The 184,538-nt window shown below is 41.4% G+C and carries 159 protein-coding genes; 76 read left to right on the top strand and 83 right to left on the bottom strand.

The annotated features are described in order from the left end of the window. Nucleotides 1–149 precede the first annotated feature (149 nt). Nucleotides 150–377 (top strand): DUF3732 domain-containing protein, encoded by a 228-nt coding sequence (locus VK664_RS03500; protein WP_461397220.1) that lies wholly within the window; start codon nucleotides 150–152, stop codon nucleotides 375–377. Between the two features lie 498 nt (nucleotides 378–875). Here the strand turns inward: VK664_RS03500 and VK664_RS03495 are convergent, their stop codons facing one another. Continuing rightward, a complete protein-coding gene (locus VK664_RS03495; RefSeq protein ID WP_461397219.1) occupies nucleotides 876–1,913 on the bottom strand; it encodes a hypothetical protein in 1,038 nt (345 codons plus the stop codon). 1,215 nt (nucleotides 1,914–3,128) lie between these two features. On the opposite strand from VK664_RS03495, the gene VK664_RS03490 reads away from it, so the two are divergent. After that, complete coding sequence (locus VK664_RS03490) at nucleotides 3,129–3,707, top strand: RNA polymerase sigma factor (protein ID WP_461397218.1); 579 nt, start codon at nucleotides 3,129–3,131, stop codon at nucleotides 3,705–3,707. A 5-nt stretch (nucleotides 3,708–3,712) separates the two neighbouring features. Further along, nucleotides 3,713–4,381, top strand: a complete 669-nt coding sequence (locus tag VK664_RS03485; protein WP_461397217.1) for a hypothetical protein — start codon at nucleotides 3,713–3,715, stop codon at nucleotides 4,379–4,381. 81 nt (nucleotides 4,382–4,462) lie between these two features. Here the strand turns inward: VK664_RS03485 and VK664_RS03480 are convergent, their stop codons facing one another. Together VK664_RS03480 and VK664_RS03475 are read right to left on the bottom strand one after the other, a co-directional pair. After that, nucleotides 4,463–7,777, bottom strand: a complete 3,315-nt coding sequence (locus VK664_RS03480) for an IPT/TIG domain-containing protein (RefSeq protein ID WP_461397216.1) — start codon at nucleotides 7,775–7,777, stop codon at nucleotides 4,463–4,465. Between the two features lie 65 nt (nucleotides 7,778–7,842). Then, nucleotides 7,843–8,952, bottom strand: a complete 1,110-nt coding sequence (locus VK664_RS03475; RefSeq protein ID WP_461397215.1) for an ABC transporter permease — start codon at nucleotides 8,950–8,952, stop codon at nucleotides 7,843–7,845. A gap of 160 nt (nucleotides 8,953–9,112) precedes the next feature. Between VK664_RS03475 and VK664_RS03470 the strand changes: the two genes are divergently transcribed. Together VK664_RS03470 and VK664_RS03465 are read left to right on the top strand one after the other, a co-directional pair. After that, nucleotides 9,113–11,830, top strand: a complete 2,718-nt coding sequence (locus VK664_RS03470) for a GH116 family glycosyl hydrolase (protein ID WP_461397214.1) — start codon at nucleotides 9,113–9,115, stop codon at nucleotides 11,828–11,830. An 83-nt stretch (nucleotides 11,831–11,913) separates the two neighbouring features. Then, on the top strand, nucleotides 11,914–13,260 hold the full coding sequence (locus VK664_RS03465; protein ID WP_461397213.1) for an erythromycin esterase family protein: 1,347 nt from the start codon (nucleotides 11,914–11,916) through the stop codon (nucleotides 13,258–13,260). Between the two features lie 32 nt (nucleotides 13,261–13,292). Here VK664_RS03465 and VK664_RS03460 read toward each other — a convergent pair whose 3' ends face one another. From VK664_RS03460 to VK664_RS03450, 3 genes are all read right to left on the bottom strand, one after another. Next, nucleotides 13,293–13,943, bottom strand: coding sequence for an HD domain-containing protein (locus VK664_RS03460; RefSeq protein WP_461397212.1), 651 nt, complete (start codon nucleotides 13,941–13,943; stop codon nucleotides 13,293–13,295). 10 nt (nucleotides 13,944–13,953) lie between these two features. Next, on the bottom strand, nucleotides 13,954–14,403 hold the full coding sequence (locus VK664_RS03455) for a carboxymuconolactone decarboxylase family protein (protein ID WP_461397211.1): 450 nt from the start codon (nucleotides 14,401–14,403) through the stop codon (nucleotides 13,954–13,956). A 64-nt stretch (nucleotides 14,404–14,467) separates the two neighbouring features. Further along, nucleotides 14,468–14,977 carry a Crp/Fnr family transcriptional regulator gene (locus VK664_RS03450; protein ID WP_461397210.1) on the bottom strand — a complete coding sequence of 170 codons (510 nt, stop codon included), beginning with the start codon at nucleotides 14,975–14,977 and terminating at the stop codon, nucleotides 14,468–14,470. Between the two features lie 291 nt (nucleotides 14,978–15,268). Here VK664_RS03450 and VK664_RS03445 point away from each other — a divergent pair, with 291 nt between their 5' ends. Together VK664_RS03445 and VK664_RS03440 are read left to right on the top strand one after the other, a co-directional pair. Continuing rightward, the gene (locus VK664_RS03445; protein ID WP_461397209.1) at nucleotides 15,269–15,766 is read left to right on the top strand and encodes a hypothetical protein; all 498 of its coding nucleotides are present in this window, start codon (nucleotides 15,269–15,271) and stop codon (nucleotides 15,764–15,766) included. Nucleotides 15,767–15,841: 75 nt separating this feature from the next. Continuing rightward, nucleotides 15,842–18,250, top strand: coding sequence for an ABC transporter permease (locus VK664_RS03440; RefSeq protein WP_461397208.1), 2,409 nt, complete (start codon nucleotides 15,842–15,844; stop codon nucleotides 18,248–18,250). 46 nt (nucleotides 18,251–18,296) lie between these two features. Here the strand turns inward: VK664_RS03440 and VK664_RS03435 are convergent, their stop codons facing one another. Beyond that, a complete protein-coding gene (locus VK664_RS03435) occupies nucleotides 18,297–20,684 on the bottom strand; it encodes an ABC transporter permease (RefSeq protein ID WP_461397207.1) in 2,388 nt (795 codons plus the stop codon). 225 nt (nucleotides 20,685–20,909) lie between these two features. Between VK664_RS03435 and VK664_RS03430 the strand changes: the two genes are divergently transcribed. The 4 genes from VK664_RS03430 to VK664_RS03415 all read left to right on the top strand — a co-directional run bounded on the left by VK664_RS03430 (nucleotide 20,910) and on the right by VK664_RS03415 (nucleotide 23,862). After that, the gene (locus VK664_RS03430; protein ID WP_461397206.1) at nucleotides 20,910–21,974 is read left to right on the top strand and encodes a DUF2652 domain-containing protein; all 1,065 of its coding nucleotides are present in this window, start codon (nucleotides 20,910–20,912) and stop codon (nucleotides 21,972–21,974) included. A gap of 19 nt (nucleotides 21,975–21,993) precedes the next feature. Continuing rightward, a complete protein-coding gene (locus VK664_RS03425) occupies nucleotides 21,994–22,521 on the top strand; it encodes a GNAT family N-acetyltransferase (RefSeq protein WP_461397205.1) in 528 nt (175 codons plus the stop codon). Nucleotides 22,522–22,876: 355 nt separating this feature from the next. After that, nucleotides 22,877–23,056 (top strand): hypothetical protein, encoded by a 180-nt coding sequence (locus VK664_RS03420; protein WP_461397204.1) that lies wholly within the window; start codon nucleotides 22,877–22,879, stop codon nucleotides 23,054–23,056. After that, nucleotides 23,053–23,862 (top strand): hypothetical protein, encoded by an 810-nt coding sequence (locus VK664_RS03415; protein ID WP_461397203.1) that lies wholly within the window; start codon nucleotides 23,053–23,055, stop codon nucleotides 23,860–23,862. The genes VK664_RS03420 and VK664_RS03415 overlap by 4 nt, the downstream gene beginning before the upstream one ends. Nucleotides 23,863–23,956: 94 nt before the next feature. On the opposite strand, the gene VK664_RS03410 is transcribed toward VK664_RS03415, so the two are convergent. Then, a complete protein-coding gene (locus tag VK664_RS03410) occupies nucleotides 23,957–25,237 on the bottom strand; it encodes a sulfatase-like hydrolase/transferase (protein ID WP_461397202.1) in 1,281 nt (426 codons plus the stop codon). 162 nt (nucleotides 25,238–25,399) lie between these two features. Between VK664_RS03410 and VK664_RS03405 the strand changes: the two genes are divergently transcribed. Then, a complete protein-coding gene (locus VK664_RS03405) occupies nucleotides 25,400–25,852 on the top strand; it encodes a nuclear transport factor 2 family protein (RefSeq protein ID WP_461397201.1) in 453 nt (150 codons plus the stop codon). A gap of 57 nt (nucleotides 25,853–25,909) precedes the next feature. Here VK664_RS03405 and VK664_RS03400 read toward each other — a convergent pair whose 3' ends face one another. The 3 genes from VK664_RS03400 to VK664_RS03390 all read right to left on the bottom strand — a co-directional run bounded on the left by VK664_RS03400 (nucleotide 25,910) and on the right by VK664_RS03390 (nucleotide 29,396). Next, entirely contained in the window at nucleotides 25,910–26,224 is a 315-nt protein-coding gene (locus VK664_RS03400; protein ID WP_461397200.1) for a ribosomal RNA processing 1 family protein, read from the bottom strand. Between the two features lie 13 nt (nucleotides 26,225–26,237). Then, nucleotides 26,238–27,146 (bottom strand): NIPSNAP family protein, encoded by a 909-nt coding sequence (locus VK664_RS03395; RefSeq protein WP_461397199.1) that lies wholly within the window; start codon nucleotides 27,144–27,146, stop codon nucleotides 26,238–26,240. Between the two features lie 96 nt (nucleotides 27,147–27,242). Continuing rightward, nucleotides 27,243–29,396: a S9 family peptidase gene (locus VK664_RS03390; RefSeq protein ID WP_461397198.1), complete on the bottom strand. Its 2,154-nt coding sequence runs from the start codon at nucleotides 29,394–29,396 to the stop codon at nucleotides 27,243–27,245. A 178-nt stretch (nucleotides 29,397–29,574) separates the two neighbouring features. Between VK664_RS03390 and VK664_RS03385 the strand changes: the two genes are divergently transcribed. From VK664_RS03385 to VK664_RS03340, 10 genes are all read left to right on the top strand, one after another. Then, a complete protein-coding gene (locus VK664_RS03385) occupies nucleotides 29,575–30,999 on the top strand; it encodes an aminopeptidase P family protein (RefSeq protein WP_461397197.1) in 1,425 nt (474 codons plus the stop codon). A 454-nt stretch (nucleotides 31,000–31,453) separates the two neighbouring features. Then, nucleotides 31,454–31,675, top strand: coding sequence for a hypothetical protein (locus VK664_RS03380; RefSeq protein ID WP_461397196.1), 222 nt, complete (start codon nucleotides 31,454–31,456; stop codon nucleotides 31,673–31,675). A gap of 246 nt (nucleotides 31,676–31,921) precedes the next feature. Then, entirely contained in the window at nucleotides 31,922–32,512 is a 591-nt protein-coding gene (locus VK664_RS03375) for a DUF6134 family protein (RefSeq protein WP_461397195.1), read from the top strand. Between the two features lie 24 nt (nucleotides 32,513–32,536). Then, entirely contained in the window at nucleotides 32,537–33,514 is a 978-nt protein-coding gene (locus VK664_RS03370; RefSeq protein WP_461397194.1) for an NAD-dependent epimerase/dehydratase family protein, read from the top strand. Continuing rightward, a complete protein-coding gene (locus VK664_RS03365) occupies nucleotides 33,511–34,377 on the top strand; it encodes an SDR family NAD(P)-dependent oxidoreductase (RefSeq protein WP_461397193.1) in 867 nt (288 codons plus the stop codon). Before VK664_RS03370 ends, VK664_RS03365 begins: the two co-directional genes overlap by 4 nt. A gap of 248 nt (nucleotides 34,378–34,625) precedes the next feature. After that, on the top strand, nucleotides 34,626–35,594 hold the full coding sequence (locus VK664_RS03360) for a c-type cytochrome (RefSeq protein WP_461397192.1): 969 nt from the start codon (nucleotides 34,626–34,628) through the stop codon (nucleotides 35,592–35,594). A gap of 113 nt (nucleotides 35,595–35,707) precedes the next feature. Further along, nucleotides 35,708–36,508, top strand: a complete 801-nt coding sequence (locus tag VK664_RS03355) for a hypothetical protein (protein ID WP_461397191.1) — start codon at nucleotides 35,708–35,710, stop codon at nucleotides 36,506–36,508. Nucleotides 36,509–36,672: 164 nt separating this feature from the next. Continuing rightward, nucleotides 36,673–37,428, top strand: coding sequence for a hypothetical protein (locus tag VK664_RS03350; protein WP_461397190.1), 756 nt, complete (start codon nucleotides 36,673–36,675; stop codon nucleotides 37,426–37,428). Nucleotides 37,429–37,483: 55 nt separating this feature from the next. Next, nucleotides 37,484–40,585 carry a ligand-binding sensor domain-containing protein gene (locus VK664_RS03345; protein ID WP_461397189.1) on the top strand — a complete coding sequence of 1,034 codons (3,102 nt, stop codon included), beginning with the start codon at nucleotides 37,484–37,486 and terminating at the stop codon, nucleotides 40,583–40,585. A gap of 52 nt (nucleotides 40,586–40,637) precedes the next feature. Next, complete coding sequence (locus VK664_RS03340; protein ID WP_461397188.1) at nucleotides 40,638–41,285, top strand: response regulator transcription factor; 648 nt, start codon at nucleotides 40,638–40,640, stop codon at nucleotides 41,283–41,285. Nucleotides 41,286–41,380: 95 nt separating this feature from the next. On the opposite strand, the gene VK664_RS03335 is transcribed toward VK664_RS03340, so the two are convergent. From VK664_RS03335 to VK664_RS03325, 3 genes are all read right to left on the bottom strand, one after another. Further along, nucleotides 41,381–42,346, bottom strand: a complete 966-nt coding sequence (locus VK664_RS03335) for a c-type cytochrome (RefSeq protein ID WP_461397187.1) — start codon at nucleotides 42,344–42,346, stop codon at nucleotides 41,381–41,383. Nucleotides 42,347–42,411: 65 nt separating this feature from the next. Beyond that, nucleotides 42,412–42,987, bottom strand: a complete 576-nt coding sequence (locus VK664_RS03330) for a cupin domain-containing protein (protein ID WP_461397186.1) — start codon at nucleotides 42,985–42,987, stop codon at nucleotides 42,412–42,414. Nucleotides 42,988–43,118: 131 nt separating this feature from the next. Then, nucleotides 43,119–43,829, bottom strand: a complete 711-nt coding sequence (locus tag VK664_RS03325) for a DUF92 domain-containing protein (RefSeq protein WP_461397185.1) — start codon at nucleotides 43,827–43,829, stop codon at nucleotides 43,119–43,121. Between the two features lie 268 nt (nucleotides 43,830–44,097). On the opposite strand from VK664_RS03325, the gene VK664_RS03320 reads away from it, so the two are divergent. The 4 genes from VK664_RS03320 to VK664_RS03305 all read left to right on the top strand — a co-directional run bounded on the left by VK664_RS03320 (nucleotide 44,098) and on the right by VK664_RS03305 (nucleotide 45,957). Further along, on the top strand, nucleotides 44,098–44,334 hold the full coding sequence (locus tag VK664_RS03320) for a hypothetical protein (RefSeq protein ID WP_461397184.1): 237 nt from the start codon (nucleotides 44,098–44,100) through the stop codon (nucleotides 44,332–44,334). A 74-nt stretch (nucleotides 44,335–44,408) separates the two neighbouring features. Beyond that, entirely contained in the window at nucleotides 44,409–45,206 is a 798-nt protein-coding gene (locus tag VK664_RS03315) for a HipA family kinase (protein ID WP_461397183.1), read from the top strand. Beyond that, nucleotides 45,184–45,567 (top strand): DUF3037 domain-containing protein, encoded by a 384-nt coding sequence (locus tag VK664_RS03310; protein WP_461397182.1) that lies wholly within the window; start codon nucleotides 45,184–45,186, stop codon nucleotides 45,565–45,567. Before VK664_RS03315 ends, VK664_RS03310 begins: the two co-directional genes overlap by 23 nt. A 117-nt stretch (nucleotides 45,568–45,684) precedes the next feature. Next, entirely contained in the window at nucleotides 45,685–45,957 is a 273-nt protein-coding gene (locus VK664_RS03305) for a hypothetical protein (protein ID WP_461397181.1), read from the top strand. A 121-nt stretch (nucleotides 45,958–46,078) separates the two neighbouring features. Here the strand turns inward: VK664_RS03305 and VK664_RS03300 are convergent, their stop codons facing one another. From VK664_RS03300 to VK664_RS03290, 3 genes are read right to left on the bottom strand one after another with little or no spacing between them, the layout of a single operon-like run. Beyond that, on the bottom strand, nucleotides 46,079–47,275 hold the full coding sequence (locus VK664_RS03300; RefSeq protein ID WP_461397180.1) for an acetate/propionate family kinase: 1,197 nt from the start codon (nucleotides 47,273–47,275) through the stop codon (nucleotides 46,079–46,081). Nucleotides 47,276–47,282: 7 nt separating this feature from the next. Continuing rightward, the gene (gene pta / locus VK664_RS03295; RefSeq protein WP_461397179.1) at nucleotides 47,283–48,665 is read right to left on the bottom strand and encodes a phosphate acetyltransferase; all 1,383 of its coding nucleotides are present in this window, start codon (nucleotides 48,663–48,665) and stop codon (nucleotides 47,283–47,285) included. Next, complete coding sequence (locus tag VK664_RS03290) at nucleotides 48,619–49,380, bottom strand: AAA family ATPase (protein ID WP_461397178.1); 762 nt, start codon at nucleotides 49,378–49,380, stop codon at nucleotides 48,619–48,621. Before VK664_RS03290 ends, pta begins: the two co-directional genes overlap by 47 nt. A gap of 260 nt (nucleotides 49,381–49,640) precedes the next feature. On the opposite strand from VK664_RS03290, the gene VK664_RS03285 reads away from it, so the two are divergent. Together VK664_RS03285 and VK664_RS03280 are read left to right on the top strand one after the other, a co-directional pair. Continuing rightward, entirely contained in the window at nucleotides 49,641–49,892 is a 252-nt protein-coding gene (locus VK664_RS03285) for a YgaP family membrane protein (RefSeq protein WP_461397177.1), read from the top strand. A gap of 155 nt (nucleotides 49,893–50,047) precedes the next feature. Beyond that, entirely contained in the window at nucleotides 50,048–50,527 is a 480-nt protein-coding gene (locus VK664_RS03280; RefSeq protein WP_461397176.1) for a response regulator, read from the top strand. 18 nt (nucleotides 50,528–50,545) lie between these two features. On the opposite strand, the gene VK664_RS03275 is transcribed toward VK664_RS03280, so the two are convergent. After that, nucleotides 50,546–51,514, bottom strand: coding sequence for a family 43 glycosylhydrolase (locus tag VK664_RS03275; protein ID WP_461397175.1), 969 nt, complete (start codon nucleotides 51,512–51,514; stop codon nucleotides 50,546–50,548). A gap of 265 nt (nucleotides 51,515–51,779) precedes the next feature. Between VK664_RS03275 and VK664_RS03270 the strand changes: the two genes are divergently transcribed. Further along, on the top strand, nucleotides 51,780–52,748 hold the full coding sequence (locus tag VK664_RS03270) for an SMP-30/gluconolactonase/LRE family protein (RefSeq protein WP_461397174.1): 969 nt from the start codon (nucleotides 51,780–51,782) through the stop codon (nucleotides 52,746–52,748). Nucleotides 52,749–52,765: 17 nt separating this feature from the next. On the opposite strand, the gene VK664_RS03265 is transcribed toward VK664_RS03270, so the two are convergent. Both VK664_RS03265 and VK664_RS03260 read right to left on the bottom strand, forming a co-directional pair. Beyond that, on the bottom strand, nucleotides 52,766–54,130 hold the full coding sequence (locus tag VK664_RS03265; protein ID WP_461397173.1) for a Gfo/Idh/MocA family protein: 1,365 nt from the start codon (nucleotides 54,128–54,130) through the stop codon (nucleotides 52,766–52,768). Between the two features lie 174 nt (nucleotides 54,131–54,304). Next, a complete protein-coding gene (locus VK664_RS03260; RefSeq protein WP_461397172.1) occupies nucleotides 54,305–57,964 on the bottom strand; it encodes a sensor histidine kinase in 3,660 nt (1,219 codons plus the stop codon). A 213-nt stretch (nucleotides 57,965–58,177) separates the two neighbouring features. On the opposite strand from VK664_RS03260, the gene VK664_RS03255 reads away from it, so the two are divergent. After that, nucleotides 58,178–59,350, top strand: coding sequence for a Gfo/Idh/MocA family protein (locus VK664_RS03255; RefSeq protein WP_461397171.1), 1,173 nt, complete (start codon nucleotides 58,178–58,180; stop codon nucleotides 59,348–59,350). Nucleotides 59,351–59,517: 167 nt separating this feature from the next. On the opposite strand, the gene VK664_RS03250 is transcribed toward VK664_RS03255, so the two are convergent. Beyond that, nucleotides 59,518–59,802 (bottom strand): GNAT family N-acetyltransferase, encoded by a 285-nt coding sequence (locus tag VK664_RS03250; RefSeq protein ID WP_461397170.1) that lies wholly within the window; start codon nucleotides 59,800–59,802, stop codon nucleotides 59,518–59,520. A gap of 371 nt (nucleotides 59,803–60,173) precedes the next feature. After that, nucleotides 60,174–60,413: a hypothetical protein gene (locus VK664_RS03245; protein WP_461397169.1), complete on the bottom strand. Its 240-nt coding sequence runs from the start codon at nucleotides 60,411–60,413 to the stop codon at nucleotides 60,174–60,176. Here VK664_RS03245 and VK664_RS03240 point away from each other — a divergent pair. The 4 genes from VK664_RS03240 to VK664_RS03225 all read left to right on the top strand — a co-directional run bounded on the left by VK664_RS03240 (nucleotide 60,400) and on the right by VK664_RS03225 (nucleotide 69,720). Continuing rightward, entirely contained in the window at nucleotides 60,400–63,330 is a 2,931-nt protein-coding gene (locus VK664_RS03240; RefSeq protein ID WP_461397168.1) for a SusC/RagA family TonB-linked outer membrane protein, read from the top strand. The genes VK664_RS03245 and VK664_RS03240 overlap by 14 nt on opposite strands. Before the next feature lie 17 nt (nucleotides 63,331–63,347). Next, nucleotides 63,348–65,066 carry a RagB/SusD family nutrient uptake outer membrane protein gene (locus VK664_RS03235; protein ID WP_461397167.1) on the top strand — a complete coding sequence of 573 codons (1,719 nt, stop codon included), beginning with the start codon at nucleotides 63,348–63,350 and terminating at the stop codon, nucleotides 65,064–65,066. Between the two features lie 272 nt (nucleotides 65,067–65,338). Further along, a complete protein-coding gene (locus tag VK664_RS03230; protein ID WP_461397166.1) occupies nucleotides 65,339–69,340 on the top strand; it encodes a chemotaxis protein CheB in 4,002 nt (1,333 codons plus the stop codon). A 29-nt stretch (nucleotides 69,341–69,369) separates the two neighbouring features. Beyond that, nucleotides 69,370–69,720, top strand: coding sequence for a response regulator (locus VK664_RS03225; RefSeq protein ID WP_461397165.1), 351 nt, complete (start codon nucleotides 69,370–69,372; stop codon nucleotides 69,718–69,720). A gap of 78 nt (nucleotides 69,721–69,798) precedes the next feature. Here the strand turns inward: VK664_RS03225 and VK664_RS03220 are convergent, their stop codons facing one another. Beyond that, complete coding sequence (locus VK664_RS03220) at nucleotides 69,799–70,803, bottom strand: chemotaxis protein CheB (RefSeq protein ID WP_461397164.1); 1,005 nt, start codon at nucleotides 70,801–70,803, stop codon at nucleotides 69,799–69,801. Nucleotides 70,804–70,908: 105 nt separating this feature from the next. On the opposite strand from VK664_RS03220, the gene VK664_RS03215 reads away from it, so the two are divergent. Next, entirely contained in the window at nucleotides 70,909–72,069 is a 1,161-nt protein-coding gene (locus VK664_RS03215; RefSeq protein WP_461397163.1) for a sensor histidine kinase, read from the top strand. 113 nt (nucleotides 72,070–72,182) lie between these two features. Here the strand turns inward: VK664_RS03215 and VK664_RS03210 are convergent, their stop codons facing one another. Beyond that, nucleotides 72,183–72,611, bottom strand: a complete 429-nt coding sequence (locus VK664_RS03210; protein WP_461397162.1) for a response regulator — start codon at nucleotides 72,609–72,611, stop codon at nucleotides 72,183–72,185. A 388-nt stretch (nucleotides 72,612–72,999) separates the two neighbouring features. Between VK664_RS03210 and VK664_RS03205 the strand changes: the two genes are divergently transcribed. Continuing rightward, nucleotides 73,000–73,317 carry a hypothetical protein gene (locus VK664_RS03205; RefSeq protein WP_461397161.1) on the top strand — a complete coding sequence of 106 codons (318 nt, stop codon included), beginning with the start codon at nucleotides 73,000–73,002 and terminating at the stop codon, nucleotides 73,315–73,317. Nucleotides 73,318–73,483: 166 nt separating this feature from the next. Here the strand turns inward: VK664_RS03205 and VK664_RS03200 are convergent, their stop codons facing one another. Together VK664_RS03200 and VK664_RS03195 are read right to left on the bottom strand one after the other, a co-directional pair. Beyond that, complete coding sequence (locus VK664_RS03200) at nucleotides 73,484–74,353, bottom strand: SDR family oxidoreductase (RefSeq protein ID WP_461397160.1); 870 nt, start codon at nucleotides 74,351–74,353, stop codon at nucleotides 73,484–73,486. Between the two features lie 194 nt (nucleotides 74,354–74,547). Continuing rightward, nucleotides 74,548–75,291: a DUF72 domain-containing protein gene (locus VK664_RS03195; protein ID WP_461397159.1), complete on the bottom strand. Its 744-nt coding sequence runs from the start codon at nucleotides 75,289–75,291 to the stop codon at nucleotides 74,548–74,550. 65 nt (nucleotides 75,292–75,356) lie between these two features. On the opposite strand from VK664_RS03195, the gene VK664_RS03190 reads away from it, so the two are divergent. Beyond that, complete coding sequence (locus tag VK664_RS03190; RefSeq protein WP_461397158.1) at nucleotides 75,357–76,925, top strand: FAD-dependent oxidoreductase; 1,569 nt, start codon at nucleotides 75,357–75,359, stop codon at nucleotides 76,923–76,925. A gap of 2 nt (nucleotides 76,926–76,927) precedes the next feature. On the opposite strand, the gene VK664_RS03185 is transcribed toward VK664_RS03190, so the two are convergent. Beyond that, nucleotides 76,928–77,875 (bottom strand): TIGR03885 family FMN-dependent LLM class oxidoreductase, encoded by a 948-nt coding sequence (locus VK664_RS03185; protein ID WP_461397157.1) that lies wholly within the window; start codon nucleotides 77,873–77,875, stop codon nucleotides 76,928–76,930. A 132-nt stretch (nucleotides 77,876–78,007) separates the two neighbouring features. Between VK664_RS03185 and VK664_RS03180 the strand changes: the two genes are divergently transcribed. The 7 genes from VK664_RS03180 (at nucleotide 78,008) to VK664_RS03150 (ending at nucleotide 82,847) form a co-directional block, all read left to right on the top strand. Continuing rightward, nucleotides 78,008–78,418, top strand: a complete 411-nt coding sequence (locus tag VK664_RS03180) for a hypothetical protein (RefSeq protein WP_461397156.1) — start codon at nucleotides 78,008–78,010, stop codon at nucleotides 78,416–78,418. A gap of 79 nt (nucleotides 78,419–78,497) precedes the next feature. Next, nucleotides 78,498–79,172 (top strand): DUF6766 family protein, encoded by a 675-nt coding sequence (locus VK664_RS03175; RefSeq protein ID WP_461397155.1) that lies wholly within the window; start codon nucleotides 78,498–78,500, stop codon nucleotides 79,170–79,172. Nucleotides 79,173–79,192: 20 nt separating this feature from the next. After that, nucleotides 79,193–80,155, top strand: a complete 963-nt coding sequence (locus VK664_RS03170) for an MBL fold metallo-hydrolase (RefSeq protein ID WP_461397154.1) — start codon at nucleotides 79,193–79,195, stop codon at nucleotides 80,153–80,155. A gap of 91 nt (nucleotides 80,156–80,246) precedes the next feature. Next, complete coding sequence (locus VK664_RS03165) at nucleotides 80,247–80,768, top strand: (2Fe-2S)-binding protein (RefSeq protein ID WP_461397153.1); 522 nt, start codon at nucleotides 80,247–80,249, stop codon at nucleotides 80,766–80,768. Further along, nucleotides 80,761–81,561, top strand: coding sequence for an FAD binding domain-containing protein (locus tag VK664_RS03160; protein ID WP_461397152.1), 801 nt, complete (start codon nucleotides 80,761–80,763; stop codon nucleotides 81,559–81,561). The genes VK664_RS03165 and VK664_RS03160 overlap by 8 nt, the downstream gene beginning before the upstream one ends. Further along, entirely contained in the window at nucleotides 81,524–81,757 is a 234-nt protein-coding gene (locus VK664_RS03155) for a hypothetical protein (RefSeq protein ID WP_461397151.1), read from the top strand. The genes VK664_RS03160 and VK664_RS03155 overlap by 38 nt, the downstream gene beginning before the upstream one ends. Continuing rightward, nucleotides 81,750–82,847 (top strand): xanthine dehydrogenase family protein molybdopterin-binding subunit, encoded by a 1,098-nt coding sequence (locus VK664_RS03150; RefSeq protein WP_461397150.1) that lies wholly within the window; start codon nucleotides 81,750–81,752, stop codon nucleotides 82,845–82,847. Before VK664_RS03155 ends, VK664_RS03150 begins: the two co-directional genes overlap by 8 nt. Here the strand turns inward: VK664_RS03150 and ligD are convergent. Further along, a complete protein-coding gene (gene ligD, locus VK664_RS03145; RefSeq protein WP_461397149.1) occupies nucleotides 82,844–84,508 on the bottom strand; it encodes a non-homologous end-joining DNA ligase in 1,665 nt (554 codons plus the stop codon). The genes VK664_RS03150 and ligD overlap by 4 nt on opposite strands. Next, on the bottom strand, nucleotides 84,420–85,259 hold the full coding sequence (gene ypfJ, locus VK664_RS03140; RefSeq protein ID WP_461397148.1) for a KPN_02809 family neutral zinc metallopeptidase: 840 nt from the start codon (nucleotides 85,257–85,259) through the stop codon (nucleotides 84,420–84,422). Before ypfJ ends, ligD begins: the two co-directional genes overlap by 89 nt. A gap of 190 nt (nucleotides 85,260–85,449) precedes the next feature. Between ypfJ and VK664_RS03135 the strand changes: the two genes are divergently transcribed. Beyond that, nucleotides 85,450–87,405: a glycoside hydrolase family 127 protein gene (locus tag VK664_RS03135; protein WP_461397147.1), complete on the top strand. Its 1,956-nt coding sequence runs from the start codon at nucleotides 85,450–85,452 to the stop codon at nucleotides 87,403–87,405. An 8-nt stretch (nucleotides 87,406–87,413) separates the two neighbouring features. On the opposite strand, the gene VK664_RS03130 is transcribed toward VK664_RS03135, so the two are convergent. From VK664_RS03130 to fabF, 7 genes are all read right to left on the bottom strand, one after another. Beyond that, nucleotides 87,414–88,061, bottom strand: coding sequence for an MCP four helix bundle domain-containing protein (locus VK664_RS03130; protein WP_461397146.1), 648 nt, complete (start codon nucleotides 88,059–88,061; stop codon nucleotides 87,414–87,416). A gap of 150 nt (nucleotides 88,062–88,211) precedes the next feature. Then, entirely contained in the window at nucleotides 88,212–89,756 is a 1,545-nt protein-coding gene (locus tag VK664_RS03125; RefSeq protein WP_461397145.1) for a DUF5060 domain-containing protein, read from the bottom strand. Nucleotides 89,757–89,835: 79 nt separating this feature from the next. After that, the gene (locus VK664_RS03120; RefSeq protein ID WP_461397144.1) at nucleotides 89,836–91,284 is read right to left on the bottom strand and encodes an outer membrane beta-barrel family protein; all 1,449 of its coding nucleotides are present in this window, start codon (nucleotides 91,282–91,284) and stop codon (nucleotides 89,836–89,838) included. 79 nt (nucleotides 91,285–91,363) lie between these two features. Then, nucleotides 91,364–92,239 carry a carboxypeptidase-like regulatory domain-containing protein gene (locus VK664_RS03115; RefSeq protein ID WP_461397143.1) on the bottom strand — a complete coding sequence of 292 codons (876 nt, stop codon included), beginning with the start codon at nucleotides 92,237–92,239 and terminating at the stop codon, nucleotides 91,364–91,366. A 794-nt stretch (nucleotides 92,240–93,033) separates the two neighbouring features. Next, nucleotides 93,034–93,237, bottom strand: a complete 204-nt coding sequence (locus VK664_RS03110) for a hypothetical protein (RefSeq protein WP_461397142.1) — start codon at nucleotides 93,235–93,237, stop codon at nucleotides 93,034–93,036. 101 nt (nucleotides 93,238–93,338) lie between these two features. Further along, nucleotides 93,339–93,800 (bottom strand): hypothetical protein, encoded by a 462-nt coding sequence (locus tag VK664_RS03105; RefSeq protein WP_461397141.1) that lies wholly within the window; start codon nucleotides 93,798–93,800, stop codon nucleotides 93,339–93,341. A 154-nt stretch (nucleotides 93,801–93,954) separates the two neighbouring features. After that, complete coding sequence (fabF, locus tag VK664_RS03100; protein WP_461397140.1) at nucleotides 93,955–95,205, bottom strand: beta-ketoacyl-ACP synthase II; 1,251 nt, start codon at nucleotides 95,203–95,205, stop codon at nucleotides 93,955–93,957. A 262-nt stretch (nucleotides 95,206–95,467) separates the two neighbouring features. On the opposite strand from fabF, the gene VK664_RS03095 reads away from it, so the two are divergent. Next, entirely contained in the window at nucleotides 95,468–95,704 is a 237-nt protein-coding gene (locus tag VK664_RS03095; RefSeq protein WP_461397139.1) for a hypothetical protein, read from the top strand. A 206-nt stretch (nucleotides 95,705–95,910) separates the two neighbouring features. Here VK664_RS03095 and VK664_RS03090 read toward each other — a convergent pair whose 3' ends face one another. After that, nucleotides 95,911–98,025, bottom strand: a complete 2,115-nt coding sequence (locus VK664_RS03090; RefSeq protein WP_461397138.1) for a tetratricopeptide repeat-containing sensor histidine kinase — start codon at nucleotides 98,023–98,025, stop codon at nucleotides 95,911–95,913. 480 nt (nucleotides 98,026–98,505) lie between these two features. Here VK664_RS03090 and VK664_RS03085 point away from each other — a divergent pair, with 480 nt between their 5' ends. Continuing rightward, nucleotides 98,506–98,940, top strand: coding sequence for a response regulator (locus VK664_RS03085; protein WP_461397137.1), 435 nt, complete (start codon nucleotides 98,506–98,508; stop codon nucleotides 98,938–98,940). Between the two features lie 34 nt (nucleotides 98,941–98,974). On the opposite strand, the gene VK664_RS03080 is transcribed toward VK664_RS03085, so the two are convergent. From VK664_RS03080 to VK664_RS03055, 6 genes are all read right to left on the bottom strand, one after another. Further along, nucleotides 98,975–99,376, bottom strand: a complete 402-nt coding sequence (locus VK664_RS03080) for a response regulator (RefSeq protein ID WP_461397136.1) — start codon at nucleotides 99,374–99,376, stop codon at nucleotides 98,975–98,977. Between the two features lie 61 nt (nucleotides 99,377–99,437). Beyond that, nucleotides 99,438–100,928 carry an alpha-amylase gene (locus tag VK664_RS03075; protein WP_461397135.1) on the bottom strand — a complete coding sequence of 497 codons (1,491 nt, stop codon included), beginning with the start codon at nucleotides 100,926–100,928 and terminating at the stop codon, nucleotides 99,438–99,440. Between the two features lie 86 nt (nucleotides 100,929–101,014). Further along, entirely contained in the window at nucleotides 101,015–103,120 is a 2,106-nt protein-coding gene (locus VK664_RS03070; protein ID WP_461397134.1) for a CehA/McbA family metallohydrolase domain-containing protein, read from the bottom strand. A gap of 17 nt (nucleotides 103,121–103,137) precedes the next feature. Next, on the bottom strand, nucleotides 103,138–104,325 hold the full coding sequence (locus tag VK664_RS03065) for an aldose epimerase family protein (protein ID WP_461397133.1): 1,188 nt from the start codon (nucleotides 104,323–104,325) through the stop codon (nucleotides 103,138–103,140). An 89-nt stretch (nucleotides 104,326–104,414) separates the two neighbouring features. Beyond that, complete coding sequence (locus tag VK664_RS03060; protein WP_461397132.1) at nucleotides 104,415–106,265, bottom strand: glycoside hydrolase family 2 protein; 1,851 nt, start codon at nucleotides 106,263–106,265, stop codon at nucleotides 104,415–104,417. A gap of 35 nt (nucleotides 106,266–106,300) precedes the next feature. After that, entirely contained in the window at nucleotides 106,301–107,425 is a 1,125-nt protein-coding gene (locus tag VK664_RS03055; RefSeq protein ID WP_461397131.1) for a Gfo/Idh/MocA family protein, read from the bottom strand. Between the two features lie 83 nt (nucleotides 107,426–107,508). Here VK664_RS03055 and VK664_RS03050 point away from each other — a divergent pair, with 83 nt between their 5' ends. Beyond that, nucleotides 107,509–108,186 carry a YdcF family protein gene (locus tag VK664_RS03050; protein ID WP_461397130.1) on the top strand — a complete coding sequence of 226 codons (678 nt, stop codon included), beginning with the start codon at nucleotides 107,509–107,511 and terminating at the stop codon, nucleotides 108,184–108,186. 126 nt (nucleotides 108,187–108,312) lie between these two features. Here the strand turns inward: VK664_RS03050 and VK664_RS03045 are convergent, their stop codons facing one another. Then, a complete protein-coding gene (locus VK664_RS03045) occupies nucleotides 108,313–108,513 on the bottom strand; it encodes a hypothetical protein (protein WP_461397129.1) in 201 nt (66 codons plus the stop codon). 247 nt (nucleotides 108,514–108,760) lie between these two features. Between VK664_RS03045 and VK664_RS03040 the strand changes: the two genes are divergently transcribed. Both VK664_RS03040 and VK664_RS03035 read left to right on the top strand, forming a co-directional pair. Continuing rightward, entirely contained in the window at nucleotides 108,761–109,324 is a 564-nt protein-coding gene (locus VK664_RS03040; RefSeq protein WP_461397128.1) for an RNA polymerase sigma factor, read from the top strand. 28 nt (nucleotides 109,325–109,352) lie between these two features. Further along, nucleotides 109,353–110,462, top strand: a complete 1,110-nt coding sequence (locus VK664_RS03035; RefSeq protein WP_461397127.1) for a S1C family serine protease — start codon at nucleotides 109,353–109,355, stop codon at nucleotides 110,460–110,462. On the opposite strand, the gene VK664_RS03030 is transcribed toward VK664_RS03035, so the two are convergent. After that, nucleotides 110,456–111,364 carry a sugar phosphate nucleotidyltransferase gene (locus VK664_RS03030; protein ID WP_461397126.1) on the bottom strand — a complete coding sequence of 303 codons (909 nt, stop codon included), beginning with the start codon at nucleotides 111,362–111,364 and terminating at the stop codon, nucleotides 110,456–110,458. The genes VK664_RS03035 and VK664_RS03030 overlap by 7 nt on opposite strands. A 54-nt stretch (nucleotides 111,365–111,418) precedes the next feature. On the opposite strand from VK664_RS03030, the gene VK664_RS03025 reads away from it, so the two are divergent. Both VK664_RS03025 and VK664_RS03020 read left to right on the top strand, forming a co-directional pair. Further along, nucleotides 111,419–112,333 (top strand): 1-aminocyclopropane-1-carboxylate deaminase/D-cysteine desulfhydrase, encoded by a 915-nt coding sequence (locus VK664_RS03025; protein ID WP_461397125.1) that lies wholly within the window; start codon nucleotides 111,419–111,421, stop codon nucleotides 112,331–112,333. Between the two features lie 137 nt (nucleotides 112,334–112,470). Then, entirely contained in the window at nucleotides 112,471–113,358 is an 888-nt protein-coding gene (locus VK664_RS03020) for a hypothetical protein (protein ID WP_461397124.1), read from the top strand. A 126-nt stretch (nucleotides 113,359–113,484) separates the two neighbouring features. Here VK664_RS03020 and lipB read toward each other — a convergent pair whose 3' ends face one another. Both lipB and VK664_RS03010 read right to left on the bottom strand, forming a co-directional pair. Then, nucleotides 113,485–114,192: a lipoyl(octanoyl) transferase LipB gene (gene lipB / locus VK664_RS03015; RefSeq protein WP_461397123.1), complete on the bottom strand. Its 708-nt coding sequence runs from the start codon at nucleotides 114,190–114,192 to the stop codon at nucleotides 113,485–113,487. Nucleotides 114,193–114,380: 188 nt separating this feature from the next. Continuing rightward, a complete protein-coding gene (locus VK664_RS03010; protein WP_461397122.1) occupies nucleotides 114,381–114,884 on the bottom strand; it encodes a YkgJ family cysteine cluster protein in 504 nt (167 codons plus the stop codon). Nucleotides 114,885–114,986: 102 nt separating this feature from the next. On the opposite strand from VK664_RS03010, the gene xerD reads away from it, so the two are divergent. Continuing rightward, complete coding sequence (xerD, locus tag VK664_RS03005; protein WP_461397121.1) at nucleotides 114,987–115,892, top strand: site-specific tyrosine recombinase XerD; 906 nt, start codon at nucleotides 114,987–114,989, stop codon at nucleotides 115,890–115,892. A 104-nt stretch (nucleotides 115,893–115,996) separates the two neighbouring features. Here the strand turns inward: xerD and VK664_RS03000 are convergent, their stop codons facing one another. Then, nucleotides 115,997–118,018, bottom strand: coding sequence for a vWA domain-containing protein (locus VK664_RS03000; RefSeq protein WP_461397120.1), 2,022 nt, complete (start codon nucleotides 118,016–118,018; stop codon nucleotides 115,997–115,999). Between the two features lie 99 nt (nucleotides 118,019–118,117). Here VK664_RS03000 and VK664_RS02995 point away from each other — a divergent pair, with 99 nt between their 5' ends. The 3 genes from VK664_RS02995 to VK664_RS02985 are packed head-to-tail and all read left to right on the top strand — an operon-like array spanning nucleotide 118,118 to nucleotide 121,187. Continuing rightward, nucleotides 118,118–118,723 carry an RNA polymerase sigma factor gene (locus tag VK664_RS02995; RefSeq protein WP_461397119.1) on the top strand — a complete coding sequence of 202 codons (606 nt, stop codon included), beginning with the start codon at nucleotides 118,118–118,120 and terminating at the stop codon, nucleotides 118,721–118,723. Beyond that, entirely contained in the window at nucleotides 118,720–120,306 is a 1,587-nt protein-coding gene (locus tag VK664_RS02990; RefSeq protein ID WP_461397118.1) for a carboxypeptidase-like regulatory domain-containing protein, read from the top strand. Before VK664_RS02995 ends, VK664_RS02990 begins: the two co-directional genes overlap by 4 nt. 44 nt (nucleotides 120,307–120,350) lie before the next feature. Further along, the gene (locus VK664_RS02985) at nucleotides 120,351–121,187 is read left to right on the top strand and encodes a DUF2911 domain-containing protein (protein WP_461397117.1); all 837 of its coding nucleotides are present in this window, start codon (nucleotides 120,351–120,353) and stop codon (nucleotides 121,185–121,187) included. A gap of 121 nt (nucleotides 121,188–121,308) precedes the next feature. Here VK664_RS02985 and VK664_RS02980 read toward each other — a convergent pair whose 3' ends face one another. The 4 genes from VK664_RS02980 to VK664_RS02965 all read right to left on the bottom strand — a co-directional run bounded on the left by VK664_RS02980 (nucleotide 121,309) and on the right by VK664_RS02965 (nucleotide 128,614). Next, nucleotides 121,309–123,135 (bottom strand): sodium:solute symporter family protein, encoded by a 1,827-nt coding sequence (locus VK664_RS02980; RefSeq protein WP_461397116.1) that lies wholly within the window; start codon nucleotides 123,133–123,135, stop codon nucleotides 121,309–121,311. Nucleotides 123,136–123,254: 119 nt separating this feature from the next. After that, entirely contained in the window at nucleotides 123,255–123,416 is a 162-nt protein-coding gene (locus VK664_RS02975) for a hypothetical protein (protein WP_461397115.1), read from the bottom strand. Beyond that, nucleotides 123,416–125,914, bottom strand: a complete 2,499-nt coding sequence (locus tag VK664_RS02970) for a PIG-L family deacetylase (protein ID WP_461397114.1) — start codon at nucleotides 125,912–125,914, stop codon at nucleotides 123,416–123,418. The genes VK664_RS02975 and VK664_RS02970 overlap by 1 nt, the downstream gene beginning before the upstream one ends. Before the next feature lie 168 nt (nucleotides 125,915–126,082). Next, on the bottom strand, nucleotides 126,083–128,614 hold the full coding sequence (locus VK664_RS02965) for a M14 family metallopeptidase (protein WP_461397113.1): 2,532 nt from the start codon (nucleotides 128,612–128,614) through the stop codon (nucleotides 126,083–126,085). A 125-nt stretch (nucleotides 128,615–128,739) separates the two neighbouring features. Between VK664_RS02965 and ggt the strand changes: the two genes are divergently transcribed. Both ggt and VK664_RS02955 read left to right on the top strand, forming a co-directional pair. After that, the gene (gene ggt, locus VK664_RS02960; RefSeq protein WP_461397112.1) at nucleotides 128,740–130,464 is read left to right on the top strand and encodes a gamma-glutamyltransferase; all 1,725 of its coding nucleotides are present in this window, start codon (nucleotides 128,740–128,742) and stop codon (nucleotides 130,462–130,464) included. A 71-nt stretch (nucleotides 130,465–130,535) separates the two neighbouring features. After that, nucleotides 130,536–131,594, top strand: coding sequence for an RluA family pseudouridine synthase (locus VK664_RS02955; RefSeq protein WP_461397111.1), 1,059 nt, complete (start codon nucleotides 130,536–130,538; stop codon nucleotides 131,592–131,594). A 98-nt stretch (nucleotides 131,595–131,692) separates the two neighbouring features. On the opposite strand, the gene VK664_RS02950 is transcribed toward VK664_RS02955, so the two are convergent. Further along, the gene (locus VK664_RS02950) at nucleotides 131,693–132,892 is read right to left on the bottom strand and encodes a hypothetical protein (RefSeq protein WP_461397110.1); all 1,200 of its coding nucleotides are present in this window, start codon (nucleotides 132,890–132,892) and stop codon (nucleotides 131,693–131,695) included. A gap of 5 nt (nucleotides 132,893–132,897) precedes the next feature. Next, a complete protein-coding gene (gene def / locus VK664_RS02945; RefSeq protein ID WP_461397109.1) occupies nucleotides 132,898–133,476 on the bottom strand; it encodes a peptide deformylase in 579 nt (192 codons plus the stop codon). Nucleotides 133,477–133,715: 239 nt separating this feature from the next. On the opposite strand from def, the gene VK664_RS02940 reads away from it, so the two are divergent. Together VK664_RS02940 and VK664_RS02935 are read left to right on the top strand one after the other, a co-directional pair. Further along, entirely contained in the window at nucleotides 133,716–133,955 is a 240-nt protein-coding gene (locus tag VK664_RS02940; protein ID WP_461397108.1) for a DUF4160 domain-containing protein, read from the top strand. Further along, the gene (locus tag VK664_RS02935; RefSeq protein WP_461397107.1) at nucleotides 133,952–134,479 is read left to right on the top strand and encodes a helix-turn-helix domain-containing protein; all 528 of its coding nucleotides are present in this window, start codon (nucleotides 133,952–133,954) and stop codon (nucleotides 134,477–134,479) included. The genes VK664_RS02940 and VK664_RS02935 overlap by 4 nt, the downstream gene beginning before the upstream one ends. Before the next feature lie 63 nt (nucleotides 134,480–134,542). Here VK664_RS02935 and VK664_RS02930 read toward each other — a convergent pair whose 3' ends face one another. The 4 genes from VK664_RS02930 to VK664_RS02915 form a co-directional block, all read right to left on the bottom strand. Then, a complete protein-coding gene (locus VK664_RS02930; RefSeq protein ID WP_461397106.1) occupies nucleotides 134,543–134,665 on the bottom strand; it encodes a hypothetical protein in 123 nt (40 codons plus the stop codon). A gap of 1,430 nt (nucleotides 134,666–136,095) precedes the next feature. Beyond that, nucleotides 136,096–136,512 (bottom strand): Holliday junction resolvase RuvX, encoded by a 417-nt coding sequence (gene ruvX, locus VK664_RS02925; RefSeq protein WP_461397105.1) that lies wholly within the window; start codon nucleotides 136,510–136,512, stop codon nucleotides 136,096–136,098. A 16-nt stretch (nucleotides 136,513–136,528) separates the two neighbouring features. After that, the gene (locus VK664_RS02920) at nucleotides 136,529–137,464 is read right to left on the bottom strand and encodes a UbiA-like polyprenyltransferase (RefSeq protein WP_461397104.1); all 936 of its coding nucleotides are present in this window, start codon (nucleotides 137,462–137,464) and stop codon (nucleotides 136,529–136,531) included. 29 nt (nucleotides 137,465–137,493) lie between these two features. Further along, nucleotides 137,494–138,045 (bottom strand): RNA methyltransferase, encoded by a 552-nt coding sequence (locus VK664_RS02915; protein WP_461397103.1) that lies wholly within the window; start codon nucleotides 138,043–138,045, stop codon nucleotides 137,494–137,496. Between the two features lie 461 nt (nucleotides 138,046–138,506). Between VK664_RS02915 and mutS the strand changes: the two genes are divergently transcribed. Continuing rightward, on the top strand, nucleotides 138,507–141,119 hold the full coding sequence (gene mutS, locus VK664_RS02910; protein WP_461397102.1) for a DNA mismatch repair protein MutS: 2,613 nt from the start codon (nucleotides 138,507–138,509) through the stop codon (nucleotides 141,117–141,119). 357 nt (nucleotides 141,120–141,476) lie between these two features. On the opposite strand, the gene VK664_RS02905 is transcribed toward mutS, so the two are convergent. Further along, the gene (locus tag VK664_RS02905) at nucleotides 141,477–142,562 is read right to left on the bottom strand and encodes a redoxin domain-containing protein (RefSeq protein WP_461397101.1); all 1,086 of its coding nucleotides are present in this window, start codon (nucleotides 142,560–142,562) and stop codon (nucleotides 141,477–141,479) included. A 179-nt stretch (nucleotides 142,563–142,741) separates the two neighbouring features. On the opposite strand from VK664_RS02905, the gene VK664_RS02900 reads away from it, so the two are divergent. Together VK664_RS02900 and VK664_RS02895 are read left to right on the top strand one after the other, a co-directional pair. Beyond that, nucleotides 142,742–143,794, top strand: a complete 1,053-nt coding sequence (locus VK664_RS02900) for a sensor histidine kinase (protein ID WP_461397100.1) — start codon at nucleotides 142,742–142,744, stop codon at nucleotides 143,792–143,794. Then, nucleotides 143,791–144,474: a LytR/AlgR family response regulator transcription factor gene (locus VK664_RS02895; RefSeq protein WP_461397099.1), complete on the top strand. Its 684-nt coding sequence runs from the start codon at nucleotides 143,791–143,793 to the stop codon at nucleotides 144,472–144,474. The genes VK664_RS02900 and VK664_RS02895 overlap by 4 nt, the downstream gene beginning before the upstream one ends. 309 nt (nucleotides 144,475–144,783) lie before the next feature. Here the strand turns inward: VK664_RS02895 and VK664_RS02890 are convergent, their stop codons facing one another. The 3 genes from VK664_RS02890 to glmM form a co-directional block, all read right to left on the bottom strand. Next, nucleotides 144,784–146,325 carry a gluconokinase gene (locus tag VK664_RS02890; RefSeq protein ID WP_461397098.1) on the bottom strand — a complete coding sequence of 514 codons (1,542 nt, stop codon included), beginning with the start codon at nucleotides 146,323–146,325 and terminating at the stop codon, nucleotides 144,784–144,786. Between the two features lie 184 nt (nucleotides 146,326–146,509). Continuing rightward, complete coding sequence (locus tag VK664_RS02885) at nucleotides 146,510–147,637, bottom strand: cysteine desulfurase family protein (RefSeq protein ID WP_461397097.1); 1,128 nt, start codon at nucleotides 147,635–147,637, stop codon at nucleotides 146,510–146,512. Between the two features lie 261 nt (nucleotides 147,638–147,898). Then, nucleotides 147,899–149,281 (bottom strand): phosphoglucosamine mutase, encoded by a 1,383-nt coding sequence (gene glmM, locus VK664_RS02880; RefSeq protein ID WP_461397096.1) that lies wholly within the window; start codon nucleotides 149,279–149,281, stop codon nucleotides 147,899–147,901. Between the two features lie 160 nt (nucleotides 149,282–149,441). Here glmM and VK664_RS02875 point away from each other — a divergent pair, with 160 nt between their 5' ends. Both VK664_RS02875 and VK664_RS02870 read left to right on the top strand, forming a co-directional pair. Then, nucleotides 149,442–150,188, top strand: a complete 747-nt coding sequence (locus VK664_RS02875; protein ID WP_461397095.1) for a class I SAM-dependent methyltransferase — start codon at nucleotides 149,442–149,444, stop codon at nucleotides 150,186–150,188. 211 nt (nucleotides 150,189–150,399) lie between these two features. Next, nucleotides 150,400–150,657, top strand: a complete 258-nt coding sequence (locus VK664_RS02870; protein ID WP_461397094.1) for a hypothetical protein — start codon at nucleotides 150,400–150,402, stop codon at nucleotides 150,655–150,657. 481 nt (nucleotides 150,658–151,138) lie between these two features. Here VK664_RS02870 and VK664_RS02865 read toward each other — a convergent pair whose 3' ends face one another. Further along, nucleotides 151,139–153,136 (bottom strand): LTA synthase family protein, encoded by a 1,998-nt coding sequence (locus tag VK664_RS02865; protein WP_461397093.1) that lies wholly within the window; start codon nucleotides 153,134–153,136, stop codon nucleotides 151,139–151,141. A 17-nt stretch (nucleotides 153,137–153,153) separates the two neighbouring features. Here VK664_RS02865 and VK664_RS02860 point away from each other — a divergent pair, with 17 nt between their 5' ends. Together VK664_RS02860 and VK664_RS02855 are read left to right on the top strand one after the other, a co-directional pair. Then, nucleotides 153,154–153,804: a phosphatase PAP2 family protein gene (locus tag VK664_RS02860; protein ID WP_461397092.1), complete on the top strand. Its 651-nt coding sequence runs from the start codon at nucleotides 153,154–153,156 to the stop codon at nucleotides 153,802–153,804. 13 nt (nucleotides 153,805–153,817) lie between these two features. Beyond that, nucleotides 153,818–155,110: a hemolysin family protein gene (locus tag VK664_RS02855; RefSeq protein WP_461397091.1), complete on the top strand. Its 1,293-nt coding sequence runs from the start codon at nucleotides 153,818–153,820 to the stop codon at nucleotides 155,108–155,110. A 99-nt stretch (nucleotides 155,111–155,209) separates the two neighbouring features. Here VK664_RS02855 and VK664_RS02850 read toward each other — a convergent pair whose 3' ends face one another. Further along, complete coding sequence (locus VK664_RS02850; RefSeq protein ID WP_461397090.1) at nucleotides 155,210–155,413, bottom strand: hypothetical protein; 204 nt, start codon at nucleotides 155,411–155,413, stop codon at nucleotides 155,210–155,212. Between the two features lie 862 nt (nucleotides 155,414–156,275). Then, the gene (locus tag VK664_RS02845) at nucleotides 156,276–156,833 is read right to left on the bottom strand and encodes a DUF6702 family protein (protein ID WP_461397089.1); all 558 of its coding nucleotides are present in this window, start codon (nucleotides 156,831–156,833) and stop codon (nucleotides 156,276–156,278) included. A gap of 49 nt (nucleotides 156,834–156,882) precedes the next feature. Between VK664_RS02845 and VK664_RS02840 the strand changes: the two genes are divergently transcribed. From VK664_RS02840 to VK664_RS02830, 3 genes are all read left to right on the top strand, one after another. After that, complete coding sequence (locus VK664_RS02840; RefSeq protein WP_461397088.1) at nucleotides 156,883–157,464, top strand: HupE/UreJ family protein; 582 nt, start codon at nucleotides 156,883–156,885, stop codon at nucleotides 157,462–157,464. A gap of 13 nt (nucleotides 157,465–157,477) precedes the next feature. Beyond that, a complete protein-coding gene (locus tag VK664_RS02835; protein ID WP_461397087.1) occupies nucleotides 157,478–159,865 on the top strand; it encodes a M1 family metallopeptidase in 2,388 nt (795 codons plus the stop codon). A 450-nt stretch (nucleotides 159,866–160,315) separates the two neighbouring features. After that, a complete protein-coding gene (locus VK664_RS02830) occupies nucleotides 160,316–161,470 on the top strand; it encodes a thioredoxin-like domain-containing protein (RefSeq protein ID WP_461397086.1) in 1,155 nt (384 codons plus the stop codon). A gap of 155 nt (nucleotides 161,471–161,625) precedes the next feature. Here the strand turns inward: VK664_RS02830 and VK664_RS02825 are convergent, their stop codons facing one another. Together VK664_RS02825 and VK664_RS02820 are read right to left on the bottom strand one after the other, a co-directional pair. Next, nucleotides 161,626–161,835: a type II toxin-antitoxin system antitoxin gene (locus VK664_RS02825; protein WP_461397085.1), complete on the bottom strand. Its 210-nt coding sequence runs from the start codon at nucleotides 161,833–161,835 to the stop codon at nucleotides 161,626–161,628. A gap of 26 nt (nucleotides 161,836–161,861) precedes the next feature. After that, on the bottom strand, nucleotides 161,862–162,731 hold the full coding sequence (locus VK664_RS02820) for an SPFH domain-containing protein (RefSeq protein ID WP_461397084.1): 870 nt from the start codon (nucleotides 162,729–162,731) through the stop codon (nucleotides 161,862–161,864). 112 nt (nucleotides 162,732–162,843) lie between these two features. Between VK664_RS02820 and VK664_RS02815 the strand changes: the two genes are divergently transcribed. Next, a complete protein-coding gene (locus tag VK664_RS02815) occupies nucleotides 162,844–163,659 on the top strand; it encodes an alpha/beta hydrolase (RefSeq protein WP_461397083.1) in 816 nt (271 codons plus the stop codon). An 8-nt stretch (nucleotides 163,660–163,667) separates the two neighbouring features. On the opposite strand, the gene VK664_RS02810 is transcribed toward VK664_RS02815, so the two are convergent. Continuing rightward, entirely contained in the window at nucleotides 163,668–164,327 is a 660-nt protein-coding gene (locus VK664_RS02810; protein WP_461397082.1) for a toxin-antitoxin system YwqK family antitoxin, read from the bottom strand. A gap of 178 nt (nucleotides 164,328–164,505) precedes the next feature. Here VK664_RS02810 and VK664_RS02805 point away from each other — a divergent pair, with 178 nt between their 5' ends. From VK664_RS02805 to VK664_RS02795, 3 genes are all read left to right on the top strand, one after another. Then, complete coding sequence (locus VK664_RS02805) at nucleotides 164,506–165,141, top strand: peptidylprolyl isomerase (protein WP_461397081.1); 636 nt, start codon at nucleotides 164,506–164,508, stop codon at nucleotides 165,139–165,141. A gap of 468 nt (nucleotides 165,142–165,609) precedes the next feature. Next, on the top strand, nucleotides 165,610–166,230 hold the full coding sequence (locus VK664_RS02800; protein ID WP_461397080.1) for a c-type cytochrome: 621 nt from the start codon (nucleotides 165,610–165,612) through the stop codon (nucleotides 166,228–166,230). 167 nt (nucleotides 166,231–166,397) lie between these two features. Beyond that, on the top strand, nucleotides 166,398–169,484 hold the full coding sequence (locus VK664_RS02795) for a glycosyltransferase family 117 protein (RefSeq protein ID WP_461397079.1): 3,087 nt from the start codon (nucleotides 166,398–166,400) through the stop codon (nucleotides 169,482–169,484). Nucleotides 169,485–169,583: 99 nt separating this feature from the next. Here VK664_RS02795 and aroQ read toward each other — a convergent pair whose 3' ends face one another. Continuing rightward, a complete protein-coding gene (aroQ, locus tag VK664_RS02790) occupies nucleotides 169,584–170,000 on the bottom strand; it encodes a type II 3-dehydroquinate dehydratase (RefSeq protein WP_461397078.1) in 417 nt (138 codons plus the stop codon). 99 nt (nucleotides 170,001–170,099) lie between these two features. Then, nucleotides 170,100–171,206: a glutamine-hydrolyzing carbamoyl-phosphate synthase small subunit gene (gene carA, locus VK664_RS02785; protein WP_461397077.1), complete on the bottom strand. Its 1,107-nt coding sequence runs from the start codon at nucleotides 171,204–171,206 to the stop codon at nucleotides 170,100–170,102. A gap of 254 nt (nucleotides 171,207–171,460) precedes the next feature. Here carA and VK664_RS02780 point away from each other — a divergent pair, with 254 nt between their 5' ends. Continuing rightward, entirely contained in the window at nucleotides 171,461–172,453 is a 993-nt protein-coding gene (locus VK664_RS02780; protein WP_461397076.1) for a hypothetical protein, read from the top strand. Between the two features lie 176 nt (nucleotides 172,454–172,629). Here VK664_RS02780 and VK664_RS02775 read toward each other — a convergent pair whose 3' ends face one another. From VK664_RS02775 to VK664_RS02715, 13 genes are all read right to left on the bottom strand, one after another. Continuing rightward, nucleotides 172,630–172,986, bottom strand: a complete 357-nt coding sequence (locus VK664_RS02775; protein ID WP_461397075.1) for a hypothetical protein — start codon at nucleotides 172,984–172,986, stop codon at nucleotides 172,630–172,632. A gap of 344 nt (nucleotides 172,987–173,330) precedes the next feature. Further along, nucleotides 173,331–173,846: a 50S ribosomal protein L17 gene (gene rplQ / locus VK664_RS02770; RefSeq protein ID WP_461397074.1), complete on the bottom strand. Its 516-nt coding sequence runs from the start codon at nucleotides 173,844–173,846 to the stop codon at nucleotides 173,331–173,333. A gap of 127 nt (nucleotides 173,847–173,973) precedes the next feature. Continuing rightward, nucleotides 173,974–174,975, bottom strand: coding sequence for a DNA-directed RNA polymerase subunit alpha (locus VK664_RS02765; RefSeq protein ID WP_458923112.1), 1,002 nt, complete (start codon nucleotides 174,973–174,975; stop codon nucleotides 173,974–173,976). 87 nt (nucleotides 174,976–175,062) lie between these two features. Further along, nucleotides 175,063–175,668, bottom strand: coding sequence for a 30S ribosomal protein S4 (rpsD, locus tag VK664_RS02760; RefSeq protein WP_461397073.1), 606 nt, complete (start codon nucleotides 175,666–175,668; stop codon nucleotides 175,063–175,065). Between the two features lie 134 nt (nucleotides 175,669–175,802). Next, nucleotides 175,803–176,204, bottom strand: coding sequence for a 30S ribosomal protein S11 (gene rpsK / locus VK664_RS02755; RefSeq protein WP_461397072.1), 402 nt, complete (start codon nucleotides 176,202–176,204; stop codon nucleotides 175,803–175,805). Between the two features lie 158 nt (nucleotides 176,205–176,362). After that, nucleotides 176,363–176,743, bottom strand: a complete 381-nt coding sequence (gene rpsM, locus VK664_RS02750; protein ID WP_461397071.1) for a 30S ribosomal protein S13 — start codon at nucleotides 176,741–176,743, stop codon at nucleotides 176,363–176,365. 93 nt (nucleotides 176,744–176,836) lie between these two features. Then, nucleotides 176,837–176,953, bottom strand: a complete 117-nt coding sequence (gene ykgO, locus VK664_RS02745; protein WP_461397070.1) for a type B 50S ribosomal protein L36 — start codon at nucleotides 176,951–176,953, stop codon at nucleotides 176,837–176,839. Nucleotides 176,954–176,971: 18 nt separating this feature from the next. Next, a complete protein-coding gene (gene infA, locus VK664_RS02740; protein WP_458925028.1) occupies nucleotides 176,972–177,190 on the bottom strand; it encodes a translation initiation factor IF-1 in 219 nt (72 codons plus the stop codon). A 121-nt stretch (nucleotides 177,191–177,311) separates the two neighbouring features. Beyond that, nucleotides 177,312–177,710, bottom strand: a complete 399-nt coding sequence (locus VK664_RS02735; RefSeq protein ID WP_461397069.1) for a hypothetical protein — start codon at nucleotides 177,708–177,710, stop codon at nucleotides 177,312–177,314. Nucleotides 177,711–177,973: 263 nt separating this feature from the next. Then, nucleotides 177,974–178,843, bottom strand: coding sequence for a carbon-nitrogen hydrolase (locus VK664_RS02730; protein ID WP_461397068.1), 870 nt, complete (start codon nucleotides 178,841–178,843; stop codon nucleotides 177,974–177,976). 222 nt (nucleotides 178,844–179,065) lie between these two features. Then, on the bottom strand, nucleotides 179,066–180,133 hold the full coding sequence (locus tag VK664_RS02725) for a fatty acid desaturase family protein (protein WP_461397067.1): 1,068 nt from the start codon (nucleotides 180,131–180,133) through the stop codon (nucleotides 179,066–179,068). Nucleotides 180,134–180,394: 261 nt separating this feature from the next. Further along, nucleotides 180,395–181,132, bottom strand: a complete 738-nt coding sequence (gene bshB1 / locus VK664_RS02720; RefSeq protein WP_461397066.1) for a bacillithiol biosynthesis deacetylase BshB1 — start codon at nucleotides 181,130–181,132, stop codon at nucleotides 180,395–180,397. Nucleotides 181,133–181,263: 131 nt separating this feature from the next. After that, a complete protein-coding gene (locus VK664_RS02715; RefSeq protein ID WP_461397065.1) occupies nucleotides 181,264–182,412 on the bottom strand; it encodes a serine hydrolase domain-containing protein in 1,149 nt (382 codons plus the stop codon). A 208-nt stretch (nucleotides 182,413–182,620) separates the two neighbouring features. Here VK664_RS02715 and lpdA point away from each other — a divergent pair, with 208 nt between their 5' ends. Next, nucleotides 182,621–184,024: a dihydrolipoyl dehydrogenase gene (gene lpdA, locus VK664_RS02710; protein WP_461397064.1), complete on the top strand. Its 1,404-nt coding sequence runs from the start codon at nucleotides 182,621–182,623 to the stop codon at nucleotides 184,022–184,024. Nucleotides 184,025–184,538: the final 514 nt, after the last annotated feature.

Here is a 184,538-nt window from a genome sequence, read left to right as displayed (position 1 = left end):
TACATGTGCCTGAATGATTGGTGATCCCGTAAAGGTCAAACTTTTGTTACAAAACCATCAGCCGCAATATCCACAAAAGCCCCCCATCGGCATACAAAATCTTTTTCAAATAACAATCGTGGTTCTGGTTAGAGGCTTACTATTATAAAATGATACTAAAAGTAGAAGATGCAGATAACCCAACCGAAATTGATGAAAAGCAACTGACACTAAAAATTATTTCTTCTCAGAACAGAGTGGATTATTTATGGGAGATTGGTGGTGGGAGCAACTGGATGGGCTATCCTATCTCGGCACTGTTAGCATTGCAAGTAGTAAGATTTAGATATACATTCCTATCACCCTTGATGAGTGATCAAAACGTCAGCGGATCTTGAAGATGAGGATGGGAATATATTAGTCGAATTCACTAAGCAAATTGATGCCAAACTCGAGGAATGCTATCCCGAAGTCAAGCGATTGCTTACTCAGAATAAACTTGCTTAGTCAAAATAATTTTGATGCTTTACATGGCTTTTCAATCTAAGCCTCCGGGAGTTTTACCACGCACAAAAAGCTTCCTAAAATTTTGCGATTCGGAAAAAAGAAAGTATTTCGATTTTCAAGACCCTTATACGAAAATCTACCGCAAAACTCAAAGATTCCTTTTTAGTCTCAAAAGGTGGTAATCGAGGCTAAACTAAAAATGAAAGCCACCCTAAAGTAATTAACCGGGATGGCTTGACAAGCATAAAACTTTATACTTGTATAATGGAGCATGAATAATTCACTTAAGAATTTAACTTCCTGTCCCTTTACTTCCTGTTCCTTTCATAATAAGTGTTTTATCTTTAGCAAAGTTACAATAATATCATACAAAGACAACAAAAACTCAATTATTTTAACGTAATCTCGTACATAATCGACTGCCCTTTTAATGCTAGAGGGATTTGTTTATAAACCCTTGTATCTAAGCCACTTAATTGGTAATCTAACTTAGCATTCTCCAAAAAAGGAACAGTTATTTCAAAATCAAAATCTTCCATTGGACTTAAAAATTGAACTCGTATAGTAATATTGAGGGAATGCTCTGTAGGAAAATGAAAATCGACAATTTTCTTACCTTCATACGCATTCTTAACGACTTTTTCAATTAGAAGCTCTCCCTTAGCTTTTATTTTGAACAATTTGTTGTATTCCTGCCCGTTGCGATCTGGCTTTTGTAACTCTTGAAGTGCTGCCAAATCCAGCAATTCTAGAACTTGATCACCCATCACCATAATCTTAGCAATTTTCGGATCGCCTTCATTAGTCTTGAAAGTTTCTAGCGTGACCTGATGTTCAATTTCTTCGTTTTTAAGATTTTGTAGGGTGTAAGAAATTTCTTCAATCAGTTCAATTTTGCCTTCAGCATTCTTTTTTATTTTATAGGTCCAAGTAGTGCTGGTGCGTAGAACGTCGAAATTAAAAAAAGCATCATCTGTTAACTTTTTTGTAAAATTTTCTGGATAAAATTTATTTAAAAAACTTTCAAACGCTTGATCTTTAATAGCGGACAAAGTCGCTTTAGAAGCAACTTCAACTTCCTTTGAGAAATTATCAATTGTGCTTTTTGCTTCTTTTGAAAAGTCGTTTAACACATTTTTGGCATTGTCAACATGTTGTTCAGATAATTGGGATTCCACTGTAAGCTGTAAAAAAAGAAATACGAATGTAGCTTCACCCAAAGAAATAAATAATCGACTGACGACCTTGATAACGGTATTATAACTACTATGTTTACTAAAAGAGTAATCTACAAAAGAATGATCTACCCATATGCCCACGCTTATAAGTACAATTGCAATGAGTATAGATAACAGAAGATTCTCCGTCATCAAATTACTCAACGAATTAATCCATTTGGATTTCGCTTTTACTTCAAGCTTTGACATGGTATCGGGTAATTTGGGTTAGCTAATATAAGGAAACATGGCGGCAAGTAAAGATTCAAAAAAAAAAATTAGTTGATCCTATTATGAGACAATGATATGTTTTATCCCCTTAAAGATTAACAGTAATTAATTCAGTAACAATAAATTTGAAGGCGTATGACAAAAAAGCCGGTAATCACCTATCCAAAGAATTGGAATGATCTATATTGATAATGGGCGCAATTAAGAGAGCTGCAATAGCATATACAAAATTGTTGATGCATCGTGACACATAAAAAAGTAGATGTAAATCTCACGGACCAAATCTAATCGTGGCTTCCACTGCAGTGTCACATAATGCGCCGAACAATTGCAACTTTGACCTAATTATATCGGCGATCTGGTAAAAGAGAAACGGGTCAAACTTCCCTGGATTACATGCAGTCGAGGTTGATCAATGAGGCTAAGGAAAAAATGTTTGGCAATTATGTTTCCATTATTGATATAGCCTTTCAACCACGATACTGATAATTACTTATTTGATTGGCAAGCATTCAGTAATGTCGTTGTTTAAATAACACTGGAAATCATGTTCATTATATAATTTGTCGAATACGCTCCAGAAGAACATTTTTCGCCACCCCTCGCCCAAAGGGTTACTAAAACTTTCTACCGCGAACAATGGCGAGAAAACGGAAGAATTACGTTGCTGTTAGACGCGGAATCTCTTGTGGGTACACCCCCATGAATACTTGGCAACTATAATAAGCGTTAGTGTGCTAAAGCAAGCCGGAAACCGACACGAGCACTTCTACCATTTTTGCATAACCCATACTTCCACTGGTGTGGTATCAGTGTGATTAAGCATCGGCAGTATCACCGAGCAGGTTTAAATCCTGACGCGGTCACACTTTAAAAGTCTCATTATTCTTAATATGCTCCCAGGTGCCACACACAGCCCGAGTGGGGCAATATTGTCGCAACTCAGTAAAGCGAGCAAACAGACCTTCAGCGTTAACTGTTTAAATTTAATTTGTATCTCCATTTTGATTACCTCCTATTCCTGTTCCTTTTTTGGTTATGGGCAAAAGAAAGCATGAAAGCTGCAAATCATTCCACTTGAAGCATTAGTTTTTCATTTTCTCTTTGCAAATAGATAATAGGAACTTGGGCACCAGGCAAAATTGTGGAGCTGGATCAGCTTTCGAAACCAGAAAACAAAAAACGGATTTTTTTGTGATATTTTACTCGCGCCTGCGTATAATAGATAAACTATCCGCCAATGCAAACCTTAATGAACCGATAATGCCGTCAACCGATAAGACCGATGTTTTTTTACAGGTGATAGAAGCGCATAAAAACATGATTTATAAAATTGCCAATACCTACTGCAAGGATCCCGAAGACAGGATGGACCTGGTACAGGAAATTATCCTGAAACTGTGGCAATCATTTGATAGCTACAACTCAGCATTTAAATATTCAACCTGGATTTACCGGGTTGCATTGAATACAACCATCTCGCACTACAGGAAAAACAAAACGCGAAACAGGAAGACCGCGTATTTCCCGGAAAGTATTATAAGTATGGCTGGTCCTGCTGACAATACGCAGATGGACCAAAACACGGTTCAATTAAACCGGTTTATCGATGAATTGAAACCGCTGGACAAAGCCCTGGTATTACTGTACCTGGAAGAAAAAACGCAGAAAGAGATAGCCGACATAATGGGTATCACTGAGACAAATGTGTCCACCAAAATAGCACGTATAAAAAACATTCTAAAACAAAAATTCTCACAAATCAAACATTAAAGGATATGGAAGAAGTTAATTTTGTGCTTTTATGGAAAGAACAGTACGAAAAAATCGATCAGTCTTTACAAATCAACCGGCGTCTGCTGAAAGACAGCCTCCACCAAAAAGCGGAGACAGCATTACAATCAGTAGTGCGAACAAAACAAATTGGTATTGCCATTGCTATAATTTATTTAATCCTTCTCGGCCTGGTATTGTCCTACGCTATTGTCCATTATAGTTCTGCCGCCAATTATTTTATTGTTTCCATGGGCGCTATATTTATAATCAATATAAATGCACTCTATGATTATATCCGTCACCTGGTATGGGCCGGTGCTATTGATTACAGTGGTAGCATCACAGTTATACAGCAACAGCTGAACCGCCTGCAACTGTCCATAGCCCGGCATATCCGCGTTACTTTTTTACAACTGCCGTTCTGGAGTACTTTTTATTTGAGTGACAGGTGGTTCCCTTCGGAAATGGGATGGGGCTATATAGTGTTCCAGTGTTTGCTCACCTTGTCGTTTGTAACTATCGCGTTGTACCTGTATAAAAAACTGCGCTTGGAAAACCTGGACCGGCAATGGGTAAGATCTGTACTTTCAGGAGCCGGCGGAAAAAAAGTAAGGAATGCCATTGAATTTTATACCGAAATTGAAAATTTCAAAAACGAAAATAAATGTTGAAGGCCATTCAACTAAAACTGGTCATGAAACAACAAGGCCGCCTCAAATTAAAGAGGCGGCCGATGTATAATAACTATTTACTTATTTAATAAGCACTGTTTTACTGAACGCACTGGCACCATCACCCCACCAGATTATGTAGATACCCGGCGCTACTCCCGTGAGATCCAGTTTTGTTTGGGAATTGCCTTGAATAACTTTTACATTCTGCACTATATTTCCCATTGAGTTTGTGAGTTTGATCACCGCATTCTTACTACTAACAGGATGAGCTATAAGTATAGAACCTATAGCAGGATTAGGAGCAGCCAGGATTTTTGCAGATGTATAAGTAAACATGCCCAGCGTATCAGACCCGTTGCTGGTAGTAACTTTCACAACTCCCGTTCCGCCGAAACCTATTTCAGCTGTAATGATTGAATCGCTTACCGTAAATGAAATGGCTGCTGTACTACCAAAACTAACGGCTGTTACATTGCCGAAATTGGAACCTTTAATGGTCACCAAAGTACCGCTGCCGCCACTCATGGGCGTAAAAGAACTGATTTGCGGTTTCAGATCGGGAATAACATAAGTAAATCCATTGAGCGAAGCAGTTCCACCACCAGTGATAACGCCTACCGCACCGGAATTGGCCCCTGCTGCTATCACTGCATGCATGATTGAATCGGAAAGAACTGTAAACGATGATGTCGCTACTCCGCCAATAGTTACGGCCGAGGCACCAGTGAAATAATTTCCTTTGATGGTAACAACAGTTCCTGTGGTTCCGTTAACGGGCGTAAACGAAGTAATATTTGGTACCGCTGCTGCCACTACATATGTAAAGGTTCCCAAATATCCCCATCCATCACTATTATCAACACGCACCTGCCCTGTCGAACCTGATCCAACCACTGCCCGTAATATTGTATCACTTACAAGTGTATAGGAAGCCGCTGCAGTTCCACCGAAACTTACCGCACTGGTACCGGTAAAATTAAATCCTTTGATGGTTACCTCTGTACCAGCAGCACCACTGGTAGGTGTAAACGAATCTATGTGCGCTATATGCTTTACAGATATTATCAACGAACCTGTTGCGGATGATCCCGCAGGGGTTATAATTTTTATAAAGCCCGACTGGGTGCCTCTGGCTATAACAGCCTGGATCTGGTTATCAGAGACAACCGTGAAGGAAGCAGCTGGAGTATCGCCATTGCCGCCTATTGAAACAGAAGTAGCACCGGTAAAAAAGTTACCATTAATCGTAACAGTACCTCCCGCAACAGTGTACAATATTCCCGTTGTAGTGACTTCAGGAGGTGCCGGAATATAAGTAAAATAATTCAGTGAATCTGCTCCCCCGAGAGTGATTACTTTCACCCAACCCGTTGAACCGGAAAATACTAAAGCTGTTATCGTCGAATCCGACACCACAGAAAATGAACTGGCCGGTGTGCCGCCAAAACTTACCTGCGTGGCACCGGTAAAGTTGTATCCTTTGATAGTGACTGTTATTCGCGGTGATGCGCTACCAGGTGTAAAAGAACTGATATGAGGTTTCAGGTCAGGAGCAACATATGTAAATCCACTAGCAGAATGAGTTCCGCCTGGCGTTGTTACGGCTACAGCACCGGAACCGGCACCTGTTGCTACCACTGCATTAATAATTGAATCGTAAAGAACTGTAAACGATGATGCCGCTACTCCGCCAATAGTTACCGCCGTAGCACCAGTGAAATAAAAACCTTTTATAGTGATGGTTGTACCTGTGGTGCCACTGGTGGGTGTAAACGATGTAATATTAGGCACCGGTTTTGACGCTGTGTATGTAAAGGTTCCCAAATATCCCCAGCCATCGCTGTTATCAATACGCACCTGCCCTGTCGAACCTGATCCAACTACTGCACGTAATATTGTATCGCTTACAAATGTGTAGGAAGCCGCTGCAGTTCCACCAAAACTCACCGCACTGGTACCCGTAAAATTAAATCCTTTGATGGTTACCTCTGTACCAGCAGCGCCACTGGTTGGTGTAAACGACTCTATACGCGCTATAAGCTTTATGGATATTATCAATGAACCTGTCGCAGATGATCCCGAAGGGGTTATTATTTTAATAAAACCCGACTGGGTGCCCCTGGCTATAACAACTCTTATTTGATTATCGGAGACAACTGTGAAAGAAGCAGCTGGTGTGTCACCATTGCCGCCGATTAAAACAGATGTAGCACCGGTAAAAAAGTTGCCATTAACAGTAATGGTATCGCCTACTACCGTGTACAATATTCCCGTTGTCGTGACCTCAGGTGCTGCCGGAATATAGGTAAAGCCACCAAGCGAATCGGCTCCCCCCGGAGTGGTTATTTTCACCCAACCCGTTGAACCGGAAAATACCAATGCTGTTATCGTCGAATCCGAAACTACAGAAAATGAACTTGCCGGTGTGCCGCCAAAACTTACCTGCGTGGCACCGGTAAAGTTGTATCCTTTGATAGTAATTGTTGTTCGTGGTGATGCGCTACCAGGTGTAAAAGAACTGATATGCGGCTTCAGGTCGGGAGTAACATATGTAAACCCATTAGTAGAATAAGTTCCGCCAGGCGTTGTTACGGCCACCGCACCTGAACCGGCTCCTGCTGCTACCACTGCATTAATGGTTGAATCGGTAAGAACTGTAAACGACGATGCGTCAACTCCGCCAATTGCTACCGCCGAAGCACCAGAGAGATAATTTCCTTTGATGCTGATCATAGATCCCGTGGTGCCATTAGCAGGTGTAAACGAAGTAATATTAGGCACCGGGGTTGCCGGTGCATAAGTAAAGGTTCCAAAAAATCCCGTGCCATCACTGTTTACAACCCGCACCTGCCCGGTTGAACCTGATCCAACTACTGCCCGTATTACTGAATCATTTATAAGAGTATAGGATGCAGCCGCAGTTCCACCAAAACTCACAGCCGTTGTACCAGTAAAATTAAATCCTTTGATGGTTACCTCTGTACCGGCAGCACCACTGGTTGGTGTAAACGACTCTATACGCGCTATAAGCTTTATGGATATTATCAATGAACCTGTCGCAGATGATCCCGAAGTAGTTATAATTTTTACAAAGCCCGACCGGGTACCCCTGGCTATAACTGCCTGTATCTGGTTGTCCGAGACAACTGTAAAAGAAGCAGCTGGTGTGTCCCCGTTCCCGCCTATTAAAACTGAAGTGGCTCCGGTAAAAAAGTTACCATTTATTGTAACGGTACCTCCCTCAACAGTGTACATCAATCCAGTACTGGTGACCTGAGGCGCAGGTGCAAATTCAGCAAACGTTTGATTGGAAAATAAAATCGAAATAAAGACCAACAAGCATCCTGACAACAAATTTCGTAAGGGTTTTACCCAGGGGTCGGGTTGGGGCATTTTCTAATGGATTTGGATTCCGTCAAAAATAACTAATCAAAACCAGCTTTGCAACAAGTCGCACCCTATAGTTTTAGCGTGTTATTGCAGTTTAGAGGTGACCAGCCCAGATTAGATGAATGCCCCTGTAGACCAGACATTATTCGGTTTTCAGGCTTTTTGCCGGATTTTACTACAATAGTGCAGATAATAAGAATGATGGCGAATGTAAACTGCAACACGACAAGTATTTTTCTTGGCGTCACCAACGCATTGGCTTTTTTATAAGTCCCCTTTAAAACCTTAACAGGTTGGAAAGATGAAAGAAAGAATGCAGGATAGCTCCCGGCTAACAAGCCAGTGAAAAGTATGAACCCAACAAATACGATCCAGGTATAGATATTCTCAAAGTTGATGAATAAGTTTTTACCTGTAAGTTGATTGTAGGAAGGCAGACTTACCTGAACAATAAGGATGGCGATAATAGCTGCCATAAAAGCAATCATTATTGATTCTCCGAAAAACTGGCTGATAAGAGAAATTTTCTGAGCACCCACCACTTTTCTTATCCCTACTTCTTTCGCCCTTTTTTCACTCCTTGCGGTACTCAGGTTCATGAAATTAATACATGCAATCAAAACTATAAACCCGGCGATGATGCCAAATAGTTTTACAAATGTGCTTCGCCCTCCGTTGTCTTCCACTCCATTGGTAAAGCTTGAATACAAACGCCATTGTTTAAGCGGGTAAAGAAATAGTTCCCATTTCATCGTTTTTGCCTCAGTACTGTATTTTTGCTTTAACCCTTTTATCTTAGGGGCAACAGATGCATGGCTTGCATTTTGCTTCAGCATCACATAGGTAGAAGTGCTGTTGTCGTTCCATCCAAAATCTTCTCCTTCCCTGTATTTTATATATGACCATGGCAATAAGCATTCAAATTGAAATCTTGTATTATTAGGTAGATCTTTTAGAATACCGGTAACCACAAAGTTGTCTGCATTTTCAATTTTAATGATTTTTCCCATTGCATCATCATTGCCAAATAAACTTTTGGCAGCGCTTTCCGTCAATACTACCGAATGTCTATCATTCAGTGCCGTCGAAGGATTGCCTCTCAGCATCGGGAAGCTAAAAATTTCGAGAAAACCAGTGTCAACAATATTTCCCCATTTCATTATTTTTTTGTCGCCCACTGAAAAAAGAAAATTATTATCAGGCTTTACAGAATTTGCATTTCTCTGGCGAATTGCAATTACATCACAACTCCGGAAATCAAATCAAATCGTATCTTGAAATGTTTTCTATATTTGGGTCGTTTCGAAGCCAACAAAGTTAAACAGAACAGATCTCATAATGAAACGAAGAAGCGTCCATCGTCGTGGTTTTATAAAACAGGGAAGTTTGACTACCGCTGCATTTCTTTCACTACAAATTCCTTCCTGGGCAAAGAATTTCTCAGACAATCCGGATGCTTCAGACTTTCCCCTACATAACATTCCGGCAATTAAAAATATAGATCCGCATTGGGTTAAATCTTTATATAAAAAAGGAACTCCAACAACATACTTAAAAAGCAGAAACGAACTAAAGTATATAGGAATGCCTGTAGGCGGGTTACATTGCGGAACACTTTACCTTGGCGGTGATGGACGACTATGGCTATGGGGTATCTATAATGATGAACGGGAAGGCGTTGATCCAAAAACTGTCTTGTGGAACGACGGAAATACTGAAAGGAAAATAAAATCGCGCGACGGCGCAAATTATATAGAGCCAACAATTGCAGGGAATAAAAGAGTGCTGGAGCAAGGGTTTGCCTTGAAGTTAGAGTTTAACGACAAAACCATAATAAAAGAACTTAAAGAAGAAGATTGGGATGAAATAAGTTTTACAGCAACCTATCCCGTTGCAACAGTTACCTATACAAGCAAAGACTTACCGGTTACAATAGTTTTAAAGGCCGGTGCATTTTTTATTCCCCTGAATGCTGAAGACTCGGCTTTACCAGCTAGTTTTTTTAATATTACTATACACAACACTTCATCACAAAATATCAAAGCTTCATTGATAGGATGGCAGGAAAACGGAGCAAAGAAAATAACCGGCAAAACCGGGGAAGGATTAAGACAAAACACTGTGATTCATGGTGGTGGTTATAATGGTGTGTTTTGTAAATATAAAACGAGTATTGAGCCAGCGCCCAACGATCCTGATTCGGGAACCATGTGCCTTGGATTGATGAATCAAGCCTGCACGATAAATACCTCAGTTAATCCCTTTCCTCTTAACAAAGAAACCTTTGAAGACATCAATGAACAACTGGCTGAAAAATCTCCTTCCGATAAATTGGTTGCTGGCATTACAAGTCATAGCATTATAAAACCTTCCCGTTCTTTTACCACAGACTATGTGTTGACCTGGCATTTTACTACAGCCAGTAATAAAATGAAAACATTGGTAGCTGATGCAAAGACCGGCTATTATTATGGAAAAAAGTTTAAAGATGCTTCAGAAGTCATGGGCTACATAGCTGGCAGGTTCCTGGTATTACAAGCCAATACATTCTTATGGCAACAAACCTGGTATAACTCAACATTACCAAATTGGTTTCTCGAACGCACTTTTGTAAATATCGGAACGGTTGCCACCGCAAACACTTACCGCTTTGAAACGGGACGATTTTGGGGATGGGAAGGAGTTGGAGCATGCGAAGGAACCTGTACCCATGTCTGGCAATATGCACAGGCGCTGGGAAGAATATTTCCATCACTGGAACGCGATACACGTGAGCGGGTGGATGCAGGCATAGCTATGCAACAAAACGGCGGCATCCTTTTCAGAGGCGAGAATGAAAAAAAACCGGCAATCGACGGCCAGGCAGGAACTATACTCAGATTTTATCGTGAACACCAGATGAGCACGGACAATACATTTTTACAAGACAACTGGGCATCAATAAAAAACGCGGTATTGTTTATGCTTGCCCAGGATAAGAATGGAGACGGTATGACTGATACACCCATGGAGAACACGCTGGATGCAGTTTGGGAAGGAGAAATATCGTGGATTGTAGGTCTTTGTATTGCTGCTGCAAAAGCCGCACAAAGGATGGCCGATGACATGCGCGATGAAGCATTTGCAGAAACATGCAAAGCTTATGTCACGAAAGGTTGTAAAAACATGGCCGACCATTTATTTAATGGTGAATACTTTATACACCGACCGGATACACAGCAAGGAAGGAAAAAACTGGGCTCTTATAATACCTGTCACATAGACCAGGTATATGGACAAAGCTGGGCTTTCCAGGTGGGCCTGGGTAGGCTGTGGGATAAGGATAAAACACGTTCTGCCTTAAGCTCTTTATGGAAATATAATTTTGCAACGGATGTGGGCCCTTATATAAAAACGCACGTGGGTGGGCGGCCCTATGCCGTGGAGGGTGAATCAGGCATGATTATGAACACTAACCCTCATAATGAACCCAAACCTTATGGCGAGGCTGTAACCTGGCAGTTGGGTTATTTTCATGAGTGCATGACTGGCTTTGAACACCAGGTAGCCGCGCATATGATGGCTGAAGGGATGACGGATGAAGCCCTGATATTAACAAGAGCAATTCATGACCGTTATCATGCTGCAAAACGCAACCCGTACAACGAGATAGAGTGCAGTGACCACTATGCCCGGGCTATGGCAAGTTATGGTACGTTTATCTCCGCCTGTGGTTTTGAATATCATGGACCGAAAGGTTTTATACGTTTCAATCCCGCCGTTTCGCCAGATGATTTCACAGCACCTTTTACAACGGCTGAAGGCTGGGGAACTTACAAACAGAAACAGACGCCGACATCGTTTTCTGTGACTTTTGACATAAAGTATGGAAACCTCAATATAAATGAGATTAGTTTTGTTATAAGCAATAACCGGAAAATATCAAAAGCGGAAGCCAGGTTAAACGGAACAATTGTAGCTTGTAAAATGGATCAAAGTGGCGAAGACATTTGTGTCATATTCAATAACACTGCAACTATTGCAGCCAATCAACTTTTATCTGTTATAGTCAAATAAAATTTTCCGTTTAGTTATTATTGTTTTGTTCATCTGAATGTAACTTCTCATGTCTTTCCGACGTTTCAATGCAAACCTGTCGTATGAATAAATCGCTCAGAAATCCGGGAGTGTTGACAACTTTCTTTATTTGCGCAATTAATCTTGCTTTTTCACAATCCACCCAGATGGATTTTCCTGGCAATGATAAATTGTACCCCATATCTGTAGCTGATTTTTCCGAAGCTCAACAATTCCAGCAACTTGAGCCATTTTTCGTAAACAAGCTTGTAGTCGCAGCAGGTGAAGCTACACATGGAACACATGAGTTTTTTGTATTGCGATCAGTTTTGTTTTCATACCTGGTTAAGAACCATGCTTTCAAAATGATCGCCGTTGAAGCAGACTTCGCTGATTGCCAATTAATAAACGATTATATCCGAACCGGCTTTGGCTGTGTCGATTCATCACTCAAATCTATCAAAGGTTCTTTCCTTCACAATTCAGAGTTCCGGAATTTAATTGAGTGGATGAGGCACTATAATGCATCTCTAAAAGATTCTGACAAGATTTCCTTACATGGAGTTGACATGCAGTATATAGGATCCCCGGTTGAAAGACTAAAGCTGTGCATTCAACAAAATGCGCAGGCATTATTGGAAACTTTGAATGCCAATATCGGGAAACGGGATCTTTCATCCCGTCGGTTGTTTTTCGCTCCCTTTTCGCCTGCCAGGGACTCAGTTATCAGAAGTCTTTTGCAGATGAATAGTGATTTACAAAAATGGTTTAAGGATAAGAAGGTTTTATTAATGACTACATTGGCGGCCGAAAATTATTTGGAGGTTGAAATTTGCTTAACCAACATAAATCAATCCATAAAATATTATACAGAATCAAGGACACTGCCTGACCAATATCGCGACAGCTGTATGGCAGAAAACGTCAAAAAACTTTCAGAAAATGGCAGGAACAAGATTTTCGTTTGGGCTCACAATGGTCATGTTGAAAAGAGTGCAAACGGTACCGGCCGGCACCTGAGATTAGGTGGCTATTTAGCCGGATATTATCGGGAGGAGTTTTATAACATAGGTTTTGTGTTTAACCAGGGAAGCTTCATAGCACGTAAAGGAGCAAACTCAACTGCTCATCTTATGGTAAGGCGCATGTTCAAAAAGTACAGTAGGTATCCGACCAGACAATTTTCATTACCACCTCTTGGCAAACGTTCTTTTCCCGGAATTATGGCAGCCGCCAAAATTCCAACCTTTTTCGTAGATCTAAAGACCTCAACATCACCGGTATTTTCAAAAGCGCTTCCCGCCTATCAACTGGGGGCAGTTTATATGAATAAGAATCAATCAGTTTTCCCCTTTCAGGCCAGGGAGAACTTCAACGCGATAATATTTGTTAACAAGACGACTGGGACCAATCCGCTGGAACAGTTATAGAGATCATAAAAAGTTGAGATTTAAACCCTGCATTACTCGCTCCAGGGGGAATGCAGAATAGCGTCGGGAAAATTTTTCCTTTGAAAATCTGGTATCATATAGGCACAAATATCAGCATTGATAGAGCCATAGGTTGTATCCGTTTTATGTTTATAACCTTCAAAAAAAGTAGGTATAATCTCTTTCTTGAAATCAGTGCGGGGAAACTGTTTTATAATTTCTTCACGGTGCTCTTTAGATAAATCCTGGTAACCTTTGCCTACTACATCGAGTGCCACCCCATAATTCAATAGCGCCACTTCAGCTTCTTTATGCGGTGCAATTGCGGGCATTGTATGCAGGGCGATTGTGTCCCAAACCAACTGAAGTACAGGTTGTGTTAATCCATGGCTCCTGAGGAAATCACGTGCGGCATTGGCGCCGTCCACTTCAAATGCTTTATCCGGACTGCTGTAATGCGGACAAAGTCCCAGGTCATGAAAAACTGAACTAACATATAGCAACTCAGGATCGTAAGGGATTTTTTCCTGCGTTCCATTCAACGAAGCGAAACAAAACGATCTTAATGAATGATTATAAAGAAATACTGAACCATGTTCGAGCAATAATTCCGTAGCCTGTCGGGCTATCGTACTGTCGGGTATTTTAATACCCGCAACAACTTTGGGTTTATTTATTTTCATAATACTCATTTTAAAGTGAAACCGTTTTTGTGGAGATGCCTACCCTGTTGAGAAAATTAATATGGCATATACAGACAACAATATCGGCTATCTCCAGGTTACTAAAATTAGCTTTGAGCTTCTCATAGGTTTCATCGGCGACGCCCTGAAGGGAAATATGTGTTATTTCCTCTGCTATCTGAAGGACGCTTTTTTCGATGTCGGTAAACAAAGGACTTTCGTGCCAGGCAGTCAGCGCAAATATTCTTCGCGGCGATTCTCCCTGCTGCAGAGCTTCCTGGGTATGATAGTCAATACAATAAACACATTTATTGATCTGTGAAACCCGGATTTTAATGATCTCCATCAGGGCCCTGGGTACGGAGGAAGCACCCAGGCGTTTGTCTATCCCTACAATATGATTCCAGTACAGTGGTTCTTCCTGCCAGATGTCTAAGCGATGTCTGATAACCTTAAGCATATTTTACATTTTTGATTTGAAGAACAAAGTTCCCGGACAAAAATGCCTTTCTTCTTAAACTGGTTTAAGAAAGATGTTTTTTTCGAATTTCGCTTAGATATTCAGGGGTAAAACCCAGGAAAGAAGCCAGGAGATATTGAGGAACACGTTGTATAAAGTCTGAAAAATCCTGGCTAAACTGACGATATAACTCTTCTTTGGAATGCTCATATAACATCCTCAACCTCATCTGCGAGGCGGCATAAGCTCTTTGAAAAACAAAATGGAAATATTCGTTCAATTCAGGGACTTTGTCGAGCAGTTCCTGCTGGTGGCTTTTAGTAATGCAAAGCACTGCCGTTGTTTCAATAGCACGAATAGAAAACTGCGCATCCGAGCGTTGTTGGAAAGCCATAAAATCTGATGCCCACCAATTTTCTATCGCAAAGTCAATCACTTGTTCCGTTCCATTTTGCCGCAAGTAATAAATGTATACACACCCTTTGACGATGAAGAATTTTTCATTACACCGGTCACCCTCTTTTAACAACATTTGCTTTTTTTGATATGTCCTGTACTCAAAAAAAGGCTCCATTAAACTTAATTTATCCTGCTCTATAGGGCAGAATTTTCTGATATGCGTTATAAGTTCTTGTATTACCAGCTTAAAGTTATTTTACCTGCAAAGTTAAGTCATAAGAATAATTATATTCCGATAGATATTAGCGGGAATAAAAGAAAATAATATCGGAATCAGGCTGATTTCTATGAATGGATCTTCAGTAATGACTCAAATTGCCTCAAAGAGCGGGAAGGTATCAGCTTTCGAATGCGGTAAAAAATTCTTTATATTCGATATAAACCTGTTCCCATAAAACTTTACGTTATGCAAAAGATTCTTGTTTACACAATAATTGTTCTTGTGTCATTGTTCACTGGTTGCGCCGGCACCACCGACCAGCCATTGTCCTCTCCACAAGACGCACAGGTGCTACTCGATGCCTTACCTGACGATGCGGCAATTGATTCCACCGCAGTTTTAACCTCCCTTGGAAAGAAGAACTTACTTCGAATAAAAAGCAATCTGAAGACACTGGCAGCCACAACTTCAAAACAAAACAAGGATTCCAAATCCGGACTGACTTTATCGAAAGTTCAAAAGGAGGTGATCGTATTCGCGCGTGATAGACACAAAGATGAATGGGATCAGGACATAGTTGTCGGTGGTAATGAGTCTTGTTCCCGCAGTTGTCTTTCCAGCTATAATAACGGGTTAAATGAATGTAACCGACTTAGTGGATTATCAGGAGCCACCTGCTCAGCAAACAATCTCACAATCTATCTTCTTTGCTTACGTAATTGTTCAGGTACTTTACCGCAGTAAAATGCTGAGATGAATCGATGCAAACAACGAATGATCCCGGTTTTCTAATCATGAATTAACTAAACCTGACCTCCTGTGATCAAAAATTATTTCCGGCTCGGATGGCGTGCGCTATTTAAAAGCAAACTTATCAGTGCCATCAATATATTTGGCTTAGCTACTGGCCTTACTTCTGCAATCCTGATGATTATCTGGGTTGAGAACGAACTCAGTTTTGATACCCACTACAAAGATTATGAAAGGACCTACATGCTGATGGCTATCAAGTCGCCAATTGATGGTGAAACTATTACTTCTAACCGCCAACCATATATTCTTGGAAAGATTGCCGCAGATGAAACACCTGGAATTAAGTCTCTCACAAGGTTGTACGCAGTTAATTCAAACAAAGTTATGAAGGTGGGCAATCATTCGTTCTATGAAGAAAAGGCCGCTTATATTGACGAACAGTGGTTTAATATTTTTGACCAGGAGATTTCATCGGGTGATTTAAAAAGTTTTTTTAGTAATCCTTTCAGTGTTGTTCTTACAAAGAACCGTGCAAAAGATTTGTTTGGAAACACTGACCCGGTGGGAAAAATCATTTCAATTGATTCAAATCAATACATGGTGCGAGCGGTTGTTGAAAATAACAAATCGAATGCTACTTTCCAATATGATATGTTCCTTCCAGTACAGGCAGCATTAACCGATCCTGTAATCAAAAAAGCAAGTGTCAGTTGGAATAGTTCTTCATATTTCACCTTTGTTAAATTGGATCAGGAGGCTGATACCTCAAAGGTTGCTTCTGCAATATATACAATCTGTAAACGTCATTGGGATAACAAGAATTTCGAAGCTGACCGCATATCATTATTGCCAATTAATGAACTGCATTTTACTGAAGCAGGGGGAGCAAGAGATTTACCTCACGGAAATAAACAAATTGTACTCATATTTGGAATCCTTGCGGCTATGATTTTGTTTTCTGCCTGTATCAATTATGTGAATCTTACCACCGCGCGAGCGGCACAAAGGTCAAAGGAAGTAGGTATCCGCAAACTGATCGGCGCAAGGAAGCACCAGATTTTTGTCCAGTTTCTTATTGAATCAATCCTGACAACAGTTATCGCGATAGCTATTGCTTTGCTTGTTGTTCAACTTGTTCTTCCTGTCTTTAATAACCTCACCGAAAAACAGTTTTCACTTCCACTCTTGCAGGGAAAGTTCTGGTTCATTATCAGTATCACGGCAATGCTGGTTGTGCTACTGAATGGAATATATCCTGCCTTGTTGTTGTCTTCTTTTAAACCTGTAAATGTTTTAAAAGGAACAGCTTTATTCAGGATTAAAGATGGTTTTCTCCGAGAAGGGTTGGTGGTTGTTCAGTTCAGCTTTTCAATTGCATTGGTTGCCGGCATTATAATACTTTCAAAGCAATTAGAGTTTATCAATGAACGCGATGGTGGATTTAACAGGTCGCTTGTGTTTCAAATGCCAATGCCAATTGCGGCATTTGAAAATATGGACTTGACGAAACAGGAATCAACAATGAACCAGATGCGTGAATCCATTGCGGAAGACGCAGCTGTAACAGCAGCTTCAGTTGCGACTCCCGGCATAGGCAACACGGAAGTGTTTTTTACAGGTGCCGTGAATTGGCCGGGAAAGTTGGAATCACTGGACCCGCTTGTTTCTCCGTTTTGGGCCGACGATAATTTTTTCCGGCTTTTTGATCTGAGACTGGCAGAAGGGAGATGGTTAAAAAACGACCAGGGTGATGCAAAAAATGTGGTGATTAACGAATCAGCAGTAAAAGAATTTGGATTTAAAAAACCAGTAGCTGGACAACAGTTTGTATATCTGGGCGATACGGGTGTTATCGTCGGGGTAGTTAAGGATGTTCAATATAAAAGCATGCATGAAAAAATTGGAGCACAGGTTTTTAAACAAAATAACAACGCCGGGACGTTCAACCTCTATGTAAAACCAGGTCTGGGTCAAACAACACGTGCGCTTGCTGCGGCAAAAAGAATCTGGAATCAGAATCTGCCGTCTTATCCATTCATTTACAGTTTTGTAGAGGATGATTATGCGGCTATGTATGCTGCTGAAACAAAATCCGCAAAACTGGTCACTATATTTGGTTTACTGGCTGTATCCATTTCGTGTCTTGGTCTTTTGGGACTTGTTACTTTTTCTACCGGGGCACGTTCAAAGGAAATCAGCATCCGAAAAATGCTGGGTGCAAACGCCTTGAATATCCTGAATCTGCTGTCAAAAGATTTCATGAAACTCGTAGTGATTGCCGCGCTAATTGCAATACCTGTTGCGTATTATTTCGGCAGCAAATGGCTGGAAAACTTTGCTTACAAAATTGATCTTAGCTGGGGAATCTTCGGACTTGCCGGGCTTGCCGCTTTATTTATTGCTTTTGCTACGATTAGCGTACATGTCATTAAGGCGGCTGTTGCAAATCCGGTGAAAACTATGAGGAATGAGTAGAATGGCAGTTGGTTAGCCTTGCCTTAAATTCAACACTGCTTTTAAATTATTCATTTCGCAAAGATTTAACCGGGTTGGATAATGCAGCTTTTAAAGATTGAACACTGATCGTTGCCAGGCTTATCACAAGAATTCCAGCAATCGTAACTACAAAAACAACAGGCGATATCGGTGACCTGTAAGCGAAGTTGTTAAGCCAGGCACTCATGCTTAAATAAACAAGTGGCAATGCAATAATAGCAGCAATAACGATCAACAGTAAAAATCCCTTTGAAAGCAGGAAAACTATGCCACTCACGGAGGCCCCCACCACCTTGCGGATACCAATTTCTTTTTGCCTTTTCTGGGCAGTAAAAGCAGACAGCCCAAACAAACCAAGGCAGGAAATTAGAACCGCCAGACAGGTAAAGTATTTCGCCAGTATGGCCACCTTGCTCTCCTGCCTGTACATTGCCTGGTATTCATCATCCAGGAAACTATAATCGAAAGGCAGGCCCTTGCTGAACTTTTCGAATTTAACACGGATCTCGTGCAGGGTCCTGGCTTCTGTTCCTGGCTGTATTTTGGCAATCACATTTGGCATCACAGGATATACCTGGAAGAAACTTGGTTTTACTTTTTGGTATAGAGATTCGAAATGAAAGTCTTCGGCAATACCAACTATAGTTCGCTCCTGGTCCCAGAACCTGACCACCTTCCCTATCGGATCCTTGAGACCCATGGCGCGGATAGCAGACTCATTAAAGACGATTTCTTTTGAAGGTGACATAAACCCCGTTTTACTCGCAATCATATGCCTTCCCTCTTTTAGCCGGATGCCAACCGTTTGGGGGAAGTTTTCGCCGACTTCAAGGTTTATAAAGTCAATATTTGTCCCAGGCTCTTTCCCGGGCCAGTTGAAATCGCCAATCGTGCCGTGTCCGCCTGTAAGGTTATGATAATAACTGGAGACATTCAAAACTCCGGGGATGGATTTTAATTCATTGATAAATGCAGCTGCTGACCCCAATTCTGCTGAATCCATACCCATCGGGATCTCAAACCTCAGAATATTTTTTCTGTCATAGCCAATATTTTTGTTCTGAATATATTGCACCTGGCGATAGATGATCAACACGGAAGCAATCGCAAATATCGATAGGCTGAATTGGAAAATAACAAGACCCTTACGCGTCCAAAGTTCGGCAACAGAACTTCTTATAGGTCCTTTGAGGATAGTCACAGGCTTAAAACCTGAAATATAAAAAGCGGGATAACTACCAGAAAACACACCGGTAAACAAGGTGATAGCCGATGCTGCCAACACCAGTTCATAAGTGAATTGTATTGACAATAATTTGCCGGTGATACTGTTGAACGCTGGCAGGATCAACGCAGCAAGCCCGAGGGCAATAAGCATCGCAATAATGCTCATGATGCAGGACTCTGTAAGCATCTGAACTACCAGGCGGGAGCGGGAAGCACCCATTGTTTTTTGAATGCCAACTTCCTTGATACGACGAGCCGCCCGTGCAGTTGACAGGTTCATAAAATTAATACAGGCAATCAATAATATAAAAATGCCAATGCCAGTAAATAATCTCACATAATTAATTCTTCCTCCCAATAATTTACCATCCACATACTGGTCATACAAATATTGTTCGGAGAATTTCCGGATAAACAACTCATTTTTTGAATTTTTATCTTTGGTGTTCAGAAATTTTTTAAGTCCCGCATCCAGTCGGGCCTTATTGGCATCATCCTTTAGCAACACATAAGTATGCGGGTCACTGTTTCCCCAGGCAAGCATGGCCGGGCGTTTTGCTACAAAAAGATCAAAATTCAGCAGCAAATCATATTGTTCGGTCGCATTAGCCGGTAAACTTTTAAATACAGCAACCACTTCATAAGTGCCTTCGAATTCATTATGAACCCAACTGATCGTTTGGCCAACCGGGCTCTGCCTGTTGAATAATTTAGATGCAAGTTTATCTGAGATGGCAATTTTCATTTCACCCTCGAAAAGCCTGAGCGCATCACCTTTAATCACAGGGCAGGTGAACACATTGAAAAACTCCCGGCTCACAAACTGTGGCTTTGCTTTGAACCTCGATATAGCATTAGTGATAATTCCTTCTGACCCAAACCAGGAAGAGGGCACTACCGATACCGCATCAGTAACATCCGGCATCTCTTTCACCATGGCTGCGGCCAGCAGTCCTGGTGTATATTCAATCGTTTCAATACCATTGCTGCTTTGCATATTCTGCATCACCTGGTACAGGTGTTTGTCCTTCTCGTTGTATTTATTCATTCGCAGTTCGTCCTGGATCCAGAGCCAGATGAGCAGCGCAGATGAAATTCCGATAGCCAGTCCTAACAGGTTGATTATGGCAAATTGCCGGTCTCTCAAAAAATTTCGCCAGGCAATCTTCCAATAATTTAAAAGCATACCAATAAATTGAGTGATACGTCTGACGACCAATTGAAGTGCCAATGATTTAAACTCCTGATCCCGTTGGGCTTGAATAAATTTATCGGATTCAGGATTGTCCGTTTCCGAACAGGCAGTGTTCCATAACGATCAAATATTGTTCTTCTTTTGGAACCCGATTGAGGCCCGAATTGGAGGCCGAAATAAAGATACCTGATACAAATAACTTATAACTTTACCTACATGGATACCAAAGGTCTTCTATTTATACCTGACATCAGTGGCTTCACCCGATTTGTCACAGAATCAGAAATCAATCACAGCCGCCTGATCATCCAGGAGTTGCTGGAATTGCTGATTAATGCAAATCAAATAGGACTTGAAGTTTCCGAAATAGAAGGCGATGCGATCCTATTTTATAAGTTTGGGGAAGTTCCGAAACTCGAAGCAATATATCAGCAGGTAAAAGAGATGTTTTGTGAATTTCATAAAAACCTGATAGCCTATGACCAAAGAAAATATTGCCAATGCAAAGCGTGCAGCTCCGCCGCAGATCTTTCCTTAAAAGTAATTACCCATTACGGAGAATTTACGGAATACAATGTCAGGAATTTCAGCAAGTTGATTGGCAAAGATGTAATAGTTGCCCACCAGTTATTGAAGAATGACATTGAGCAGCACGAATACTGGTTGGTTACCAAGGATCTTTTGCATGATCAGTCACCTAAAGATTTTACAACGTGGATGATATGGGATGACAGTGTAAAAAAAACTGAAACTGGTGAAATACACTTTCATTACACACAACTTAGCCAATTAAAAAAAGGAATAGCAGATGCGCCTTTACCGCGTATAAACCTTTCGGGGAAAAAGAAAATATACTCGGCCTCCAGGGAATACGAAACGGATATCATTACACTATTTCATGCTACCGGTTCTTTTGAGTGTCGCCATCGTTGGTGGGAGGGTGTAAAGAAAGTAGAAGTGTTGAATCATTTTTTACCACGCATAGGCATGCGGAGCCGGTGGACTTTGGAAAACGGGGAAACCGCTTTCTATTCAAGTAGCTATTCCTATACCGACACAAAGATTGAGTTTAGCGAGACCGATGAAAAAAGCAACCAAATAACTTACTATACCCTCATTTATAAAGAACCTAATAAAACTGAACTTACCATTGATATTTACCAAACAGGGAATTGGATAACAAAATTACTGAATGATTTTTCCGGTCGTCAAAAAATGGGTTCAAGACTTCAAAAGTCATTAGAAAATCTCGTTCCGCTGTTACAGGAAATGGATATTTAATCAGGATGAATAATCATTTATGGCCACCTACCTATACCAGGACAATTTAGAATCAAAAAGATTAAAAACCAGGTTCCTGACTACGGAGGATATCATAACCTGGGCCGACTTTTTTAACGATAAAGAAGCAGTCGAATACATGTCAACGTTTCTCCTGAGTTCAAACGAAGAGACTGCCAAACACTGGATCGGGAAACAGATGACACGATATAAAGAAAATCGTTTTGGACTTCAGGCCCTGATAGATAAAAGGACTAATGAATTTGTGGGACAATGCGGACTTTTAAAACAAGAAGTTGACGGGCAAAATGAAACTGAAGTGGGATATCACATGTTCAAAAAATACTGGGGACAGGGCTTTGCGCCAGAAGCAGCAAAACTATTTATTGAATACGCCTTTGCAAACGACCTGGCTGATTCAGTTATTTCAATAATAGACATCCGAAATATCAGGTCGCAGATTGTTGCAGACAAGAATGGACTTCAAAGAGAAAAACAAACCAGGTGGTCGGACATGGATGTATATATCTACAGAATAAGAAAGTGAATTTGACCAAGGATTAATTATACCGTTCAAATTGATGGTAAGATTCCAATAAACACTATGCATAGCCGTTAGTCCATGAATTGTTCCCCCACCCCATTTGCGCCAGCCAGCGGCGAAAAAACTATTCTCAACAATGCATTGATCAAACAAATTTGACTGACTAAAATGTATGTGATGATCGCTTCCACCCCCGCTGGTCTTTTCATACCTGCCCATCAATTCCTGTCCAATCAAACACAAAAGCTTTATTACAGCAAAGCTGACATTTCCCTGCTCTTTCCCGGCGCCCCCTAATACCGCCAAATTTTGATTATTGCCAAAATTTTGATTAATTTTGTTGTATAACTAAGTGTGTATGAAGGCATCAATGGGTTCCCGGGTTAGAGAAGCGTTGTCAACCACAAAAACCGCAAAGGTTTTGACAGCCGCTATTATTGCCAATAACCGTTACAATAACGATGTTATAAGGGTAAACGGCGCCCTCCCAAATGGAGAAATGCTGGTCCTTAAGCGCATAAGTCTCAAAGATAGATGAGTCTTGCTGTTGGCTTTCTTATAATTTTTCTCCTCGCCGTTCCAGGTATCGTTTTTCGCGTTACTTATCTTTCAAGCCCTTATTCCAAAAGGAATATCAATACCACTACTTTAGAAGAGATTTACAGTTCGCTGATCCCGGCTTTCATATTTCATTCTGTGTCCGTACTGCTGCTCGCCGGTTTAGGTTATAAAATCGATTTCCAGTTCATTTTCAACCTCCTTATAGCAAACAACTCGGCCAAAGATATCAACAAGCTGAACGATTATCTTTTTTCATTCCTGGTGTACATGTTCATCAACACAGTAATAAACTTCCTCGCTGCATTACTGTTGCGAAAGCTGGTGCTGCGCTATAATCTTTACAAAAAATATCCCGTCCTAGCCATTTATAATAAATGGTATGATATACTAAAGCCAAAAAGTAAAGTGGCTGAACCCATTTCTGTATGGCTGGATGTATTGTTAGAAACCAGGAATGACACTTTGATATATAGAGGTTTTCTTACGGATTTCTGGCTGGATAAAGATGGAGGTATTAAAGAACTTCATATGGAAGATGTGAGACGAAGAGTTTTATCAAGGGATGAGAAGGCGGAAGGAGCGGATTTTTATCAGACACCAACTACGGCGGCGGTCAATCCACCTGGTGATACAACGCAACCGCCAGCTTCTGAAACAATGGTTTTTGAGTCTGGGATAACGGAAGAAATCGATGAACGTTATTATCACATCCCCGGAGAAATATTTATCATCAAATACGCCGATGTAAAAAACATGAACATCACTTACTACTCAGAAGTATAGACTTACTATTCAGAAATATAGACTTCCATTCAGAAATATAGACTTCCAATCAAAACTATAAATTTCTATTCAGAATTATAATATCAGAAAGACATCATAACGAAATAGGCTGAAGCATCGTTTTTTCCCAATCACTGTATTTTTTTCTGAGCTCCCGGTACTTAGCGGGCTCTTTGGTTTTCAGGTCATTTTTTTCACCCGGATCGCTGCTCAGGTCAAACAAATATTCAGTATCCCCGTCCATTATATATTTCCATTTGCTGTCAAGCACCGCATGTTGTTTTACTCGCTGTGTTAATCTCCAGTAAAATGTGCGGGGAAGGTTCTTCTTGTTATTCAACAGGAAAGGCACCAGGTTAATGCCATCCAGTGGAAAAGCCAAATCAGTTTTTGCACCCGTTATCGCAAGGATCGTTGCAGACCAGTCCATGGTAATTACAGGCTGTACTGACACAACATTTGGTTTCACTTTCCCGGGCCAGGTCACAAATGCCGGCACCCTGACTCCCCCTTCCCAAACATTCATTTTGCTCCTGGCAAAAGGACCCATGTCTGAAAATTTTTCCCCGCCATTATCACTGGTAAATATCACGACGGTGTTTTTATCAAGACCTTTTTGTTTTAATAATTGAATGATCATACCTACCTGGTCATCAAGACTTTTCACCATAGCTGCATAAACGGACGGGGATCCGTTCGAAGCAAGCCCCCTTGCGGACCTGAACAATGAATCAGGTAATTCTTTATCCCCCGGGGCCTGCCAGGGCCAATGCGGTGCTGTAAACTGCAGACTAAGAAAAAAAGGTTTTGAGTGATTGCGGCTAAGAAATTCAATAGCCTTTTTACCAATGAGTTCAGTGAGATAACCGTTGGTAATTATAGACGTTTCATTTTCATATAGATCCGGCATACCACCGTCGCCTTTGTGGGAAACGTAATCTGCCGCACCTGATTTGATGCCATAAAAATAGTTGAAACCATGTTTTCGGGGAGCGAAGCCAGTATCCGTTCCCAGATGCCATTTCCCGATCAGGGCGGTTTCATACCCGGCATTTTTTACCGCTCTCGCTACCGAAAATATAGTTGGAGACAGACCGATACGGAAGTCACGGTTTGAGCTGGTCCAGGGTTCCAGCAGTCCAATATCAATCCGAGCGGGATAACGGCCTGTCATAAACGCGGCCCTTGTAGGGGTACACACAGGTGCAGCAGCATAAGCATTCATAAACTTCATACCTCCCGCAGCAAGTTTATCAAGGTTTGGTGTCTCGTAATCCTTGCGGCCATAACTACTTAGGTCAGCATATCCCATATCATCAACCATCAGGTAGATCACGTTTACCTTTTGAGCTGATATAATGAATGATCCTGTCAAAAGCACTATTAACAATCCAATTTTGCGCAGCGACAATAATAGATCAGTATTTTGATAACGCATTTTGTATTGACTGGCAGCTTTAAATTACTGTCCTCTAAGTTATTTGGTTTACCTTTTTGAAGCGCAATTATTTTAAACCTTCTTATAAATAACACTCCAATGAATTATCGGATTCTATTCATCGCTTCGATGTTAACTTGTAACCTTTCCTATTCCCAGGACAACACCAACCTCGAAAAAACCATAAGAATGCTTGAACAAAAAGTTATCCAGGGAATACTGGATAATGATACGCTCGAATTGAAAAAACTGTGGGCGCCGGAGTTTATGGTGAACACACCCAGGAATAACGTTGCTCCCAACCGTGATTCCGTATTTAAGATCCAGCTGGCAGGTATGATCGATTATAAATCATTCGAAAGAAAAATCGAGCAAATCCAATTCCAGGATAACATAGTTATAACTATGGGGTCTGAAGTATATGTTCCTAAAAACGATCTGTCCGGAGCAAAGGCCGGCCAGACCGTTAATAGAAGGTTCACTAACATTTGGAAGAATAATAATGGCAACTGGCAACAGATTGCCAGGCATGCGTCTGTAATTTGTAAATAATGGCTGGCCTTTAGAATACATGCTTTAGGCGAACCTGATAGTCTGGACGAATTTTACTTAAACGGCCTTGTAAAAATCCATCACGGATTGCATGTTGTCTTTCAGCAAGCCCGAAGCTTCATCAAAAAAATTATCTTTTATCTTTTTTGAAGCCTTATTGTCAGATGATTTTTTGATCAGCCCACGGATTGGTTCCAGGCCATCAAAGAATGGTGCAACTTTTTTTTCAAGTACTGGTGATTCTGCTTCTATTGTTTGGAGAAGGGTTTCATATTCATCTAAAATACTGTAAATCTCTTTTACATTGTCCGGACTATGCCTTCTGGGTACACGGTCAAACAATTCATTAAGTGCGGTAATTGTTGTGTTCATACTTTTTTTCCAATTAAACCTGTGAAAAATCTGCCGGGGCAACAAAAGTCCTTGTTATCGTAGAAACCGTATCCTTATACTCGGGCAGATCTTTCAATTTGACCCATTGCGGATCACTGGAAAACGCCTTCCAGTTTTTATCATGCTCAGGCATATCGTCGAAGGCAATCATATAGGTAAGATTCGGAATCTTCTCCCCGATAATTGTTTCGCCGAAAAACACGGGATCGAGTCCTACCCTTTTAAAAATTTCTATTTCCCCACCTTCATTAAACATATGAATCTTTTTGATCCCAGCCAGTTCACTATGGCTTTCGTAGCGACGTAACTCAAGCAAACGTGGTTTCTTTTCCGGCACCATTAACTGCGGCATATTTGTGAATGACTTAAGCAATGAACTCTGGATACGTGAATAGGCCGGGGTTTTAACTTCTGCATTCAGATAAGCCGCAGCCGCGGCCTGGTAAGCTTTGTCTTTTACCAATGCATCGCGCATGCCGGTAAATGCATCAAAGGAACTAAATGGGATTAGCACAAAAAGCCTGGCTTGTCCCTTGGCTTCCAGCTCCCTGAATACTCCAACATTTTTTGATCCCAACCTGTTCAAAGCCGGGATGGCAGCCTTTTCATAATAATCTTCTACCAGTTTCTGTTGAGCATCACTTGCAAATGTGTACTCTCTCAATTCATAAAACTCCTGTTTTTTTCTTTTTTGTTTTTCACTGTCATCAGAGGCCAGAGCAAAGCCTGGTGTAAGACCGGCCACTGTGGCGGTTAACATAGAAGATCTTAAAAAATTTCGTCTTTGCATATTCTTTTTTGTATTGCGTAAGATAACAAATTCTATTTCGTTGATACCTGATCCGATTATAATACTCCAGGTTTTAGTTTTTTCATCAACCTTTCTTTGCACCGCTACCATCTATCATCAGGTTTTCCGTCCCTGCATGTGGCTATCCATCTCTGCATCAATATTTCCAACCACTCACTCATCACTCATAACTCATAACTCATAACTCTATTGAATCCATCGTTCAAAAAATTCAAATGTTCTCAACATCTGATCGATTCTTTGCCTGTTGTCTCCGCTTCTTGTAAGCTCATGCGTGCCATTAGGATGCCGGACATATTCCACCGGACGGCCCAGTACTTTCAGGCTTCTGTATAACATTTCACTCTGTACAAAACCGGTACGACGGTCATTGTCACCATGAAAAATCAGATAAGGAGTCGTGATAGCTGCAACATAGCTGATGGGAGATTCTCTTTGAAGCAATTTCTGAACTTCCGGCTGCCAGGGATATCCACCAAAATAATTTGGCACCAGGCGCCATGCATTTCCTTCACCAAAGAATGTCGCAAGATCGTACACACCGCGTTGCGAGCATGCGGCTTTAAAACGTTTATCGTGTGAGATGATCCAGGCGACCAGGTAACCGGCATAAGAACCACCACTGACTACCATCTTTGAAGTATCAATCCAGTTTTCTGAAACTGCCTTGTCTAATGAAGTGAGCACATCGCTGGTTGGTCCAGCGCCCCAGTCGCTCACATTTGCACGAAGAAAATCCAGGCCATAGCCACCGGAACCACGTGGATTACAATAAACAACGCCATAACCCTGGCTGCAAAAATACTGGAACTCATGCCACATACTGGCCTCGCCGGGCCCCCACATTGCAGATGGCCCGCCATGAATGTTTAAAAGAACCGGGAATTTCTTTCCGGCTTCATAACCGGCAGGTTTCATAGTCCAGTATTCAATAGTCAGGCCCTTTTCATTTGTAAAGGTTTTCTTTTCAGGAACAGAAAGTTTTTTTGTCTTCACCCAGCTGTTGAAACTACTTAATGGCTTAACAACCTTCATTTCTATATCAGTCAGGTAAACCTCACCTGGATTTGCAACTTCTGTTTTTGCAAAAACTATTTTATCTCCGGAAATATCATAGCTGGAAATGCCTGCATTATAATCACCGAATTGCTGAACTTTTTTGGTCTTGACATCTACCCTGTATATTGGGGCACCACCATTTGACTGCGCACTGAAATACAGGAATTTTTCATCCTGGCTCCAGTTGAAATTGCTCTTATTACGATCGAAAGGAATTGTTATGATATCTTTCGCAGATCCATCGACAGGCATAATAGCCAGCGATGGTACCGATACAAATGATGTATTACCATATTGAAAGGCCAACCATTTGCCGGAAGGAGAGATACGTGGACTATTGAATGATTTACCTTCTTCACCTAAAATTTTTCGAAGGTTGTTTCCATCCACATCAGAGATAAAAATTTCGCTTTCGAGGGAACGGTCTGGGTGTTGAAGAGAATCAAGATCTCCTGAAAAAATAATATGCCGGCCATCCGGTGTAAAGTCTGCATTTGTAAATCTTGCAAAGCCTTTAGTTATAGGCCGCGGAACGGCTGCGGTGTCCGCATTCACTATAAAGATATGGGCGAAGTTCAGATCGGGTGAAACATTGGTTTCGCTTTGAAAGTTCAGTTTATTGATCACAACAGCTTTACGGTCTTTTTCATTATCGGCCAGCCAGGCCCTCACCTGGTCGAGGTTCCCGTCAGGATCCGCTTTAATGCGTGCATCTGTAAGTCCCGTGTTTTTGCTGAAGCCCGGCCTTTCAAGTGACCAGGCGGGCAAACCGTCTTTTACATTCAACACCGAATCCTTCAACATATCCCTGTATGATATGGAACCTGAAAACAGGATTTTTTTACCATCTGGCGACCATACAGGATTTGATGCGCCATAAGCATGTTTTGTGAGCTGGCGGGGCTCCCCACCTTCCATAGATAAAAGGAATAGTTGTGACTTTCCATCAACCGGCCGGGCAAATACCAGCTGTTTTCCATCTGGACTCCAGGCTGGTTGCGAAGCACCTTCGCTGGCCGTAGTCAGCTGGCGCGGAACTGAATTTCCATCTGTGGCGACAATATAAATCTGGGTGATATACTTATAATCAGCTTTGCTGGTAGGATCTGGTATGATTGAGTTCAATGTAAATGCAGCCTTGCTACCATCTTTTGACAATGCTATATTATCAGGTCTTTTGATTTTAAGCATATCAGTAACGCGCATCGGTTCAGTTCCGTTTTGTGCCTGCACAAATTGTAAAATGATCGTAAATAAAAACAAAGAACATATTTTTCTCATGCGATAGTTTTTGGAATTTCAATGTACTGAATTAATTGAATCGCAGAGTTCCCGACCGAAAATCACCGGTAAGATTTATTCTCAAACAAAAAACAGCTATAAATACTTATCTTAAATTAGATACAGGTAATCCTGATAAACATATTTTATACAGCTATATCCACTAAAAAGAAATAAAATGTTCGATAAGGAAACTTATATCAACAGGAGAAAACAACTTCAGCAAAAAGTAAACAAAGGTATTGTGCTGCTCTTAGGCAATCAGCAAAGCAGCATGAGTTATAAAGACAACTGGTATCCTTTTCGCCAGGATAGTTCCTTCCTGTATTTCTGCGGTATTGACCTGGCTGATCTTATATTGGTGATTGATATTGACAATGACAGGGAAATACTTTTTGGTAATGATGCTACGATCGATGATGTGGTTTGGCAGGGACCCCTCCCGGCTCTCTTCGAGCTTGCTGAGCAGTCAGGTATAGCACAAAGTGAAAAACTTTCCCGGCTGAAATCATATCTGCAATCAGCCAGGCCTTCAACGGTACATTACCTGCCACCCTACCGGCCTGAACATTATGACATCATAGGCGATTTGCTCGAGATACCTCACCTGCAAGTTGAATCAAAAAAATCCGTCGCGCTGATCAAAGCAATTGTATCATTGAGATCGATAAAATCCGAAGCTGAAATTGCTGAAATCGAAGCCGCTGTAAACATTACGAATCAAATGCAGCTGGCGGCGTTAAGTTCGGCAAAAGCCGGTGATACAGAAGCCCATATTGCCGGTCAGCTACAATCCATTGCTATAGCAGGCGGTGGTAATTTATCATTTCCAACTATATTGACCACAAGAGGTGAAACACTGCATATTCATTATACCAACAACCCGATAGTTCCGGGCAAAATGCTACTCTGCGATTGCGGAGCCGAAACGGAAAGGCATTATGCAGGTGATCTGACCAGGACTTTCCCGGTTGACCAGGCATTCACACAGGTTCAGAAAGAGGTTTATGAAATAGTGCTGAATGCTCAACAGGCTGCAGCAGCAGCGCTTAAACCAGGCGAACTTTATCGCAATGTTCATCTGCTGGCCTGCGAAAAACTGGTGGATGGTTTAAAACAGATTGGCCTGATGAAAGGCGATAGTCATGAAGCTGTTTTGAACAATGCACACACTTTATTTTTCCAATGTGGCCTTGGCCATATGTTAGGGCTCGATATCCATGACATGGAAAATCTCGGCGAGCAATATGTAGGTTATGATGAGACCATTACAAAAAGTAAGGAATTTGGGCTTAAGTCTTTAAGGCTGGCAAAGGCTCTTGAGCCAGGTTTTGTATTGACCGTTGAGCCAGGTCTCTATTTTATTCCGGCACTTATAGACATCTGGAAAGCTGAAAATAAACACATTTCGTTTATAAACTATGATAAGCTGGATCAATTCCGCTCATTTGGCGGGATACGTATCGAAGAAGATTTTGTTATCACTGAGACCGGGGCCAGGGTCCTGGGTGAAACGCTGCCCAAAGGTGTTTCCGAAATAGAAAGTTTCAGGAAAGACATCCTTCAGACTACACCTCTTATTGTGCCTGCATCAAGGATATAATAAGTTTGCAGTTCTGCTATTCTTCGTAGTGTAAATTAATTGTGCTACCTTAAATGTCAATGCATTTTAATATGCCTGGTTATTTTCTTCAACCCAGGTTTCATTTTAAGTATAGAAAGTCTTTTTCTACTAGCCAGGCTATTTTTTAATGAAAAATTGTATGCTCAAAAGCATATGATGAGGCACTAAAAATAAATTATAGCAGTGGAATAGTAATGTCGCTAAATAACAGCACTCATATTGCCGGACCGGCACCCCATGATTATGCTTTGCAGGTAAAAATCAGTTTTCAAACCTTACAGACTTACAAAAAGTATAAACAATGAGATGATATTGACAGACACTTATTTAAATCTGTCAAATATCTAAAATTGATTTTCACTGATCGTTTGCCAATCCGATCGCTAGCCATATTCACATTTACTCCTGATTATTCACTAAAAAATAAATAAATATGAAATGTCTACACTCCCGTTGCGTAAAGATGATTACAGCTTTCGCCTTATTTGTTTTGATATTTAGTAGTTGTGAGAAAGATAATATTCCTGATCAAAATTTTAATCTCGATGTGATTTTACGTGGAGGAAAAAGTGTGGGCTACCTTAAATTCAGGCAGAATCCTGATCCTGCAAAAGTGATTGATCTTGAGATTCCATCACATAAAAGTGTGATTTGATTAAACGGTAAGAAAAAAATCGTTTGCCAGGGTTATCTTGATTGGGCAAAAATCATTATAACAAATGTCCTATTGTTAAAAAGGGTTAAATAAAAATTGCAGATAGGGGTTATCGTCATTTCCCTTGTCATCTAATAAATTAACCTCAAATGATTGCAGCATTAATCTTTTGGTTCTTTAAAAAAGGGCTACCGATGTTAAAAGCAAGAAAGAGAAAAATCAACTTTCAATCAAACACCTCTTTACATGCGGGCTAATATTCTTTCGCTGATTTTAATTTTCTGTGCGCTGCAACTGCCCGCCCAGCAAAATATAAGTACTTATGTCGTACGCTATAAAGGTGAAGATATTGGTACGTTAAAGTTGCAGCAGACTGTAAGGGGCGATACCATTCATTACAGAATGACATCTGACATTAAAACAAGATTCATATTCAACATTCATGTGAAGTCTGTTGAAGAATCAGTATTTCAAAACGGCCGGCTGTTATATTCTGCGGTAAACCGCACCGTTAATGGTGATGAAAAGGTGAAGAAACAAACAAAGGCCGGAAACAAAATTTATACATTGTCGGATGAAGGAAAATCTGTTGTGCTCTATCAAGAAAGCATCGGGTATAACCTGATGAGAATGTATTGCCTGGAGCCCGTCAATATTTCAAAAGTATATTCTGATAATTATCAGAAATTTCTTCCGATAACAAAAATTAAGGCACACACTTACAAGGTGGTACTTCCGGATGGCAATTACAATTACTATTCCTACACGAATGGAATTTGCAGCAAAGTCGAAGTCTTTAATCCCCTGTATAATATGGAGATGAATCTGAGGAATTAATTCCCATCATTAAACCCACCACCAATGAAAATTTTTATCACGGGCGCCAGTGGATTCATTGGCGACCATCTTTCAAAAAAACTTGCAGATACCGGCCACGAGGTGCATGCACTCGTCCGCCATGAACTGCCTGTCCGCCAACGACACAAGGATATTTTATATTTTAAGGGAGATATAACCCAACCTGCAACTATTCAAAAAGCGATCGCAGGTTGTGAACAGGTTTATCATGTTGCAGGGTATGCCAAGCTTTGGGCCGCCCGAAGAAAAACATTTTACGATATCAATGTAACCGGTACCGAAAATGTTTTTGAAGCTGCTCTTGAAAACGGGGCTAAAAAAGTGGTGTTCACTTCAAGCTGTGCCGTATTTGGTCCTTCACTGAAGACGGCTCTAACCGAAACCGACCCACGAATAACGGCTTTTAATAATGATTATGACCTTTCAAAGTTTATTGCTGAAAATAGTGTTCGTGAGTATTGCAAAAAAGGTATAGAGGCAGTGATTGTAAATCCATCGAGGGTATATGGGCCTGGAATAAGCACTCATTCAAATATGATTACAAAAATGCTCTCGCGGTGCCTCCGGGGAAGATGGGTTTTTATGCCAGGCATCAAAAACGTAGTTGGCAACTATGCTTATATAGATGATGTTGTTCAAGGCCATATTAACGCTATGGCTATGGGGAAATGTGGTGAAAGATATATTGTAGGAGGTGAAAACTTAAGTTATGAACAGGTAATTGGCATAATAAGGCAGGAGATTAAAAGCGCCAGGCTGATTCCCCTTCCGGCAGGAGCAGTAAAGGCCTGGGGCTATATTGAACTGCTTAAATACCGGCTTACCGGCGCTGATCCAAAATTCACACCTGCCGCAGCTACGAGATACCTCCAGAATGCTGCATTTGACTGTTCAAAGGCTGTTAATGAAATCGACTATACAATCACTGGTTTCCGGGATGGAATCATCAATACCATCAACCAGATAAAAAAAACAATTTGACAAACTCATATTATACATTGATCACAGGGGCAAGTGAAGGACTTGGAAAATCTTTTGCCCTTGAATGTGCAGCCAGGAATCACAAACTTGTACTGGTTGCATTGCCAGGCCGGGAACTTCATCATCTTTCCGAATACCTCCATAAGAATTTCAACACAGAGGTAGTAGTGATAGAACAGGATCTTTCACTAGACAATAGTGCCGTGATCATTTTCAACAAGATCCGGAGCCTGGGAATTGAAATAAACATGTTAATCAACAATGCCGGTATTGGCAATACCAAATTTTTTGAAGATGAGAGCACCCAATTTTTTGAAAAACAAATCAGGATCAATGTCCTCGCTACAACAACACTGACACATCTGTTCGTTCCAATGCTAAAAAATAACAGCCCCGCTCATATCTTAAACGTAGGTAGTCTTGCCTGTTTTTTTACCATTCCTAAAAAACAGGTTTATGGTGGAACAAAATCTTTCATTTACTTCTTTTCAAAAAGTCTGCGCGAAGAATTGGCAGCACACAATGTAAACGTAACGGTTCTTTGTCCCGGTGGCATAAACACAAACGCTGCGCAGACAATGTTAAACAAATCAGGAAGCTGGATAAGTACAAGATCACTTATGAATCCGGAAGAAGTAGCACCACTTGCGCTGGATGGCTTATTCCGGAAAAAAGAAGTCATCATTCCCGGAAGATTAAACAAGCTATTTGTGTTTATGGATCGGATTATTCCGGTGATCCTGAAAAGATCTATTATCAAAGCACAAATCGGCAGGCTCAATGCTTATAAACCACCGGCAATGGTTAAACGAATTCCAGTTAGTATAGTTAATCCCGGCCGACCACAAGTTGGGCCCGTATAATCAATATAAGTATCTCACAAGGTGGGTCCGTATAGTCGATACAGGTAACTCAAAAGCTGGGTCAGCCTGGTCTGCACCACAACAATTGATACAGGTTTTTTCGCATTTCATACAAGATTGCGTATTTACACTTACTTATGTTAAAAAAAAATCCGTTTATTTAGCGGGTTATTTTCACCAGTTTACAACCATGCATTACCGTTACTATCGCATGGACACTGGCAACCCAATCAAATAAACCGTAGAAAATGAAAGTTCTCAAATTTACCGGAATCATCATCCTAATTCTTGTTGTGTTGGCATTCTCGGCTGGCCTTTATGTTAAAACTGCCTTGCCAAATACAGGCGAACCAAAAGATCTGAAAATTGAAAAAACAGAATCGAGGATCTTAAGAGGAAAATACCTGGCAAACAATGTTGCCGTTTGTATGGATTGTCACAGCAGCCGCGACTGGCAGATATATTCGGGTCCGCTTAAATCGGGCAATTTCGGTGGTGGCGGCGAACCCTTCAATTCAGATATGGGTTTTCCCGGTAACTTCTATGCACCAAATATTACTCCTGCTGCCCTTGGCCAATGGACCGATGGAGAAATTTTTCGTGCAGTCACTACCGGTGTGAGCAAAGACGGTCATGCATTATTTCCGATTATGGGTTATAAACGTTTTGGCAAGATGGATGAAGAAGACGTGCTTAGTATTATAGCTTATATAAGAACACTGGCCCCGGTTGAAAATAAAGTTGCCGCCTCCAAAGCAGACTTTCCTGTCAACTTCCTTATCAATACCATGCCGGAAAAAGCCGCATTCCAACCCAAACCTGCCAAAAGCGATAATGTTGCTTATGGTAAATATCTTGTAAATGTTGCCGGCTGTGTAGACTGCCATAGCAAAACGGACAAGGGTCAGATTATTGAAGGAACTGAATTCGGCGGAGGTATGGAATTCAAACAACCTGCTGGTATTTTACGTTCGGCAAATATTACATTCGATAATACAGGTATAGCATCGTGGACAAAAGAAGCTTTTGTAAAACGGTTTAAGACCTATACAGATAGTGCATATGTACCTGTTGTAGTAAAACCTGGCGAACTAAATACCCCAATGCCCTGGTCAATGTATGCCGGTATGGAACCTTCTGACCTTGAAGCTATTTATGATTTCCTCAAAACCAACAAACCCATCGTTCATAAAGTAGAGAAGGCAACAACGAACTGACCTCCCCTATTGTAGTGATTAGATTCAACAGTATAGGCTATTCGCGAACGCCGCCGCGGAAAGCATCTTTGCATAAGCAAACAACATCGAACTAATCACTACAATTTTAAAAAATGAAAAAGCTCTCCTTATTCCCGATCCTTCTCGTTGGCGTATTTATTACAAGTTGTAACAAAGATGATGATTACGACTATGAGAAGCCAGGCGGAGGTCATAACAATGTAACTGAATTAAAGGCAGCTGGCGACAGTTCAGCTATTATCGGAACAATTAACCAGTTTCGAAAGATCCTTGGTGATTCACTCAATGTTACACCGGGAAAAACTTCCGGCCGCCGCGAAGTAAACTGGGATGGTGTTCCGGCAAACCTTACAAATAATAATAATTTCCCGCTTGATTTCTTTAACCTGACAGATCCCGCTGGTGCAAACGCCAGGAAGCGTGGTTTAGCATACCTGGCAACAGGCTCACCATTAAGGCTTGACAGTAGTTCGTTCAAAGAAATCGATGCGAGCTATGCCACACAATTCATCCCATTCAGTCAGAAAAAAGCGATCATCTCTGCTAATTCAACAGTTTCTGAAATTGTATTTAAAGTAGCCGGTACTAATACTGATGCATCTGTACAGGGATTCGGAATCATTTTTTCTGATGTTGATGAAGCAAACTCAACAACACTCCAGTTTTTTAATGGCAATAAAGACCTCGGAACATATAAAGCACAGGCTAAACACGGTTCAGCCAATTTCTCTTTTCTGGGGATACATTTTCCAAATGATAAGGTAACAAGGATAAAAATTACGGCAGGCAATGGTGTTCTTGCGGCAGGCACAAAAGACGTTAGCAATGGCGGTAGTAAGGATCTCGTCGTTTATGATGATTTCTTTTACGACGAACCCAAACCACTTCAATAAAATTATTGTTGTGGTTTGTTTGGTAAAAATCTTCCTTCGGGAAGATTTTTTTGTTCTTTCTCCAACAACATGTGCAGCTTGTCTCCACAACAGTTGTGAATCCCCGTTTTTGGTGACAAGAAAGATGCGCCTGATTGTGAATCTTTGATATTCAAACCTCCATCATGAAAAAAACGTTCTTAGCACTTTTAACCCTTTCAGTGCTCTTTAATTCCTGTAAAAAAGATATGGTAGACGAGAACCCGGTGGTCATACAGGGCAATGGGTCCATCGAGGATGAGATAGATGCCTTTCGCCAATTACTCGGACCATTAAACAGCGGTTCTGCTACTACCAGCGGTCGCCGGGAAGTCAATTGGGATGCAGTTCCCGATAATCAACTTGGAAAGCCACTTCCAAATGATTTTTTTAACCCCACAGGACCTGGTGCACTCGCTGCAAGACAACGCGGGTTAGTTTATACCTCCGTGGCGGGTTCGTTCGTGGTAAGTAAATCAAATTTTGAAGACATCAACGTCCTGGCTGCCGGGAGTTTCAAACCATTCAGCGGTACCAACACTTTTGCCAACACATCAAGCTCGTTATGGGAAGTTGGTTTCCAGGTTCCAGGGCAGGCAACATCGGCCTCAGTCCGCGGTTTCGGTGCAGTATTCTCAGATGTCGATGTTCCCAACGAAAGTTATCTTGAATTTTTCAATGATGATAAAAGCCTCGGAAAGTTTTTTATTCCTGTTCATGATGCAAACTCCTCATTTTCATTCCTTGGTGTTCAGTTCAGGGCAAATCAGAAAGTAACCAGGGTTGTAGTTAGTCATCCCGGGATTCTCAGTGCCGGCCAGGCTGACATTTCAAACGGGGGACCCAAAGACCTGATTGTTCTCGATGATTTTTTATACAGCGAACCAACAATTCAACCCTAAAAAACCCCAAAAAAGATATTCGGGTAACAAATAGCCGGATGTTTAGGTAATTTTAATGAACAACCTATCCATGATGCGGCTGACCAGCATGTTATTTATAACTCTTTTGGTCTGCAATTTTGCGGGCGCGCAGCCGCCTTCGCTTTACTTTGAAAACATTACCACTCAAAATGGTTTGTCACATAATAAAGTGAACTGCATTATCCAGGACAAAAGAGGTTTTGTTTGGCTGGGTACAAACGATGGCCTCAACCGATATGATGGAACTCGTTTTACAGTTTTCAAAAATACACCGGGTACCACCACTACTATCTCCGGTAATATCATCACTGATTTGTTTGAGGATGATCAACAGATTTTATGGATAGCTACTGCAGATGGAGGACTAACCAAATATGACTACAGGCTTGAACCCGCAAAGCAATTCAGGCAGTTCAAAAATCTTCCCGGGGACTCCGTTTCAATTCCCGTTAATATTATCAACAAGATAGTCCAGGACACCGCAGGTTATCTTTGGCTTGCAACCAGCGGGTATTATGTACTGCGTTTCGACAAAAAAAAAGAGCGGTTCCTTAGCCCAATCAACAGTGGTACAAAAACTGTTCTGGCACTTACTTTAAGAGAACCAAATACATTATGGGCGGGAAGACAGGGAGGAGGTTTGTTATATATCAATACTGACAGGCTCACTTACTCAATGGATCCGCGATATAATGATCTTTATACAAAAACATTACCGCATGTAACAGTCTTATCGTTATTTACTGATAGCAAAAAGAATACCTGGTTCGGTTCCTGGGACAAGGTGTTATACAAGTATGATCAGGCATCGCGTTCTGAGATCTGCTATCAAAAAGATAACAGCGAATTTTCTTTTCAGAATGACGAGATACTCAGTTTTGCAGAGAGTAAGTCGGGCCTGGTATGGATGGGTGGCCGCACAAAAGGTTTGCATATTTATGATCCTGCAACAAATGAGTTTCGTAATTACGAGCATGACCCTTCAAAAGGCGGTAGCATCGCCGATAACCAGGTGAACTGCGTGTTTATCGATAAAACCGGACTAATATGGCTGGGAACAAACCTGGGCGTAAGTATCAGCAATCCATTACAACAACAATTCCGGCAACATTTTATCAGCAAAGCCCAAAATGACAATATCACCTTATACGACTTTTTCGAAACAGACTCGAATGATTTCTGGATAGGCACCAGCAAAGGAATCTATATCCGGAAAATCGGAGAGATGAACTTTGTTCTTAAACCGCTTATTTACAAGGGCAAAGAACTCGAAGTATCAAAGTTCTATAAGTCAAAGGCAGGTGATCTTTTTGTTGGCACAAACTACTCACTGTTTGTCATGGATCCGCACAAATTCACCCTTGGCTTATTAAAGAATACCGACAAAGACAGTGTCATAAACCAGATAATAAAATCACATATAGTATCTGTGGCCGAAGACAGCTACAATAATGAGCCTGTATTGATCGCCTCTCCATATGGTCATTTCCTCGCCTATTATTTTTGGTCGCGCAACAAGTGGGTCACCCGTCTTGATACCTCAATGAACATCCTGGCAAACTTCAATATCCGCGATAACCTTGTAAAAAAAATTTATAAAAGTCCAACCAGTGGAAGACTATACCTGGCCACAGCGAAAAATGGCATCGGCATCTGGGGGAAAAACGGCGAGCAGCAATTTACATTTTACAAAAACAACCCTTTAAGAAAAGATGGTTTGAGTAACAATGATGTCACCGATATGATAGAAGATAAAAATCAGCATCTCTGGGTTACAACTTATGGTGGAGGACTTCATTATTATGATACAAAAGCTGATACTGCGCACCATATACCTGAAAGCAACAACCTGCTGGAAGGGATACAACTTGATAAAAATGGAAAGGTGTGGATGATCAGCAATGGAAATCTTGATAAATACGATCCACAATCAAAGATCTATACAAGTTACCAGTTGCCCGACATTGAAAAGTCTGCCGGGGTACATGGAAAAATATTCCAGGATAAAGCCGGGAAATTTTATGTTGCCGGAAAAAATTATTTTATCGAATTCGACCCGTTGAAAGTCAACGAAAATCAGCCCCAGCTACCGGTTTATATTACTGATTTCAGGATATTCAACCAATCAAGCAATCATTTGCTGAATCATGAAAAAATAGGATTGGCATATAACCAGAATTATATCACTATTGAATTTTCTGCTCCAAGTTTTTCAAATAAAACACCTGTAGAGTTCCAGTACCAGCTTGCCGGATTTAATAATACCTGGGTTGACCTGGGAACAGAAAACAAAGTCAGCTTCTCAAATTTAGCCGGTGGCGACTATGTATTCAGGGTGCGGGCAACCAACCGGCCTGGCGTTTGGTATGAATACAAAAACCAGATAATGATCAGCGTTATCCCGCCATTTTATAAAACCTGGTGGTTTTACGCTTTCTGCACAGCTATATTTGCTGCCATCATATATGGCATCTATCGTTACCGGGTAAACGAAATTTTAAACCGACAGGCAATCAGGAATAAAATAGCTCAGGATCTGCATGACAACGTCGGTTCCACGCTTAGCAGCATTGGTGTTTACAGCCAGGTGGCTAAAATTTATAATGAGCAGAATAAAAATGATAAGCTTAAGGATGCGCTGGAAAAGATTAGCGAAACATCCGGCAACATGATCAGTGAAATGAGTGATATCGTCTGGACAATAAATCCCCGCAATGATAGTATGCCGGTGATGTTGCAGCGTATGGAATCTTTTGCCAAACCACTGCTGGCGGTAAAAGATATACAATTGCATTTCAAATATGATCCCGGTATCGAAAATCTTAACCTTGAGATGACCCAACGAAAAAATTTCTACCTCATATTTAAAGAAGCAGTTAACAACGCTGTAAAGTATTCATCCTGCAAGAACCTATATGTTGCGATACAGGTGCGGAATTTCAGGCTCGAGATGATCATCCGTGATGATGGGACCGGTTTTGAAATGAAGGAGATCAAAGAAACAAACCGGCACTCCTTATCCGGGAATGGACTTAAGAATATGTCAATGCGGGCAAAGGAACTGAAAGGCAGTTGTGAATTGTATTCGTCCAACGGAAATGGTTTAACTGTCAAACTGCAGTTCCCAATCACCTGATTAGGGGATATGTGTAACAGTTTATTAACAATACCTTCAATAAAATAAAGTTATGAGCCTACGTATTGCGATTTTTGACGACAACAAAAACATCCGTGAGAGTATCGGCATGTTACTGGCGACTGATCCTGAATTTGAAGTAGTGGGTTCTTTCAGCCATGTCCTGGATTGCCTTGATGACATACGGGAATGTAAACCCGATATTGTCCTTATGGACATAGAAATGCCTGCCATGACAGGGATAGAGGCAGTACGGGCTATTAAAAAAGAATATCCCAATATCCAGATCCTGATGCAGACTGTTTTTGAAGATGATGACAGGGTTTTCGATTCAATTTGCGCTGGTGCTTCCGGTTATCTGCTCAAAAATTTTCTTAACACCAGGTTGGTGGATGCCATCAAGGAGTTGCAATACGGTGGTTCGCCAATGAGCCCATCGATAGCAAGGAAGATGTTTAACAAGATGCAGGAAATGTCCAAACATGTTATACCTGAAGCCGTGCCTGATTATAATCTCACACCAAGAGAAAAGGAAGTGCTCGCATGTATAGTTGAAGGTCTTGCTTACAAGATGATTACAGATAAACTACATATCAGTTATGAAACAGTTCGCAGTCATGTGAAAAAGATATATGAAAAACTGCATGTGGCGTCACTCACCGAAGTAGTTTCGAAAGCAATGAAAGAACGAATCGTTTAAGAGAATTATGAATTATGAGTTATGAGTTATGAAAGGAGTTAAGAAATCATACCTCATCACTCACTCATAACTCATCACTCATAACTCATAACTCCTTAAGTTCCTTTTTTCGCTGATACGCCAGGTGCGACATAATTATCTATCGGCTGAAGGGTCTGAAGATATTTGTAAATCGCTTTCAGATCATCTTCTTTCATTTTACTAAAGGGCTCCCAGGGCATATGTGATTCCTTAATAACTCTACCCTTCCGGAACCGGGCTATAAACTGACCCTGTGACCAGCCGGTTATCCTTCCCGACTTATGGGGAGTAAGATTTGGCGATGTGATAAAAAATGAACCAGAGTCTGTTTTCGATTCCATGGTAAATCCACCTGCATAACGCTGACCAATAAACGCACCGGTCATAAGGTCTCGGTTTGTATGGCATCCCTGGCAGTTTGCAATATTGTTTGCTATATACCTGCCATAATTTGCTGTTGTATCCCGGCTAACAGCCATCGGCACTTTTTCATTGGGGCCTGCAGGCTCAAGGACCAGTGCTTTTACCGCTTTGCCAAGGAGATTCATATTGTTTTCCGGCACTTCATTTACAACGGGTGGCTGTGAACGCAGATATGAAATGATTGCTCTTAGGTCTTCATCACTTGTGTGATGAAAGGGCATAAAGTCGAACAATGCCCGGCTATCGGTACCTACTCCATATCGTAAAGCCCTGGCAATTGCCTGATCTGTTTTATAAAGTATGCCCGTTTTATCGGGAGTAAGATTTGGTGCAAATATATCGCCAAGAGGGATTTCGAATTTAAGACCGCCCGATAATGGAATTAGCTGGTTTTCGCTGGCCGATGGCGATTTCTGTTCCGGGGCATGGCAGTTTGCACAATGAGCCGCACCAAATACCAGTTCACGACCCCTTGAAATTACACTGGTGTCAGTACTTGCGAGGATAGAAGGAAAGGGAGCGTCAAATTTCCTGTTATGTCTTAACTGGATAAAAATAAAAAGACAGCAGATTATGCCAACAATGATGATTCCCGTAACACGGAGTATTTTTTTCACAGTGTTTAAGCGATTTGATTTATGATTGTATTTGAAAGAATTGCAACTTCAGCGTTGGAAGGAGATCAGTTCCGGTCTGATTTCAGGTAGTAATATTTTTCCAGCAACATCTGCTGGGTACCATCCTTCCTGGCTTTTGCAGCCAGCCATTTAAATATTGGAAAAATATATTTCAACATCCCACTGGGTTGGGTATCAGTGAGCACCATAAGCAAAGCGAGATGAGTTAAGCTTTTGGGTATGCCTTTTTTTGTTGTTTTACCTTCAGTTGCAAGACCATATCCGATGGCAAGACCTTTAACAAAATCCCCGTGTCCCGGGACAAACCTTACCTGGCAAACTATTGTTTCTCCGGATTTATTTATAAAGTGATGTGTAGTATTTCTTGGAACCGTAATGGATTCCCCCGGTCTCAGGTTGTATAGCTTTCCACTTAACATAACACCAAGCTCACCTCTTACTGCCGTAAAAGTTTCTTCGAATGCACTATGAACATGCATACTGTCGCCACCTCCCGGAGAAATCTCCAGTTCACCCAGGGAATAAAGCCCACCTGTTTCCGAAGCCGATTTTAAAACTGTAACCTTGTCGCGGTAAATGGGGTTATAAAATACTTTGCGTGGAACTAATTTTTTTTCCATCCTTGCAACATTTGATTTTATTTGATCTATCTGCTCCTATCCTGATTGCAGGTTCAAAAATCTGGAATTAGGATATAGGAAATGATACCCAAATAATGGATGTTCTATAACCGGAATTGGTGATTTGAGAATTAAAGCAATAATGATATCAGGGCAAAGATTGAAGCGGAAAAAGTGTTAAGAAAATTTACCCCGTTATTTTTGATTTTGCCATTTCTTTCCAGTGTGGCTCCGAGGACAGAATCCACGAGGTTGCCAACTGTGCCTGCAATAACTATTATTAAAATAGTGCTCCAACTGAATTCTTCTGTTAACCCGTAAGCAAGAGCAATCAAACTGCTGCCAAGGATACCAAATGCAAAACCCTCCAGGCTGACAACTCCGTTCTCGCCCCGCTTGTCGGGCCTGAACGTCATGATGTTCAAAAATTTTTTGCCATACAATGAACCAAGTTCTGAAGATATAGTATCGGCTGTAGCAGCAGACAGGCTGCACGCAATCATTATAGTCAATACATGCCGGTATTCTGAAAAAGTAATCGCAGCAAGGCCAAGTAATCCCGCAATGCCCCCATTAGCGAGCACCTGGAAACTATCCCGGCGACCATGATTTTTTTCTGATAAACCAAGTTGCACTTTAAAATCAAATTGCCATGAGGTAGCAAAGGTTGCCGCTATGAAAAAAGTAGCGAGAAGGATAATTCCAGGGAAACCGGTTCCGGCAAAAATAGCAATAGCTACAAGAGCACCGGTAATGGCACCAACTACGGTGAGTTTATGTTTATAGATAGTCAGCCCAACCATCACCGTAAGTAATAAAATAAAGACTAAGTTACCTGTCATTGATAAATGTAAAAGGGTCCCGTTAAAAGCGGCCCAAAAGTTTCCAAAAAGCGGTCCAATTAAAAGTTCGGCAAATGAGTTCACCATCTGTATTCATAAAGTAACAATATTATTGTCAGTACAGATTCCTGTCATTCTACAATTAAATACAAATTGCATTTTATTTGTAGCTTGATGAATATCAATAAATCTGTTTTTAAGACTTAACTTCTCCATATTTAAGGGCCTGAGTACAGATTTTGATTGCTGAAGAGTACAAAGAACAGATATGACTAAAACTTTGTTGGCACGCCAATCGTGGAAAATTAAAGAAACAGAAATTAATTATCTTGTTTATGCTATAAGCGATAATCAGCTTGAGTATTACGAGGTTGAAATCTTACACGAAACTTTCAGGCTTAAAAAAGATGCTCATGGAACCTGGACAGGTCTTGATGGCGAGGTATCTGACGATATACGTAAATGGGGCGAAGTTGTGGATATGATATTGAAGGATAAAAAATAACGTGAATCTTGTATTGACCAATAAGCTAATTTCGCTCATACATTGGCGATACCCGGTTAATTGCAAGATTGAGTATGAAGAAAGATTCAACTAATTTAAGGACCGTTCAGGTAACCCGTTATATAACTCCGTTAAGGGAAGGCGGTTCACTGCCAGCAATTGCAGAAGCAGATGATGACTTCATGTATGTGTTAAAGTTTCGCGGTGCGGGCCAGGGTGTAAAGGCACTTATTGCTGATTTGATAGGCGGTGAAATCGCCAGGGCTGCCGGCTTAAAGGTGCCGGAGATTGTTTTTGCAAAGCTTGACAGCGCATTTGGCAGAACGGAGCCCGACGAAGAAATACAGGATTTGCTCAAAGCAAGCGTAGGTTTAAATCTTGGCCTGCATTTTCTTTCCGGGGCAATGTCTTTTGATCCGGTTATTAACAAAACAGAACTTTTACTTGCCTCCAAAATTGTGTGGCTGGATTGCCTGCTGACGAATGTAGACCGCACAGCCCGTAATACCAATATGCTCATCTGGAACAAAGAATTGTGGCTGATAGATCATGGCGCCGCTTTGTATTTTCATCATTCCTGGTCGAATTGGGAAGAACATGCCCTGAGACCATTCATGTTGGTTAAAGACCATGTTATGTTACCTTTTGCCTCCGAACTTGATTCAGCTGATATAGAACTGAAAAAAATCATTACCCCTGAAATTATAAATGACATTGTAGATTTGATACCCGACGAATGGCTGAATCCGGAATCCGATACGGAAACACCGGATTCAATGCGACAGGTTTATGCCAGTTTTCTTAAACTGCGGATGGATAACTCACACATTTTCTTAAAAGAAGCACAGCATGCAAGAACAGCACTTATTTGAGTATGCAGTGATCAGGATAGTTCCCCGGGTTGAAAGGGAAGAATTTCTGAATGTAGGAGTGATACTTTTCTGCAAAAGGCCCGTTTATCTCGGTGTCAGGTATAATCTCGATGAAAAAAAAATAAAACACCTGTTTGGGGAAACCGATATCGATTGTCTAAGGGCCTCCCTCAATTCACTGCAAAAAATTGCTGCAGGCGATCAGGATGGCGGACCAATTGCGCGTTTGGATGCCGCCGGGCGATTCCGGTGGCTTACTGCGACCCGGAGCACGATGCTGCAGACTTCAAAAGTGCACCCCGGCCTCTGCACTGATCCCACTAAAATGCTCGACAATCTATTCGGGAAGCTTGTACTTTGAACCAGTGCTGGTACGAAATTATCATAAGTTCCATGTCTGACTTGTAATTAGCTGCTATCCGGGTGGCACAATTTTTACACTTAATCAGGTATATATTGCTTACCTAAATTTTTTATTATGGCACAAATGAAAGATACAATCCGGAAAAATGATACCAAAACCGTTGAATTAGTGGTAGATAAGGTTCCGTACCAGGTTAAAATAACACCCGAAAAATTCAATGATGATCCAAGGTTTTATATTGAAGTAAATGGTGATGGCGGACACATGTATGCCTGGTATTCTGATTTATTAAAGCTCCACGCACTGGACGATGAAGCTTCTACCTTGCCTGACGGTCTTGAACAGGCAATAAGTAACATGATAGTGAAAACCATCTATATAAAATAAGACAATTTTTCTGCAATAGACGTTAGTTTGCAATAGACGTTAGTTTGCAATAGACGTTAGTTTTTGATATGCGACTGATTTTAGTTTTTGATAAAGTCGCAACCTAATCTACTTTGTCACCTTAATCATCTTCGAGATCGTAACATTGCAAAGCTATTTCCAGTTCTTCATTGGTGGGTACTACTATTATTTTTACTTTCGAATGCGGCTGTTGAATGGTTCTGATCTCAGAACTGACTGCCGCATTTGATTTTTCATCGAGCCTGACACCCAGAAACTCCATGTCTTCACAAATCAACCTCCGTATTTCAATATCATTCTCTCCTACCCCCGCGGTAAATAATATTGCATCAACACCATTCATTGCTGCTGCATATGCACCCATATATTTTTTTACGCGGTATACATACATCATCACTACAAGAGCAGCTTTCTTATCACCTGCATTTATTTTTTCACGGATGATACGCATATCATTTGAACCGGCAAGGCCAAGCAGCCCCGCATTTTTGTTTAGCAGATCCCTGATTTCATCAATATTCATTCCTGATTTATCGGCCAGGTGGAAGATCACCGATGGGTCAATATCTCCCGAGCGTGTTCCCATAACAAGGCCGGCCAGTGGACCAAACCCCATACTTGTATCAACCGAACGGCCATCCCTCACCGCGGTTATGCTACATCCATTACCGAGGTGAATGGAAATTAATTTTTGCGGTAATTCACCAAGAAATTCTGCTGCTTTTTTACAAATGTATTTATGACTTGTGCCGTGAAACCCATAAACCCTGATATGTTCTTCCCGGTAAAAATCTTCAGGTATGGCATACCGGTAGGCCTTCTCAGGCATGGTCTGATGGAATGCAGTATCGAATATCGCAACATGTTTTGCCTTATCAAAAAACTGTTCAGCTATTTCAAGACAGGTATAATTTACCGGGTTATGCAAAGGCGCAAGTGAAAACAATGATCTGATTTTTGCTTTGGCAGCTTCATTTATTACTGTCGCATCCAAAAATTCCTCTCCGCCATGTACTATACGATGACCAACTATTTCGATATCTGCAGACGATTCAATCACCCCACTTTTATCATCAGTCAACAAAGCAAGGATTTGTTCCATCGCTTCCCTGTGGTCAGATATATTGCATGATCTGTTAATCCTTACTGCTGGTGAACCCTTAACTGTATACCTGATTTCCGCTTTACCGCCAATCTTTTCCACCTGGCCAATACAAACCGGATCCGGATCAGGCATGTTGAACAATTGATATTTTATCGAACTGCTCCCTGCATTTATAACAAAGATTTTTTTCATTTTTGTCTTAAAAATTGTCTTGTCCCTGGATGGCAGTTATTACTACGGTGTTGAAAATATCATCTACTGTACAACCCCGGCTGAGATCATTGATAGGCTTATTTAGACCCTGCAACATCGGTCCGATCGCCAATGCGCCTGTTTCACGTTGAACAGCTTTATAAGTATTGTTGCCGGTATTAAGATCAGGAAAAATTAAAACAGATGCCTTGCCGGCAACCGGAGAGCCAGGTAATTTCTGGTTTCCGACTATCGGATCAACTGCAGCATCATATTGAATTGGCCCTTCAACTTTTAGATCAGGTCTCTTTTCTTTTACCAACCGGGTAGCGATCCTGACTTTTTCAACATCTTCACCTTCACCCGAGGTACCGCTACTATAAGAAAGCATAGCAATTCTAGGTTCAATTCCAAATTTAGCACTGCTGTCTGCAGATGAAATCGCAATTTCTGCAAGCTCCGGTGCCGTTGGATTTGGATTAACAGCACAGTCGCCAAAAATGGCAACCCTTTCAGGAAGGCACATAAAAAATATTGAGGACACGATAGAAATCCCTGGTTTTGTTTTAATGAACTGAAGCGCGGGTCTGATGGTATGTTGAGTAGTATGAACTGCTCCCGAAACCATACCGTCAGCATGCCCTTTATGAACCATCATAGTGCCGAAATAGGATACATCTGTCATCATATCGCGAGCCATCTCGAGGTTAACATTTTTGTTTTTACGCAGTTCATATAAAGACTCATAGTACTCAGTATAGTTCTCCGAATTAATAGGATTAATTATCTGGATTGAAGAAAGATCAAGTGTCAGCCCAAGTTTTTTGATTGTGGTTGCGATTTCCGCGGGATCGCCTAGTAAGGTAAGATTCACAATATCCTGTGCAATTAATCTTGCGGACGCTTTCAATATCCTTTCTTCATTTCCTTCAGGTAAGACAATATGTTTTTTCTGTCTTTTCGCCCATTTCACCAATTGATACTGGAACATATGAGGAGTAATTCCTTCTTGCCTGAATGTGATAATTTTGTTTTCCAGCGCCTGCATATCAATATACTTTTCGAAAGTATCAACTGCAAGCTCAATCTTTTGTTTATTATCTGCACTTATCCTTGAATGTATAGAACCAATAGCCCTGGTGGTTTCAAATGTTCCTTTTTTGACAGCTATAATTGGAATAACCGTTTGAAGGCCTTCTATAAGCTTTATTACCGAATCTTCCGGTTCCATGGCAGCTGTTAAAACAATTCCCGCAACTTTCGGATAATTGGTTGAAAGATTTGCCTGTAATGCACCTAAGATAATATCGCCGCGGTCACCGGGTGTTACAATCAGGCAGTTCTCACTTATATGATTTAAAAAGGCGGGTAACATCATCGCTCCTGTCACAAAATGATCCACCTGGTTTGTAAGCAGGTTGCCCCCAAAAAATCACTTTTGCATTAAGTGTATTGCAAATCTCCTGCATGATGGGGCTCTGAAGCCGTTGATCCCAGGGTATTACAGCAATCAATAATTCTTTGGACAATTGCAGTTTCAGTATTTCTTCCACATCATCTCTCTGCTCAGCGTTTACCCTGTTGGCTATGATGCCAATCACCTGCACATCCCTTGACTCAAAATTATGCAGCGCATTCATGGCTGAACTTATGATCTGGCTGGTCGATTTATTTTCACCCGTAATAACAAGCAATACCGGAGCTCCCAGGTTTTTTGCAACTGCAATATTTGATTCAAATTCAAAAGCTATCCCTTCACCAAGAAAGTCACTTCCTTCTATGACAGTGAAGTCATAATTATCTTCAAGCTTTTTATATTTATCGATGATGGTACTAATAAGATCGCGACGACTGTCCGCTTCGATCTGTTCCAGCATTTGCCGACGGCTGAAAGCAAAAGTGTCTTCATAAGCGATGGGCAAAGAGAAATGATTAAGTATCGTATCGATATGTAGTTCTCTTTTATGGGTATCATCCTCAACTATGATAGGTTTGAAATAACCAACCTTTTTCGTTTTTCCGAGAATCATATTAATCAAACCTAAAGCGATAACTGATTTTCCGGTAAAGGGTTCTACTGATGATATAAAAATGTTTTTGGTCATACTCTCTTGTTTGATCCGGATACCTTAACGAAGATAACTGTCCGGGAGCCAGGAAATTGCAGAAATCGGCCAGCAAATCAAATATTGTGCCCTCCCAAAGGCCACCAATCCCTGCTATGAAAATTCCACAATATCAAGCTGATATTCCTCATTACAATATTAAATCCGGCAAATAGAGGGAATTAAGAAATTAAAATAAACTGCACAAATATTGTATTAAACGTTAGTGAAACATTATTGGAAAATTTTAAATAAAACATATGAGCGTAATTAAAGATTTGCTGAACTCACCGAAAGATCTGCTTAACTCAGCGGATACGAATAACATAAGTGATACCGGAAGAATTGTATCTGCCCTGAGTGGAATAGTGATAATAGGGATGGCAATGATGGAAAAAAAGGGTTCATCATTAAGTAAATGGATAAAAATCGGTAGCGGTGCCGTGTTGATTTTGAAAGCAGTATCAGGATTGCGCCCTTTAAACAAAGCCCTGGGAATTAGTCATAATTAATTTGGCTACAGGTTGACAAATAATTCAGACGCCCGCTAAAAAGCATTGCGACTATGCAATGCAGTTCGGTGGGCTTTTTTATTATGATGAGATCACTATAACAAGAGTTTACGAAATATGTCGTAATTTATGTCAGCAACAAAATGGCCGGCCAGATGTTTCCGGATACAAACCGGCCATTCAACAATTATACTTTTCTTAAAAGTCAACAGATGAGTTTTAATGGGCCTATTGTGATCATCGAAGATGATGAAGATGATCAGGAATTTTATACAAATACCCTCAGCGGTCTTGCCATTGAAAATGAAGTGATATATTTTGATGCAGCTGAAGCCGCTTACAAATTCCTGGAAGAAACTAAAAAAAAACCTTTCCTCATCATCTGCGATATTAACCTGCCTGGGATCAGTGGAATAGAATTCAAAAGGAAGATCCATGAAAATCCTCTGCTGAAGAAGAAAAGCATTCCATTTATTTTCCTGACGACCAGCAGTGACAAAAACACTGTTGTTGCTGCATATGAGATGATGGTACAGGGCTATTTTGTTAAACCAAACAGTGTAACCGAGTTGTCTACACTACTTGATCAGATTATTTCTTATTGGAAAGTCTGCAAGCATCCCAACTCAATATAACATAAACCTGGCAGAATGTTATTTAAGGATCGATCCTTTAATCTTTACTGCTTTTACTTTTTCAAAAACATTTACTGGCAGTATCTTCCCTTCTGCATTGAAACGCATCGGCGAGATACATGTTTCGCGGTTGAAACCATTTCCACCAGGGATCTTGAAGCGATGATAAACGATATACCATTCATCCTTTCCAGGTATCTGCAGAACTGAATGATGACCTGCAGCTTTAACAACCCCTTTCGCCTTGAGTATTGGTCCACCTTCGGCTTTTGTAAAAGGACCAAGCGGTGAATCAGCTGTTGCATAAGACACGCAATATCTTGGATCACGGGTATCATTTTCTGACCACATCAGGTAATATTTTCCATTCCTTTTTAACATAAATGGAGCCTCATTGTATGCGATAGGTTTGAATGATTTTACCCCGGCCGGATCAAAGGAAATCATGTCTTCATTTAATTTGACCACATAGCAATTTCCTTGTCCAAATAAAAGATACGAGGCCCCATCATCATCTGTAAAAACCATAGGATCTATCATCTGGCCAGGAAATGAGCCCTTAGCAACCAGTGGCTTTCCAACAGCATCCTTAAACGGTCCCCTGGGCTGATCACCGACCGCAACCCCGATATTTCCATCTGCCGAAAAGTAAAAATAGTATTTGCCATTTTTGAAAGCGATTGCCGGAGCCCAGGCTTTCGTATTTGCCCAGCTTAAATCGCGGGCAACATTAAACACCTCCCCTTCGTTTGTCCAATATTGTAAATCACTGGACGACCAGACAGAAAACGATATCGAATTCCATCCATTACTACCATCTGTAGTCGGATAGATATAATACTTTTTTCCAAACACAGCAATGTGCGGATCCGCGAACACACCGGTAAGTACCGACATCGGTGCATTTGTGGTATCATTACTTGCCTGGGCGCTGGCCCCGATCGCAAAATGCGCTATCATGAAAGTACACAGAAACAGTTTTTTCACTTGGTTTATTGATTGGTGCAAAAATTTTATGCGGCTTCAAAATACAGGATTTTAGGTCATCCCGCTGAGATACTTATCCAAAATAATGGTTTTTAACTTTTTTGAAATTCCGTGAGGCTATTCTGAAATCATGTCTACTTATTTAATATGTTCTTTTTATTTATTCAATTTGTTCTTTTTAAGTTTTCGACCGGCCTGAAATTCGAAAGCCTGAATTTGAATTCAAGGCATTATCTTAGTTTACCTTAATTGATAATTTCACTACATGACTAGTAACCTGATAATACCATCGATCCTGATTTTCACTGCTGTGTTTGCAACACCCAGACTTAATGACATTTCCAGACCTGGTAAATATGAAAGTCACCCGCAGCGCCATTCCAAATCGCTGGGAAAGCAAATCCAGGATACCAGCCCGGTAGTTGCCCCTGGTGCTGAACTTCAAAAAATAAGTGACCAGTTCAAATTTACAGAAGGACCGGCAGCCGATAAAAATGGCAACGTCTATTTTACAGATCAGCCCAACAATAATATCTGGAAATACGATACAAAGGGTAATCTTACCCTGTTTTTCGCAGGCGCAGGAAGATCAAACGGATTGTACATAGACCGAAAAGGTAATATCATCTCCTGTGCTGATGAAAACAATGAGCTATGGCAGATTTCCACAACAAAAAAGACTAAAGTCCTGGTAAAAGATTTCAACGGTAAACGTCTGAATGGGCCTAATGACCTATGGATACATCCCAAAGGCGACATCTATTTCACCGATCCGTTTTATAAAAGAGACTATTGGAAACATACCCTGCAGGAACAACCGGGACAATACTTGTTCTATTATAACAAGAAAAGCGGGAAAATCGAGCCGGTAGACACCACATTTCAAAGACCCAATGGTATCGTGGGTACAGGAGACGGGAAATATCTGTTCGTTGCCGACATCGGTGCCGGCAAAACTTACCGTTACGGGATACAGGCAGATGGCAAACTTTCAGACAAAAAATTATTTGCTCCACAGGGATCAGATGGAATGACAATAGACCGTAACGGCAATCTTTATCTTTCAGGAAAGGGAGTGACTGTGTACAATCCTGCCGGTACAAAAATCGCGCAGATTCCTGTACCGGCAAACTGGACAGCAAATCTTTGTTTTTCAGGGAAAGACAAGGATGTGCTTTTTATAACTGCATCTGAATCCGTATTTACGCTAAAAATGAAAGTCAAAGGTTATTAAGCCTTAACAAAATGACTCTATGCCCCTTCGGAAGGATGTTTCCACGGAGCACGGTATTTTCGTTTGAGCATAGCCGTTGCCTTTTCGTCGCCCTTTATTGTTTTTGTTGCCGGGTCGTAAACCAGCGGACGGCCAAGTTCCATTGACAGATTTGCGAGTATGCAACTGGCGGTACTTATGTGACCTTCCTGGATATCTGCAACGGGCCTGGTATTTTTTTCAATGGCGTTTAGAAAATCCAACATATGCAAACGGGTCGCAGGCGCAGCATTTAATTCGATCTGCGGTTCAGTCAGATCCTCAGGATATTTTTCTTTTTCAAATACGACATCCTCATGGATTTTCTCACCCTTCCCTTCCGGTACAAAATCGTATTGCATGGTACTGGCTGATAAAGTTCCTTTATCTCCATAGATTTTAAAAGACCATGGATATGCGGGGTCAGCCGGTGTTCCCCAGGTACGATGTTGCCAGATACAATTGAGATCATCATATTCAAATAACGCAGACTGTGTATCTGAAATATTCGACTTCCCTTCTTTTTGCACATAGATGCCACCGGTTGAACTGATCCTTTTTGGCCAGCCGAGTTTTAACATCCATCTAACGGTATCGAACATATGCACACACATGTCGCCTGTTATTCCATTACCGTATTCTTTAAAAGTTCTCCACCATCTGACATGGGGTAAACCATCAAAGGGCCTTAGTGGTGCCGGACCAGTCCACATTTCGTAATCAAAAAATTCAGGCACAGGCTGCATAGCCGGGTTGCCATTATTGCGCATATGAAAATAACAACACATCTCCACATGTGAAATCTTTCCAAGTAATCCTGCATCTACAATTCGTTTCTTTGCATTAATCAGGTGTGGTGTGCTCTTACGCTGCGTACCTACCTGCACCACTTTGTTGTACTTGCGGGCGGCAGCAACCATAGCTTCACCTTCAAGTACATCAACGCTGATGGGTTTTTGAACATATACATGTGCGCCTGATTTCAAAGCTTCAATTGCCTGCATTGCGTGCCAGTGATCGGGTGAACCTATTAAAACGATATCGAGTTTATTTTCAGCAAGCATTTTTCTATAATCCCCATAAAGCTTCGGTACCTGCTTTGATTTCTGACGCTGACTAACCATTTTGCCGGCTTCAGCCAACAGGTTTTTATCGGCATCACAAAGCGCAACAACATTCACCGGCGAAACCTGGATCAGGCGGAATAAATCACTTTTACCATACCAGCCGGTACCAATCAATCCAACATTGTATTGTTTATCGGCATTGAACACATTCATGCCGCTCGCATTCAGGCTCGCGAGGGCAAGTGAAGCAGTTGCTCCTTTAATAAAGCGTCGTCTGTTGAGATCAAATGTTTGCATGCAGCTCATTATTAAATTTTACAAAAATGGAGTGCCGGTCAAAGCCGGCTATTGGACCAAGTTAAGTAATTTAAGAAACATACAATACCAAAAGGGAACATACAATACCAAAAGGGATTCTGTATCCGGATATTTGACAATACCTGCAAGGATAAACTGAGAGGTTTACCGTTTTTACATAACAGGTATTTTGATAATAACTTTTGTTCCCGCAGCCTGTCCGTCAGGAAGGGTCATATCAAGGATGTCTACACTCGCACTCATGGTCATATGCCTGTTAACAAGTGAAATGCGATCTTCAGTCAGTTTTATGCCCAGTGATTTCCGGGTTGTGGCAGACTTACTTTTTAACTCACGGGCGTGTGCCCTGCCAATGCCATTATCCTCGATAACACACTGCAGCATCGTTTCGCTACTCATGCTAACTTCAATACTTAAGCGCCCGGCCCTGTCCTTGTGCAACAGACCGTGCCAGATGGCATTTTCTACATAAGGTTGTATGATAAGTGGTGGCACTTCAATGCTGTCGGCATTTACTTCAGGGGATATATTAATGAGATAATCAAATTTCTTATCAAAGCGCAGGGCCTCCATTTCGATATAGAGTTTTAATGCCTCGAGCTCATTTGATAAAATCACGTTTTTACTGTTGGAATTGTCAAGAATCAACCTTATCAACTTGGCAAAACGCGTGAGATAAAGCGAAGCAGTTGCCTGGTCGCTTTTGACAATATACCGGTTGATAGAATTCAGACAATTGAAAATAAAATGCGGATTCATCTGCGCGCGTAAAGCCTGCATTTCAGCATCGGCCATACGTTGCTGCGTGGTAAGCAACATTTCCCTGGTCTGCTCCTTCTCTTCCTGTGCCTTAGCCCGTACAATCTTGTTGGCACATAAGGATGCGATGGTGGTAAGAATCGACAAATGTTTTTCGGTGAAAAATTGCTTCACAGAATGTTCGCAATCGATAATGCCAAGCACCTTTCCGTCGGAAATCATGGGAACCGTTATTTCAGAAAAACGTTGTTTTTCTCCTATAATATAACGTGGGTCAAGAGATGTGTCAGCAATCAACTCACCCTGCCCACTCCGGGCAACACTACCCACAATTCCTTTACCAATTGGAATAGCCGGCGCATTTTCCAATGTATATTGGTTTGGGTTGTTATAACCATAAACCGCTTTGGGAACAAGCATATTTTGCTGCTCATCCAGCAGGTAAATAACACAATGCTCAAAATGTAATCGGGATATACAGTTCTTCGCAACATCTTTCAAAATCGTATCAACTGTTTGTTGTTCATAGATACTTGAAGCAAAATAATTGATGGCAGTCTGGATTTCAACTTCGGATCTTTCTTCCCTGATTTTCCTGTTCCGGCTGCGTATAAAAAGAAAAAGAGCCACTCCAAACAAAAGAATTGTCGACGAGATGAACCACCAGGTTTTGTAAACCGGTTGATTGATCCGCACGGGAATAACTGTTACTTTACCCCATTTGCCTGCACCGATACTGGCGCGAACCTTAAAATAATATTGTCCCCCCGAAAGGTTCGTATAACTTGCGTATCGCCTTGTTCCGGAATAGATCCAGTCCTTATCGAAACCTTCCAGCATATAAGCATAAAGCTGCCGTTCGGGCCTGTTAAAATCAATAGCTACAAATTCAAAAGAAAAAAAGTTTTCATTAGACTTTAGCCTTATCTCGTTCTCATCAACAAGCTCCTTTTGAAAATTTCTTTCTTTATCGAAAATCTTGAAGGAATTTATATAAACATCAGGTTGACTCCCTGAATGCCTTGTAATGGCCGGATCAAAAATATAATAACCACCGACAGAGGCCATATACATTTTATTGCCCGGTGCCTGCATAAGCCTTCCACCAATTTCTTCTTTGATCAGACCATCCTGTGCATTAAAGCTGGTAACGGTACGATTCAGCGGGTTTATCATCGAAAGACAAACTGGTGTGATCGCCCAGATATTATCAGACTGATCAAGCTGTAAAGCAGTTGCCACATCAGCTTGTAACCCATCCGCAGCTGTATAAAGTTTTACTATTGAAGGTTTTTTATTCCTGCAATCGAACTGGTAAAGACCCACATCCGTTGCTACCCACATATTGCCACGTTTGTCAGCCTTTAATGACCAAACCCTGTTACTGGCCAGCAAATTGTGCCGCGTATAGTCCGGAAAAAGATTTTCAAAACTGCGGCTGTTCGTATCAAATATCGAAAGGCATCCACGGATACCACCAAACCAGATCTTTCCATTCGCATCTTCAGCAACAGTACGCACAACGTCGGAGCCAATAGACGCGTTATTCCCTGCTTCGTGAGCATAATGCTCAACTTTCCGTGAATCGGGGTTAAATTCATAAACACCATTAACTAAAGAAGTAATCCATATACGCCCACGCGAATCTTCCATCAAACGGCCGAGGTTATCTGATCGTTCTTTGTTATCATTTACAACAAGCGAAACTGGCATCAACCTCTTTTTTTCCCTGTTGAGCTGATAAAAATAATCCCGCGTCAACACCCAAACCCTGCCTGCCTTATCCTGCAAAATGTCACTGACAACTAACAACTGCTCCTCACCTTTCCTGACAGCAAATGAGAGCCGGGTTGTGTCGTGTTTTTCACCATCAACAATATAAAGACCGTCTGCGTTTGCTGTACCTATATATGTTGTGTTGCTATCGCGGTCATGAAGAACAGTTTTCACGTCATAATACTCACCGTTGTCTGAATGCTTTACAGGTAATTTTCTGAAGGGGAACAACCTTCTGCGCTGCTCGATTTTTGTAAGTCCTCCTATATGAGAGATCCAGATATTTTTTTCCCGGTCTTCAAGCACTCCATAACATTGTTTTGAAGGAATGTTCGCATGAAAGCTATCATGGTCGCCAAAAAACAGGAAGCTGTTAATCGAAACCGTAAAGATGCCGAATCCTTTATCCAGGCTGGTTACCCAAAGATCGCCTCTCGCATTCCGGGTTAAATCACTTACGATATTTACTGTTGCCTTTTTACTGTTTGCAGTATCATATTTATATGTTTTCCATAATTTATTACGCCTGTCAAAATGAGATATCCCCCCTGCCCAGCTACCGAGCCAGAAACCCGTACTGTCTGTTACAATCGAATTAAAAAGATCATTCCTGAGCATACCAACCTTTAGCGGTCCCATGCGCAGGGCAGTGAAGACTTTGTTTTTTTTGTCAAAATTGTACAAACCATCGTGGGTGGCAAGCCAAAATAAACCAGTCTCATCCTGTAGTATAGCGTAAACTGTATTATATATTTTTTTTAGTTGTGGTGTATAAAACGGATCATCAAATTTGCTGATCGAGTATTGGGAAAAGGTAGATGTCTTCTGGTCAAGATGGTATAATCCACGCTGGGTAACACCAACCCAGATTTCATTGTCCCGATCTGCATAGATCATAGAAATTTCGCCGGCAGGCAGGGAACCTTCCAGGTTATTTGGAGGATAATTTTTAAACATTCCTGTCTTCGCTTCATAGCAACTGATGCCCCCCGTTAAAAATGCGATCCAGATATTGTGATTTTTATCCTCAGCCAGGCATGAAATATAATTTCCGCCAATCGAAGTACTATCGTCCGGAATCTTGCGGAAAGTCTTAAAAGAATAGCCATCAAAACGGTTCAGGCCGTCAGGCGTACCGATCCAGAGATAGCCCTTATTATCTTCAAGTAGCTGGGTGATCTTCCTGTTTGAGAGTCCTTTGCTTTCATCATAATTCGTAACGCGCCACTCAACAGGCATCTGCTGAGCCAGCAACACGCGGCCCGGATCCATTATCATGGATAAAATTAAAAAAAACGTGGTTCGTAGCAGTCTTAAAAAAATAAAATCCACGGATGAAATTAAGGTTTTGGAAAGTGCTTATGCTAATTCTTGAGTAACCTGCAGAGCCGGTTCTGCAAATGGACGATTTTAAAGTGTAGATGACGACAAGGGCCAAAGAAAATTAGCTGGATCGAATTCCCTAAATTACAAATGAAAACAAGCTCACATATGAAAAAAACACAAAGTAACAGGAGAAAATTTTTGCTTGATGCTGCAGCTTCCGCAGCTGGTCTCACTATTTTCTCTTCTATTCCAAAAACACTGTTGGCCGGAGAAACTGTTCTAACATCGGAAAATGATGTCCCATACATTTCAACAAAAAAGAATTTCCAGGACAAAATAAATTTTGCTGTTATTGGTATCAATCATGGCCATATCTATTCACAGGTTGAAGCTGTAACCCGGGGTGGTGGTAAACTTGTTTCATTTTTTGCAAAAGAAAAAGATCTTGCAGACGGATTTCAAAAACGATATCCATCTGCAAAACTTGCTAAAGACGAAAAGGAGATACTGGATGATAAATCTGTTCACCTGGTATTAAGTGCTGCGATACCCGACGAGAGAGGGCCCCTTGGCATCAGGGTAATGAAAAGCGGAAAGGATTATATGTCTGATAAACCTGGTATTACTTCTCTTGATCAACTAACAGAAATTCGAAAGGTCCAGAAACAAACAGGTCGTATTTATTCGATCATGTATAGCGAAAGATTTGAGAACCGTGCAACAGTCAAAGCCGGCCAGATTGTAAAATCAGGTGCCATTGGTAAAGTAATTCAGACTATCGGCCTCGGCCCTCACCGGATGACGCCAAAATCAAGGCCATCATGGTTTTTTGATAAGAAATATTTCGGGGGAATAATTACAGACATTGCCTCACATCAGTTTGATCAATATCTCTATTTCACAGGTTCGACCCAGGCCGAAATTGTAAGTTCGCAGGTAGGAAATGTAAACAATAAACAATATCCTCTTTTTGAAGATTTCGGTGATGTAATGATAAGAGGTAATGGTGGTATGGGTTATATAAGAGTCGACTGGTTTACTCCGGATGGCCTGAAAACCTGGGGCGACGGGAGGTTAACAATTCTTGGAACAGAAGGATATATCGAGATAAGAAAAAACATAGATATCGCCGGCCGTGCGGGTGGCAATCACCTGTTCGTGGTCAATCAAAAAGATACCGAGTATATTGATAGCAGCAAAGAACCTCTTACTTATGGGGTAGATTTGGTGAACGATGTACTCAACAGAACCGAAACCGCAATGACCCAGGCCCATTGTTTCCTGGCAACCGAGCTGGCGTTGAAAGCGCAAAAACAAGCGAAGCCCTTTAAGTGGTGAGTGGTAAGTGGTGAGTGGTAAGTGTTGAGTGGTGAGTTTAGTGATGAGTTATGAGTTATGAGTGAGTGATGAGTTATGAGTGAGTGATGAATTAGTTATGAATTCCTAACTCGTCACTCATCACTTTTTCATAACTCATAATTCATAATTCATAATTCATAATTCTCTTAAAGTACATCCTGCCATTCTTTCATTTTTTGGAAAGTGGCTTGCGCGAACGTACATCGCGGAATTACCTTAATCTTTTTTTCACGAACATATTCAACCAACGCTTCCAGTAAACTTTTACCTATACCATGCCCCTCCATTTTTTCGTCGACTTCGGTATGGTCTATAATCATTTTATCCTGACCAGACATTCGGTAATGCATCTCTCCCACTCGATTACCCTCGTATGTGTAGTAAAATACTCCTCCTGAACCGAATTGTTCGTGTTGAATATTGTTATCCATAATATACATATTTAAATATATCTATTGACTATTTCTATTGACTATATCTATTGACTTATAATTGCAATAACAAAACCAGCGAAATAAATAACCAAACATGCTGTTGATACAAACATACTTGTTTGTATTGGGCTATGATTTACAAAGAATGTTTGACATCTCCTACAAGTTAAGAAGATTTTAATCTCTCTAATCTGCATATTCTACTACATTACAGCGCCGAATTTTTTTCTATAGAATTTTGAATCGTCGACATGTAATTGAAAAGTCGGTGCGTTTTCAACTATCGCAAACCGAAAAGCTAAATGATAAGCTAACTTGTATGAGAATTTATACATACTCCCGCACATATATAAGATGTCTCACAATTCTTAGATATTCAGCTCCCAAATGACCTCATCAGTCCATGCAGCTTCAGTCCATGCAGCTCCATTCCATGCAGTTTCAGTCCATGCAGCTCCAATAAAAGCATCCAACTTACCCAAGTCACCATTTAAATCAACCATAATGACTGTATCAAGACAATTGGCAAGATTTCTCCGGAGATCGTCAGGCTGCTGTAGTGCCAGGCAGCGATTAATTATCTTCTTCTCCTGCATGTTATTCAGCACAGCAGTTATTTGCCAGGAAAGACAAAAGATTTCGGGTACGGTAATTTCAAAGGATAACAGCCCTGTTGCTGGTGCAAGCATAAAGCTGAAAGGGACAACAGAAGGAACCTCAACCGATGCGGCGGGCAAATTTTCAATCTCTGCAAAAAGTGGTGATGTGCTCGTTATTACCTCGGTAGGCTTTGAATCTACTGATATTTCAGTAGGCACAGCTGCCAGTTACGACATCAAACTAAGAAGCAGCGCTTCAACACTGGAAGATGTTACGGTTGTTGCGATCGGCTACGGCACATTGGATAAAAAAGAAGTATCCAGTGCTGTTACTCACCTGTCATCAAAAGACCTCTTATCAGTTGGCGGCAATGGTGCGTTGATGTCGATGCAAGGCAAAGTAGCAGGCTTATCAGTAGTCAACACTGCGGCAGCAGATCCAAATTCATCGCCCAACATACAGCTTCGCGGAGCATCATCCAGAAGTGCCGGCCTTGGTCCTTTATATGTTATCAATGGTATCCCGGGCGGTAACATAGACAACCTTAACCAGAATGATATAGAATCTATCGATGTACTAAAAGGTGGTGCTGCTTCCGCGATTTATGGCACACGTGGAAGTAACGGGGTCATACTTATTACTACAAAAAAAGGCTCTGAAAAGCCACGTGCATTTTATGATGGATACATAAGCTTCGATGCGCCAACAAACAGGCTCAAAGTGCTGAACCGCGATCAATTCCTGGAGCAAAAAAGAGGTGTTGATTTTGGCGGAAACACAGACTGGTTTGAAGCCGTTAGCCGTGAGCAGGCGGTTTCGCATAAACATACCCTGCAATTCTCCGGCGGTAGTTCCCGCACCAACTACCTGGTCTCAATGGATTATAGGGATGCGCAAGGACTGGAACTCCGTTCTTCCAAAGAAGAATATGGAGCAAGATTAAATCTTAATCATGCTTCAGCAAATAATCTCTATTCTGTAGCAATAACCATTGCACCCAGGTATTTCAAATCAAACAATGCAGATTATGGTGCATTCAGCCAAAGTATTACACTGAGCCCTACCATACCGGTTATGGACACCCTAAATCCAAACAAATACTTCAATATCCGTACGGGTTTTAGTGGTGCAGCTAACCCTGTAGATCAGTTAAACACTGTTTTAAGCGGCTCAGAAGGAAAATATCTTGACTGGAGCGGTTCATTTAAACTTAATATCCTCAAAAATCTATTCACACAAGTGACACTTGGTCAGCAAACCCAGGACTTTTTCAGATTTGGGTTTACTCCTTCCTATAATACAAGCCTCATCAACTCAAACGGCGGCCGCAATACCGGAAGCCGCGAATATGTAAAAAACGATCAGCGCAGTTTTGAATGGATAGGGAACTATAGCCTTAAATTGAAAGAACATTCGATTAAACTGTTAGGCGGTTACTCATATTATTATTTCAACAGCTCCGGCCTTAATGGGTCAAACCAGGGATTCCCATCAGATGTACTGACCTACAATAACCTTGGCACAGGATCCTGGAACCTGCTTGCCGGAAATAATAATGTTGGTTCATATAAAAATGATTCAAAACTCATTGGCTTTTTTGGAAGACTGAACTATGACTATGGTAACCGATATTATTTGTCGGGAAGTCTTCGTCGTGAAGGTTCTTCAAAATTCGGCTTTGAAAATAAATGGGGTTATTTTCCCGCTGCTTCAGCAGGCTGGAGGATATCCAACGAAAAATTCTTTGGCAATATTCCATTCATCGATGAGTTAAAGCTGCGGGCTGACTATGGGGAAACAGGTAACCAGGACTTCGGAAATTACCTTTCTCTTGATACCTATTCCGGCTTCGGATATTTCCTGTATAATGGAACCTCCTACCAGGTCTGGGGACCAAGTCAAAACACCAACTATGATCTACGATGGGAAAAGGCAATCAATTTTAATGTGGGTCTTGATTTCCAGTTATTCAAAAACAGGATTGCAGGTAGTATAAACTACTATATCCGCCGGAATGAGGATTTGCTTGGCGATTACGCAGTTCCTATCCCGCCAAACGTAAGGGGAACCACATTTGCGAATGTTGGTACCATGGAGAACTCAGGGTTCGAAATCCAATTGAATGCAGATGTTGTGAGAGATAAGGCCGTGAATTATTCAGTTGCCTTTGCTGCAGCCACGAATGACAATAAGTTCGTTTCATTTTCAAATGATACCTACCAGGGGCAAAAATTTGTTGATATGGTTAGTATGCCTTCACCCGGAACCCCAGGTACGGCACAAAGATTGGAAGAGGGCCGTCGCATTGGTAGTTTCTATATGCTGAGATCAGCAGGAGTTGATTCAATTGGCCGGCTGCTTGTTTACGACAAAACCGGCAAACCAATTCCAGGCAACACTGCCAAGATTGATGACAAACAGTATGTGGGTAACGGCTTGCCAAAATTCACAGCCAGCCTGGGTCAAACCGTCACCTATAAAGATTTTGATCTGAATATATTTCTCCGTGGCGCTTTTGGATACCAGCTCTTCAACTCCATTGCCTTCTATGCCGGCACACCGGTAACCCAATCAGGTGCAAATGTGCTGACTTCTGCATATGATGGTAGTAAGTATTCTAAACTTACAAATGCTGCAACCTATTCAAGTTTGTCTGATTACTTTCTTGAATCCGGAAGTTTTGTAAAGATTGACAATGTAACCCTGGGTTATACCTATAAATCAAGTTCAAAATACCTGCAGTCAGCCCGCATATACCTTACCGGTAGAAACCTGTACACTTTTACGAATTGGACCGGTGGTGACCCGGAGTCTGTGCAGGTAAATGGATTAACACCAGGCATAGCGACATCCAACGGAGGGGGAACAAGGGACTATTATCCTTCATCACTCCAGGTACTGGCAGGACTGCAATTTAATTTCTAACCTTTTTATTAATTATTATGAAAATATTAAACAGATACAGGAAGCTGATACCCCTTAGTTTTGTCCTTGTATTATTCAATGCAGGCTGTACAAAACTCGATGAAACGTTATATGATCGCATCACTTCAGAAAACTTTCTTCAGACAAAAGATGATCTTATCCGTGATTTTCTCAGACCTTTTGAACATGCCTACTGGTCGATCCAGGGTGATGGCTTGTTTCATGCCCAGGAACTGCCAACGGATGAGCTGATGACACCAAACCGTGAAGGAGACTGGTTCGATGGTGGTCTTTATCAACGCGCTCACTATCATACATGGACCATCCAGGATAATTATACCAGTACCATGTTTAACGCTTTGTTTACTGGCATAAACCTGACCACAAACTCGCTGGAAGACATCCAGGGGATTGATCCTGTTAAATTCAATATTACCGAAGCCGAAAAAAATGGTTTCATTGCTGAGTTAAGAACACTAAGAGCCTGGTTTAATCTCCGGGCATTTGATATGTATCGTAACATTCCAATTGTTGTAAAAGTGAAAGGCGAAAAATTATCGCCGCCACAGTCAACGCCTGATGAGGTGTTTGCCTTCATTGAAAAAGAATTACTGGAAGCGATTCCCGGACTACCTACACGCCAGCAACTTGGTGTGAATTCAGTTGGAAGATGGACAAAAGGCGGTGCGGCAGCACTACTTATGCGTCTTTATCTCAATGCAAAAATTTATATCAATAAAGATAAGTTTGCTGAATGCGCTACGATCGCACAGGATCTGATTGATGGGAAATATGGAACCTATGGTCTTGAAAGCCGCTGGGATGCTCCATTTGATTATACCAATAGCACTTCGCCTGAGACTATTTACGGATTCCCGGGTAGTTTCGGACTTACTCATTGGCAGTATGATGGTGGGATGTATTTTTGGATGGCACCATATAACACAGGAGATTATTTTGGGTTCAAGGATTTTGGAAGAATGAATACACGTTATGCCATGCAGCCTGGAAGAAATGTCGATAGTGTCGAATATCCATTTGCGTTAGGAAAACCATTTATTAAGTTCCAAAAATATCCTGATGACCTGCGATTGAAAAAATATAAAAATCTTGGTGGCAGCAAAAGGGAAGGAATGTTTCTGTTTGGTTACCTGACCTATCCGAAAACCGGGGGAGGAACTGATACAGTTAAGAGCACACGCGGATATACCGTGTTTGCCAGGGATGCAGTCGGTCATTTTTTATATACCCCTCCCGGTACAGCACCGGCCGATAAGGAGTCAAATATGAACCATGCTGATCAGAACTCAGGTCTCTGGCCGGTTAAGTATCCTTATTATCCTTCAGATGATCCCAATAAAATTACATCGGCTTATGCAGAAATAAGATTTGCGGAAGTTTATTATTCACTCGCAGAATGTAAATACCGTGCGGGTGATAAGGCAGCCGCTGCAGTATTGTTAAACGCCGTGAGAAAAAGAAATTATCCAGCCGGTTCTGCAAGCCTGTATAATGTAACAGGTAGCCAGTTGACTGATGTTGAAATGTTGGATGAATGGGGAAGAGAATTCCTGGTTGAAGGACGCAGGCGCACAGATATGATCCGCTGGGGTGTATTCAATACCGGAACCTGGTGGGACAAACAGCCCGATGCCGATGATCATACAAAGATCTTTCCGATCGGACAGGCTGTACTTAATATTAATCCTCATTACAAACAAAATCCAGGTTATTAGACAGCTCTTATAATTTGCATATCTAATACCGTGCATTGGTTTAAACGAAAAAAGAATGGAAAATCCATTCTTTTTTCGTTTAATAAAGGTGCGATCTTTGTCTACACCCTGGGCAGAGGCAATGGAAAACTCCCTTTTCATAGTTGTTTTTATCTTTGCTCATAAGTTTGTGTTTTATTAATGTAAGAGGATTTCTGCAGATGCGATTATTATCCTACCTTATTAATTCCGCCCTGCTTAAACCACTCAACAGCGAACACAAATAAAGAAGTTTGAAAACGAAAAAATCGATAAAAAAAGATACAAATACTGACAAATTACCTGGACAATCAAAGTCGCAGCCTCCGCATGCACCTTTTCCGGTAGTCGGTATAGGTGCATCAGCCGGGGGCATAGAGGCAATTATGAATTTGCTTTCGAATCTTTCGCCTGATCTTGGTATGGCATATGTGATTGTTCAGCATCTGTCTCCGGAACACAAAAGTATCCTGCCTGAACTCCTGGAGAAAAAAACGGCCATGAAGGTTCACCAGGTGACGGATGGCATCAAAATCGAGGCGAATAATGTTTATGTAATTCCCCAGGCTACTTACATGATCATCGTTGATGGGCATCTTTCTTTATCCGGTCGCTCAAGAGCTGATAAAAGGATTCCGGTGATCGACCACTTTTTGGAAACACTGGCAAACGTTTATCAAAACACGGCAATTGCGGTTATACTCTCCGGTATCGGTTCAGATGGCACTGCTGGCGTGCAGGCCATCAAGGCAAATGGTGGTATCACTTTCGCGCAGGATGACACGGCACTTTTCCAGGGCATGACGAGGAACGCTTATGAATCCGGTTATGTTGATTTTGTGATGTCACCTGCCGCAATAGCCAAGGAACTTGCCTCTTTCGCAAGCCACGATTACACGAAGTTTGGATCACTTGACAAGCTCGAAACCAATAAAAGAGAACTGAAAAAGATTCAGTCCTTATTATATAATACTTCAGGAGTTGATTTTTCTCAATATAAGCAGACAACGATAGATAGAAGGATAATGCGTCGCATGGCCCTGAACAGGCAGAAATCATTGGAAGATTACAACCGCTACTTAAGGGCAAATCCTGCCGAAGCGGACCTGCTGTATCGTGATCTGCTTATTAACGTAACTTGTTTTTTTCGTGAGCCTGCCGTGCTTAATGTTTTGAAGAAAAGGATATTCCCCCAATTGTTCAAAAACCGCAAGCCTTCGGACACTATAAGGATCTGGATCCCTGCATGTGCAAGTGGGGAAGAAGTAGGATCTATGGCTATCGCATTATTTGCATACCTCGGCGAAAAAGCCCTGGGCACTTCAATACAGATATTTGGTACCGACCTTAGTGAGACTGCAATAGATAAAGCACGTGCCGGTATCTATCCTATAACAGCTCTTCAAAATCTACCTGCAGCGCTCATCAAACAATATTTTTTAAAAATTGACGGACGTTACCAGATCATCAAACCTCTGCGCGATATCTGCATATTCGCAACGCATAATCTTTTGAAAGATCCTCCATTTTCAAAAATCGATTTAATCAGCTGCCAGAATGTGATGATTTATCTTGGGGCAACGGCACAGAAAAAAATACTACAGGCATTTCATTATGCCCTGAAACCTTCATCCTATCTTATTTTAGGGAAATCTGAAAGTGTAGGATCTGAAACGGAAATGTTTGAAACCGTTGACAAGGAGCATAAAATCTACACAAACCGGGCAGTGAATACACACCTGCCTTTTGATTTTTTTTCAAGACCGCAAAAGCTGTCATCTAACGAAACGGTTAATCAAAACGAAAAGATTCCGGTCAGCAGGCCTGACCTCGATATTGAAAAAGAAACCGACAAGATTTTATTGAGCAAATATGTGCCGGCATCCATATTGGTAAACAAAGATCTCCAGATAGTGAGGTTTAATGGCCCTGTAAACACCTATCTCCAGCCGGCAGCGGGGAAAGCAAGCCTGCATCTTTTAAAGATGGTCAAGGATGAATTGATCTTTGAATTAAGAGGATTGATTCAGCGCGCTAAAACCGAAGGCATCGCAGCAAAAAAAGAAGGCTTGAATTTGAATCAGGATGGTCAAAATGAAACAATTATTGAAGTAACACCGATTAAGTTCAGTGCAGAAGCGTTGTATTTCCTGATAGTGTTTTGCGAAACTAATCCCGGGTTAGCCGGACCGGATAAGTCAGAATCAGTTTCAGCCACTACCACCTTTGATCAGAAACAAAAACGTATCAACCTGCTTGAGAATGAACTGAAAGAAGCCAGGGCTCACATGAAGTCCATGAATGAAGAGTTTGAAGCAACCAGAGAAGAATTGCAATCCGCAAACGAAGAGATTTTATCAACCAATGAAGAGTTGCAAAGTATTAATGAAGAACTTGAAACGTCTAAGGAAGAATTACAGAGTACCAATGAAGAACTGATAACCATCAATGAAGAGTTGCAGTTAAGAAACCACGACCTCAAGGAATCTGTAGACTATACCCAGGGTATTGTTGAAACAATACGTGAACCTTTAATTGTATTGACAAGAGATCTTCGCATAAAAACTGCGAATAAGGCATTCTACGCCACTTTCAGGATGTTGAAAGATGATGTTGAGGGTTATAATCTGAAAGACATCGGTAACAGGATGTTTCATTCACAGGAGTTGAAAAAACAATTGAAACTCATTATCGAAAAAGGTATCGCATTTCAGAATTTTGAAGTAAGGAGCAGGTTTTCTTTTTTAGGTGACCGCGTATTGCTTTTTAATGCCATGCGGATGAGTGGCGACAATGACAGCCAAATGCGGATTTTATTAGCCATTGAAGATATCACTGAAACAAAAGTAAATGAACAGGATAAAGCAAATCTCATCGATCGGTTAGCTGGTGAACAGGAAAGGCTGAATGTTATATTAAACAATATGCCTGCGGGTATAATTATTGTTGACGATAAGGAGCAGGTGGTTTTTTCTAACTCGGCCGCCCGCCATATCCTGGGCGACCAGGAATTCATCAATCTGTTTGGAATCAATGAAACCCTGAAGGGAGTGAGGGTACAGGATAAGGAGGTGATTATTATGGTAGATAACCAGACCAGGTATCTTTCATTAAATACTGTGCGTATAGTTGATACGGAGACCGAGACAAAGCTGGCAGTAGTTAACTTCATTGATATAAGTCGTCGAAAGAAAGAAGAGGAGCAATTGAAATCAGCACAGGAAAATCTGAATGTAGCACTTGAGGCTGCACAGATGGGCGTTTGGGATTTGAATATTGAAACAGGCCGTTTTCGTCGCAGCCATCGATATGATCAATTGATGGGCTTCGACTCCCTGGCTGCCGAAGCAAAACTAAATGATAGTTTCAAAAATCTTGTTGATGAAGACAAAGATCTTTTGGCAAATGCATTTAGCGAACTTGCGCAATCAGGCAAAATGAATATCGAATTCAGGGTTTGTCATAAAAATTCAATCAGGTGGATAAGTGTGTTTGGAAGAGCTTTTTACAATTCAACGGGAGACCCGGTCCAGGCGGCGGGAGTAAGTTTTGATGTTACTGACCGAAAATTATCAGATAATCATAAGGACGAATTTATAGCCATAGCAAGTCATGAACTAAAAACGCCGATTACCAGTATTAGTTCTTATACAGAACTTCTCAAAGACATGGTCGAGGAGGAAAATATTGGATCAGCTAAAGAAATATTACCAAGGTTAGGCGCACAGGTAGAAAGGTTAACCGGGTTGGTTACGGACCTGCTTGATGTAACTAAGATCAATGAAGGGCAGATGAAGCTTCATCGTGAAAAAATTGACATCAATGAGTTAATAAAAAAATCTGTTGGAGAGATACAGCGAACACTTAAAAAACACCAGCTGCAACTTAATCTGCAGCCATGTCCACAGGTACTTGCCGATGTGAACCGGATAGAACAGGTGGTGCTTAACCTGATTTCAAATGCAGTGAAGTATTCACCCGAAGCAGCAAAGATTGACATCAGTACCAGGAAATCTGAAGACAAGGTTGTTGTGAGTATCCAGGATTTTGGAATTGGAATGCCGGAAGTGACAAGGAAAAAAGTTTTCGAACGCTTCTTCAGGGATAATGATAATACAATTCCTACTTCACCAGGTATGGGCCTCGGCCTTTTTATTGCAGCTGACATTATTAAGAGACATGGAGGCGAAATTTGGGTAGAAAGTGAACAGGGCAAAGGTTCGATATTTTATTTCAGTTTACCAGTACCATTATAATCTACCAAACGAAAACTAGTATCAGCAAGATGAAAACAGTATTAATTACCGAAGACGATCCTGCCATTATGGATGCGCTCGAAATAGTATTCACACGCAGTGGTTATAGGGTACTCACCTATCCTAATGGTTCGGCATTACTTGTGAACGAATTTGACAAACCGGATATTTTTCTCATAGACAGGCAGCTATCAGGCATTGATGGATTAGATATCTGCAGACATCTTAAAACAAATCCGGAGACAAGTAAAATTCCCGTAATAATTTTTTCCGCTTCCCCTCATGTATATAACCATGCCATTGCGGCCGGCGCTGATGACTTCATCGAAAAGCCTTTTTCAAACAAAGCCGTTCTTGAATTGGTCGCCAGGTATATCTGATACCCAAAACAAGGCAATATATTTCATAATTGTACCCGAAAAAGTTCGAATAGTTTTCTATAAATGATCAGGGAATTTTTAGGAAGGAGAAAGACTATCATGCAGGAAGAATAACAGGCTTTTCATTGTTTTGATATGTTCTTCAAATTCACGGGCCCGCTCCATGTAGTCTGCTGAAAGTTTGGTAAATCCCTTTGTACGATCCTGGTCACGCAGCTTTAATAACAGGTTCCTTTTTTCTTCCATCATTCTTACTGAGATCCATAAGGCTGTCTCTAGTTTTTGGTTTTGTTGGCGGTAAAGCTCCGGCTCTGTATACTTGTGCCCGATATAGCACCGGTAAGTTAGAAGTTCATTTTCCTTTCTTTCCCAAAGACCACCCCCGCAGCCGGGACAGCTGTAAACGGTGTGTTTTCCAAGCTGCATGGTGTCAGTTATGCCAGATGCAGTGCGTTCTGCAATCTCCGCCTCCATCCTCAGATCATATGGCACGGAAGCTTTTTTGAGGACTTTTGTTTTAATCACATTTTTAATGAGTCGTCCCATGCCTTCAAGCTTCGAAACATGACTAACGTCTATGGCCTGGAGAACAGAAAGTGGCATATCAGGAAACTGAGCCTCTTCGGGGTCCTGTACGATCGTTGTACCTCCACACTTACTGATAGCAACCATTCCCGAGGTGCCATCGTCGAGCAGACCGGTAAGAATAATTCCGATCACTTTTTCGGTGTGAGTTACAGCGGCAGACCGCAGGAGGATGTCAATGGAAGGTCGCCAGCGGCTCTCCGGAGGGCCAGATTTTATTAACATTGTTGTTTCCTTAACAATAAGATGATAATCCGGGGGCGCGATATAGACGTGCCCCTTCTGAATGGGAACAGCATTTGCAGCTATAGTACAAGGCAATGAGGAAACGCTCTGAATTTTGTCTTTAAGTAAGGTGCCAATACCGGTGTTAGAAAGATGGAGAACAATGAAGATTGCAGCGTTAATATCGGGTTCAAGCTGGGACATTAACTCTGATAACGGAGCTATACCACCGGCTGAAGCTCCAATAACAATAATAAATGGATGTTCGGGCATAACAATAGCCTAATTGTGTTATTATTACAATGGCGATAAAAATCATACCGCGGTCAAAATTGACACATTGCGGAGGAGCCGAAAGAAATTGCATCATGGGGAACTATGCAAAGTAGTGTAAACAATAAAGTGGTGCTTGCGGAAATGTTGAACGACTGTAGTATCGACCGGGTGATGGCTATAGATCTTAACTGGAATATTATAGCCTGGAACCAGGCCTCTGAGATTGCTTCGGGATTGTCAAGGGACGACGTAATAGGTAAAAATCTGCTCGAGATTTTTGCATCACTCCAATCAGACAAGGAAATCATGCATGCTATTCATAGCGCTTTCCTGGGAAATAAAACCTTCGTGCTTTCTGACAAGGCAAAACTTCACAGATATTACTACGAAAATCATTTCATCCCACTCAAAGAAAATGGCAGAAAAGTGATTGGCGTCATGAATATAATGCACGACGTGGCGCATCGCATAAAAGCCGAAAACCAATTACGTGAATTGAATTTCGCGTTGGCAGAAAAATACCGTCAGCTTGAAAAATTATCTGAGGAGCTCACGAGTTTTACTTCCATAACCACTCATAATATCAAGGAACCTCTGCAGTTTATCTACACATCGTTGGAACTCCTGATGAAAGCAGAAGGACGTGTTCTTGCCGATAGTAGCAAAGCAAATCTACGCCGGATGCAGGTTTCATTGAACCGGATAAACAGGTTGATTGATGACATAGTTGAGCTGTTCAAAATAAATGCTGCAACACAACCAAGTATTCCGGTTGACCTCAACACCATTGTAAATAGGGTACGGCAAAATTTTCAGCGTAAAATCTCTGAAAGAAACGTTACGATAATTACAGAGTCGTTACCTGTGGTAACAGGTATACCTGATATGATTCAACTGTTGTTTCAAAACATTATTGATAACAGTATCAAATTTCAGCAGGAAGGGAAATCGCCGGTCATAACAATCGCTGGCCAGGAATTGCGTTTAAACCCTTCAACCCATGAACCTGATTCAAAAGGCGATTTATATAATTGCATAACATTTGCAGATAACGGCATAGGCATTCCACGCGAGGATCAAAACAAAATATTCGGCATGTTTGTGCAGCTTCACGAGAAAAAGAAATTCCCCGGCTCTGGTCTTGGATTAACTTTCAGCCAAAAAATTATGGATTCCCATAAGGGTTTCATCAGGGTTGAAAGTGAAGAGAATGCCGGATCCGTGTTTTCATGCTACTTTCCAAATGATCTCAATAGTAATTGAACATCCAATCTCTGGTAATTGAACATCCAGGTCGCTGATAAAAGTTTCGGGTAAATAAATTCACGAAAAAACTTTACTGCGTTGAACAGGATCGTATTAAGTAGCAAACGAAATTAGCTGGTTGAACGTTGATTTAAACTCGGAACATGCACATTTGATTCAAGTACATGATGCATGGCTGCCACCAGGTCGGCGATACTGTTTGTTTTCTTTATACAAGACGTGGCACCCCAGCGATGAGCCTCTTCTAAGTTGATGTCGTTGAGTCCATTGGAATACATCACAATATGGGTTTTTGCGTGCCCGTCTTTTGCGCGGATCTTTTTCACGCACTCTAAGCCATTAATCCTTGGCATGTTTATGTCTACAAAAACAACATCCGGCTTTAGATAATTTAGAATTTCAAGCGCCTGTTCAGCACTCTGCGCATAGGTACACTTACACGGCACCTGTAACTTCGAAAGTGCTTCCATAAAGATCTCGAGTTCGTCTTCATCATCATCGATAAGAAAAAAGTGTTTACACATAATAAAGTGTTTCATTGAACAAAGGTTTCATTGAACAAAAATTTCATTGAACAAATTATCTCATTGAACAATGTGTCTCATTTGAATTGGTTGGAATTAACTTCCATAACACCGATATAGCTATGCGAAAAAGCCGGGACAATCAAAAACCGGGAACATGAGAAAAGTGAAACTTATGATATGTATGGACAAACGGGAGAAGAATGTGTTTGTGTATCAAAATTACTGTAATAAAATTCAATTTACCCATTAAAATTTCCTGAATTGAGATCTTAGTTCGTAAATTTACAACACAGGCGCAATCACTTCTCCCTGTCCTTACATATACCTGATATTTTCATTTTTTCTCGGATTCAATCTTTATCACAGATCGTCATTGTAAGTACAAAAAAATACCAAGATCATGCAGCGTTGTTTTAATGTCCCGTTTGATTTCAAAGGAAAAGAATATTATGCTATCGTTCGTCAACAAACAATTAACAACAAAAAAAATTACAAGATTCGCGTTATGAATCACCGCTTGGATGCACTCCTGCATAAAAGTAATCTCACCATCATAGAAGAATGCGATGGTAATGTATCGTTACCACCTGGGAGTAATTTGACGGAAGAAGGTGAACTTCACCTGTCAATTGCAAGAGCACTGTCAATTCAACTTTCTCATCATTGCAACGCTGACTTTGATTTCATCCCGGGCTTCAAATTGCTCACACCATTATGAATTAATAATGACCGTAGACTGTAGACCTTTTATTCCTTTTAGACACAAAAAAGCGAAGTTCTCTTCGCTTTTTTGCTAAATATTAATCAACAAGCCAGGATATATCTGCTGAACTTATTAAACCGGAACTTAAACCCGATGCCAGGGTGTGCAGTTAAGATAAATGTTAAGTATTTACAATTGATCCCCCATTTGGGTGTAGTGTCTGACCAGTGATGAATGCACTTTCATCAGTAGCGAGGAAAACATAAGATCCTGCAATTTCAAACGGCTGTGCAGGTCGTCCCATAGCAACGTCTTCACCAAATTTATCCACTTTTTCTGCATCAAATGACGCGGGTATTAATGGTGTCCAAACCGGTCCCGGTGCCACCGCGTTTACACGAATCCCCTTGCCAACAATTGATTGAGACAAACTACGGGTAAAGGCAACAATAGCACCTTTGGTAGATGAATAATCCATCAATGTTTCATTACCTTTAAATGCTGTGACTGATGCGGTATTAATTATAATGCCGCCTTTATTCAGATGGGGCGTAACAAACTTAGCCATATAGAAATAGGCAAAAATATTTGTACTAAAAGTTTTCTGAAGTTGTTCTGCACTGATATCTTCTATTCGTTTTTGTACAAATTGAATGGCTGCGTTGTTTACCAGTATATCAATCTTGCTAAATTTTTTCAGCGTTTTGTCTACAATCATTTTGCAATTGTCTTCAACAGATACATCAGTTGCGATAAGCAGCGCCTCCTTACCATAATTGCGAATATCGGAAGCTGTTTGTTCAGCATCGCCGTGTTCATCAAGATAAGCTATTACTACATCGGCTCCTTCTTTAGCGTAGCTGATCGCAACAGCCCGGCCAATGCCACTGTCTCCCCCGGTGATGATTGCTACTTTGCCTGCTAATCTTCCCAGCCCGGGCTTTCCATTGTCATAAACCGGTAGTGGATCCATTTCGCTTTCGATTCCCGGCTGTTTATTTTGCTTTTGAGGTGGAATGTCCTTCGGTATTTTCTTTTCTGATGTTTGCATTTTGATAAGTTTATTTGGTTATAAATTAATTAACGCCATCCCTGTAAACATCCGGCATAAAATTCTCCGCCGATTCCTGAATATTATATTATCAAGGGTATATTCTACCCTGTTTTTTCTTTTTCAACGGATGAGTCTTTCATAACCTGTCTCCAGGATCCACACAATTCATGTGCCCCGGAAACGGGTATAATTCAAAACTTTTTTTTGTTGTAGACAATTTCCTGCAGGGTTTTCGCATTTATTGCAGCATACCCCTCCTGGTCATTGTCAAAATAAAAAAAGACGTCCTTGCCTTTGCGGGTCCAGCTCCGGATTTTTTTTGCCCATTTGTTCAGTACATCTTTGGCATATGAACCCTGGTATTTCGCACCAGGTCCATGTAAACGCGCATAAACAAAGCCTGCTGTAGTAATAACCGGCGAAATATGACCGTCCAGTTCATAGATGCAAAAGGCTACATTGTACTTTTCAAGTATCGTATATACCTCTTCTGTATACCATGTAGTGTTGCGAAATTCGATCGTATAAATATGGCCTGCAGGTAGGTTTTTCAAAAATTGTTCTAGTCTGCCCATATTTATTTTCCAGTTTGGCGGCAGTTGGAACAAGATTGGCCCCAGCTTTTCTTTTAGACAAGCGACATTATCAAAAAAGTTACTTATGCTATCCGGATCGACATTGAGCTTCTTCATGTGAGTAATGAATCGCGAAGCCTTGACGGCGTAGGTAAAACCTTTAGGAGCGGCCTTTCGCCAGCCTGTAAAAACATTTTTGTTGGGGAGCCGGTAAAACGAATTATTTATCTCTACCGTCTGAAACATTGTCGTATAATATTCAAACCTGTCTACAGCCCTCACTGTTTCAGGATAAAAAGTTCCATTCCAATGTTTATAATGCCAGCCAGAAGTTCCTATATGCACACTGCCTTTGCTCATGCATCATATACAATATAATTATCGTTCCATCGGTATGGGCTGGCACAAGCTTTGAAATCAGCTGAGTGAAGATCATCACATTTAAAGCACAGCAAATGATTGCAAGAGATACCCTGAATAAAAGCCTTTGGCAGGAATCAGTGAATCCGTATGAAAGCCTTAAAACAGCTTCTGTTGAAGAGGTATATGACGTAATTATCGTCGGTGGAGGGATTACCGGCATCACCACGGGCCTGCTGTTACAGGAGGCCGGGAAGAAATGTCTTCTCATTGAAGCAGAAAATCTAGGTTATGGCACAACGGGAGGTACCACCGCTCATTTGAATACGCTACTGGATACACCATATACGACTATTTCAAAAAACTTTAGTAAAGACGCGGCCAAACAGGTTGCTCAGGTGACAGCAGATGCAATCGATCTTGTCAAAAACAATATTATCAAATATGGTATCAGTTGCGAATTTGAAGATGCAGCTGCCTATTTATACGCCGAAAATGAACAACAGGATAAAGAACTTAAAGGCATTTTAGACGCGGCAGTTGAGGCCGGACTGGATGCAAAAACAGCAGATTCAATTCCAATCCCCGCTCAATTTACCACTGCGATACGGGTAGAGGGCCAGGCTAAATTTCATCCGCTTAAATATGTACTTGCATTGGCGGCAGCCTTTGAAGATGCAGGTGGATGTATTGTTCAGCATTGCAGGGTTCTGGGTGTGAATGAAAATGGTCATTTAGAGGTTGAAACTACAATAGTTACATTCCAGGCAAGTCAGTTGATATATGCAACACATATTCCAACGGGTATAAACTTGTTACATCTTCGATGTGCACCATACCGCAGTTATGTAATGGCAGTTAAACTCCCGGAACAAGATTACCCGGAGGACCTCGTCTATGACATGTACGACCCATATTTTTATTATCGCACCCAGGTTATTAACGATAAGAAATTCCTGATAGTAGGTGGAAAGGATCATAAAACCGGGCATGAAGAAAATACTTCTCGTAATTATCTTCAGCTGGAAGCAAAAATAAAATCATTGTTTCCTGGCTGTGAGATTACGCATCGGTGGTCCTCACAATATTTCGAGCCGGCTGATGGTTTACCATATATCGGTCACCTGCCACAACATAGCAACAACATATTTGTTGCAACCGGCTTTGGAGGAAATGGTATGGTTTATAGTCATGTATCTGCAAGAATACTTACCGATATGCTCACGGGTAAAGAAACGAGCTATGATGATTTATTTGATCCGAATCGCCTGAAACCTATAGCAGGTTTCGCAAATTTTATAAGACATAATGCAGATGTTACAAAAGAGTTTTTAGGCAAGTTGTTTTCCGCCGAAAAGCTGGAGGAACTAAGTGATCTTGCTCATGGCGAAGGCAAACTTGTTTCGTTCGAAGGTAAAAAGCTGGGAATTTATAAATCAGAAACCGGAAAACTCTTTGCCGTCAACCCGATATGCACACATATGAAATGTGATGTAAAATGGAATACAGCAGAAAAATCCTGGGACTGTCCCTGCCATGGCGGAAGATTCGATTGTAAAGGCAAAGTGTTGACAGGCCCGCCTTCTGAAGATCTTGAAACAGTAAGTCTCGAAAAAATCATCGAAAAAGAATAAGATCAAATCTTTTTATAAACTTTGCCGAAATCTTCCACAAATTGTTCCTGATTCTTGTTCACATTATGTAGCGTAACCATTTGAAACCCATTGTTGAGGTACTTTTGTACATGATCTATAACAGCCTCTATATTTGTATAGATCGGAACCTTCTCGCTAATTTCTTCTCTCGTTATTTTTTCCGCTACAATATCAAACTGCTGAGGTGTTGACAAATCATCTAACTTATCAGTGCCGATAATATTTGTTCTCCATTGATCATAAGCGCCATCAATGGCCGCTTCCCTGTCATGATCATAAGAGAATGAAAATTGCAGACGAACCGGCTTGCCTTTCCCGCCACCCATTTCAAACTGCTCTCTTTTCTTTATAACTTCCTGCAAGTCACCCGCCGTAGTTAACAAACCATCTGCCCATTCCCCCGCCCAGGCTGCTGTCTGTTCAGAAATCGCTGCGCAGAATAATGGCGGCCTTGTTGCCGGCAATGTATAAAGCTTTGCATTCTTAACATTGATATGACCATGAAAAGTTACCTGCTGGCCGTTCAACAATTTCCGGATAACATCGGCTGACTCCTTTAAACGCTCATTTCTTATTTGCTTTGATGGCCATGCGGTACCTGTAATCATTTCGTTTAATGCTTCCCCACTTCCCAGTTCTACAGAATACCTGCCGGGATACATTTCAGCAAGCGTTGCTATTGCCTGTGCAACAATTGCGGTATGATAACGCTGTCCGGGTGCGCAAACCATACTAACAGGCAATTTGGTCGCCTGTAATACAGAAGCAACCCAGCTAAATGCAAAGCCACTCTCCCCTTGCCTGACGCTCCAGGGATGAAAATGATCAGAAGAATGTATAGCATCGAAGCCCGCAAGCTCTGCTGCCTCGGCCAATCTTAATAGACGGGAAGGAGCAAATTGCTCATGGGACGCGTGATAGGCTACCATGCATTTTCAGTTACAATTTTTATTCCTTCCTCTGTGCTGTTGGCATAAAACTGGTATTTGGTGATCAACGTTAACTCTTAGAACGAATGGATCATGTAACAAATCATCCATTAACAATTTCACAAAAATTTTATGAACAAAAATTCGAAGATTTTCATCTCTGGCTTTTTACTGGCATCAACGCTTTTGTATTGCAACAAAGATGAAGATTTATGGGATTCAATGATACCTGAAACGGATGAACAGCCCACCGCTTCCCAGGTAAGTGGCTTTGTTTTCAGACCAGCACTGGTGCCAGCCACTGACGCTAATATCGCTCAGTTGAAGGTACCTGCAGGCTTTGCTGTGAAAAAATTTGCTGACAACCTTGGTAAACCAAGAATCATTGCAGCAAATACTAACGGTGATGTATACGCGAGTGATCGGGAAGCAGGTATTGTTGTATTGTTACAGGATACAAACAATAACGGGGTCGCAGAAACCAAAAAGACAGTAGCAACAATCAAACAGGCACACGGACTTGCGATCATACCAATGGCATAATTTACCGAATATCAAAAATGTAATGAACTCAAATCAAAAATAACGAACGCAGAAATTAACCCTTTACTAAAAATTTAAAATGGCAACTGAATCCGGCATTCTTGAATCATTCTGGAAAAAGAATAGTCTGAGTATTGTCGTACTCTCATTAATGATCATTTTCCTTTTTGCCCAGGCATTTACCGGGTGGAAAGAATACAACAATGAAAGAAAGGAACATGGAAACAGTGAAATAGCATTTATGAAATACTTAAGTACCGGACACTTTGTGCAGGCAACCTTCGAAAACTGGGAAAGTGAGTTTTTGCAGATGGCACTATATGTTTTGTTTACTGTTTCATTAAGGCAGAAAGGATCATCTGAATCGAAGAAGCTTGATGAAAAGGAAGAAGTGGATCGGGAACCTATAACTCACGAGGATGCACCCTGGCCCGTGAAAAAAGGCGGGGCCTGGTTAAAGCTTTATCAAAATTCGCTCAGTCTTGCTTTTGTGTTGCTTTTTATTATATCATTTTGCCTGCATTTCTATGGGAGTCTTACAGATTATAATGAACAACAAGTTCAAAAAAAATTACCACAGGAAAACTGGACTGAGTTTTTAACCAATTCAAAATTCTGGTTTGAATCTTTTCAAAACTGGCAAAGTGAATTTCTGGCAGTGGCTTCAATTGTGTTATTATCAATCTGGCTGAGGCAAAAAGGCTCACCGGAATCTAAACCAGTTGATGCTCCTTATTCGGAGACTGGCAAATAAACTTCAAAAAACAAACAGATATGATTAAAACTGAAAAAAACGAATCTACACAACATCATAATTATTTCGAAGTAGCTCCCGGAGTCTGGGGCATGAAAGACATTTTTGTCAATTTCTATATGATCCGGGACAAATCATCCGGAGACTGGGTACTGATAGATGCCGGGTTGAAAACCTCGAAGTCGAAGATACTAAAAATGGCAGCAGAGTTGTTCGGTGAACTCAACCCAAAGGCTATTATACTAACTCATGGTCACTTTGACCATACCGGATCTGTAGAAAGCCTTGCCCATGAATGGAAAACACCCGTTTACGCACATTATCTCGAGTTCCCATATCTTTCAGGGATCAGTGCTTACCCCCCACCGGATCCCAGTGTTGGTGGCGGATTGATGTCTGTTATGTCAAAATTCTATCGGAATGAACCCATTGACATAAGTTCGTTTCTTTCTGCTTTAGCTGAAAATGATGAGGTTCCTTTCCTCACTGAATGGAAATACATACATACACCCGGCCATTCGCCTGGTCATATAAGCTTGTTCAGAGAAGAAGACCGGGTGTTAATTGCCGGTGATGCATTTGTGACTACAAAACCTGAATCGCTGATCTCAACAATTACGCAAAAAGTAAAAGTATCGGGTCCACCTATGTATTTTACCTGCGACTGGGAATCAGCAAAGCGGTCAGTAAGAACATTGGTGGAATTAACTCCGACGGTGGCAGCAACGGGACATGGCAAACCTTTCAGTGGCAAGGAAATGATAGAACAATTGCAAAAGCTGGCTGATAATTTCGGTACGGAAGCTCTTCCCGAAAAAGGCAGATATGTATATGAACCTGCTATTGCAGATGCCTCAGGTGTTTTATACATTCCACCCATATCACCTGTCTCTTATAATAAATGGATGATGGCGGCGGGGATTATCCTGACTGGCTTGCTGATAATGGGTATTGTAAGATATGCGAGAAGTGATGACAGATAAAAATGGTGATGAATAAAATCTTTGTTTGGAGGATGATTTTTCTTAGTATAGGTTATAAGTACAACAAGGTTAGTAAAACAAAATATTCCTTATGGACATTATGGACCATGTAAAAGAAACTCCGACACGAACTCTGGCTGAGCCGATGCCTATTTCATTCACCATTAACAGGAAACTTTACCAGCTCAGGTTAATGCCCTGGGTTACATTACTGGATGCACTACGCGAATATTTACATTTAACCGGCACCAAAAAAGGTTGCGACCTTGGTCAGTGCGGAGCCTGTACAGTGATCGTTAACAACAAAAGAATAAAATCCTGTCTCACCTTAGCCGTCATGAGGAACGGTGCTGAAATCACAACGATTGAAGGTGTGGCAGAAGTCAGTGATCTACATCCTTTGCAACAGGCATTTATAGATCATGACGCCTTCCAATGTGGTTATTGTACTCCTGGCCAGATTTGTTCAGCGATCGGTTTGCTAAATGAAGCTAAAGCGAATACAAGGGAGGACGTAAAAGAACTGATGAGTGGCAATCTTTGCCGTTGCGGCGCAAATACCAACATTGTCGATGCAATCATGTCAGTTAAAGATGGAGGAGATCATGAATAATTTTACTTACCGACAGGTAACAATGGTAGAAGAAGCCATTGATGAAAAAACAGGCAATACCGCTTTTGTTGCAGGGGGTACTAACCTTCTTGACCTGATGAAGGAAAATATCGCAAAACCGGATAGGCTGATTGACATAAACCATATTCATCAGCTTGCCGGAATAGTTGAGCTAGAAGAGGGTTCTATCCGGTTAGGCGCCACCGTTACCAATGCTGATACGGCCTGGCACCCGGTTATCGAATCCAGGCTGCCACTAGTCTCAAAGGCAATACTTTCCGGCGCATCTCCACAGCTCCGGAACATGGCGACGAACGGTGGAAACCTGATGCAAAGAACCCGCTGTTATAATTTTTATGACAAGGCCACCCCGTGCAACAAAAGAGAACCAGGTTCGGGATGTTCCGCCCTTTATGGTTATAGTCGGATACATGCCATACTCGGAGCGAGTGAACATTGTATTGCCACTCATCCAAGTGACTTTTGTGTTGCCCTTGCAGCGCTTGATGCGGTTGTAGAGGTAAAAGGCAGCTATGGTGAAAGAGAAATTCCTTTCGAAGATTTTCATCGCTTACCGGAAGATAAACCTGAAATTGACAATACTTTAAGACCTGGTGAAATTATTACCGGAATTAGAGTGCCGCCAAATTCCTTCTGTAAACACTGTTCTTATCTTAAAATCCGTGACCGGACTTCATTCGCCTTTGCCCTCGTGTCGGTTGCAACAGCTTTTGAAATGGATGGTGAAACCATTAGTGAAAGCAAGGATGGCATTGGGAGGCGTTGCACATAAGCCATGGCGGAATAAAAATGCCGAGGCTTTTCTTGAAGGGAAAACAGCAACTACAGAAAACTTTGCAATAGCTGCTGAAATGATATTAGATGGTGCAAAGGGTACAAAATTTAATGCTTTTAAAATACTGCTTGCTGAAAGGGCTATCATCAGGAATGCATTCCAGGCAATACAAATGATTACTGTTCATGAATAACAATAAACCATATTTCGGACAATCCGTAAGTCGTGTAGATGGTATTGCTAAAGTTACAGGGGAAGCTAAGTATACTGCTGAATACCATGTAGAGGGCCTTCTTCATAGTTACATCATTAACAGCACGATTACCAAAGGTTCAATAAAGAATATCGATGCATCAGCGGCGCTTGCGGTGCCTGGAATAATAGCTTTTTTCTCGCATAAAAACCGTCCGTCGCTCACCTGGTTTGATTTTCAGTATAAAGATATGGATGCGCCACAAGGCACTCCCTTCCGGCCACTTAAAGATGAAAAAATTATCTTTAACGGGCAACCAATCGGTCTTGTTGTTGCAGAAACTTTTGAGCTTGCACGGTATGGATCTACACTTATCACAGTCACCTATGAAGAGGAGGAAAATTTTCAAACTGATATTGTAGAACATCTTGAGAAATCAAGAAAGCCAATTTCAGGCATAATGATGGCACTAAAACCACCTCCACCAAAACCTAAGGGAGATTTTGATTCAGTTTATGCAACTTCTAAATTCAAGGTGGAACAACAAATCCTTCATGGGCAAGAGCATCATAACCCTATTGAGATGTTTGCTTCTACAGCCATCTATAAAGGTAAGGGTAAACTTACCATTTACGATAAAACGCAGGGGGCGATAAACAGCCAGTTATATGTTGCAAATATATTTGGACTGCATTTCAAAAATGTGAGAATCATTTCTCCATTTGTAGGGGGTGCATTCGGTGCCGGACTTAGACCACAGTATCAATTGTTTCTTGCAGCTATGGCCGCTCTCGAGTTGAAACAACCGGTCAGGGTGACGATGGATAGGCACCAGATGTTTACATTCGGTCACCGGCCGTCCACTGTTCAGCATATTATGTATTGCGCAGATGCGGATGGAAAACTTACAGGTATTAATCATAAAGCCTGGGCCGAAACTTCCAGGTTTGAAGATTATACAGAAACGGTTGTTAACTGGACAAATCAACTCTATCCTTGTCCCAACGTAAAACTGGGATATGAGCTTGTACCATTGGATTTTTTTACGTCAAAAGGAATTAAGATTCACCATATGTGCTGGAAATTCTAAGATAATTTTTCCAGGTTGTCCAATACCTTTTCAAGTACAATACCCTTACCTAAGACCGGTTTAAAAATATCGCCTTTGTCGTTTATCCGCTCAAGCGCATTATCAATGTTGAAGTCTGTAATAGACAACCCGGGTTTTATTTCATCCCAGCTTACAGGCATAGACACTGTGGCGCCAGGTTTAGGTCTTATCGAATACGGAGCAGCAAGGGTTTGAATCGACCGGTTCTGAAGGAAGTCAAGATATATTTTTCCTTTTCTTTTTGAAGGGCTTCTTTCAAGGCTTGTAAAATCAGGGATTTCGCGGTGTACCAGCGTTACAACCAATTCAGCGAGCATCTTTGACTGTTCATATTCATATTTCGCCCCCAAAGGTATAAATATGTGAATGCCGGTAGACCCTGAGGTTTTTGGATAAGATGGAACCTTTATGCTGTCAAGCACCTGCTTTACCATTTGCGCAGCCTCAATCACCTGTTCAAAACTGTTATTGTCAGGATCAAGATCGATGATACAAAAATCCGGGTTGTCAGGGCTATCCACCCGGCTATGCCAGGGATTGATTTCGATGCAACCCAGGTTAGCGAGATATAGTAAGCTGGCTTCATCGGTACAAACAAAAAATTTCTTTTCTCCTTCTTTCGTAGTGTTCTTATAATCGTGTGTTTTAATCCAGGACGGAAACTTGCCGGCTATATTTTTCTGGTAAAAACTTTTACCCTGTATACCATTTGGATGGCGGTTAAGTGATTGGGGCCTGTCCTTTAGGTAAGGCATAATATAAGAAGCAACAGATTCGTAATAATTAATTACTTCTAGTTTGGTAATTTTTTCTTTGGGCCAGTAAATCTTGTCGAGGTTTGTAAATTTTAATTCCTTTCCGTTGATTGTCTTTACAACATTCTTTACACCTGCTTCAATAAAACGCTTTGTTGATGTTCGTTTTTTCCCTTTTGTTTTACTCCCATAAACTTTATCAGGATCTTTTTCCATCGCAGCAATGGTTTTGCCCGAAATCACCGATTTGTCTTTTTTCAGTATATCCGTTGCTTTAGCATACTTATCCTGCACCTTCATCAATAGCCAACTATTTTCTCCCTGGTAAGAAGATTTTACCAAAGCAAAGTCGCCTTTAAGCTTTTCTCCTTTCAGTGTAATTACAATTTTACCTTTATGTAATTGCGAAAGAAGATTTTTATCCCTTTCCTTTTTTGTTTTGAATTCGCCTTCAGCTGGAAGATAAGTCCCTTGATCCCAAATGATAACCGTTCCGCCTCCATACTGACCTTTGGGAATGATGCCCTCAAAGTTTCTATAATCAAAGGGATGATCTTCCACCATCATTGCCAACCTTTTGATTGATGGGTCGTTTGAAGGCCCCTTAGGCACAGCCCAGCTTTTCAACACGCCCTTCATTTCCAGGCGAAAGTCGTAATGAAGATGGGAAGCATCATGTTTTTGAACCACAAAGATCAACTGTTCGTGGGTTGATTTTCCACCTGTTGGTTCCGGCGTTTTATTAAAGCTTCTTTTCTTGCGATAGCCTGTTAATCCCATGGCAGGATTTTTAAAATTAATTTCCCAGGGAAATTCTACCCTGGGAAAGATCGCCACTGGTATATCCTTTCTTAAACCATTCCATTCTTTGCTCAGCAGTACCATGTGTAAATAAATCAGGACGTACCGACCCCTGTGTTTGTTCCTGTATCCTGTCGTCACCCACAGCCGCGGCAGCACTTAATGCTTCTTCAATATCGCCGGGTTCGAGTACCTGCTTCATCTTGTCATTGTAGTGCGTCCAGATGCCTGCATAGAAATCTGCCTGCAGTTCTACCTGCACACTAACTTTGTTATATGCTGTCTGGCTGAGTTGCTGCCTTAAACGTCCTGACTGCTCAGTTACCCCAAGTAAATGCTGTACATGGTGCCCTACCTCGTGGGCAAGTACATAGGCAATGGGAAAATCGCCCTGTTTTGCCCCGAACCTTGATTGTAACTCCTGGACAAAAGACAAATCGATATAAATTTTACTATCAGCCGGACAGTAAAAAGGACCCATGCCGGCATCGGCAGGACCGCAGCCAGACTGATCCCGGCCCGAAAACAGCACAAGACCCGGCTGTATGTACCTTTTACCATTTGCGGTAAACAAAGAATCCCAAACATCTTCAGTATCCGCGAGCACTACTGCAAGGTATTTTGCCAGCTGGCTGTCCTCTCCTGCCTGGGCCGGAGATTGCTCCTGTGGCGCAGAACTTTCAGGCGGGAGCACCTGGCTGGGATCACCGCCAAGAAAATAAACTATGGCCGCAAGCACCAGGGCACCGATGCCGCCACCAGCAGCAATCCGTCCGCCTCCGCCACCCCGCCTGTCTTCAACATTACCGCTTTCGCGTCTGCCTATCCATTTCATAATTGAAAGATTAATTTTTCAAATGTTGGTTTATAAAAGCCGGGGTTATACAACCCTGGTTAAAGATAAAAGTTGCTCCAGGAAATATATGGCAAATATTATGCGAGCTAATTTCGCCCCCAATTTTCAGCTTCTCACCAGTATCTTTGATATTCATCTTAAAGTAAAACGATTACCAAACATTCATTGCATGAAACTAACAGCTACCCTGGCTATTCCTTTATTTTTTCCATTCTTGGCCGCTGCACAATCTTCACTGCAGAAAATGTATCCTGTGGATTTTTCGAAAGTCACTATCACTGATCCATTTTGGAAGGCCAAACAGGATGTGGTTGCCACCACAACATTAAACACTTGTATTCTTTATACAGAAAACAAAACCGGCCGTATCAGGAATTTTGAAAATGCAATAAACAAACAAGGGAAACATGAGGGCGTTTATTATGATGATTCCGATGTTTATAAAGCAATAGAAGCGATCGCATATTCACTAAAAAACAGGCCCGATAAACTGCTTGAAGCCAAGGCTGATGAATGGATTAATAAAATCGCGGGGGCACAGCTTCCTGACGGATACCTTAATACCTACTATACACTAACAGGGCTGGATAAGCGCTGGACAGATATGGAACGTCATGAAGACTACTGCGCAGGGCACCTGATCGAAGCTGGTATCGCATACAATGAAACTACAGGGAAACGCCAGCTGCTCGATGTTGCGATCCGCTTTGCAAATCATATTGACAGCAACTTTCGTTTAAGCAATCGCAACTGGGTGAGCGGCCACCAGGAAATAGAACTGGCCCTGATGAAATTATACCATCATACCCGGGAGAAAAAGTATATGGACCTCGCAATCTGGTTTCTGGACCAGCGTGGAAAAGGATATGGCAAAGGAAAGATCTGGGACGAATGGAAAGATCCCGACTATTGCCAGGACGGACTGCCGGTAAAACAACAAACACAGATTACCGGCCATGCCGTTCGGGCCATGTATATGTATACGGGGGCGGCCGATGTGGCGGCGGTCAATAACGATTCGGGATATATGAAAGCGATGAACTCAATCTGGGATGATGTGGTTTTCAGGAACATGTATATAACCGGTGGAATCGGCGCGCAGGGAACCAATGAAGGCTTTGGGGTGGACTATGATTTACCAAACGCAACGGCTTATTGTGAAACCTGTGCTTCTGTAGGAATGGTTTTCTGGAACCAGCGAATGAATATGCTTACCGGGAACGCTAAATTTATCGATGTGCTTGAAAGAAGTCTTTATAACGCAGCCCTCGACGGATTGTCGGAATCGGGAGACCTCTTCTTTTATGGCAACCCCCTTGCTTCTGACAGAAATCATAAAAGAAGCGAATGGTTCGGAACCGCATGTTGTCCTTCCAACATTGCAAGGCTGGTTGCATCACTGGGAAACTATGTTTATAGCTATAAGGAAAATACAATCTGGGTTAACCTGTTTATAGGTAGCGAAGTAAATATCCCGATCAATAAAGGCAACATGCAACTATCGATGGAGACTGGCTTTCCATGGAAAGGGAACAACCAGATCACCATAAAGCAGGCTGTCAAAAAAAATGTGCTCTTAAAAATACGTATACCCGGATGGCTCGAAACTCCAGTGCCCGGCAATCTGTATTCGTTTAGTGATAAGGCCAGTCTGCAACCGGTTATTACGGTAAATGGTAAACCACAATCTTATAAAAATGACCAGGGTTACGCGGTAATCGACAGGGCCTGGAAAGCAGGAGATGTAATTGGTTATAATCTTCCGATGGAAGTCAGAAAGATAAAAAGCAATCCTTCTCTTACTCAAAACAGCGACCGTGTAGCTATACAATATGGCCCACTTGTTTACTGTGTTGAAGGAAGAGATAATCTGGATAAAGCTTATAATTTCATCGTACCTGAATCCACAACATTTAAGGTTGAATATTATCCTCAAACGCTGGGTGGTATAAACCAGATTCATTTCGAAGCCGATGTTATGCAGCCTTCACCTGATGGAAAATCAATTGTAATGGTCAAAAAAACCATTAATGCGATTCCCTATTTTAGCTGGAATAACCGCGGACCGGATGAAATGCAGGTTTGGCTTCCCACGGCGGTAAAGTCAGTGAAAATAGCGCCCTAGTTAAATAATCAGTTAGCAGAGTGACCCGTTGTTCCAACTGTAAGTACAGGTCTTTCAGTTCTGAGCCAGTGAATGGCAAGAATTCCAATCAGGAAAAGTAGAGACAGTTCCAGCATATGCTGCAAAAAGTTACCATTAAGTATGCTTTTAGACTGGCTTTGCAGCTTATACCCTTCCTGGGCCTGCAATTCCGAAAGACTGGATAATGTTGAAATGGCCTCATCAAACGAGGTATTCATCTTTTTTTGAAGTAATACCGGGGCAGGAGCAGAAACCAAGCTGGCTTCAGCCTCATTATAGATCTGCAGGTCTTTTTTAAAAGCAGACCAAAGTTTCTTTTCAGGCTGTGTCAGATAGGTTTGCTGATAAAGTGTGATGAGCGTAGAAACCGAATCGTTACATTGTTTAAGTTCCTGTTCTGGCCTTCTTCCCCCGGCATTCTCCATTTGCCAGCGTTGTTTTTTATGAAGCTGGTCATTCAACCGCATTATATAATTGGCAGGCATAAGCCGGTCCCTATACAATGAACTCATTTGCTGATCCAGGTCGTCGTAGTGACTTTGGGTCGAATATTCCAGCAGGATCACTGAACACAATAATGCAAAGAAAAAAAACACCGGTTTCCTGCGGTCCCCTTTACTATTTCGATTAAACATATAGCAGGTTTATTAGCTCTATTAATTTAATCAATATTAGTTATATGCAAAGTTAAATTGATGAAATACAAGGCTAAAGGCTTTCAGGGATTCTACAACTCTGACTGTATACATACAACCTGACTGTATTCAATTAATCAATTCCGAAATTTATGGAATCTGAACAATTCTTAATAAAATGCCCGGCTTCTGAGGCAATTCAATAAGACAGGTTCCGGTAAATCTGCCTTCCATACGTTTCACAGTCATGTTCCAGGTATCTACCAGGTCTATACTATAGTTGTGATCCGGCAATGATAATTCTGCACTTCTGGGTTGATCAAGATTGAAATAAAGCAAAAAGAACTGGTCCTTGTAGCCCACGGCACCATAAGGCATTTCTTTTGGTTTTATAATTTCTGCCGGCTCCAGCGTTCCGGGAGCAGCTTCAAAAATACCGCGCATAAATTTTATCCGTGTATGGCTTTTGCCTCTAAGAATACCGCCTTTGGACCACCATAAAACGTCATTTGATTCAGAAGATGTTCTGAGTGGTTTTTCGGTAGTATAAGTTTCTCCATGACCTACGTATGCACCGCGGGTAAATCCACGCCAGAATTTATTCAGCATTTCTTCACCGGTAATATTACCCCAGGGAATCCTGATATTACCCTCATACCGGCATTCATCATAAATCACTGGTTTATTGTACCTGCCCCGGAGTTCCCCGGCACGATGTGTGTCTTCATTCTGAATACTTACATGAGTGATGGAAGATCTTGAGTGATCATATAACCTCAATGCCTGGTGAATGCTGAGCATATGCCTGTATGGATCATTTGCTGCCACGCCTGAAACAATTCTATCCCAGTCCGCTGCCGACTTTCCCTCCATCAGGTCATATTCATTTGCTATGCTCCACCATACATTTTTATAGGCCGATAATCTTGCGATTATATATCGCAGATACCGGTCATCATTCTCAGATCCCATCTTTTGAAAACCCCATTTATCATAAGGGTGAAAAAGTATCAGGTCAGCCTGTATACCAAGGCTGTCAAGTTCAGCCACTCTTTTTTCAATGTTCTTAAAAAAAGCAGGGTTGAATTTTGAGTAATCCCAGGAATTTTCCGGTTTCCCTTCAAATGGATATAAAACAGGCTCAGTGCGATTGTATTCGTACCATTTTGGAAAAATACACATACGCATTTTATTGAAAAAGCCACCTGAAAGGGTTTTTATTGTCAAACGTGCAAGACTATCTCCCTGGTGCAGCCATGCATAACAAGTGGTTCCGAAAGGTAGATACCTGGTTTGGTCTGCATAGGCAAAATGATAAGTATCATTTACTTTCACAGGGCCATGATTGTCTTTCCCGGCCCTGGTACAAATAAAATTCCCTTCTTTCCCATTCAAAACTGCAGTCCCACTAAAAGTTGTGTATTTCCATTCTCCTTCTTCAGTTGGCATAAAGCGGATGATGTAATTGCCATCACCATCATAAAAGCCATCGGCCGATATTTTTTTTTCGCCATGAGTAAATGCTGCATAAAATCTGACATCTGCAAAAGGATTCCCCTCCGTCGGCCCTTTTAACTTTAATTCAAAGATCCGCCATCTTTCAATTTTGGCATTCTGTTGCGCATATATGTCTACGGGAGATATAAATACCAGGCACAAAATAAAAACAGGCCTGAGATAAATCAGCATTGCCATATTTGCTAATAGTTAGAAGGCCAAGTTAACCTGATCTGATGGTTATTCCAATATGAGACATCTAAGCACCATTCAGGACTTATTGCCCGGCACGGCTTTGTTCGTCCTGTGCACCACTTGTACGCCGGCTTTGTTGAACCGCCTGACCCTTATTAAACCGATAAGTAAATGTCAACCCCACCCTCCGGTTATCCCAGCGGTTTGTGACAATCATATTGATGTTTGAATGATTTATTGATACATCTGATTTTTGCAAACGAAACGGATCCACAACGCTTAGTTTTATCATGCCTTTGGTTTTGAGTACCTGTTTACTGAAACCAAATGAGATTACATACATTGGGTCAATTACAAACATACTGGTTGCAAGTGTTTTGCTTTGATAGAAACCACTCACCTCAGCTCCCCAGGTTTTAGCAAACTTAAATTGCTGGTTAAAATTCAACATAAAGTTAGTTATGTCTGTACTTAAGGGTGCACTATTAACGATGCCCTTATAATAAGTATTTGAGACATTTCCATATAAACTGGTCGTCCACCAGCTTGTAAGTTGTGCATTATAACTTACTGCAAATCCAACATTACGTCTGGTAGCAATATTTTGTTTGGTTTGATAAGTCACCTTTGTTTCGTCATTCTGCACGAGTATATCATTTATAATATCAGTAGTGTAAGAATAATTTGCAGTAGTACTTAGTTTACTTTTGAAGATATGACTGAGTTCAATATTATTCGTAAACTGGGGTGTGAGATAAGGATTCCCCTGGTTGAAAGTATAAAGATCGAGGAACTGCTGGAATGGGTTTAGATCCTGGTAGTTTGGTCTCTCAACACGCCTGCCATAGTTTAATCCGAATTGATTTTTATCGTTCATTGCGTAGCTGACATAGGCTGTGGGAAAAACCTGGAAATAATCCCTTGCTATACTTTTTCCAATTAGAACCTGAGTGCCTTCCGAATGAGTATGTTCACCCCGCAAACCAGCCTGGAATCCCCATTTTTTTACCTGTTTGCTGAAGTTTATATATCCTGCTGTAATCTGCTCATCATATTGAAAATGATCTTTCCTTACATCATCAACCCATTTTCCTGAATTCTTATCAAAGGTTTCATAAGGTGCATTATTATCAGTGCTTACATAACTCATCTTTGCACCCGCTTCTATTTTGGTCTCTTTATTAAGCGGATGAACATAGTCGACCTTACCACTATAAATGTTGATATCAGAAGGTAAGACCGCCCTGAGTAAATATGGATTGCCGGGATTGTTAGGATAAAGCACCTCATTGTTGGTTGACTGTTCCAAAGCTGAACTGTATTTTATAAAATCAAGATCAGCTGTTATTTCACGCCCATTATTGTTCAGGCTCCTTTTAAAATTCGCATTTGCAGTAAGATTTTTCCATGGGTTTCTTGTTTCATTTACAGCACGAATACTTGAATCAACAATGTTTGAATTTTCCAGGAAGAAATCACCCGTACTGATGTTTGAATATTTCCTCAGGCTATAGCTTCCCCCGACCAGCACACCAACGGTCGTTTTTGCATCAACGTATAGTCGAGGCCAACTCTTCCATTGAAACTGCTGCTTTTGTTTTTTGAATTTCCTACCTGGTCAAAAACATAATTGTTTGAGCCTTGTTGAAACTTTCGCGTAAGCGTCTGCTCCTGGTTACCTTCCCAGTATGATAACCCCCGCTGGTAAACAGGTTGATCTTTCCCTCACGATAATTAAAATTGAAGCTGTTTGGAGACTTTGGATAATTACCCTGTACATAACCAACATTCACGCTACCATTAAAGCCCATGGTTTTTGCTTTTTTGGTTTTAAGGTTAAGTATGCCTGCATTACCGGCAGCATCGTACTTTGCTGAAGGTTGGGTAATAATCTCGAGTTGGTCCAGCTGGCTTGCAGGCATGCTTCTAAGCATGTTGGCAAGATCCTGACCACTCAGGTAAGTCTGTTTTCCATCCATCAATACAATTACCCCCTGTTTACCTTTAAGACTGATATTACCGTCTTTATCGACCGAAATACCCGGCGACTTTTCAAGAAGCTCCAGGGCAGTAGCACCGGCATTGGAAGGTGAAGCATCTACATTAACGATCATTTTGTCGAGCCTTGCCTCAACGAGTGGACGTTTTGCAAGGATTGTCACAGATCCAAGGGCCTGCGCTTTGGCCTTAAGCTGTATCTGAATATTTACATTCTCCGAAGCAATTGTATAAAGCGAATCAAAACCAACTGAAGTAATCAAAAGCAGGTAGTTGCTTTTAATAATATCCGGAAATTCAAAAACTCCTTCATTATTACTCACTGATAATTTTACAAGTGCTGAATCGGCCTGCTTTAATAAAGCCACTGTAGCTCCGGGAACCGGAACATTATTAGAAGTGATTTGTCCTTTATAAATACCCCGATCCTGGGAAAATGCAAATAAGTGAAAACAAATAATCAAAATTAAAACAGCAGCTCTTTTCATAACCGCAAATATTTAATTTCACTGCGAACATGCAAGAGCGAAAGTGATGAACTGTTGTTTATCCGGGTGGAATGGCACGATTAATTTTATAAGAAGCAGATCAAACTGTTACGGGTTATTACCAAAAAAGGGAAGCCATCCCGCACGAGCGGGATGGCCCGGTGTTTTTCACAGGAAATTTCTTTAACCAGCATTAATTACGCACGGCTGACGGTTTAAAATATGAAGGGAGTTGTGAAAGTTTAAGAGGGACGGAAGAACGAATGAGAAATGCTAACTAACGCTGATGGTTAGCAGCTGTTGATACTATAAGTTAGTGAATAAAAGTAAAACAAACAAAATCAAATAATTACGATCAATTACTTCGTATTAATACGAATATTTGCGCACGTACAACCACGTGTCATAAGTAATTATGTTTATGCTTTGAAATGTTAGCATTGATATCGGCAATATAAGTGGCTGATTATAGCATGCCGTTAGAATTATTGCGGACCTTTGATTTATCAATAATCCATATCCCCCAGCCCGTTTTTAGTATCCAAGTTAATCCTATCCAATATCCTGTATAAGGCCTAATCGTCCCGGGAAACCGCCAATCTTAATCCTGGCCCTGGCAAATCAAAACCGTATCTTAAGTAAATCAATATCGTCGTCAAAGTTATTCACTATCCCACGAAAGACAATTAACCGACCCTGCAGCTAAAATGGACCCTCTTCCGGAAAAAGAAAGCCGTCCAAACACATTATTTACCTGGAATAAGATCTTTCCCTGCTAAAAGCGGGGATTTTTTTTAGCGACGTTTTTGAGACCGGAGGCTTCTTCGCAGCTGTAAGATGGAAGTAATAACGACGAATATCATGAGAGGAGCAGTTCCCCAAACCAGGACTGAGCTCAACCCTTCCCTGCGATTGTAATCATAAAAGAAATAACAGGTAACAAGCGTAGCTATAAGTCCTGCCACCGCGAGTACATTAAAGAGGAATCTTGTATTCATAATCCAGGGCTTTAGTTGCTTAAAGTACAATATTTAGCTAAGCTATCAAACCCGAAACCGTTTAGTTAGATTACGAGGCTCATTCGAAAAATACTGCAGACTCAGAGAACAGTGTAAATTGTGAGTACGAAAAATCCTGCCAGGATAAAATTACCGCGAATATCGATCCAGCGGATCCAGTCATGCTGCAGCCGGGCAGCTATCATGTCCGATGGGTTAACCAGGTTACGAATCTCAGCATTAATCGGAATATTATATTTTTTGGCGAGCATTACATCTGCCAGCAGGAAAATAAAAGCCAAAGCTGCGAAAATTATTGTAATTGCAGAGCCCTGGTAAACAGCAAGAATAATAAATGTGATTCCAAAGGCCAGGCTGCTATAGTAAATAACGGGTAACCTGGTTTCAAGTATTGGATCGGCGAGTTTACGGATGTTGATAAACTGTTGTGCCGGGATCTTTTTAAATACGTGCGTAAAGCATAATTTATAAAACACTGCCTGGCCCGCAAGCACAAAGTATAACAGAACATACAGAAACAGAACTAGAGTGATAACCGGCATCTTCTGCAATTTTGATGTAAGGGAGCACAAAATTATAAAGCCCTGGCAAGTATCAGCTACCACTCATAACAATCGCATGATCTTATTACTCCAACAGATAAAACGATTAATAATTAACCCGGGAAAATAAAAAATACTGGAAATAACACTTGTTTTAACCATTGTATTTTCTGAAGATCGCGGTTGCTGTATGTCCGCCGAAACCAAAAGTATTGTTTAGTGCATAATCCACTTTTTTGTTGATGGATTTACCAATTAATATGTTAAGTCCTTCAGGAATTTCAGGATCCAGCGTGGTAGTATTTATGGTGGCAGGGACCTTATCATGTATAACTGAGCAGATACTGATGATGCTTTCAATTGCACCTGCGCCCCCCAGCAAATGACCTGTCATTGATTTTGTAGAACTGATAACAACGGGCAAACTGCCAAATATATGATGTATCCCCCTGAGCTCACTAATGTCACCGAGAGGTGTTGATGTAGCATGCGCATTTATATAATCAATCTTTTCAGCTCCGATTCCTGCTTCAGCCAGGGCCTTTTTAATACCCAGGGATGCACCCAGGCCATCCGGAGGTGTACCGGTCAGATGATAAGCATCGGCAGCCATACCCCCGCCAACCATTTCAGCGTGGATTTTTGCGCCCCGCGCAATCGCATGATCGTAGTCTTCCAGGACCAGTGCACCGGCGCCTTCCCCGATCACAAATCCATCACGGTTTGTATCAAAAGGACGAGAGGCATGCAATAGATCTTCATTATTTTTTGACAATGCCTGCGCGGCATTAAAACCACCAACAGAGGCAGGTGTTATAGCGGCTTCAGACCCCCCGGCGATCATAATGTTCGCTTTACCTAGCCTGATAGTATCAAAAGCAGCAATAATAGCGGTATTTGAAGAAGCACAAGCTGAAACTGTACAATAATTCGGGCCATGAAGCTTATGCCTTATAGAAATAACACCGGCTGCAATATCGACGATCATTTTTGGAATGAAATAAGGATTGAATCGCGGGGTACCATCGCCGAGGTAATAATCCTTTAACTGTTGTTCGAAGGTTCCTATGCCCCCATTGCCCGAAGCCCAGATTACTCCCACCTCTGCCCTTTCCATCGTATCCATGGCTGCGAAATCAAGACCCGAATCTTTAATAGCCTGATCGCTGGCACCTACCGCGTATTGAGTAAACAGATCATATTTCTTCAGTTCCTTTTTATCAATATATTCTTCGGCATTGAAATTTTTTACTTCACATCCAAATCTTGTTTTGAACTTAGAGGCATCAAATTTTGTAATTAAACCCGCACCACTTTCACCAGCCAGAATTCTTTGCCAAAACTCATTTACTGTATTGCCCAGTGGCGTAATACATCCCAGCCCAGTGATAACAACTCTTTTCATGATTCTAATTCATATTATATTGGTGATGCAGATGCGATCAAACTTTTTCAGGCGCAAAGTTAAGGCAATCCAATGCCAAAACCATCATAGTAATTTACCGGGAAACCCTTAATCAACAGCCATCAGAAAACAGCGGAAGCTTGTGCAGGCCTGAATTTTGATTGATGACGAAAACGACACACTATATTAGTGCAAAATGATAAAATTAATATAACACGAAAAGAAGCTGAAATCCTGATAATAACCTATTAAATATTTCTCAATGGAAGACAACATTTTTGACATCCGTTTCGACTACAATGGTTTACACTACCAGGGTTGGGCAAACCCATCACCAAAAAAAAACGGTGACGGAAGTCCCGCATCCTACCACGTGGTTTTAAATGATATCTCATTCGGCAATGTTTCTTTTAACCAGGGAAAATGGATTAATAGTGAAGACCGGCCTGATGAATTAATAGCCCTGGTTGGCAAACACATTGAAAAAAATCAAAAGTAGATTAAACCCTGGTATTAATTACACTGGCCGAGTGCGTAGTAAATGATGATAAAAACTACCACGGTTCCAAGACAACCGCCACCAAGTTTTTTTGCACCATAGCCTGCAATCAGGGCTCTGAATAATTTGTTCATGTAGATTATTTATCATCGTAAGATACCATAATCATACCATTACGGACTCAACTTTTAGCGGCTGCATAAACGCTAAGTAATCGGAAAGGAAACAAAGAAAGAAGCACCTTTTGTTTTATTGTTCTCAAACCAGATCCGGCCATTGCTTGACTCAACTATCTGTTTTGAGATGCCAAGGCCAAGTCCGAATGAAGGTTCACCAGCGGTTCCCCGACGTTTAGCCTCACCCGATATATCAAAGAGTTTGTTACTCAGGCTTTCAGGTATTCCAATACCCTGGTCTTTCACAGAAACCAGCACCTGGTTATCTTTGACGGAGAGTGCAACCCTGATTTCCGTGTTCTCCGGACTGAATTTTATAGCATTGCTGATAAGATTATTAAATACACGCCATAATTTATCCCGGTCACACTTTACCATTGCCGGACTACCTGTCAGGGATATGCGCTGATTTTTTTCTTCAGATTTCAAATGAAGCATCTCGATACAATAACAAAGAAGTTCCCGGAGTTCCATCGATTCACCATACCGGTCCAGGGCAGAAGTATTAATGTGAACAAGGTCCTGGATCAGCTCAATAGAATGATTGCTTGATTTATGTATCATTTCCAGCATTCCCCGCTGCGATTCCGGGAAAGAATCTGTTTTGAGCATAATAGCGCTCAGACCCGCGATACCACCAATGGGGTTCCGGAGATCATGGGCCACAATTTTCATCATGCGGCTATTTTCTTCATGACTTTTCTCCAGTGAACTGAGAGTATTCTGCAGATGTACATTTTTGCGTTCCACCTCACGGTTAAGTTTTTCAAGTGCGGTTATATGTTTTCCCGACAAACGGTAATTTCGCCAGATAAGGAACCCAATAATCATTGAGAAGCCACCCACCGCCAATGCAACCAATAAATACTTGTTTTTCAACGCATCTTCTTTCTGAAGATTATAAAGCTGGTGCTGCGTTTTTATATGAGCAAATTCTTTCCTGATATCTGAAGAAGTAAGACCTTCCGCTTTTGCATCCATGGAATCCTTCATTACTACATAACGTGTCAGGTGCAGATTCGCAAGGCCGGCATTAGCTTCCTGCTGATGGTAGTCAGCCTGGAGATGATGCCAGCGTTTTAATAATTCTGTGTTGGGAAAACTATCAAGTCCGGCTTTCAGCGCCTTCAGTACAACAGCTGCTTCGTTGATCCTTTTTTGTTTAAGATGCAGTCCTGCCAGTTTCGCCTGGGAATATGGTACGTCTTCCAGCGCATGAGCCGGCATGCTGTTTAAACGTATACTTTCTTTCAACAGGAATTCAGCATCGGCATATTGGCCATTTTTAATAAGGTCCACCGCCTTGTTGCCGAAAATTACTCCCCTCGCCTTTTCGATATAGACAGTGTCGATTATCCGGTTGTAGTCCTTATCGTAGGTAAAGGCATGCTGTGCGTTTTGACTGACATAATTCAGTGCACTGTCAAAATAAAACAGGGCACTGTCGCTCTGGTTAATCTTGGAGTAGCACAAACCAATATTGTTGAGATATGATTGCTGGGTAGCAAATTGCATATGGGCAGTATTGCTGTTCCCCTTATCATCGCAATAAGCCGGATAAAAAAAAGCCTGTTTAAAATATTCAGCAGCATCAACATAGTTCAATTGCTGGTAGGCAACCATGCCCAGGGTTGCACTATAATTTCTGTACAAACAGCTATCGCCGGTTTGCTGAATTGCTTCCCTTGCCAGGAAATAAAAGCCAAATGCCTCGCCAAATCTCCCAAGAGCACGGAGATCATCTCCCTTATAAGCCAAAGCCGTTGAGTACCAGAACTGGTAGCCAGGATCATCTTTGAGATCATTAAGTACAACCAGCATACTATCGGTATAAAGGAGGGTTTTGGCTGCATCGCGTTTGACAAACTTATAATACCCTCTTTTACACGCATAGTTTTCATATGAACCCTGGGCTTTATTGGGTAATAAGGCATAGATCGAATCGATCGCTTTGAAATATGTCAGGCTGTCGTCAATATAAGCGTCGATTTTCCTGAAGTCGAAGTTGATAAAAGAAGAGGTGCGGGTAACCCCTTTAGTTCTGTTTGAAAAAGAATAGAAAAAACAGCCGGCGGCAACCGTGGCCAATATAACAATCAGCAACAGACGTTTTGTTCTAAGCGGTGTAGTTTGGAGAGAAGTCATTGGGTACCACGGAATTTGGATGTAACTCGTCTGTAAACGAAGGTTTCCATTAAATATTTTAGTAGAAAACGATTAGAAATCAGATTTAATTCCTGGCAGAATCGCATTAAAATAATACTAAATGTGGGGAATAACTACTACAGATTGAGCTAAATTTATTGCCTGGGTTTCAGATTTTAATCTGGCGGATTCATCTGGCATATTCACACAACCTATTAATTTAATTGTGATGCCTGTTAAGCTTAGAGTGATGCCTGAATTGCCCGGACTTTCTCCTGGATCACCGCCCATCCTAAATTTCGCTGACATTTCAGTGCGCAAGGGTCGCCGGGGCATCCAGGTATGATAGATTTTGTTTAATTCGAAAAGACCTTTTACTTTTGATCTACTGCTGGAAAATCTCCAACCCGCAGGTCAATACATTCGGGCTCAATACATCTACTTAAATTCTCATGTTTCTGGTTAAGGAAATTATCTATTGTGCCTGCATGTGCAGGAGAGACTGTACGCACAATGCATAAAAATTTCTTTCTTATAGATGACGACCCTGATGAACTGGATATTTTTTCAGAGGCATTAAGCGAAGTCAGTACTGCTTGTACCTGTGTTTGGGCTGATAGTCCGTTTAACGCATTAGAAATGCTCAAAACGCAGGTTCCTGATATCATATTCCTGGACATCAACATGCCCAGGATGGACGGCTTTGAATGTCTCAGGGAAATCAGGAAAATGGAAAGTTTATCGTCCGTTCCGGTAATCTTGTATTCAAACGGGATAAATGACGAAGCGTGTAAGAAGGCAATACGGCTGGGGGCCTCGGGCTGTGTTCGGAAAGCTGCTGATATACCTAAGCTTAGTTCAATAATCCGCCGTGTTATGAAAAAACAGGATAACCACGTTTTCCTGGAAATCTGAATCACCAGGAAAGATGGTCTGCATTATCAAATCCCTAGTCTTCCTTTCGCAATAATTCATAGAGCTGGGCAGGAAACCTTTGATACCCATCCAGGCTGGAAGGTTTCATAACAACCTGCCTCGCTCCAAGTTCCAGGCATTTAGTAACAATACTATCCAGCAGTGAACCAGAATAAACGATGACCGGGATCCTGGAAAACAGGGGATGCGAATTCATAAATCGGAGCACATCATACCCATTCTGACCCTCCATGTTGAGATCGGTAAGAATAAGATCCGGTAATCCGGATTTGTTTTCTTCCAAAATCCGGAACAATCCATTGGCATTTACTGCCATAGCAATCACTTCAAAATAATCAGAGCTATCAAAGCCTTCTTTTAAAAAATCCTGTTCATCCTCATCATTTTCAGCTATTAGAATTTTAAACTTATTCATGTTGCTTCCATTTGCGGATCCAGCCATAAACATCAATTCCTATACCTCTGAACTTATCGGATTAAATTGAATCCTTTGGTACCCAAACTGCTATAGTACCTGCGGGAACTTTGAATTCTGCCCAGCCATTTTGGTCTATCACGCTCTCTTCGCTGTCTTCATTAAGCAGGTCGATAAAAACCTTCCCTGCGAAGTGCTGACCAACTTCCATGGTTTTAAAACCGGCCTCACTGTTACTTAATAAAACTGCACAACCAGAACCGGGTTGATCATCAGAGCCCTCCCTCGTCCAGCCTATACAATTCGGATGGTCAAAATAATCCCGTTGCTGACCGTAAGCAAACCTTTTTCTTGCAGCAAGCAAACCTTCAATATGCGGCGATTTTTCAAGGAAAATTTCATGATCATTTCCGTCATTTCCTTTGTCATTATAGTGAGCACCGTACAGATCAGGAAAAAACACACAAGGATAACCTCCTTCACGAAGAAGGATCAGTGCGTAAGCAAGCGGTTTAAACCAGGTTTCTATAGGCGCTTCGAGTGACTGTAAAGGCTGGGTATCATGATTATCGATTACAGTAACTGCCAGCTGCGGTCTTTCTTTAACCAGGCTGTTGTTAAGGATAGTAGTGAGATCATAAGAACTTCCGCTATTTGATGCCGCAAAAAAATTATGATGCAGGGAAGCATCAAACAGGCTCATTCTATCATTTGTGGCATTAAGATAAGAGAGCATCAGCGGAAGTTCCCCGGGAGCCCAGTACTCTCCCACCGCAAAAAGATCAGGCTTTACAGATCTCATATAATCCAGCCATTCATTAAAAAACTGTGGTGTAATATGTTTAACCGCATCGATGCGTACTCCATCAAATGGAATTTGTTCAAGGTACCATTTGCCCCATCGTTTAAGTTCTTCTCTTACCGCCTGGTTCCTGAATTCGATGTCGCTGAACATAAGGTAATCATAATTACCTTTTTCAGTATCAATCACTTCTTCCCAGCCTTCGCCGTATTCATTCAGGATACTGAAGATCGCTATTTCACCAAGATCGTGCGCATAGTCTACTCCGGTGAAACAGGTATGGTCCCAGACAAAGTTTGAGTATTTGCCATTCCTACCTGGAAAGGTGAACCTGGTATAAGCATCAATTTCAAACGGCTCACTGATAAACTCATTCCTGTTTTCAGGATCAACTCTTCTTACCCAAACCCGTTCAATTTCATCGCCCCCACCCATATGATTTAATACAATGTCAACATAAACCTGCAGACCTTTGCTTTGAAGTGTTTCAACAGCTTCGCGGTATTGCTCTTTTGTTCCAAATTTTGTGCGGACTGACCCTTTCTGATCAAACTCGCCCAGGTCATATATGTCATAAACATTATAGCCGGAAGAAGAAGCACCTTGTTCACCTTTATAAGCAGGAGGCAGCCAAACGGAATTAAATCCAAGATCAGCCAGGTTCTGCGCATTGTCTTTTACATGATTCCATAGACTTCCATCATCCGGAAAATACCAGTGGAAATACTGGATCATTGTGCCATTAGTCATAGTGGGGAAATGTTGAATATTTCAAATGATATACAAACCCAATACCATAGCTCCGGATATTTCGGTTACACATGTACGTAAAATATTTACTGCAGCCATATTGTCTGGGTAAATGCACCGTTAACCGCAGCATCCCATGCCTCGAGCCTCACCCATTTACGACCTTGAAGATTCATTGTATGGTTGAAAACTTTATCTCCGAAAGCTTCTGTACTGTTCAGGCTTATTTTTTCTTTATAGATGTTTTCGCCGTCACCAGATACGATCATGGCAAACTCCAGGGGAAATGTCCACTTTAATCTGAACGAAATTTTTTCACTGCGACCTTCCCTTAAACGCAAAGTATCTCCTGAAAAAGCTTTGCCTATTGAAAACGAGGGTATAAGCACCTCACCGGTTGTAGAAAAAAACCGCCCGTGATTAAGCACGTCAATCACCGGGCTCCACCCCTTTGAATATGCGGGAAGCTCATTCAATTGCAGGTAATTCACGTTCATATGGGCATACATTTCATTTGCAGGTTCGATGCTAAAAATATCGGCTTCTGCAATTATCTTTTTTTGCAGACCCCAGTTGTTCATGTCATCTATCAGGTCAAGTACCCGGACACCGAGCCGGTCTAACGAAAGATCTGCTGGTATAGGTTTCCAGGCCGCGCCCATGAAATTCGGCGAATTAAAAAAAGGCTCTGAGCGGTATTTGTCGGGATAGCCGGTTGAACCTTTGGTCCGGGGATGTGCGGTCCAGGCGAGACCATTTTCAAGCTCCAGCAATTTCAGCATCTCTTCTTTATCGCTTACCCGGTACACCTTACCGTAATCGGGATGTTTCGATATAAAAGGAACATCCTTTGCACGGGACATTATCCAATACACTGGTTTTGGAAAAAACTGGAGCCAGTGCCCGCCAAAAAATTCGTTTGGTTCCTCCCCGGGAAGTAGCAAAAACCGATCATCAGAATAACGGGCGCACATGTTAAATAACTCATTCAGCTCTTTTAATCTTTGTTCGTCCGGCCCTTTCGGATGCGCGGTATAGTGAAATTCTCCCAGGTGAACAATGTCCACACCCATAGCTTTGAACACCTTTACAAAAGATGGTGTGTCAGGCACTTTTTTACCTGCCAGGATTACACTCATCACGAACTCGTTATGAAAATGACTGCTGAATTTTTTGAAATTATCCAGTTTCGGATATACATCACCGTTAGTAAACTTTTTTACTTCGCCAAACACTGCATCGCCCTGTTCTGAAGAGAGTAAACAAAAAAAGTTGAGTCGCTGCTTTGTGCCGGGCGGTGCATTGAACCAGGGAACAAATCTTTTATCGCCATAAAGATCCTGCCTTATGCCAATACCATAATTACTTAAAACATTGCGATAATTTTTTCCTGACCAGGTAAAATTGAGATTGAAAGCTTCATCAAGCGGATAAAAATACTGGTGTGGCGCAGGAAAAATAGCCAGGCTGCCCGATTTTGTTTCCCCGATAATGGTGCGGTACTTTACCCGGTGCGTCATTGCGGAGTCGCTGTCACCCACTTGTTTGCGTTCGGGCCGATCGTTTACATTCATCCAGGCGAGGCTATCCCAGGGATTCACAGCAGCAGTCAACCCCGCATCATATACGATAGCAGTGGAATCAATACCCGTCGACAAAACGGCAGCGATATTCAATAAGGCAGATCCATTGTATAGCGTAATCTCCAGGTCTCCGGAAAAATGAGCGGCTGACAGACTTCCAATCTTTATGATTGTCCTTGATCCGGCTGACCTTACGGCAATTGATCCTTTCTTAATTAAGACAGGATGAACTGTAAATGGCTTTAGTGGCACTTTGTCAAAAAAAATGTTCCAGCCATTCTGGGAAACCAGGTCCCGTTTTCCTATTGTTAATATAAATGATGGATCTACCTGTTGCGTGATGTTGATGATTTTTTTCCCACGAATAAGTTGAAGTGCATCAATCAGAGGAAATCCCTCGCGCTGATCAATTACAATTCTTGCCTGTTCCGTTTCTGATGCGGGCCAGCTCACACTAACCAGGTTTCCCTGGTTAACTACCCTGGCTTTTCCTTTCTTATTAAATCCCGAAAGATCAATGCCGGTTTGGGCGTTTGCATCAGGCCAACCACAAAAAATTAAAATAGCCGGTAACCATTTGGTTAGCCGGCTGAATAGTTGAAGGCACATATGATGATTTTATTTTTTTATTTTACAGAGAACCGGTAAACAGAATTAGTTTTATAAGTCTGACCGGGATTCAATTCAGTAGAAGGAAACGAGGGTTGATTTGGAGAGTCAGGAAAATGCTGGGTTTCAAGACAAAAAGCAGTCCTGAATTTGTCTTTTGCACCACTCTTGAATGTATTTTTTCCTGCCATAAAATTGCCGCTGTAAAACTGCAGACCTGGTTCAACAGTAAATACGTCCATTACTATGCCTGATTTTTCACCTGTGATTGTTGCTGCATGTTTCAGACCCGAGCCATGAAGCACATAGTTGTGGTCATAGCCTTTTCCGTATTTTAATTGATCATTATTTACATCGATCCTTAATCCAATGGTCGTGGGTTTGATAAAATCAAATGGAGTTCCTGCAACAGGTGCTAACTTCCCCGTTGGTATCAGTGTTGAATCTACTGGTGTATATCTGTCGGCATGTATCTGCAATACATGATTGATTATCGTTCCGCTACCCTCACCGTTTAAGTTGAAGAAAGCATGATTTGTTAAATTCACTACAGTCTTTTTATCAGTCTCCGCTTCATAATTAATGGCGAGCGCATTGTCTGATGTAATGGTATAGATGACTTTTACATTGAGGTTTCCAGGAAAACCTTCTTCACCATCTTTTGACATATACCTGAGTTCAAGCGTACTATCATTTTCCTGTTGTGCATTCCATACAACAGCCTGGAATCCTTTTTTACCACCATGAAGTGTATTAGGTGGATTGTTGACAAACATCGTGTAAGATTTGCCATCAAGGGAAAATTTTCCCTTTGCGATCCGGTTGCCATATCTGCCTATTGTCGCTCCAAAATAAGGTTCTGTTGAATTAATAAAATCATCTACGCTTCCAAACCCTGTCACTACATCAACTGTGCTGTCATTACGGCCGGGTACACGGAGGCCAACTATACGGCCGCCGTAATTAGTAATCGCCGCAGACATTCCCTTGTTATTTTTTAAAATATACAAACCTGTTTGCTGGCCATCTATTACTTTATTAAAAGCTGCTGCACCAGGAAAACCCGGAACCGCAACAGTATCCGGCTTGGATTGTGCATTAGCTGTTGTTGAGTCAGAAGAACCCACTGCCTTATCCTCCGGAGATTCGCCACAGGAAGTAACAAAAGCAGCAGCTACAAAGATCGATACGGCTAAATTTTTCATCGTTGAATTTTATTATCTGTTGAAATTATTTTTTGAATATTTATTATTCAATTTTTTTGTTCAATTTTTTTGTTCAATAAATTCAATGGCTATTTTGCCGGCATTTTTACCAGGGTCGCGTTGTAGAATTTATCATGCAAAGCTTTCAGATCAGCCGCAGGAATTTTTATCTCTTTGCGATCATAGGTCATCAATCCGTTTGTCTCTATTTCCACATCGGTAGTCTGCGTATAAACCGCAGCAGACAATCCTTTCTGAATTAATGAAGGGATAGTATTCATAAACTCACTGTATCGTTTCAGGAGTTCCTGTTTATTTTTAAAAGACTGGTATCCCCAGTTGTTTTTCTCCTGCCAGGTATGTGACTCAACAGGCAAACCCAGGCCACCAAACTCACCAAGTACAATCACTTGTTTTGCTCCATAGATAGAAGGATCAGGCATTACCGGGTCAGGATAGTTATGAAGATCCATGATATCACCAACCGGTTCAAAGTTTCCCCCACTGGCACTGTTTACGAGGCGGGATGGATCTTTTTTCTTTGTCCATTCCGTAATATCAGCTGTTTTAAACTGGCCCCAGGCCTCATTGAATGGCACCCATACAACTATGCTTGGGAAATTATGAAGATCCTGCATGATTTCTGTCCATTCGTTGCGATAGATCATCTCGGATTCTGCCGTGCGGGCTTTGTCCGTGGCCCTTCCATAGATCCCGGGACGCGACTCCCACCGGTTTCCCATATCACCGCTTGGCATATCCTGCCATACGAGCAAACCAATAGAATCGCAATAACGGTACCAGCGGGCGGGCTCAACTTTCACGTGTTTACGTATCATGTTGAAGCCCATCTCCTTTGTTTTTACAATATCAAATTTTAAAGCTTCATCAGTTGGCGCTGTATACAAACCATCGGGCCACCATCCCTGGTCAAGCGGTCCATAGTGAAACACGAACTGATCATTCAGCAACATCCGTTGAATGCCGGATGCATCAGGAGACATGCTTATCTTTCTCATCGCGAAATAACTCCCGACTTCATCTACCTTTTTTCCTTTGCGCATCACCGCAATTTTTAAATCATATAAGTTTGGTTTATCAGGTGACCACAAAGCTGCATTTGTTAAAGCAAGATCAACATCATTATCAAAAGCTACCGACTGTTCGGCTAATTTTTCAGTTCCCTTCCAGGCAGATATCAACAACAGATCTCCCGGTTGTGCACCTTCTACTTTTGCTGATACTTTCAGCGATTTTTTGTCAACATCAGGAGTCTGGATGGTGTTAACTATATAAGTTTTGGGAACCGATTCCAGCCATACTGTTTGCCAGATGCCGGTTACAGGTGTATACCAGATACTATGAGGACGATTGACTTGTTTACCCCTGGGCTGCGGACCGTTGTCAGAAGGATCCCAAACACGTACAGCTATTTTCTGGAGGCCACTTTTTGTAACTGCAGATGTTATATCAAAAGAGAAAGGATCATATCCACCCTGGTGACTACCTACTTTCCGGCCATTTACATATACATCGCATAACCAGTCAACCGCACCAAAATGAATTAATATGTTTGACTTACGATAAGCTGCAGGAACATTCACAGATCTTTCATACCAGAGCACACTATCCTGACCAACGGTTTTTCCAACACCGGAAAGTGCAGACTCAACCGCAAATGGTACAAGAATGTTTCCGCTAAAACTTGCCGGTATTGAGTCCTGCGATTTTGGAAGAATGGAATATTGCCAGCTGCCATTAAGATTTATCCAGGTGTTTCTCACCATCTGTGGCCTCGGATATTCAGGTAATGGCCTGGCAGGATCTACTTTTTCAGCCCATGGAGTGGAGATCTTATTACCGGCCATTTTCCAGTTTGTCTGTGCAGTTAATGCTGATCCGGTAAAGAGCAAAAATGCATATGCAATCGTTTTTTTCATCCGGTTTTTTTGTAATAATAAAATAAACAAATTAATTATTTTTTAAAGAAAACGGTTTTGTGTGTTTTCGCGGATTCACGGGCAGCCTCAAGGATTCTGACTACCATAATGTTATTATCAAGAGAATAAAGTGAGTAAGACGGCACTTTTATTTTACCATTCATAACATCTGCGAGGTAGCTAAAGGGATCAACATATACACCAACTTCTGAAGCTGCTATGTTAGCCAATTCTTCCCCTTTACTTTGTTTGTTTCTTTTTCTCATCATGGTATTGTTAGCAGAAATCACATAACCAGTTTGTCCATACACCTCCATATCCTTACGGCCGAATGGCCAGTTCCATGAAGCCTGGATAATACATTGGGCTTTGGGATACTGTACGATAATGGTTGTTTCGTCATCCACCTTCGGGTATATGTCTGGTTTGTATTGGGCAGTCACTGCTGTTACTGAAATTGGTTCTGCCCCCTTCATGAGGTAAGTCATGAGATTTGCTCCATAACAACCAAAATCTATCAGTGCGCCGCCGCCGTTCTGGATGGGATCGGTGAGCCACTGGAAAAACTCCTTGTTCACGCCAATCTCTTTTGGCCCCTCATGTCCATCATGAATTACCACTTTCCGGATGTCACCAACATAACTGCTGTCGTGAACAAGCTGGTAAGTTTTTTCGGTTGTCGGGTACCAGGATGTTTCATAATTAGTAAGTATCTGCACCTTGTATTTGTCGGCGAGCGCTTTCATCTGCATCGCGTGTTTCACATTGGTAGCAAGCGGTTTTTCAACCATAATATGAATACCCCTGGGAGCCGCAGCTTCCACTACTTTCATATGGTCATAAATTGATCCGAAAGCAACAACTACATCAGGCTTTACTTTGTCAAGCATCGCATTCAGATCGTTGTATACCAGGCTGCCATCAAGTTTATATCTTGTAATTTGCCGGTCGATCAGTTGTTTGTCGGGTTCGTATATCCCTACAATAACAATATCTGACTTGTCCTTACGACTAAGTATCCAGTTCACATGTGAGTGCGAGGTACCCGCTACCGCTATACGAACAGGTTTACCTGCTCCCTGCTGGCTGAAAACCGGGCCACAAAAAACGGCAGAAAAAAGAAATATGGATGTCAAACATTGTTTAAAGAGGAAAGTCATAATTTGGAATTTAAGATCAATTTGAAATACGGAATTTTGATTCAGGATCGAATGTAGGTTTTTGAATGATAAAACAAGTAAACTTGAAAACAAAAAACACTATCCGCTTAATAGAGTATGTAGTTGGATTTTCCGTTTTAGCTATCTTATTCCCTTCCTGCCAGTTTTCTCAAAAAGCTTCCCACAAAATGTTCCGGGAAGCCAGCAAGCAACAATTCGATATGATTGTAGTACCCGGGATCCAATTTGAAAATGAAAACTGGGGACGCGTCATGAAAGGAAGAATCTATTGGGCAAAATATCTATATGACAAGGGGATTGCTCTTAATATCATGTTTTCAGGTTCAGCTGTGTATTCACCTTATTACGAAGCCGAAATCATGGCGTTATATGCTGAAGCGATTGGCATTCCAAAAGAAAATATTTTTACGGAGATAAAAGCCGAACACAGCACGGAAAATATTTATTATTCCTACCGCAAGTCTTTGAAACTGGGGTTTAAGACAATAGCACTTGCCTCCGATCCTTTTCAAACAAAAATGTTGAAAAGTTTTATCCGGCGCAGGGTTGATAAGGAAGTAAAGGTTATACCTTTTGTTATTGACACCATGAAAGTTATTGAGACAACTATGACGGATCCAAAGATTGCTTTTGAGAAAGCTTTTGTTCCCGATTTCAAACCACTAAAGAAAAGAGAAAACTTCTGGCAGCGATTAAGGGGCACTATGGGTAAAAGGCTCGACAAAAATGCTTATAACTGAATTCACCTTCACCATTAACTATTCAACTCATTCATAACTCACTCATAACTCATAACTCATAACTAATCGAAAAAGCCCTCCTGGAATCAGGAAGGCCTCTAACGATTGCTTGCCATATGAAAAAACTTATTTCTTCAAAGTGTCAGCAGCTTTGCTAACAGAATCCTGTTTTGCGCCAGCAGTGCTATCAACCTTGTTGATTGTTGAATCTGCAGTGTTTTCGATAGCGGCGTTTGTAGAATCTTTTGCTTCTTCTACTGCTTTGTCAGCTGAGTCATTACATGCTGCAAATGCACCGATAGCGAGGATAAATAACAATTTTTTCATTGTACCTTGTTTAGTTTATTTAATGAATGATTTGTTATTAATACCTGTAACCGGGAAAGGTAACCCGGTCGTCAAAAAAAAATCCGGATTTTTTTTATCACAATTCCCGACTACGCCAAAGGCTTCGTCGGACGCGGCCCGACTACGCTAAGCTTTGATGGGCCCAATAAAACTGTTAAAAAAAGGCAGATTTGCCCCTTCGATGGGTTACTTCTGCCTAATTTGAGTATTAAATAAAGGTTAACGAGTGAAATTAGCACTGAACGAGAAAGCTCAGCTGGAAGGTCTTGCCAAAAATGATAAGGAAATTATTGAGTCGATTTACGCTTCCCATTACAATATGGTGCAGTCTCTGGTAGTCAATAATAGTGGCAGTTACGATGATGCAAGGGATATTTTTCAGGAAACGATGATCGTATTGTACGAAAAGGCGAGGTCGGGGAGTTTTGAACTTAATTGCCAGTTGAAAACTTATATCTATTCGGTTTCCCGGCGGCTTTGGCTAAAAAAGTTGAACCAGTCGCAAAGATATGTTTCAGATATAGGAAATATTTTTGATACAGTACCGGTTGATGAACAACTAGAGCAACATGACCAGCAGAATAACGACTTTAGTATGATGGAAAAAGCAATGTCCGGTCTTGGTGAACCATGTAAAACGCTGTTGGAGGCATTTTATATTCAGAAAAGATCGATGACGGACATAGCCGGGCAATTTGGTTATACAAATGCTGACAATGCGAAAAATCAGAAATACAAGTGCCTTGCCCGTTTGAGAAAATTATTTTTTGCGCAGTACAAGAACAAATAATCGCAATACAAAAACAAACAATACCGTGATGCAAGATCTTCAGTTACTCGAAAATGTTGAACGTTATCTCCGCAAAGAAATGACCAGCGACGAGGCGTTAGCATTTGAACAGTTGCGGAAGGATGATCCGGAAGTGGATCAGATGGTAGTGGAACATACCCTTTTCCTTGAGCAACTAAGCGTTTATGGCGAACGAAAACTCTTTAAATCAGAGTTAAATGAAATCCATAACAGGCTTTCCGGGCAGGGATTGGTACATAAAACGCCGGCACCCGGAAAAGTAGTCAGCATTTTCAAAAGATACAAACGGGTGACCGCAGTCGCCGCTTCTATAGCAGGTATCACTACCCTCCTTATAGCCGGTATGACAATGTATTATTCACGTAAGGTGAATACTGCAGAAATCGAACAGTTGAGAAGAGAATTCAAGCAGGAAGTTGCAAAACGTACCAACGAAGTATATAATAAGGTAAAAGACAGGTTTCCTACAAAAGCACCTGAAAATGCCTTACCGATATCCGGCGGTACCGGTTTCCTGATTGATGGCAAGGGTTATCTCGTAACCAATGCACACGTTGTGAAAGGTTCAAAATCTGTGATTATTCAGAACAATAAGGGTCAGCAATTCCGGGCAAGCATCGTGTATGAAAATGAATTGACAGACATCGCAATCCTTAAGGTAGAAGATAATGACTTTAAGAATAATCCCGTTGTACCATATAATATCCGTAAATCCGGTCCTGAATTAGGTGAATCCCTGTTTACACTAGGATTTCCGCGCGAAGAGATTGTATATAATGAAGGTTATATGAGCGCAAAAACCGGTTTTAACGGGGATACGCTCAGCTGCCAGATTGGGGTGGCTGCAAACCCGGGAAATTCCGGCGGTCCGGTTTTCAACAAAAATGGAGAGGTTATCGGCATTATCAACACCCGCCAGGTTCAGGCACAGGGAGTTGTCTTTGCCATCAACTCAAAAAATATTTACGCTGCCTTGCAGGAAATCCGCAAAGACAAATCCAACGACACCTCTATCCAGTCAATGAAGTTACCAACGGCTTCAGTACTTAAAGGCCTGGACAGGGTGCAGCAGATACGCAGGATCGAAGATTGCGTATTTATGGTTAAGAGTTATTGATTGTTCCAGATACTTTGCGGATATTCCCCGCTTTCTACCAATTTATTTAAACTTTCTGTTACGGCAGGAGCATCTTCCTTGTAAGTAACACCGAACCACTGGGAAGATGTTGGAATCACCCTGATTTTGCCAACACCATCATTGATAAACTTGTCTGCAACGATAGGAATAAAAAATTCTGATTTTGGTTGATTACCGCTTTCCGCGAGGAACCCGCTAAATAGTTTTTGAGAGTAGTCAAAAATGGAAGTATCAAAACACCAGAAATTCATAGAAACCTTTGAATCAACAGGTAGTTCCTTAGGCTCCTGGCCATCATCACAGGTTATCCTGCCATCCGGCTGCCTGGAAATATTTAAGCGCTCGGCTATACCTGTTAGATTTCCCTCATTATCAACCTGGCAAACGCCGCGATTAACTGTTCCGTGATCGGACAAAGTTTTTAAGAGCTCATATCCAATGATTGAATAAGTAGTAGCATTTACGTCCCCGGTAAGAAATTGATAAGCTTTTTCAAAGGCATCTCTGCCATAAAAATCATCTGCATTGATAACGGCAAATGGTTCCTTCACCTGGTCTTTTGCACAAAGTACAGCATGTGCGGTACCCCATGGTTTTGAGCGATCTGCAGGTACTTCAAAACCATCCACAAAATCACTGAGTTCCTGGTACACATAATCAATCTCAACCTTACCTTCCAGTTTTTTTTCGAAGATACCCTGGAAGTCCTGTGCAAATTCCTTTCTGATTATAAACACTACCTTCTTAAATCCTGCCCTTATTGCGTCATAAATTGAATAATCCATTATAGTTTCACCGCCCGGGCCAAACGACTGAATCTGTTTCATACTGCCATATCTCGAAGCCATACCTGCAGCAAGTATCAAAAGGGTTGGTTGCATTATTGTAATTTTAATTTTGAGGAACGAAAATATAAAAATAACTGGTCGAAAACTATGCCTGCCATATCTAATCTCACAAAATTAATCAATCGTGAAGCTATCATTAAGCAACCATTGCTGTTGTCGGTCTGCGAATCAGCCGATGTTTCAGTGGATGTATTGAGGCTTGATCTCGTTCACCCGGTAATTTCAGGCAACAAATATTTTAAATTGAAAGTTGCGATAGAAAATGCCTTAGCAACGAATATGAGCGGTATTATCAGTTTTGGTGGTGCATATTCCAACCACCTTGTTGCTCTTGCTTATTTATGTAATGCTGTGGGCCTGCGAAGCATCGGCGTTATCCGTGGGGAACAACCTGCCATGTTTTCCCCAACTTTAAATGATGCGATAGGATATGGAATGAAACCCATATTTGTCAGCCGTGAATTATATGCGGATAAGAAACAATTAAATATCCTTTTAAATCAGGAATATCCGGGTTTTAAATTAATCCCTGAAGGAGGACAATCTGATGAAGGTGTAGAAGGTGCAACCGAAATTCTTCAAGTACGCGATTCATCAGCTTATGATATAATTGCATGTGCTGTGGGTACCGGCACTATGATGGCCGGGCTGATAAAGGGAGCATCCGAAAAACAGGAACTACTTGGAATCTCAAGTTTAAAAATCGGTCCGGGGAATGATATCGAAAATTTTATCCGCTTGCATTCCGACAGACCATTCACTATTTTTTATAATTATCATTTCGGCGGATATGCGAAAAAATCATTTGAACTGATCGATTTCATGAATCAGTTATGGCAGGATCACCAGCTTCCAACTGATTTTGTATATACGGCGAAACTGATGTTTGGCATCCATGACCTGATTGAAAAAAAACATTTTAGCCCCGGAACCCGGATTCTTGCCATTCACAGCGGGGGGCTACAGGGCAACCGGTCTAAAGCTGATAAGCTGATTTTTTGACAGCCGGCTAAATCTCCGTTTTCATTTTTTATCCCCTTATGTGCATTTTTATTAGGTTTCCTGCAACAGGGGGCTTGAATCAAGTTCCTTATCTTCGCCCGGCAAAATACATCCATAATAAATTCGTTATTCGTTTCATGAACAGGTTTTGGGTCTCTGTTTTATTGTTTTTTTTACCAGCCGGGCTGATTGCCCAGGATACACTACCAAAATTTTCGGCTTCTTCCCGTGGAAATAGCCGTAACCTGATCAGCTGGATAAATGCTTACCCTGTTGTAACCCAGTTGAATATTCAACGTTCTACTGACAGCGCCAGGAATTTTAAGACGATTCTTACAGTACCTGATCCCAAGCTGCCACAAAATGGGTTTGTTGATACCAAAGCTCCTATTGGTAATGTATTTTACAGGTTGTTCATAGTCCTGGATAGTGGCAAATACGTTTTTTCCCGTTCGCAACGTGCGTATTTGGATACAAGTGCTGAGTTTGGTAACGAAAGTAAAAATAGTGCTGCTGACCGGAGAGTGATTGTTTCGGCAAACCTTAACGAAAATGAGACAGAAAAAATCAAAGAAAAACTAGAGGATAACAGGAAGGCAGAGCCGGAGAAATTTTTTGTTTTGAAGAGAAGGGATAGTGTTATTGCGGAGTATTCTCAAAAATATCTCAGGCGGTTCCGCGATTCAGTCATCTCGAGGACAAAGGATACTTTGGTATTAAACAGCATCGACACAGTAGTTATCAAGCCATTCATCCCGATACCGGTTTATAAACCATCTCAGTATGTCTTTACAGAAAAAGAGGGCAATGTAACCATCGCATTACCACAAGCACTGCAAAAGAAATATTCCATCCGGTTTTTTGAAGACGACAATTCTGCTTTATTTGAAATCAAACATGTTAAGCAGGTTTTTCTCACTCTTGATAAATCAAATTTCCATCACGCAGGATGGTTTAAGTTTGAGCTGTACGAAGACGAAAACTTGAAAGAAAAACATAGGTTCTTTATCTCTAAAGACTTTTGAAGAGAATTATGAATTATGAGTTATGAGTTATGAAAGCAAATGCATCACTTTTCACTCAAAACTCACTCATAACTCACAACTCACTCATCACTCATAACTCATAACTCAAAACTCAAAACTCAAAACTCATAACTCATGACCGTGCTTTGCTGAGGTCAATTTAGAGTGAAACACTTTTTCGAAGCTTTTTTTAAGGGTAGATTTTACTTCATTGAATGGTAACTCGTGGCCGAGTTCATTGGCAAGGGAAGTAACTTTTTTATTTTTGATACCGCAGGGAATTATATAATCAAAATACGAGAGATCGGTATTGATGTTAAAAGCAAACCCATGCATGGTTATCCATCGGCTGCATCTTACTCCCATTGCACAGATTTTGCGTTCCATGCCTGGAATACCTGGATCGAGCCAAACTCCCGTTTCCCCTTTGGACCGTTCACCGCTGAGGCCATAAACAGCCATGGTGTCGATTACAACCTCTTCCAGGTTACGCAGGTACCTGCCGATATCAGTATAGAATTTTTCGAGATCCAGGATAGGATAAACCACTAACTGGCCGGGTCCGTGAAAAGTGATGTCTCCCCCACGGTTTGCCTTATAATATTCAATGTCTTTTGCAATGCGGTCAGCTTCACTGATGAGAATATTTTCCTCGTGACCACTCTTGCCTAATGTATATACCAGGGGATGTTCAAGAAATAAAAGGTGATTTGTTGTCGCAGCTCCATCCTTTTTCGCCAGGACGTTATGGGCAAGCAGTTCTTCCTGGTAATCCCAGGCTGACTTATAACTTATCTCTCCCAGATCCTCGAAAAAAACCTGCTGTCCGCTCAAACGTCTTATTTAGACTGCAAAGTTAAGAAATTTACCGTGATGGTTAAGTGGGGCAGCTTTATCAAAGTGATACCTCAGAACGGTTATGGAACTGTGCGAATCTGGCAGTTATGCGGATGATTCTTCCCTGTAGTTAAATACCAGTGGTTCTTGCCAGCGGCAATATGCAAGTAATCCTTCCCCTTCAGTTATAATCCTGTTATCCTGGCTTTCATCTTTTCTACCAGCCGGTAGGTTGCGGGACAATATTCGATATTCTGTTTGAACACATGCATGTAGTCGACCATGCGCCTTTTTGTATGATGTGGAAATCCGGCACAATCTTTTGGACGAACTTCATATATACTGCATTTATTGTCTTCCAGGTTAAGAAACTGGCATGGCTGGATCTTATTTATCCAGTCTTTGTTCCTGTCACGATAAAGCCATTTTTTCCGGAACGCTTCTTCTGACATGGCCAGGTGAGCAGCAATCCGTTTTACATCTGAATTCGTGAAAGTCGGTGACATGGTCTTGCAACAATTTGCACAGGACAAACAATCTATTTCCTGCCATACTTCCTTATCGGCAACTATGGCCATAGAATCAAGGCCTCTTGGCGGATTTTTGTCGATCTTCGACAGGAACCGTTTCATGACGGATTTATTCTTACGCACTTTTAGCCGGAACGACCTTAGGTTGGTGGGAAGCATGAATGAAAATTGAAATTTATTTTGTTATCATGAACGGAACGAATATACATCATCAAACATAAATTTGCCCCTTGGGCATCAACAATAGTTACCCCCGTCAATATGTGGGAATCTTATAAAAAAGGCTTTAAGTTTTATCTTCAACTTGAAAAATCGCTTGCAGATCATTCTGTGGAGGCTTATCTGCGCGACCTTGATAAACTGCTTTCTTACCTGGAAACTACGGGTATGGACAAAAGCCCGTCGGATCTCGAATTTAAAGATCTGCAGGGATTCGTAAAATGGATTGCAGAACTTGGAATGACTGCCACTTCACAATCAAGGATCATTTCAGGTATCCGGTCATTTTTCAAATATTGCCTGACGGAGCAGATCATCACAAAAGATCCTTCGGTGTTGCTTGAAACACCAAAACTTAAAAGGGCATTGCCCGATGTGCTGGGTTTTGAAGAGATAGAATCGATTATTAACGCGATCGATCTGAGCAAACCAGAAGGTGGAAGAAACAAAGCTATTCTCGAAACTATGTATAGCTCCGGGCTAAGGGTTTCAGAATTGGTTAACCTGAAAATTTCCTGTCTTTACCTTGATGTGGGGTTTATCAGGGTAATTGGCAAAGGTGATAAAGAACGTCTTGTGCCGATTGGTGAATCGGCTATAAAATACATCAATATATACCGGAAAGATATTCGGGTACACATGCCTGTTAAACCCGGGCATGAAGACATATTATTCATTAACCGGCGTGGGGCTAAATTAACGAGGGTGATGATTTTCCTGATGCTAAAAGATCTTGTAAAAAAAGCCGGCATCACCAAGAACATTTCACCGCATACTTTCCGGCATTCTTTTGCAACACATCTTGTGGAAGGGGGTGCTGATCTTAGAGCCGTCCAGGAAATGCTGGGTCATGAAAGCATAACCACGACTGAAATCTATACACACCTGAACAGGGACTTCCTTAGGGACACGCTACAACGTTTTCATCCGGCCTTCGTCAAGAAGTGATGAGTGATGAGTGATGAGTGAGTGCATGAGTGATTGAGTTGTCACTCATACACTTTTAACTCCTACACTCACTCATCACTCATCACTCATAACTCATAACTATATTAACGTTTACTAACATCGTCCTGTTGCTGAAGCGTCTGCGCATTCCTGATCATCTTCAGGAATTCACTACGGTATCCTTCTTCGTCTTTACCCAGCGCATCTTTAGCTAAGGTCCAGGTATTCTGATATGAGGACTGCTGTTTGTATTCGGATTTACGAAGCAACATTCCGAATTGGGCTACCGCAGCAGCAAATCTGAAGTTTTCAGATGTTTTACTGATTGAAGAGGAGGTAAACATAACCGGGTGAGAAATTAAACTACTGACATCGCTATCAGGTTTTTTATACCGGAATTTGATGGTCATCATTTCGCCGGAATTGGTGGTGCTGCCTGTATTTTCTTTCTGGTATTTTAATTCATCAACAGATTTGATAAATGAAGATTTTACACCAACCGGTATTATCTCGTACAAAGCAGTGACAGTATGACCGCTTCCAAGTTCACCCGCATCTTTCAGATCATCATTAAAATCTTCTTTGTTTAGCATACGGTTCTCATATCCTACCAACCGGTAAGCCTGCACTTTAGCGGGATTAAATTCTATCTGTAACTTCACATCCTTAGCTATCGCAAATAAGGTGCCGCCAAATTCTTTTACCAGTACCTTTCTTGCTTCGCTCAGGTTATCAATATAAGCATGATTGCCGTTTCCTTTTCCGGCCAGCTTTTGCATTTTTGCATCCTGGTAATTTCCCATACCATAACCGAGGATCGTCAGAAACACGCCTGATTTTCTTTCTGTTTCTATCATTTCTTCGAGTGCTGCATCACTACTTGCACCAACATTAAAGTCACCATCAGAACAAAGTATAATGCGGTTATTCCCTGGTTTGATAAAATTTTCACGGGCTGTTTTGTAAGCAAGTTTTATTCCTTCACCACCAGCTGTTGATCCACCTGCACTCAGCCGGTCAATAGCATCCTTGATTTTTATTTTTTCATCTCCGGAAGTGGATGGAAGTACCAACCCGGCATTGCCGGCATAAACAACCAGTGCTACCCTATCCTTTTCCCGTAGTTGATCAACCAATAATTTTAAGGATTGCTGCACCAGCGGTAACTTATTCTGATTTTCCATTGATCCGCTAACATCAATCAGGAAAACCAGGTTGCTGGCAGGAAGGTTATCAGTGGGAATCAATTTACCCTGTAAACCAATGGAGACCAGTTGATGCTCATTATTCCAGGGACAAGCTGCTATTTCAGTATTGATTGAAAATGGATCATCCTTCACAGGTGCCTTATAGTCATACTTAAAATAATTGATCATCTCTTCAATACGCACTGCGCCGGCCGGCGGAAGTTGTCCCATATTCAGCATTCGCCGAACATTGCTGTAAGAAGCGGCGTCTACATCAATCGAAAATGTTGAAAGAGGATCCTGGCCAACTGTTTTAAAACCATTTTCTGTTATTGCATCATAACCTTCACGATCCATTGGTAGTGGAGCTTCGTGTTCGCGCTTATAATATTGATTTGACATTACCTTTTGATCAAGCTGCACACTGCGGGTCATTGACGGCGATACTTGCACACCAGCGACACTACCTAACAGATCGGTTTTTTTTACAGTGCCATAACCAGTCACAACAACTTCTTCCAGTTTGGAAGGGTCGGAAGTTAATTTGATGATTAGATTTTTATCACCGTCTTTAACCTTCTTTGTCAGGGTAATATAACCGACATAAGAAAATTCAAGCGTCTGCGACCTGCCTTCAATTGTTAAATTGAAAGCTCCATGAGCATCTGTGAGCACCTTTGTGCCTGAGCCTTTTACTGATACTGTAACACCCTTTATAGCCACACCTGTTGAAGCGTCCACGACTGTTCCGTTAAGTACAAATGTTACCGGCATTGTAAATGACATAACAATCAATATCATCATCAGGGCGCTGGCAAGAACATATTTCTTACCCGCATTTTTATTTCCCGTTAACTTCCCATCGTACAATTTTGTCTTGGGGTTCGGATAGCCTGCACTTTGCGCAGGTGTTTCAAAAAGCTTTACATGAGGTTTCATATATGTTTATTTTGAATCAGGATGCGCCTGTCTGATTTATTACATAAAAGCCAAAACAATTTTTTCCATGGTTGTTTTTGCTATTTTTATTCCTGATTGATGTTTATTAAAGACATAAATGACCCTGGGGTTGCGGATATTGATCTGGTTACCCGCTACAAAAAGGATCGCGATATTAATATCGTTGCCCTGTTATTTCAACGTTATATGGACCTGCTTTTCGGGGTTTGTCTAAAATATTTTAAAGAACCTGAGCGGGCCAAAGATGCCGTTATGCAGATCTTTGAAGAATTAGTGATCAAACTCGATAAACACGAGATAGACAACTTTAAAGGATGGCTATATACACTCGCTAAAAACCACTGCCTGATGCAGTTAAGGTCCCCGAAGACAATAAAAACCTCGGAATTTCATGCAGAAACTATGCAATCTGGCGAAGATTCGCATCTGACTGCTGTGATGGAGAAAGAAGCTGAATTTGGCAGAATGGAAAAATGCCTGGAAACACTATCAGATGAACAGCAAAAGACGGTACGGTTGTTTTACCTTGAAAACAAAAGCTACAAGGAAATCGCGGAAATAACCGGCATAGACTGGAATAAAGTCAGAAGTTTTATCCAGAACGGCAGGCGGAATCTGAAGATCTGTATGGAAAAGGCAATAATTATTGAAGATAAAAGCATCTCAAAATTTCCCGGTCAATGAAGGACAATAGCGGAAATATAAAAAAGTATAGTGCAGAGGACATCCGGCGTTATGTACAGGATGAGATGTCCCCCATGGAGATGCATGCCATTGAAAAAGCGGCGCTGGAGGATCCGTTTCTTTCCGATGCGATAGAAGGTTTTTCATCGGGGATCTCAGAACATGGCCTGGCTTCAGTGGAAAATTCAGCTATTAATCTGCAGACAGAATTTTCTGAAAGGATTAAAGGCAAAAATAAACGTAATCTCGTTCCTGTTGTTAATATGAAATGGTGGCAGGCGGCTGTGGCTGCTTCAATAATTATAACCGCAGGAGTGCTGGGATACCGTTCATACACTGATCGTGCGGAGGAATTGTTGTTGTCGGTAAACGACAAGAATAACAAAACCGAAGTTGAAGGAATTACGGTCGATTCTGTCCTACCCCAGACTTCAACCATGGAGTCAAAGAACTTGAGTTCAAAAAATTCGGACACATCCCTGGATATTGCAAAAACGGATGAAACGGATGATAACAAACCCGCAGCTAAATCCATCTTAAATAAAAGCAGCGAAAAACCCAGGGATGAAAAAGAGGAGTATCCAGCTCCTTCAAGAGAAGACAGAGCTTTAGCAGCAAACGAAAGGACTGTGAGTATAAAACAAAAAGCTAATTCAACAAATCAGAATACTGCTGCAGCACAAAAGGATGCTGAAGAACAAAAAGATGCTGCAAAACAAAAAGCTGTTGTAACGCAAAAGGCTGTTCCATCAAATGATAAAACTATTGCAATAAATGAAAAAGCCAATGCGATAGAAGACAGGGAACTTGCTCCCGCAAAACGAGAAGCAGCAATGCCATTAAAGAAAGCAGAAGAGTCAGAAGTCAAAAAAGATGTTGCAGCAAACTTACAGTCAGACACAACGAGATCTCAAACAGCTGCCCCGCTTGAGACAAAGCTTTCAGGTAAGGTGGCCGGTGTTGATTTTGATTCCCGCAAAGCCACAAACAACAACCAGTCAGCTCTAAATTATTTCAATGGGCAAATCTTTACATCAGATAACAAACCATTATCAAACGCTGTATTGAAGTTGAATAACAACGCCACCACCTATACTACAGATAATAATGGCAAATTCAGAATTGCTTCTCCCGATTCAGTAATAGAAGTAGAAGCTTCAATGGTTGGCCGCGAAACCACGCGCTTCAGGCTTCAGAAGGATGATATAGCCAATAACCTGCTCCTGCCCGATGTAGACAATACGCTTAATGAAGTGGTTGTAATCGGGTATGGCACCCAGCGAAAAAAAGATATTACCGGTTCCGTAACGGTATCCCGCCGCGAGGCAGAACCCGAAGGAGGCTGGCTTGTATGGGATAAATATCTGCAGACAAATAAAGATTCAAGCCTTGTCCTGAATGGTTCCGCGGAAACAGAGCTAAGCTTCCAGGTTACAGCTAAAAACAAGTTAACCCAGTTTCGGGTGATAAGATCGATTTCGGCTAAGCATGACCAGGAGGTTATCCGGCTTGTAAAAGAGGGCCCGAAATGGAAGCTGCGCAAAGGCAAAAAAGCGGCTGTTACAATCACTATGAGATTCTAAATTTTAGATTATCCAATCTGTTACCTTTGCAAAAAAAAGGTATTATGAAGAAAACACTAATGACTGCCGCCCTGGCTGCCATGCTGCCATTTGCTATGCTCGCGCAGGGATTGAAAACACCCGCCCCCTCACCACTCCAGACTATCAAACAGGAAGTTGGTGTTGGAACAATCGAGTTATCATATTCACGGCCCAGTGTTAAAGGCCGGAAAATATTCGGTGATCTTGAAAAATATGGTATGGTTTGGCGCACAGGTGCAAACAACGCAACCATCCTGACTTTATCTGAAGAAGTTACCATTGGTGGAACAAAACTTCCTGCCGGAAAATATGGTTTGTTGTCTATCCCCGATCCAAAAGAATGGACTTTTATCATTACGAAACAAACTGATGTTACCGGTGCTGCCGCCTATAAGCAGGACCAGGACCTGGTTCGCGTAAAAGTGAAGACAGAAAAAGCTCCGGTGAAAGTGGAAACACTTACAATGCAATTCGGCAATCTCAAAAATAACGGATGCGATCTGATGCTTATGTGGGAAGATGTTGCTTTGAAACTGCCAATTACAACTGATGTTGATGGCCGGGTTATGAGCCAGATTCAAGAAAACATGAAGACTGCTAAACCTGCTTATTTCCAGGCTGCTTTGTATTATTCAGAAAACAATAAAGACATAAACAAAGCAGTCGAGTGGATCAACAAAGCCGCGCAGGAACAACCGGAAGCTTACTGGGTTATCTATCAGCAGGCAAACATTCTTGCAAAAGCAAATAAGAAAACAGAAGCTATTGCAGCAGCAAATAAATCACTTACGCTGGCTAAGGCTGAGAAAAATGATAACTATGTTGTAATGAACGAGAAATTACTTGCGAAGTTGAAGTAATCTAAAAAAAAACACCGGGTAATTCATCCGGTGTTTTTTTTAATTTTCCATTTATGGGTGTTTTCATAACATTCAGACGATAGATCACTCATAACTCAACTCACCACTCACAACTCACAACTTATTGGGCCGTGTTCTCATCCGGAAGCAAATCAAACCTACCAGCTTTATCGTTTCCTACAACCAGGTGAATTAGATAAGAAAGGATGAATACCCCTGCTGCGCCTATCAGGTTAAGCCATAAAAAACCGATTGTACTGGCTGAATTCATAAAATTATTAATAACGTCGGGCACTATATTTCCTAACACAGGAAGTTTTGACAACAACCAGGGCCAAATCACAGACAGGATGATATACAATTCAACAACAACTGCACTTAGAAATACTGCTTTGGAACCAACTTTTTTCAGATAAAATGCTACCAGGAATATACCTAGTATAACACCATAAAAAAGTGACCCCAGCACATTTACTGCCTCAATCAGGCTGTTCCCGATGTTGTACGCAAACTGCGCAATAAAAACACAAAACACTCCCCAGAATAAGGTATATAATTTCGAGAGCCGGTACTCACGGGCAGGCGTAAGCTCAGTTTTTGAAAAACGTTTGTGAAAATCAATGATAGTACAGGAAGCCAGCGCATTTAATGCGGCAGCTATAGAACCCCAGGCGGCCAGTATAATAATCGCGATAAGTAGTCCAACCAGCCCGGCCGGAAGATAATCGACCACAAACCTCAGGAATATATAATTCGCATCATTACCATCACCTTTAATCTCATCACTGGCTATTATTTTTTTTACCTGGCTCCTGATCTGATCTGATTTTTTATTAATAGCTATCAGGTTATCGCTTGCTTTTTGTTCTTCGGGACTATTTTCCGGTAAGTCAGCAAATGTTTTAACTGCCGCCTGTTTTTGCAGCGACACAAGCTCAAACTCTTTTTTCAGAACAGTGAGAGAATCTTTATAGCTGCTTTTTTCCACCTTTGCAAGTTCCACATCATTGAAAAAAACCGGCGCACTGTTAAACTGGTAAAAAGCAAAAACCATGGTGCCCAAAATCAAGATGAGAAATTGCATGGGTACTTTTACAAGTCCGTTCATCAGCAAACCTACCCTGCTCTCTGAAACATTTTTAGCAGCGAGGTAACGACCCACCTGCGACTGATCTGTTCCAAAATAGGAGAGCGACAAAAAGAATCCTCCAATAATACCGCTGAAGATATTATAACGGTCTTTCCAGTCAAATCCATTTTCACTAACACCTGTAGTGATCACATTTAGTTTTCCCAGTCTTCCGCTAACATGAAGCGCATCCACAAATCCAACCGACTCAGGAAGCAACTTTACTACCAGCCAACCGGCAACGAACATACCCAGTATGATAATGATCATCTGGGCTTTCTGTGTATATGCCACTGCTTTTGCTCCCCCGGTAACGGTGTAGATAATTACCAGTCCCCCCATAACCATATTGGTCCAGAGAATGTCCCATCCTAATAAAGATGATAAGATGATGGAAGGTGCGGCTATACTGATACCTGTTGACAGGCTTCGTGATAACTGGAAGAGGAATGAAGTAAGCGTGCGGGTTTTCAGATCAAAACGCTGTTCCAGGAATTCGTAGGCAGTGATGATTTTCAAACGATGAAATACCGGAACGAAAGTGATACAAACCACAACCATCACCAGGGGAAGCCCAAAATAATATTGCACGAATCGCATTCCGTCAGTATAGGCCTGGCCAGGGCCGGATAAGAATGTGACTGCACTTGCCTGTGTACCCATGATACTCAGCAATACTACATACCACGGCATTGTGCGGTCACCCTGGAAATAACCTTTCAGATTTTTTTCAGTGGTACTTTTATATACCCCATAAGAGATGATCAATAGTAAGGTTAGTACCAATACTATCCAGTCTATAGTACCAAACCTGCTCATCGAAAATATTTAGTAAAAAAATAAAACAAAATAATAAGTAATACCAGCACAAGAATAACCAGCAGGTACCACTGATACCACTTTTTAAACACCGGAACTTTATCTTGCTGATCTTCCATTTACTTGTTTCTTCGCCTGAGCATCCACATGATGAATAAGCCAATCAATAAACCCAGGATGAGGCCTATCGATGCTTTTTTTATAAATTTTCCAATTATCAATCCCAGCACTATGGCCAGGAATAATGCCAGTTGACCCCTGCCCCTCGATATCTGACTCATTAAAAATCGCGCTTTTGTGATAATGCAATGATGTTGGCTAATAAACGGTATGCACCCGGAACTCCTGCCGGGAGTTCCCTGAAAAATACAAGACCGGTGTAAACAAATTTGCCTTTCCCATAATCAGTGATGATCAGGCTACCAGGGTTTTCCGCTTCACCGGGATCGGCCATTTTAAGTGGCATCTGGTAATGCGGATCGACCTGGTCGGCAAAATAGATTCCGCGTTCCTGTATCCATCCTTCAAAATCCTTATCGGTGATCTTGTTTGGATAATTCAGTACAGCATGATCAGACATCGCAAATTTTACTTTTGCTGTCTGATCGGTAACCCGGTTCCTTGAAATATTAAAAGGATAAGGACCAATCTTTGCAGCGATCGGCCCGGCAAAACTATTGGTATTATATTGAACAATGAGGTTGCCGCCCTGTTTTACATATTCCATCAGTTCATAGTTACGGTCCGACAGGTATCCATGCACGTTATAAGCTCTAACCCCGGTAATAACTGCATCAAACTGTTTTAACACCGCGATACTGATATCTCTTTCTTTAAGGGTTACAACATCATATCCCATTTGCGTGAGTGCAATTGGAACCTTATCACCTGCACCTTCGATATATCCGATTCGTTTACCTACCGTTTTCAGGTCTATGTTTAATGCCTTTGCATTATCCTGGTAATAATAATAAATGTCCGGAATATGATCATAGTGAATCCCTGTAAGGCTCAGATAAGGAGAAAAAACTTCTTTACCTTTCTTAAGTTCTGTGAAAACCTGTGCATGATCCTGTTCCAGTTCACCCATCATTGAATTGTCAACTTTAAAGCTATATTCTTTCCAAAGACCTTTGGATAAATTGAAGGCAGAATCTTTCTGAACAGTATTGCTCAGTTTCATCCGGTTTGAAACAGAAGCCTGGTAATTATCAAACCTGCGGTTTGCATTTATACGGACCTCGAGATCAGCAGCTTCTTTTTTATCTTTTCTGAAAACCAGTACACTTGGTTCAGTTGACAAGGTTGCCGCTGGTACAATATTTACCGGCTGATAAATTTCACCTTTTACCGGGTCTGTATAACGATACCTTACAGGTTTGTTGAATGCGAAGACCGTGCCTTCGATCAGCATGTTAAACTTAACCTGCATGGAAGGCGGATTCTCCGGAACACCTATTTTTAATTGATCGTTCACCGTAAATGCTCCTTCACTCATCTTCTGTTCGAGCCAGTATGGTTGCGAAAGTGTCCTCGTGGTTGAAACAGGTACCGTAGTGGCAATTGAAACGTTTGCGTTTTTATCCAGCGGCTTATTAAGGACTGAATTTGTACTGTCTACCAATACGGAAACAACAGTTGCTTTTGCCCCTGTCCTGTTATTGATAGAAACCTGGATGCGAATGCTGTCACCCTGTACCGCAAAAGGGGTAGTCGTTGAGGCTTCCAGCCAAATGCCGCTACAGGCTTCAATCAAGGTCTTAACCTCCGACAACTTTTGCGCTTTCCAATATGGATCCGAAAGTGCATCAAGCATTTTATACAAAGACACCAGGCCCGGTACCGATAGTGAAGGATCAGATAAAGAAAATTGCTGTATAAGCCCATCTATAAAAGCACTGATATCTTCACTGCCACTCACTCTCTTCCAGCTTACATCAACACCATCAAAAAGATCTGTTTTCGCCGGGTCTCCTGCGGTATGCGTGAAATTTTCCAACTGAACGCCACGTGATCCTGCAACCCCAAAGCCCTGGCTTTTGTGCTGGCTCCTGCTGATAGCAGCTATCTCACCATAACTTTTTCCAAGCAAAGCATTATATGCTCCTACATCAAGGCTCACCGTTTTACCACTACTATCTCTTCCCATGAATGAATTCCAGAGAATCCGTTTTACCTTCCAGGGCTTAACGCCATATTTAAATTGTTCAGGGAAACGATTTGGATCGGCTGCAGCCTTGAAGGCTTCTTCGGCGATGACAGCAGAGCCGGAATGATGACCATGACCTGCACGGCTGTCGGGTGGAAAACGGGTAACCATCACATCGGGTTGAAACCTTCTTATTACCCAGACTGCATCACTTAAAATCTTTTCTTTATCCCAGATCCTCAAGGCTTCTTCGGTTGTTTTACTAAATCCAAAATCATAGGCCCTGGAGAAAAACTGCTCGGCGCCATCAATCCGCCTGGCGGCCAGCAATTCCTGTGTACGTATCAAACCAAGATCAATGCCCTGTTCATCTCCAATCAGGTTCTGTCCACCGTCTCCCCTTGTTAAAGAAAGATATCCTGTTCTGTATAATCTTTCTTTTGACATATAAGCCAGCAAACGGGTATTCTCATCATCAGGATGGGCGGCCACATACAAAATGGAACCGAGCACCTTTAATTTTTTCAGTTGCAGATATATATCGGCTGAAGTGTAAACAGGCGGAGCTTGTGAAAAAAGTATAATGTGAAATGAAAAGGTTAAAAGAATGAGTGTACACTTTTTTATCATATCGCGGTTTTGATTTTGCGCTCCGTTCGGATCCTGCTTAAAGGCAAGAGCATCGAACGAAGATATAAGTGTGAAATATAAACAATAGTTAAATAATGACCTACACCAGTAAAATTAATATGACAGGCACAGGGCCTGTCATAGTTTATTGACTTTATTAAGATGGTATCACTGACCCACCATAAATACTGCATTACAAAATAACAACTTACCATTTTCCCAGAAACTTCTGAACAATGGATTATCAGACAGGAATACAACCGTTCCCCTGCCCATTTCCTGAACACCCAGCAGCGTTCCGTCTTTGAGTTTGTCTTTGAGTTTTGTACCTACAAACCCGGCCACCTGGCCGTCTTTCTTCAATATGCCCACGTTCCACCCACCTTCCTTCAGGAATTCATAGATATTATTATCCTGTTTCAACGTATAATAATAATCAGGATACCCAAATGCAAGGGGATGAGAATTATCAAGTTCAAGTTTGTAAATAGATCCGGGGGTATAATTCAACATTTCTTCTCGTTCGCGGTTCTCATACCTGCGAATTGTTGCATAATCTTCTTTTTTATCTTCTTTCTTGTCTGCCTTTTTTTCTTCGTCTGATTCCTTTAGTTTGAAACCCCAATCTGCTTTTGCCATTTGGGCAACGGCATTTTCAATCGCTACAATTCTTCCCCCTCCGATTACCCACTGTTTCAATTGTTCATTTTGAACCTTGTCTGACAACAAACGGTAATTACCATCAGGCATAATCAATACTTCATATTCCTTCAGATTAGTACGTGGCAGATCGTTTGCATTGATGAGGTCAACAGGATAGTCGAGTTGTTGTTCAAAAAAATGCCAGATTTCGCCGGCGCCAAGCGATGAAATTCCTTCACCGGTAACCAATGCAACTCTTGGTGCTTTGATATAATGTACGCGGCCTGAACCAAAATCAAATCCTTTTTCAACAAAGGTTGAACTTACCCCGACCACATCCACTCCGGTTGTGCGTGCAGCTTCATCAACAATCGATCTGAGGTTGGCCCCGATCGATTGATTGCTTGTTTTTGTTATGATCAGTGTGCCCTTTAAATAATCGCTGCCCATAGTAGTAAAATCCTGTTCAGCATATCTTACTTTCACTTTTTTATTGAGCAGGGCAGCCAGGAATTTTGCACTGCTGAGCCCGTTCCATTTTGCAACATAACCCGCTTCACCTGCACCGGTCACACCACCGGACTTTGTTTTCTCGTTTTTATTTACCGCTGTAACATAATTGGAAAGCCCATATGCCTTCAGTCCATACACATAAGGTATTGACCAGGCAGTGATATCATAGGTTATGGAATCAGAAAGTTTTGAACTTCGCTCAAACAATACTTTAACAAGGTTGCCATTTGGCTGATTGGAATTGATCACAATATCATTTGCCTCAGCTTTAACCGTTTCAGATTTGCCGGAAAAATAATTTACACCGGTAATGTTGCCTGCGTTTGAATAGTTCCAATCTATTTTATTTTTATCGAGCAGCGTTTGCAGCCTGGTGATCTTATCACCCGGTTCGGATTTTATCAGGTAAGCTTTGAATTCAGAACTGTTGCCCGATTTTGCCTTGTCATAATATTTTTTGAACTCCTGTACCAGCTTACCGGCATTTTGTGAACTGACTTCAATGGTTGAAATACCGGTTGTATAATGATGGTATAAGCGATCATAAAGAGTAAGTGTATCATCAGAGTCGGTAAGTACAGAGGCGCCTCCTCTTGGCCCACCACCCTGTTCGAAAGTCATACCTATTGCGCCTTTGTAAATAGGATAAGTATCGCCATAACTTGGATAGAAAAGATCAAATCTTTCCTTGGTGAAAAATAACCAACCGTTCTGGTCAAAATATTTTGCATTGTTTTTCCCGATGATAGTCTGGAACTCGCGTTGCCAGTTTGTTATCACCTCATGATAAGGCTCCGCACCAGGTGCAAAATAATATGGCGAATTCACGCTTTGCTCATGATAGTCAACATGGATCTGGGGTAACCATTGGTTGTACTTTGCCAGGCGCTGCTGGCTCTCAATCTGCACCTGCCAGGCCCAGTCGCGGTTAAGATCAAAATTGTAATGATTTGATCTGCCTCCCGGCCATGGTTCTATATGCTCACGGGACTGAGTTCTTGGATTTGGGTTTTTGCCTACCACAGAATTGAACCAGTTCACATAACGATCCCGTCCATCAGGATTGATACATGGGTCAATAATGATGACTACATTTTTTAGCCATTCCTTTGTTTTTGTGTTAGCCGGATTGGCAAGTTCATAAATCATCATCATCGCTGATTCGGAAGAAGATGTTTCATTTCCATGTACATTATAACTGAGCCAGACAATTGCAGGCGCATTTTCGTCACCGGCCTGTTTATCTTCTGCCTGTCCGGCAAGCCGGAGATTATTGACACGAATACTTTCAAGTTTGGCAAAGTTTTCAGGCGATGCTACATAAGCCAATAATAATGGTCTTCTTTCATTGGTTTGACCATATTGCTCCAGTTTCATCTGGGAAGGCGTATTCGCCACCACGTGTTTGAAATAATTGACAACATTAAAGTGAGGAGTGTATCTGGAGCCGAGCTTATAGCCGAGGAACTGTTCCGGCGATTGAAGCTGGCCAAAAGAATTGGCCCCTGTCAGCACGATCAGGCAAGCCAATAAGATATTTCTCATAATGCAGTTTGATATTTAATTGTAGATGTGCAAATGTGCGAATGTATGACCAGACTAACAAATAACGAATCGTTCAGGTATCACCGGTTTAAAATTTCATAATTTGCAGCCTGATAATAATATAGATGCAAAATAAATATATCTCCGCCCTGGTTTTGGCTTCTCTGGTATTTGCCTGCAAAAGCCCAAAACCAGCGGTATCCATTCCACCCTTAATACCCGTCAACGCCTTCAAATACGATATTCAGAAGAAACAGGTGGTTGACAGTGGTGCGGTGGTTTCCGCGCATCCGTTGGCAAGCCAGGTAGGGATCAATATCCTGAAGCAGGGAGGAAATGCAGTAGACGCTGCCATTGCCACCCAGCTTGCTTTAGCCGTGGTTTATCCGGGAGCCGGAAATATAGGCGGAGGGGGATTCCTGCTTGCCCATCTTAAGGGCGGAAAAACGCTCGCCATTGATTTCAGGGAAAAGGCGCCCGGTGCGGCATCCAAAGACATGTATCTTGATAAAGATGGAAATGCTGATGTCAGCAAAAGCCAGAATGGTCATCTTGCATCAGGAGTTCCGGGTTCAGTTGCAGGGGCATTTAAGGCGCATAAATATGCAAAACTTCCTTTCAAGGTTTTGATTCAACCGGCTATTGAGCTGGCAGAAAAGGGATTTGTTATTACAGCTGCCGAGGCCAGGGGACTGAACGCTTCCCAGGATGAATTTAATAAATACAATACGGTGATCCCGGTTTTTGTAAACGCGATGAAATGGAAAGCCGGCGATACACTAATCCAGAAAGATCTCGCAAAAACATTGACCCGCATTCGTGACAAAGGCAAAAAAGGCTTCTATGAGGGCGAAACCGCAAAACTGATAGTGGAAGAAATGTCCAGGTCGAACGGGATCATCTCTTATGGGGATCTAAAAAATTATGAAGCAAAGGAAAGAGAAGCAGTTTCGTTTGATTATAAAGGTTATGAAATCATCACTATGCCTTTGCCCAGCAGTGGTGGCGTATTGCTTCCCCAGATGATGAAAATGATAGCTGATCAGCCTATAGCGAAATATGGATTTCTCAGCTGGCAGGCAATCCAGCTTATGACTGAAGTGGAAAGACGAGCATATGCAGACAGGGCACAATTTCTTGGTGATGTTGATTATTTTAAAGTACCGGTTAAGACATTGATAAGTGATGGATATGCCAAAGCCAGGATGAAGGATTATGAACCTGGCAAAGCAGGCACCAGCAGGAATATCGGACCTGGCACCATTCCCGAAAGCGAAGAAACTACGCATTTTTCGGTTTACGATCGTGAAGGAAACGCGGTTTCAGTGACTACCACGCTTAATGGCGGTTATGGAAGTCATACAGTTGTAGGTGGTGCCGGTTTTCTTTTAAATAACGAGATGGATGATTTTAGTGTTAAACCCGGCGTGGCCAATATGTATGGTGCTTTGGGCACTGCTGCAAACGCCATTGCACCCGGTAAAAGAATGTTGAGTTCGATGACGCCAACCATTGTGCTAAAAAACAAGAAGCCTTATATAGTGGTAGGAACTCCGGGCGGAACAACGATAACCACTTCAGTATTTCAATCGCTGGTGAATATCCTTGAATTTAAAATGAGTGCCGAAGATGCGGTAAACAAACCCAAATTTCACCACCAATGGATGCCCGATGAGATATATGTTGAATCAAACATTTCTAAAGAAACCCTGGACAAGTTAACTGCCATGGGATACAAGATCACCCAACGTGGTGCCATCGGGAGAACTGAGTTGATTTTGATTTCGGACAATGGAAAGATCGAAGCAATTGCCGACAGAAGAGGCGATGATGATGCAGCGGGATATTAACCCGGTTGATTCACTTATCTTTACAGGTTCCGACCCGCAATGGGACTAAATAACAACATTAAATTTGAGGAATGAATACAGAGATTGAGCATGACGATGCCGTGGACGACAGCCCGGAGGAATTATTATATGAAAGAATGAACCTGATCGTAGACCGGGGGCAGGAACCTATGCGCATTGATAAATTTCTTGTTGCAAGGATCGAAGGGGCTACCCGGAACAAAGTGCAGCAGTCGATTGAGAACGGGATGGTGTTGATTGATGGCAAACCTATTTCACCAAATTATAAAATCAAGCCGGGACAGGAAATCATAGTTTATTCCAATAAAGAGGTCAGGGGTGAAGAAATTATTCCTGAAAAAATGCCTTTGAATATCGTCTTCGAAGATGCAGATATTTTAATAATCAATAAGCCGGTGGGCCTCGTGGTTCATCCGGCCAGTGGTAATCCCAGTGGAACACTGATCAATGGTATCGCATATTATCTGCTTCAACAGAACAGTGCACTCAGTGAAGAGAATTTGCCCAGGTTTGGTATGGTTCACCGGATTGACAAAAATACAAGTGGATTGATGGTCCTTGGAAAAACGGAAAAGGCGGTCGCTAGTCTTTCGAAACAATTTTTTGATCACACCGTACATCGCCAATACCGGGCATTGGTCTGGGGTGATGTGGAACAGGACAGCGGCACTGTAGTAGCGCATATCGGCAGGCACAAAAGGTTCAGAAAAATCTTTGACGCATATCCCGATGGCGAAGTCGGAAAAGATGCGACTACTCATTACAAGGTATTGGAGCGATTTGGTTATGTGACACTGATCCAATGCGAACTGGAGACCGGTCGTACCCACCAGATCAGGGTGCATATGCAACATATCAGACATCCACTTTTTAACGATGAATTATATGGTGGAGACCGGATTGTAAAAGGAACTGTCTTTAATAAATATAAGCAGTTTGTAGATAACTGTTTTGCGATATGTCCGCGTCATGCACTGCATGCAAAAACATTGGGTTTTATTCATCCAACTACCAGGGAGAACGTTGTTTTCAATAGCGAATTACCGGAAGACATGACGAAGCTGATTGAGAAGTGGAGAGGTTATACGAAAGCCAAGGACCTGGTTTGAGAGAGTTATGAATTATGAGTTATGAGTTATGAGTGGAGTGATGAGTGATCTTATTTCAAAGATTTCCTTCGAAATCAGCTTGTAAAATCAAATGTAAATCATCTTGTAAAATCAAAGAGCGTGGCCGTAAAAAAGCAGCGCTCTCTTTTTTTCAGGACTACGTTCCAGTTACCGCGATAATGTAAAACTTTTGGTACCAGTAAGTCACCAAATTGACCGAGTTCTACCTGCAGGTCTACATCGAAATCATAAACACCTGCGCGGTAACTGAGGTTATAATTCCGGGCGACTATCTCCCATGATGAGATGCGGAACCAGGTGGTCATCTCATTGATAACAATCTGATCTTTTTCATTTGCTTTAAGGTCTTTCCTGGGAATAACGGTGAACACATAACACATCTCATTATTCCTGGGTTGCATGTCTATGATAAAATCATAACGGTTAGCTGCATCTCCTTCAAAGATGGCAATCTTATCGCCGATAAAAGGTATGCCTGGTATTTTTTTACCGGGATTGAAGAAAAGCATTTTAAGCTGCTCCTTGTGTTTTTGAATACCTGATTTGCCTTTTTTTGATATCGTGGCGTTGCCGACAATATTGTTTTCACCGCAGATTGTATCGCTGGTAAAAAACAAACCCGCATACATTTCAGCGGTATAATAATTCCATTCTTTTTTCTTCGTGTATATGTCTCCGGTAGTTGATTCTTCCAGGGTTTCCATCCATCGGCACCCTTCTTTAACCTGTTGCCGGGTGCGACTGTTGACGGTGGCAATTGTTTTGGAATTTTTGCCCATCATCCGGATATCATTTAAAGCCGTATACCCAAGAATATGGAGGTTTTTGAAGGCCTTGTAAAAACTGCTGTCTTCCTGTACACGTTCAATAAACTTTGCAACATTAAGATTGCTGCGGACTATAACTTCTTTAAGGGTAACGGCTTTATCGTCGAACACCACAGAGGAGTCCTGTCCATTTGCAGAAATACAAAAAAGTTGAAGAACCAATAAGGTACCTGATAATCCAAATGACATACGTAATAATCCAAAAGTTATGCGGAGGATTGAAAGAATTTGTTGTTTACAACCTATGAGATAAGCATCAGCGAAAAAAACAATTATGCGCGAAAAGGTATCAGCTGCTGCATCAGTAAAAAAACCAGTGATGCCTGAAAATATGTTACCTGTTGCCTCAGAATAGATAACTGTGATACGTGAGATTGCGTCATCTGCGCCATCAATATTTTGAAATATAGCTTGTAGTTCTGAAACTTTTGCACCCATTGTGAAGGGCATAAACGCTAAGGTTTATAGACCATACGGTAATCCACTTTCACTTTACCTTTTGTTATGTCGTCCAGTTTACCCTTCAGCAATTTGCGTTTAAGAGGCTTCAGGTAATCAATGAAGAGTTTACCTTCAGTATGATCATATTCGTGCTGGATAATCCGGCCGGTGATGCCATCAAAGGTTTTTGTTTGCGGCTCGAAATTTTCATCGAGGTATTCGAGTGTTACGGTTTTGCTGCGGAAAACATCTTCACGAATCTTTGGAATGCTGAGACAACCTTCATTGTAGGCCCAGTCATCACCACCGAATTCAACGATATGGGCATTGATAAAAACCTGTTTTGTTCCGGGTTCGTCCGGGTACCGGCCCTTGTCTTCATCGTCCTGGTTTTCGAAGATCTGGGCACTGTCAATCACAAATAACCGTATATCCTTGTTTATCTGCGGGGCAGCCAGCCCTACCCCATTGCTGGCATACATGGTTTCCCACATGTCTTCCAGGAGCTTAGCCAGGCCGGGATAGTCAGGATTGATATCTTTTGCCACTGTCCTGAGAATGGGCGATCCATACGCTACTATAGGTAAAATCATATGCGGAATTCCGGTTTAAGAACCGCAAAAATACTGCATCGCAAGGAGAATTCAGCGTTGGTTACCTGCATTCTTCTGACGGACTTTTGCCCATGAATTTTTACGTTTTATGTTTCGTTTTCGGCCAATTTGGACGGCAATGATACACATGCATATCCGCATCCTGAAAAAATACAAAAGAGATGTAAAAATAATTTTCAAACTCGTACCTAATTAGGTACATTTGTAATCTGGAACGAATGCCAACAATTGATTTTTTTGAAGGCATTAAGATAAATATCTATAGTATCGATCATGTTCCCCCACATATACACGCGGTGTATAGTGAATTTGAAGCCTTACTGGTAATAAAGACAAGAGAAATCTATGCAGGTAGTTTGCCGGTAAAACAACTAAGGAAAGCTATTGAATGGCTGAAAGAAAATGAAGATGCAGCCCTATATACATTTTACGCTTTGAACCCAGGTTTGAAAAAATGAGAAAGATTGCCAAAATACCACGGATATTACAAATCAATTCAATTGAGGGATTGACAATTTCTGTTGTGTTTAACAATGGCGAATCAAGGTTAATTGATTTTAGAAAGAGTTTTGCGGCTATGTTGCAGGATAAATCATCCCCTGTATCTAAATTGCTGAAATCTTCCGTTTTCAATAAAGTGAAACTGAACAACCATACGCTTTCGTGGGATAATATTGAGCAGGGCATTCAGTTTAAGGATAAGCAAATAAAAGTGCCCTTTGAAATCGGTGCGGATACCTTGTATAAAGCCAGTATTCCTGTCGAACAAATAAAGCTGTCCCCTGATACGCTCGGCGCTAAAATAAAAGCAGCCAGGGAAAAAGAAGGTATGACTCAATTGGAATTAGCGACCCGCAGCGGAACATCCCGCAGCTATATTTCCCGTATTGAAAACGATGAAGCCGGTATTGAATTACACACGCTGGAAAAAATTGTTGCGTATGGTCTGCGCAAGAAACTGGAGATAAAAATAAAATCTTAACCCATCGGATCTGATAACCTTTTTTCTGCAAATATTCCTGCAGCACTATCGATAGCTGCAATTTCATCGACCAGCGCTTTGTTCCGGCGCTGCATTTTTCATTCCCATATCTATCATTGCCTGGGAAGCCATTTTGGATGTGTAACGTTCATCAACGGTTTCTACGGGGATGGTTGGAAATTTCATTTTCAATCTAACAATCACTTCTCTCACTAGAGACCTTCAATATACAAAAGTCTTATCGTCCCACAAGGGACAGTTTGTTGGCAAGCCCTGTTGATATTTAATTCGTAACATAGACAGGCCTGGAAATGGCAGGGTAATAGCGTTATATAAAAGGGGTGACCACACACAGTAAGTTAAAAATCGAAGGTCAAGCATATGACGATTTTAAACTTATAATACTTTTAGATCAAGACGCAACTCGCCGGGAACTTTTAAAATACCCCGTAACACATAATATTCGCCGGGAAGAAGAGGCCCATAAATCGAATCGGGATGGTGTGATATTATCCAGTAATAAATGTCATTTTTACCCTGTTTATAATATATCGTATCTTTTTCGTTGAAACATTCTTTCGTTGGCCGCTGAGCAGCCACTATGAAGTCTCGATTATAATCGAAAGCTAGGATCTTACATGGGACACTTCTATCATCGATACCTCGATACAGGATCTTTCCGTCTGCACTCTCTCGAATAAACTCCCATCCTCCGCTCAGGCCTTCTGAATAGTCACTGCTAGCACCACAGGAGCACAATATCCATAATAGGAAGTGCAATTTTTTAAAATTTGTCATTTTCATTTTTGGGGAAAAATTCTTCTATTTATTTCACCTTGCCCATAAAAAAAGATTCTGTAAGAGGCGCCACGCCCTGCAACTTCACCTCCAACAAATTGTATTAAAGTTTCGAAAGATTTTTTCAACAGAGTTCCATCTATCCATGGTGTAGTCATACTGATCGCTGTAGCCTATAGGCGAAACTACCGTGTTGTTGTCCACACACCAGGTGTTTCTGAGTATGAGATAAACCCATATAGGGGTTGGATCAGAAATCAACGATATATATTTTCTCGTAGTCAAGATTTCATTTTGACACTTTTTCGGCGCAATGTTACGGCTAATCCCGTCAGTAGCACTGCACTTACTCCAAAATACCAGTTTGTTTTAGACGGGATTTTATGCCCGCTTGCATGAGCCGCCAACCAAAAAAATAAACTCAAGCATAACAAAAGAATTACCAGGATCTTTGCCACTCTAACTATGATGTATAACATAAGATTAATCAGTTTTAACTTTACCTTTAAAACCCTGTCTTATTAAACCAGTCAAAAAGTGATTTAGTTGACTGCTTGACATACCGGCAACATTAAGATGCTCACCCGAACGCAAATTAGTTTTCTTTCCTTTCAACACATCTATGACAATCATTGCAGAGCGGGTCAGACTAGCTGCAATAGTGGTTGAACCATATAGATCGTTGGTAAACTTTTTGGCCTTCCTCTGCTTCCCCTTTAAACTGCAATAAGAATTTACACCTGGTTGCTAAGACTTAATATTGATCTGTTAGACTTATGTACAACGATTTTGTCTTCAACAAACGAAACTAAAATTCTTTAGCCTCCTTTTTTCTGAAGATATTCCTGGAGCATAATCGTGGCAGCAATTTCATCCACCAGCGCTTTGTTCCTGCGCTGCATTTTTTTCATGCCCATATCTATCATGGCCTGGGAAGCCATTTTGGATGTGTAACGTTCATCAACAGTTTCTACGGGGATAGTTGGAAATTTCTTTTTCAATCTAACAATCACTTCTCTCACCAAAGGAGTTGCATGGGTATCCGAATCATCCCAGTTCCTGGGATCACCGATAATGATAAGTTCAACCGGTTCTTTTGAAAAATAGTCTTTGAGAAAATTAATGATTCTCGGTGATTCGATCGTAGTGAGTCCTGTGGCAATGATCTGGAAAGGATCAGTGACAGCAAGGCCGGTTCGTTTTAGTCCATAATCAATCGCAATAATTCTTGCCATGCCGTGAAGATAAAGGCTAAGCCTGATTCAATACAAGATCAAGGATAACAAATACGGCAAATACCACGCTGGCTATTCCATTGGCAGTCATAAATGCGAGGTTTACTTTGCGGAGATCTTCCGGCTTAACAATAGAGTGTTGGTAAACGAGCATAGATATAAAAACTGCTACCCCAAGCCAGTACCAGGTACCGAAGCCTGCATAAATCCCTGCGAAAACAACTGTTATGATACTCAGCAAATGAAGCAATTCAGAAATCCGCAGCCCTCGTTTTTTTCCAAAATAGGCGGGAATAGAATAGAGTTGTTGTGACCGGTCAAAATCCACATCCTGCAATGCGTAGATGATATCAAATCCACTGACCCAGAAAAGCACTGTTAATGAAAAAAGTACTGGTAATAGGCTGAATTCGCCCGTTACCGCGAGATAAGCACCAATCGGCGCAAGCGAAAGGCCAAGTCCAAGTACGAGGTGACAAAGCGGTGTGAACCTTTTTGTATAACTATAAAAAAGGATTACAAATAATGCTATGGGCGATAAGAAAAAACAGATTTTATTAATAAACCAGGTGCAGATCACGAAAGCAATACAATTAAAAATCACAAACCGGAGGGCTGAACTATGTGAAATGATACCGGCAGGGATTTCCCTGATAGCGGTACGTGGATTAAGTGCATCAAAATGTGCATCGAGATATCGGTTAAAAGCCATAGCTGCAGAACGGGCGAAAACCATACAGGCAATTACCAATACCAGTTTGACAATTATATAGCTGGCAGACAGGCTATCTGATCCGGATACCAACCCCGGGAAACCGGTGACCGGATCGGCTGTTCCAGAATGAAAAGGATAATAACGTAAAGCAAGTACAAACCCGATCATTGCAAATGGCATTGCAAAAATGGTATGTGAGAATTTTACGAGACTCAGATAATTTTTTACTGTTTGCATAATATTGTTTGCATAATCTTATGTTCTTACTACCCTTCCGAAACCAATGGTATACTTAACCGGCTCCTCACCAACTCCCACAAAACAATCCCTGCGGCAACCGAGATATTTAATGAATGTTTCATTCCAAGCTGTGGAATCTCCAGGCAACCATGGCAGAGTACCAGTACCTCATCAGCCACCCCGGTTACCTCGTTACCGAATACAACAGCCAGTTTCTGATCACCGCCGGGACTGAACGAATGAAGCGGCACACTCTGATGCGCCTGCTCTATCGCATATACAAGATAACCAAGCGATTTCAGCTGCGTTACTGCCTCAACGGTTTCTGCAAAATAATCCCATTTTACCGTTTCGGTGGCCCCCAAAGCTGTTTTCTGGATATCCCGGTGAGGCGGTTGAGGTGTGTATCCGCACAAATACATGCGTTCGATCAGGAATGCATCTGCTGTTCTGAACACACTGCCCACATTGTGCATGCTGCGGATATTATCCATTACAACTACGATTGGAATTTTATCTGAATCCTTAAACTGGCTCACCGATTTGCGGTTCAGCTCGTCCATAGTCAGTTTACGCATCGCGCAAAGGTAAACCCTAAAAAACCTTTCAGGAAACCAATATTTTTATACCGTTTTTCAGACGTTTAAACCTTGCTTCCATCAAGGCTCTGGCAGATAAATTGTCCGGCAAAAGGTTTATATTTGGTTATGGAAAAGACATCAAATGACCATTTGTGTAAAAAACCCAATAGGCGGATGCGCAGGGGCTGGGCGCTGTACTTTGCTTTTGAGTTGTTAACTATGCTTGTGTTCGCTATAATAGGGGTTATCAGAAGTTTTATATAAAAGGCTATTTTTTACGCCGCCAACCAATACTGCTTCCAAATACCTATTGATTATCTCCTGGTTTAACCGGTGATTATCTCTTGGTTTAACCCGTTTTTTATACTCCATTTCACCGATTTTTCCTCCACTAACATACTATGCACATCCCTTAGATTTAGGCTTTCCGGACCTGATTTCATTTTATATTTGCCCCTATGGCTAAGACGAGTGCAGACACCCCCCTTATGCAGCAGCACCGGGCAATTAAGCAGAAATACCCGGATGCAATCCTGTTGTTCAGGGTAGGTGATTTTTACGAAACATTTGGTGAGGATGCCATCCTTGCTTCCCAGATCCTTGGAATCACTTTGACTAAAAGGAACAATGGTTCGCCTTCATCCAGTGAATTGGCGGGATTTCCGCATCATGCCCTTGACACCTACCTGCATAAACTGGTAAAAGCCGGTTACCGGGTCGCCATTTGTGACCAGCTGGAAGATCCAAAACTGGCAAAAGGGATAGTAAAAAGAGGGGTTACCGAATTAGTGACTCCGGGCGTTGCCACCAATGATAAACTGCTTGACCATACCAGCAATAACTTCCTGGCCAGTATTCATTTTGAAGATGACCATCTCGGCATCGCTTTCCTTGATATCTCAACGGGAGAATTTTTTGTTGCCGAAGGAAACCAGGAATATGCGGACAAACTGCTCCAGACCCTGAAACCTGCTGAAGTCATTTTTCAACGCAGCTACCAGAAACATTTCAAAGAAACTTTCGGAACCCGTTTTTATACCTATACGCTGGAAAGCTGGATTTTCGACCGTGGTTATGCCACGGAAAGCCTGTTAAAACATTTCCAGACCCATTCCCTTAAGGGCTTCGGCATCGAAGAAATGGGAGATGCAATTACTGCCGCCGGTGCGATTCTGCATTATCTGAAAGATACCGAACACCCAAACCTGCAGCATATAACGGCCATCCAGCGGCTGGACCAGGAAGATTATCTCTGGATGGACAAGTTTACGATCCGTAATCTTGAACTTCTTGGAACCGGTAGCGAGAACGGGCAGACACTGCTTAAAACTCTCGACAATACAGTTTCCCCGATGGGTGCACGATTGCTGAAACGCTGGATCGTTCTGCCATTAAAAGACAGCCGCAAAATCAATGAGAGGCTGGAACTTGTTGAATATTTTATCAAGGACCCTACCCTTCGCAATGGGATGACCCAGCATATCAGGCAGACCGGGGACGTAGAACGATTGGTGAGCAAGATCCCGATGAAAAAGATCAACCCCCGCGAAGTAATGCAGATTGCACGCGGACTCACGCATATCGCCGAAATCAAAAAGGCCTGTGCCGGCGCTTCGAGTGAGTACCTGAAAAGAATGGGCGATGCATTAAATCCTTGTGTTTATATACTTGAAAAAATTACCCGGGAAATCGCTGAAAATCCACCGATCACGGCGGCCCGGGGAGCGGTAATAAGATCCGGGATTAACGAAGATCTTGACCACCTGAGAAAAATTGCAACAGGTGGCAAAGAATACCTGGTGGCACTTCAGCAAAAGGAAGCGGAACTAACGGGGATCACTACCCTAAAAATAGGTTTCAATAATGTGTTTGGTTATTTCCTGGAGGTGACCAATTCTCATAAATCGAAAGTGCCGGATGCCTGGACAAGAAAGCAGACCCTCACAAACGCCGAAAGGTATATTACCCCGGAATTAAAAGAATACGAAGAACAGATTACCGGTGCAGAAGACAAAATCCAGGCAATAGAGATCGACCTGTATGAAAAACTATTGCTCGAACTGCAGGACTATATCTCACCCATGCAGGTGAATGGTAATATTCTCGGGATCATAGATTGTATCTCTTGTTTTGCAAATAATGCCTTACAGTTTCAATATAAGAGACCAGTGTTGCATGAAGGCCAGGAGCTTGAACTGATTGAAAGCCGGCACCCGGTGATCGAAAGAAACCTGCCTGTAGGAGAATCGTATATCCCGAACGACATAATGCTGGATTCAAACGCCCAACAGATCATAATACTTACGGGACCGAACATGAGTGGTAAAAGCGCCATACTGAGGCAAACTGCACTACTCACCCTGATGACCCATATGGGAAGTTTTATACCGGTCTCATCTGCAAGAATTCCACTGACTGACAAAATTTTCACAAGGGTTGGTGCGAATGATAACCTGAGTGGTGGTGAATCAACTTTTATGGTGGAGATGAATGAAACCGCCAGCATCATCAACAATATTACATCGTCCAGTCTTGTGCTGCTTGATGAAATCGGCCGGGGTACCAGTACCTACGATGGTATTTCGATTGCCTGGAGCATAGCCGAATATCTTCATAACAGCCAGCATAAACCGAAAACACTTTTTGCCACCCACTACCATGAGCTGAATGAACTGGAAAACAAACTTCCAAGAGTCAGGAACTATCATGTAACAAATAAGGAAGTCGGAAACAAGATTATCTTTTTGCGAAAGCTTGCACCGGGTGGAAGCATACACAGCTTTGGTATACATGTGGCGAAAATGGCGGGTATGCCCCCGGCTTTGATTAGCCGCGCAAATGAAATTCTTTCCCAGCTCGAAGAAAAAAATGTTGACCCGGGTGGGGCAAAGTCTTCAATAGGTGAACAGGTGAAAAAACTATCGACTCCAAAGATCCAGCTTTCCATCTTTGATGCCCATAGTGAAACATTTGACCAGATCAGGAAGTTGCTTGAAGACACTGATATCAATAGGTTGACACCGGTGGAAGCTTTGTTGAAACTGCAGGATATAAAAGGTATGATTAAATAGAGATCTTGAGCGTGGTATCAGCACAATTTTGCAGAGTTCTTTTGCATTCCTTCGCTCCGTGTGAGCGGGATGGTGCCTTTGTTTGGCTGTGTCCCGTGGTTAACACCTTTGCTGATGCCGGGAGCTGTTCTTGTCTCCGATCCGCTTTTATTGCCCTGATCGGCTTTGTTGGGGATCTTAGAGTATTCAAAGAATCTGGAAATTTACCTGATTCTCAATAAACAATTAAAATTAGCAATATCTTGAAGTTTATGAAATATCCGGAACTGTTCGCGTTAACCCAAAAGAATTTAACTGATAGGGTACTCCACGGGTTACATTTGCTTCGAACATGTAATACTCAGCGTGATTACTAAATCACGGCAATAACTCTTCTAATTTCTTCTTCAATTTATCGCCTCTTAAATCTTTTGCGATTATTACCCCGTCTTCGTCAATCAAATAATTAGACGGATAAGCAGTGATTCCATATATAACGGCTGCTTCATTTTTATCCCCCCTTAGGTCGCTCACATTTTCCCAAGGCAACTTATCCTCCTTAATTGCCTCCAACCAGAAAGCTTTATTTTCATCAGCAGAAACACCAAAAATCACAAAACCTTTATCTTTAAAGATGTTATATGTCGCCACGAGTGAAGGATTCTCTTTTCTGCAAGGTCCGCACCATGAAGCCCAAAACTCCAATAAAGTATACTTTCCTTTAACAGATGACAGCTTAACCTTATTCCCATTGGAATTCACTTGTTCAAAATCAGAGAATTTATTGCCGACTTGAATATCTTTATTAAGTTCAATAAAATTACTGATATGCTTTGCAAATGAAGTTTGCTTTATTTCCGGACTTAAATTTTGATATAACGCAACCGTCTTTTCTTTACCCAATATTGGGGCATAGATATCTAATAAATAGGCGCTGACTAAAGACTTTGAATTGCTTTTGATGTATTCTATATCAAAATTCTGGTTTTCAGTCCTCGCAATTCTGATTTTATCCTGCAATATTTTCTTTCGTACCGAATCTTTTTCAGTCTGATATAGCCTGGAAAGGCTATCCTCTTTTTTATCTAGCGGTACTTTCAGTATTAAAAGCCTTTCGTTTTCAGACTGAGTTTTAGATCCTATAATTACAGCTTTTTTGAACTCGCCTTCGTTAAGATGTATGCGGACGTTTTCTTCAGCCCAGAATCTTACATAATTACTATATCTGGAGGTGAAAATAATGACCATTTGAGCCTTTTCATCCCGTTTACCACTTAAACGAAATTTTCCATTTTGCACTTTTGCGGAGTCCAGCATTTTTTCCGGTGAGGCGGTTCTTAAATACAACCAGGTTCCATCCACAATTCCGCTGGTTGTCCCGCTTATTCTAAAAGTTTGAGTTATTGCTGAAGTAGCTGAAACTAAAAGGATACACAAGAAGCATGTCTTTTTCAGAGCGTTCATAGATTTAATATTTATATTCAAATGTATCTAGAACCAGCGGGTGTAAAATTTTAATTAGACTACTCGTATCATAAATTCGACAGATTGTAAAATTTTAAGAATAGTCGAAAAAAATAGGTTTTCTGTCGAAAATATGATGACAAAATATTTGATAGGATTAGATAAATTTACATTTACACATGTCTATAAAGTATTCAAAGTATTTCAAAATAGAAGCGATTTTTTTCACCACTTACTTTTATGTATTTAGAATACTTACCGATCTTGAATATAATTTCTGGGAAAGAAAAATCTCTGGCATTTCTTTTTCCGAGTTGGAGCATAGCTTAGCTTATGGCACTTCCAGCTTGGCTGCATTTTATATTTTTTATCGGATAGTCCGGAATTATTTATCTAATAGAAAATTGTTAAGATCTATAGGGTTTGTCTTACTATTTTTAGTATGCTTTTCCACCTATCAAAAAGGAATTAACTATTTTTATGCGCATCTTGACTTTTTATCGGCTGAAGTAAGATCACTCGCCACACAAGCTTATAAGGTTAATTCTATTGGTTATAGTTTGGCTTATATGTTTAAGGAATTTTTGGCCATCAGTTGTCTTGCTTATTTTATCCATGCTGATAAACAAAAGGAGCAGATGAAGGCATTAAAAGAAGAGCAACTTATTTCTGAACTTACCTACCTGAAGTCACAACTCCAACCTCATTTTTTCTTTAACACGATGAACAACATTTATGGTTTGGCATTGCAAAGGGCAGAGGAAACTGCACCCTTGGTTGCAAAACTAGCAGAAATGATGCGGTACATCCTTTACCGGACAGATGAGAAATTTGTTTCTTTAAACGAAGAAATTGAATTTATTCGTAATTATGTAGAGGTAGAAAATATTCGGTATCGCTCAATGATAACCATTAGTTTTGAGGTGCAGGGGATTGACGAGGACAGCAAGATAAGTCCGTTGCTTTTACTGCCGTTTATTGAAAATGCTTTTAAACATGGCATTCAGGAAGAACAAAAGGAAGGTTTTGTTGATGTTGTGATTTGCAAAACAGAAGCAGAATTGATCATGGAAGTAAGTAACAGTATTGCAGGCTCCAAAAAAAATACCTGCGGAATCGGTTTAGTGAACCTCAAGAAAAGACTGGAGATTTTGTACCCCAAAAAGTACAAGCTGCAAATACAGAACGATGAGAAAGTCTATCACGTAAGTTTGACCTTAGCATTAATATGATTAATTGCCTGATTGTTGACGACGAACCGATTGCGCAGAACATTTTAGAAAGCTATGTGAATAGTATTACTCAATTATGTCTGATCAAAAAATGCAGCACAGCTTTTGAAGCCTTTGAAGTTTTACTCGAACAAAAAATTGACTTAATGTTTCTGGACATCAAAATGCCGGCTTTAAATGGCATAGAATTTTTGAAATCGCTTAAAAACCCTCCGGCAGTTATTTTTACAACTGCCTATTCTGAATATGCTGTAGCAAGTTATGAACTGGAAGCCGTTGATTATCTGTTAAAACCAATAACAATCGAGCGTTTTAAGAAGAGTTTAGATAAAATTTTTAAACATCATACAATTACGATTAATAAAGAGAAAGATTATACTTACTTTAAAATATCCGGGAAGCTCTTAAAAGTTAATCATAATGATATAGTTTATGCCCAATCTATTAAAGACTATATCATTTTACACACCTCAAACGGAAATTTAATAATTCACATGACGATGAAATATTTGAGCGAATTATTACCGATCAGTACATTTTGCAGGGTTCATCGTTCTTATTTAATTAACTGTTCTTATATTTCTGAGATTGAAAGGAATCAAATTAAGATCAACGAATTTGAAATTCCTATTAGCGAAAGCTATAAGGATATCATTTACCGGCTAAAAGAAAAATTGTAAATACATCGAACGGTTCAGTGCTCCGAATCGAAAAGGAACAAATGAAATTTTTTGTGAGAATGAACTCCCTTATTGTGTATGCCTTACAGAAATAATAATGTAAATCATTTATTCATTGCTGCAGCCATCATTTTCCCTTTCACGCGATCAACCCATCCACGGTAGGCTCTCTTGTGCCAGTAACGACTTTGACAGGCTGAATCATAATAACCTGAAGTAGCAGAATATTTCAAGCAGCATCAATTGTAGTCTGGACAACAACTCATGGGTATTAATTTAAAAAAACATGATGCTAAAACAGTGCTAAATCTACATACGGAATTCCTCTTTCAATTTAATGTAGAGATTTTGGTAGATCCCGAAGTTCCGGTCGTAAGCTGCGGAGGAGTTTGTTGCAGGTGAATATGTTTTTTGAATCGTCAGAAACCGGGATGCATCCTCAACCTTTTGAATAACATTTGTTGCATATAAACCCAGCATTGCAGCACCAATTGATGATGCATCAGCAGTATCGGTTATATGAACCTTTTTGCCAAGTATGTCGCACAGTATCTGCACCCATGCCGGCGACTTTACAAATCCACCACTTGCATAAATATTGTTGATGGTTCCAATTGTTTCTTCAATGGACAGGCTCACATCTCTCAGTGAAAAGCAGATTCCTTCAATGATAGCACGTATGAAATGCGCCTGGGTATGAACAGATTTGATCCCAAAAAACACCCCCTTGGCTTCTGCGTCCCATACAGGAGCACGCTCACCCTGAATATAAGGAAGGAATACTAATCCCTCGCAACCCGGAGCCACAGTAGAAGCAGTTTCTATGAACGCTTCGAAACCGCCGGAAGCATCACCTTTATTTTGAAAAGACTGAACCTTAGCTTCCGAAACACCTGCTTCGTTTTGAGAAATATCCAAATTATATTGCAGGAAGTTTTCGGTATACCATTTCAATAAAACGCCACCGTTATTAATCGGTCCTCCTGAAACGAAAAGTTCAGGGGTCAGAATGTAATTGAAGATTCTCCCCTTCGCATCATATTTTGGAGCAGCGTTCACCATTCTCACAGCACCACTTGTACCTATGGTTACTGCAACATCGCCGTGCTTCACGGCATTAGATCCAAGATTTGCAAGACAGCCATCGGTGGCCCCCAAAACAAGTTGAGTTTGAAGCAAAAGATCTTTGTTAAGACGATAATCAACCTGTTCTATATGAGTCGTTGTAACGGGTGGGCTTAGTTGATCAATTGTTATACCTGCAAGTGACAATGCAACCGGATTCCACCTCAAATGGTAGATGTCAAATAACCCGGTGCCTGAAGCTATTGAATAATCTACCAGGTATTTCCCGGTGAGCCGATGCACTATGTACTCTTTGATAGATATAAAACGTGTTGCTTTTTTGAAAAGCGCAGGTTCAGTTTCCCTGAACCACATGATTTTACAAAGCGGTGTCATCGGATGAATCGGGGTACCCGAAAGCCTGTAAATATCTGCACCTTCCGGTGAGGCTCTTAATCTTGCTGCCTGGTTACGGCTGCGTAGATCGGCCCAGGTGACCAGGTTTGTTATGGGTTGATTTTCTTTATCCACCAACAGCAAACTATGCATAGCTGAGCTGAAACAAATCGCAGTGAGAGCAGCTTTGCCTTCTAAGGAAATAAGTATTTCGGAAACTGTTTGGATGAACGCTTCAAATAAAAAAACCGGATCCAGTTCATGATGGCCAGGGACGGTCTCAAGTGGCTCGTAAGACCTGTACGCGTTACCAAGTATCTCACCATCATGGCTAAACGCAACGGCTTTGGTGCCCGAAGTACCGATATCAATTCCAAGGATATAATTCATCCGTGCTAAACTATATTAAATTGTCGAACCTGCCCACAGAGACCTTTGGCAGACAGGGTGGAACTTAATGATTAAATCATGGATAGCTAAAGTCCGGATAAAAATTGAATCGATGTAGTCAAAACATTGAAAAAGTGATCACCGCTATCTAAGCGACTTCGTCGAGAATATTTATCACCGTTATCTAAGCGATTTCGTTGAGGATATTTATAACGGTGTCAACCTGTTCCCTGGTATTATGTTTTGAAAAGGAAAATCTTACCGTCACCTGGTTAGGATTGTTGTTGATAGCCCGAATAACATGAGAACCCTGGTCGGCCCCGCTTGTACATGCGCTACCACCGCTCGCGCAGATATGATGAATATCCAGATTAAAAAGCATCATCTCCGATTTTTCAGTTTTCGGGAAAGAAACGCTCAGCACTGTATACAGGCTCCTGCCCTCCGGATCTCCGTTAAATTCGATCCCTGGTACCTTTTCGCTTAACTGCCCCATCATGTATTGCTTCAAACCGGAAATATATACACGGTCTTTTTCATAGTTCGCAGTTGCCAGTTCCAATGCTTTTGCGAAGCCAACGATACCATAAAGGTTTTCTGTACCCGCGCGCATGTTTCTTTCCTGGCCACCGCCATGAATAAAAGGCGAAATCTTTACATTCTCATTGATGTATAAAATACCGACACCTTTGGGGCCATGAAATTTGTGACCTGCACCGGTGATAAAATGTACAGGTGTATTTCTAAGATCAAACGGAAAATGACCTACTGTCTGAACCGTATCGGAATGGAATATCGCTCCGAATTCTTTACAAATATTACCGGCTGCATTTATATCGAGGATGTTACCGATCTCATTGTTTGCATGCATCAAAGTCACCAGTGCCTTTTCGGGAGAAGATGAAAGTAATAGCCGGAGATCATCCAGATCCACATGACCATCCGGCAATAATTTCATATAACTTAATTTAATCTTGTTCCGGCTGGCCAGGTATTCCACAGTATGCAGCGTAGCATGATGTTCAATTGAAGAAGTAATAATATGACCACAGCCGAGATCATTCACCGCCGAATTGATGGCTGTATTTGAGCTTTCGGTTCCACCCGATGTGAAAAATATTTCTGCTGGGTGAGCATTCAGAATTTTAGCAACAGACTTCCGGGCGGTCTCGATAGCTAATCTTCCTTCGCGGCCATATGAATAGATGGAGGATGGATTACCGAACTTTTCGGTCAGATAAGGCATCATAGCTTCGAGCACCAGCGGGTCGAGCGAAGTGGTCGCAGCATTATCAAAATATATTCGATCCATTTGTTCAACTTTTAGGTACCATGGCAATCAACTCTACTTAGTCTCAAACTCCAGCTTTGGTATTCTACTCTTCTTTCTGTTATTCATGCACCTGCTTTGGCACTATGTCCCAACTCTATAATTGCTTCCACCTGATTTAGCAACTTTACTTAATTCTATTGCATCATGCACAGTTTTGGCACCTTAACTTAATTCTTTAATGTCATGCACAGTTTTGGCAGCTTAACTTAACTCCTTATTATCATGCATCAGCTTTGGCACTTAACTCAACTCTTTTATATCGTGCATCAGCCTTAATGCCATATTATTTGCTGTGCTTTCAAAACTGGATTCGGCGTAAATACGAATAATGGGTTCAGTATTAGATGTGCGGAGATGTACCCAATCGGCATCAAATTCAATCTTGAGACCATCTTCGGTATTCACGGGCTGATTTTTATATTTCTTGCGGATCTTCTCAAACAAGGTAGGTATATCAGTTTCTTTCTCGAGCTGGATCTTGTTTTTCGAAATAAAATAATCGGGATATTTTGCCCTGAATGATTTGATTCCATTCCTGTGAGATGCAAGCGCAGATAAGAATAATCCAATACCGATCAAGGCATCGCGTCCATAATGGAGATCCGGGACAATGATACCACCGTTACCTTCTCCGCCGATTACTGCGTTATTTTGCTTCATCTTCGCAACCACATTTACTTCTCCAACCGAAGAAGGGAAATACTCGCCGCCATTTTTTATGGTTATTTCCTTCAGCGCTTTCGTGCTGCTCATATTACTAACCGTATTTCCCGGTCTTTTGCTGAGCACATAATCGGCAACGGCGACCAGGGTGTATTCTTCACCGAACATGCTGCCATCTTCATTCACAAAACACAAACGATCCACATCGGGATCCACGGCGATCCCCAGATCTGCCCTATGGGTTCTGACCGCAGCACTTAATTCGGTAAGATTTTCCGGCAGAGGCTCGGGGTTATGCGCAAATTTGCCATTGATTTCACCATTAATAACGATCACTTCCGATACACCGAGCGCCTTTAACAACGGGGGTATAAATAAAGCACCGGTACTGTTCACAACATCGACAACTATCTTATAGTTTTTGTCACGAATAGCTTCCAGGTTTACCAGCGGGTAATTAACCACTGCATCAATATGATTCTGCAGGAAGTTTTCCCCGGCAGTTATTGTTCCAAGTTTGTCAACCGATACAAAATCAAAATTCTCCTGTCTTGCTTTTTCCAGAATGACGGCGCCGGCTTCAGCATCCAGGAACTCACCTTCATGGTTTAGCAATTTTAGTGCGTTCCATTCTTTTGGATTGTGGCTGGCAGTTATGATAATACCACCCCCTGCATTCTCCCATTTAACCACCAGTTCTACGGTTGGTGTGGTTGATAAACCAATGTCCACCACATCTATTCCAAGCGAAATCAAAGTGTTTACCACCAATGACTGAACCATAGATCCACTGATCCTTCCATCACGACCTACAATAACCTTCTTATTTGAAGCTTTGTTCTCGAGCAACCAGCTTCCATAAGCTGCGCTGAATTTAACAACATCAAGAGGGGTTAAATTATCACCGGTCTGTCCGCCAATTGTTCCCCGGATTCCCGAGATACTTTTTATCAATGCCACTGAGGTATAAATTTATGGGTGCAAAAATAAGGATTGCAGGTGGGAAAAGAAATATAGAATATTCATAATTAATACTATTACGCTGGCAAAACTTTGTGTATAAAGCAATTCATGGAATTTCATTTTTGATTTCCCCTACATTTGTCAAAATATCCGGAACATGTCCGTTTCAGCAAATTGGTTTCAGGTTTGGTTCAATTCTCCATATTATCACAAGTTGTATTTTCAGCGGGACGAGAACCGGACGGATTTGTTCATCAAGAAGCTGATAGATCGTTTAACACCTCCGGCTGATTCTTTGCTAGTAGATCTCGCCTGTGCACGGGGCACCCACGCCAAAATGATGGCAGATATGGGTTATGATGTTACCGGGATCGACCTTGCCCCCGAAAGCATTGACCTGGCCAAAGAAATGGAAAACGATAAACTCCATTTTTATCAACACGATTTAAGACTTCCTTTCTGGATCAACTATTTCAATTACGCCTTTAGTTTGTTTTCCACTTTTGGATATTTCCGGACCGAACACGAACATTATAATGCGATCAGGACCATCTCGCAATCATTAAAAGCGGGTGGTGTATTTGTACTTGACTACCTGAATGTTCATTATGCCGAAAACAACCTTGTACATAAACAGGAATTAGAGATAGCTGGCGTAAACTACTTTATTACCAAATGGTTTGATGAAACTCATTTTTATAAAAAGATCATCATCGAAGACGAAAATTTAAAGGAACCACTCGAATATATTGAAAAGGTTTCCAAGTTTAGCCTTGGCGATTTTACAGATATGCTGGCATTTCATCATCTCCAGATCCAGGAAGTATTTGGATCTCACGATTTTGCGCCTTACGATGTAAATAAGTCACCGCGACTTTTAATGATAGCGAAAAAGATTGTTTGATTCAAAGATAGAAGCCAGCTCCCTTCAGTAAGCCTGCTTCGCCGGATGAGCCTGGGGTTGGGTTGATTTGCCACTGTGATTCCTGCCTTTTAAAATGTGATTTATTGATTTTCGATGTTCATGGCGTTCACTCGGTTCTAAACTTCGCAGGATGGGCCTGGGGGTTGGGTTGATTTTGCCACGGTGATTCCTGCTTAAGGTGTGCTGCATTATGTTTGTAGGGGTTGTAACCCTGATCATCTTTTTGTTCCATGATCGGCTTTTGTATTTTTTATTAGGTGGTGATCACTTATGCGCCCTGATCGGCTGCAGTAACACTGAGCAGGAATCAAAGGCGGCAAATCAACCCAACCCCCAGGCCCATCCTGCACGCCTCAACCTCGCTCTCTTAATTGGATATGCGATCATCACAACAAAATTCAACATTAACTTATTAGAGTTTTTAGAATTGCAGTATCGCATTCCATAAAGCCCCAATCTAACCCCCTTTATAAACTCACGTCAAAATGATTGGGCTATTGAAGATGCTTTGATGATACCGACAATGCATTCGACTATGAAACCATCAATAAAGGACAGGTAAGACTTGTTATGACTAGTCGCATATCCCCCAAATGGATGAACGGGTTGAGAGCGGGATGGTGCCTTTGAGCGGCCTTCGTACCGTGGTTAGAGTTACTGCAGCCGATCAGGGCCCAATACCAGCTATCCCCTTGATGAATTCCTAAAAAGCCGATCAAGGCACAAAAAGATGACCGGAGACAACAGCAGCCTCAGAAATCAGGAAAAATGCTAACCACGGGACACAGACGCGAAAAGGCACTTATCACGCTCACAACGGAGCGAAGGAATGAAACAGAGCTGTTGCTTAATTGTGCTGTTCAATCCGAAACTATTTCACCATAATGCTGCTCAAATCCGGGACTATCTCCACAAGCGTAAATCCGGTATCACTTCTTCTTATTGTTCAAAATAAGATATTTCGAAGCCTCATAAATTGCATCCGAAAGCAGTTTCATTTCTTTTTCAATCTTTTCATTTTCAGCAGTTTTAGCCGGTTTATCATTATTTCTGATTGAAACAAACTCCAACTGCCCGGTTTTTAATTGAGTTCTGAGAAAATGTTCACCTGCAATAACCCCTGTCTGCGCATAATCCGGGTCGAAAATAAAAGCTGCACCTCTGTCTCTGGTCGCAGAATCCAGCAGATCGCGACCCAGAGCAGAGTTTACATAAGGGGCATCCATCATCCCGGCAATTGTGGGTAGAATATCAATTTGTGAGCAAATCGTATTGATCCGCCTTGCCGGTAAAAGACCTGAACCATAAAATAGCAGTGGCACATGCTCAGCAGCGAGCCTTTGTTCTGTCCAGGCATTTGGAAGAATTGCCGAAGCGCTGCCCGGAATGCCATGATCTCCTATAAAAGCAAACACCGTATTCTCGAAGTATTTTTCTTTTGAAGCCGCCTTAAAAAACTGTTCAAAACAGAAATCCGTGTACCGGAAAGCATTTAACTCGGCGAGCGTTTCAAATCCATATTTTTTTAAAGTATCAAGCGGCACATCAACTTTCTTAAAAGCTGCCTGGTCCTCTTCAGGAATCGTGTAAGGCCGGTGATTGTCTGAAGTCTGAATAATCGCAAAAAATGGGCTGTCCTGTTTCGCCAGTACTTCATTTGCTTCGAGGAAAAGGTTTTTGTCACTTATACCCCAGACATCGATCCTGGGCGACCGGTAACTGTTTTCCTCATACATATTCAATCCTTCAATATTATTGGTCAGCACCCCCCGGATATTTGCCCAGCTTGAACTTCCTCCCAGGAAATAGAACTTAGAGTAGTTTTTAAATTCATTGATGATTGTCCGCTGGTTTACAGCCAGTGGATTTCGACTGGCCGTTGTTGGCATTTCAACATCAGGAATACCCGTGACGGTTGCCCAGACCCCTCTTGCTGTGCCATAAGTCGGAGTAAAACAGTGGTCGAAGAATAAGCCCTGTTTGCTCAGGCTGTCGAAAAACGGCGTGGTGTTCAATGGATTTCCCCACATAGAACTTTTATAACCACTGAATGATTCGCAGATTACAAGTATAATATTTGGTCTTGTTTTGATAGCGCCTGGTCTCGGCTGAATTGTCCGGCTGAAGTCCAGGTCATGGCTTCCGGATTCATTCAAACCAAGAAAACCCTTTAGCACAGGATTTAACTCACGCAACTTCACAAGATCATAAGTGCTCTTACGAAACTTCAAAGAATTCAAAAATGATTCAAAAGGATTCAAAGCAAGATTGGCTTTGTAGTCGCTTCCCAACGCAAATGCATCACTCCATCTCAGGGGATATTGATTGAATCTTCCAAAAATACAGATACCGCAAACCAGGAAAACGGCGATGAATGAAATTATCCGGGTCCGCTTTGAAGGCCGGCTTTCTGCCCTTGCAACTCTACGAAAAGAGAACCGTAGAATCAGGACAAAGCCGAATGTTACCAGTAGTATTACGAGGATCAGCCGGATCACAGGATATGATTCCCAAACCATTCCGAGAGAAATACTGGTGTCTTCCAGGTAATTTAATACACTGGCATTAAGCCGCTGGTTGAGATAACTAAAATGAGCAAAATCGATCGCATAAAAAAACAGGATCAGAAAGGCCAGCAAACCGAGCAGGTTCAACCAAACCTTCCGATGAAGTTTGGACCTGAAAGGATTAAGGACGGGTATACTCCCGAAAATCAGGATGGTAACGAGAATGATTGAAATTGTACGAAGATCATAACGCAAACCCAACACCATTGCCTTCATTACTTCTCCGAATGAATTGCCCTGGTTCGGAAAAAATAAATACAGCGCCAAACGCATCAACGTCATCAGCAACAAAAGTATCAGGCCGAGATTCAGGATCCAACGAATAAGCCTGGGCAAGGTGGACATATAGGATTTTATCATATCAGGGCCGTAAAATTATGTTTTCTTATTTACTGATGGAACGCAAAAATTATCACCCTATTTTTGCGCCTATGTTTCTACTAACGGGCTCAATCTGGAAATACATTGATCCGGTTGATCGGTGGCTGATAAAACACATAAACCAGGATTGGGGCAATCCCGTTTTTGATTATATACTGCCCTTTGTAAGGGAAACCGGGTTCTGGTTGCCCTTGTATTTTTTCCTATGCATTTTTGTGGTTATTAACTTCGGTAACAGGGGATTATGGTGGATACTCGGCTTTCTACTTACGGCAGCAGCCGCGGATATCATCAGCAGTCATTTAATTAAGGAGTTTGTGATGCGTACCCGCCCCTGCCAGGACCCGATAGTTGGACCTCAGCTACGTTTTTTTATAAATTATTGTCCGGGTAGCTCAAGTTTCACTTCTTCACATGCTACCAGTCATTTTGCACAGGGCATGTTTTTTTATATGACTTTGAGATCAGTATTTAAATGGGCATGGGTATTCCTGGTTTGGGCCTTCGTGATTTGCTATACCCAGGTTTATGTTGGGGTACACTATCCTTTTGACGTTCTTTGTGGTGGAATAGTAGGCTGTGGCATTGGTTTTATCATTAGTAAATTACATCTAAAACAAGCAGGATTGCTTAGTTTAGATAAATAATTAGCAGCTTACAATGGTTGAGATATTTATTATCCTCGGTCTTATTTTATTGAATGGAGTTTTTTCGATGGCTGAGATCGCCCTTGTTTCTGCAAGAAAAGCAAGATTGGAAGCGCAGGCCCACCGCGGCGACAGCAGGGCAAAAGAAGCCCTGAAGCTTTCAAATCACCCCGATACATTTCTATCTACTGTTCAGATCGGGATTACCCTGATCGGGATTCTCTTAGGTATCTATTCAGGCGAAAAGCTAAAAAGTGATCTTGTCGGTTTTTTAAACGGATTTGAAACGATAAGACCATATAGTGATGCCGCAGCAACTGCAATTATTGTTGTTATCATCACCTATTTCTCCCTTGTTTTCGGCGAACTGGTACCGAAAAGACTGGGCCTTTCCCGACCCGAAACAATCGCGAAGCTGTTGGCAGGGCCGATGCGTTTTGTGAGCCTGATAACTCATCCTTTTATCTGGCTGCTCACAAAATCCACCAATATCATTGTCAAACTCTTCAACATCCAGGCTAAAGACACCCAGGTAACAGAAGAAGAAATCAAAGCTATTATCAGTGAAGGCACAGAACAGGGCACCATCGAGGAAGCCGAACAGGAGATTATCGAAAGGGTTTTTCACCTCGGCGATCGCAACATCACCTCCCTGATGACCCATCGCAGCGATATCCACTGGTTCGATATAAACGACAATGAGATTTCCATCAAGGAAAAGATCGTAAGGGAACCTCACTCTATCTATCCTGTTTGCGAGGGTGATATTGATAATATAAAAGGTATCATTTCCCTGAAAGATCTTTATGTCACAAATGATCTTACCTTATTTAAGCAAATCATGAAGCCGGCTCTTTTTGTCCCGGAAAATGTCACTGCCTACAAGGTGATGGAAAAGTTCAAGGAGAAAAGGGTCCATGCCAGCTTCATCGTTGATGAATATGGATCAATCCTGGGAATGATCACCCTTAATGATATTCTTGAAGCCATCGTTGGTGATCTTCCCGAACCAGATATGGAAGACTATGAGATTACCGAAAGAGAAGATGGCACTTTTCTCGTAGATGCACAGATTCCGTTTTATGACTTTCTCCGCAGTTTTGAAAAAACGGAATGGATGAATGAAGGCGAACAGGTCTTCGATACACTTGCCGGGTTTATTCTTCACAAATTAGAGCGGATTCCCCAGACCGGTGATAAAATGGATTGGCAGGGTTTTACTTTTGAGATTGTTGATATGGATGCGCAGCGGATTGATAAGGTGCTGGTGATTATTAGTGAGAAGTTACGGGGTGAGATGGAATAGGTTGCTTCTTTTCTTATATCTTAATTATGCAACAGTTTTTGGTCGCTTCTTCGCTCCGTTGGGAGCGGGATTGTGCCTTTTTGCGGCTGTGTCCCGTGGTTAATACCTTTCGTTATGCCGTTCTTTGCTGTTGTCTCCGATCGGCTTTTTGCCCTGATCAGCTTTTTTAGGAATGCTTCCAGCGCTGGTTTCTGTTGGGCTCTGATCGGCTTCAGTAACTTCGACCACGGTACGAAGGCCGCGCAAAGGCACAATCCCGCTCCCAACTCTCTCATCCACTTTGGGGGATATGAAACCAGTCATAACAAAACTTATTAAATCACTATTGCTGATTTCATTGCCCTTATCATCAAATCATTCGAAGACGCCAATCACTTTTCATTATTTTATAAAAGATAGATGATCACCTATCGAATGTTCAGGTTTTGCTTCTGCCACTGCTAATCTGAAATATAAGCGATGCAACATCCATTGGGACAAATAAAAACTGTAAGCTGCAAATAGTACAAATAGTGCAAACGCTGCAAACAGTACATATGCTGCAAACAGTGTGACGTAGTAACATTGTAAACTTACAATTGAAGGAATACCCACTATTTAGCCACTAATATTTTGAATGAATGATGCAAGTATTGCTACGGGGCAGTTATCAGGTTCCCTGCGAATTGCTTTCGGTGAGATTCAAACACAGAGATAGACAAGAGTACAAGGGGAAGGTAAACAACAGGTTTAGGATAGCCGAATTTGGACACCCGCATTTGGGAAAAATGTCATTACAATCAGTGCAATGCTGACAACTCTAATGCCGGTTGTTGCAATAAGAGAATGGTGAATTTTATTGAACTAATCGCATATCCTCCCAAGTGATCGAGGTTAGAACGTGCAGGATGGGCCCGAGGTTGGTTTGATTTGCCACATTCGATTCCTGTTCGGAGTTACCGAAGCCGATCAGAGCCCAACAGAAACCAGCGCTGGAAGCATTCCTAAAAAAGCCGATCAGGGCAAAAAAAGCCGACCGGAGACAAAAGCAGAAAGCGGCATGAACAAACGTATTAACCAGGAATCACAGTGGCAAATCAAACCAACCTCAGGCCCATCCGGCGGAGTGAAGAACCGAGTGAACGCCATGAACATGCAAAATCAGCAATTCACATCAGAAAAAAGATCAAAACGAGAAAGCAGCATTCGAATCAGGATTATCTAGCTTCGTGCTCTTGCGCTTGCCTCCAACAGTCACATGCATAAGATTAATCTGCTCCTTGAAATTATCATATAACAAATCATTCATAACTGAAATATTCCTCGGAGTCGAAACCACCTGCGAAACCTCGAAATAACTCCAGACCGCATCAAGCTCCCTTTCGAAACCAATTAAATTCAATTTTACCGGCTTACCATCAATCGTTATTACCAGGTGTTTTCCTATATAATTGCTGATTTGTTTACCTGTTAAGGCAGTATCTTTTGGACTAAACAGGTCGATCTTTGAACCTGTAGCTTTCGCAAGTACCGTTTCAAAATCATCTGTAAAGATCTTGCAGGAAATTTCGAGGGTTTTGTCTTTGGGATTATGATTCATTTCGGTGACACTCACGAAGATGGGATGAAGGGGGGAAAATACCGGAGATAACACGGGGGATGATAAAGTTGTAAAGCCCGTAACCACTAAAACACTGAAAATCAAGAAAAGAATACTGAATCTTTTATATAAATTGCTTACCATTTAACATTAATATTTTTCCGATACAAATCTCTTATTTATTTTAGAAACCATGCAGGATTTCTGGTTATTCTTCCAACTGGGCTTTGAACATATTGCGGATCTTGCTGGATATGATCATATTATTTTTGTACTGGCACTTTGTCTCCGTTATACATTCGACGACTGGAAACGAATCGTAGTACTGATCACAGCTTTCACTGTTGGTCATTCGGTCACCCTCGCATTAAGTACCCTGAACTATATTAATGTTCCTGCTGACTGGATCGAGTTTCTGATTCCTGTTACCATAGTTATTACTGCCCTGAGTAATATTCGTCAGAAAGAGTTCAGGTTCAGAACCCGGTTTCCACCGATCTATTTCCTTGCTTTGTTTTTTGGACTGATACATGGATTAGGCTTTTCAAATTATCTCAAAAGTCTGCTGGGAAAAGATACAAACATCATCCCCCAATTACTGGCATTTAATCTTGGATTAGAGGTAGGACAGCTACTAATAGTTGCACTGGTATTGATAGTTTCCTTAATTTGCATACGTTTCCTTAACTTCCAACGACGCGAATATTTGCTATATGGCTCAGGTGCCGTATTCGGCATCGCATTGATAATGGCTCTTGAACGATTTCCAAAATAAAAAACAGGTGTACATGAAAAAAAGTGTTTTTGCATTTTTTGCTCTGACGATTTCTGCATTGGTCTCAAATGCGCAGAATATTCAGAACAATCCTAATTCTAACCATGGGAACAAATTTGAACAGCTGGGAACTATGCTTCCTACTCCTAATGAGTACCGATCGGCAAGTGGTGCCCCCGGCCCAAGGTACTGGCAACAAAAAGCAGATTATGATATCAAGTGCGAACTTGATGAAGCAAATCTCAAGCTGATCGGTTCAGAAACTGTTACTTACTTCAACAACTCACCGAACACGCTGAATTATATCTGGCTGCAGCTGGATGAAAATGAACACAGTGCAAAGAACAATGCAAATTATCAGAATAGCAGCGTGATGCCAAGAATGCTCAGCGAGCAGATGGCGAACAGCCTGGAAAATAGCAAAGAAGACAACGGGTTCGGATTTAATATCCGTAAGCTGGTTGATGGTCTTGGAAAGAAACTGGAATACACTGTTAATAAAACGATGATGCGCGTTGAGATGCCTGTTCCTTTAAAACCGGGTCAGAAATTTGTTTTCAAGCTTGACTGGGATTATAAGATTTCTGATCGTATGGCCCAGGGCGGACGTGGCGGTTATGAAATGTTCCCGGACGGAAATGCGTTGTTCACGATGTCACAATGGTATCCCCGCCTTTGCGTATACAGTGATGTGGTTGGCTGGCAGAATCATCAGTTCACCGGTCGCGGCGAATTCGCACTCACCTTTGGAAACTTCAAAGTACAAATGACGGTTCCCGCTGATCATGTAATTGGATCAACCGGTGAATGTCAGAATTATGCCCAGGTGCTTTCACCTGCCCGACTGGCTCGCTGGACAAAAGCCCAGACCTCGAAAGACGTTGTTGAGATTGCAACCCTCGATGAAGCAAAAAAAGCAGAAGGAACAAAAAGCAAGGAAAAGAAAACCTGGATTTATAAAGCAGACAATGTGCGCGACTTTGCATGGACAGCCTCCCGCAAGTTTGTATGGGATGCAATGCCAATCACCGTTGAAGGAAAAAAGATTATGTGCATGAGCTTTTACGGAAAGGAAGCCTACGGTTTATATCGTCCCTTCTCGACTAAAGCAGTTGCCCATACCATCAAATCATATTCAAAGTTTACCATCCCCTACCCTTACCCTGTAGCTCAGAGTGTTGAGGCTGCTAACGGTATGGAATACCCGATGATTTGTTTCAACTATGGCCGCACTGAAAAAGATGGCACTTATAGTGAAGCGACAAAATATGGTATGCTGGGAGTTATCATTCACGAGGTGGGTCATAACTTCTTCCCTATGATCATAAACAGCGATGAGCGCCAATGGAGCTGGATGGATGAAGGATTAAACTCTTTTGTTGAATACCTTACTGAAGAACTCTGGGATAATAAATTTCCCGTACGAGGTAAAGGACCTGCTTTTGCAATAGTTGATTATATGAAATTGCCAAAAGATCAGCTCGAGCCGATCATGTCAAATTCTGAAAACATTGTTCGTTTCGGACCAAATGCATATACCAAACCGGCAACAGGTTTCAATATGCTGCGCGAGACTATCATGGGTCGCGAGTTGTTTGACTATGCATTTAAAGAATATGCCAGGAGATGGGCCTTCAAACATCCGGAGCCTGCGGATCTGTTCAGAACAATGGAAGATGCTTCCGGCGAAGATCTTGACTGGTTCTGGAGAGGATGGTTTTTTGGTACTGAACCAAGTGACCAGTCCCTGGATTCTGTAAAATATTACAGACCCGACCTGGCAGCAACACCACCAGCACGTACCCAGGGTGGAGCTGCAACACGTTCATTGGAAAAGCCAATGGGAAATGATTTTGATGATGTTTCAAAAATCAGGAACCGGGAAGAAGGCATCAAGTTCGCCACTGATGCCGATACCAGTCTCCGTGATTTTTACTGGAGATATGCCAGGGGTATTGAAAAATATGATAGCACAAAATATCCATATGAACCCCAGGGTAGTGCATTTGAAGCAGCTGACGAAGCAACAAAAACTAAACTTGCCAACAAACATTTCTATGAAATTGCCGTAAGCAATAGAGGAGGATTGGTAATGCCTGTTATCGTTGAATGGACTTTCAAGGACGGAACAAAAGAAATTGACCGTATCCCTGCTCAGATCTGGCGTCTCAATGAACAAAAGATCTCCAAGCTGTTTATGAAAGATAAGGAAGTAGCATCTGTGAAACTGGATCCAATGCGTGAAACAGCAGACATTGATGAAAGTAATAATATCAAAGGTGATATAACCGCTGTTTCAAAATTCACTTTATTCAAACAAAGACAACAAGCCCGTGGCCAGTCATCAGGCATCAACCCAATGCAGAAGGCTCAGGAAAAGGAAGGCAAAAAATCGTTCTAATCTCCAGCATTAGATACGGTCCAATTTACAGGCAATGGCTTCAAACACCATCGTTAAATAGATGATCGTTAAATAGATGATCGATAAATAGACGATCGATAAAACGATCGATAAAAAGATGGTCGATAAAAAGATGATCGTTAATAAGATGCACGTTACTAAGATGATCGTTACTAATAACAATAATCAAATCGTTTTGTCAAAACAAAAAGTCCGGAAATTAATCCGGACTTTTTGCACCTATATCGCTCCGATGGGAAACCAGTCAACACATTAACCCAACACTCAGGGATTACAAGTATGATTGCAGGAAAGCAATTGCTAAATTGGTGATTGCATTCCATACAGTATCTCCGTCAAGACATATCAAAAGTTTAATAGAACACAATATTTTTGGATTTGTCTTATGGAAAATTAATCTTCAGGCATCATAATCTAAACCTAACTTTTATGCGGGCATTGCCACAACTATTGATACAGACCATGTTGATGGCATTTGTGGTCCATGTTGTGGCCCAGGTCCCTCCAACATTTGTTATTAAAGGCCATCTTCAAAACCTGAAACCTGGCGTTGTCATTTACTTACAATATAGAGATAGAGTTCGAGATATAGATAGTCTAAGAACTGATTCGGTACTAACGAAAAAGGGTGGGTTCCTAATAAAAGGCACTATCCGGCAACCGGTAAAAGCAACGATTTGGATGAGTCACCCTGATGCTTTAAGCGACAACAACGGAAACAGGGATGAACTTTCGTTTTACCTCGAGCCTGGACATTTTAGCATAACCGGTGATCGGAAATTAAACGCCACCATCATAACAGGAATGCGTGAGCAACAAGCCTACAATGCCCTGAACAAGGCTTTAATACCATACGATGCTGATTTGAAACTCTTACAGGATGAGCGGGTAAGGGCGGAAGAGGCAATACCCCGGGATGAAAAAAAGCTAGAGGCAATACGCACACGGTCTCCTGTACTATATCTGAACCGGCATAGGGCCACGAACGTCTTTATAAAAAGCCACCCTGATGCCCTGGTATCGCTGGACTTACTAGATGATAGAAGCTATCTGATTGAAGATCTGTCCGAATTTGACAGCTGTTTCCAGGTGCTTAATGATCGCCTGAGAAATTCGAATGTGGGAAAATCTTTGGCTGCTAAAATCAACACTGAGAAAAAAACCAGTCCGGGCAAAAAAGCAATCACCATTGCGCAAAAAAATCCATCCGATAGCCTGGTCTCACTTACTTCTCTAAAAGGAAAATATGTTCTAATAGATTTTTGGGCAAGCTGGTGTGGTCCCTGTCGCGAAGACAATCCGCAGTTGCTCACGAATTATTACAAATACCATGGCAAAAATTTTGAAATATATGCGGTATCGCTGGATACTAAAAAAGCACCGTGGATACAAGCCATCGCTGAAGATAAATTACCCTGGATCCATGTCAGCGAGTTAATAGGATGGAAGAATACCGCTGCCACTGATTATGGTATCCGTGCAGTTCCACAGAATGTCCTGATAGATCCATCGGGGATGATCATAGCCAAAAATCTGGATGGTGAAGCACTAGACAAAAAATTATCTTCGCTGTTGAATCCATAACAAATACCTAAATGGAATTTTTCATATCGGAATTTTTCATATCATGTATCATGTTACAAGTGGTTGATCATCCACCCTGTTTTTATTAAGCTTCATCACCTACACAACTCACCACTCACTCATCACTCATAACTCATAACTCATAACTCTGTTACTTAGCTTTTCTTCTGTTTATCAACAGACTTCTTCCTTCCCGATTCTTTCAGTGCTTTATCAATGATATATTCAAGCTGCCCGTTTACACTACGGAATTCATCGGCCGCCCATTTCTCGAGCGCTTTATACACTTCATCATCCATTCTCAAAACAAAGCTTTTTTTATCGCTCACAATATTTTTGCTTTTTTTGTTATGATACTCCGTCACATTGTAACAATTAAGCCTTTATATTATTATTGATACAAAGTGCCAGTATTAAGTATAGGCTGCGCACCCCTTTCACCGCAAAGAACTACCATCAGGTTACTGACCATTGCGGCTTTCTTTTCTTCATCCAGCGTTACAATCCCTTTCCTGGACAACATCTCAAGTGCCATTTCTACCATTCCTACCGCGCCTTCAACAATCTTAGACCTTGCTGCAACTATTGCTGTTGCCTGCTGACGCTGCAGCATTGCACCGGCAATTTCCTGGGCATAAGCCAGGTGACTAATCCTGGCCTCTTTTACGAGGATACCTGCGGCCGCCAGCCTTTCATTTAATTCCAACTCAAGCAAATCATTCACCTGTTCGCCTCCATCCCTGAGCGTGATGCTCGCATTCTCATCTTCCATATGATCATAGGGGCAGCTGTTCGCAAGGTGCCTCACAGCAGCTTCACTTTGAATTTTTACATAATGCTCATAATCTTCCACTTCAAAAGCTGCCTTATAAGTGTCGTTGACTTTCCAAACTATTACCGCCCCGATCTCTATGGGATTACCCAATTTATCATTCACCTTAAGCTTCGAGCTCTCCAGGTTTTCTGATCTTAATGAAATCTGTTGTTTTTTAAACAACGGGTTTACAAAAAGCAGCCCATTCTCTTTCACAGAGCCAACGTATTTTCCAAAAAAAGTAAGCACTTTGGAATGATTTGGACTGACAATGATAATTCCGGCCGCTATATACAATCCGGCTATCAGGCTGATAGCTCCGTACCAGACAAAGCTTGTGTCGCCTTCATTAGCTGTCCTTACAAAAAAGTAAACTGCCAGAATAACCAGCAAGAAAGAAATCAATAAGGCGATAAAGCCTGAAACGGGTTTAATAATCTTTTCCATTTATCGGGGGTTTTTGGTTTATTGATCAGGAAAATCTGTTCGATATCATTATGATATCAAATATATATCATCTCTTTTAATTTTCAAAACGATATTTTTGTAAAAAAAGTCCATGAAATATTGCCTTTTTGTTCTTGCAATGGTTGCTTTTATATCTGTTGAAGCTGGTACGGCAGACAGTATTTCCGTTTTCAGCAAAACCATGAAAAAAAATGTACCCTGCATGGTCGTCAAACCAAAAAACTATAAAAACAACAATGAACGCCTGGGTGTAGTATATCTTTTACATGGCTACAGCGGTAACCACCGGCAATGGTTAAATGATGCTCCGCAGTTGCTGGCGCTCGCAGACTCCTATAATATGTTAATCGTTTGTCCCGACGGTGGCTTTAGCAGCTGGTACTTTGACAGTCCTGTTGATTCTTCTTTCCGTTATGAAACTTTTATCAGTGCCGAACTTGTCAATTATATAGATCAGAATTATCGTACAATAGCAAATAGAAACGGACGTGCAATTTCAGGACTAAGCATGGGTGGTCATGGAGGGCTGTTTTTAGCAAGCCGTCATAGCAATGTATTTGGTGCCGCTGGTAGCATGGCGGGAGGCGTGAACCTTCGGCCTTTTCCTAAAAACTGGGATATCAGCAAAAGAATCGGCGATACTGCATGTTGTGAAGAGAACTGGAGAAATTATAGTGTAATAAATAATGTAGACGGACTTAAAAACAATGAACTTAAGCTTATCATTGATTGTGGTTATTCAGATTTTTTTCTTGGAGTGAATCGTGAGTTACACCAGAAATTGCTCAACTTAAAAATCGATCATGATTATATTGAAAGGCCGGGTGGTCATAATAAAGAATACTGGGGAAGCAGCGTAAATTACCAGCTGTTGTTTTTCCGGAAGTTTTTTGACAGCGGGAAGTAATGAACTAGTCAGAAGCCACCGGTACTGCCATCTCTGACCTTGATCTTCTTTTTGCCGGCGTTTTTCTTTTCGAAATCCAGCACCTCTTTAGGTTTTGCTATCGTCTTTTTATCAGTAGGTTTTGCCGTAACAGCGCCTGCATTTGCATCTGCTTTACCAAGGGTGAAGTTTTCAGTACGTACAAGTGTGCCGGTTTCTGAATCATAATATTTCCAGGTCCCGTGCTTAAGAGATGCACCTTCATTTTTTACAACCACTTTGCTGTAAGTATCAAGTTTATCGACGTCTTCGACAAGGATAGTATCATAGACTTTGTCAGGATTCAGCGCTTTCCATCCCTGTTCAAGTACCAGGTCGCCATGTTTTGAAAAATACTGGCAGATCCCATCTTTATAACCCCAACGATAATTTTCTTTACCCACCATATCTCCCATCAGGTTAAATAATCTCCATGCACCTTCCTTACGGTCGTCGACATAATAACCTTCCTCTTCATACCCGGGTTCGCCGCGGAGAGATTCAATCTTAACAACCCAGATCCCTTGCTTCTTGCCTTGCATATCAACCCGGTTAAGGGTGTCGCCCTTAGAGTTAATCTGAAAGTCCTTCCACTGGGCAGAAGCACTGACTGAGATAAACAGCGTCAGGATAAAAATTATTCGGGTCATGTATAAGTCGTTTACTTTAAAGAATCACCATAAGCCTGCACAATTATAACGCCAAACAGGCAGGCCGATTGCGATCAACAATGTAAATTAACACTTAAATCGCGATCCGGTAGTTCCACCCCCGGCTTATACTGTCAAATTCGACCCGACTGTTCGACTTAACTAATTAATTTGCAGTATGAAAATGAGAATCTTTCTGATAGGCTTCCTGTTAATGTTTACCGGCTTTGCTTTTGCCCAGAAAAAGACAATAGCGCAGCTAAAATCTGAGCTCGAAAAATCGACTAATCCGCCTTTGTATGTCAAAGATGTGTTAAAAAAGAAGTTCATCCTGGACACGGTACTTATTTTCAGCACTACCCAGTTTGGAGGAGTAAGAGACAGTATTGCTTACCGTGGTAAAGTGGGGAAAGTTTATGGCCCTTATGACAAGGGAAGGGTGCTGGTGCAGGTGCTTGCTAAGTCGATGGGTAGCTTCAACCGCGTGAGCCAGATCTTTCTCGATACTTCCATTTATACAAAACGTTTTGCTGATTCCCTGGCAGGATCCATCATGAAGCGGGTAAGTACGGGAACGGCCACCTTTGAAGATATGGTGATGACTTACAGCACCGGCCCTGAACTAGCCAAAAGAGGTGACCTTGGCTGGCTTGCTGCCGGCTCAATGCTCCCTGCCATCGAAAAGGAGATGGCTAAGCGAAAAAAAGGGGAAATCTTTAAAGTCTGGACAGCCAGTGGTGTCCATATTTTGCAAAAAACACAAAATCCAAAACAGGATATTGCTGCGGCACTAATTATGAGAATTTTATTATAATAAGATAATTACAAGGAGGTGTTGTCCCATTTAAGGAAGGTTGTCAGATATAAGACATCGTTGCCACGTTCAGCGCTTAGCATTAAAATAAAAAAAGATACGTTTTTACCAAATTATAATATCTTTCCAAACACTTAGAAAAACCTCCCCTTTTAGGGCTACGATATATGAGTCGCCCCTATTGCGATGAAAAAGTTGACTGATTCTACCAATAAATACTGATGAAACACAATGGATTTGTCAAAATCTTGACCCATTTAGACGAAGGAAAGTTCCAGAAGCTAAAATGGGAAAGTTATATACTGCTTAAATACAATCCACCCTTCTATTATTAAGGTCTGTCCTCTGAAAACTGTTAAACCTCGACGTTGCTTTGGGCTATTCATGTGCTTAACCTTGTGAACAAAAGATGGGATAACTCCCTTTATTTGGCTATACAAGTATTATGCACAATAAACCCCAACAATCATGAGTAAGTCTTATTCACCCTTCGTTACGGGCTTAGCATTCGCTGCAATCTTTTTTACCGGATGTTCAGAGAACAAATCCGCCGAACCTGCAGCTGCTTCAACAACGGCAATAGAAAAGCCAAATTTTGGAGGTTATGAAACCCAGGTCAAATGGGGCGAACACCTCGTTACAATTGGCGGTTGCAATGATTGCCATACTCCCAAGAAAATGACATCCATGGGACCGGTTGATGACAGTACCTTACTTTTATCCGGACATCCTGAGAAATTGCCTGCACCGGATGTTGACAGGAAACAAATGGAAAGCAAAGGATTAGTAGTCACGGCAGATTTTACCGCCTGGATCGGTCCATGGGGAATTTCCTATGCGGCAAACCTGACACCTGATGAAACAGGTATCGGCAATTGGAAAGAAGAACAGTTTCTTTATGCTGTCAAAAATAGCGTAAGCAAAGGTATTGCCGGGTCGAGACCATTGGTGCCCCCCATGTCCATGATGCCAGTCAAACATATGACCGATGAAGAACTGAAGGCTGTATTTGCTTATCTGAAAACACTTAAACCTATTAAGAATAAATCTGTCCAGCCAGCACCTCCGGTATTAGCCAGGAACCAATAATTTGGGTATTACAATTAATAGAGATCATTTTTTGAAAGTGTGAAACAATTTCATGCATACGGGTGATTTTAATCTCTCCGCTATGGATTTCATTTTGCTGCCTTAATATATTTTCCGAAATTCAATAGTCTTCCCTAAAACTTACGGCCAATTAAAATCGATCAAGTATGAACTACAACCGGATAAACAATCTTATCGGCTGGATGGTATGTGTAATTGCATGTACTGTTTATCTCATGACAATGGAAAGAACCACCAGCTTCTGGGATACAGGTGAGTTTATTTCGGGCGCGTATAAATTACAAATACCGCATCCACCAGGTGCACCTTTATTTCTGCTTATCGGCCGCTTTTTTGTCATTCTGTTTGGAGATAGTCCGGCAACAGCAGCGATTGCCGTGAATTCAATGAGTGCAATTGCCAGCGGCTTCACCATCCTGTTTTTATTCTGGACGATCACTTATTTCGCAAAAAAAATCGTTCAGAAAAATAACGAACCCAACAATAAGGAACTCAAAAATAAGGAAGCCTATAATAAGTTACCCTTAAGAAACTCACAGCTTTTTACAATAATGGGTGCAGGTGTGGTTGGTGCTTTATCATACACATTTTCAGATTCATTTTGGTTTAGTGCCGTTGAAGGAGAAGTATATGCGTTATCATCATTTTTCACCGCTATCGTATTCTGGGCCGGGCTTAAATGGGAACAACGTGCTGATCAACCTCGCGCAGACCGCTGGCTGGTATTGATCTTTTTCCTGATGGGCCTGTCGATCGGCGTCCACTTGCTCAACCTGCTTACCATACCGGCAATCGTAATGATTTATTACTTTAGAAAATATAGAGTAACGCTGAAGGGAAGCATCTTAGCGTTTTTAACCGGATGCCTGATAACCGGCCTGGTCCAGATATTCGTTATCCAGTACAGCGTAAAAGGTGCCGGTGCATTTGATGTTTTCTTTGTTAATAACCTGGGGCTACCGTTTTTTTCCGGCTTCATTGCTTTTTTTCTTTTGACTGCCTTATTAATGATGCTGACAATTCGCTATGCATCAAAGAAAAAATATTATTTCTTAAAACTAGGCACCTTTAGCCTTATGTTCATGTTGCTTGGATATTCAACCTATCTAACGACCATGCTCAGGTCAAATGCAAATCCTGCCATGGATATGTTTAACGTTGATAATCCAATTGCACTCGAAGGTTACCTGGGACGTGAACAATATGGCGACTGGCCAATTATCTATGGACCCGATTTCACCGAACAGGCGCCGGTTATTCCAGGGAAAGAAATTTATACAAAGAGTGATAACAAATACGTATCTGCCGGCAGACCAGGAAAATCAGACTGGTCCAATGCACCCGGTGCCCACCTGTTTCCACGCATGTGGGATGCAGGCAATGATCGCAACCAACACAGCGTTTACCGCAACTATGCCGGGCTTGAGGAAGGGGAATCTCCTACCCTGGCCAGCAATATCAGGTATTTCGCATCATACCAGTCCGGCTGGATGTATATGCGCTATTTCATGTGGAATTTTGCCGGCAAACAAAACGATTTACAGGGATATGGAAATATACGTGACAGCAATTGGATAAGTGGTATACCCTTCGTTGATAACGTGATGTATGGTCCACAGAAAAATCTACCCGATAGCATTCGTCTGAACAATAAAGCTCACAATGAACTGTTCATGTTGCCGCTTGCATTAGGACTTGCCGGTATGTTTTTTCAATACAAAAAGAACCGACAACAATTTCTCGTGAATTTGCTCCTGTTCTTTTTTACCGGGCTTGCCATAGTTATTTACATAAACCAGGCGGGCCTTCAGCCGCGGGAAAGAGATTATTCTTTTGTCGGGTCTTTTTATGCGTTTGCCATTTGGATCGGACTGGGATCAATATGGATCAGCAGTCAGATAGGGCGTTATATAAAACCTGTTCATGCAGCTTGTATTACCATATCTCTATGTATGGCAGTTCCTTTACTAATGGCAGAACAGGAATGGGATGATCACGACCGATCCAAAAAAACGCTGGCCAGGGATATGGCAAAAGATTACCTGGAAAGTTGCCCGAAAAATGCCATTCTTTTTTCTTTCGAAGACAATGATACTTATCCGCTATGGTTCGCACAGGAAGTGGAAGGTATAAGGCCAGACGTACGAGTGATGGTCAATACACTTACCGGAACCGATTGGTATCTTAATCAGCTGCGCTATAAAGTAAATGAAAGCGCACCATTTGATGTGATATTCACGAAAGAACAAACCCAGGGGAACAAACGTGACGTCCTCTATTACTCAAAACTTCCCGGTTTCGACCAGGAGAAATACTATGATCTTCACAGCACATTAAAAAATGTGGTTGCCAGCGATGATCCACGCTACACCGGAACTACTGAAGATGGCGAAACCTATCATCTTTTGCCCATGCGCAAATTCAGTGTACCGGTAAATGTAGACGCAGTCAAAAAAAGTGGATTGGTTAACCCTGGTGACAGTGTTGTAAATGAACTGAAGCTGGACTTATCCGGAAAAAATTATCTTCTTCGGAATGATCTCACCATGTTGTCAATTATCGCCACAAGTAATTTTGAAAGGCCGGTTTGTTTTACTTCAAATTCATCGTTAAATGAGTTGGGGCTTGACAAATATGCAAGACTGGAAGGCCTGGTTTACAGGTTGGTACCGGTAGAAAATTCGGAAGTTGATAATGAGAGATCATATAAACACATAATGGATCAATTTGAATATGGCAATACTGATAAAGAAGACGTTTACCTGGATGAAGACAATCGTCGCCGGTTAAATATTATCAAACTGGCTCATGCTCAACTTGCGATTAGTCTTGCAAACGCCGGCAGGAAGGATCGGGCCAGAGAAATTTTACAAAAGTTTGATAACAAGGTGAAGTCCTCAAATCTTCCATATGGCATGACGACCAACCGTGGTAATCAGCATAATGCTATTTCTTCTGAATTTCTGAGAGCTGCGTATTTAAGTGGTGATCTGGTATTGGCAAAGAAGATAAGCGCGGACCTGAAAAAAGATTTAAGACAACAACTTAATTATTACCGTTTACTGGGTGATGAATACCTGCAGGACGAACAACTTGCCCAATATGCCTATCAGCAGATGCAGGGCAAACCGGCGGACCTGGCAGACAGGCAATTATCTTTTGTAAACGACATAGTTTCGTCGTTTCAATTATTGCGACAGTTAGAAAGCTGGGAAAATAACTTAAGCAAATAAATCAGGCAAGTCAATTGAGCTAGTTCACAAGTCTATTGAGATTTCACAAGTCACTTGAGCTTTCACAAGTCTTTTGAGAAAGTTCAATTAGCGAATAAATTAAGCAATTAATGATCTTATGGCAAGCTCGTAACCTTTGAGGCCGAGACCGAAAATACTTCCTTTTGCTTTGGCAGAAACATGAGACAGTTTCCGGAAGTCCTCACGGGCATGCACGTTTGAAATATGCACTTCAACGACGGGTGCTTTTATAGCAGCAATGGCATCACCAATGGCTACAGAGGTGTGTGTATATGCAGCGGGGTTAATAACAATACCATCATAATCAAAACCAAACTTCTGAATTGCATCAACAATCTCGCCTTCGATATTGCTCTGATAATAAGTAATATTCACTCCAGGAAATAGATCCTTTAAGGTTTCGAAGTATTCTTCGAATGACTGGTTCCCGTATACGCCAGGTTCGCGTTTGCCAAGAAGGTTTAGATTCGGTCCATTAATGATTGCAATTTTCATAATCCTAAGTTAATCACATTCATAAGAAAATTAAATGAAAAAGCGCGCATCTTTTTAAATGCACGCTTCAATAAGTTTTTGTCAGTATAAAACAGATTCTTAAACGCTCTCCTTAATCATCCTGATAAAATCATCAAACAGATACCTGCTATCATGAGGCCCAGGCGTGCTTTCAGGGTGATATTGCACCGAAAACGCGGGCCTGTCTTTCATCCTTATACCTTCGATAGAATTATCATTCAGATTCACATGCGTTATTTCTACGTTTGAAGAATTTTTGACCGATTCAGGATCAACGCCGAAACCATGATTTTGTGTAGTTATCTCGCAAATGCCGGTGATAATATTTTTGACCGGGTGATTCAAACCACGATGACCATGATGCATTTTGAAAGTAGGAATATCATTAGCGAGTGCAAGCAATTGGTGGCCGAGACAAATTCCAAATGTTGGCACTTTTTCTTCAAGTATATCCTTCACGGTATTTACTGCATACTCCATAGAAGCCGGATCACCAGGACCATTTGAGATAAAATATCCTGTTGGTTTAAAGGCCCGCAACTCTTCTATTTTTGTTTTTGCCGGGAACACTTTTACATAAGCACCCCGCTCAACCATACATTCGAGGATGTGTTTTTTTGTGCCATAATCCAGCACAGCAACACGGATTGAAGAACTCTCATCACCTAGCGCATACGCTTCACCGGTAGACACCACACTGGCCAGTTCCAGGCCGGCCATTGAAGGTGTTTTTGCAAGTTCCTTTTTCAGTTCTTCGATATCGGTAATCTCTGAAGAAATAATGCAGTTCATAGCTCCCTGTTGTCTTACATGGGTTACGAGTGCACGGGTATCCACATCTTCGATACAAACAATATTATTCGCAATAAGGTAATCTTCAACAGAACCCACCGCCATCTTACGGCTATACTGCTCTTCCAGGTTACGCGCTATTAAACCGCGGATCTTTATGTTGGACGATTCAACGTCACTATCCTTTACACCATAGTTGCCAATATGCACGTTGTTCATGATAACAACCTGTCCGTAGTAACTGGGATCAGTAAAAACTTCCTGGTAGCCGGTCATACCTGTTGTAAAGCAAATTTCGCCTGAGGTAGTTCCAATCCTGCCAAAAGCTTTACCAAAATGTACCGTGCCATCTTCGAGCAACAATACAGCCGTTTTATGTTGAGTTGTAGCCATTTTAAAAGTTTTGCAAAGAAACAGATTTATCAGGAGGATCGTGGAAATTTTATACCCGTTTTTTCCTCACTCAAACAAAGTCCGGTATGGTACCTGGTTTTATTTCTTATCTATTTCTATTTACCATGTATGATGATTACCAGTTACTTAAATAGGAGTATCCTTTCATTCAACCTTCGTTTAACACTTAATCCTCTGCTATTCCGTTAAACCTTTTAACAATCAGCCAGTCTGAACTTACAAACAACCCTGTTATGAAAACAATAAAATTTTTGACGATCTCTTTCGTCTGCCTCACATTACTACAGTATTCATCAATTGCCCAACAAGCTGATACAGATTCAACCCACTTGCCCGGTGCAGATTTCAGCCTGGAAGGCGCGCTGGAAATGTTTAAAAAAGCCAACAGCCCTGAAGAATTTGAAAAGCTGCTCAATGCAGAAGATAACAAAGTGAATAATCTTGATTTGAACGAAGATGGAACTACTGACTATATAAAGGTTATTAACCGGAAGGAAAATGATGTTCTTATTTTTGTGTTACAGGCTGTTATTTCAGAGACCGAGAACCAGGACATTGCGGTGATAGAACTCGAAAAAAATGGCACCGGATCAGCCTTGATCCAGATAGTAGGTGATGAAGATATATATGGTGAGGAGACAATTGTTGAACCATCCTGGGAAGGCTCTGCTGCTTCAGACGCCGTTTCCAGTACCGATAATAATCCGGATTACAGCTTTGTACATTCCGCAACCCACGGTCCTAATATTTCTATGGATTTACCAGGGGATGGTGCCGGTAATTTCCATTCAATTGGATCAGTTGATGCCATTATTGTAAATGTATGGACCTGGCCATCTGTAAGGTTCGTATACGCCCCTGGTTACCGGGTATGGATATCACCCTGGTCATGGAATGCAAGGCCCAACTGGTGGCGTCCATGGAGGCCATTGAGCCGGGCTGCATACCGCCCTTTTCACTATCAATATCGTCACAGGTATGTGATAGTTCCAACCAGGCGGGTAGCCCGTGCAAGAGTTATATACAGACCCGCACGTGTTACATCAATAACTGTCAGAACAAGGAACCAGGTTGCGGTTAACCATTTCCGTACTACCAGGACAACGCGGTCGGTGACAGTTAATAAAACTTACAAACAACGCCATGCAACCCGTTCCAACACCACCGTGCATGGAAGAAACGGAAAGGTCACCCATACAAAGACAACTGTAAAGAGAAAAAGATAAATCCAGGCAATCTTACACTTTGTAAATAAGGACATATTGCATAGCACATATTGCATAGGACTATCTGCCAGGCTTAACGGGCCAAAAATTGCCTGGCCAGGCTCATGTACCCAGGCTCATGTACCAAAAAAAACCGACCATTGGGTCGGCTTTTTTAAAATCATTAAATTTTGTTATCAGGACTTGTCAGCCTTTTTTTCTTTCTTTTTCATTTTCTCGCTCACCATTTCCCGGTATTTGGTCATTTGTTCAGGAGTTAGGAATGCAGCAAGCTTCGTTTCCTTTTCTTCCTTCATCTTCATTTTAGCTTCTTTCTGAGCGTCTTTTGAAATCGAAGCATCTTGCGAAAGCGCGTCCGCTTTTCCTTTATACTCTTTACTCACAGCATCATATTTCGCAATTTGATCTGAAGTCAACTTTAATTCAGATTTCACTTTAGCGTCCCATTCTGCTGCACTTTTATCTTTATCCTGAGCAAATCCCGCAGTAGTAAAAATAGCAGTAGCCATCAGGGCAAACAATAATTTTTTCATAATTGAACATTTTAAATTTATATAATTAAGTACCAAAAAATGATACCGTATCAGGTCCGGTAAAAATATTTCATCTTCAACTTTTAATGATATCCGGTTTTATTTTAGTGATATCTACGTTCTACTCTTAAAAACTTGTGCCAAGGCCAGCCTTTCTGACTCATTTTAACGACATATTATGAATACAAAATACATGTCATGAAAACTTAAGACATATTATAAAAATTTAAATCTAGTTGATAAAAGACTTACACTGTCAGGTTTATCTCCCTTCATGGTGCAACACTAAAAGGCCCCTCACCACACAATGTGGAGAGGGGCCTTTTAGATATTTATCAAACAAATTATTCCGCTGACTTCTCTTCCTTCGGCGCTTCTGCTGATGGAGCAGCTGCTGCTTCCGAAGCATCTTTAGGAGCATCTGCTTTTTTAGCAGTGGAACGACCACGACGGGTTCTTTTTGCACCTTCTTTGCCTTCTTCTTTTGTCTTACCGTAAACTTCGTTGAAATCAACCAGTTCAATCATACCCATTTCAGCATTATCCCCGGCACGAATACCAAGTTTAATTACACGGGTATAACCACCCGGGCGACCAGCAATTTTTTCAGCAATGGTGCTGAATAATTCCTGAACAGCCACTTTATCCTGGAGGTAACTGAATACAACACGACGTTGGTGAGTTGTATTGTCTTTTCCTTTTGTGATCAGGGGCTCAACATACACACGCAGCGCTTTTGCTTTTGCAAGTGTTGTTACAATTCTTTTGTGTTCAAACAACTGGCAGGCCAGGTTGCTCAGCAACGCCCTCCTGTGAGAAGCGGTTCTGCTTAGATTCTTAATTTTGTCGCCGTGACGCATGACTTGTGATTTTGAGGATCTTCATCAGATCCCTGTGAATAATTACCGGCTGTACCGTGTCAGGAATTACAGCCTACTATTAATAAAAAAATACGGTTAAAGGCACTGGTCCTTTACCCGTAAATAATTAAAGCTCTTCTTTATCCAATCCGAGTTTGCTCAGATCCATTCCGAAATGCAATCCTCTTTCAGCCAGCACCTGCTCAATTTCAGCAAGTGATTTCTGACCAAAGTTTCTGAATTTCATCAGGTCTTCCTGCTCGTATTGAACCAGTTCGCTGAGTGAATTGATTTTTGCAGCTTTCAGACAGTTGAATGCACGTACAGAGAGGTCCAGGTCTTCCAGTGGAGTCTTCAGGATCTTTCTGAGTTGCAGCATTTGCTCATCTACAACATCTTCTTTTTTGTCTTCTTTGCTGTCGAAAGTGATGTTTTCATCAGTGATGATCATCAGGTGCTGAATCAGGATACGGCTTGCTTGTTTAACCGCTTCTTCAGGGTGGATGGTACCATCTGTAGAAACATCCATGATCAGTTTTTCGTAGTCAGTACGTTGTTCCACACGAGTATTCTCGATGGCATACTTTACGTTTTTGATCGGTGTAAAGATCGCATCAGTTGGGATATAACCAAATGGTGCGTCTTTGATCTTATTATCTTCTGCCGGAACATATCCACGTCCCTTGGAGATTGTTAATTCAATATCCAGTTTTGCAGAAGTATCAAGCACGCAGATCTGAAGTTCAGGATTCATCACATCGAAGCTTTGAGTAGCTTCTCCGATCATCCCTGCAGTAAATTCAGATTTATTCTTAATGCTTAAAGTGATTTTTTCCTGACCAACCTCATGATCAACTTTCTTCTTCAATCTAACCTGTTTCAGGTTAAGAATGATTTCCACTACATCTTCAGAGATCCCCTTGATGGTTGCGAATTCATGATCCACCCCTTCAATACGGATTCCGATGATAGCGTATCCCTCCAGCGAACTCAACAATACCCTACGCAAAGCATTACCAATGGTTACACCAAATCCTGGCTCCAGAGGACGAAACTCGAACTGAGCTTCGAAATCAGAGGCCTTTTGCAGAATAATTTTGTCTGGCTTTTGGAAGTTTAAAATGGCCATATTGTTATATATGATTTTAGATTTACGATTTTCTGACCTGTCTTAGTTATCAAGGCAAACGGATTATCAATTGCCCATCAGTAACCATTACTTGGAATACAACTCCACAATCAGCTGTTCCTTGATATTCTCAGGAACGTTTTCTCTTTCCGGATACGTAATGAAAGTTCCTTTGAACTCTGATTCGCTCCAGTCGAGCCAGCTGAATTTCACATTCTTACCACGGGCCTGGCCTGTTATCGCAGTGTTTGCTCTGTCTTTTTCTTTCAGACTGATCACATCACCTGGTTTCAGTTGGAATGATGGCACGTTTGTGATCTCACCATTTACTGCAATGTGTTTATGTGATACAAGCTGACGAGCAGCAGGGCGTGAAGGTGCAAGACCTAAACGGTAAACTGCATTATCGAGACGCGCCTCAAGAAGTTTAATCAGGTTTTCACCTGTTACACCTTTGATACGTGCTGCTTCTTCAAAAGTTTTACGGAATTGTTTCTCGAGTACACCATAAGTGTATTTCGCTTTTTGTTTTTCCTTCAATTGCAATGCATACTCACCCGGAGCCTTACGTTTACGGGTAGGTCCGTGCTGACCTGGAGGAAAACTGTTTTTTGTAAGATACTTACCATTTCCAAGGATCGGCTCGCCGAAAATCCGGCAGATCCTGGTTTTAGGTCCTGTGTAACGTGCCATAATTGTTTAGATGATTTTTTAGTTACGATGTACGATCAGTAAAAATCTTAAAAATGAATCGCACACCTTTTTATGAAAATAATTATTTGCTGTTCACTGGATCTCCAATAAACAACAAATAATTGTATTAAAAGTTATACTCGTCTTTTCTTAGGAGGACGGCAACCGTTATGTGGTAAAGGTGTCACGTCTTTAATCATCACTATCTCAATACCTGAGTTAGATAAAGAACGGATTGAACTTTCACGCCCAGCACCAGGACCTTTTACAAATACATCCACTTTCTTTACCCCGGCATCAAAAGCAGTTTTTGCTGCATCTGCTGCTGCCATCTGGGCTGCATACGGTGTATTTTTCTTGGAACCTTTAAAACCCATCTTACCTGCGCTGCTCCAGGAAATAACCTGGCCGGTCTTATTGGTAATGCTGATGATGATGTTGTTGAAACTTGCCACGATGTGAGCATCGCCATAGTTCTCAACCTTTACAATTCTTTTTTTTGCAGCGGCTTTTGCGCTGGCTTGTGCTTTTGCCATAAATCAATACAATTGGAGGTAATCAATTAACATTTATGAATATGTCCCGTCTTCTACGGGAAAGTCCCGTTCGTAAACAGGAAGGTCCCGTGTTTTACAGGAATGAACCGATCCTACTCCCTTACGGGTATCTGGCACCGGTTCAATATTTTTATTTACTATTTCTTGGCGGCTTTCTTCTTACCGGCAACTGTCTTACGTTTACCTTTACGGGTACGGCTGTTGGTACGTGTACGTTGTCCACGAACCGGCAAACCTTTACGATGACGGAGACCACGGTAGCAGGCGATATCAAGCAAACGCTTGATGCTCATCTGAACTTCAGAACGAAGCTGACCTTCAACCTTAAATTCATTCGTGATGATGGTACGGATAGCATTCAGCTCATCATCATTCCATTCATTTACTTTCTTATTAACATCTATCCCAGCTTTGTTCAGTATATACTGAGCAGTTGTGAGGCCAATGCCAAAGATATAAGTAAGGCCTATTTCGCCTCTTTTAGTTTTTGGTAAGTCTACACCGGCAATACGAGCCATAGTTTATTTTTGTTTTTATATTTTGAATTTCAATTGTAACCACAATTGATAAAGGACATAGATGCAATTACAATTGACAATCCGGTTTCTATCTTATCCTTGTCTTTGTTTGAATCTTGGGTTCTTTTTGTTGATTACATACAAAATACCCTTCCTGCGAACGATTTTGCAATCAGCGCTGCGCTTTTTAATAGATGCACGAACTTTCATAATATCTGTTTTAAACTATTATTTATACCTGAAAATGATCCTTCCCCTGGTCAAATCATAAGGGCTCATCTCCACTCCCACTTTATCACCAGGCAAAATCCTGATATAATTCATTCTCATCTTCCCTGAAATTGTTGCCAATATTTCATGACCATTTTCCAGCTTAACCCTGAACATTGCATTGGAAAGGGCTTCGATGATTGATCCATCCTGTTTTATAAGTGGTTGTTTACCCATACTATTTTTCGGAGCGCAAAGATAGGATATTCAGCGGGAAATAAGAAAAAATTAGGATCTTTTTACCTTTTGAAGTAAAAAGTCCCCTATTTTCCGCTGATATCGCTTAAAACCGTCGTTTTCAGGCTGGGTTTAGCTCTACTTTTGTCATGGAGAGATAATGATTCTGTAGTTCATGCACATAAATGGCCTGGTGCAATCTTCGCTTATCCTCCCTCCACCAGATTTCGATATTACTGAAATCGTCTTTTTTAGGCAAATGAATCCTGAATGAATTCTTGCTATATTTTACGGAACCGTCACCGTTTTCCTGTTTTTCAAAGCCCAGTTTAATCAGCTGCGCTTCATCCAGAACAATCGGGTACACTTCCTCCGGTTTAAACCAGAACTCCTGCACCGATGTTTCTACACAAATCTCTTTATCCTCCCTATTCAGCTCTTTCACTACGCCCTCCCACTGCTGGCCCTCGTATTCGGCCATTACAATATCTCCCGCCTTTAAATCGCTCAACTTGATCATATAAGAAATGTTTTAGACTATCAAATTAAGGATTTTTTGCAAAAATCCCGCCAGCAGGTCAAAACACACAAGTATTCGGCTGTTCCTGACTGTGAATTCACCTGGCCAGATGCTAACCTTCCCTGAAGTTAACCTTTGCCAGATACTAACCTTTGCTTCAAGTTAACCTTTGCCAGATGCTAACCGTTGCCTCATGTTAACCATTGCTGGATGCTAACCTTTGCCTATGTTAATCTTTGCTGGAAATTAACCTGTTGATAGAATTACTCCTGGTCGATATACCTTTTCGTGATCTGATCGTATGAATCTATCCTTCTGTCGCGCAGAAATGGCCAATGTGTACGGTACCGATCCGTTTTTGATAGGTCTATCTCCTCCACCATCACTTCCTCCTGGTCATGAGAAGCACGGTAAAGCACAGTTCCGAAAGGATTACAGATAAACGATCCTCCCCAGAATTTCATAGCACCTTCCTGCTCAAATCCTACCCTGTTCACACTCACCACATGAACTCCGTTTGCCACCGCATGACTCCGCTGGATCGTCTGCCAGGCATTGTATTGTTCCGTATTAGTGGCTTCATCCTGGGAAGTTGCCCAGCCAATAGCTGTCGGATAAAACAGGATCTCCGCACCCATCAGGGAGGTAATTCGAGCTGCCTCGGGATACCATTGATCCCAACAGATCAGCACTCCGAATGTAGCATATTTGGTTTTCCAGACTTTGTAACCAAGATCGCCTGGCGTGAAATAAAACTTTTCGTAATAAGCCGGATCATCCGGGATATGCATCTTGCGGTATTTACCAAGATATTTACCGTCAGCATCAATCACTGCAGTTGTATTATGATACAATCCCTGGGCTCTTTTCTCGAATAGTGAGGCAATGATCACAACATCCAGTTCTGCCGCTACCGTACTGAGGGTTTCAGTAGATGGCCCGGGAATTGGTTCTGCCAGGTTGAAATATTCATAATCTTCCACATCACAGAAATACAGGGATGTAAACAGCTCCTGTAAACAGATAATCTGCGCACCTCTGGATGCTGCTTCCCTAACCTTGGCAACAGCTTTAGCCAGGTTTTCCGACTTTTCGCTGGTACAACTCATCTGGACCATTCCTATTTTAACCATAATTCAAACCTTTTAAACCTTGGGAAAAAAGTGATTTCGATAAGCAGACTGTCAGCGCTCTATATTAACGGAAACCGGTGCTCAGAAACGGCGCAAAATTACACATTTTCTGCTTATGAAACTGAGATCTGTTCAAGTAAAAGCCCGGATAAAAGGTTAAAAAATTATCCTTTTATCCGGGCTTTATTCAGAGAGCAAATTCTTTATCAGAAGAGCAAATTATTAATTCTGCCCCATCTGCCTGAGATATGCCACATGCGATGCAACTGCAAGGCGCATACGTGGATATTCAATATAGTTTATACCGTATTCCTGGCAAGCCTGTTTGATGATCTTGCTGATAGCAGGATAATGTACGTGGGAAATCTTTGGGAAAAGATGATGTTCAACCTGGAAATTCAATCCGCCAACCAGCCAGCAGATAACCTTGTTACCTGTTGCGAAATTCGCGGTTGTTTTAATCTGGTGCACAGCCCACTCATCTTCAAGTCTGCCTGTTTTTTCATCTGGCATCGGGAAATGTGTGTGTTCAACTGTATGAGCTAACTGGAACACAATACTTAAGATGAAACCTGAAAACAATCCATAAACCAGGAAGCCTATCGCCCAATTACCAACTCCAACCACTGCTATCGGTAATGCCACGAAAAGGAGCAGGTGCAACACTTTGAAGGCCCAGAATGAAATATGATCCATACGTGTCATCTTTTTCAAAGGCACGCTTCCAACTCTTTTCAGGAAGTACTTTTTGTAATCTGTAACAAAGATCCAGTACAGGTACAGTAAAGAATAAGCCGCCCAAAAATAGAGGTGTTGATATTTATGAATCTTGTAGAATTTCTGAGTGTCGCACAAACGAAGGAATGGTTTCGCGTCAATATCATCATCAAGGCCGTCAACGTTTGTATATGCGTGGTGGATTACATTGTGTTTTGTTTTCCACATAAAAATATTTGCACCAAGAAAATTGAGTGACAATGCAGCGAGGTCATTCACCCATTTGTAACGGCTGAAGCTTCCATGCCCGCCATCATGCATCACGTTAAAACCGATGGCAGCTGTGAAGCCGCCGAGTGCAATGCATTCAATCAACGCCAGCCAAACGGGCGGCGTGAAGAATACCAGGTGAATATAGGTACCGATAAGACCTAAAACAAGTACGATCGCTTTGAAGTAAAGGTGAAAGTTGCCGGTAGAAGGTTTACCTGATTCCTGGAAATACGCAGATATTCTCTTTTTCAGTTCGCCATGAAATGAAGTAGGAACTGAAGAGAATTTTGGCATTATCATATTAGAAAATTAAATTTTTGGACAATTACAAAGTTGATAAACAGACGCAAATCTACGCTTATCCGCCTGCATTTAAGTCAGAATAGTGTAAGATTGAAGAACCCTTACATTAATTTAAGGTTTCTTACTGAAAAACCCTTAAATAGCTTCGTTTTTGATAAAACGCTGAGAACAGTCTATTGTTTCAGGAATTTCAAAAACTTTAAGAGTCAGTTCCAGGGTTTATATTAGTCAGTTCCAGGATTTAAAACCTTTATAGATTCAGGTTTCAACCTGTATAATTGAATCAAGCGATTTGATGCCGATCTTTTTCTGGCTGATAAATCCTTCTGCATATTTTACTCCAAGTCTTTTGCCCAGCATTCTTGCTCTTGCGATAACACTGTCCAGGAAATCAGGTGTTGAGATATAGGTTACGGGCCCATCCTGGTCTCCTTCCGAATTAAAGAACTGTGTTGAATATGCCTCTATTGCCTTCATTCTTTGTTCAAACACATCACTGATATCGATCAGCAGATCTGGTTCATGATACCAGTCCTGAATATAATGCAAGACAATCTTTGGCCGCCATTTTTCCTGCAACCGTCCCGATTCGTTACGCGTTTCGATTTTTACCAGGCCTGACAGGTATGCTGCATCAGCAATAAGGTGTCCGGCTCTTCCATGATCCGGGTGACGATCATCCAGCACATTCCCCAGTATTACATCAGGCTGATATTTCCGGATCGCTGCTATCAGTTTCAGAACATGTTCTTCATCGTTTTTAAAAAAACCATCCCTGAATTTCAGGTTCTCCCTTATACTCACACCCATGGTCTTTGCTGCAGCAGCAGCTTCTGCATATCTTGTTTCAATAGAGCCACGGGTTCCAAGTTCCCCCTGTGTAAGATCAACGATCCCAACTTTTTTCCCAAGCCTTATTTCATTGATTATAGTGCCCGAACACCCCAGTTCTACATCATCAGGATGAACGCCTATGGCCAGTATGTCCAGTTTCATGTCTTATTTATCTTGAATTGTTTAAAAAAATTATGAATTATGAGTTATGAATTATGAAAGGAGTTTAGAAATCAGGAGTTATGAATTAATTAATCATTTCATAACTGGTTTCATAATTCATAACTCTTAATTCATAATTCTCTTAAATGTTTTTTTGCAAAATTAATCATCTGATCAACTTCTTCGAAGGTATTATTGATTCTTTTGGAAGATCTTTTTTTACCAAGCCTTACCATTACTACCTTTTTTGAAGGTATTACTATGATGTACTGGCCCAGGATACCTCTTGCATAGAATATCCTTTCTTCATCGGGATAGATCCACCATTGGTAGCCATAATAATTACAGGCATTTCCTTTTTCATCAGGGATCATACATGGCTTAACCGAAGCTTCAAAATAATCCCTGCTGATGATTTCATTACCCTTCCATCTGCCACTGTCCAGCATCATCAGGCCAATACGGGCAAAATCACGTGCATTTGAATTGAAGCAACAATAAGCTTTTTCGTTACCACCTTCTTTGTCTGCGCTCCATAGCGCCGGATGTTCAGCGCCAAGTGGCTTCCATAACTTTTCGGAGGCATAACTGCTGAGAGACTTTCCGGTTACTTTTTCAATGATCATACCAAGTAACTGCGTGTCCCCCGACTTATAATTATGTTCAGATCCCGGTGTCTTCACGATGTTTACGCTGGCTGCTGTTTCATTGGCGTGATCGCCATAATAGATTTCAGTTGTTACAGATAAAGGATTTGCATAGGATTCATCCCAGTCGCTTCCACTACTCATGGTAAGCAGGTCAACAATCTTAAGCTCCTTTTTTCTGCCCTCATTAAATTCCGGCAGGTATTTACCTACAGGATCATTTACAGAACCAATAAGGCCATCTTTAATGGCAGTACCAATGAGGAGGCTGGTAATGCTTTTTGCCATTGAAAAAGAATTTGACAAAGAGGAATCGCTATAACCGTCCCAGTAATGTTCCATTATTACCTGGTCATTTTTAATAACCAGGAATGAAACTGTTTCGAGCTTTCTAAGTAGACTATCAAGATCCGGCGGCAGTTTTGTTTTATTAAGATCTGCTGAAACAAGGAGTGGCTGTGGATTGCCAGTGCTCACCGTGTTATTGGGGAAAATAGTATAATCGTCAATATCTGCAAAGTTGTAAGCTACAGCCTTAAACAGGTAAGTTTTGCCTGATACCAGCGCGAAAATTGAAATCAGGGCAATCAAACTCACCAATATAATTGCAAGCATCCGCAGGAACTTCAGCATAAGCAGTATTTTTCAGTGAATATAATGATTTGGCCTAAGCTGCGGTATTCAGCGCAGATGACTTGCGAACAAAAGCCTCGTTTTACTGTTTTATTGCAGGACTTTCACCAACGGTTGAGTTTTGGCTAATTCCCCGATGTGAAGTAGTTTCGCAAATCGTTTATTTTCAGAATGAATCATCATCTAAACATTAAATCAATAAATTAATATGGCCTACGATGTAATTGTTCTTGGCAGCGGTCCCGGTGGTTATGTGGCAGCAATCCGAGCTTCGCAGCTGGGTTTCAAAACAGCTATCATTGAAAAAGAAAGTCTCGGCGGTGTTTGTCTCAACTGGGGTTGTATACCGACAAAGGCTCTTTTGAAAAGTGCCCAGGTTTTTGACTATATAAAACACTCTAAGGATTTTGGTATTGAGGCTAGTGGCCAGCCAAATTTTGAAGCGGTGATCAAACGCAGCCGTGGTGTGGCTGATAAAATGAGCCGGGGCGTCCAGTTCCTGATGAAGAAAAACAAGATTGATGTGGTGATGGGTACTGGTGTACTTAAAGCTAAAGGACAAATTGAAGTGACCGCGGCAGATGGAAAAACCCAGCTGGTTGAAGGCAAACACATTATCATTGCTACAGGTGCCCGTAGCCGTGAGTTGCCAAATCTTAAACAAGATGGCAAAAAAGTAATAGGTTACCGCGAGGCCATGTCTTTACCATCCCTGCCTAAAAGCATGATAGTTGTTGGAAGTGGTGCTATTGGTGTTGAATTCGGATATTTTTATAACAGCATGGGGACAAAAGTTACCATTGTTGAATTTTTGCCAAGGGTGGTTCCTGTTGAAGATGAAGACATTTCAAAAGAACTTGAAAAGAACCTGAAAAAATCAGGGATCGAAGTGTTAACCAGCTCTGAAGTACTTAGCCTTGACACTTCAGGCAATGGCGTTAAAGCAAAAGTGAAAACACCAAATGGTGAAATTGTTCTTGAAGCAGAAGTGGTATTGAGCGCAGTTGGTGTTAGTGCTAACATTGAAAACATCGGACTTGAAACGCTCGGCATCAAAACCGATAAAGGACGTGTTGCCGTTGATAAATTTTATAAAACCAACGTGGAGGGATTTTATTCCATCGGAGATTGCGCTCCCGGTCAGGCACTGGCACATGTTGCTTCGAAGGAAGGAATTATTTGTGTTGAAGCAATCGCTTATGCTGAAAAGAAGCATGCTCACCAACCTGAAGCACTTGATTACAACAATGTTCCCGGATGTACTTACTGTAGTCCGGAAGTTGCTTCAGTTGGCTATACAGAAAAACAGGCTAAGGATGCCGGTTATGAAGTGAAGGTTGGTAAGTTTCCGATGAGCGCATCCGGAAAGGCTTCAGCAGCCGGGCATACCGAAGGTTTTGTGAAAGTAATCTTTGACGCAAAATACGGCGAATGGCTGGGTACACATATGATTGGTTACAATGTAACGGAGATAATCGTCCAGACTGTTACCGCACGCAAACTTGAAACCACATATCATGAAGTACTCAACAGCATCCATCCGCACCCAACCATCAGCGAGGGAATTAAAGACGCGATTGAAGTGGCGTATGGAGAAGCAATCCATTTATGAGTTATGAATTATGAGTGATGAGTTATGAGTTAAGTGGTAAGTGGTGAGTGGTGAGTGTGTTTGAAGTTAGAGTTATTAGAGATATTTTTTAGGTTCCCCGTCTTGAAAGGCGGGGAATTTGTTTTTATAAGTTTTTTGCGAGCAATATATTGGGGTTTATCATTAGTTTTTAGAGAATTTTTCTGGCGGAAATACCAATAGCATTTATCTTCCGTTTTCATGGAAATGTTCTGTTACCTATGAAAAAACTACTTGCGATCCTGGTGTTAGTGCTCTTGTTTATTTCAGCTATATTTTCCTAATCATGCCCAGCCCGGGGTTTCACCCTGGGCTATGCGAAATCATCCCGGGATTTCTCCCTGGACAACGCGAAATCATCCCGGGATTTCTCCCTGGGCTACGCGAAATCATCCACCACCGGGGTTGTGATGATTCAACGTTCAATCATAATGCATCATTCATCCCCCGGGGTTTCAACCTGGCTATGCGAAATCAACCCCCATCACAGTTGTCG

Origin of the sequence: Flavitalea sp. (genome assembly GCF_035489435.1) — a bacterium.
Lineage (GTDB): Bacteria > Bacteroidota > Bacteroidia > Chitinophagales > Chitinophagaceae > DATHKG01.
This window is presented reverse-complemented; position numbering and strand designations above follow the sequence as displayed.

What these genes read in the sequence shown, in the direction of transcription:
- VK664_RS03125 (WP_461397145.1), bottom strand. Translation starts at nt 89,756, where the DNA reads ATGGCAATGCTGATTTATCTCAGGCCTGTTTTTATTTTGTGCCTGGTA.
- VK664_RS03315 (WP_461397183.1), top strand. Translation starts at nt 44,409, where the DNA reads ATGAAGAAAGATTCAACTAATTTAAGGACCGTTCAGGTAACCCGTTAT.
- VK664_RS03250 (WP_461397170.1), bottom strand. Translation starts at nt 59,802, where the DNA reads ATGGATAACAATATTCAACACGAACAATTCGGTTCAGGAGGAGTATTT.
- VK664_RS03305 (WP_461397181.1), top strand. Translation starts at nt 45,685, where the DNA reads ATGGCACAAATGAAAGATACAATCCGGAAAAATGATACCAAAACCGTT.
- VK664_RS03200 (WP_461397160.1), bottom strand. Translation starts at nt 74,353, where the DNA reads ATGCAAACATCAGAAAAGAAAATACCGAAGGACATTCCACCTCAAAAG.
- VK664_RS02715 (WP_461397065.1), bottom strand. Translation starts at nt 182,412, where the DNA reads ATGCTGAAGTTCCTGCGGATGCTTGCAATTATATTGGTGAGTTTGATT.
- VK664_RS03345 (WP_461397189.1), top strand. Translation starts at nt 37,484, where the DNA reads ATGAACAACCTATCCATGATGCGGCTGACCAGCATGTTATTTATAACT.
- ykgO (WP_461397070.1), bottom strand. Translation starts at nt 176,953, where the DNA reads ATGAAAGTTCGTGCATCTATTAAAAAGCGCAGCGCTGATTGCAAAATC.
- VK664_RS03055 (WP_461397131.1), bottom strand. Translation starts at nt 107,425, where the DNA reads ATGACTTTCCTCTTTAAACAATGTTTGACATCCATATTTCTTTTTTCT.
- VK664_RS02915 (WP_461397103.1), bottom strand. Translation starts at nt 138,045, where the DNA reads ATGCGTAAACTGACTATGGACGAGCTGAACCGCAAATCGGTGAGCCAG.
- VK664_RS03360 (WP_461397192.1), top strand. Translation starts at nt 34,626, where the DNA reads ATGAAAGTTCTCAAATTTACCGGAATCATCATCCTAATTCTTGTTGTG.
- VK664_RS03020 (WP_461397124.1), top strand. Translation starts at nt 112,471, where the DNA reads ATGAACAGGTTTTGGGTCTCTGTTTTATTGTTTTTTTTACCAGCCGGG.
- VK664_RS03385 (WP_461397197.1), top strand. Translation starts at nt 29,575, where the DNA reads ATGTTCGATAAGGAAACTTATATCAACAGGAGAAAACAACTTCAGCAA.
- VK664_RS03115 (WP_461397143.1), bottom strand. Translation starts at nt 92,239, where the DNA reads ATGAAAAGAGCTGCTGTTTTAATTTTGATTATTTGTTTTCACTTATTT.
- VK664_RS03195 (WP_461397159.1), bottom strand. Translation starts at nt 75,291, where the DNA reads ATGAGCAAAGGCAGTGTGCATATAGGAACTTCTGGCTGGCATTATAAA.
- VK664_RS03215 (WP_461397163.1), top strand. Translation starts at nt 70,909, where the DNA reads ATGCAAAGTAGTGTAAACAATAAAGTGGTGCTTGCGGAAATGTTGAAC.
- VK664_RS02730 (WP_461397068.1), bottom strand. Translation starts at nt 178,843, where the DNA reads ATGGTTAAAATAGGAATGGTCCAGATGAGTTGTACCAGCGAAAAGTCG.
- VK664_RS03465 (WP_461397213.1), top strand. Translation starts at nt 11,914, where the DNA reads ATGAATAAATCGCTCAGAAATCCGGGAGTGTTGACAACTTTCTTTATT.
- VK664_RS03290 (WP_461397178.1), bottom strand. Translation starts at nt 49,380, where the DNA reads ATGACCAAAAACATTTTTATATCATCAGTAGAACCCTTTACCGGAAAA.
- VK664_RS03435 (WP_461397207.1), bottom strand. Translation starts at nt 20,684, where the DNA reads ATGCTTTTAAATTATTGGAAGATTGCCTGGCGAAATTTTTTGAGAGAC.
- VK664_RS02940 (WP_461397108.1), top strand. Translation starts at nt 133,716, where the DNA reads ATGCCAACAATTGATTTTTTTGAAGGCATTAAGATAAATATCTATAGT.
- VK664_RS03075 (WP_461397135.1), bottom strand. Translation starts at nt 100,928, where the DNA reads ATGACTAATGGCACAATGATCCAGTATTTCCACTGGTATTTTCCGGAT.
- VK664_RS02890 (WP_461397098.1), bottom strand. Translation starts at nt 146,325, where the DNA reads ATGAATTATATCCTTGGAATTGATATCGGTACTTCGGGCACCAAAGCC.
- def (WP_461397109.1), bottom strand. Translation starts at nt 133,476, where the DNA reads ATGATTTTACCTATAGTAGCGTATGGATCGCCCATTCTCAGGACAGTG.
- VK664_RS03460 (WP_461397212.1), bottom strand. Translation starts at nt 13,943, where the DNA reads ATGAAAATAAATAAACCCAAAGTTGTTGCGGGTATTAAAATACCCGAC.
- VK664_RS03355 (WP_461397191.1), top strand. Translation starts at nt 35,708, where the DNA reads ATGAAAAAGCTCTCCTTATTCCCGATCCTTCTCGTTGGCGTATTTATT.
- VK664_RS03455 (WP_461397211.1), bottom strand. Translation starts at nt 14,403, where the DNA reads ATGCTTAAGGTTATCAGACATCGCTTAGACATCTGGCAGGAAGAACCA.
- VK664_RS02855 (WP_461397091.1), top strand. Translation starts at nt 153,818, where the DNA reads ATGGTTGAGATATTTATTATCCTCGGTCTTATTTTATTGAATGGAGTT.
- infA (WP_458925028.1), bottom strand. Translation starts at nt 177,190, where the DNA reads ATGGGTAAACAACCACTTATAAAACAGGATGGATCAATCATCGAAGCC.
- VK664_RS03010 (WP_461397122.1), bottom strand. Translation starts at nt 114,884, where the DNA reads ATGCTTCCCACCAACCTAAGGTCGTTCCGGCTAAAAGTGCGTAAGAAT.
- lpdA (WP_461397064.1), top strand. Translation starts at nt 182,621, where the DNA reads ATGGCCTACGATGTAATTGTTCTTGGCAGCGGTCCCGGTGGTTATGTG.
- VK664_RS03045 (WP_461397129.1), bottom strand. Translation starts at nt 108,513, where the DNA reads ATGAAAAAATTGTTATTTATCCTCGCTATCGGTGCATTTGCAGCATGT.
- xerD (WP_461397121.1), top strand. Translation starts at nt 114,987, where the DNA reads ATGTGGGAATCTTATAAAAAAGGCTTTAAGTTTTATCTTCAACTTGAA.
- VK664_RS03280 (WP_461397176.1), top strand. Translation starts at nt 50,048, where the DNA reads ATGTTTCCGGATACAAACCGGCCATTCAACAATTATACTTTTCTTAAA.
- VK664_RS03310 (WP_461397182.1), top strand. Translation starts at nt 45,184, where the DNA reads ATGCAAGAACAGCACTTATTTGAGTATGCAGTGATCAGGATAGTTCCC.
- VK664_RS03090 (WP_461397138.1), bottom strand. Translation starts at nt 98,025, where the DNA reads ATGACTTCTCTCCAAACTACACCGCTTAGAACAAAACGTCTGTTGCTG.
- VK664_RS02970 (WP_461397114.1), bottom strand. Translation starts at nt 125,914, where the DNA reads ATGATAAAAAAGTGTACACTCATTCTTTTAACCTTTTCATTTCACATT.
- VK664_RS02775 (WP_461397075.1), bottom strand. Translation starts at nt 172,986, where the DNA reads ATGAAAAAATTATTGTTTGCCCTGATGGCTACTGCTATTTTTACTACT.
- VK664_RS03265 (WP_461397173.1), bottom strand. Translation starts at nt 54,130, where the DNA reads ATGCAAACATTTGATCTCAACAGACGACGCTTTATTAAAGGAGCAACT.
- VK664_RS03485 (WP_461397217.1), top strand. Translation starts at nt 3,713, where the DNA reads ATGGAAGAAGTTAATTTTGTGCTTTTATGGAAAGAACAGTACGAAAAA.
- VK664_RS03170 (WP_461397154.1), top strand. Translation starts at nt 79,193, where the DNA reads ATGATTAAAACTGAAAAAAACGAATCTACACAACATCATAATTATTTC.
- VK664_RS03225 (WP_461397165.1), top strand. Translation starts at nt 69,370, where the DNA reads ATGAAAACAGTATTAATTACCGAAGACGATCCTGCCATTATGGATGCG.
- VK664_RS03380 (WP_461397196.1), top strand. Translation starts at nt 31,454, where the DNA reads ATGAAATGTCTACACTCCCGTTGCGTAAAGATGATTACAGCTTTCGCC.
- VK664_RS02845 (WP_461397089.1), bottom strand. Translation starts at nt 156,833, where the DNA reads ATGGTAAGCAATTTATATAAAAGATTCAGTATTCTTTTCTTGATTTTC.
- VK664_RS03095 (WP_461397139.1), top strand. Translation starts at nt 95,468, where the DNA reads ATGGAAGACAACATTTTTGACATCCGTTTCGACTACAATGGTTTACAC.
- VK664_RS02725 (WP_461397067.1), bottom strand. Translation starts at nt 180,133, where the DNA reads ATGATAATGCCAAAATTCTCTTCAGTTCCTACTTCATTTCATGGCGAA.
- VK664_RS03060 (WP_461397132.1), bottom strand. Translation starts at nt 106,265, where the DNA reads ATGAAAAAAACGATTGCATATGCATTTTTGCTCTTTACCGGATCAGCA.
- bshB1 (WP_461397066.1), bottom strand. Translation starts at nt 181,132, where the DNA reads ATGAAACTGGACATACTGGCCATAGGCGTTCATCCTGATGATGTAGAA.
- VK664_RS03185 (WP_461397157.1), bottom strand. Translation starts at nt 77,875, where the DNA reads ATGGTAGCCTATCACGCGTCCCATGAGCAATTTGCTCCTTCCCGTCTA.
- VK664_RS03110 (WP_461397142.1), bottom strand. Translation starts at nt 93,237, where the DNA reads ATGAATACAAGATTCCTCTTTAATGTACTCGCGGTGGCAGGACTTATA.
- VK664_RS02995 (WP_461397119.1), top strand. Translation starts at nt 118,118, where the DNA reads ATGTTTATTAAAGACATAAATGACCCTGGGGTTGCGGATATTGATCTG.
- VK664_RS02860 (WP_461397092.1), top strand. Translation starts at nt 153,154, where the DNA reads ATGTTTTCTTATTTACTGATGGAACGCAAAAATTATCACCCTATTTTT.
- VK664_RS03425 (WP_461397205.1), top strand. Translation starts at nt 21,994, where the DNA reads ATGGCCACCTACCTATACCAGGACAATTTAGAATCAAAAAGATTAAAA.
- ligD (WP_461397149.1), bottom strand. Translation starts at nt 84,508, where the DNA reads ATGGTACTGCTGAGCAAAGAATGGAATGGTTTAAGAAAGGATATACCA.
- carA (WP_461397077.1), bottom strand. Translation starts at nt 171,206, where the DNA reads ATGGCTACAACTCAACATAAAACGGCTGTATTGTTGCTCGAAGATGGC.
- VK664_RS02795 (WP_461397079.1), top strand. Translation starts at nt 166,398, where the DNA reads ATGAACTACAACCGGATAAACAATCTTATCGGCTGGATGGTATGTGTA.
- VK664_RS02985 (WP_461397117.1), top strand. Translation starts at nt 120,351, where the DNA reads ATGAAGAAAACACTAATGACTGCCGCCCTGGCTGCCATGCTGCCATTT.
- VK664_RS02980 (WP_461397116.1), bottom strand. Translation starts at nt 123,135, where the DNA reads ATGAGCAGGTTTGGTACTATAGACTGGATAGTATTGGTACTAACCTTA.
- VK664_RS03270 (WP_461397174.1), top strand. Translation starts at nt 51,780, where the DNA reads ATGACTAGTAACCTGATAATACCATCGATCCTGATTTTCACTGCTGTG.
- VK664_RS02815 (WP_461397083.1), top strand. Translation starts at nt 162,844, where the DNA reads ATGAAATATTGCCTTTTTGTTCTTGCAATGGTTGCTTTTATATCTGTT.
- ruvX (WP_461397105.1), bottom strand. Translation starts at nt 136,512, where the DNA reads ATGGCAAGAATTATTGCGATTGATTATGGACTAAAACGAACCGGCCTT.
- rpsD (WP_461397073.1), bottom strand. Translation starts at nt 175,668, where the DNA reads ATGGCACGTTACACAGGACCTAAAACCAGGATCTGCCGGATTTTCGGC.
- VK664_RS03220 (WP_461397164.1), bottom strand. Translation starts at nt 70,803, where the DNA reads ATGCCCGAACATCCATTTATTATTGTTATTGGAGCTTCAGCCGGTGGT.
- VK664_RS02875 (WP_461397095.1), top strand. Translation starts at nt 149,442, where the DNA reads ATGTCCGTTTCAGCAAATTGGTTTCAGGTTTGGTTCAATTCTCCATAT.
- VK664_RS03445 (WP_461397209.1), top strand. Translation starts at nt 15,269, where the DNA reads ATGCAAAAGATTCTTGTTTACACAATAATTGTTCTTGTGTCATTGTTC.
- VK664_RS03260 (WP_461397172.1), bottom strand. Translation starts at nt 57,964, where the DNA reads ATGATAATGGATCCGGGCCGCGTGTTGCTGGCTCAGCAGATGCCTGTT.
- VK664_RS03470 (WP_461397214.1), top strand. Translation starts at nt 9,113, where the DNA reads ATGAAACGAAGAAGCGTCCATCGTCGTGGTTTTATAAAACAGGGAAGT.
- VK664_RS03420 (WP_461397204.1), top strand. Translation starts at nt 22,877, where the DNA reads ATGAAGGCATCAATGGGTTCCCGGGTTAGAGAAGCGTTGTCAACCACA.
- VK664_RS02975 (WP_461397115.1), bottom strand. Translation starts at nt 123,416, where the DNA reads ATGAGTCAGATATCGAGGGGCAGGGGTCAACTGGCATTATTCCTGGCC.
- VK664_RS02810 (WP_461397082.1), bottom strand. Translation starts at nt 164,327, where the DNA reads ATGACCCGAATAATTTTTATCCTGACGCTGTTTATCTCAGTCAGTGCT.
- VK664_RS03500 (WP_461397220.1), top strand. Translation starts at nt 150, where the DNA reads ATGATACTAAAAGTAGAAGATGCAGATAACCCAACCGAAATTGATGAA.
- VK664_RS03160 (WP_461397152.1), top strand. Translation starts at nt 80,761, where the DNA reads ATGAATAATTTTACTTACCGACAGGTAACAATGGTAGAAGAAGCCATT.
- VK664_RS02820 (WP_461397084.1), bottom strand. Translation starts at nt 162,731, where the DNA reads ATGGAAAAGATTATTAAACCCGTTTCAGGCTTTATCGCCTTATTGATT.
- ypfJ (WP_461397148.1), bottom strand. Translation starts at nt 85,259, where the DNA reads ATGAAATGGATAGGCAGACGCGAAAGCGGTAATGTTGAAGACAGGCGG.
- VK664_RS02990 (WP_461397118.1), top strand. Translation starts at nt 118,720, where the DNA reads ATGAAGGACAATAGCGGAAATATAAAAAAGTATAGTGCAGAGGACATC.
- VK664_RS03205 (WP_461397161.1), top strand. Translation starts at nt 73,000, where the DNA reads ATGCAGCGTTGTTTTAATGTCCCGTTTGATTTCAAAGGAAAAGAATAT.
- VK664_RS02805 (WP_461397081.1), top strand. Translation starts at nt 164,506, where the DNA reads ATGAAAATGAGAATCTTTCTGATAGGCTTCCTGTTAATGTTTACCGGC.
- mutS (WP_461397102.1), top strand. Translation starts at nt 138,507, where the DNA reads ATGGCTAAGACGAGTGCAGACACCCCCCTTATGCAGCAGCACCGGGCA.
- VK664_RS02900 (WP_461397100.1), top strand. Translation starts at nt 142,742, where the DNA reads ATGTCTATAAAGTATTCAAAGTATTTCAAAATAGAAGCGATTTTTTTC.
- VK664_RS02895 (WP_461397099.1), top strand. Translation starts at nt 143,791, where the DNA reads ATGATTAATTGCCTGATTGTTGACGACGAACCGATTGCGCAGAACATT.
- VK664_RS03400 (WP_461397200.1), bottom strand. Translation starts at nt 26,224, where the DNA reads ATGAACACAACAATTACCGCACTTAATGAATTGTTTGACCGTGTACCC.
- VK664_RS03395 (WP_461397199.1), bottom strand. Translation starts at nt 27,146, where the DNA reads ATGGTAGCGGTGCAAAGAAAGGTTGATGAAAAAACTAAAACCTGGAGT.
- VK664_RS03080 (WP_461397136.1), bottom strand. Translation starts at nt 99,376, where the DNA reads ATGAATAAGTTTAAAATTCTAATAGCTGAAAATGATGAGGATGAACAG.
- VK664_RS03240 (WP_461397168.1), top strand. Translation starts at nt 60,400, where the DNA reads ATGTTATTCAGCACAGCAGTTATTTGCCAGGAAAGACAAAAGATTTCG.
- VK664_RS03320 (WP_461397184.1), top strand. Translation starts at nt 44,098, where the DNA reads ATGACTAAAACTTTGTTGGCACGCCAATCGTGGAAAATTAAAGAAACA.
- VK664_RS02830 (WP_461397086.1), top strand. Translation starts at nt 160,316, where the DNA reads ATGCGGGCATTGCCACAACTATTGATACAGACCATGTTGATGGCATTT.
- VK664_RS03390 (WP_461397198.1), bottom strand. Translation starts at nt 29,396, where the DNA reads ATGAGAAAAATATGTTCTTTGTTTTTATTTACGATCATTTTACAATTT.
- rpsM (WP_461397071.1), bottom strand. Translation starts at nt 176,743, where the DNA reads ATGGCTCGTATTGCCGGTGTAGACTTACCAAAAACTAAAAGAGGCGAA.
- VK664_RS03130 (WP_461397146.1), bottom strand. Translation starts at nt 88,061, where the DNA reads ATGTTTAATCGAAATAGTAAAGGGGACCGCAGGAAACCGGTGTTTTTT.
- VK664_RS02950 (WP_461397110.1), bottom strand. Translation starts at nt 132,892, where the DNA reads ATGCCCTTCACAATGGGTGCAAAAGTTTCAGAACTACAAGCTATATTT.
- VK664_RS03495 (WP_461397219.1), bottom strand. Translation starts at nt 1,913, where the DNA reads ATGTCAAAGCTTGAAGTAAAAGCGAAATCCAAATGGATTAATTCGTTG.
- VK664_RS03165 (WP_461397153.1), top strand. Translation starts at nt 80,247, where the DNA reads ATGGACATTATGGACCATGTAAAAGAAACTCCGACACGAACTCTGGCT.
- VK664_RS03175 (WP_461397155.1), top strand. Translation starts at nt 78,498, where the DNA reads ATGGCAACTGAATCCGGCATTCTTGAATCATTCTGGAAAAAGAATAGT.
- VK664_RS03330 (WP_461397186.1), bottom strand. Translation starts at nt 42,987, where the DNA reads ATGGAAAAAAAATTAGTTCCACGCAAAGTATTTTATAACCCCATTTAC.
- VK664_RS03405 (WP_461397201.1), top strand. Translation starts at nt 25,400, where the DNA reads ATGAATTATCGGATTCTATTCATCGCTTCGATGTTAACTTGTAACCTT.
- VK664_RS03350 (WP_461397190.1), top strand. Translation starts at nt 36,673, where the DNA reads ATGAAAAAAACGTTCTTAGCACTTTTAACCCTTTCAGTGCTCTTTAAT.
- VK664_RS02885 (WP_461397097.1), bottom strand. Translation starts at nt 147,637, where the DNA reads ATGGATCGAATATATTTTGATAATGCTGCGACCACTTCGCTCGACCCG.
- VK664_RS02865 (WP_461397093.1), bottom strand. Translation starts at nt 153,136, where the DNA reads ATGATAAAATCCTATATGTCCACCTTGCCCAGGCTTATTCGTTGGATC.
- VK664_RS02965 (WP_461397113.1), bottom strand. Translation starts at nt 128,614, where the DNA reads ATGAGAAATATCTTATTGGCTTGCCTGATCGTGCTGACAGGGGCCAAT.
- VK664_RS03180 (WP_461397156.1), top strand. Translation starts at nt 78,008, where the DNA reads ATGAACAAAAATTCGAAGATTTTCATCTCTGGCTTTTTACTGGCATCA.
- VK664_RS02905 (WP_461397101.1), bottom strand. Translation starts at nt 142,562, where the DNA reads ATGAACGCTCTGAAAAAGACATGCTTCTTGTGTATCCTTTTAGTTTCA.
- VK664_RS03480 (WP_461397216.1), bottom strand. Translation starts at nt 7,777, where the DNA reads ATGCCCCAACCCGACCCCTGGGTAAAACCCTTACGAAATTTGTTGTCA.
- rpsK (WP_461397072.1), bottom strand. Translation starts at nt 176,204, where the DNA reads ATGGCAAAAGCACAAGCCAGCGCAAAAGCCGCTGCAAAAAAAAGAATT.
- VK664_RS02780 (WP_461397076.1), top strand. Translation starts at nt 171,461, where the DNA reads ATGAAAACAATAAAATTTTTGACGATCTCTTTCGTCTGCCTCACATTA.
- ggt (WP_461397112.1), top strand. Translation starts at nt 128,740, where the DNA reads ATGCAAAATAAATATATCTCCGCCCTGGTTTTGGCTTCTCTGGTATTT.
- VK664_RS02835 (WP_461397087.1), top strand. Translation starts at nt 157,478, where the DNA reads ATGAAAAAAAGTGTTTTTGCATTTTTTGCTCTGACGATTTCTGCATTG.
- VK664_RS03285 (WP_461397177.1), top strand. Translation starts at nt 49,641, where the DNA reads ATGAGCGTAATTAAAGATTTGCTGAACTCACCGAAAGATCTGCTTAAC.
- VK664_RS02735 (WP_461397069.1), bottom strand. Translation starts at nt 177,710, where the DNA reads ATGATCAAGTTGAGCGATTTAAAGGCGGGAGATATTGTAATGGCCGAA.
- VK664_RS02800 (WP_461397080.1), top strand. Translation starts at nt 165,610, where the DNA reads ATGAGTAAGTCTTATTCACCCTTCGTTACGGGCTTAGCATTCGCTGCA.
- VK664_RS02935 (WP_461397107.1), top strand. Translation starts at nt 133,952, where the DNA reads ATGAGAAAGATTGCCAAAATACCACGGATATTACAAATCAATTCAATT.
- VK664_RS02930 (WP_461397106.1), bottom strand. Translation starts at nt 134,665, where the DNA reads ATGAAATTTCCAACCATCCCCGTAGAAACCGTTGATGAACGTTACACA.
- aroQ (WP_461397078.1), bottom strand. Translation starts at nt 170,000, where the DNA reads ATGAAAATTGCAATCATTAATGGACCGAATCTAAACCTTCTTGGCAAA.
- VK664_RS03340 (WP_461397188.1), top strand. Translation starts at nt 40,638, where the DNA reads ATGAGCCTACGTATTGCGATTTTTGACGACAACAAAAACATCCGTGAG.
- VK664_RS03370 (WP_461397194.1), top strand. Translation starts at nt 32,537, where the DNA reads ATGAAAATTTTTATCACGGGCGCCAGTGGATTCATTGGCGACCATCTT.
- VK664_RS03105 (WP_461397141.1), bottom strand. Translation starts at nt 93,800, where the DNA reads ATGCCGGTTATCACTCTAGTTCTGTTTCTGTATGTTCTGTTATACTTT.
- VK664_RS03235 (WP_461397167.1), top strand. Translation starts at nt 63,348, where the DNA reads ATGAAAATATTAAACAGATACAGGAAGCTGATACCCCTTAGTTTTGTC.
- VK664_RS03150 (WP_461397150.1), top strand. Translation starts at nt 81,750, where the DNA reads ATGAATAACAATAAACCATATTTCGGACAATCCGTAAGTCGTGTAGAT.
- VK664_RS03030 (WP_461397126.1), bottom strand. Translation starts at nt 111,364, where the DNA reads ATGCAACCAACCCTTTTGATACTTGCTGCAGGTATGGCTTCGAGATAT.
- VK664_RS03035 (WP_461397127.1), top strand. Translation starts at nt 109,353, where the DNA reads ATGCAAGATCTTCAGTTACTCGAAAATGTTGAACGTTATCTCCGCAAA.
- rplQ (WP_461397074.1), bottom strand. Translation starts at nt 173,846, where the DNA reads ATGCGTCACGGCGACAAAATTAAGAATCTAAGCAGAACCGCTTCTCAC.
- VK664_RS02850 (WP_461397090.1), bottom strand. Translation starts at nt 155,413, where the DNA reads ATGACTGGTTTCATATCCCCCAAAGTGGATGAGAGAGTTGGGAGCGGG.
- VK664_RS02765 (WP_458923112.1), bottom strand. Translation starts at nt 174,975, where the DNA reads ATGGCCATTTTAAACTTCCAAAAGCCAGACAAAATTATTCTGCAAAAG.
- VK664_RS02870 (WP_461397094.1), top strand. Translation starts at nt 150,400, where the DNA reads ATGTTTGTAGGGGTTGTAACCCTGATCATCTTTTTGTTCCATGATCGG.
- VK664_RS03000 (WP_461397120.1), bottom strand. Translation starts at nt 118,018, where the DNA reads ATGAAACCTCATGTAAAGCTTTTTGAAACACCTGCGCAAAGTGCAGGC.
- VK664_RS03375 (WP_461397195.1), top strand. Translation starts at nt 31,922, where the DNA reads ATGCGGGCTAATATTCTTTCGCTGATTTTAATTTTCTGTGCGCTGCAA.
- VK664_RS03430 (WP_461397206.1), top strand. Translation starts at nt 20,910, where the DNA reads ATGGATACCAAAGGTCTTCTATTTATACCTGACATCAGTGGCTTCACC.
- VK664_RS03300 (WP_461397180.1), bottom strand. Translation starts at nt 47,275, where the DNA reads ATGAAAAAAATCTTTGTTATAAATGCAGGGAGCAGTTCGATAAAATAT.
- VK664_RS03450 (WP_461397210.1), bottom strand. Translation starts at nt 14,977, where the DNA reads ATGGAGCCTTTTTTTGAGTACAGGACATATCAAAAAAAGCAAATGTTG.
- VK664_RS03135 (WP_461397147.1), top strand. Translation starts at nt 85,450, where the DNA reads ATGAAACTAACAGCTACCCTGGCTATTCCTTTATTTTTTCCATTCTTG.
- VK664_RS03070 (WP_461397134.1), bottom strand. Translation starts at nt 103,120, where the DNA reads ATGTGCCTTCAACTATTCAGCCGGCTAACCAAATGGTTACCGGCTATT.
- VK664_RS02955 (WP_461397111.1), top strand. Translation starts at nt 130,536, where the DNA reads ATGAATACAGAGATTGAGCATGACGATGCCGTGGACGACAGCCCGGAG.
- VK664_RS02840 (WP_461397088.1), top strand. Translation starts at nt 156,883, where the DNA reads ATGCAGGATTTCTGGTTATTCTTCCAACTGGGCTTTGAACATATTGCG.
- VK664_RS03210 (WP_461397162.1), bottom strand. Translation starts at nt 72,611, where the DNA reads ATGAAACACTTTATTATGTGTAAACACTTTTTTCTTATCGATGATGAT.
- VK664_RS03255 (WP_461397171.1), top strand. Translation starts at nt 58,178, where the DNA reads ATGAAAAAAACACAAAGTAACAGGAGAAAATTTTTGCTTGATGCTGCA.
- fabF (WP_461397140.1), bottom strand. Translation starts at nt 95,205, where the DNA reads ATGAAAAGAGTTGTTATCACTGGGCTGGGATGTATTACGCCACTGGGC.
- VK664_RS03025 (WP_461397125.1), top strand. Translation starts at nt 111,419, where the DNA reads ATGCCTGCCATATCTAATCTCACAAAATTAATCAATCGTGAAGCTATC.
- VK664_RS03325 (WP_461397185.1), bottom strand. Translation starts at nt 43,829, where the DNA reads ATGACAGGTAACTTAGTCTTTATTTTATTACTTACGGTGATGGTTGGG.
- VK664_RS03065 (WP_461397133.1), bottom strand. Translation starts at nt 104,325, where the DNA reads ATGAAAAATTTAGCCGTATCGATCTTTGTAGCTGCTGCTTTTGTTACT.
- VK664_RS03415 (WP_461397203.1), top strand. Translation starts at nt 23,053, where the DNA reads ATGAGTCTTGCTGTTGGCTTTCTTATAATTTTTCTCCTCGCCGTTCCA.
- VK664_RS02920 (WP_461397104.1), bottom strand. Translation starts at nt 137,464, where the DNA reads ATGCAAACAGTAAAAAATTATCTGAGTCTCGTAAAATTCTCACATACC.